Here is a 230,686-nt window from a genome sequence, read left to right as displayed (position 1 = left end):
GCTTGACTTTGGCGATAAAGCTGGCCTCATCAATAGGTTTAACCCGGCGAATAAAGCCAAAGCCCCTAGCTCCTGGAAATTCAATGTCGATATCACGAGTGTCACTGTAGCCTTTAAATATTTCTCGGGAAATCCCTTGCTCGCCAGCGGTTAATATTGAGCCTCTGGCACTGCGAAGCCCATATTGGTACAAGGTGACTCGCTCGATCACACGCTGGCTGATGTCTTGAGTATTTTCTTCTAAGGCTTGAGTAATAAACCGCTGGTTTTTATCGTGAACCCACAGGGAAGTCGCCAAGCTTATCGCTAGGCCCAAGGTAAACACCAGTCCGCCAAATAATAATGCCTGTTTGAAGCTTGAATGCTGTGTCATTAAGGGATCATTTAATCAGTGATGAACTCAATGCCAATAACTTTGGACGAATCAAGCCAATTTAGCAATGTTAGATGATGAAATTTAACACTTTTAAATATCGCGGTTTAACATCGCCAGCTCCCCATCGCAAGATAACCTAAGCCTAGCTGGGTGAGCTTATCTTTTTTTCACGGCAAAACATCACCAAATAACGTAGGGGTAATTGTGACACTAGCATGCCTAACAACATTAAGGCACAGCCTAAGAGCGCCCGGTTATCTAAACTCTCATTTAATAATAGGATACCGCCAATGGCGGCAAATACCGCTTCCAAACTTAAGATAATCGCCACATGAGCTGGGTGTGCATTTTTCTGAGCCACCACTTGCAGTGTATAACCCACCCCAACTGAAATTAATCCTGAGTAGGCCAAGGCACCCCAGGCTAAACCTATATTACCAAGCACTGTAGTTTCAATGGCAAGTGACACCCCAAGGCTGATAAGCGCGCAGATCATAAATTGAATTTGTGACAACAAGATAGCCGAATGTTTACGGGCCAAATGATCGATTAATAAAATGTGCACCGCCCAAAATAAGGCGCCAACCAATTGCAACGCATCACCATAGCCTATGCTCATGTCATCCTTAATACTTAAGAAATACATGCCCCATACCGCAATAGCGCAGCCAAGCCAAGTATTCAGCCCTGTACTGTGTTTAAGCAGTAAACCCAAGATAGGCACTATGACTATGTAGAGTCCGGTAATAAAACCCGCATTGGCCGCCGAGGTATAGAGTAGCCCCACTTGCTGAAAAGAAGCGGCGATAAAAAGCACAATGCCTAAGGCCACAGAGCCCAATAACAGGCTATTTTTCTCACCCACAATCAGGGTCCGCTTACGCTTGAAATACCAAATAAGTGGCAACAGACTGATTGCACCAATAAAAAAACGCAAGCTATTGAACATAAACGGCGCTAAATGTTCCATGCCTAAGGCTTGGGCCACAAAGCCCATGCCCCAAATACAGGCGGTTAATAACAATAACAGATTGGCAATCAAGATAAGACTCACAGTATCAAAAAAACATGGCCTAAGACTAACTTGCCCACAAAGGGCAATACAAGAAAAAACTCCATGTGTAATAGGCTGTAATACCTATTTCTCGCCTAGGTGGCTACCATAATAATAATTGTTAAATCATGCTTTTGCCCGTACTCGGAGGTCAATACACCTCTGAGAATTTTGAACTAACAGATATTGAAATTCATTTTGCTATATGAGGCAAAGTGAACCCTAAGGTCAAGGATATATTATGGATTTTATAAATAGACAGTTGATAAGTACTCTGCAGGATCACAACAAAAATCGCTATCGCTTTTCAAGGCGGAAAGGTATTTTAGGGGCTTTACTATTGTCTTTGAACCTCAGTGCTTCGCCTTCCTATGCGGCGGATAGTGAAACAGCATCACTCTGCCCTCCATTTGGATGGTCTGAAGGGCTAAATGTGTATCTTGATAAAAATGCAACCATGCCAATAGATCAAACGTCTAATGATTGCAGTTTCCATATGTGGTCTTGGGAGGCTTTTATTTGGGCTACGGCGTTAGACAATGGTGTACCTCGTTTCATGAGTTTAGCAACGCCAGATCAATTATTTGCTTCGAATGATAGCAAAGCTAAAAAAGGTATGTTGCGACTTTCAACTAGAGCTATTTCAGCTCACTCTGATAGTACTTCGAATAGTACTTCAAATAGTGCTTCGAACAAGCCCGAGGGAGCAGGAGCTATCGTTGAGGCTGATGGTAATATGCTGGTGGGGAAAAATGGATACCCTGTTTATGCCTCGGTACACATGAATAGCGCTTATTTTAATACCGTAAAACAAAACATGATTGTTAATGGTGGCTATCAGAACCCACCTACAGCGCCCAATGATTACTTCACGGTCGGCGCAGGCGTGATAAAAGCGACTTGGTTAAGGCTTGATGACGGTGAGAAGCCGCCACTGGGTGCATTTACCACTCAAGCAGAAGTCCCGGTATTAACCGTCGATACTGCTAATAGCCAAGTGGTGACTTCCGGGGACGTCATCGAAGTCACTGTGGCGCTAGTGGGTCTACATGTCGTGGGGTTAACGCCTGATCACCCAGAGTTTTTATGGGCCACCTTTGAGCATAATTTAAACGCCCCAATGTTAGACGATAATACTTTCTGTGATAATTTGGGTGAACAGGGCTGCTTGAAAGTCAGCGATCCTAACAACTACACCTTTTATCAAAGCAATACTCAATATGACAATGTGAATTTGCAGAATCAAGAAGTGACAAACAAGGCTGCACTGTCATTTGGTCAATCGAGTCAGAAATTTTCACCTGCGACCAATGTTGTTCAAAAAAATAAAACCGGTGGTGAAAATCATTCTCCAAATGGGCCTGCCAACATTGCAAACTTGAATGAAAGTGCTCAAGGTTTCCTTAGCGCGTTAAGTGTTAAGACACCCAACCCGCAATCAGTGTTTTCTCATTACAATTTAATTGGTACGGTTTGGATGCAGCCGAATACCTATGTGAAGACGACAACGAATTGGCAAGGGTTAAATCAAGCGAATGCCGTGGGGTCAGTGAACTTGGCAAACAGCACAGCGGAAACCTTTCAGCAACAGGCCCATAATAACACTGCGCCTATCAACCCCATTGCTACAGATAATTTAGGCAATTGTTTCGAATGTCACAACCCTCAATCTTTTACTTATCAAACTCCTCCTTCTGGTAAGACAGCATTACAAGCTCGGCTTGTTGCCATCAGCCATGTAACGGCGGAAGGGTCTGCAACCTATGCAGTGCCAAACTCTATTACGTTGAAGTCTTGGTGTATCAATAAGGCCACTGCAAGTATCGTGGACAATCAAGCGGCGCAAACGGTTTGTCCTACCGTATGTAAAGCCACCAACACTGAAAAAGTGTGGCGAGGTGAGTGGACCAATACGGTTGATGGTTCGGGAGCCGTATGTGGTTGCTGTAATAATTAACCTCCGCTCGGACAAATAAAAATTGCATATATAAATAGAGCGCCATCATCAGTTAGCGCTCTATTTATATGGAGCTAATGAGTCATCATGACTTAAACAATACCCAAACCAGCCTAAATATTGATACTCATTGGGATATTGCTCGGCAATAAGAAATTGTACTCGGGTCTGTGTTGGTTGCGGGCATCGATGGTAGTTTCTATGCTTGCAAGGCTTGAGGTGAACTTGGCCAGTGGCCCACCAGATTGAATGATGTTCTTGTCTTCAAACCACTCAAAATACGGGAAATTGTTACTTTTATACTCGCCCAATTGACGGTAATAGACCCCGCCTAGAATCTCCAACAAAGACAATTGCTGCAGCGATTTTTTAAGTGGCGCCATATTCTCTATCCACTGGGCTTGACTGGTGATTGACTCCGGCTTCTCACACCAATTAGCCCCAGTGAGCGCGGGAGCAAAACTCATCAAGGGTTTCTGCGGGAAATTCACCGCTGCATGCTGCGCGCTGGCGGTAAAAATAATCATGGTCAGCACCTTGGCAAGTTGCTCGCGACTCTCTATGGCTTTAAAGCCTGTCACCGCCCCTTGGATAGCCACAGCTGCGACCCATTTATCCAATTCATAATCATTCAGCACTGCTGCATCATCTGAGTAATACACCTCGATATAATGAGTGCACCAGGCAGTGATAGCCTCCCAGACTAATTGGGCATCATCACGATAAGGGTAATCTGGCAGATAATCTTTATCGGCAACGCCTCGTGCGGCTAAATCATTGGGTAGCATAGAGGCATAAAAATCCAGTGCCAGTCTATCTATCGCCGCCGCTTTTTGGGTGGCAGTAATTTCTGCCCCAAATATACTTTCTATAGGGCCACCTTTGGCAATCAAGGAGCCAGCGGCACTGTTATTAATAAATAACGTGCCTTCAAAATGCGGTGTGAGCAAAATATTCAGTGGATGATTCTGGGCAAGCTCACGCTCTGTGGCCAGTGCAAAGGCTTCAATGAGTAAATGAGTGCGGCCTAAATGGACAAATAGCTCATGATAATTACCATCCGCCACTTGCACTGTGCTCATGGCCGCTTGCCACTGCCAAAATGCCGCCACATCTTGGGTATCTAATGCCGCTAAAACACAGGGGGACTGCTCGGGATCTTGCCCCATTTGAATGGCAACTGGGCACAGCTCTGAACCCGTTTTAGCCACTGCAAACAAGGCGATAGGGGCAAATACCCGCTTATCCACGGCCTGGGGATGATCCACCAGCACGCTTAACTCTTTATAATCCACGATATAGAGGCGTTTATCTTTTAGGGCTTGCGCCAATGAGTCATCAACGCCCATGACCTGTTTGAAATCTGCTTCGCTCAAGGGAAAGTTGATCATAGGTTCATTTAAGCGTTTGATCAACATAGGGTTTGGCCCTGCTATACGATAACGCGCAAAACTTTCATTCTGGGTGAATACATCGGCGACACTGGGTAAATCTAAGGTTTTAAATTGATTTCTATAGGCTTGCAAGCCAAGCTCTTGCTGCTCTTGAGTGGCATCTTGTTGTAATTCTCTTTTCACTAAATCCTGAAACAAATTCACCAGATCTTTGAGTGTATGACTGGTATGGCTTAGCATAGACCAATGCTCCCCCGCCCTAACCGTCTTAAGCGCCTGAGTTATCTCATCATAATTACTTTGGATTTCAATCAGCCTTATCTCATCTTTTACATTAGCGATGAGGTTTTCCACTATGGGCAGTAACACAGAAATCACCTTTACCGACCAGGTTAGTGTCGGCGTCGCCTCTTTAGGCACGGCAAGGGCCATAGGCACTGGGCCCACATTAGGGTTTTGGTTATCCCATTGATAGCTTAACCTGCTGTGAGCAAGTTGATGTTTGCGTTTTGCCTGCTCAATAGCGCTATCATCTTGAGGTAAACTTGGGTGTTTACGAGGAAAGAGTAGTGACATAATGAATCCCTTCTGTAATTGTCAAACTATGCAATTCAATCTGCATCTGCATATCCAAATTTGGTAATCCCTCTCATGATGAAGGATTAACATCTAATACCCGTGGAGCGCGGTCAAAAAACAACCACTGTAAAACTATAGCTGACAAAATGCAGGCCACTGACATTTGTGGCTCTCGCTGTAGCCTGAATCTCGGTTCTTTCTCTGATTATTCATCGCCCATAAAAAAAGACGCCTCAGCGTCTTTTTGTGTTCATTGTACCAGCCTAAATGGATCAGCTTATGACTTGCCAATCCAGCATTTCACCGGCGCGAATAGGCACCACCCTGTCGTTGGCTAAGGGGTAAGAGTCTGGCACTTGCCATGGGGTTTTTTCTAGGGTAATGGTGTCTGTATTACGGGGTAAACCATAAAAATCGGCACCATAAAAACTGGCAAAGGCTTCGAGTTTATCTAAGGCGCCCGCGGCTTCAAACGCTTCGGCATATAGCTCAATGGCTGCGTGGGCCGTGTAAGAGCCTGCACAACCACAGGAGGCTTCTTTTTTGTCTTTAAGGTGGGGAGCAGAATCCGTGCCAAGGAAGAATTTTTTGCTGCCACTGGTGGCTGCGGCAATTAACGCCTGCTGATGGGTATTGCGCTTAAGAATGGGCAAACAATAGAAATGAGGCCTAATACCACCCGCTAGCATATGGTTACGGTTATAGAGTAAATGATGAGCGGTGATGGTCGCTGCCACATTGTCCGGTGCTTTATTGACGAACTCCACAGCATCTGAGGTAGTAATGTGCTCAAGCACTATTTTAAGCTTAGGGAAATCTGTCACCACTTGGGCCAGAATGGTCTCTAAAAACACTTTCTCACGATCGAAAATATCGATACTTGAATCCGTTACTTCGCCATGAACTAGCAACAACATACCCACTTCAGCCATGGCTTCAAGCACTGGGTATAAGTTGCTGATGCTGGTCACCCCAGAATCTGAATTGGTGGTCGCCCCCGCAGGATACAACTTAGCCGCATGAATAAGCCCAGTAGCCTTAGCTTTACGAATTTCATCTGGGCTAGTGTTATCCGTTAAATAAAGCACCATTAAAGGTTCAAACTGATTATCCGGCGTTTTAGCGGCAACAATACGCTCGCGATAAGCCAGCGCGGTATCGGTACACGTCGCGGGGGGCATAAGGTTAGGCATAATGATAGCGCGGCCCATATAACGGCTAATGTCTCGCACCGTATCGTTAAGCTGAATGCCATCCCTGAGGTGGACATGCCAATCATCTGGCCTAGTTATGGTTAAACTCATCATCTTGCCTTTCCCCTAATATACGTTATCAAGCTTGCAGTTATTTTATTCGATTCGGCTCTTTTTGTCCCTAAGGAAGTCACTCGTATCTTTCAATGTTTCCTTACGGGTTAACACCGGCGGGTTAACACCGGCGGGCTAAGTGCTAACGGCTAAGGTGAAATGCCCAGCTAGCCTGTTAACGACCAGCTAACGCTGCGGCGGGATCGATATGGCTCGCTTTCCAAGCTGGATACAGGGTCGCCACTAGGCTCATCAATAATCCCATACCAAGCACAATGGCCACATCTTGTCCTTGCAATTTCGAGGGCAAGAAGTCGATAAAATATACGTCCCCTGCCAACAGCGCTATGCCAAATAAGGATTCTATGCCCGAGGCAATTGAGGATAAGTTTAATGCCATAGTCACGCCAATCACAGCCCCAATACTGCAACCCAATAAGCCATTAAGGGCACCCTGCATGATGAAAATACTCATCACAGCGCTGCGTTTTAGCCCCATGGTCATCAGAATAGCAATTTCGGACGCCTTGTCCCGTACCGCCATCACTAAGGTCGATACAATATTAAAACAAGCCACCGCGATAACCAGTGCCAAGACTAAATACATTATGCTACGAACCAATTGAATATCTTGATATAAATGCCCTTGGGTGCGGGTCCAATCATTCAAATACAGGTACTGTTCTTGGGTCAGTCCTAAGCTTCTGGTCACCCTTGGCGCCGCAAACACGTCGGCAATATTCAGCCTAAGGCCGGTGACGCCTTCCCCCATTTCCAGCAATTGACTTAAATACCCCATGGACACATAGGCTTGGCTCGATTCAATTTCACCGCCCAGACGATAGACCCCAGAAACCACAAAGACGTGACTCTTAGCTGTGTTGAGTCTGCCAGCGGTTCCCTGTGTCGCCTCGCTGCCTGCCATATTGGGTGTATACAGCACCAGTGAGTCGCCCACACTTAAGCCGAGTTTATTCAATAAGCTCTCACCCAAGACAATATTATTTACCGCTGGGATGAGTGATGCCCAGGCCGACTCTGGCATGAAATCGGCAATCTTAGACACCTTAGTCTCTAGGCTGGTCTCTATGCCATTGATCATCAGCGCTTGAAACCCCCCGCTCTTTTGCACTAGCCCCTGCAGGCGAATAAAAGGCGCCGTGGCAATAATCTCAGGCATTAAGCTGGCATCATCAGCCATGGCTTGCCAATTGCGAATAGGGCCTTGTGCCCCCACAAGCTCACCGTGAGACACTACCGCAAGTAATCTGTCTTCTAATTGCTCTACAAACCCGTTCATGGCCGACAGCACTAAGATCAGCACGGCCACCCCAAGGGCAATGCCAGCCGTTGAGGCGAAAGAAATAAAGCCGATAAAACCATTTGATTGGCGAGCACGGTAAAAACGCCACCCTATGATTATGGGTAATAGCGCCTTCATCGATGGGTCTCACTCTGGGATAAGATGCCGTCTTTCATGTTCACTTGTCTGTCCATTCTGGCGGCAAGGTTGGCATCGTGAGTCACCACCACGAAGGCGGTTCCAAGCTGCTCGGCAAGTTCACGAATAAGTCCGTAGACAGCTTCCCCACTGACAGCGTCTAAATTCCCCGTAGGTTCATCGGCCAATACCAATTTAGGTTTATTGATAAGTGCCCTTGCGATGGCCACCCGTTGGCGCTCACCGCCGGATAATTGCGAGGGTAAATGGGTTAATCTGTGACCTAGCCCCACTCGTTCTAACAGGGCTTTAGCTTCAGCCAAGGTTTGAGCTTTATTCTTACCTTGAATAAACGCCGGCATAGCCACATTTTCTAAGGCGCTAAACTCAGGCAATAGGTGATGAAACTGATAAATAAAGCCTAAATCTTGATTACGAATTTGCGCTTGGCGCTTGGATGACAGCTGGTGTAAATTTTCACCTTCTAATAGCACAGTACCAGAGGTTGGGCTTTCTAAGGTGCCCATAATATGCAGTAAGGTACTCTTACCCGAACCTGAACTGCCCACTATGGCAAGCTGCTCACCGCGATGCACCGTTAAATTCACCTCATGGAGCACCTGAGTTTCACAGGCACCATCATGAAATACTTTACTCACGGCATTAATGGCTAATAAGCGGGTCGACGCTGGTTTCATAGACTCATTCTTTTTGGGTGCATTCTCTTTCGATGCATTTTCTTTCGATGCATTCTCTTTGGGCAGATTGTTTTCAAAAGCAGGTTTCATTATTCGTATCTCAAGGCGCTAGCAGGTTGAACCCGTGCGGCAGTAAATGCTGGATAAAGGGTTGCAAGCAAAGTGATGATCAAGGTGCCGACAGCGATAAGGCTCAGTTGCTCTAAGCTTAATGCCACAGGTAATGACTGACCTGTGCCTAAAATAGACACGCCAAACTGATTAAGAATAGGATTCAGATTTAACGCCAACAGTATGCCCACCAGAAGTCCCGAACTTAAGCCTATCACGGCGTTGAGTAAGCCTTGGACGATGAAAATATTCATCACAGCTTGAGTCGATAAGCCTTGAGTCTTTAATACCGCCACATCCGCGGTTTTATCCACCACCATCATGACTAGGGCAGACACTATATTAAATGCCGCCACTGCCACAATGAGGCTGAGCATCAAGGACATCATGCTTTTTTCCATCTTAACCGCTGCAAAAAGCTGACCAAAGTCGGCGCGCCAGTCACGGCTGTGTACCTCAATCCCTTGTTGCGCCATTAAGCTGATGGCTTGCTGGCTTAAGTCGGGGGCTAAAAAGGGATCGGTTAAATACAATCTCACTTCATTGATACTCAGGCTCTCTAAGCGCATCAACCGCCGCGCATCTTGATAATGCACATAGGCCACACCAGCATCCACTTGGGATCCTGTTTCAAACAGTCCAGCAACCACAAATTTACGCTGGCTCGGCACAGGTCCAATGGGGGAGTACACCACGCCATCACCGCTTAATAACCGGATTTTATCGCCAATATTGACGTTAAGTTTTCTGGCAAGCTCAACACCCAGTACGATGTGATACTGGTTCGCTTCAAGGGTTCCGAACGCGTCTGAATAGACACTGCCTATCTTGGCAGAAAGGGCCGCTTCTTGTTCGGGGAATATGCCATAGACTTGGGCGGCGCCAATATTATCAACAGATTGGATCATGGCTTGGGTGGTCACAGTTGGCACAGCCCCAAGCACTTGCGGCAAGGCTTCAATCACGGCAATATCTTGCTGCCATTGGCTAAAGCCCGCATCATTTACCAGGGTTAACTGAGGAATTGCGCCCAATATGCGTTGCTTAAGCTGCCCTTCTAGGCCATTCATCACAGAACTGACCAGAATTAACGCCACCACCCCCAAAAAAATACCCGACACGGCAAACAAGGTCAGGAAAGAGGCAAAGGCATTGGCTTTTTTTGCGCGCCAATAGCGATATCCGATAAAAAAAGAAACGCCAAAATTCTTCAAAACAGCATTATCCTAAGCGTATAATGTGATTAATTTTTATTCAAAAATGAATCACTTTGGGTATGACTTGCTAAATCATTAAGTTGGGCACGATAATAGGGGTATTAGCGTGATAAATAAAGAGGCAAAACCTTGTTCCCCGAACTCAATTCTTATTTTAGTGTGCCCCACAGCTTTGCCGCTTACTTATTGCCTTGGCCGCAGCATGAACCCTTGCCCAATGAAGATGAACTAAGGCAACTGCAATCCACAGGATTACAGCTGCTTACAGAAGTCAAAGCCTTAGAAGCCGACTGCTTAATGCAACTGCGCCACTTAGATAACGAAGCCAAAGCCGTTGTCGATTTTTTGAAGCTGCAATCCCGTAAAGTCGACCTAGTACTGCAACATGTACTGGAAAAACAAGTGCAAGAAGGGGATTATCATTTAGGGGTGCTCTTTGGAGGCTCGGGGATCAGCATCTCATCTTCTAGCCCGCTCCCCCTTGGCAGTGTATTTAAAACTCACCTCTATATCCGCTCAGAACTGGTGGCCTTATTGTGCTTTTGCACTGTGGTGAATTGTACCCCTTTAGCGTCAATGGCCGCAGATGTGGTCATAGACGCTAGCAATGCAACGGCTGAGACTTCTGCTGCTGACACAAGTGCTGTCACAAGTACTAGTACTGACCGAGGCTATCTGATTGAACTGGAATTTAGCCAGATTTTAGATACTGATGTTGAGCAGCTGGTGAAGGCCAGTTTAAATGTGCAACAAAAAATGCTAAAGAAACGCAAAGAGCAGCGACAAAAAGCGATCTAATGGGACGCTATTGACGTAAAGTTTGCAGCTACTCGCATAGATATGTAGAAATAATGTGTTCAAGCCGCAACCGTTGCGGCATTGCCAGCGTTGTGGTTAGGCCAACGGCCCCCTCAGCGGTTCATTTAAAATGGAATTATCGACCTTATTACCATGAGTCAATTTAGTGTATTCACTCCGCCTAGTGTTAAAAAAGGCCAACAAACCCAACGTCTTGTAACCTTAGGTGGGCTTTCCCAATCCCTGAGCTTAGCGCAACTTATTCTCGCCAATAAGGGCACTAGTCTTATCGTCACCCACGATACCCCTACGGCCATGCTGCTGGAAACGGAATTGCATTATCTACTTGCAAATCATGATGTGAATCTGTGTTTATTCCCAGACAGAGAAACCTTGCCCTACGACAGTTTCTCGCCCCATCAAGACTTGATTTCCCAGCGCCTTGAAACCTTAGCGCAACTAGGTAACTTAGGTCACAACGCCGTTATCGTGCCGATTAATACCTTAATGGTGCGTTTACCCCCACAATCCTATTTAAGTGCCAATGTCATGGTGCTCAAAAAAGGCGATACCTACGCCCTGCAAACGGTAAGACAGCACTTAGTGGATACGGGTTATCACTTAGTTGAACAGGTCTATGAACATGGGGAGTTTGCCATTCGTGGCTCGATTTTAGATATCTTCCCTACTGGATGTCAGCAGCCACTGCGTATTGAATTATTTGACGATGAAATCGAATCCATTCGCCATTTTGATGTAGAAACTCAGCGATCTGAGGTCGCCGTCGATGCCATACGCATGTTACCCGCTAAAGAATTTGCCACCGACAGCGCCGCCATCGAAGGCTTTAGGCAAAGATACCGTCGCCGTTTTGAAGTGATTTCAAAAGAAGCTGAATCCGTTTATCAGTTGGTTAGCCGTAACCTGATGCCTGCTGGCATTGAAAATTATCTGCCACTATTTTTTGATGACACGGCATCACTATTTGATTATCTGCCTGAAAACACTCAGTTGATCACCTTAGGTGACATAGATAAAGCCTGTGCTAATCATTTAACTGAAATCCATCATAGGTATGAAGACAGGCGCGTCGATCCATTAAGGCCACTACTTGCGCCCCATGAGTTGTACCTGACCCAAGAGCAACTCTTCGCCGCATTCAAACCCTATAAACGTAGCCAGTTTTTTATTCACACCCCAGGCGATGCCCAATTAGGTGAAGATGGCACTAAAAAAGACGTTGCTAAAAAAGACAGTGCCTTACAGGCCAACGTTGCTCCTCTGCCTGATATCAATGCCAATCATAAACTCAAGCAGCCCCTAGAAAGCCTGCAGGCCTTTGCTCAAGACGGCAAGCCATTGTTATTTAGCGCAGAATCTGAGGGACGCCGCGAAGCCCTGTTGGCATTGCTGTCAAAAATTGGCATCAAGCCGACACTCTTTAAGCATCTGGATGAATTTTTAGACGCAAGCGTTCCCCTTAAGGGGCCTGTGCATGGCTTGATAGTCTCTCCCCTTTCTCGTGGCTGTACCTTGTTAGACTCCCCCAAGGGAGAGTTAAGCCTAATTTGTGAAACCGAGCTATTCGGCCATAAAATTGCTCAGCAGCGCCGCCGCGATAAACAAAAACAAGTCAGCAGTGATGCACTCATTAAAGACTTGGCCGAACTTAAAGTCGGCCAGGCCATAGTGCATTTAGAGCACGGCGTCGCCCTCTATCAAGGACTTGAAACCTTAGACACTGGCGGGCTGGTGGCCGAGTACTTAAAACTTGAGTATGCCGGTGGCGATAAACTGTATGTCCCTGTGTCATCCTTGCATTTAATCAGTCGCTATAACGCCAATTCCGAAGACAATGCCCAGCTTAATAAGCTCGGCAATGAAACTTGGGCTAAGGCCAAGAAAAAAGCCATAGAAAAAATTCGTGATGTGGCCGCTGAACTCTTGGATGTGTACGCCAGACGCCAGTCACGTCCAGGTGAAGCCCTAGCGATAGATGCCGATGAATACGCGCAATTTGCCCAAGGTTTCCCCTATGAGGAAACGGTCGATCAAGAATCGGCCATCATAGCCGTATTGAATGATATGCAGGCGCCAACCTCTATGGACCGCCTCGTCTGTGGTGATGTGGGCTTTGGTAAGACAGAAGTCGCCATGCGCGCCGCCTTTGTGGCGGTTAATGCCGGTAAACAAGTCGTGGTACTCGTCCCCACCACCTTGCTTGCCCAGCAGCATTATGAAAACTTTAAAGACAGGTTTGCCGACTGGCCGGTAGAAATCGAAGTGATGTCACGTTTTCGCAGCGCTAAAGAGCAAGAGCAAGTGTTGCAATCCTTAAGTGAAGGCAAGGTGGATATCGTCATTGGTACCCATAAGCTACTGCAATCTGAGGCGAAATTTGTTGATTTAGGTTTATTGATCATAGATGAAGAACACAGATTCGGAGTGCGGCAAAAAGAGAAAATCAAAGCACTCAGGGCCAATGTCGATATCTTAACCTTAACTGCGACCCCAATTCCGCGCACACTCAACATGGCCATGTCCGGGATGCGCGACTTATCCATTATCGCCACCCCGCCGGCGAAACGCTTGGCGGTTAAAACCTTCGTGCGTGAATACCATCAGGCGACCATCAGGGAAGCATTGCTGCGTGAAATCCTTCGCGGCGGACAAGTGTATTACCTGCACAATAATGTTGAAACCATAGAAAAATGCGCTCAAGATCTACGGGACTTGTTGCCAGAGGCTCGAGTGGTTACCGGCCATGGGCAGATGCGTGAACGGGACCTTGAAAAAGTCATGGCGGATTTTTATCATCAAAGATTCAACGTGCTTGTCTGTACTACCATTATTGAAACAGGTATCGACGTGCCAAGCGCCAACACTATCGTGATTGATAGGGCCGATAAGTTTGGTCTGGCGCAGCTGCATCAGCTGCGTGGCCGTGTAGGCCGCTCACATCATCAAGCCTATGCCTATATGATAACCCCGCCCATTAAGCTGATTTCTACCGATGCGCGCAAACGTCTCGAAGCCATCGATGCCTTAGAGGAATTGGGCGCAGGCTTTATGCTGGCCACCCAAGATCTTGAAATTCGCGGCGCCGGTGAATTATTAGGCGATGAGCAAAGCGGTCACATCTCAAAAATTGGCTTCAGCCTCTATATGGAGATGCTCGAATCGGCGGTCAGTGCCTTAAAAGAAGGCAAGGAGCCGTCATTGGCTTATATGCTCAATGCCCAGTGTGAGGTGGATTTACGCATCCCCGCCTTACTACCTGAAGATTATGTTAGCGATGTCAATATGCGCCTTTCCATGTATAAGCGCATTGCTAACTGTAAGAGTGAGGCCATGCTCGACGAGCTCAGAGTGGAATTTATCGACCGCTTCGGCTTACTGCCTGAGCCCACGAAAAACTTACTGGAATTGAGCCTATATAAGCATCAAGCCACTAAACTTGGCGCCACTAAGATTGAAATGCATGCCAAAGGCGGCAGCATAGAATTTGGTGACAATCACAAAATCGACCCCATGTTCATCATAGGTTTATTGCAGAAACAGCCAAATATCTATCGAATGGAAGGACCAAATAAGCTAAGATTCGCCATTCCAGCAGAAAGTAGCAAACAACGCCTCGAACTTGTGGCCACCTTGCTCGAACAACTCGCTCAACACAGCATTGGAGAGAAATAGTGCTCGCTAAATTTGCCACAGGCCTCGCCGCTATTATTGCCCTTAGCCACACATTCAACGCTCATGCCGAATCATGGTTCGAAGTGGAAGTGTTTATCTTTGAGCGCCAAAGCAACAGTCTAGAGCAGTGGCCAGACTTAAGCGCCCCTAACAAAAATAAGCAGTTGATCGACATTATCACCCCTGAGATAAGCACAGATATCACAGGGGTTGCCATCGGCTTGTCGGGCTGCGACGCCAGTGATTGGGCCTTGGACACCAGTGGCTGTAATGACCCTAAAGTGAGCAACAATACCAAGAGCTACCCGAGTATTTTGCCCTTCACCATAGCCGCTAAAACGCCAAGGCACGCCTTTATCGGTGAGTCAGCTGTACTATTGTCAGAGCAGCAAGGTCAATTTAAGCAATTGATTAATACCTTAAATCGAGAAGGTAATATCCAAGGTTTAGTGCACCTAACGTGGCAGCAAAATATGCAGTCGCGTCGTAATGCTAAAGCCATTAGAATTATTGGTGGCCGTGATTTTTCTAAGCAATTTACCTACCATGGTCAGCCTGTGAGTCAGTCTCAACCTAGCCCAGCGGTAACTATGATCGGTGACTATTCGGCCCTTGGGAGCATTAACACCCCAGCGCCTGTAATGCCAGTGTGGGAGCTTGATGGCAGCATCAACATCTATTTAAGTCATTACCTGTATATTGAAACCGATCTGTTTTTACGTAAAGTCAGTCAGAAACTGATGGACCCTAATCACGGTGAGTTGATGGGGTTCAACAGCCCAAGCACTGAAAAGGTGATGACGCCTTTCTTGCAGTCCATTCCCCTAGATCAAAATAGGCGCGTAAGAAGCGGTCAGATCCATTACTTTGATCATCCGCAAATGGGTTTGGTGATGCAAATTCGTAAGATGGAGCAACCCACACAGGTAAAGCCTATCGTCATTGAACAAAACATTGGGCAGTACAGTGAACAGCGCAGCGAACAACGCAGTGAACGCCAGATTGAACCCCAGCCTTATCAAACTGAAGGCGTACCTGTAACCCCTAACGGCAGCAACAAATTGCCTGTAAAAGCGGGGCAAATTCAACCGCTTCAGCCAGCGGCTGCAGAGGTTTTTGTACCTGAGATAAAGCCCTTTGAAGGCTAACGGCCTGCACAAGCTATGGCCCACAAGCAACCATGTTTAGATGCTTGTTAATCATTTCGCCAGCATCACGCTGGTGTTATTGTTTTAGAAGATTGTTTAGTAAATTTCAATAAGCCTGTAGCTACTGCAAGCAGCAAATTCAAAGCTCCTAGCCGTTATCTTGTTTGCAAGCGTTCAAGCTTAGCAATAACAAAAGCCAATAAGGTTAAGATGATTAGCGAGCCTGCCACCACACCGCTCCACTGCGCCTGCTGCCAAAATAGCATTAAATAGGGCCCACCCAAGGCGGCACCTAAATAATAGCTGCATAAATACAATGCAGTCGCCTTGGCCCTGTGGCTTTGGGCCCGCATGGTCACAAACGCATTACAACAACTGTGAGTCAGAAAAAATCCTGCCGCTGTGAATAAAAAGCCCATCACAATCGTGGCTAACGTATTGAATAATGTCAGTGTGCTGCCCAGCAGCATTAAGCCTAGCGCTAGCTTAAATAACGGCAGGCTGCCAAATTTAGCTATCCAGCGGGCAGATAAATAAGAGGCAAGCGTCCCGCTTAAATAACACAGGAAAATCAGCGTCGCTTGCAAGCGGCTTAAGCCATAGGGGGCGGCCATCAAGTGCAGCTGAATAAAGCTAAATTGATTCACCATCACAAAGAAAGCAAGGCCGCCGAGGATAAAGGCGAGCCGCATTTGGGAGTCCTTTAGATGGTATAGAAAGCCCGCCATATCCAGCCTAAGTTTGGCTTGTTGACTCAACCCCTGAGATTGAGTCGCCGCCCCATTAGACAAATGTGGCGGCTGATTTGCAGCAAGTACGTTGTTCAGCGCTTCATTGAGCACGCTGGTTGTAGCCGCATTAATCGATGTGTTTAACCTACTATTGCTTATTAGCAGATTCCTAATTAGCAGATTACTCATTAGCAAATAGTGCACCAATGCCACCCCCATCAGGGTCACAGCAAACAGTATTATCATGCCCTGCTGCCAATCAAAGTATTGGGATAATACTCCGCCCACAAGACGTCCTAAAATGCCCCCTAAGCTATTGGCCATGATGTAAATGGCCGCGGCCTTTAAGATGAATGCCGCCGATAATTGCTCTTTCATATAGGCCATGGCGATGGCAGGCACACCGGCCAGCAACACGCCTTGTAATAAGCGCAGTGCCATTAAGGTTTCAAAGTCTTGCACTAAGATAAGCAAGACATTTGATGCCACCAATAACCACAAGGTGGTGATGATAGGCCCTAACCTGCCGACTCTATCGGAAATCAAGGCAAACATGAGTAAAGAAAAGGCGAGGCTGAAGCTAGTGACAGACAATACCAAGGCGGCGCTGGCGCCTGTCACCTGAAAATGCTCGGCAATGGCAGGTAACATGCCTTGCATCAGGTACAAATTCAAATAAATGATCACAGACGCGATGCACAGGCCCCAAATCAATCGTTTTGGGTTAGACGTTGTCAACTGACTAATGCACCTGTTTCATTATGACTTCGGTAGTGAACTTATCGTTATGAATAACCCTAAACTTTTCATAGGTCTGAAACAATGCCTTCCCGTTATAGGTGATCATAGCCACCACCCCATAATCTGTGTTTTTTTCTATGCTATCTGCAGGGAAAATAAACTTAAACGGCACAGGCGCTCTGGCGATATCGAAAGTTTTTTGCGAAATTATCCGATTAGGGGTATTAAAATCTATCACGGCAATATTGATTTTGCAGCCCGGCGGTAACATCACTCGCTCAAGATACCCCGCATAACCATTGACCACCACTGGCGGCTCAGGCTTAACCGTGACGCAGCCAGGCAATAAGAGCAGGCTCAATGCTAACCCGAGACAAGCTGATATCTTAAGCTTATTGCAGGCTGTTTTAATCAATACTTTCAAACTCATGCTCTTTTCATCCTGATCATGCCTTCCTGAGTACACGAGGCCACTAAGTTACCTTGGGTATCGAAAAATTGGCCTTTCACTAAGCCGCGTCCACCACTGGCATTCGTGCTTTCTATGCTATAAAGCAGCCATTCATCGAGCTTGAAGGGTCGATGAAACCACATGGAGTGATCTATGGTCGCCATCCGAATGCCTGGGGTTAAATAGGATACGCCATGGGGCTGAGTGGCGGTGATTAAAAAATTGAAATCTGAGGCATAAGCCAATAAAGAGGCCTGCATATTAGGATCTGTTGGTAAGCTACCACTGGCTTTTAACCACACATAACGTTTAGGCTCAGTGATTTTTGGCGATACAGGATGAACGGGTTCAACCACTCGCATCTCTATAGGGGTATCGGCGAGAAATTTCTCTAACATCTTAGGGGGGACTTTATCCCCCATGGTCATGGCAAGCTCACGTTGATTGAGTATGCCCTCAGGACCTGGCACGCTTGGCATCTCGCTTTGGTGTTCAAAACCGCTTTCGGGCGTTTGAAATGAGCAGGTCATATAAAAAATCGGCTGACCTTTTTGAATCGCTTTCACTCGCCTTGCACTAAAGCTGCCGCCATCACGCATGATTTCTACGTCATAGACTATGGGCAGTTTCTCATCGCCGGCGCGCAAGAAATAAGAATGCAATGAATGTACTAAGCGATCATCGGCCACGGTTTGTTTAGCCGCGCTTAACGCTTGGCCCATAACTTGACCACCAAACACATGACCAAAGCCCAAGTCTTGGCTCTGACCTCGATAAAGGCCCATTTCAAGTTGCTCTAGGGATAACAATGATACCAAATCGTCTAATACTTGACTCATAAACTCACTCTTTAAAAATTCTGCATGCTCATAAGGTTACCTCATCTCTAGGCTGCCTTTCTAGGACTTATCACCAATTATCGCATAAGTGATGAAAAAGCCGTAATGCTCGGCTTTAAAGGACTTTTTTTGCTATGCTAGCGCCACAGATTAGTATTAGCCTAGAAAACGGATTTATGACTCAAGACACCACAGATATATCACAAACTCGCGCTTGGCTAATGGCCATCAGGCCACGCACACTCCCCGCCGTCCTTGGGCCGCTTATAGTAGGCAATGCCCTTGCCTTAGGTGTTGAAGGTTTTAGTCTACTCACAGCTTTGGTCATCATCAGCTGTGGTCTATTGCTGCAAATATCGGTAAATCTTGCCAACGATTACTTCGATAGTTTATCCGGTGTCGATTCTCAGGAACGCCTTGGCCCCATAAGAATGACACAAGCTGGACTTATTTCGGCTAAACAAATGAAAAAGGCCATGATTATGAGCCTTATCTGTGCATTGTTAGTGGGCGTATATTTAATTGATATCGGCGGCTGGCCCATTGGCTTATTAGCTGCGGCCAGCTTGTTAGCCGTCATTTGCTACAGCGGCGGCCCTTACCCACTCGCGTCCCATGGCCTTGGCGAATTAACGGTATTTATTTTCTTTGGCTTAGTGGCGGTTGTCGGCAGCGTTTATTTGCAAACTGGCGCCACAAGTCAAGAAGCCTGGCTCTTGGGCGCAGCCATTGGCTCACTCAACGCCGCCATTATGCTGGTCAATAATGTCCGCGATATTAACACTGACGCAAAAGCCCATAAACGCACCTTAGCGGTACGCTTGGGTCAAGGCCAAGCAAGGGTATTTTATCAAACCTTAGTGTATCTGCCTTACGGCATTATCATAAGCGCGTTTTTACTGGGTTTTTTACCCGGTTTTGCCGTGGGCTTATCTGGCCTCAGCCTAGTGTACGCCCGCAGCCTCAGTAGGCAATTCCATGAATTAAGCGGCGCGGAACTCAACCCCATATTGGCCCAGACCGCTCTGCTGTCCTTAGTCTTTAGCTTGCTCTTCAGCCTAGGCTGGTACTTAGGTTTATCCTAATACCTTTAATCATCGGTCCATTGTTCACAACAGACAAAGCATTGAAATAAAAAACCGCCAGTTAAGTGATTAACTGGCGGGTTTTTATCGAAGTGGCTAACAAAACTTAGAGCACTTGGGCTATAGCCTGACAGATTTTATCCATATTGTTCGTTGTCATGCCGGCAACGCTGATGCGGCCAGAGCCGACAATGTAAATGCCAAATTCTTCCCGTAGGCGCATAACTTGCTCTTTATTAAGGCCTGAGAAACTGAACATGCCAGTTTGGCGGGAAATAAAGCTAAAATCTTGAGTCACCCCAGCCTGCTTTAAGCGTTCAACAAACAGTAACCGCATTTTAGCAATGCGCTCACGCATCTGGGTCAGCTCAGATTCCCATTCTTGTCTCAGCTCAGGGTTGGCTAAAATGGTGCTGACAATTAACCCGCCGTGAGCGGGCGGATTTGAGTAAGTCGCTCGAATGGTTTTCTTTATTTGGCTAAAACTGCGAACGGCTGTGTCTTCATCTTGTGCCACTAAGGTCACGGCGCCAATGCGCTCGTTATAGAGGCCGAAATTTTTAGAAAATGAGTTAGCGACAATAAGCTCAGGCACAGTATCGGCAAGCACTCGAAGGCCCGCCGCATCTTCCTCAATCCCTGCGCCGAAGCCTTGGTAGGCAAAATCCAAAAAGGGCACTAAGCCTTTATCAAGGCACAAGCTGGCCACTTGTTGCCATTGGCTTAAGTTTAAATCTATGCCGCTAGGGTTATGACAGCAGGCATGGAGCAGCACGAGATCGCCCGCATTGGCCTTGCTCAAATCGTCCAGCATGGCATCGAAATCAAGATCATGGCTTGCTGCATCATAATAACGATATTCTTTGCAAATAAGCCCCGCGGTTTCGAAAATATTTTGATGATTGGCCCAAGTCGGATTACTGACCCAAACATGGCGAGTCTTAGTTTGACGCACCAAAAACTCAGCAGCAATACGCAAAGACCCCGTCCCCCCTGGCGCCTGCGCCGTCACCACACGTTTATCTTGAATGACCTTATGGGATGGACCAAACAGCAGAGCCTGCACTGCTGCGTTATAGGCTTTCACACCTTCAATACCTAAGTAGTTTTTGGTCTTCTCTTCTGCCAACAATAGGGCTTCGGCTTTCTTAACCGAACTTAATACCGGCGTAAGGCCTGCATCTGTTTTATAAATGCCCACCCCTAGATTGACTTTATCCTGACGCGGATCGGCGTTAAACGCATCGTTTAAACCTAAAATGGGATCTGCTGGAGCAAGAAGCATGTCGGTAAAAATCATTTGAATGTCCTAGAATGGCGATAGAAAGCTAAAGATAGCACTTTATACCACCCCAAGGCGCTGATTTGTAGAGGCAAGCCACTAGTTGAATAAAATTAATTATTCTTGACTACTGACTTGCAAAAAGCGGATTGTTTTCACCCGACTAATAGCGCAATAGCATGCCTATGATGCGCACTATAGCAGGCGCTATACACTCGCTATTAGACAATAGGCTCTGGCACCCTCACCCATCCTTCCATCAGCACCCGCGCGCTGCGGCTCATTATCGCTTTAGTCACTTGCCATTGGTTGTCTATAAGCTCAGCCTCAGCGCCCACTTTTAACACCCCAGATGGATGACCGAAGGTCACTACTTGACGGTTACCGCCGCCCGCGGCCAAATTCACTAAGGTGCCGGGAATTGCCGCCGCCGTGCCTATGGCAACCGCAGCTGTGCCCATCATGGCATGGTGTAATTTACCCATGGACATGGCGCGCACCAATAGATCCACCTCAGTCGCTTTGACCCTTTTCCCGCTAGACGCCTGATAGTCCAATGGCGCGGCCACAAAGGCAACTTTAGGGGTATGTTGGCGATTTTGTGCTTCATCTATGTGCTTAATTAAGCCCATTTTCACTGCGCCATGAGCACGTATAGTTTCAAATAAGCCTAAGGCTTTTTCATCATTATTAATGGCATCTTGAAGTTCAGTGCCTCTGTAGCCTATGGCGGCGGCATCGACAAAAATGGTGGGGATACCGGCATTGATTAAGGTGACCTTAATATTGCCAAGGCCTGGCACAGCTAATTCATCGACAAGATTGCCCGTGGGGAACATGGCGCCCTCAGCGTCCGCTGGCGCCATAAATTCAAGCTGCACTTCGGCGGCTGGAAAGGTGACCCCATCGAGCTCAAAATCACCGGTTTCTTGCACTTGACCTTGTGTCATGGGCACATGGGCTATGATGGTTTTGTTAATATTGGCCTGCCAAATACGCACTGTTGCTATGCCATTTTGTGGAATACGGCTGCTGTCCACTAGGCCATTGCTGATGGCAAACGCCCCCACGGCAGCACTTAAGTTGCCGCAGTTACCGCTCCAGTCCACAAAGGCTTTGTCTATGGCCACTTGTCCAAACAGATAATCTACATCGTGATTTTTTTGCTCACTTTTAGATAAAATTACCGTCTTGCTGGTGCTTGAAGTCGCACCGCCCATGCCATCGGTTTGTTTGGCGTATGGGTCTGGACTACCGATAATACGCAATAACAGGGCATCACGATAAGCCCCTGGCACTTGGGCTTTTATGGGTAAATCTTTGAGGCTAAAAAATACCCCTTTGCTGGTGCCGCCGCGCATATAGGTGGCGGGCACTCTCAATTGGGGGGGGAAAGTTAACTGAGTTGAAGACGTCATTGGAAGATCCTTTTAATCAAAGGCGCTATCGTATTTCATCAGTCATTTAACATGATAAAAACGATAGCGCCTTTTTGTTGTCGCTTTTCAAACTAATATGGCTTAACTAATATTGCCAGACAGATATGGCCGAACTAATACCCTAGAGCTAATACCGCAGTACGAATACAGTCGAGCACAGCCAAGCTAACAAAGAGAGTTAAGCATTGCCTGCTAAGAAGTCTTGAGCAAAGCGTTGCAGCACGCCGCCCGCTTCATAGATAGACAGCTCTTCCTCGGTATCGAGGCGACACTTCACTGGTACAGATACCGACTGACCGTCTTTCCTGTTGATGATAAGTGTCATCATGCCGCCTGGGGTGCGATCCCCAAGAACATCATAGGTTTCTGTGCCATCAATCTGATAAGTATGGCGATTATCACCATTGACAAATTCAAGGGGTAACACACCCATGCCCACTAAGTTAGTGCGATGAATGCGCTCAAAGCCTTCGGCGACAATCACTTCAACCCCAGCTAGGCGTACCCCTTTGGCCGCCCAATCTCGAGACGAGCCTTGGCCGTAGTCGGCGCCAGCAACAATAATAAGCGGCTGTTTACGCTCCATATAAGCTTCAATCGCTTCCCACATGCGGGTCACTTGACCTTCAGGCTCGATGCGAGCATAAGAGCCCTGTTTTATCTTAACGCCGCCGTCTTTGCCGATTTCGCTCACCATTTCATTAAAGAGTTTAGGGTTCGCAAAGGTGGCGCGCTGGGCAGTTAAATGATCGCCCCTGTGGGTGGCATAGGAGTTAAAATCTTCCTCAGGCAGTCCCATTTTATGCAGGTATTCACCGGCGGCGCTGTCGAGCAAAATGGCGTTTGATGGCGATAAGTGATCTGTGGTGATGTTATCCCCAAGCACGGCCAAGGGGCGCATGCCTTTCATGGCTCGCTCGCCTGCTAGTGCACCTTCCCAATAAGGCGGGCGGCGAATATAAGTGCTTTGAGGGCGCCAGTCATACTGAGGATTGATGTGGCTGCCGTATTCGACTTTCAAATCGAACATGGGCTCATACACTTTACGGAATTGCTCAGGTTTTACGCTTTTCGCAATCACAGCATCGATTTCTTCATCCGATGGCCATAAATCTTTCAAGGTCACGGCATTGCCGTTTTTATCCAATCCCAGCACGTCTTTTTCGATATCAAAACGTATGGTGCCAGCGATGGCATAAGCCACCACTAAAGGGGGAGATGCCAAGAAGGCTTGCTTAGCATAGGGGTGAATACGGCCATCGAAGTTACGGTTACCAGACAGCACAGCTGTGGTGTAAAGATCGCGCTCAATGACTTCTTGTTGAATAACTGGGTCAAGGGCGCCGCTCATACCATTACATGTAGTGCAAGCAAAGCCGACAATACCAAAGCCTAATTGCTCAAGCTCGGTCAAGAGGTTCGAGTCTTCTAAATACAGCTGCACCGCTTTAGAGCCTGGGGCCAGTGAGGTTTTCACCCATGGCTTACGGCTTAAGCCAGCGGCATTGGCATTACGAGCCAAAAGCGCTGCTGCAATCACGTTTCTTGGGTTACTTGTGTTGGTGCAGCTGGTGATAGCGGCGATGATCACAGCGCCATCTGGCATCTTGCCTGGCTCATTTTCAACTATGCCAGATATGCCCTTAGCGGCTAAATCTTTAGTGGCCACCCGTGCATGAGGGTTTGAGGGACCGGCGATATTGCGGCCAACACTGGATAAATCAAAGCTTAAGTTACGCTCATACACAGCCGTTGTTAGGCTATCAGCCCAAAGACCTGTGTGCTTAGCATAGGTTTCAACCAATTTAACTTGCTCGTCATCACGGCCTGTTAACTTAAGATAATCAATTGTTTGCTGGTCAATATAGAACATGGCAGCAGTGGCGCCATATTCAGGGGTCATGTTAGAAATAGTGGCTCTGTCCCCTAATGTGAGGTGGGCTGCACCTTCGCCAAAAAATTCTAAATAAGAGGACACGACTTTTTGCGCACGCAAATATTCGGTCAATGCCAGCACTATGTCTGTTGCCGTGATCCCTGCTTGCGGCTTACCGGTGAGCTCTACCCCGATAATGTCTGGCAGGCGCATGTAAGAAGCGCGTCCAAGCATCACACTTTCCGCTTCTAGGCCGCCAACACCGATAGCGATAACGCCAAGCGCATCCACGTGAGGCGTGTGGCTGTCGGTGCCCACTAAGGTATCAGGGAATGCCACGCCATCACGGGCATGGACCACAGGCGACATGCGCTCTAAGTTAATTTGATGCATGATGCCGTTGCCGGGCTGAATAACATCGACATTTTTAAAGGCGGTTTTGGTCCAGTTGATGAAATGGAATCTATCATCGTTGCGTCTGTCTTCGATGGCGCGGTTTTTCTCAAAGGCATCGGTTTCAAAACCCGCGTGTTCCACGGCTAAAGAATGATCCACGATAAGCTGAGTAGGCACCACAGGGTTAACCTTTGATGGGTCGCCGCCTTTCTCGGCTATGGCATCTCTAAGGCCGGCTAAATCTACCAGTGCGGTTTGGCCAAGAATGTCATGACACACAACCCGTGCAGGAAACCAGGGAAAGTCCAAGTCACGTTTGCGTTCAATAATTTGTTTCAGTGAAGCTTCCAATGCCTCGGGTGGGCAGCGGCGCACTAAGTTTTCGGCATACACGCGGGAGCAATAAGGCAGAGTGGCGAATGCGCCGGGAGAAATGGCGTCGACTGCCTCACGTGTATCAAAAAAATCTAACTTAGTGCCGGGTAACGGCTTGCGGTATGACGAATTCATAACTTAATCCATAAGCAATTTAACAAGATAAAACAGTGCGATAGATGACGAGGTAAAAGGCTACCTCGTCATTGGCACTCTCTTTATGTTTCAAGTGATTGCTTGAAACATGGGTTGTTGCTGGCTATCTCTGTGCGATAGGCGTCACTTTACGCGGCTCTGGGCCTGTGTAATCGGCACTTGGACGGATAATGCGGTTATTGCTGCGCTGCTCCATCACATGGGCCGCCCAACCTGTTACCCGCGAGCACACGAAAATCGGGGTAAATAACTTGGTAGGAATGCCCATAAAGTGGTACGCAGAAGCATGGAAGAAATCGGCATTACAGAAGAGTTTCTTGGTGTCCCACATAAATTCTTCACAGGCAACCGAAATGTCATACAGTGAGGTATCGCCATTTTCTTTAGCCAACTTCTCTGACCAGGCTTTGATGATCACATTGCGGGGATCCGATTCGCGATAAACCGCATGTCCAAAGCCCATGATTTTTTCTTTGCGATCAAGCATGGCCGCCATTTGTACTTTGGCATCCGCGGGTGAGCTGAACTTTTGGATCATGTCCATGGCCGCTTCGTTAGCACCGCCATGGAGTGGGCCGCGAAGTGAGCCAATCGCGCCAGTCACACAGGAGAACATGTCAGATAAGGTGGATGCACACACACGAGCGGTGAAGGTTGAAGCGTTAAATTCATGCTCTGCATACAAAATTAATGACACGTCCATGACACGTCTGTGCTGATCAGAAGGTGTCTTACCGTTAAGCAGCTTTAAGAAATGCCCACCGATAGAAACTTCATCTGTGGTGCAATCAATTTCTACGCCTTCATGGCTGAAACGATACCAATAACACATGATGGCAGGAAACGCCGCCAATAAACGGTTAGCTGCTTTATTCTGGGCAGTAAAATCTGTTTCAGGCTCTAAATTACCTAAGAAAGAACAAGCAGTGCGCATCACATCCATTGGATGGGCTGACGCTGGAATAAGCTTAAGCACTTGCTTAAGTGCTTCAGGCAAGTCGCGCATGGCAGTCAGTTCACTCTGGTAAGCATCAAGCTGGGCTTTTGTTGGCAGCTCACCATTGAACAGCAAATAGGCCACTTCTTCAAAGCTTGCGTTATCCGCTAAATCTGCCACGTCATAACCGCAATAAGTGAGTCCTGAACCTGATTTGCCCACAGTGCATAAGGCCGTTTCCCCTGCGCTTTGACCACGAAGACCTGCGCCCGCTAATTTTTTATCTACCATGATAGCTTCCTTTTTTTATATCACGGCCACTTAAGTGGCCGCGACGTGTAGGGTGAATGTTGATTCTTATTATTTATCTTTCAATCTTTGCTTAAGTTAATGATTTACTTATTTTTGCCTTCGGCAAACAAGCTGTCTAACTTTTGCTCGTACTCGTGATAGCCCAAATAATCGTACAAGTCCATGCGGGTCTGCATGCTGTCGACCACGGCTTTTTGATCGCCCTGCTCAAGAATAGACTGATACACCATTTCTGCCGCCTTGTTCATGGCACGAAATGCGCTCAAAGGGTAAAGCACCATGCTCACGCCCCATTCGCCCAACTCTTTTTTGTTCCACAGTTCAGTCTGGCCAAACTCGGTAATGTTAGCAAGAATGGGCACATCTAAGGCTTCAGCAAAGGCGCGATAATGAGCTTCAGTTTTTATGGCTTCGGCAAAAATACCGTCGGCGCCAGCTGCCACATAGGCTTTAGCACGGGCAATGGCAGCCTCCAATCCTTCTTGGGCGAACGAATCGGTGCGCGCCATGATGAAAAAATCAGGATCTGTGCGTGCATCCACAGCCGCCTTAATGCGGTCAACCATTTCTTCCACTGTGACGATCTCTTTGTTGGGTCTGTGGCCACAACGCTTTTGCGCCACTTGATCTTCCATGTGCACGGCTGCTGCGCCGGCTTTTTCCATGTCACGCACGGTTTTAGCGATATTAAACGCCCCGCCCCAACCAGTGTCTATATCCACCAGCAAGGGTAAATCACAGGCGGCAGTAATGCGCTGCACATCCACTAACACATCGTTAAGGGACGTCATGCCAAGATCTGGCAAGCCATATGAAGCGTTAGCCACGCCGCCACCACTTAAGTAAATGGCCTTATGACCAATTTTTTTGGCCATAATGGCGCTATACGCATTGATGGTGCCTAAAATTTGCAGTGGCTTATTGTCGGCTAATGCCTGACGGAATTTCTTACCTGCGCTCATGGTGTCCCTCATCAGTCTGGTGTAATTAAATGTAATTGCAGTTTATGCAAGCTTGGTTTCAATATTGTGTTTCGAATACATTATGTGCCGACGCATCAAAATTTCGGCTAATTCTTCATCGCGGTTACTGATGGCCTGCACTATATGCTTATGCTCATCGAATGCTGTAGTGACTCGCGGGCCCGCCATGCCCAGTTGCACCCGGTACATGCGCACTAAGTGATAAATGCCATCAAACAGCAGTGCGATAAGGTGTTTATTCTTACTGCCCAAGATAATGCGATAATGAAAGTCCACGTCTCCCGCTTCTTGGTAATAAGACTCGCCGCCTTTGACTTCATCAAAATGGCGAGTTAATAAAGCGCTTAATTCGCTAATTTCATCTGGAGTCATGTTTTTAGCCGCAAGACGAGCCGCCATGCCCTCTAAGGATTCACGCACTTCATAGAGTTGCGCTAACCCTTCTGGGGTTAAGGCCACGACCCTGGCGCCCACATTAGCTTTACGCTCAACGATGTGGCACGACTCTAAACGATTAATGGCTTCACGGATAACGGCGCGACTGACACCGTATTTTGTCGACAACTCAGTCTCGCTAAGCTTAGCGCCCGCCAGAATACGCCCTTCGACGATATCGTCTCGAAGAAGAATAAAGGTTTTGTCCGCTGCCGTGACCGGTGCTTGTGAATGGAGTGTCATCAGATAAGCAATATGTTAACAATGTTGTCGACAATATAGTGTTTTTTAGGCTGATGGTCAACAATAGGGGCATGCATTGTCGACAAAGGTTACATTCTGGCGAGAAATTCATCTTGAGGGCTTAAGGATTCGGCTTCAAACTCTCGTACTAGATAGCGATTACGGCCCAATTTTTTCGCTTTGTATAACGCCCTATCTGTCTGCAGAAAAAGCGACAATGGATCAATGTCATCTAGGTCAGTTTGGTTAGGATCTATGATGGTCATGCCAATACTTATGGTCACTTTTTCACTGACAGGGGAAAAACCATGAGCTATGTCTAAGGCATTGATCTGCTGTATGGCCGCTTGAGCATTAAGCTCACATTCATCTAGGCTGATATGGGTAAGTACGATAGCAAACTCTTCCCCACCGTAGCGCGCAACCAGATCCGTTGCTCGGCCAAAACGGGTTTTTAACGCACCGGCTACGGCAGTTATTACCTTGTCGCCTGCAGCATGGCCATAATGGTCGTTATAAGACTTAAAATGATCGATATCACATAACAAGAGTGCCAAGGGGGTTTTCTGACGCAGCATAGCCCGCCAACTGACATCATAAAACTGCTCAAAAGCACGCCGGTTAGCCACTTTTGTAAGCACATCTTCTGATGCTTGTATCGAAAGAATTTTTTGTTGTCGGTTTATGGTTTCAACCAACTGATTAAAGCCATTTTGTAAATCGTGCAGTTCATTGATTTTACAGCTTGATTTAATGCAATAGAGTTCTTCATTGGACAACATACGTCGAGTCTCACGGGTATGAAATTCTATAGGTTTAACCAAGAAGTGATTGACTAACAGCAGTAAACTTAAGGGAAAAATCAACAGGGCTAACACTGTGATAAGGCTTGCCATATCGAAGAAGAATACTCGAGCAAATTCAGTGGCATCTTCACTGTGACCTAGGGTTAACAGCAGTACTGGTGAATTGTCCACGTCCCCCAAGAAATACTTTCGCTCTGTCTTGAGTTCAGTCAAGGCTTGTAAATTGAGTAAATCTTCTGCTGCCAGAGTGGTTTCTAAAAATAGTTGATGCTCAATTTTCATCCCTGTTAAAGCGCTTAATCGCGCTAAGGCTTCGGGCCTTAAGATCCTTAAGAACATCATAAAGCCGATATTATCACCGGATTTATCAGATTTTCGCACTCGAGTGACGCTGAACAGCACCACCCCTTCCACGCTTTTCAGTACACCTGATACGCTCCCCTCTGCAGTGTTATTATCCATCAACTTAGCCGCAATCTTAGGGGCACCTATAATCACCTGTGGGAAATCAAGCTCAGCTTGTGTCTGCCAATTCATGGCTTTTCCCCAAATAAGTTGCCCCTTTGGGTCAAAAAAATAGCTGGCATCGATTTTAAGTGAAGTGTAGGTATCGGGCAAAAAATTACTGTCTATAAAGCCTTGATTAAACGTCTCTAAAAAATGATAGCTCTCATCCCAAACACTGTAGTCATAGTTTATCGTCTTTAGCTGCGAAAACTCACTAATAAAGGCTTGCTGAACTAGACCCACTTCTCTTTGTTGCCAAATGAGTTGTTGCTTGTCCATCTTTGGGATAACGACTAATGCGCGGTAAGCCAAAAAAAATGCCAGCAACAGCCCAAGTAGACTCATGGCATAAATTAAAAAGAATTTACGTAAATTCATACTGCCTCCATGATCTAACATCAAGGCAAGTCAATGGTAAGGCAAGCAAAGTGATGCCAATAAAGGCACAGATACGGGATAAATATTTGTGAATGATAATCACTAAGCTTAACAAGACTACAGCCTCCCACTCATTGTGCAAACTATTAATTAGAGCGTAGTTTATCCCAGCAGAAAGCCGAATTATTTTTATATGCTTTAACGCAATTCAAACAGAAAAGGTGGGGTATTAACTGATTAAACATTCCACACTGATATAATTACCGGCCGCCTGCGGGCTAGGTTCAGGGAGAAATGGCACATAACCTAAAAACTCACCCAACATCATCTGCTTCAGGCTGTCGAGATTGTCTTCAATACAAGCCATGTCTTTGTCCACTTGATTCGCCACCCAGCCGACAATGGTAAGACCGTCATTAACAATAGCCTCTTGGGTCAGTAAGGCATGATTCAAACAACCTAGCTTCATGCCCACAACAAGAATAACCCCTAACTGGCGGTGTCTCTCTTGCAACCTCGTATTCCAACGCTGTACAAGCTCAGACAAATAATGCCCGTCTCCCAAGGGTAAACGCCAGCCTCCCGCCCCTTCAATCAAGGCGAAATCAGCAGTATAAAGCTGTGTCCAAGGCATAGCCGCATCTATTGCATCAAGAGTGAGGCTAAAGCCAGCGCGTTTTGCCGCGATATGGGGCGCAATCGCAGCCTCAAAAGCGATGGGATTCACCCTCTGGTAACTCAGCCCCATGTTTGAATGAGCCATTAACTGTAGTGCATCAGAGTTTCTAAGGCCGTTAGCTGTTTGCATGCACCCAGAGGCTAGGGGTTTAACCCCGGTTTTCTGGCCACGTGCCAAGGATAACAATGTGGCTGACACTAAGGTTTTACCGCTGTCTGTGTCTGTGCCTGTTACGAAAAATACCATGTGGTGATCCCAATTATTCAGCCTGCTAGGCTAGCTTAAGCCTAAGGTAGGCAATCTGGTAAGTCAGAGGTAAGCCTTGTTCCGTGCGCATGGTTTCAGCAAGTTTACGCCTATGCTGCCATTGGCTTTTAGACATAAGCTGTGTGGAGCTTAACGCCAATGCCGATGCTTTAGCTGTCTTTGGTTGTGCGTGAATCACAGATTGACTTTGGGCCGATGCACCTACCCCTTTAATGGAATACAGCATGCTGCGTAAATCATTGAAATAGACTTGCGTGTGTTCAAGGCTTGCATCCAACAGCTGCCAAGTCTTTTGAGGTAAACCACGGGGTTGGGCTTGATTAACTTGAGCGTTTTCTGTTTGATTAATGCCAAGAAAAGCGTCAATCATTTCAGCTAAGTTCATGAAGCTATTTGTTCTAAAACCTAACGTCTTAAGTTCTGGCAAACTGCCTGCCGCCACTATGCTCAGGTGACATTCGGCGCCGCGAACCGATACACGAGCCAGCTCAGCCGCCGCCCTAGGCAAATCCGTGCACCACTGCAATGCTAAGTTTGAATAAATGGTGTCAACAACCTCATCATCAAGTTTTATTTGCTGCACATCGCAGCACACAGTGCGATAGTCCTTAAACCTAAGACTCAAGGTATCTAGCATGCCTTGGGCGATATCCAAGGCAGTGACTTGTTTGATACCGCTAAATGCCGCAAAGCAGGTCCCAGGGCCCGCGCCCACATCCAACAAACAGCCAGATAAATTCGCGTTTTTTTGCAAGCGAGCTGCGGTTAATCGCTGCAACACATCGTGCCGCTTATATTGCTTAGCGGCCTTTGAAAAACGCTCAATATGGGGCAAAGCCTCTGAACAGGCTTGTGAATTAGAGTTAGCTTCTACATCTGCTTGTAAATGAGCTACTGAATCAACCATAGACGCAGCCCCCTGCTTTACCGTCATCACGGCGTATCCTCTAAGGCGCGCTTTAGGGCGTTAACCAATGAGATGATTTGCTCGCTGCTGTGCAGTGCGCTTAGGGTGATCCTAAGCCTGGCTTGACCAAAAGGCACTGTAGGCGAGCGAATAGCCCCTACCATAAAACCCTTATCGGCTAAGTTACTAGCGATGGCCATAGTGCGCTCATTATCACCAATTATGATGGGCTGAATGGGGCTATTTATTACATCGGGCTCAAGGCTGTTTACTGGCTCAGGGCTGTTGATTCGCTCAGGACGATTTACTGGCTCAGGGCTGTTCATTCCACTTTCAGCGGCTTCAGAGCCTGCCATCTCACTTAGGTTTATGTCCTGCGCCTTGGCTTGTGCTCGAAACAGTGAAATATTGGCCATTAGCTTAGCGCTTACATCCGCTTGTTGGCACAAGTTAACCGCATTTAAGGCAAGATGAGCACAAGCAGGTGATAAGGCGGTGGAATAAATATAATGCCGCGAATTGGCCACTAAAAAGTCAATCACGGTTTTCGATGCAAGGATAGCCGCGCCTTGGCAGCCTAGTGCTTTGCCAAAGGTCACAATTTGAATATCCACCTTAGCTGCACTGATAAAGCCTTGGGGCAATACCCCAAAGCCGTGGGCATCATCCACAACAAGCAAGCTTCCCTGTGCCTTAGCAAGGGTCGATAACGCATCGATGGGGGCGATATCACCGTCCATACTGAAAATACTTTCTGTGACTATGGCTGAATGGGGGTAGCGGGCTATCAGGGCTTGTGCACTCACCAAATCGTTGTGAATAAAACGGGCCAGTTTCGCTTTGCTTGATTGAACGCCAGTAATAATGGAGGCATGGACGTATTTATCGGCGATAACCACGTCATCTTGGTTGAATAAGGCGCTCATTAAGGCGCTGTTGGCGCTAAAGCCCGAACAAAACAACATCGCCGCTTCATGACCTGTGTACTGGCACAAGCTTTGTTCAAGTTCAATATGGGCTTGAGAATAGCCACTCACTAATGGCGATGCCTTGCTGCCAACCCCATAACGCAGCGCGCCTTCATAGAGGGCATTGGCTTGTGCACCACTCGATGCCAGCCCAAGGTAGTCATTATGGCTAAAATCGATAACATCATTGGTATTAGCAAGCCTGCGCTGACGCAACAGGCCTTGCTGTTCAAGGCCTTGCATCTGCTGGCGCATTTTATCCATCAGAGGATGGCTCATGACTGTTAACCTTTTATCCTAAAACGATACCGCTATGACCATGCTCAAAGCTAGCTCAAGCCCTACAATGCTATCAATGAGCCATCAGCAGAGCCTTAAGTTTAATTAGAGCGCGCCCGCATCATAAAACTGCTGAGTCGCTTTCTCATTTAAGGCACTGGCTTTTGCAATTAAAGCTTGTTCTTGATCAAGATTGGTCGCCACTTGAGCGACAGGGGCTGCAGGACCTTGCTCTGGGCGCAGACCTAAGCGCTTAAACAGGCTCATATCATCATTTTCTTCAGGATTCGCTGTGGTCAATAGTTTGCAACCGTAGAAAATCGAATTCGCGCCGGCAAAGAAACACATGGACTGCAGCTCATCGCTCATCTTCTCACGGCCCGCCGATAAGCGTACCCGGGATTTTGGCATGATGATCCGCGCCACTGCGATAGTGCGCACAAATTCTAGCGGATCTAAGTCATCAATTTTCTCAAACGGCGTCCCCGCCACTTTGACCAGCATGTTAATGGGCACTGAATCTGGGTGCTGTTCAAGATTGGCGAGCTGCTGCAGTAACCCGGCCCTGTCGCTTGCCTTCTCGCCCATGCCAACAATGCCGCCAGAGCAGACTTTCATGCCAGAGGCGCGCACATTAGATAAAGTATCTAAACGGCTCTGGTAGGTACGGGTAGTGATAACGTCACCATAATACTCTGGTGAGGTATCTAAATTGTGGTTGTAGTAATCAAGCCCAGCACCCGCAAGCTTTTGTGATTGTTCGGTGGATAACATGCCTAAGGTCATGCAAGTCTCTAGCCCTAAGGCTTTGACATCTTTAACCATTTGAGTCAAATATGGCATGTCTCTATCACGAGGGTTTCGCCAAGCGGCGCCCATACAGAAACGTGAAGCACCCGCCGCTTTGGCGCTTTTTGCTTCGGTAAGTACTTTTTCAATTTCTAATAAACGCTCTTTCTCAAGACCCGTATCATAGCGAGCACTTTGAGGGCAGTACTTGCAATCTTCTGGGCAGGCGCCGGTCTTAATAGACAATAAACGACTGATCTGCACTTCGTTTGGATCGAAGCTTTCACGATGAATGGTGTGCGCCTTAAACAACAAATCGTTCATAGGCAAAGCAAATAAGGCTTCGATTTCAGCTTTTTTCCAATCATGGCGGACTTCAAACAACGACATGGACAACCCTTTTAATGTGTTTTTATGTTGGCTAGCATACCTTGAGGCCTTAGACTGTCAACGCGGACCAGACTTCAAACTTGACTAGCGATTAAAATATGAACAACTCTAAAGCCAGTGATCTCAAACTCGACCTTGCCTTCGACAGCACCCATATCTGGCACCCTTATACTTCGATGGCCTCTCCCCTGCCGGTTCAAGCCGTGGTCAGTGGTCAAGGCTGCGAGCTAACCTTAGCAGATGGCACTGTGCTCATCGATGGCACTAGCTCTTGGTGGGCCTGCGTGCATGGCTATGGTCACCCCGAAATTCTCGCGGCCATGGAGCAGCAATTGCATACTCTCAGTCATGTGATGTTTGGCGGTATCACTCATAAGCCGGCTATCGATGTCGCCAAGCTGCTGATTGAAATGACAAGCCCAGCCCTAAGTAAGGTATTTCTCGCCGATTCTGGATCCATTGCCGTGGAAGTTGCCATAAAGATGGCGCTGCAATATTGGCAAGGGCGAAATAATAAAGACAAACAGTGCATTTTGACGGTGAAATCCGGCTACCACGGTGATACCTTCGCCGCCATGAGTGTCTGCGATCCCGACGGTGGCATGCATACCATGTTTGGCGCCAATGTCACCAGCCAGCTGTTTATGCCGGCGCCAAGATTGGGTTTTGATGCCCCCTTTAGCCTTGAGGATGAACAAGCCTTAAGGGCGCAGTTTGAGCAACACCACGCCCAAGTCGCTGCCGTGATCATTGAGCCGATAATGCAAGGGGCTGGCGGCATGCGCTTCTATTCCCCTGCCTACTTAAGGGCGCTGCGTAAACTATGCACTCAATTCGATGTGTTACTGATTTTAGATGAAATTGCCACAGGGTTTGGCCGTACCGGTAAGTTATTTGCCTATGAGCATGCCAATATTCAAGCCGATATTCTCTGTCTAGGTAAAGCCTTAACCGGGGGGTATATTAGCCTTGCAGCGACCCTATGCACGGATGAGGTCGCCCAAGGGATCAGTGACTCACCTGCTGGGGTATTTATGCACGGCCCCACCTTTATGGGTAATCCTCTGGCCTGCGCCGCGGCGGCGGCAAGCTTAACACTTATCAAGCAAAACCACTGGCCCAAGCAAGTCGCCGCCATTGAAGCCCAGCTCAAACTCGAGCTTGCCGGTGCCATCGAATTTGCACAAGTCAAAGACGTACGAGTATTAGGTGCCGTTGGGGTGATAGAAATGAATCATCAAGTCAATACCGCCAAGCTGCAACAGTCTTTCGTGGACTTAGGCGTCTGGGTGCGCCCCTTCAGTAACCTGATTTACATCATGCCGCCCTACAGCATCAGTTCAGCGCAATTAAGCCAATTGACCCAGGCTATGAAACAAGTGGCTGCCAGTATTAGCAACGAGAATAACCAGAGTGAAAACGAGCCAAGCTTTATCAGCCATGGTTAAATACTCACTACCTCTCTAAACAAGAGAAAAATACGAACAAGAAGATCCGCCTATTAGCCGTGGCTACCTTACTGCACATTAATAATCGTTCAGAAGTCGCCAGGCGCTTAATTGTCACCCACCGCAGTGCAAGTGATTGATATTAAACGAATTCCATCCACAATGGACACGTCATTGTCTCGAATGCTAATAGCGTGATGTTGGACTCGGTAGCCCCAGTTGATCTATTGCGCTAGTTAGCTGAATGCGGCTGCTGAGCTCGCCTTGTAAGTCATCTCAACATCCCACACACTCGTGGCTAAAAGCTAAGTTACCACAGCTAGCACTGGCAAAGACTATTGGCTGTTTTTATAGGGCAAGTTCTTTGCTTGCTCCGCCATGTAAATCTGCATATTGCGCCTTTCTTGCTGGCAAAAATCCTCGATGGCGCCTTTAAAACCTTCGTGAGCTATGGCGTGAAAAGAGTGAGTCTCTATGGGCTCAAACCCGCGTAGCACTTTATGCTCCCCTTGGGCTCCCGCATCGAAGCAGCTTAAGCCTTGGGCAATGGCATACTCGATCCCTTGGTAATAACAGGCCTCAAAATGCAGCCCTGGAATATCCTCAAATGCTCCCCAATAGCGGCCGTAAAGCCGGCTGTCGGAGGCAAAATACAGGGCGTAGGCGATATCCTTCCCAGCCTTATCGCTCACCCTAAGTAACCTAATGGCATCGGCCATGGAAGTGCCAATTGCCTGAAAAAATTCACTATTTAAGTAACCTGTATGGCCAGAGCGTTTTAAGTACGTCTGTTGGTAACACAAGCTAAAACTGCGCCATTGGCTAGAAGTGATGTTGTCGCCATGGATAAACTCAAATGACAATTCGAACTTGCTAATGGCGGCGCGCTCTTTTTGAATGTTTTTGCGCTTTCGCGAGGTCATCACCTGCAGAAAATCATCAAACTGGCGATATCCCCGATTAAACCAATGAAACTGAGTCCCGAGCCGCGCTATGGGTTGCCCCTTTATTGCTGAGGCCTGGCTGTTAGCCTGTGGCTGGAGTGCTTGTGTTTGGTTGCGCTGTGCTTGATTAGATTGTGACTGACTAGGCGGTGTCAGGTGAGCTTGCGCCAATACCGCGCTCTGAGTGGCATTGGTAAATAGGTAGTGCCATGAAGAGTAACCTTGGGTCATGATCTGCTGCTGTAAAAAATCAACCACCGCCGTCCACACAGCATCTTGCTGTCCAACATCGAGGCGCGAGTCCATGGCAAGCCGAGTGCCTGTCACTGGGGTAAAAGGCACGGCGCACAGCAGTTTAGGATAATAGGCCAGCCCGTGGCGCTCATAGGCTTCAGCCCAGGCCCAGTCGAAAACATATTCGCCATAGGAATGATGTTTCTCATAAAGCGGCATCAAGGCAAGGATGTTGTCTGTTTTGGCTGCGGCGCTGTGGGGATTTTCTGTAACAGCAGCCTTTTCTATCACAATCAAGTGTCTAGGTTGCCAGCCTGTTTGTGCTGAGCAGGCGCCGCTACTTTCTAAGGCAAGCAGATATTCATAACGGGTGAAGGGATGTTCGCTGCCGAACAAGGCGTGCCATGCTTGGGACCCTATTTGGCTAATATTATTGACTAAACTTATCTGTAAACTCATGCTACTCCGCTTACCTTTTTCAAAATGAAGCCTTTTTCTAAATTGACTGTTCAAACAAAAGCCAACAAATAACACCCGTTAATGAAAGACTTGTTTATTAGGCCATAATTATGTCACATTGCAATCCAGACTCTTTTTCGAGGACGCCCTGTGTCATTATTCCCTCATATTAAACCCACATTACTCACCTTAAGCTTAACAATAGGCTTAGGTCTCCCAGCCTTAAGTGTTGCCACGGTATCAGCTAACGATGTCTCCATCTACAGCCAGATGGCCACCGCTCAGCCAGTATGGGCGAAACACGGCATGGTGGCGAGCCAAGAAGCACTGGCAAGTCGCATCGGTGTTGAAATCCTCAAACAAGGCGGTAATGCGATTGATGCCGCCGTGGCGGTAGGGTTTGCCTTAGCCGTGACCTTGCCTCGCGCCGGTAATATTGGCGGTGGCGGCTTTATGTTGGTGCACCTTGCCAAAGAAAACAAAACCATCGCCATAGATTACCGTGAAACGGCCCCAAGCAAAGCCCATAAAGATATCTTCTTGGACGAGCAAGGCAATGCCGTAGATAAGCTCAGCCGCGAGCATGGCCTAGCGGTTGGTGTTCCAGGTACTGTGATGGGCATGGAGCTTGCGCTTAATAAATACGGCACCCTGCCCCTTGAGAAAGTCATCGCCCCCGCCATTGCCTTGGCCCGTGACGGATTCTCTGTGACTTCAGATCTTGCTGATTCTCTTGCTGGGGTAAAGCCCCGCATTGCCCAGTGGCCAAGTTCAGCCAAGATTTTTTACAAGGCCGATGGCAGTAATTTAGCGTTTAACGACATTCTAAAGCAGCCTGAGCTTGCCCATTCATTAAGCTTGATTGCCAAGCAAGGCAGTAAAGGTTTTTATCAAGGGGAAACGGCGCAAAAAATTGTCGCTGCGGTGAAAGATGCCGGCGGCGTGATGACTCTTGAAGATTTAGCCAATTACAAAGTGGTGGAGCGTGAGCCCGTGCGCGGTCAATATCGCGGCTATGAAGTGGTGTCTATGCCCGCGCCGTCATCTGGCGGTATTCACATCATTGAGATGCTCAATGTGCTTGAGCACTTCCCTATCGATAAATTTGGTCATAATACCGCCCAGACAATCCATGTGATGGCCGAGGCCATGAAATACGCCTACGCGGACAGAAGCGAGTATTTAGGTGACCCAGATTTTGTGATCGTGCCCACAGCGGCCCTGTTAAGTCGTGACTATGCCGCCAGTATCGCAAAGAAAATTGCCATCAATAAGGCCACTCCAAGCAGCGAAATCAAGCCTGGACTATTAACGCCCTATGAGAGCACCCAAACCACACATTATTCTGTGGTGGATAAATTTGGCAACGCGGTATCAAACACTTATACCCTTAACTTCAGCTACGGCTCAGGCTTAGTTGCAGAAGGCACTGGGATTTTACTCAATAATGAAATGGATGATTTCTCGGTAAAACCCGGTTCTCCTAACGGTTACGGCTTAATTGGCGGCGATGCCAATGCGGTAGAAGGCAATAAGCGGCCATTAAGCTCCATGAGCCCCACTATCGTGATGAAAGATGGCAAACCTTTTATTGTTACCGGTAGCCCTGGCGGTTCGCGCATCATCAATATTACCTTGCAAGTCATTATGAACGTCATTGACCACCAGCTTAATATCGCCGAAGCGAGCGCCGCACCAAGGGTGCACCACCAATGGCAGCCCGACTACTTATGGGTAGAACGTAGCTTAAACGCCGACACTATCTCACTCTTAAAAACTAAGGGCCATAACGTAAAAGTGCAGCAGTCCATCGGCAGCACTCAATCCATTGTGGTGCGTGACAATGGCATTATGGGCGCCTCAGATCCACGGCGCGCCGGCTCCGAAGCTGTGGGTTACTAAGCCAAGTTCAGAATCCCCTGTAACTTGGGGGGAAGTAAGCAGACAGTTGCTTAAACAACAAAGCCTCGACACCATCGAGGTTTTTTGCTTTCTCAATCAGAAAAATACTACCCGAGGCCGGACTATTCTCGCTATGAGAAGTGGCACGCCTTGCCTTACTGTCGATAAAGAGTACAAAGAGTGCGAGGGATTTTTGCTTTTATTCTAGTGGCCAAATTTCAGAAACACCCCCCCTCCTACACCATCCATGGTGTACGGGGGTAAGTACAATCCATGTACAAAAAAGCCCTAACTTTCGTTAAGGCTTAACTGCATTCTCAATGAGAATAATGGTACCCGAGGCCGCATTTGAACTGGCGCGCCTTACTTTCAACAAAGAGTGCGAGGGATTTTTGCTCTTACGCTGACAACCAAATTTCAGAAACAAAAAAGCCTCGATATAATCGAGGCTTAAATGTACCAACATCATACAAGATGAATAATGGTACCCGAGGCCGGACTTGAACCGGCACGCTTATTCAGCGAGGGATTTTAAATCCCTTGTGTCTACCGATTCCACCACTCGGGCAAACTCTGTGGATCACATTTGGCGAATATCTCGCTCAAACATAAGCCTTAAATTTTGCACTTTCAACGACAAATCGGCTTGTCTGCTGAAGATGTTGCATACTTTACTGATTTAAAATTTTGGATCAACTAAAATTAGTGTTTCCACAGTTCGAATGCTGCAAATATGTCCAAGTCGTTGAAATTATCATCCTACGGCTGAATTTAGCTCACTTTATTGCCAGCTTCTCGCTGTTTTCAGCGTTGGAATTGCCATCTATATCACGATCCTGTATATACTCTTGTTTCACCCCTAACCTCAGTTTGAGTGATTTACTTGTTAAGGTGCTATGAAAATACCAAAAAGACTACAGCCTTTAGTTGACGAAGGTTTAATTGATGACGTGTTAGGCCAGTTGATGAGCGGCAAAGAAGCCACTGTCTATATGGTCCGCCGTGGCGATGAGATCTGTTGTGCCAAAGTCTATAAAGAAGCGAGCCAACGTAGTTTCAAGCAAGCCGTTCAGTACCAAGAAGGCCGTAAAGTACGTAACACTCGTCGAGCCCGCGCGATGGAAAAAGGCTCTAAATTCGGCCGTCAGCAACAGGAAGAATCTTGGCAACATACTGAGGTCGATGCACTGTATAAGCTCGCTGCCGCCGGTGTACGGGTGCCAACACCCTATGGCTGTTACGACGGCGTACTCTTGATGGAACTTATCACAGACGAAGCTGGCCTTGTGGCCCCAAGACTCAATGATGTGAGCTTTACTGAAGCAGAGGCGCTTTCTCATCACCGCATTATCATGGATTACATTAAACTCATGTTATGTGAAGGTCTTGTTCATGGGGATTTGTCAGAATTTAACGTGTTAATCGATGATAAAGGCCCGGTGATCATAGATTTGCCTCAAGTGATTGATGCTGCGGCAAACAATAACGCTAAGCGTATGTTTGGCCGTGATGTCACTAACATGACAGAGTATTATGCCCAATTTGCTCCTCAGCTAAGCGACACGGCTTATGCAAAGGAAATGTGGCATCTCTATGAAACTTCTGCACTGACGCCGCAATCAGAGCTCACAGGCCTGTTTGATGAAGTCTTGGTGGATGCCGATGTGGATTCTGTGATGGAAGAGATTAATGCCGCGTTTGCCGAGCATGAGCAACACAAGGCTTGGGTTAAAGCCCAGAGCAAAGGCCAAGATAAACAAGAAGATGAAGATCCTTCAGAAGCTTGGTATAACTAGCCATCTCGAAGTAATAAGCTCACTCCATTGAAGTGACATTAGCCTTAGCTGGTTCACCCTAGCTAAGGTTTTTTGCTTTTTGCTTTTTAATCCTGTGCCCCCCCTATGTCAGCTTCTGCTTCAATCTGGTTTCAAGAGCACTTGAGCGACTTTTGCCTGCATCTTAGGGATACATTGCGCTTCAAACCAAGGATTACGCTTGAGCCAAATATTATTTCTTGGGCTGGGGTGTGGCAGAGGAACCGTCCAGCAACCGTTATCTTTACTTGGTAACTTATCAGCACTTTGATACCAAGCATAGACAGTCTCGGTGAGGCTGCGCTTAGTTGGTGAAACGGTTGGTGAAGCCGTCAATTTTGGCTTGGGCTGTGACAATAGTTCAGGCAAATGATAGGCCATGGCATACTGACCTATCACCAAGATGAGTTCGATATTGGGCAGTGCGGCCATCAAGGCTTGTCGCCAAGTTTTAGCGCAAATCGCCAACGGCGCTAAATCTCCAGAAGGCCCTTTGCCCGGATAACAAAACCCCATAGTCGGCGAAACTGACTTTTTAGCCCCCTTGTTAAATCCTGAGATAAGCACTCCTTCACCTTAAGCACGGCTTCATTTATCTTGAAAGGCAAGCCCAGCCTTAACATAAGCCTAACTTAAGCCTCTATCTTAAAAGCCCATAACGCAAGCCCAGCCTGTTGAGCTGCTCACACAACAGCTTAAACCTCGGCCTTTCATGAGTCACCTCTGTTAAGCAGGCTTGTTTGATGGCCGTTAAGTCGTTGACTAATCCTTTATCTAAATCAGTAATGCTAACTAAGCCTAGTAGATCATCCATGAGACAAGCAAAAGCGCGGACTTCAATCTGCTCCATGGCAAGTTGCTGGCCAAGTGACAAATTCGATAAATCCGTCGCCGCGCCAAAATCGCCAAAAATCACCTTATCGTCGCCATCTATCAAGATATTATGGGCATACACATCCCCGTGGCTGACGCCTTTATCATGCAAGTGGGCCATGGCATCAGCTATCTGTGTTGTGATAGTAAGAATTTGAGCGGCAGAAAACTCAGTGCCACAGACAAAGGTATCTCGGGTGCAAGTGATAAGTGATGGCGGCAGACCAAGATTAGTAAAGCGCGGCGCTATCAAGCCCATCACTAACCCCAGCGCCTCTGGCTGATTTATCTGCCCCAGCACAGGAATAATATTAGGATGTAAACCCACTTTTAAGCTGCAGGCTAACTCATTGCTTGGGTAGCCATCACTGGTGACCGCCCCTTTAAACAGCTTTACCGCCACAGATTTAGGAAAATCCACGTCTGCCGCTTGCCACTGTGCTTGATAAATGATCCCAGATGCGCCCCGGCCAAGCTCACGGCCTACATCAAGTTGCGACATAGCCACTAAGGGCAAAGCAGTATCCAAATGGCCTGTGGCGTTTGATGAGCCGCTTGATGATGAGCTAATTGGCGCGGTATTGCCCATAGCCTGTGTCATAGATGAAGTCACAGCTTGAGTCACAGGATTGCCATCAAAAGCCAGCCAAGATAATCGCGGCAAGCTAAATAACCATGAAGGCAACTCGGTTAACTTGTTAGCAGAAACTCTCAATAACTCAAGACGCTGACAGGCCGCCATAGACTCAGGTAAACGCTCAATGGCATTGCCCGCCAAGGCGCATTTTTGCAGCAGGGTTAACTGCCCCATGGAATCTGGCAATTGCGTTATCTTGTTATCGGTTAAAATCAACCAACGCAGCCCTAAGGGCAAGCAATCTTCTGCCACATATTCTATTTGATTAGCCTTAAAACCCACCATGGATAATTTAGGGCAATGGGCTAACACCTTTGGCAACTGCGTGAAGTGATTATCTGATAGAAATAGGATCTTCAATGCATGAAAACGGCCAAAGTCATCGGGCAACTCAGTCAACTGATTGGCTGATAAATCTAATGTTTCCAGGGTGTCCGCCAGTAAAAACAGCGGCCTTGGAAACTCAGTCAAACCCGCAGACAACTGAAAACGTTTGATGCTTGAGAATTCGGCAAGCTTGACTGCCTGCTCTGCCGTGCTTAACTGAGAAAGGAGTGTTAATTGTTCAAGGAGTGCAAGAGATGAAAGCTCAGTGGCTGGCAATACTGGTGATGTGACGGCTGAAATGTGCAAAATATAACCTAATGGGATTTTCTATGGCCTAATAATACCCAAGCTTGCCCCAAGACGAAAGCCACAGTCTGTATTCTTGCGGCACTTTCCCCTTGTGAACCCTGAGTCTGCCCTTTACAATTAAAGCTTAACACTTTTGCCATTGAAATTGTCCTTCTATGAGTACGCCCCCAACCAGCAAGGCATCTAATAGCACCCTTGAGCCCTCAACCTCAAGCAGCGCTGCTGAGGCCCAGACCCGCATCTCATTTTTCGAGCGTTTTGAAGCCGATATTTTAAGTCAGCGTAAGACCATTACCCTTCGAGAGTGGGCTGATGCCAAGGTGTATCCCGGGCAAATTATTCCAGTGTTCACCTTTGAGACCCAGCGCTGGTTTTGCGACATTCAAATCATCAGCCGTCAAGCCATACAGTTTGATGCATTAAACTCTGCTCACGCTGAACAAGAAAACATGCCATTAGCCGAACTAAAAGACTTGATCCAAGTCATTTACCCCGGCATTAGTGAGCTATTTGAAATAAAGTTTACATTAAAAACAGAGTGTTAATCTCCACTCATAGATGCAAAGAGAGAAGCGTTACTTGGCTATCCCGCCTTGGGTGAGTTTATAAGGGTCGAGTATGGCCTCAAGACTGGCCCTATCCAGATTAGTTTCTTCTTCGGCTACATCTATAATGGGCCTATGCTGTTCATAAGCTTTTTTAGCGATTTTAGCGGCATTTTCATAGCCTATGATGGGATTGAGGGCAGTGACTAGAATGGGGTTAAGACTTAAGGCCTGTTTAAGCCTGTGCTCATTCACAGTAAAGCCTAGGATGGCTTTATCTGCTAAAGCGACACTTGCGTTGCTTAAGAGCTCAATGCTCTGCAGAAGGTTGTAAGCAATGACAGGCAACATGACATTGAGTTCAAAATTTGAAGATTGCCCGGCTATGGTAATACAAGTGTCATTGCCTATGACTTGAGCGGCTATCATGGCCACAGCTTCTGGAATAACCGGATTCACTTTGCCAGGCATGATGGACGAGCCAGGTTGCAACTCAGGTAAAGCAATTTCCCCTAAGCCTGCCAAGGGGCCAGAATTCATCCAGCGCAAGTCATTAGCGATTTTTGTCAAACTCACGGCGCAGCCTTTCAATTCACCAGACACGCTGACGGCGATATCTTGGCTGCCGATAGCGCAAAATAAATTCTGACTTTGCGCAAACTTAACCCCGGTTTTAGCGCTGAGCACAGTGCAAAAACGCGCGGAGAAATCCTCGTGAGCATTGACGCCAGTGCCAACCGCAGTCCCCCCCTGAGCCAAACTCAATAATTGTTGTAATCCATGAGTTAATCTTTGCTGGGATTGTTTTACTTGCCATGCCCAACCCAATATTACTTGAGACATGCTCACTGGCATGGCATCCATCAGGTGGGTGCGACCGGTTTTGACTAAGCCCTGCAAGGTGACGGCTTTTTGTTCTAATAGTGAGGTGAGGTGTTCAAGCGCCGGCAATAATTGCTTGGATATGGCCAGAGCTGCGCTCAAGTGAATACAAGTGGGGATCACATCATTACTGCTTTGACTCATATTGACATGATCGTTCGCCGATATAGTAAGTCCAGATAATTGCGCAGCCAATCTGGCAATTACCTCGTTGGCATTCATGTTTGTGCTGGTGCCCGAGCCAGTTTGAAACACATCGACAGGAAACTCTGTGAGGTGTTTCCCATCAATAATGGCTTGGCTTGCGGCCACTATCGCCTCACAACGTTGGCTGTCTAACAGTCCCAACTGAGCATTAGTTTCGGCCGCTGTCTGCTTTATTAATGCCAGAGACTCAATAAATGCCTTAGGCATCACCAAGCCACTGAACTGAAAGTTATCCAGCGCCCTTTGTGTTTGCGCGCCATAGAGCGCCTTTTTAGGCACACTAACCTCGCCCATGCTATCTGACTCGACTCTAAATTGACTCATAGACATCATTACCCTTTGTTCAAACGGCTTAAGCCGTGAGGATGATTAATGAGGCTAAGTCTAGTCGTTATTCACTGTCGAGTTTGGGCTGAGTTTGCTGTTGGTCATTAGGCCAAGCATTAATTACGGCTTTGACTAAGGAAGCTAAAGGAATAGCAAAGAACACGCCCCATACTCCCCACAAGCCGCCAAACACCAGTACAGCAGCGATGATCAATACAGGATGCAAGTCCACAGCGTCAGAAAATAGTAATGGCACCAAGACGTTACCATCGAGTGCTTGAATAATTCCGTAGCCTAACATTAGGTAGCCAAATTCAGAGCTAAACCCCCACTGAAAGAACGCCACTAACGCGATAGGCAAGGTCACTAAGGTGGCGCCCACATAAGGGATTAACACAGAAAAGCCAGTTAATACCCCAAGCAAGGCGGCATAACGTAAATCCATCACGGCGAAGAAGATATAACTGGCAACGCCCACCACCACAATTTCAATCACCTTACCGCGAATGTAATTGAAGATTTGCTGGTTCATCTCAAACCAGACCTTACGGGCGAGATCCCGTTTACTGGGAAAGAAACGTTTGCTGCTGGCGATAAGCTCTTGTTTATCCTTTAAGAAGAAAAACACCAGTAAAGGAACCAAAATGGCGTAAACCATCAGCACCAATAAGGAAGCCGAATAACCCAATAACTGCCGACCAAAATCCAGTAAATGCTCGGTATCTAATAGCTTTTTAAGCTCTAAGATCATAGCTTCTATTTGTTCTTGGCTGATAAATTGCGGGTATTGCTGACTATAGACAGTCACTGTCTGTAGGCCTTTATCTAACATACTCGGCAGGTCAGTAATCAGGGCGGCACCCTGCTTCCAAAGGCTTGGCACTAAACCAAATGCCATGAGTAACACTAGACCGATAAATAAAATCAATACCAGAGAGGCGCCCGTTGTACGATTGACCCCTATGCGAGCGACCTGGGCCACAGGCCATTCCAGTAGATAAGCTAAAACCAACGCCACTAAAATGGGCGCTAGCAATCCTGCCGCGAAGTACAGCAACAAGGCTAAGCTGGTTAAAATCAGTACTAAGGTAATGGCATGGGGATCGCTAAAGCGGGCTTTGTACCAATCGGATAAAAATGTCAGCATTTACTACCACCCTAAATTTTTTGATTGAAACTGATGTTGAGATGAAAAACTAACTGCACCTTGGTAAAACTTAACAAAAACGTGGGTTTGGCTCATTGTTATGGAACTCGAGTCAGCTAATATAGACTAGCTCAAGAGTGATTAACACCCTAGTATTCAAAAGCCGTGATACTGCTGTATTTTTTGCCTCACCCGTTACCATAATATGGCTAACCGACTAAATGACACTGACAATGATGCTCAATAATTGGGCATTGTCGTCGATAATTTCAAAGGGATAAGCCGTTTTTTTAAGATAAGCGGGAACATCTTGGCGAGAGCCTGGGTCTGATAGTAACAACTGCATTTTATCACCTACTGCCAACTGCTTTAAGTTGAGCTTGGTCTGCACTAAAGGATAGGGGCAAGAGTAGGCGGTTAAATCAATAATTATCATTCTGATCTTGCTTTAAGTAAACTAGGGCTATTATCCTAGCTTAGTTGCAAAATCACAAGGCTTGCCTTTGAGTATAAAAGGCAGAAAGTGTTTTAGCTTAAGTACTTATACAGTACACTTCATTGACTCATTTAGCGTAAAAGGCATAGTTTGCGTAATATTAGATTATCTAAGATTTCCACTGGCATTATTCTCGGGGCCGCGTCGATATTATTCAGCGCAGGCATAGCCAAAAGCTTTGCTAGCAGTGACCTTCCCGATCTCGGCACCGCAGCCGTTAACACCTTAAGTTTAGAAAAAGAAATGATTTTTGGTGATGCCTATATGCGCGTCATTCGCTCTTCGGCGCCCATGCTTAACGATCCCGTGCTAAATCAATATTTGTCTGAACTTGGCAATAAGTTGGTGGCCCATGCCACAGGGGTCAAGACCCCATTTTACTTTTTTCTCCTCAATAACGATGAAATCAACGCCTTCGCCTTCTTTGGCGGCCATGTTGGCGTCCATACTGGGCTGTTTCTTAATGCGGATTACGAGAGTGAATTAGCTTCTGTTTTGGCCCACGAAGTAACCCACGTTACCCAGCGTCATTTAGCCCGTTCATTTGAAGCTCAGCAAAAAGCCACGCCAGCGACCGTAGGCGGCATGTTAGGGGCAATATTATTGACCATAGCGGCGCCCCAAATAGGCATTGCAGCCCTTGCCACCACTCAAGCGTTAGCCACACAGGCCAGAATAAACTACACACGTTCAAATGAAAAAGAAGCCGACCGCATCGGTACTCAAACCTTAGTTGATGCCGGTTTTGACCCGAATGGCGCGGCAGATTTCTTTGGTAAAATTGCCCTTCGCTACCGCTTTACCACTAAACCGCCGCAGATGTTGCTCACCCACCCTCTACCTGAATCTCGGATAACAGAAGCTCGTAACCGCGCGACGCAATACCCAAAACGCTATATTCCCGACAGCCTTAATTTTCATCTTGCTAAGGCGAGGATCCAAGTCCGTTACTCATCTTTTAGCGATGATTCAGCCTTGGCACTCTTTGAAACTCAGTTAAAGAAACAAGATTATAGTTTCAAAGCCGCAGCGCTTTACGGTAAAGCCTTGGCCCTGTATCGCCTCGAAAAATTACCTGAAGCTGAAGTCATCATCAATGAATTGTTAGCCCTAGATGGTCAAAACCTTTTTTACTTAGATGCTAAAACAGATTTATTGATCGAGCGTAAGGCGTTTACGGATGCCATAAGTTTACTCGAGGCGCAGCGCAAACTTAAACCCAGCTCTCAAGTTATCAATGCCAACTTAGCCAATACTTATATACAAGCCGAACAAGCCCATAAGGCCATACCCATTTTAGAAGAGCTTATTTTCTTCGATAAAAAGAGCCAGCTCCCTTATCAGCTATTGACTGAGGCGTATAACAAGTTAGGTAATAAAGCCATGGAGCATTATGCCAATGCCGAATCCATGGCATTAATGGCCAATTATCGCGGCGCTATCGACCAACTGAATTATGCTTATCGCTACTCGGAAGGTCAGAGTTTGCAAATTGCCCGTATCGAAGCGCGCATTAGGCAATTTAGAATAGCTGAAAGGGATCTTGAAGCCTTGCAGCGCTAAGGGCGTAATACCCACACAGCGTCCTTAATAGGGTTCACTACACTGGCCCTATTTTGTTACACTTGCCGCTTAACTTCTGTCTTGTTAGTCAAGCCTAGAAGTTAACTAAAACATGCAGGTTTTTAATCCAAGTATAAGAGTACCCCATGACTGAAATCAGTATTTATCACAATCCACGCTGCTCTAAAAGCCGTGAAACCTTAGCCCTACTGGAAAACCGTGGTCTGAAAATTAAGGTAGTCGAATACTTAAAACAGACGCCCACTGCCGATGACATCGCTGAGCTATTACGCCGGCTTAATATCTCAGCAAGGCAGTTGATGCGTACCAAGGAAACCGAATACAAGGCCCTAGGCTTAGATGATATCAGCCTAACTGAGGCTGAACTCATCCAGGCTATGATCAGCACACCAAAGTTGATTGAGCGCCCCATAGTACTGGCTAATGGCAAAGCAGCCATAGGTCGCCCTCCTGAAAACGTATTAGCGATATTATAAAATGATGACTTCTCAGCACTTATTTCAACTCAGCCGCCTTGGTTACTTAGGCCTTATTTGCCTGCTCGCCGGCCGTTTTATCACCCAAGGTTTAGAAGGGCAGTATTCATTATTGTTTAGCTTATTGTGGATAATCCCTATCCTGTTACCGGTAAGAGGCATCATTAAGGGCCACCCTTATACCTATGCTTGGGCGAGTTTTATCTTGTGTTTGTATATGCTGCACGGTTTAACCTTACTTTATGTCACAGAAACAGCACAAATTTTTGCGTTAATTGAAGTGGTACTCATAGGGCTACTACTGTTAAGTTTTCCCTTCTATGCCAGATTGCGCGGACGCGAGCTTGGCCTTGGATTGAAGAAGAAATCTGTAGTAGAAGCTGAAGAACGCGCGGCAGTCGAAGCGGCAAAACTATCAAACACGAAATAATCACAATAATAAATTAACTGCTGCGCCATACTTACTGCTTGAATAGTAAGATTATTTAAATAGGGATGGTGAATATGGATATACAATATAAGCGGGTTTTAGCCGGCAGCCTTTGCTGCATGACACTATTAAGTGCTTGTGGTGGAGGCGGTTCAGATGGAACAGCCCCAGTCGCCCCGCCTGTTATCACGCCGCCCACGACCCTGCCGCCAGTCAGTAGCTGCACTGCGAGCAATCAGCTTCAAACTGTCACCACAGGGACAGATTTAAGCTTCATGATTGAAAGTCATTATCAAGTCGGCCAATCGGCCATGATACTGGCAAAGCTTACTAACCGTAATACTGCAGGGCTACGTTTTAGCTGGCAGCAAACTGCGGGGCCAGCCCTTGCATTGGCCAGCGTCAACAGCCCCCTATTAGCCTTTGATCTCATTGAGGCGGGCAGTTATGAGTTTACCCTAACCACCCAAGTTCAAAGTACTAATCAACAGTTCGCCAGCGCAGCAGTGCAAATTAATGTGGATGCTAGTCAGAGCAATCAACTCAATGTTCGCTTAGATCATCAAGTGGTTGAAAATAATGATATTAGTCTAAGGCTTGGGCGCAAAAACAACCAGGCTATCGGCAATATTAGCTGGTGTCAGGCAAGTGGCCCCACTGTCAGCCTTAATCTTGATGACAAGGAAAAACCCCTCTTTACGGCGCCTAACGTCAACCAAGACGAAGTCATTCATTTAATCGCCAGTGGTGAGTTTGGCGGAGAAAGCTTAACCGATGACGTATACCTACTTGCCACCCAAGAGAGCAGTATAAGCTCGAGCTATTTCGACACGCCTGTTGCGCGAACTCACAGTTATACTCAGTCAAGCTACAGTCAAATATTGACGGGCTGCGTCTATTCCAATCAGTTGGTCAATGCCTGTAACGTAATGACTCGCTTGCCACTGATAGGTCAGGTGAGTCCCAATGCCAGCCGCGCTGCCATCATGGACAGAGTGGTGGTGTCTCACGATTGGATGGGCAAGAACTTTGAAGCTTTCTTAACCCAAGTGGACATGAATAGCGACTTTGCCAAATTGCTGCAGTCTGTCACTGCTATCGTCATCAGCTATGATATTAGGCCATCTTTCTACTGGGTAGTGACCGGTGCCATCTATTTGGATCCTGAAAACCTCTGGCTCACCCCAGCTCAGCGAGACACCATTAATGAAGCCGCCGATTATCGCAGCGATTTTGGTAAAGAACTCAACTTTTTAATGCCTTGGCGCTATGTGAAAAATAACCAATACGCCAGTCAATCCTTTGCTAAAACTCAGCGCCAACCTCGCACGATTGCCGATCTGACGCCGAGCCTAGCATCGCTGTTATATCATGAACTGGCCCATGCCAATGACTTCTTCCCACGCAGCGTACATAGTAATATTCAAGGCCCAACCCTACTGGACGATTTTAGCCGTAGAAATAATGCCAAGGCGTTGATTTCAGACCAATTAAGTGCAAACTTTCCGCTATTAAGCCAACAGATGTATGCCTTGGCAAAGGTAAGTTTTAAGGGCGACACGGCTACCAGCCTAGATAAAAGCTATCAATCAAGCGATGTGGCAAGTTTCTTCGCTCCAGACAAGGCCAACGATTATTATGCCTATACTTCAACCCGAGAAGATGCCGCCATGTTATTTGAAGAAGCCATGATGAGCTATCGTTTGGGCATAAGGCGTGATGTGGCTGTGACAGACAAGCCAGCCAATGCCAGCGCAGACACCATAGTAGTAGCCTTTGGACAACGGGGCCGTATCGCAGATCCAAGCATAAAAAGTCGAGTCAGTTATGTTTTAGATAATATGATGCCAGAGCTCAATAGCCAGACTGTACTTGCTGCCCTCCCCCCGGTGCAGCAGATGACAGTTGGCCAGAGCTGGGCTGCAAACTTGAGTCTAAGCAATCCCAGCCCTGCAAATGCCAAGGCAGCTAAAACAAGTGCTGACGCTCAACAGCCATTAACTGAAAGGGTGAATAACATGCCGCTTCAGCTCAGCGGCGATCACCACGGTAAAGCCCAATAAGAAATACAACGAATAACAATAAGGCCAGCAAATGCTGGCCTTATTGTTGTCATAGGTGGTTGGACTAACTACAACCTAAGCATTTCTTTAATAAAGGGTATGGTCAGCTTACGCTGATGCACCATTGAGGCTTTATCTAGCTTATCGAGCACATCAAATAAGGTACGCAGGTCTCGTGCCATTCGAGTCAATAAAAAGCGCCCTACCTCATCTGAAAGCTGTAACCCCCGCATGGCAGCACGGCGCTGCAATGCCAGTAACTTCTCATCATCTGCCATAGGTTGGAGTTGATAAATTAACCCCCACTGCATCCGTGACACTAAGTCAGGTAATAAAAAACCCGCTTCCGTTGGCGAGGCTTTACCACTGACAATCAAATGACAATCTTTGTGCTCAGCAATGCGATTATAGAGATGAAATATCGCCTCTTCCCAAATGGGGTGACCTGCGATGGCATCAATATCATCGATACAGATAAGCTCAAGGGATTCTAAGCCTTCGAATAACGCCGGTGAAATACTGGCGTGGATCCCGAGGGGAATATACAAGGTACGCCTGTCTTTATCGTTCGCTAACGCACAGGCGGCGTGCATCAGATGCGTGCGGCCGGACTTTACCGGTCCGTAAATATACAAGGAAGAACTTAATCCCCCTTGCGCACTGGCTTGCAACTTTTGGATCAGTTCATCATTACCCGAGGCCGGGTAATAACTCTGAAAAGTTTCATCGTCAGGTAAATAGACGGGTAAAGATAACTGTCTCGGTGAGTTTTGGGTCACTCAATGCTCTCAAAATTAAATCAAACTCGCAGTGTGAGTCTAACATAGACTCATACTGCACATAACTAACCGCGCCACTGATAGAGTAATTCTTGGGCCGATGTGCTTTGCGGCGCATAATAAGCATCGACGCCCCCTTGACTGTCTATGGCATTCAGGCGAGGGTCTAAATTCAATAACCGCTGCAGATCTTCCACTGTGCCAAATAGTTCAACCTGATAGCGAATGCTGTCACCTTTTATCTGGCTTACTTTAATATTTTTGACCGCACTCAATTGGCGTAAATAACTTTCTAAGGCCACAGTTTGAGTCATTTTGCCGAGGCCCATAAAGGTGACTTCAGTTTCATTACCTTCACCTGTTGCTGCTATCGCATATTGGCTAACAAAGTAGTTGGCTAACTTCTCCATCACATCTTTAGCCGCTTGCTGATAATCCGCAGCTTGACCTTGATGTCGCAATAATGGCATCAAGACGCCATTGGTACGGGTTTTATCGTACAAGGCAAGGGTAAAATTAATGTGAGAACCTTGCTTATCGAAATCGACCAAAGTGAAATAATCTGCCTGATAACGGTTCGATGCTTTTGACACAGGCTCAACAAACATGCCGCGAACATCGGTCACGTTTACCGCCATCAAATCATCTAAATCCAACACAGGTAACAACACGGGTATGCCATTGTTGCGTGATGAAAGCTCCAGTTCTTGACGCAGTTCAGATACTGATGAATCAGCCAATAGCACTTTATCGCCCCCTTCATCTAGCGCTAACCAGAACAAGGTCAAAGGACGTTGGCTACCCCAGACGGGTAAATCTGCTTGTCTTAAGGTATTGATAATTCTTTGATGATCAAAGCTTGCCGTGAGAATTAATTCGCCGTTAACCTCAGTGTAGCCATACTGAACCAGTAATACATCGGGCTGTTTAAGCTGCATTTTCACTAGGGGATGCGCTAGCACGCTTGGCGTACCCGAATTTTTAAGAAATACAGATGCCAGGGCCTGCCCTAAGGCTTTTGCTTTGACATCATTGGCACGGGATGCCACCACCACCTCAGCTTCATCTAGCTTGGAAATCTCGACGCCTTGGCTTAACGAGGTGAATAGCAACAGGCTCAGGGCAAATAATTGAGTAATTAATGGTTTCATTGGCATTTTTTTCAACATTTGATCGGATAAACGCATTAAAAATAAGTGCACTGAGTGTAACATAATAAAATTCTCTGGAATATTGATATCCATGACCTTAGGGTCATCAAATTCAATCCGAGAAACCCTACAAATTAGAAACTAATTAAAATCATAAAAGTAAGCTCGACTTACTGGAGAACATCATGAATCGCCTGTTAATCCCACTTCAAGGTGCACAAATGCTGTTTGTTGCATTTGGTGCCCTCGTACTCATGCCTTTGCTCACAGGGTTAGACACCAGTGTTGCCCTGTTTACCGCAGGTCTTGGTACCCTGCTATTTCAATGGGTGACAAAACGGCAAGTGCCTATTTTTTTAGCCTCATCCTTTGCGTTTATCGCCCCAATTCTCTACGGAGTGCAAACCTGGGGGATCCCCGCCACCATGGGGGGCTTAATGGCCGCAGGTGTGGTTTACTTGTTATTAGGCTTGATGGTGAAAGTCCGTGGTAGCGGCTTTATTAATACCTTACTGCCTCCCGTCGTTGTAGGGCCTGTGATCATCATCATAGGTCTAGGACTTGCACCCGTAGCGGTGAATATGGCATTGGGCCGCTCAGGGGATGGCAGCATTGAAATTGTGGCTCAATCTACTGCCTTGATCATTTCATTGCTGGCATTATCGAGCACCATTATCGTGGCCGTATTTTCAAAGGGCATACTAAAGCTAATGCCAATACTGGCTGGAATTCTAGTGGGTTATGCCGCCAGTTTAAGTTACGGTATAGTGGATTTTAGCCCTGTGACTCATGCAGCTTGGCTTGCCATTCCCAATTTTGTGGCCCCTGAATTCCACTGGCAAGCCATTGCCTTTATGATCCCTGTCGCCATCGCGCCTGCCGTTGAACACATAGGTGATATTTTGGCCATTTCCAATGTGACAGGTAAAGATTTTATCAAGAAACCTGGGCTTCATCGTACTTTAGCCGGTGACGGTATCGCCACTATTGCGGCCTCTGCCTTAGGCGGGCCACCTAATACCACCTACAGTGAAGTCACTGGGGCCATCACACTCACCAAAATTTTTGACCCAAAAATCATGACCTGGACGGCAGTAATAGCCATTGTTCTCGCTTTTGTGGGTAAACTGGGGGCCTTAATGCAAACTATCCCAGTGCCTGTCATGGGCGGCATCATGTGTCTGCTGTTTGGCTCTATCGCGGCGGTGGGGTTAAATACCTTAATTCGCAATCAAGTGGACTTAGCCGAGCCAAGAAACTTGAGCATAGTTGGCGTGACCTTAGTATTCGGCATTGGCGGCATGGCATTTGGTATTGGTGAGTTTAGCCTAACTGGCATAAGCCTATGCGGCATAGTGGCCATTGTAATGAACCTAGTGCTGCCCAAAGTGAAAACAGTCGCAACCTAAAGTCATACTTCATTGCTTTAAACTAAAAACGCCCAAGGCATCAATGCATTGGGCGTTTTGTTAGCAACTCGCGCTCGGCTTGTTGCTCAGTTCAGCGACTCTACTCGGCTTCGGTGCGAAATTTATCAGCCGTTGCTTTAATCATTGGCTGAAGTTCACCTTTTTGGAACATGTCAGTGATAATGTCACAACCGCCAATCAACTCGCCTTCAATCCAAAGTTGTGGGAATGTTGGCCAGTTAGCATATTTAGGCAATTCGGCACGAATATCTGGGTGTTGTAAAATATCAACGAAAGCAAACTGCTCACCACAGTTAATCATGACTTGAGCCACTTGCGATGAAAAGCCACAGCTTGGAAGCTTAGGAGAGCCTTTCATATAGACTATGATTGGGTTTTCAGAGATTTGCTGCTTAATCTTTTCTACGGTTTCCATTTGGGTTCCTAATTAGGATGAGATTGCCTATATTGTACGCCAGCTGGGGGCAGAACAAAAACCCTGAGTTTGTAGGGTTTTTGTAGATATTGACCAAGCGTATGATATTTAGTGAAACAATGATGCACATCACAAAATTTATCAGTACAATATCGCCAGTGAGCAAACGCATCAAGTCGTGATTGATTATAACGATAACCTAAGTTTATGGAGAAATACTAATGGCTTTCGAATTACCAGCATTACCCTATGCAAAGAACGCACTCGAACCACACATTTCACAAGAAACGATTGAGTTTCACTATGGAAAACACCACAACACTTATGTTGTTAAGCTTAACGGCCTAGTTGAAGGTACTGAATTTGCTAACAAAACTCTTGAAGAAGTCGTTAAAACTTCATCAGGCGGCATGTTCAACAACGCTGCACAAGTGTGGAACCACACCTTCTACTGGAACTGCCTAGCCCCTAACGCAGGTGGCCCAGCAACTGGCGCTATCGCAGCGGCTATCACAGCTTCTTTTGGTTCTTTCGAAGAATTCCAAGCTAAGTTCACTGACTCTGCCATCAATAACTTCGGCAGCGCTTGGACATGGCTAGTGAAGAAAGCCGATGGTTCTTTAGCTATTGTTAACACCAGCAACGCTGCTACGCCGCTAACTGACGAGTCTGTGACTCCGTTGATGACAGTTGACGTGTGGGAACATGCTTATTATGTTGATTACCGTAACGCTCGCCCTGAATACCTTGCCCATTTCTGGCAATTGGTAAACTGGGAATTTGTGAACGCAAACTTCGCAGCATGAGCCTAATCGCATAATATGAGCCTAGCTCATACCATCAAGGAGCCCAAGTTGGCTCCTTTTTTTTGCCGCTAAATAACCATTTCCTCTGCTAATGTTTGCATGTTGAGTTTTGCAACTATTGCGTTTGCAACTATTTGTTATTGTTTTTATTCTATTTTTATTAAAACTATTTCGCGCATCCCCTAAAGCTGTCCTAAACTTTCCCTAGGTAAATGAAGATTTATCCCCCTTGCTTAACCTGTCAATGCAAGGTGTATAAATTGACTTATTAGCGTTCGGTGTTAGGGGGTTTTATGAGTATTTTCGAGCACTACCAACAAAGATATGAGAAAAAGCTCGACGAAGAATACACGTTAGAGCAGTTTCTCGACATCTGTAAGCAAGATAGAAGCGCTTACGTCACCTCTGCCGAGCGGCTATTAATGGCCATTGGTGAAGCAGAAGTCATAGATACGTCCAAGAAGCCAATTTTAAGCCGGATCTTCTCCAACCGACTTATCTCCCAATACCCTGCATTTAAAGATTTTTATGGCATGGAGGATGCCATTGAACAAATTGTTGCCTATCTCAAGCATTCGGCTCAAGGGCTTGAAGAATCGAAGCAAATCTTATACCTGCTGGGTCCTGTGGGTGGCGGTAAATCATCACTGGCTGAAAAGCTTAAAGCCTTAATGCAGAAAATTCCTGTGTACATTCTGTGTGCCAACGGAGTGAGAAGCCCAGTGAATGACCACCCATTTTGCCTATTCGATGTGGAAGAAGATGGCAAGTTACTTCGCGATGAATATGCCATACCCACCCGATACATTAAAACCATTATGTCCCCTTGGGCGGTGAAACGTCTGCATGAGTTTGGCGGTGATATCAGTAAATTCAGGGTGGTGAAAGTCTTCCCCTCTGTATTAGATCAACTCGCAATCGCCAAAACTGAACCAGGAGATGAAAATAATCAGGATATTTCTGCCTTAGTCGGTAAAGTGGATATACGTCAGCTGGAGCATTTCTCTCAGGATGATGCCGATGCTTATGCTTATTCAGGCGCTTTGTGCCGTGCAAACCAAGGGTTAATGGAGTTTGTGGAGATGTTTAAAGCCCCCATTAAGGTACTGCACCCACTGCTTACCGCAACCCAAGAAGGTAATTATAACGGCACTGAGGGTCTGTCAGCCCTGCCCTATAATGGCATTATTTTGGCTCACTCTAACGAATCTGAGTGGACCACATTTAGAAATAATAAAAATAATGAAGCCTTTCTTGACCGAGTGTATATCGTCAAGGTGCCCTATTGCTTAAGGGTGTCTGAAGAAATGGCTATCTATCAAAAATTGTTAATCAATTCAGAGCTATCAAAAGCCCCTTGTGCCCCTGGCACCTTAGAAACATTGGCCCAATTTAGCGTGTTATCTAGGCTTAAAAACCCAGATAATTCATCGATTTACTCAAAAATGCGTGTCTATAACGGTCAAAGCTTAAAAGACACAGATCCAAAAGCCAAATCCTATCAAGAATACCGCGACTATGCGGGGGTCGATGAAGGCATGCAAGGTCTGTCGACCCGTTTCGCCTTTAAAATACTCTCTCGGGTGTTTAACTTCGATCATGTGGAAATTGCCGCTAACCCAGTGCACTTATTCTATGTATTGGAAAAGCAAATCGAACAGGAACAATTCCCCGCCGATGTGAGTGAGCGTTATCTTGAGTTTTTAAAAGGCTACCTCATCCCTAAATACGTAGAATTTATCGGCAAAGAAATTCAAACCGCGTATTTAGAGTCTTACTCTGAATACGGTCAGAATATCTTTGACCGCTATGTAACCTACGCTGATTTTTGGATCCAAGATCAAGAGTATCGCGATCCTGAAACAGGACAATTGTTTGACCGTGCCGCCCTAAACGCTGAGCTTGAAAAAATCGAGAAGCCCGCAGGGATAAGTAACCCTAAGGATTTCCGTAACGAGATAGTGAACTTTGTACTGCGTGCTCGGGCCAATAATGATGGTAATAATCCATTGTGGACCAGTTATGAAAAACTGCGTGTAGTGATTGAAAAGAAAATGTTCTCCAATACCGAGGATTTATTACCTGTCATCTCCTTTAATGCCAAAACCTCTACCGATGATCAGAAGAAACACGACGATTTTGTCAATCGCATGATGGATAAAGGTTACACCAAAAAACAAGTCAGATTATTGTCCGAGTGGTATTTAAGGGTGCGAAAATCCTCTTAAGCCCCACTGACCAAGGTGCGGTGCTTGCGCCGCACCATCCTCTCGACTTGGAAGGTGCCTATGGCAAATTTTATTGATAGACGCTTGAATGCAAAAGGCAAAAGCACTGTCAATCGGCAGCGTTTTATCGAGCGATATAAAAAACAAATCAAACAAGCCGTCAGCGATGCTGTGACTCGTCGCAGTGTGACTGACATAGACAAAGGTGAAAAGGTCAGCATTCCTACCAAGGACATCAGTGAGCCCATGTTTCGCCAAGGAAAGGGAGGCGTACGTGAGCGTGTGCATCCTGGCAACGATAGATTCAACCGCGGCGATAAAATTGATCGTCAAAAAGGCGGTGAAGGTGGATCAGGTCAAGGTGAGGCGAGTGATTCTGGAGAGGGTGATGATGATTTTGTATTTCAAATTTCAAAGGATGAGTATTTAGAACTGTTATTTGAAGATCTAGAATTGCCCAACTTACAAAAAAACCGCTTAAATAAATTAGTGGAATATCAGATTTACCGCGCGGGCTTCACCAACGATGGGGTTCCTGCCAACATCAATATCGTGCGTTCACTGCGATCATCCCTTGCAAGACGCATCGCCATGTCGGCGGGTAAGAAAAAACAATTAGCGGTTTATGAGGCAGAACTTGAACTGCTTGAGAATACCCCCGGCGCCAAAGCCGAAGCCATTCTGGAGTTAAAAGAGAAAATCAGCGAACTGAAAAAGCAAATAGCCAAAGTGCCTTTTATTGATACCTTTGATCTGCGCTTTAATAATTTCGCCAAACGTGAAAAGCCCTCTAGCCAAGCTGTGATGTTTTGCTTGATGGACGTCTCAGGCTCCATGGATCAAGCCACTAAGGACATGGCTAAGCGATTTTATATCTTGCTGTACTTATTTTTAACCCGCACCTACAAAAATCTGGAGGTTGTCTATATCCGCCATCACACTCAAGCCAAGGAAGTCGATGAACATGAATTTTTCTACTCTCAAGAAACCGGCGGTACCATTGTATCTAGCGCCTTGAAATTAATGCATGAAATACAGCAAGACAGGTACCCCGCGAACGAATGGAATATCTACGCCGCACAAGCCTCAGACGGTGACAACTGGGCCGATGACTCCCCCTATTGTCGCGACTTGCTGACCAATAAAATATTGCCGCTTGTGCGCTATTTCAGTTACATAGAAATAACCCATAGATCGCATCAAACATTGTGGAATGAATACGAAAAACTACAACAAAGCTTCGACAACATTGCTGTGCAGCACATCAAAGACGCAGGAGATATTTACCCCGTCTTTAGAGAGCTATTTAGAAAGCAAGCAGTATAGGGGAACATTATGGCCAAACGACGCACAAAACCACTTGATGATGGACCCGAATGGACCTTTGATTTGCTGCAAGCCTATCTTACTGAAATCGAGCGAGTGGCAGGCATTTATAAAATAACCAGCTATCCAAATCAAATCGAAATCATCACTGCCGAACAAATGATGGATGCGTATGCGGGTATTGGCATGCCCATAGGTTACACCCATTGGTCATTTGGCAAAAAGTTTATTGAAACCGAACAAGGCTATCGCCGCGGTCAAATGGGCTTAGCCTATGAAATTGTGATTAACTCTGATCCTTGTATTGCCTATTTAATGGAGGAGAATACCATTACCATGCAGGCATTGGTGATTGCTCACGCCTGCTTTGGTCACAATAGTTTCTTTAAAAACAACTACTTATTCGAATCCTGGACAGAAGCCAGCTCCATCATAGATTATTTGGTATTTTCCAAAAACTATATCCGTGAATGTGAGCTTAAATATGGCATAGAACAAGTTGAATTAACTTTAGATTCTTGCCATGCATTAATGAATTATGGCGTCGATAGGTATAAGCGCCCCAGCAAAATCTCTTTAAAAGAAGAGCAAGATCGCCAGCAAGATAGAGAAGCCTACCTGCAAAGTCAGGTCAATGATCTATGGCGTACCGTACCGACGACTCAGTCTGAGGCAAGCCACAGCAACAAACCCAACTTCCCAGCCGAACCTCAGGAGAATATACTCTATTTTATTGAGAAAAAGGCGCCATTATTAGAGCCTTGGCAGCGAGAAATTGTCAGAATAGTGCGAAAGATGGCACAGTATTTTTATCCGCAAAAACAAACCCAAGTCATGAACGAAGGTTGGGCGACTTTCTGGCATTATACTATCCTCAATCACCTCTATGACGATGGCCTAGTCACAGACAGATTTATGTTGGAGTTCCTTCAAAGCCACACAGGCGTAGTGGCACAACCTAGCTACAACAGTAAATATTATTCCGGCATCAACCCTTATGCTCTTGGGTTTAGCATGTTTGTGGATATTCGCCGTATTTGTGAACATCCTACCGATGAAGATAAAATTTGGTTTCCCGACATTGCCGGCAGTGACTGGTTAACCACACTGCATTTCGCCATGAAAAATTTTAAGGACGAAAGCTTTATTAGCCAATATCTCTCCCCTAAAATCATTCGTGATTTTAAATTCTTCAGTATTCTAGATGATGAAAAACGCAGCCAGATGTCAATTTCAGCCATTCACGATGAACAAGGCTATAAAGACATACGCTTTCAGCTGTCTCAGCAATATAATCTGTCAAATTTAGAACCTAATATTCAAGTGCAAAACGTCAAAGTGAATGGCGATCGCTCATTAACCTTAAGACATATCCCAAGTAACCACATCCCATTAGACGGTAGTCTAGACGAAGTGCTAAAACACCTTCATCGTCTATGGGGTTTTGATGTGTCACTGGAGCAAGTTGATGAACAAGGGGAAGTCACAGTGCTGGGTACATGCGTGACCGATGGCGCCGACTAATGTCGTCATAAATAGTGGCTGATGGTGGGTTTAGATGACTGCAAATAAATAATGCCCTAATTAGGGCATTATTTATGACGATATGACGCGATTAGCTTTTATCTTGGGCGATGTCTGCGGGCATATCATCTCGCAGTCTTTGCCACATTTTACCGCTATTGATACCATAGCTGCGCATCACTGCTGGCACATCAATGTAGTTCTTAGCTAGGGCAAGCTTTTCTAATTCCACATAAAAATTCAGTGCTAAGGCTCTGGCATCGCTGCTGGAAAAATAGTAACGACCCACTCGGCTATACAAGCCTTTAAAACCATTCAATATCAATACATAAAGTGGGTTGCCAGAAGAAAATGCCAGTCTATGATGTAATTGGTAGTCAAACTCAGCAAAGGCTTCTGCGGTGTTTTCAAGTTGGTGAATACCGGCAAGCACGTCTACGGCTTGATCAGGATTATTTCTTAAGGCACCACGGAAATAAATTGCGCTGACATTGGTTCTTGCAGATAACAATTGATCAACCAAGACAGGAAAACCTTCCGGATTTAAATCGGCGATAGTCTCAAGAATATTCAGCCCAGAGGTTTCCCAGAAGTTATTCACCTGAGTCGGTTTACCGTGTTGGATCTTCAGCCAACCATCCCTCGCAAGGCGCTGCAATACTTCACGTAACGTGGTGCGAGTTACCCCGATAAGCTCAGAAAGTTCCCGTTCAGCGGGTAAAATAGACCCTGGTGGGAACTTATTATCCCAAATAGAACGCACAATATATTTCTCTGCAAAACTTGCAGGTCCTTTGGCATTGATAATCATCAGCCTAAACATCCCATTGCGATTTAATGTGACTGATCATACCAGAGCCACCCAAAATGGAAACCATTGATATTAAACTCAGCCCCATATTCACAGCAGATAGCCTAATTTTGGCCAATGACTTGAGCTAAAGGTAAAATTTCTGTTAATTTTTCAGCTTTTAGGAAGCTGATCACAAATTCATGCGTTACAATGATTTGGGGATTAAGCTAGACTGGTTCGCCCAGAGTTTAAATGCCAATTTGTGAGAGTAACAACTTGAATGAAAAGCTTTTAGCGTATATTTTCTAAGGTAATGGCTTTTTAGCCCTAACTTAGATGCTAATACAACAATATTGCAACATCTGGGTGTTCTTATCGCCCTTGCTCTGCATTTAAACAGAGTAAATTGGCAAGGCAAATGTTAAACGGCTTAAAATTAGGGTGCCCTATGTAGGTACTCATGAATATCACTTTCAACCAATTGGAGAGGCGTCTATGCCTGCGAACAAAATTGATGCGTTATTTGTTAACTTTTTAGGAAATTCTCCCAAATGGTACAAACTCGCTATTTTGTCATTTCTAGTCATTAACCCATTAATATTTTTCTTCATTAACCCCTTCGTCGCTGGTTGGGTATTGGTCCTAGAATTTATTTTCACCTTAGCCATGGCACTTAAATGTTACCCGTTACAACCCGGTGGTTTGCTAGCCATTCAAGCTGTGGCTATCGGCATGACCTCCCCATCTCAGGTATTGCATGAAATCCAAGCCAATTTAGAAGTGTTATTACTGCTTATCTTTATGGTGGCAGGCATCTACTTCATGAAGCAGCTACTCCTTTTTGTGTTTACTAAGATGATCACTAAGGTACGCTCTAAAACCTATTTATCATTACTGTTTTGCGTCGCAGCGGCCTTCTTATCAGCATTCCTCGATGCATTGACTGTCATCGCGGTCATTATCGCTGTAGGCATAGGTTTCTACTCGATTTATCATAAGGTGGCATCCGGCAAAGACTTTAGTTCAGATCACGACCATACCTCTGAGTCCCATGATCAACTCAACGCCGATGATTTAGAATCCTTTCGTGGCTTTCTGCGTAACCTGCTAATGCATGCCGGTGTCGGTACCGCCCTTGGCGGTGTTTGTACCATGGTAGGTGAACCACAGAACTTAATCATTGCAGCCCAAGCCCATTGGCAATTCGGTGAATTCTTTATCCGAATGTCACCTGTGACCATACCTGTGCTTTTGTCTGGCTTATTGACCTGTGTGGTAGTCGAGAAATTAAAATGGTTCACCTATGGCGTACAACTACCAGAAAACGTCCATAAAATATTAAGCGATTACGATGCCTATGAAGATACGCATCGTAGTGACCGCGATAAAGTGAAGTTAATTATTCAAGCCTTGGTGGGTGTCTGGTTAGTTGCAGGACTCGCATTACACTTAGCTTCTGTGGGTTTAATTGGTTTATCCGTCATTATTTTAACCACAGCCTTTAACGGCATTACCGATGAACATTCTTTGGGTAAAGCCTTCGAAGAAGCACTGCCTTTCACTGCGTTACTTGCAGTATTTTTTGCGATCGTCGGCGTTATCATAGATCAAAGACTATTTGCCCCTGTCATTCAATGGGCGCTAACCTTCGAGGGCAATGCACAGCTCGTGGTCTTTTTCATCGCTAACGGGGTATTGTCTATGGTCAGTGACAACGTCTTTGTCGGTACCGTTTACATTAATGAAGTGAAAAGTGCTTTGCTTAGTGGTCAAATTACCCGAGATCAATTCGACTTATTAGCTGTGGCTATCAATACGGGCACCAACTTACCATCAGTTGCCACGCCCAATGGCCAAGCCGCCTTCTTGTTCCTATTGACCTCAGCTTTAGCCCCACTCATTCGCCTGTCTTATGGTCGAATGGTTATCATGGCACTGCCTTACACCCTAGTTTTGTCGATTGTCGGCATAGTGACTATCGAGTCAGGCTTCTTGGTGGAAATGACGCAGTATTTTTATGATAACAACATCATCATGCATCATTCAGCCAAAGAATTGACTGAAAGCGTGGTCGGACATTAATCCGCTTTCGTTGTCCTTCAATCAAAGAAACACCCTCTATTGAGGGTGTTTCTTTGATTTTTCTCGTATTCAGTGATAAAGATCATTAGGAGTTAATCTTGTCTAAATTAGTGACGTTTAGCCAGCAAAGAAGTGCATGGTTGATATTAATGTTCAGTGCATTAGGCCTTGAAGCCTCTGCACTGTATTTTCAATATGTGATGCTACTAGACCCCTGCGTCATGTGTATTTACATTCGTGTCGCTGTGTTAGGACTTATCTTAGCGGGACTGGTTGGCAGCATAGCACCGAGATTTTGGATAGTGCGGTTTTTGGGCATGTCACTCTGGGGAGTCAGCAGTGCATGGGGGGCGAAATTATCCTTTGAGCTTTATCAAATGCAGGCTAATCCCTCGCCTTTCTCTACCTGTTCATTCTATCCAGAATTTCCGACTTGGATGCCGCTGGATGCCTGGATGCCTTCCATTTTCATGCCAACAGGCATGTGCAGTGACATTCCTTGGACCATGATGTCACTGAGTATGACTCAATGGACCTTAATCGCCTTCGTTGGGTATTCAATCGCGTTTTTGCTATTCATCTACCCTGGATTACTGTACAAGAAACCCACTAATCCATACAGTTAACAGGCCATACCGTTAATAACCAGAGGCTGATGACGCCTGAACGGCCAAGGATGGTTGTTTAATCTATGTCTTTTAATGGCCAAAGTACGATGTGTTCTTCAATGTTACGCACTTTAATTTCACTGATGATTTTGTCTTTTACTGAAATGCCAGCCTTGTGCATGGCATCTTTAGAACCTGTCAGCAAGGGATGCCAACTGGGTAAGGTCCGACCTAAGTATAACCTGCGATAGGCACAGCTATCAGGCAACCAAGTCAAAGAAGCAATGTTTTCCACGGTAATGGCAGTGCATTCAGGCACGTATTCAAAACGTTCAGGGTAACGCTTGCAGCTGCAAGTTTCTAGATTGAGTAAATGGCAACTGGCATTGGTGTAGTAGAGTTCTTCTGTCTCATCATCGATAAGCTTATTTAAACAGCATTTGCCGCAGCCATCACATAAAGATTCCCATTCTGTTGGGGTCATTTCTGCCAAGGTTTTCTCTGTCCAAAAAGCCATACTCGCTGTCACGCCTACAATAAAGAAAAAGTCGGCGCATAATACACGACTTTTATCATATTATTTAATTCTTTCAGACAAATAGGTCGCAGCCAATAAGTATTTATCATCTTGATTGACCCGTTTAAGAGCCCGATAATTAAAATAAATCAGATACATGCGGCCATCTGTGCCATCGGGAGCGAGCAAGGACACCCGCATATCGTCACGATTGGGCAAATCACCGCCTTCGAAGCGCCTTATGCCTAATTGTTGCCATTCAGAGAAGGTTTTTTGCACTGCAAGACTGATATTGTCTGCACTAAGTGCTTTAGTAGCCCTAATTTGTCGGCCCCAAGTTGAGTCAGATTGCCAGCCTATGTCTTGTAGCATATTGGCTGTGGTTGTCATAGCATCGCTAATATCATGCCAAATATCGATATGACCATCACCACTGCCATCTTTAGCATAGGCTAAAAACTGGCTTGGTCTTATTTGCATATGACCCATGGTGCCCTGCTGGCTACTGGTGAGATCTTCAAAGCGATAGGGATAGCGTTCTAAAATTTTAAGAGCTGCAATAAATTCATCAATATAGAATAATTCACCATAATGATCCACTTGCCCGCTTAGACTCGCTTCAAAAGCCGATGAGGCCAACACAGATAGCACAGGATAACGCCCTTGGCGTTCACCAAAGTCGGAGCTCAAGCCCCATAGGGCAATAAGAAAGCGCGGTTGCACCCCATATTTAGTAGCAATATGATCAAAAGCTTTTTCGTTGGCTTGATAAAAAATGCGCCCAGTACTGACGAGAATATCAGGCACTTTCTTTGGGATGTATTGCTCTAGATTAGTGTTTTCGAAGACACTATTATGACCTTGAGCACGCTTGAAAGGCTTGATTTTAGGAAAGTGCTGCGCCACGGTCATAGGCGAGATGTTAGCTTCCAATGCGACACGCTTAAGCCCTGATAGATAATCAGAGAAAGTCGCCCCGCTCTCCTGCGCTGAAACAAGGTTACAGCAGGTTAGGTATACACAAAATACAACTACTGATTTGCAAAACATAAATCATCCTGATCTCACATTTTCAATCAACGCAAATTAAGCTAGCTCACATGACTATTTCTATGGCGCGTACTTATCTATCCCTAAGCTTAATTTGTGTTCTTCAAGTAAATTGGCTTTTGGCGGTGGCAATTGTAAATAGTAGCCTTTGTCTTTAAGCTCACTTCTTACTTTTTCAATATCTGCCATGGCCAAACTGGTTCGTTTCGATAATGGCACCAACATCACCAACTGAGGTGGGCCAAACATTGTCATTAATGCTTCAGGCACTGAACTGAAATCATCGCGTTTTTCGACGAATAGGTAGGTATCTAGCTTTCGGCGACTTTTATAGACTGTACAAATCATTTTAAGATAAATTTCCCAAGGTTCAACCTTGCTACTCAAGATTGCACACTATAACATGGTCAATTAATAAAATAATTCTAATTCAGTTTTGAACTGCACAATTTTTAGGGAATAAGTACCGAGATGAGCAAACAAAGTCTCGAGTTAAAGGCCACTTCTTTTACTCTGTCAGTACTTCATATTAAAAATCATGATCTGATTGCATTAGCTGCAGAACTGGATCAAAAACTGTCTCAAGCGCCGCAATTTTTTATCGGCGCCCCCTTAGTGATTAATCTCAAAGCCGTTGAGAAACACTGTCTCGATCTTAGCGCATTAAAAACCTTGCTTATGGACAGGCAACTTATTATTGTCGGTATCACAGAGGCAAGCCCAGAATTAATAGAACAAGCACGCGCCTTAGGCCTTGCTGTGATTAAATCCGGCAAGCAAGCAACCACTGCGCCACTGCCCCAAAGAGAAACCAAAGTCGTTAAACAAAATGTGCGCTCTGGACAACAAATATACGCCAAAAATGCTGACTTGGTTATTTTTGGTGCCGTGGGTAATGGCGCAGAAGTTATCGCCGACGGCAGTATCCATATTTATGGCGCCCTTAGAGGGAAAGCCATGGCAGGTGCTGCTGGGGATCACAATAGCGTGATAATCGCCAATTCTCTCGAAGCAGAACTCGTGTCTATTTCAGGCCAGTATTGGTTAGCGGAACATTTACAACAACACAGTTTAGATAAGCGTGCTTGCATCCGTCGTGATGGTGAGTCGTTAATGGTCGAAACATTGCCTCAATAATAATGGCAACTAGAAGGATAGAGATAAACATGGCACAGATTATTGTTGTCACTTCAGGTAAAGGCGGTGTGGGTAAAACAACATCGAGTGCAGCGATCGCGACAGGTTTAGCCCTTAAAGGTCATAAAACCGTGGTTATCGATTTCGATATTGGCTTAAGAAACCTTGATTTAATCATGGGTTGTGAGCGCCGAGTGGTGTATGACTTTGTCAATGTCATCAATGGTGAAGCAAACCTAAATCAAGCGTTAATCAAAGACAAGCGTTGCGATAAACTCTTTATTTTACCGGCTTCACAAACCCGCGATAAAGATGCCTTAACCAAAGAAGGCGTCGGCCGCGTATTAGATGACTTAAGCAAAGATTTTGACTTTATCGTCTGTGACTCTCCCGCTGGTATTGAGCAAGGCGCTATGATGGCACTTTATTTCGCCGATATTGCGATTGTGACCACTAACCCTGAAGTCAGTTCGGTTCGAGATTCTGACCGCATTTTAGGCATGCTGCAAAGCCGTTCTCGCCGCGCCGAAATGAGTCTTGAACCCATTAAAGAATACTTATTGTTAACCCGTTATTCCCCTGCCCGAGTAAAAACCGGTGAAATGCTCAGCGTTGAAGATGTCAATGACATTCTTGCAATCAACCTTTTAGGTGTTATTCCTGAGTCACAAGCCGTGCTTAAGGCATCAAACTCTGGCGTACCTGTCATCATAGATCAAGAAAGTGATGCAGGCCTTGCTTACAGCGATACCGTGGCACGATTACTCGGCGAAGAGGTGGCCTTCAGATTCGTTTCTGAGGAGAAAAAAGGGTTTCTTAAAAGGATATTTGGTAGCTAATTATGTCATTACTCGATTATTTCAGAAGTACAAAAAAACCTAACACTGCGAGCCTAGCCAAGGAGCGCCTACAGATTATTGTGGCGCATCAGCGAAGCGGACGAGGCGGCGGCGCACCTGAATATTTGCCTAAAATGAAGCAAGAAATCATCGAAGTGATCCGTAAATATGTACAGATATCGGAAGACCAAGTGTCTGTGCAGCTAGATCAAAACGATGACAATCTGTCTGTTTTAGAGCTCAATGTCACTTTGCCAGACACTAAGTAATCGCTCAAATACACTTAAGGCCCAATAATATGGGCCTTAAGTGTATCTATTTGACTTGCCTGCATTTTATTGCGAGAAACTAACCTCTGCTAGCGCATCAGCCACGATAGCCCCGCGCCAACCTGTCAGCAATAATGGCATTGATGTCGTTTTACCATGCCACAACCACAGCAAAAGCTCATGAATTAGGCGCTTAGAGCCTAAAAACTCCACTGGGATATCCGCCTGTTCACACAAGCTGGTAATGGTGTTTTTAATCTCTTTAAAGGTCGACTTATAGCCAGGTTTCAATGCGATGACATCGAGCTGTTCAGGTAAATTATCAAGATCTGCCGTCGTCAAAACACGAATAAGATCGCGGCCGTGAATACGTTTTTCTTGCTCGGTCAGCTCTGTCATGCGATTAAGCTCAGCAACACTACTGGGCTGCTTCTTGGCTAAGGCAATTAACGCATGGTCTTTCACCACAAAGCCTAAGGCTAAATCTTTCGCTAAGGCTTTCTCTAACCGCCATTTCCCAAGTACTTTCAAGTAAGCTAATTGTTCTGGCAACAACTGGAAGGCATTCTTCACCTTGATATAAGCGCTTTCACCATCTGGCAGAGATAATCTGTCTTGTGTCATACGCTGGCCTTCTTCAAGCAGCCACTCGACTCTGCCATTGGCGTTAAGCTTTTCAAGCAATAAAGGATAGAGTTTATATAAATAGAATACGTCATTAGCGGCATATTGCAGCTGCGCATCAGTCAGTGGACGCTTCATCCAATCGGTACGTGACTCGCCTTTGTCTATCTCGACACTTAAGCACTCTTGCACCAACTTAGCATAACCTAACCCATGACCTAATCCCGCTAAACTTGCGGCGATTTGACTGTCAAACAGCGGCGCGGGTTGGCAATGACCGTAATGAGCAAAGACTTCTAAATCTTCGCTGCAAGAATGCACTAACTTAGTGATATGAGGTGCGGTTAACAATTGCCAGAACGGCGATAAATCTTCAATAGCCACCGGATCGATTAAGGCTAAGGTCTTGCCATCGAAGGCTTGGATCAAGCCTAGCCTAGCGTAATAGGTACGAGTACGCACAAATTCTGTATCTAACACTAATAGAGGGCTGGATTGATACTGCTCAACAAGTGCCCGAAGGCTGGCATCATCACTGATATATTCGAAAGCTAACAAAATACTCTCCGCATAAAATTCTGGCTGTAAAACGCTGACTGTGTGGGTAACGTCGTGGTGATCTTCTTGTCCATTAAAAAAGCCGGCAAGTGCCGGCTGTTATTTTATGCTGTTTTCGCTTCATCTCTGAGCTGACGGCGTAAAATTTTACCCACATTGGTTTTTGGTAATTCGTCTCTGAATTCTACCAGTTTAGGTACCTTATAGCCCGTTAAATGGTGACGGCAATGCTTAATTAACTCATCTTCTGTTAATGACTTATCTTTAGCCACCACAAAAATCTTCACTAATTCGCCGCTAGCATCATTGGGCACACCGACTGCGGCCACTTCAATTACCTTAGGGTGTAAGGCAACCACATCTTCCACTTCATTGGGGAACACATTAAAGCCTGAGACTAAGATCATGTCTTTTTTACGATCGACAATATAAAAGAAGCCTTTTTCATCCATGTAACCTATGTCACCCGTAGATAACCAGCCATCGCTGTCTATGACTTTAGCGGTTTCTTCAGGGCGCTGCCAATAACCTTGCATCACCTGAGGGCCTTTTGCAAACAGCTCGCCGCGCTCGCCTTGAGCCAATGCATTACCGTCTTCATCACGAATTTGAATTAAGGTCGAAGGCGCAGGGAAACCAATAGAGCCGTTGTATCCGCTTAAGTTATACGGACAGCATGTCAGCAAGGGAGAGGCTTCAGTTAGACCATAACCTTCCAATAAACGGGTTTTGGTGATCGATTGCCATTTATCGGCAACCGCTTTTTGTACCGCCATGCCGCCGCCAATTGACAGCTTAAGCCGTGAAAAATCTAAACTGGTAAAGTCTGTGTTATTCACCAGCGCATTAAATAAGGTGTTCACCCCAGTTAACGCGGTAAAGGGGTATTTCTTTAACTCGCCCACGAATGCCGGAATGTCTCTTGGGTTGGTAATTAATAGATTCTGGCTACCTTTATGCATAAATAACAAACAGTTAACTGTTAGCGCAAAGATATGATACAAGGGCAATGCTGTAACAACGAATTCTGTGCCATCGTTCAATGCAGGCGAATAAGCCCCATTGGCTTGCAGCACATTGCTCACCACATTTTTGTGCGTCAGCATGGCGCCTTTAGACACCCCAGTCGTCCCGCCTGTGTACTGCAAAAAGGCCAAGTCTTCACTATTTATCTCAGGCTTGATGTATTGCAGTCTGCGGCCTTGAGTTAATGAATCTCTAAAAGACAGTGCATGGGGTAAATCATACTTAGGCACTAACTTCTTGATGTATTTAACCACAAAGTTCACTAAAGTGCGTTTTGGCGCGCTGAGCTGATCCCCTAGACGAGTAACGATCACAGACTCGACCGGGGTTTCATTAACCACTTCTTCCAAGGTCTTAGCAAAGTTTGATACCACCACTATGGCTTTAGCGCCTGAGTCCACCAGCTGGTGTTTTAACTCTCTCGGGGTATACAAGGGGTTAACGTTCACCACCACCATGCCAGCGCGAAGCACGCCAAACAAGGCGATGGGGTATTGCAATAAATTAGGCATCATCAAGGCGACGCGATCGCCCTTCTCTAACTTTAATTCATTTTGCAAATAAGCGGCAAAAGCGCGGCTGCGCTCTTCAAGTTTGCGGTAGGTGATAGTCGCACCCATATTGATAAACGCAGGCTGATCGGCGTATTTAGCCACTGCGGCTTCGAACATGGTTACTAATGACGAAAATTGCTCAGGGTCAATTTCCGCTGGAACCTCTGCTGGCAAGTTATTAATCCAAGGCTTAATCACTTGTCTCTCCTAATTGTCACCGCCCCTGACAAGATAGTCTGTCAGCGAACGTAAAATGAGTGGATATTCTGCGCCAAGGATAATGCTATTTTAGGTCGTTATTAGGCTGACGCAATCTTGTTATTATTTGTAATCTGCTTCACGGCGTTAATCATACGGCCGTTTAAATTTGGGCCCATAATCACATAAATAGAGAAAAAACTCTAGCGATTTAATCCATGGATAAAATCACTGATTTTCGCCGCAACCCCAGTGGCATTCCCCATATGCAGATGATGGTCACCTTCAAGTAATACCTGACTGGTGTTTTCAAACCACTTGTCTATGGTCAACATTTGCTGCTTGAGCTGTTCAAAGCCATTCTCCCCGAGCACCACTAGGCAAGGTGTCTGAGTGTAGGTCATCAAGGCATCAACTTGCTCGAAGGTAAAACGATAGGCTGAGTCCAATTTAAGCCGTGGATCGCTGCGCCATCGATACCCCTTGAGGGTAAGCTCAGTATTGCGGGCCATCAATAACTCACACCAATTTAGCCCAAGTCCAGTGAGTTTGTGTCTCGCTTGGCTGAGGAGTTCAAGGCTTGGATAATAAACAGGTGGTTTTTCACGCTTAAGGTTAAACTTTTTATGTTGCTCTATGCTTTTTTGTAGCCTGAGTTTGGATTTGTCCACAGACTCAAACAGGGGCGCCAAAGCTTCAATCAAGATCAACTGGGACACCTTGTCGGGGAAACTGGCGTTGTAAGCTGAGGCGATGATGCCCCCTAAAGAGTGCCCAAGCAGAATGATTTCTTGGCTATTATTATCTTGCTGCAGATGTTCGATAAGCACATCTAAATCAAATATATAATCTATCCAATGCAGCGGATATGCGCCTTTTCTATGTTCAGATAAACCGTGGCCCGGCCAATCGATAGCCAACAATTGAAACGCATCCAACAAACCATTTTCAGCCATAGCGGCGGCTAATGGTGCAAAGCTGTCGGCATTATCAAGCCAGCCATGCAGCGCCAGTATAATGGGCTTATCTGCCACGCCGTAGCGCTTGGCGCTCAGACTGATATGTTCAAGACTTAGGGTTAACGGGACTGATGTTAACGGCGCAGACAATAAGGGTGTTGGCATTATCGAACCCATAGGTAAATTTAGCTAAGTTAATAAAGCTAATAGCTATATAATTTAGTTAAGAAAGACTGAGCCAGTGCTCAAGACACGACAGTGGAGAGTTGCGAAGTGTTGCGGCCAAGGAAAAGCATGATCCCCTTGACCGCAGTTGTATGTTAAGGCGCCACTTTAGTAAATTTAAGCGTCATGCGGTCACTCTCACCTATGGCCAAATATTTGTCTTTGTCTTGTGCATCTAAGGCTAAGCGTGGCGGTAAGGTCCATACCCCTTTGGGATAATCCTTGGTATCCCTTGGATTAGCATTGATTTCCGAGCTATCCGTTAAGGTAAAGCCCACTTTCTTTGCCAAGGCCACCATAGCGGCTTGATCCATATAACCCGACTCGGCTTTCATGCCAGGATTGGCTCTGTGTTCAACCACCCCTAAGGTGCCACCGGACTTAAGCACCTTGAATGCCGCATCAAACACCCCTTCTAACTGATCTTGCATAGCCCAGTTATGAAGATTTCTAAAGGTAAGCACCACATCGGCAGACCCAGGAGCGCCCAAGGTTAAACTCGAAGGGGGATCTAACACAACATTGTGAACAGGCCCAAGCTGAGCTTTATTATCATTTAACCAAGCTTGATAGGCTTTACCCGCCTTAGCGCGGTAATTATTGCCTGGGGTGTCTTCCTTAGGCTCAGTCTCAAATCCTGCAGCAATATAATGACCTTTTGCCGCCAAGTAAGGGGCTAGAATTTCCGTATACCAACCGGCACCAGGCCAGAGTTCGATGACTGTATCTGTCGGTTTAACATCAAAAAACGCTAAGGTTTCTGCAGGATGACGATATTGATCCCGTAAGGTATTGTCTTTTTTCCTGATACTGCTATTAACGGCAGTTGTGAGCTCAGTGTTTACGCTTACCCCCTGTGTGGTGGCTGTTTGATGGCCATCACCATGAGCCATACTGGCTGTACTCACTAACCCCATAAACACACCCATTGCAGCCAGTGTTAATTTGTTCGTTGTAATATTCATTATTTGTCCTTAAATACAATACCCAAAATATAACCAAGATAGCCTAAACATAAGATGCCGTTTACATTTTTTACCGCTGTTTTTGATTATGGCGACTTACACTAGACCAACAAAACCATAAAATTGTTGCACTGGAAGCGAGCCAAACCAAGACCCATAACCCTGCTGGGATCCAAGTAAGCTCGGCAAGTTTAACCGCATCCCCTTGACCGCTTAAGCCAAATAACACCATGGGACTTGCCATGGCATTGAGAATAACCATCAAACCTAACATGCGTAGCAAGGACTGTAAACCGGCCCAGTTGGGCAGTTTAAGTGGCGATAGAAATAAAACTAACAAACTGAAAAGAATAACAATAGTGAGCAAGTCTCTGGCCCACAGCACTAAAGACATAAGCACACAAAGGCCCAGCAACACTAGGCTTGCCCTGGCTTTGTTGTTGGATTTTGGCAAAGAAAAAATTAACCAGCCCCACAGCGCCGCGCCAAAGTAGCCCGCAAATGCCGTCACGACTGAGCTGCCTCCTTGAGTGAAGCAGAGTCCTGCGCCATTAGGAAACAACTGAATATGACTTACCGCTCCACCCGTTAATATTGCACCAACGCCATGAGAAAGCTCATGAAAATAGCTCTCAAGCCATTTGAAGGGCACATTAATAAAAGGCAGACGGGTGATAACGAAGGCGGCGATTAATTCTAAGATAAAACGAGTACGGCTAGGCAGTGCTGAAGTGGGACCGGCAAGATCAGGCATAAAGATCGATACCCACCATTTGTTGGATTTCATCACGCTTGGCCGCATGTTGAGTGTTTAAATAACTGGCGATGGCCCCTTGCTGAGTGCGAGTGTTGTTATCGTATTCAAGCTTTGCATCCCGCTTGAGTTGCAGCATGGCTAACTCATCTGAGCTTAAGGCTTCGGGTAAACCTTGACTCTGCTGAGTTGGGGTTGCCTTGTCATGATTGGGCTGTGGTGACGCTAATGCATTATCGACGGCGGGGACAGCAGGCGTGATAGGTCGATTAGCCGCAACCGCTTGGCTGAGGCTAGACTGGGGAACAGAAATTGTATGTAAATTTGCCTGCATCTTCTCGCCTAGGTTCGCACAGCCTTAATCGTCCAACAGATCACGCTATAACTCAAAATAGCCATAGCTTAGAAAATATAGCAGTAAAATATGCCTAAAACACGCACATTTATTCACGCCCAGGCAATTTTTTCCAAGTTACAGTGTCCCTTAAGTAAACGGGAGCTAAATCATCCACACTTGTTGTCTGCCCTGCAGTGATACCCACTTGAGCTAAGGTCAACATGCCGCGCGCATCGGGGAAATTCACTGCCATTAAGCGCTGTAGATTTCCTAAGTTAAGTAACTGGGGATAGGCATCGAACCCAGTGCCGCAGGCCTGAGTCACGTGATTGTTATCCATGGTCAACTCAATCAATTCAGGAGAGCTTACCTGCTCATGGCCCACTAAGGTGGCAACCCCATTGGCATCCACAAACTGCGCCCAATAGACTTCATTCATGCGTGCATCGATGGCGCACAACACCTGCTTAGCCCCGTGTTCGCTGATGGCCATTTGCGCCATGGCTGCCAGTGTGGAAATACCAATCACAGGCAAGTCTTGTCCTAAGGCCAAGCCTTGGGTCATGCTGGTACAAATGCGAATGCCGGTAAAGCTGCCAGGACCGCGGCCGTAAGCGATGGCGTCTAAAGAAGCTAAGCTTACTCCCGCCTCTTTCAACACTTCATCTATCATGGGCAGTAAACGCTGGCTGTGCTCCCTAGGGGCATCGGCGATGCGAGAAAACACTTGGCCCTGATAACTTAATGCAGCAGAGCAAGATTCGGTGCAAGTGTCTAAGGCCAGAATGCTTGAAGTGAGTTGTATTGTCATGAAAAACCAAATCTAAAAAACCAATAATGGCGCTAATGATAACTTATGGGATCTGTTTTAAGAAGTGCAGCGCCTTATCTAAATCCCGAGTCCGGCTCATTGGCGGTAAAGACAGCACAAAAGCTTGCCCATAAGCACGATTTACGATGCGATTGTCACACAAGATGAGCACCCCTGCGTCCCTTTCATCGCGAATAAGCCGCCCAACCCCCTGCTTGAGACTGATCACAGCTTGGGGCAATGAAATATGGCTAAAAGGATCATGCCCTTGGCGCTCGGCATTGGCAGCTCTTGCACGGTACAAGGTGTCATCGGGCTGCACAAAGGGCAATTTATCTATGATGACGCAACTTAAATTTCTGCCGCGCACATCCACCCCTTCCCAAAAGCTCTGAGTACCCAGTAATACCGCATTGCCTAAGAGTTTAAATTTATCCAATAAGTGCTGCTTGCTACCTTGGCCCTGCACCAATAAGGGGTAATTCACTCTTGTTCTAAGCAATAATGCCACCTGCTCTAACATCTGATGACTGGTAAATAGCACAAAGGTACGCCCTTTGGCGGCATTAATGGCAGGCACGCAAATATCCACCAGTTGCTTGGCTGTTTGCGACCCTTGGGCAGATTTAGCTAAATGCCGCGGCACGCAAAAAAGCGCCTGTTTCGGGTAATCGAACGGGCTATCCATGATGAGTTGCCTCGCCTTAGCCTGACCAATTTGCTTGCAAAAGTGCCCTAAGGAGCGCTCCATCTGCAGGGTCGCCGAGGTGAAAATCCATCGTGTATCGGTTGCAAATAAACTCTGGCATTGTTTAGCCACATCTATGGGTGAAATACTTAACATAGCCCCGCCACGATTGAGTGCCACGCTGTAGGCCGCTTGCACGTCATTACATTCAAAAAAGGCAGCAAGCTTAGGCGTGAGCGCTTGTAAGCGCTCAACGGCAAGATCAAGCGCTTCACTTCGCCCTAGATGATGTAAAAGCAGTTGACTTATTTGAGTTAACGCCGCCAACAATGCCCATGATAGCTGAGATAAACCTTTATCTTTTAATGCGTTACGCCAATCTGTTAGTTGAGATTGATTAAGGGCATCGAGCCATTGGCTGAGGGCAAGCCCCGCTTGCTGGCAACACTCACTGATTTGAATCGTGTCCCCTAGCTCTTGGCGCTGAATGTCCATCACATGAGCCAGCAAACTGGTAATCTGTTTAGTTGAAAACTGTTGGCCAAAATAGCGAATGCTGATATCCGGCAGTTGATGGGCCTCATCGAATATCACGATATCTGCATCGGGCAAAATCTCGGCAAAGCCGGTGTCTTTAAGCAGTTTATCGGCAAAAAATAAATGATGATTAACCACAATAACCTTGGCTTCCATGGCTCTGAGGCGTGCTTTGCGGGTAAAGCAGGCTTCATAATGGCCACAGTGACTGCCAGTGCAGCTTTCTTTTGTGCTCACTACGGTTTCAATCACATTACTGTGCTCTGGCACTGTGGTTAAATTGCCGATATCACCGTCCTTGGTCACGCTGGCCCACTGGGAAATTTTCAGTAAATGATCCAGCGCCTGCTCACTATTTCGGCTGGCATATTCCATGGCTTGCCCGAGCCGAAGTTGACACAAATAATTGCTGCGGCCTTTAAGTAAAGCAAGCTTAGGGTGCAATTTAAGCATGGTAAGTAACGCGGGTAAGTCTTTGTAAAACAGCTGATCTTGAAGGTTTTTACTGCCAGTGCTTAGCAGCACTTGCTTGCCACTCAGGAGCGCTGGAATAAGATAAGCAAAGGTTTTACCCACCCCAGTGCCCGCTTCTACCACCAAGTTTTGCTTGTGCTCTATCGCCTCACACACAGCCAGCGCCATATCGATTTGGATCTGACGACTGCGGTATTTAAGCACGTGGCGAGACAAGGCGCCATTTGGCCCCATTACCGCTGACACTTGTGATAAAAGATGTGAAGCCAAGATAACTACCAATAAACAATATTGGCGCTATTATGCTTAACTTAGTTTGAAACTGCCAACCGCTTTGCTCATTTCGCCTTAATGCGGCTAGAATGCGACTAGTCGTCATGGGAAAGTGAAAATCATTCAAGTTAACACTTGAATGATAAAAAGCTCGTCATTGGCTATTGCATTCAAAAAAAAATCGGGTTAGTGTCTTAGCTCAGTTATGGAACTGCCTGTTAAACGCAGACCATGAAACAACGAATTTAAATAATTAATAAATAGCCAAAGCGAGCATCCAATGAACATACTGAAGACTAGCATGCACCATCATCACCATATGCGGTAGCCTTCGGATGCTTACTGCCGAAGGACTGTATCCTTCTGGCGGTGATATATTTATATAACACAAAACCCCTGGAAGGAATTTCAGGGGTTTTTTGCTATCTAGTGTAAAAATTAACATCACAAGTAGCCTATAAAGCCCCTCAAATAAATGATTTAGCACGATTCATAAGCAACAACTTATAAATAATTTACTTGAAGGACAACACTATGCCAAACACTCAACGTTTACGTATCGCCATCCAGAAATCGGGCCGTTTATCGAAAGAATCCCAGCAATTACTTAAAAGCTGTGGGGTGAAATTCACCGTTAACGAGCAGCGCTTAATCGCCCACGCAGATAACATGCCCATCGACCTACTTCGGGTGCGTGACGATGATATTCCTGGGCTTGTGATGGACGGCGTGGTTGACCTTGGGATCATTGGTGAGAACGTACTGGAAGAAGAACAAATTGAGCGTCAAACCCTCAATAAGCCATCGACCTTCATCAAGTTGCGCGAACTTGATTTTGGTTCATGCCGCCTGTCTTTAGCCGTGCCCAATGAATTTGACTATCAAGATGTCAGCTCCCTTAGCGGCCTTCGCATTGCCACCTCTTACCCGAATTTATTGCGCCGTTTTATGGCTGAAAAAGGCATAAGTTACAGCGATTGTATGCTTAAAGGCTCGGTGGAAGTGGCGCCTCGTGCAGGGCTTTCTGATGCCATCTGCGATTTAGTATCAACTGGCGCAACCTTAGAAGCCAACGGCCTGTATGAAACCGAGGTTATCTACCGCTCAACCGCTTGCATTATTCAGTCTAATGAAGCGCAAACAGCGGAAAAACAGGTGCTAATCAATAAAATTCTTTCCCGCGCCAACGGCGTTATCCGCGCCCGTGAAAGTAAATACATCTTATTGCACGCCCCAACTGAAACCTTAGAACAAATCATCGCCCTGCTACCCGGTGCAGAAAATCCCACAGTATTGCCATTAAATGATGATACCAATCGTGTGGCTATTCACGCTGTCAGCACTGAAGATTTATTCTGGGACACTATGGAGCAATTAACGGCCCTAGGTGCAAGCTCCATTCTGGTGATGCCAATTGAAAAAATGATGGGGTAGGCAGATGCAAATTCTTAATTGGGGCGCTTTAACACCCCAGAAGCAGCAACAAACCTTAACGCGTTCCCCCTTAATTGGTGACTTAAGTGCCTTGCAAAGCGTGCGGGATATTATTGAAGAGATCTGCAATCAAGGCGATGCGGCTTTATTACGCTTTAACAAGCGTTTCGATGGTGTTGAGCTAACGGAGCTTGCATTGACGGCTGAGCAAATCACTGCCGCCTGCAATCGTGTGAGCTTAGATGTCAAACAAGCGGTAGCCCAAGCTGTGAGCAATATTGAAAGCTTTCACCGGGCGCAGGTGTTTCAAGGGGTTGATATAGAAACCCAAGCGGGCATTCGCTGTGAGCTTAGAAGTGAGCCCATTGAACGTGTGGGTTTGTATATTCCTGGCGGCACTGCGCCGCTGATTTCAACCGTGATGATGCTCGCGCTGCCTGCAAAAATTGCCGGCTGTGAAAAGCGCATACTCATGAGCCCGCCCCCCATAAATGATGCCATTATCTATGCCGCTAATGTGTGCGGCATTACGGATATTTTCCAGGTGGGCGGCGCACAGGCCATTGCCGCATTAGCCTTTGGCACAGAATCTATCCCCAATGTGGATAAAATTTTTGGCCCAGGGAATCGCTATGTGACTGAAGCGAAACGCTTAGTGTCCCAAGATAGCCGCATCAGTGTGTCCATTGATATGCCAGCTGGGCCATCTGAAGTGCTAGTGATTGCCGATAAAGCTGCCAATCCTAGATTTGTGGCGGCGGACTTATTATCTCAAGCCGAGCACGGCGTTGACTCACAAGTCATGCTAGTGACAGATTCGCAGTTACTGGCTGAGCAAGTGAATCTGGCATTAATGGAGCAACTAGCGCAGTTGAGCCGTAAAGATATCGCCGCAAAAGCCCTTGAATGCAGTCGCAGCATCATTGTCAGCGATATGAAACAGGCCGCCATAGTGTCAAATCGCTATGGCCCAGAGCATTTGATTATTCAAACGGCTAAGCCCCGTGAGGTATTAAAGCAAATTCGCGGCGCAGGCTCGGTATTTTTAGGCGCTTACACCCCTGAATCTGTTGGGGATTATGCCAGCGGCACTAACCATGTGTTGCCGACTTATGGTTATAGCCGCTCGGTTTCAAGTTTGTCACTGGCTGACTTTAGTCGCCGCTTTACCGTGCAAGAGCTTAGCCCCCAAGGTTTGCAAACGCTAGGCAAAACGGTGATGGTGCTGGCTGAAAATGAGCTGTTAGATGCCCATAAAAATGCCATTGCCCTGCGATTAGATTATTTAGCCACTGAGGGTAGATGCTATGACACGCTTTAATCCACGCGCCCTTGCAAGACAAGAGCTATTAAGCTTAACCCCCTACCAAAGTGCGAGACGCATTGGCGGCCAAGGGGACATTTGGATCAATGCCAATGAGTCCCCCTTTAATAATAGTGACTTAGACAAGGTGAACCGTTATCCAGAATGTCAGCCAGCTGAGCTCATCAATGCCTACAGCCGCTACTCTGGCGTTAAACCAAGCCAGATTATCGCGAGCCGCGGCGCCGACGAAGCCATTGAATTACTCATTCGAACCTTTTGTGTGCCAGGAAAAGACAGCATCGCTTGCTTTGGCCCCACTTATGGCATGTATGCCATCAGTGCAGCCACCTTTAACGTCGGCGTGATCGCACTTAACTTAACGTATGATTATCAGTTACCAGATCTGTGGCCAACCCTTATCCAGCAAGCAACAGTCGGCAAGGCCAAAATTGTGTTTATTTGTAATCCCAATAACCCAACCGGCACTGTGATTGCAAAAGCTGACATCGAGCAAGCCATCCAAGCCACGCCCGAATCCATAGTGGTTGTTGATGAAGCTTATATCGAGTTTTGCCCTGAATACAGCGTGGCGGATTTATTGGATTCCTACCCTAATCTTGTGGTGCTGCGCACTTTATCTAAAGCCTTTGCTTTAGCCGGTGCACGCTGCGGTTTTTTACTGGCCAATGATGAAGTGATTGATTTAGTGATGCGGGTCATCGCGCCCTACCCTGTGCCATTGCCAGTATCTGAGCTTGCAATATCAGCCTTAAGTCCAACTGGCATAGACACAATGCGCACTCAAGTTGCTAGTCTAATGGAGCAAGGTAAGCGCTTAAGCGATGCGCTAAGCGCCTATGGGGCCAAGGTGCTCCCCGCCAAGGGCAACTATGTGTTGGCTCAATTTGACGATGTGCCCAATGTCGCCACTATGCTAAGAGATGCAGGCATTGTTGCTAGGGCCTATAAAGATCCACGCCTTAGGGATGCGATACGCTTTAGCTTCACATCGGCTGCAGATACCGATGTGATTATCTCGCTCTTCACTAAAGTGAACTAAAACGCTCAGAAAACTAACCAGAAAGACAAAACTAATCATCGCCCTATTGTTTAAGGTCACTAGCATGAAACAGAATATTTTATTTATCGACAGAGATGGCACCTTAGTAGAAGAGCCCGCCATAGATAAACAGTTAGACAGTTTAGAAAAACTCGTGTTTGAACCACAGGTCATCCCTGCACTGCTCAAATTGCAAAAAGCCGGATTTCGCTTAGTCATGGTCAGCAATCAAGACGGTTTGGGCACCTCATCCTTCCCTAAGGCAGACTTTGATGCGCCTCACAACATGATGATGCAAATTTTTGCAAGCCAAGGTGTGGTGTTTGATGATGTGGTGATTTGCCCGCACTTTAATGAAGATAACTGCAGTTGCCGTAAACCCAAGCTTGGCTTAGTCAAAGATTATTTAACTCAAGGTAAAGTGGATTTTACCACTTCAGCGGTCATTGGCGATCGCGAGACCGACGTTGAGCTTGCTAATGCCATGGGCATCAAAAGTTTTAAATATGACCGTCAAACCCTGAATTGGGACACGATTACTAACGCGGTATTAAGTAAAGGCCGGGTGGCGACCGTGGTGCGCACCACCAAAGAAACCGACATCAAGGTCACCATAGACTTAGACAGCCAAAGCAAAGGCAAGATTGACACTGGCATTGGCTTTTTTGACCACATGCTAGATCAAATTCAAACCCACGGTAATTTTAAAATGGACGTGCACGTCGCTGGTGATTTAGAAATTGATGATCACCACAGCGTAGAAGACACGGCCCTTGCCATTGGTGATGCCATTCGAAAGGCATTAGGGGACAAGCGCGGTATCGCACGTTTTGGTTTTAGCTTGCCCATGGATGAAGCCAGCGGCGAATGTTTGATGGACATTTCAGGCCGCCCTTTCATTAAATTTAATGCGCAGTTCGAGCGTGAAATGGTCGGTGAAATGGCTATAGAAATGGTGCCGCACTTTTTTCGCTCCTTCGCCGATGGCCTGCGCTGCACACTGCACATTGGCTCCACGGGTGACAACGATCACCACAAGGTTGAAGCCCTGTTTAAAGTCTTAGGCCGTACCCTTCGCCAAGCAGTGAAAGTGGAAGGTGATAGATTGCCATCAAGCAAAGGTGTGCTGTAAGGAGTCCCTATGACACAAGTTTCGAATACTTCAAGCGTTTCAGGCGATGCCAATGATATTACCGTGATTATCGACACAGGCTGCGCCAATTTAACCTCAGTGCGGTTTGCCTTTGAGCGCCTGAATGCCAATGTGGTTGTCAGCGCTGATGTGGATGTGATCAAAGATGCGGCCAGAGTGGTGCTGCCAGGGGTGGGTACCGCCGGGGCTGCTATGGATAAACTTAAGCAAAAGAACTTGATTGAGCTGATTAAAAGCTTAACTCAGCCCGTGTTGGGGGTGTGCCTTGGCATGCAAATGCTGGCATCCTTGTCTAATGAACATGGCAATCGCAGCGATAAGAGTATTGCCTGTTTAGGACTAGTGCCCACTGAGATTGGCGACTTAGACAGCAAAGGCCTGCCCCTGCCGCACATGGGCTGGAATCAAATAACCCTGCCTGACACAGAAAAGCGTCATCCATTGTTTATCGGCATAGACAATGGCAGCTATGTGTATTTTGTCCACAGCTACCGCGCGCCCATCAGCGAATACACTATTGCCTCCAGCACCTATGGCGAAGCCTTTAGCGCCGCCATAGGCAAGGACAACTTTTTTGGGGTGCAATTCCACCCAGAAAAAAGCGCCAAAGTGGGCGCTCAAATTTTGCAGAACTTTTTACTTCTGGGGCTTAAAACGGGGTTAAACATGCAGTTAAACAAGCAGTTAAACGTGGAGGCGCCGCAATGATTATTCCAGCCATTGATCTCATTGACGGCCAAGTGGTGCGTTTATACCAAGGTGATTACGACAAACAGACCACCTTTGATTTAAGCCCGCTGGCACAGCTTAAGTCTTACCAAGACCAAGGGGCAAAACTGCTGCACATTGTCGACTTAACCGGCGCTAAAGATCCAAACCAGCGTCAAATTAAGTTGATAAGTGAGCTAGTCGCAGGCCTTGATGTGGACATTCAAGTGGGCGGCGGTATTCGAAGTGAACAGCAAGTTACCGAATTATTAGCCATTGGCGTTAAGCGGGTGGTGATCGGCTCTTTAGCCGTTAAAGAGCCTGAGCTTGTGAAAAGCTGGCTTAACAAATACGGCAGTGATGCAATATGTTTAGCCCTTGACGTCAACATTAACGCGAACGGCGAAAAAATTGTCGCGGTATCGGGTTGGCAGTCCGCAGGCGGTAAAACACTTGAATCCTTGGTGGCCGAGTTTGAACGCCCAGGCAGTAAACAAACAGCCCTAAAACATGCGTTAGTGACTGACATTAGCCGTGATGGCACCTTAACGGGCGCCAATACCGCGCTCTACACCGAACTTGCAGCCGCTTACCCAACTATTCTGTGGCAAGCCTCAGGGGGCATTGCAACCCTTGATGATGTAAGCGCGGTAAAGGACAGTAAAGCCGCTGGGATCATTATCGGTAAAGCCCTGCTCATTAATCAATTTACAGTAGAGGAGGCAATACAATGCTGGCCAAACGCATAGTCCCCTGTCTTGACGTAAAAGATGGCAAAGTCGTTAAAGGGGTGCAGTTTCGCAATCACGCAATTGTCGGCGACATAGTGCCTCTAGCCGCCCGTTATGCCATTGAAGGCGCCGATGAACTTGTGTTTTACGACATCAGTGCCAGTGCCCATGGCAAGGTTATCGATAAATCTTGGGTGAGCCGGGTTGCAGAGCAAATTGATATCCCCTTCTGTGTTGCGGGCGGGATTAAAACCCTAGCGCAAGCACGGGAAAAGCTCGCCTTTGGCGCCGATAAAATTTCCATTAACTCGCCAGCATTGACGGACCCCGATTTAATATCGCGCCTACAAGATGAATTTGGCCGTCAGTGCATAGTGATTGGCATTGACTCCTTTTTTGATGCTGCCTCCAATAGCTATAAAGTGAAGCAGTTCACTGGTGATGAAGCTGCCACCAAGGACACCCAATGGTATACCCAAGATTGGGTCGAAGAAGTGCAAAAACGCGGTTGCGGCGAGATAGTATTAAACGTCATGAATCAAGATGGTGTACGCGGTGGCTATGATATCAAACAGCTCAGTATGGTGCGATCCATTTGCGATGTCCCGCTCATTGCCTCAGGCGGTGCAGGCACCATGGCGCACTTTAAAGATGTGTTCGAACAAGCCAAGGTCGATGCAGCCCTTGCCGCCAGTGTGTTTCATAAAGGCATTATTGATATTGGTGAGCTCAAGCAATACCTGCACGCCAATAACATCGCGATCCGTTTATAAGCTACTACCCTAATTATGCTTCACCCTAAGAGAGCAACCATGACAGACATAACATTTGATAGCACAAGCGTGGACTGGAACAAGCAACAAGGTGCGACTTCGGGTCTAATACCTGCAATAGTACAGCACCACTTAACTGGCAAAGTATTGATGCTAGGTTACATGGATAAAGCGGCGCTCGAGAAAACCTTAGCCACTAAACAAGTGACCTTTTTTAGCCGCTCAAAACAGCGGCTGTGGACCAAAGGTGAAACCTCAGGTAATACCCTTGAACTCATAGCTATCGACAAAGACTGTGATAGCGACAGCTTACTGGTGCAAGTTATTCCTAATGGCCCAACCTGCCACAAGGGCACGATAAGTTGCTGGCTTGATGGCAACGCCCATACGTTTATGGATAATCTCACTCATTTGATTATCTCCCGTAAAGGCCAAGATGCCGACTCAAGCTATACCGCATCCTTGTTTAAGGCTGGCACTAAACGAATTGCGCAAAAAGTCGGTGAAGAAGGCTTAGAAACCGCCCTTGCCGCCGCGACACACGACAAAGAAGAGCTGGTGAATGAAGCATCAGATCTCATGTATCACTTATTGGTGCTACTTGAAGATCAAAATCTATCCATGGAGCTTGTCACCAAAAATTTAATGCAAAGGCACTTAAAAACCAAGGCATAGGTCAGATAAACATGAGCCCTTTCCCATTTGTTAAAAAAGGAGCGTGAAAGGGCTCAAAGATTTGCTATTACATAGCGTCGTTCTCAAAAATGCCACAACTCACTTTTAACCCTCTGTTCGTTTAAAATGCTGGGATAAATATACCTGTAAATAGAAAGGTGAACTCGGCCATTGGACTAACGTCCCGAGTGACGCCGTCAACACATCCCTGTGGGCTCGGGCGCAGCATCCCTGCTGCCTCATTCAAGAGATAGACTCGAGCCATTTTGTCCCCCCTCCATTAGTATCAGAGTTGCCATATAGATCTACAACATGCATATTTCCGTATGTGCAGAAGGATTAAATTCAGACACTTTTTTGCCCTAATATGATTTAGCTTCATCTCCTAAAAGGGATTAATGGTGCCATCCACCTTCATGGAAGCTTACTAGCTTTTGAACTACTCTTACACTCTGGACAGACATTAACGAAGGTGAGCTTATGCCGCGCCCTAGAAGAAGTCAGGTGAGTGTAGAAGATACTCCCATGTACCATTGTTGCAGCCGCGTAGTCAGAAGAGCCTATCTCTGCGGCGATGATAAATTCTCTGGCAAAAACTATGACCACAGACGGGGTTGGGTTGAAGCTCAATTGCTTAAATTGACAGAAGTATTTGCCATCGACGTTGCGGCTTATGCCGTGATGAGCAACCATTTGCATGTGGTGCTGAGTATCGACATTTATCAAGCCAATCGCTGGACAGGTATTGAAGTGATAAACCAGTGGCATCTGCTGTTTAAAGGCACTGATATTACTAAAAAATTTGCCAAGGGTGAAACCCTTGAAGATTATGAAGTGCTAGAGCTTACCCACACCATTGCCCTGTATCGCAGCCGTTTAAGCGATATTTCCTGGTTTATGCGAGCCTTAAATGAGCCTATCGCCCGCAGAGCCAATGAAGAAGATGAATGCACAGGGCGTTTCTGGGAAGGGCGGTTTAAATCTCAAGCGTTACTCGATGAAGCCGCTGTACTTGCCTGCATGGTGTATGTTGACCTCAATCCCATCCGCTCAAAGATAGCCAAAACCCCTGAAACCTCAGACTTTACCAGCATTAAACGCAGGATCACGGCCGCCTTAAATGGCACTCAACCCAAAGCACTGCTGCCTTTTGTGGGCAATGAGCGTAAAGACATGCCAAAAGGGCTCACATTTCATCTGAAAGACTATCTGCAATTGGTTGAAGATACGGGAAAAACAATCCGAAATGATAAAAGAGGCAGTATCAGCCCTAACAGTCACAGCATCTTGAATCGACTCAATATTCCTGCTGATAACTGGCTTAAAATCATCAATGAATTTGGCAAGTTATTCAAAGGCCCAGTAGGCACATTGCAAGAACTCACCACATATTGTGAACACCTTGAAAAACGAAGGCGGCATTACTGCCACGCTTGCCAGTATATAGCAGCAAGTTAAGCACTTTGCATTGTTATGTCACTAACTGCACACAAAATACTTCATCATCCTTCGATGGACGAGCTGTCATGCTTGAGTGTTAGATTTATTCAGCTCATATCATCAAACCACGCGGGTTTTAGCCGCAAAAACTTAACTGACACCACTGACTTAGATTAAACGCGTTTATATGAGCATATTGTTCAGAATATTAACAAAAACTGCCAGTTCCGTTTAACAATGGCTGGCAATTTAAACATTGGTAATGAACGTCAACATCAGCCCAAAGGTATCGCGTTTGCATTGAAAGATTATCTTGAACTGGTTAATGATACCGGACGCATTATTCGCGACGACAAGCGGGGCGCTATTTCATGGCCCTGTGGGCACACTACAAGAACTCACAAACTATTGTGAACATCTAGAAAAACGCCGACGACACTTCTCGAGTTGTTGTCAGCACTTAAAAGCGGGTTAATCTTAAACTTCTTTTAATAACAATTCATTCCCAGTCACCCTAACAATCCAATGGGTTGGCACATTTCGGCTTGAAATCACTATTTCTTAATGAAATCAGTGCATTTAATCAATTAGCTCCTTCAAATTCATCTCATATTGATCTTCTAGCAGTGAAGCTCCTTAATCCTTCTTGAGCGCATATCGAAAGTGCATTATGTTATTATTTTATAATGGCTGGCCAGATTCATCTTCATTGAGGCATAAATACAGCACAAAAATCATCGACATCACAAAATACATCCACTAAATTATCCATAAGCCCTCTGCGTGATTGGTTCCTTCTTAGTCGAAAGAACTGATCACTAAAGAGGGCGATTAGTTCAGTTTTTATCCCGAGTTGAACTTGTTTAATCAATTCCATCTTATTAAAAAGGTAGCTTTAGTTGTGAAAAATTTTAAAAATATTCTTTCCTCGGTTGTTTTAATTAGTATTTTTAAAACTTCTTTGTCATTTGGATTTGCTGCATCATGTGATTGCGAAGGTGAAAAAGGTTATATATGGGTAAATGATCGTGATAGAAACCCAAGGGATGGTGGGTGCGTTGGTCCAGGAGCCTATGTCATCGAAAGTACATTTATTTCACAAGACTCTAAAGTATGCGGAAGTGCTGTCATTAAAGGTCGAACAGTTATTAATGGTGCATCCATTATTACTGGTGAAGCTCGTGTTTCATCGAGTGATATTTACAATGGCGCATACCTAGATAAAGGCGTGTATGACTCTACTGAAGTTAATGGTGCTGGCGCCGTTAAAAGTATAAAAATCAATCATGCAGCTCAATCTATTTTAGAACTAACAAATGTTGGGGGAACTTTAAATGATACTGTTTTTGGATATGGAATTTATAGTTCATCAAGTTCGTCTGCTGATGGCAAAGAGATCGACTGTGAACATTATAAAAAGAGAGAGGTTCTTTGGGAGGATGGATATTGTAGAGTTGTTATAAAAGAACGTAAGGTTTGGGAAAGTGTTAAGTATGGTGATTGCAAGTTAAAAGTTATTTATAACTATGCTACCGATGTAATTGGTGATTCAGGCAGAGTCCTTGAGTCAAGAAAATCAGCAAGATACGGTGATGAGATAGATTTCAAGAGACTCGATTTGAATAATTACCAAGTAAACAATATTGATGATTATAATTTCTTTTTAGCAAAAAAATCACCTTATGAAAGTATTCGTTCTTCAGCAATTGGTTCATACAAAACAGATCGAAATGCATTTAGTGATTATTGGGAAAACTTGGAAACGTTAGTTAAAAACTGCCATTAAATTTGTCTTTGATGCAAGACTAATCAATAAACAATATAGGTTGATATTATTAAACAACCAGGGCAACCACATGAGTGTTTAAATTTCATTCAGATTCAATCCTGAACTGCTTAAAACTTTTTCGGCATAGACTCTAAAAAAGCCGTAAGGATGATAAGGAAAGTAGAAGCACATATCCATCAGGGCCAGAGGTAACCTCGAAAGTAGATTGCATAGTGTCAAACGAGGGTGTTCATAATTCTGCACCGGGTGAGTCAAGCGCTCAGAGGCCTTCAATATACCCGCATTAAGCCTTGGACTAACACCTCACTCACAGGTGGCACCCATGGTCAAATTTGGGCAATGTCGAGTTAACAAAGGCTGATTTTCAACGACGTTCAAGCCTTCTGCTCCAACTGCCGTTATCTTGGTGCTGACAGTTTTCCTCTGTGTCAAACACCAGGGGTACGGCTTTATTGGGTTTAATGCCTACGCTCACAAGTTGCTGCTTCACTAAAGCCTGTAGCCCAGCGGTAGCGTGAGAGTCCGCGTTGAAGGCGCGTAACTCTTGATTCGTATCAAACACGCACACTAGACTCAAACTGTCTGGGAAACGCTGGAAATTAACCTTATGCGTGAGCCAGCTAAACCCTGGGTATTGAGTCTTAGCCTGCTCACACACTAGTGTCAGGGCGTCAATAAGCTGCGCCTCTAATTTTTTATCGGTTTTACGCATAACGGTTACCACCACTATGCCGACCTGATAGCAGCACATTTGCGTTCATATTCACGCTGATACTAGCACTAACAATAACACTGACTATCATAAATCCGCTTTAGGCTGAGCCGCTTGTTGAGGGGCTGTTTGATTGTTCCCTGTCGCTTGGCTTGCATTGGTAATGGTTAAGTTACCGTCTAAATGCACATCGCGCTGCGGGAAGGCTATGGAGATATTGTTTTCATTAAACAGTTCATACATGCGAAAACGTATTTCACTGCGACGGCGACGGATATCAGTTTCTGATACTGCGCTAACCCAAAACACCGCATCGAAAATCAGCGCGTTATCACCAAAATCTTCAAAAAATACCGAGGCTGGCGGAATTTCTAAAATGTCATCACGCTCGTTAAGCACTTGAAAGATTAATTCACGAACCTGAAGTGCATCTGAGCCATAAGCCACACCGACACGCACAAATGAGCGGGCATTTTGATCGATTAAGGTCCAGTTGGTGACGGTATTTTCCAGTAACTGACTATTCGGCACCAGCATGTGCACGCCATCATTGCGGCGAATTAAGGTTGAACGGGTGTTGATGCTTTCCACCACGCCGCGAGCATCACCCACTTCAAGAAAGTCGCCAATGCGTATGGGGCGCTCCCACATCAAGATCCAACCACTGATAAAGTTATTAATAATGTTCTGGGCACCAAAACCCACACCAATGGCGATAGCACCGGACACGAAGGCAAAGGCCGTTAAGGGGATATTTAAAATCTCCATGCTGGTGACCACAAGTATAGCTATAGTCAGCACTAAGTAGACCCGAGAAAAGAAGTGGATAGCATCAGCACTGACATTACGAGCCCGCAGTCCTCGCTTGATTAACTTGCCTATGTGACCCACGATAAACCAGGCCATTAAGATATAAAAAGGCACCTGCAGGATTTGTAGTAAGGTAATTGGGCGGCCGTCATAGGTGTACACCACAAAAGCCAATGCTTCTAATATCGAATCTAAGCTCATTGTTTATCCTTGTTATCTTTGTTGTTATTGCTATTGTTATTATCAACTGACAACTGTCATTTTTACTGCAACAGTAAATCAGTACAATGCCGGCTCACCTTGTGGACGAGTCTTCAGCAGTTTTAAGAACCACATATATTGCTCAGGGTAAGCGAGGATAACTTGCTCTACCACCTGGTTTAAGGCCAGTGCTTCGTTATCTTTGCCCTTCATGGTTTCAGGGTCAATAGCGGGCATCACGGTTAAATTAAAGTGGCGCGCCTGTTGATCGTAACCAATCTTCACCGGCAGCACTTGGGCATTGCCCGCGGTGGCTAAGCGGCCCACCACAGGCAAGGTCGCCTTAGTGGTGCCAAGGAATGGCGCGAACACACTTTGCTCTGGCCCTAAGTCTTCATCGGGCAAATAAAAGAAACTGTTGTCTTGTTTAAGTTCAGATAAGAGGGCACGAATACCGGCTTCGCGCATATAAACTCTGCCCTCTTGAGTGCTGCGTAATCTATTGCTAAACCAGTTAAACAAGGGGTTTCTGTGGGCTTTGGCCATTGTCACCATGGGGATCTCATGGTTAAGCCTAAGGCCGGCATATTCAAGGGGCCACACATGAGGCATGATGAAGATGATGGGCTGCTTGCCTTCCCTCGCCTGCTTAACGTGTTCAAAGCCATGCAGTTTAACCCGGCGACGTAAATGTTTATCACCGCGAAACAATAACTCCGCCTGAGAGAGTATGGTGATAGCGAAATTATCCACATTGAGTTTAATGAGCGCATTGACTTCCTCCTCAGTCATGTGAGGGAAGCATTGGCTGATATTGATTTTTGCCACGGCGAGTGGCTTCTTCGCTACCCGCATAACCAGCTTAGCTAAGCTTCTGGCGATAGGGTCTCTGAGCCAAGCGGGCATGATACCAAAAATAAATAATAGCCCTATCACCAACCAGGTTGGCCAGTGCTTGGGATGCAATAGCGATAACGTAAAACGAGTATCAAAATGTTTTGCTTGTCGTGACAAAAGTGAACCTCAACAAGGGGATTAGGGGGATAAGTCTACATGGATGGTAGACAGTAACCAATTTGTATTAAACAACAAAAAGCCACTCTTAAAGAGTGGCTTTTTGCCGACTCAATTCAATGGATGAACTGAGCGAACCTGCGAAATTATTTCTTGCCAGAGTTTGCAGCTTCCACTCTAGCCTTCAGCTTCTGACCGGGACGGAATGTTACCACTCGGCGTGCTGAAATCGGAATATCTTCACCTGTTTTTGGGTTCCTTCCCGGTCTCTGATTCTTGTCCCTAAGGTCAAAGTTGCCAAAGCCAGATAACTTGACCTGCTCACCACTTTCGAGCGCTTCACGAATCTCTTCGAAGAACGACTCAACCATCTCTTTGGCAACGCGCTTGTTTAAGCCTAATGTTTCAAAAAGATGTTCTGCCATTTCGGCTTTGGTAAGTGCCATACTTTAATCCCTCAACAATGCGTTGAACTCGGTCTTAAGTGCAGAAACTACTGAATCAACTGTTTCAGTAATGTCTTTTTCTTCAAGTGTACGAGTAGTGTCTTGTAGTGTAAGTGCTATCGCTAGGCTCTTCTTGCCAAGTTCAACACCTTTACCTGTGTATACATCGAATAAGTTTAAGCCAACCAACTGATTTTCGCCAACTTTTCTTATCAAATTCATCACATCGCTTGCTGCTATGCTCTCATCGACTACGACAGCTATGTCACGACGATTTGCAGGAAACTTAGATACAGTCTGGGCTAGCGGCAAATTAGACTGTAATAATGCGTCTAATTCGAGCTCAAAAACAAAGGTTTTACCGTTTAAGCCAAAAGGCTTTTCTAAACTTGGATGTATAGCACCAATATAGCCGATAACTCGATTATTTCTTAATATTTCAGCACATTGCCCAGGATGCATAGCAGAATGCGTTGCTCCTTTAAAACTAAATTCAGAAGCGGCAACTGTCAAGCCAATCATGGCCTCTAAATCACCTTTTAAGTCAAAAAAATCAACTGTCTTGGATTCCATCGACCAATGTTCGTCGTTTTGAACCCCAGAGATCACAGCGCCAATCATGGCTTGCTGCCTAACACCCGCTTCTGCAGTAGCATCAGGAATAAAACGCAAACCCGTCTCAAATAAACGCACTCTGCCCTGTTGACGGCTCTGGTTATAACCCACGGCGCCCAAAAGACCGGTGAACATAGACAAACGCATTGCCGACATTTCAATGGAAATTGGGTTAGGCAACACCATAGCCTCAAGGCCTGGGTGCACTAAATTTTGCATTTTGGGATCAACAAAGCTGTAAGTCACCGCTTCTTGGAAACCACGGGCCACTAACAAGCTGCGTACGCGCTTAAGATCGATGTCAGCTTCTTTATGATCAGACATCTTAAGTGCGGCTTGTGGTGCAATATTGGGGATATTGTCATAACCGTAAATGCGGGCGACTTCTTCGATTAAATCTTCTTCGATAGCCATATCGAAACGATAAGTCGCGGTTGTCACGCGCCAAGTGTCACCATTGGCACTGACACTAAAGCCTAAGCGTTCTAAAATCTCCACCACATCGGTATCAGGAATATGATGCCCTAAGGTGTTATCAAGCTTACTGCGACGTAACGTCAGCTGTGCAGGCTTAGGCAAATATTCAGCAGATACCGCTTCAATCACTTGACCGGCTTCACCGCCACAAATGTCTAATACCAGACGAGTCGCCCTGTCCATCACCTTGTGTTGAAGCTCTGGGTCGACGCCACGTTCAAACCTGTGTGACGCGTCTGTGTGTAAGCCTAAGCGGCGAGATTTACCCATGATGGCAAGGGGTGAGAAGAAGGCACACTCTAACAAGATGTCTTGGGTGGTGTCGCTCACCCCTGTGGCTTCACCGCCAAATACGCCCGCCAGAGCAACAGCTTGGTTATCATCGGCAATCACTAAGGTGTCATTTGGCACTGTGATTTCGTTACCATCCAACAGCTTGAGCTTCTCAACACCATCGGCTAAACGCACTGTAATGCCGCCATTTAAGGTGTTTAAATCGAAGGCATGCATAGGTTGACCAAATTCAATCAACACAAAATTGGTGATATCGACGATGGCATCGATTGAGCGTATACCACTGCGACGCAATTTCTCTTGCATCCAGCTAGGCGTTGGCGCTGCTACATTGATATTTTTGACCACACGGCCTAAATAACGCGGGCAAAGCTCAGGGGTTTTCACTTCAATGCTAAACGGCGCATCTATGCTGGCGCTCACCGCTTCCCAGCTTGGGGCGGTCACGCTTTGACGATTTAACACACCCACTTCACGGGCAAGGCCCACCATGCCTAAGCAATCGGCGCGGTTAGCGGTTAAATCTACATCTATGATGGCATCATCAAGATCTAAGAATTCACGCACGCTGACGCCAAGTGGCGCATCTTGGGGTAATTCAATAATGCCATCGCTTTCGATGTCGATGCCAAGCTCTGTAAATGAACACAACATGCCCATAGACGGCTGACCGCGTAGCTTGGCTTTTTTGATTTTAAAATCGCCAGGCAATACCGCGCCCACCATGGCAACGGCCACTTTAAGGCCTAAACGGCAATTAGGTGCACCACACACTATGTCGATAAGCTCATCACTGCCAACATTGATTTTGGTAACTTGAAGTTTGTCCGCATCAGGGTGCTGACCACATTCAACCACTTCACCTATGATAACGCCGCTGAATGCTGCAGCGACGGGATCGACGCCATCGACTTCGAGGCCAGCCATGGTAATTTGGTGTGATAATTCGTCACGGCTTATTGCAGGATTGACCCACTCACGAAGCCAAGATTCACTAAATTTCATCTGATTATTGCTCCGTTATTTGAATTGCTTAAGAAAACGTAAATCGTTTTCGAAGAAGGCACGTAAGTCATTGACGCCATAACGCAACATGGTTAAACGCTCAACGCCCATACCAAAAGCAAAACCAGAATATTTCTCAGGATCTATGCCCACGCTGCGTAGCACATTTGGGTGCACCATGCCGCAGCCTAGCACTTCAAGCCATTTGCCATTTTTACCCATCACATCCACTTCAGCCGAAGGCTCAGTAAACGGGAAGTAAGAAGGACGGAAGCGCACTTGTAAGTCTTCTTCGAAGAAATTACGTAAAAAATCATGCAATATGCCTTTAAGCTCGGCAAAATTAACATTCTCAGCCACCATTAAGCCTTCAACCTGATGGAACATAGGCGTATGAGTTTGGTCATAATCGTTACGGTAAACACGGCCTGGAGAAATAATCCGCAATGGCGGTTTCTCGTGTTCCATGGTACGAATTTGTACCCCTGAGGTTTGCGTACGCAGCATCACCTTAGGATTGAAATAGAAGGTGTCATGATCGGCGCGCGCTGGGTGATGCTCAGAAATATTCAAGGCATCGAAATTATGAAAATCATCTTCGATTTCTGGCCCTTGCTTAACCACGAAGCCTAATTCACCAAAGAAGGTCTCAATGCGTTCTATGGTGCGAGTCACAGGATGCAAACCGCCAAGTTCAAGGGTACGGCCCGGCAGAGTGACATCGATTTTTTCGGCAATCAATTTTGCCTCTAACTCACTCGCTTTTAGACCATCGATACGCTCTGATAAGGTCTGTTGCACGGCCTGTTTGGCTTGGTTGACGGCTTGACCGAAGGCAGGTTTTTCTTCTGCACTTAGGCTTCCCATCATTTTCATCATGTCAGTGATCTTACCTTTCTTGCCTAGGTAATCGACACGGATATCATCCAATGCCTTTAGATCACTGGCGTTAGCAACTTCTGCTAAAGCTTGCGCTACGATCTCGGTTAACTGCTGCATGTTATCATCCACTGCATTTTCGCATTTATCTGCGATTAGGCGTCAAACCTAAGGCTGACGACGGAGGCGTTGAATGGGTCAGAGGTGCTTGACTATCAACGCTTAGGTTAAAATAAAAGAGACAAATTTTACGTTAGCAAGAGAAAATATACTAGGCTTAATTGTGGTTTTTATCGGTGAAATGGCGGTATTTATCAAGGTTATACCCACGAGGTGATTCATAAATCACCTTGTTGCTTTAGCAAAATATGAAACCATAAATATTCTGGCTACGCCGAATGCCATTATCTTATGTCAAATCCATTGAGTATCGAACAATAAATCGGCAAACGAGTCACCTTTGCCAGCATTGTCGCTAAAGTTAGCTATATTCAACCCGATATACTCCCCAGGACAGATTGAAATAAGCATAATAATCGCCAGGGAATCTCAATAGGCAAGTAACACTGAGGGTTTTCCAATGAAAGAAGTCAAGTTTAGATGGATAGATCAATATCTTATTCATATGACACTTAAGACCAAATTTGCCATTCTTGCCGTAGTGCCCATGTTGATGATCATAGGGCTCACCCTGTTACTCAATAGCCAACACCAAGCACAATCTCTCAAACATAGCCTTGAACAACAAAGCCAGTTTGTTGAACACATTAACACCCTCGTGAGTCAGCAACAGGCTGGAGTCACTGAAGACGCGCGCCAAAAGCTTAACCTGCAAGTTGCAGCACAAACCCAAGTGAGTCACCTCAATCAATTAGACACTAAGCTTCAATCCCTCGCACAGAAAAATGGCGGCACAGACATAAGCCGTGATACCGCTTTTATAGTAAGTTCAGTGAGTGAACAAGGCTTAGTCACTGTGAGTCGCCTGCCCTTAAGCCAATTAACCAGCACGGACAATAATCTGCTCGCTTATGGGGCCATGACGGCCTTGCTAATCATATTGGCTATGTTTAGTTATTACATTTCAAGCTTTGTTGGCGGTGCCCTATACACGACAGTGATGGCACTTAAGCGGGCAGCCGATGGCGACCTTGTTAGTCGACTTAATTTTTTTGAAGTGAAAGATGAGTTCAGTATTCTTGCCATCAGCATAGATACCTTAGTGGACAGGCAGCACAAGCTGGTTAAACAAATTTCCCAAGCCACTGAACAAATTAGACAGGTGGTGCAATCTTTTAGAAGCACGGCGCAGCAAGGGCAGTCCATGGCCGTAAATCAAAGGCAGCATCTTGATTCTTTAGCCACCGCCATGGAACAAATGACAGCCGCCGTGAAAGAAGTCGCCCGCAACGCAGAGCAATCCTCCACTGAAACCCAGGAAGCCAATCAGCAAGTGGCCGCCGGCTCAAAAGACATAGAAACGACCGTGGGTGCCATCGATCTCTTGTCTAAAGAGATAGGCCAAGCCTCAGATGCGGTGAACGTGTTAAACGAGAATGCCAGTAAAATTGATGCTGTGGTTACGACGATTAATTCGATTTCAGAGCAAACTAACCTGCTGGCCTTAAACGCTGCCATTGAAGCGGCCCGAGCGGGTGAGCAAGGGCGAGGCTTTGCCGTCGTTGCCGATGAAGTGCGTACCTTGGCTGGACGCACCCAAGCGGCAACCGTTGAAATTAAAAGCATGATTGAAGCTCTGCAATCAGGTACCCGAAGCCTGACTCAGGTGATGTCGCGCACGGTAGAGCAAGCCGAGGAAGGTAAAAAGCACGTACTGAAAACCGGCCAAGACTTAGCCACCATAGCCCACCACAGTGGCAAAGTATTCGAAATGAGTGTGCTTATTGCCACCTCGGCGGACGAGCAGTCCTCGGTTGCCAATGAAATTGCTGGCAACTTAATGGAAATCCGCAACCAATCTCACAATGTAGAGCAGTCAGCCAATCACACTGTCTCTGGCTGTGATGAATTGCACGCCACTGCAGAGCAATTAGATTCATTACTGCTGGGGCTTAAACTGTGAAGGTAAATCATACGGCCAATTAATCGAGTTTATAAATAAAAAGAAGCAACAAAAAATCAAATAAACACCAACGGCTATCAATTTCATTACAAATTAGTTCAATTAACACTGTGCTAATTGAACTGATACTGAACTGAATGATTTATTTTCATGTCGATTGTGAGTCGCTCATGAGTTTTGAAACTTTAATATCAGCATGAGTTAGTTTTAAATTTACTCACACGATGCAGGACCACAAAACCCATGCTTGAAACATGGATTATTTGAGGCCAATAATAAAACCCTTGGCTTTTCTATTAATGAGAACGAGTATCAAGTAGCTGATTAATAATAAATCACTTCACAAAAACACCTATAACCACTGGCTAAAAACTCAATCATAAACACCAGTAAGCAACTGTTTACGCATGATTTTAAAGTAGAACTAACATATAGCTAAATATTTTTGTGAAAAGTGGGACTTTTCATCCATAAGCAATTTCGCATAAACATTTTTATATGGTAAAATTCGAGCCTGTTTTCTATTTACATATTAAGAACACATATGAAGTTAACCAGTTTAAAAATAAAGCATAGAATTGCTTTACTCACTCTTGTTGCTATCACTTCGTTCGTTATATCACTTTTTATTAACAAACAAAGTGTGCAACAAAATGCTGAACGCTTAAATGGACTTCAAACTCAACTCTATCCAGTATTAGAATTGGCCACTCAAAACGAGGGCTTGCTATTACAACTGGATCAACATATTCAAACGGCAGTCACCACAGGCGAAGAAGATTCCTTGGATACCGTAGATGCCATAGTGATTAATATCAACAGCAACCTTAACAAAGTCGTTGAATTGACCCCTGAGCATAGTCAAGAAATCGTTCAAATTAAATCGCAATTATCAATTTATCATCAGAATGCAAAAATTTTAGTGGCGGAATTTTTAAAAGATGATGTCGATTTTGATAAAGTGAAGCGCCAAGCGGCAGATAATGCCGAACGTTATAATCAGTTAGTGATTAAATTTAAGCAGAAAAAACAATTATTTTCTGAACAATTTAAAGCCAGCATTGAAAATACCTTAGCCAATTCAGAAAGTGCAGGAACATCTATGTTAATCATAGGGTTAACAGCATCACTGATACTGATCGTGGCGGGTTTACTGGTCAATTCCTCTATCATTTTAACCTTAAATAATGTCACTGATTCACTGCGTAACATCTCTGAAGGTGAAGGCGATCTTCGCGCTAGGATCCATTACGAAGGTAAAGATGAAATTGCCGTACTAGTGCATTGGTTCAATCAATTCGTGTCTAAGTTACAAGCCTCGATTGCCGAGACCAAGTCCACCACTGAGAGCTTAAGCCTAGTCTCCAAGTCACTCTTAAGTAGCAGCAATAACAGTGAGCAGACTGTGGCGGAACAAAATGCGGCCATAGAACAAATCTCACATGCCATGCGTGAGATGTTTATCAGTGTTGGCCACGTGGCAGAATTTGCCGCCAATGGTGCAGCAGAAGCTGAACAAGCCAATAACGATGCCAAGGCTGGCCAAGCCATTGTTGCTTCCGCAGTCAATACCATTGAGAAGTTATCTCAGGAAGTGAAAACCACAGCGGTCGTTGTCAATCAGCTGGATGCCTTTACCAGTAATGTTAACGATATTCTCGATACCATTCGCGGCATTGCCGACCAAACCAACCTGTTGGCATTAAATGCGGCCATTGAAGCGGCTCGTGCCGGTGAACAAGGTCGAGGCTTTGCGGTCGTCGCCGATGAAGTGCGTACGCTCGCATCCCGCACCCAAGCCTCGACTCAGGAAATTCAACAAGTGTTGCAAGAGTTGCGCTCAACCTCTAAAGAAGCAGTTGAAGCCATGCAACGGGGCATAATTACGGCAAATGACGGGGTAAAATCGACCGCTTTAGCCGGGGATGCCCTCACAGGGATCACCTTGAAGGTCAGTGCTATTAATCAAGTCAATGAACAAATTGCCGCAGCCACAGAGGAGCAACACAACACCTCTGAGCTCATTCAACAATACATTGCCGAGATTGAGAGTAATGCCCATAAAGTGAAGAATACCACCCAGGAAATGGGCGGAATTAGCTTTGACATTCAAAATATTAGTAAACGTCTACAATTAATCACAGATCAATTTAAAGTTTAGATTTCTTCAACTAAACTACCTTGGTTCTTTGATGCAATAAAATAAGCCTAAACGGCGAATGATGATGAACAGGAGCGATAAAATGAAGTTAATGTTAAAGACCCTTTCTTTAGCTGTAGCTTGTGCCCTAGCACCCACAACGCTAATGGCTGAACAAACCACTGAGCAAAAAATTGCCCAGCTAGAGCAGCAAGTAAAGGCATTGCAAAAACAGCAAACCGCCAGTCTCACTGATAAATTTCAGTTCAATGGCTTTGTTAGTGGTGCTTATATCAGTGCTGATAATGATGCCGGTTACAACGGCAGCGATAACAGCACCAATTTAAGTCAAGACAGCAAATTAGGTTTCCAAGGTACGTTCAGCATCAGCGATAACACCCAAGCCGTGTTGCAACTTATGATGCGCGGCGAATACGATTGGGAAGTGGAAGCCGAATGGGCTTACTTGTCCCATAAGTTTGACAATGGTGTGCAACTACGTGGTGGTAAGCTGCGTGTGCCTTTGTTCATGTATTCTGATTACTTAGACGTGGGCTATGCACAACCCTTCGCTCGTCCACCTGAAGAAGTTTACGGTAATATTCCATTTTCATCTTACACAGGTGCTGGCATCTCTTATGATGTCGAATACGATGAGTCGACCTTATCTATGCAAGCGTTTGGCGGCGAATCTGACGTTAAAAACACTAACGTTAACTTATCTAACCTGATGGGTGCCAACCTGAGTTGGACCGATGAAGTGTGGACATTACGCGGCGTATACGCCACGGCTGTGCTAGATGGTGACATCACCCGCACCAGTCAAGTGCCTATCGCTGTGCCACCAAGTTCACCGCCCACCTTTATGACGGTTGAAAGTGTGTTAATGACCCTAGATGATGCCAGAGGCGAATTCGTCGGTGTCGGCGCCAGTTATGACAACGGCGAAATGCTCGCCGTGTTTGAATGGACCCGCGTTGAAACTGAAGGTGCTTTCCCAGATAGTGATTCTGGCTACATCACCTTAGGTTATAGAATAAAAGCCTTCACCCCTTATGTGACGGTGGCATACATAGAAAGCCAAGATAATGACGAGCGTATGCCCGTTTCGGCGCAAACTGCATTGCAAAAAATCGTCTTTAACCAAGAGCGTACTGCCTATAGCTTAGGTTTACGTTGGGATGCACTGGATAACCTAGCGGTTAAATTCGACTTAACCTACGCTAATGAATTTGGTGACACAAGTGGTGGTCTAAGTGGAAACTCAGCAACATTTAACCCGCTCACTGGCGCGTTTATGTATGATGACACTTTAGTCTATACCGTTAAATTCGACGCTGTATTTTAATTAAGGAGCGATAAGATGAACAAGTTACTCTCTATTTTAGCGCTCAGTTTAAGTTGCGCCCTGTCTGCCAATGCTGCTGTGGTATTGATTGGTAACACGGGCGGCGCGGATTCGATTTCTGCCGCCGATGCCAAAAAGCTCTTTTTAGGCAAAGGCAGCTCGTCATCGGTACCCTACGAACTTGAAGAAGGCAATGCGACTCGCAGCGCCTTCCATTCTAGCGTAACGGGAAAGTCTGATTCCCAACTTAAAGCCTTCTGGTCTAAGCAAGTGTTTACCGGTAAAGGCAACCCGCCAGCATCGGTCAGCGGCGCAGCGGCGATGAAAGCGGCGATTGCTGCAGACCCTAATGGAGTTGGCTATATCGATGAAGCCGATCTTGATGGCACAGTAAAAGTGATTCTAAAGCCATAATTTTATTAATAACTTTAAAATCATTGGTTTATACTCACAAAAGAGCCAGCTGTTAGCTGGCTCTTTTTTTGTTACAAACAGACACGATTCAATCCCCCATAGGTCTAAAAACCTTGCTAAAATGCCCCGCTGACGGCAGTTTTTTATTTCCAGCCGTACTGATATTTATATTAACAAACAGAATATTCATAGCAGGCCAATAAAAGGCCGCATAATTTATTTGGGAGTCCACCTATGAAAGGCCTACGCCTTCGTCCGCTGTTTTCAGCCATGACATTGACCCTAGCGTTGAGCGCCTGCTCAGACAATAGCGATGCTCAAAACCAAACCAAGATAGCTGCAGCGCAAACTTCAGCGCAGATGATTGCTCAGCATGGGGATAATCCTTTCTTCAAGCAATATGGCACATTCCAAGAAATCCCCGATTTTGACAAGATAAAACCGGAGCATTATTTACCGGCATTTAAAGCTGGTATTGCCGCTCGTCAAGAAGAAATCATGGCGATAGTCAATAACCCAGAAGCACCAACATTCGCCAATACTATTGAAGCTATAGAGTTCTCTGGAGATTTGTTAACAGCAGTCGCCAGCGTGTTTTATAACTTAACCAGTGCTCACACCAATGATGAGTTACAAGCCATATCAAAAGATGTGTCGCCTATGCTGTCTTCATCCTCCGATGACATTTTCTTAAATGATGCCCTATTTCAAAAAGTGAAAAGCATCTACGACAATGCGGCAAACTTAGGCTTAAATGCCTCTGAAACGAAATTGCTAGAAGACACCTATAAATCCTTCACCCGAGGCGGCGCGAACTTAAGCCCAGAAGACAAGCAAACCTTGCGCAGCTTAAACGAGGAAATCGGCAAGTTAAACTTAGCCTTTGGTGACAATCTGTTGGCAGAAACCAATGCCTTTGAGTTAGTCATTGATAAAAAAGAAGATCTAGCTGGTTTACCTCAAAATGTCATCAGTACGGCAGCACAAACGGCCACTAAGCGTGGCCACGATGGAAAATGGGTATTTACCCCCCATAGACCTTCTATCACGCCGTTTTTAACCTATGCAGATAATCGTGACTTACGTGAAGTATTATTTAATGGCTATATTAATCAGGCCAATAACAATAATGAACACGATAATAAACTGATCTTAGCCCAAATTGCTTCCCTGCGAGCCCAGCGCGCTCAGTTAATGGGTTATCAATCCCACGCCCACTTTGTGCTAGAAGAGCGTACTGCCAAGACGCCTGAAAATGTCTATGCCCTGTTAAACAAAGTCTGGCCAGCAGCACTTAATCAGGCCAAGAGCGAAGTGGCTGTGATGCAGGAACTAATAGACAGCCAAGGGGGTAAGTTTAAGCTAGCGGCTTGGGATTGGGCCTATTATGCAGACAAAATCCGCGTTGCAAAATACAGCTTTAATGAACAAGACACACGCCCGTATTTTTCATTAGAAAATACCTTAAAAGGAGTGTTTTACACGGCAAATCGTCTTTATGGCGTCAGCCTCAAAGAACGCACTGACTTGCCAAAATACCACGAGGATGTGCGTACTTGGGAAGTTTTTGATAAAGAAGGTAAACTCATGGCCATCTTCATGGGGGATTACTTCGTCCGCGGCAGCAAGCGCGGTGGGGCTTGGATGAATGCCTATCGTGAACAGTACAAGATGAATGGCGTGGATTCGTTACCTATTATTGTCAATGTACTCAATTACCCAAAACCCAGTGGTAATGAGCCAGCCCTACTGACATTTGATGAAGCGAGTACCCTATTCCATGAATTTGGTCACGCTTTACATGGCATCTTGTCAAAGGTTAAATATCGTTCACAAGCTGGCACTTCCGTGCCCCGCGACTATGTGGAGTTTCCCTCACAGGTCATGGAAAATTGGATGACTCAGCCTGAAGTCTTGGCTCAATTTGCCACTCATTACCAAACCGGTGAAGTGATCCCAGAGGCCCTAGTCAAAAAAATCCAAGCTGCCAGCCAATTCAACCAAGGCTTTGCCACCGTTGAATATATGGCTGCGACCAAGCTTGATTTAGATTGGCACTCGCTTAATGATGATACAGTCCGTGATGCCGCCAAGTTTGAAGCCGATTCACTGGCTAACATGGGATTAATCGACGAAATCGTGCCCCGCTATCGCAGCACCTATTTCTCGCACATCTTCAATGGCGGATACTCTGCGGGTTACTACAGCTATCTTTGGTCGGATATTCTAGGCGCCGATGCCTTCGAAGCCTTTAAAGAGAATGGGATCTTTGATAAAGCCACAGCACAAGCCTTTAAAGACAATGTGTTGTCACAAGGTGGCAGCGCCGATCCTATGCTGCTGTACAAGCAGTTCCGCGGCAAAGAAGCCGGCATTGAACCCCTGCTTAAAAGCCGTGGTTTACTGCAAAAATAGTCTTGTCATTAGACAAGACTCTATACTGACACTCTCATAGTATAATTATTATCCAATATAAGCAGTCACTTAGGTGGCTGCTTTTTTTATCGCCAAAATCCAGTTAAGTGTTGGTTTATCACCCTATAAGCTTGCCGTTTGTCACATTAGTTAAGCTCAATATCGTTATAATCATCACGCCTAGGTCGAGATATGGGTCAAGCCTAGGCTGAAATAACACTAAATCAAAAATAGAAGAGAAATGCGATGTTGAATCAAAAAGTATTATCAGTAGTAATCGCAAGTTTACTTAGTGCAACAGCTTGTACCTCCGAAGATAAGGTAGTAACAGTCACCATTCCCGAAGTCGATTTGCGGGTATTAGAAACCAGTGACTTACATGCCAACATCATGGACTTTAACTACTACAGTGGCAAAGAAGACAAAACTATAGGCCTTGCCCGTACAGCAAGCCTTATCCATGCTGCTCGTAAAGAAGTCAGCAACTCAGTGCTTGTGGACAATGGCGACCTTATCCAAGGTAGCCCTATGGGCGATTATGTTGCCAGCATAGGTCTTCAAAAAGGGGATGTTCACCCTGCCTACAAAGCCATGAACACCCTAGATTATGATGTGGGTAACATAGGCAACCATGAATTTAACTACGGCCTAGATTTTCTTGAAACCGCCATTGCAGGCGCCGAGTTCCCTTATATTAATGCCAACGTTATCTGTGCCGACAAGAGCGGTTGTTGGAACGGTATTCAATTTAGCGAGAACTTATTTACGCCCTTTATCATTAAAGATAAAGTCGTTATCGACACCGAAGGTAAAGAGCACACCATTAAAGTGGGTTACATCGGCTTTGTGCCACCACAAATTATGCTGTGGGATAAGCAAAACTTAACGGGCAAGGTCGATACTTTAGGTATTGTTCAAGCGGCGGAAAAGTTCGTTCCACAAATGAAAGCTCAAGGTGCTGATGTCATTATTGCCATCCCGCACTCAGGCATAGGCTCCAGTGAAAACCCTGGGGATCCATGGGCTGAAAATGCCACTTATGCACTCACCAATGTCGCGGGTATTGATGCCATTATGTTTGGCCACAGTCATTCTGTATTCCCAGATGATCGCTATCAAGCGCTAGCAAACACCGACGCCAGTAAGGGGTTACTTAACGGTATCCCAGCTGTTATGCCTGGTCGTTGGGGCGATAACTTAGGGGTCATCGATCTTAAGTTACGCAAAGAAAATGGCAAATGGGCGGTTATTCATAAAGAGTCCAGTTCAGCTGCAAGACCAATTTATGACCTCAAAAACAAGGTTGAGCTAGTGCAAGCCGATGACGCAATTCACGATGCCGTAAGTGCTGAGCATACAGGAACCTTAGCATATGTGGATCAACCCATAGGTGAAGCTGCCTCAGACATGTTCAGCTTCTTGACCTTAGTGCAGGATGATCCAACGGTACAAATCGTATCTGATGCACAAATCGCAGGTGTTAAAGCTAAGCTGCCTACTGAACTTAAAGGCATTCCTATTCTGTCAGCCGCGGCGCCATTTAAGACTGGTGGTCGTCACAGCACGTCAAGTGATGCCGATCAGTACGTTTTGGTGGATGCTGGCGCGCTAACCTATAAAAATGCGGCGGATTTATACCTCTACCCTAATACCATGGTTGCGGTTAAAGTCACAGGCGCAGAAGTGAAAAACTGGCTTGAATGTTCAGCCAACCAGTTCAATCAAATTGACCCTAACAGCACAGCGGTTCAATCCCTTATCAATTGGGATACCCACAGAACTTATAACTTTGATGTTATTGATGGCGTAACCTATAAAATTGATGTGACTCAAGCCAATAAGTTAGATGGCGATTGTAAAGTGGTTAATGCTGATGCGAACCGCATTGTGGATTTAACCTATAAATTCGACGATGGCCGTGAAATCACTGGTACTGAATTTTCAGCTCAAGAATTTATTGTCGCCACCAACAACTACCGTGCTTTTGGCGGTAAGTTTGCAGGTACAGGTCCAGATTTTGTGGTACTTGAACTCCCAGATGCTAACCGCGAAGCCCTAGCCGCCTATATCAGTGCAGAATCTAAATTCAACGCAGTCACAGGTAAGTATGATGGTAAAGTTGATCCAAGTGCCGATAATAACTGGGGCTTTAAAACCATTAACACCACCACAGCGCTAGACGTTCGTTTTGAGACCCAAAATAGCGAAAAAGCGGCAGGCTTTATTGCCAACAATAAGCAAAGAGACATGGTGAAAGTTGCCGTTGATGAGTTAGGTTTTGCTGTCTATAAAATCGATTTAACCAAGTAACGTTTTATAAACTACAAGTAACGATTAATTGCAATTTGCTAGTGGTTAGCGAACCATTAAAAAGGCCATTCCATCATGATGGATTGGCCTTTTTGTTTAGGGATAAGCTATGCAAATAACCTTGTCGGCTACAGTACTTAAAAATGAGCTCATAAAATGAGTTTAGAACATAAATTCAGGCACAATAACCACTAGTCAAGCTCAAATAACTGCGCCATTTTTCGAATGTGACCTAATGGCACACCATGGCGATTACGCTCGGCGCACAGGCTTTGATGCTGGCTGTTTTTAGGATCACCTATCACCACTATTTTAACTTGATAACCCAGCGCTTTGGCTGCCATTTGATAAGCCGCATATTCCCAGTGACACACATTGGTATTATCGCAAATGACCAAAGGCTCACGGGTTCCTAGGGCTTGAATAAAGCCGCAAAGATTATGTTGGTGGTATTGAGACAATTTACTGACATCAAACTGGTATTGGCCGTTGACCATAAACAAGCTATCGGTTGAGAAATAACCGTACTGCTTAACCCGAGTGGCAATTTCAAGCCCCTGTGATTTCAGGTAAGTGTCTACCCAATGGGATTTTCCACTGCCAGGTAAGCCGCGCAAAATAATCGCACGTTTTTGATTAGTATCTGGGCTGTTATTATCCTTGCTGTTCAAACGACTTTCACTCATCTTTGTGCCCAAACTGATTAAGAGACTCACCAGCCAATATAGCCGACACCAATACGGGCACGGTATCACTGGCCTTACCAATAAGGTGTGCTGCAAACTGACTATGGGGTGTTTTATCAAGATTCACTTCCACAGTGTCAGCGCCGTGATGACGGGCAATGTCCACAAAACCTGCAGCTGGGTAGACGGTGCCCGACGTCCCTATGGCAATAAACAGATCGCAGGCTTCCAAGGCGGCATGGATCCTATCCATACCCATAGGGATTTCCCCAAACCAAACAATATCAGGCCTGAGTCTTCTTGCTGGAATACAGCAAGTGCAACAGTTATCAGCACCAAAGGGAGCACGCAGCACAAAGGTTTGCGATGAATTGGGGCAACGGCCACGATTAAGCTCGCCATGCATATGGTGCACAGCAAAAGCGCCGCTGCGCTCATGCAAGTCATCAACATTTTGGGTCACAAGCAAGAGTTGACCACTGAACTCGGCACCAAGCCTAGCTAAGGCCTCATGGGCAGGATTAGGCTGAATAGCCTCACTTTGAAGTTGCAACCAACGATCGTTATAAAAACGCTCCACTAATTGCGGATCCCGAGCGTAACCTTCAGGAGTAGCCACATCTTCTATAGTATGATTTTCCCATAATCCATCTTGGCAACGAAATGTACCCAAGCCGGACTCTGCCGATATTCCAGCCCCAGTCAATATCACAATACGCCGATACACCTTTTTCTCCTGCGCCACGGGTTGCATAATCCATCCTATCTTGTATCAAATTCAATCATAGCTAAAGGCTTTTTTAGGTTAGCGAGTAAACATGCATCTTTAAAGGTCTGTACGGCCCTCATCATTAGCCCTTAGTCTATGTAAGTGTATTATGATTACAATGACGATTTCTGTTTAAATACTGAATTATTATATAAATTTTCAACATATAGTGTGATTAACTCTTAGCAAAGGTTTCAGTTTTGTACCCGAGCACATATAATGAAGCTCATTATCCACGGATGAACCATTTGGTTCTGTAATTAAGAGATTAGCCATGACAGATGGAAATCAAGCACTCAAGAAAGCGGGTTTAAAAATCACCCTGCCCAGAGTCAAAATTCTAGAACTGATGCAAGCACCTGAAAACCAACATATCAGTGCCGAAGATCTGTATAAAAAATTACTCGAAGTGGGTGAAGAAATCGGCCTTGCGACAGTCTACCGTGTTCTGAATCAATTTGATGACGCTGGGATTTTAAATCGCCATCATTTCGAAAGTGGCAAAGCGGTATTTGAGATGTCGTCGCAAAAACATCACGATCACCTTGTGTGTTTAACCTGTGACAAAGTCATTGAGTTCTCCGATGAAGTGATTGAGCAACGACAAGATGACGTCGCCAAGCGCCATAATATTAAGTTGACCCACCATAGCTTGTATCTCTACGGTCACTGTACCAATGACAGCTGCGATCACGCCGACGAATAAGCCTAAGCTTTAGTGCTAAGGGATTGTCATAAGCGATAGCGCTAAACAATAGCGTGCTAAACTGTGATTTAACTAAAAACCAGCCTAGCGCTGGTTTTTTGTTTATAAAAACCTGAGTAAACACTCATATCTGCTCAAATATCCCCCATTCAAACTCAGACTTAAGGATGATGATTGCATAATCTAGTTAAATAGGAATAATTAGCATTAGTCTTTTAAACAAGAATCATAATATGGACATTGATCACTTAAGCCTGAGTTGTGAATACCAACCCTTAATTGAGCCACTAAGCCTAACCCTGTGGGGTTACGAAGCACTAGCACGTTTTAAAGACGCTGAACTACGACCTATCCCCCCAAATCTCGTGTTTGAGCGTTTGCACGCAACCCCTGAATTGTTCGCTCAAGTGGAATATCTCGCCAAATCTTTTCAACTGGAACATGCGCCGTCAGGCCGATTGTTTATCAATATCGACCCCCATGGTATGCAAGGTGAATGGGTCAAGCCCATGCTGGCCTTATTAGCCCCCCATGCAAACTTAACTGTCGAATTAATTGAAAACACTTGCATGAACGAAGCCCAGATGGCTATCGACTTGGTGCAGATTTTTAAGCAGCATGGGGTAAGCTGCGCCCTAGATGATATCGGTGCACCTGGTACCATGCTGTGTGTTGAATTAATGACCAAGATGGATTATTTAAAATTTGATCGTCAATGGCTGACTAAACTCGATGACGGCGACCACTACGCCCTGTTGGCTTCACTGGTTGATTACGGTAAACACACTGGCAAACTGTGTATTTTGGAAGGCATTGAAACTGAGCAACAGCTACACTGGGCCAAACAACTTAAGGTTGACTTAGTTCAAGGCTTTTTATTCAGAAGTCAGTTTATCAATCCAGTGCAGAGTGTCTCTTGCAATAAGGCGTTAGCATTGATGCTAACAGACCTTAAAATGCTCGCATAATCAGGCTCATGGGACTTAGTGTAATTTGCACGGCGCAGTCTCACTTAATCGACTCAAGAATTAACCCGTTATAATGGTATTTGATACACATGTACCTTATGACCAAAATATTCATCTTCTGCAAACAGCGACATGCCCACTTTCTTTGCTACAGCTTCAGATCCTAGGTTGCCATGCAAAATCAGGGCTATAGCCTCCTCAATACCGTGCAGAGGCTTAAACGTATCGAGCGTCGCCCGCGCCGCTTCATAGCCTATTCCCTTACCCCAATATTCAGGCAAATAGCGATAGCCTAATTCCACCTTATCGAACTCTGGCAAATATTTCGGGCCACAAAAACCGATGACTTTATCATCGAGTTTATGATGGACTGCCCAGCGACCAAAGCCACGTTCTCGGTATTCAACTTGCACCACCTCATCAAAAATAGCTTGGGCTTGTGCTATGTCAGTAAAGGCTTCTGCAGGAATATAAGTCAAAATCTCTGGGATGCTATTAAGCAGGAATAGGCTGGGTACGTCTTCCTGAGTAAAAGGGCGAATGATCAATCGCTCAGTTTGGGCAATGATCTTGGGGAATTGAGTGTTGCTCACGAGTGTATCCTTGTTTCATTCTGTCGTTAGGAGATGGTTAGGCAATGGCTAGGAGGGTGGCCTCAATTATTGAGGTTCACGCATCCATAAATACAAGCTGAATTTTCAGAATGACATAGCAATATAATCTTGTAAATCATAAGCTAACAGTGATCTCTCACTTATTCATTCGCTACCAGCCAACGTGTTAATAAGCTTGCCAGCTGCTGCTGTTCATCTAAGGTCAGCGGCGACAAAATATCAGTTTCATTAGTCAAATGCGCCTCCACAGCGGCATCAATCAAGGTGGTGCCAATGGAGGTCAGTGCAATTTTACAGCTGCGCCTATCATCACCACTAGCAAGCCGCTCAATCAACTGCCGCTGGACTAATTGTTCGCAGCGGGTACTCATGGCACCAGAAGAAATCATCAAGGTTTGGTAAAGCTCTGTGGGCGTTAATGGACAGTCCGCCCGTCTTAGGGTCGCCAAGATATCAAACTCGATGGCGCTTAAGTTAAATGCTTTAAAAACGGGTAATAAACGGGCACTGATCAACTGCTGTGCTCTTGCAAGCCTGCCAATCACCCCCATAGGTGAGCAATCGAGCTCTGGCCTGACTTGTTGCCATTGCTGTAAAAATGTCTCGACTCTATCCTGTTTCATCTTTTCTCCAGTTGCCCATGCCCATGCCCATAGACATGCTTACGGTTCGGATCGGCAGCGTTTGCATCTAATAAGCTTGTGTTAGCTAAATATCTTTTAAGAAAGATACTTGACCAAAACCTATAATGCCAGTACTTTAAGTTAACTTTCTAAAAAGATACATTCACAAAAGGCAAGTTCACATGAAAACACCCTCGCTCTGGTTTAACCTATTACTCACCAGCCTAGCGCCATTAGTCTGGGGCAGTACCTATATTGTCACCACTCAGATGTTACCCGCTGACTTACCCTTGCTGGCCTCGACTCTGCGCGCCTTGCCTGCTGGCTTATTGCTGGTGATGATTTACCGAAAAATGCCTATCGGGCATTGGTGGCTAAAAATAGCCCTCTTAGGCATGCTCAACATAGGGGTGTTTTTCTACTGCCTCTTTAGCGCAGCCTATTATCTGCCAGGCGGGACAGCCGCCGTTATCATGTCTTGCCAACCTTTACTGGTTATGGCGCTAAGTGCCTTGCTATTTAAAGAGAAGATAACCTTAGTCAGCATCATTGCCTTAGCCCTAGGGGTCGCGGGAATTGCCTTACTCGCACTGAAAGGGAACATGGTGCTCAATCTGCAAGGTATCGCTTTTGGCTTGGCGGGAGCTGCCAGTATGGCGTTGGGTTTAGTACTGACTAAGTATTGGGGTAAACCGGCTAATTTTAGCTTGATTGATTTTACCGGTTGGCAGCTCACCTTCGGCGGCATGGCTCTGCTGCCAATCACCCTGTATCTGGAAGGAATCCCCCCGAGCCTGACAGAGGTAAATATCTTAGGTTACAGTTACCTATGTATTATCGGCTCGGTAGTGGGTTATATGATCTGGTTTAGAGGAATTGCACACTTGCCAGTCGTGACCAGCTCATTCCTCGGTTTTTTAAGCCCGATTTCAGCAGGGGTATTGGGTTATCTCATCTTAGATGAGCAACTAACCCCAATGCAGTGGCTTGGTGTCTTGGCTATTCTAATAGCCATTTTACTGAACCGAGTGACCAGCCAAAAGAAAGCTAAGCCTCAGACACCAGCGAGTGCTCCAAAAACAGAGTTAATGAACGCTAATTTAGTAGGTAATGGACTTGATAGGAAAGACGAGATGAATGCAACAAGATTTATTTAGCTTAACAATCCCAAAACGCCAGTCAAGCAAGAGTGCCCCATTTTGACTGGCGATAAGACCAAGAGTGTCGAGTTATTATGCTAACTTTGACACGCAATCTTAGAAAAAGTAATAGGCCGATACTGAAAATGTATTCAGGTCTTCGGCTTTACTGTAACCGATGCCTGCTGAGAAACGCTCGGTGAAATTATACAATGCAGATACAGCAAATACAGTATCTGAATCCTCGGATTTATCGATATACTGAATAGAAGCGCCTAATTCAACGTGTTCAGTCACCATAGAGCGCACGCCAACTTCAAAGCCATAACCATTATCGCCACCACTTACTGAGTTGCCTTGATACTTTACTTCAGCTTCCATATCTTCGTAGGAAACCACACCAAAAACATCTGTGTTATGGGATAAAGGTAGACGATAACCCAAACCCAATGTTTTAGTATTAAAATCTAAGTCAACATTTCCATTTGAGGTTTTAATATCGTCAGAAGCGTTGCTTAAACCGCCGGTAATAAAAAAGCTTTCACCGAGTAATTTACTGCCAGCGATACCAAAGCCCGTTAAGGTTTTATTTTCCACATCAACAGATTGATAAGACACAGAAACATTATCCCAACGAGGAGCTTGAGCTGTTTCAGCAGCTTGAACTGAACCCATAGATAACAATAATGTCGATGTAAATACTATTTTTTTCATTTTAATCTCCATGCCCTAAAAATCGCTAGCATCTTGGGCGACAATGCTAACGGTTAACTTAATTTTATTTATTATACTGCGCACCATCACTGATCCATAACTACTATTGGACTGAATTAATATTAGCAAAGCTAGACTGTGCAGCGATATCGAGTTTAGTATTCATCAAACAGTAAACTAGGCTTACCGTTTGAGAAAATAAGAAATACCAAGCAACGTCTTTTATCACCTGAAATGTATAGGTTCGCAAAGAAGCTAACTGCCAGAGCTACAAAATAAGCAGAAGTGAAGCGAAATTGACACGATGGAATGGATGTTTTCATGTTATTTCCCTATATATTCACAGTTCATTACCTTGAACACGATTAAAATAAAGAACTGACTAAACCTCAGCCAACACATCTAGCTAAGATGGGTAGTAAACATTAGGTTTGGCTCTTAAGCCATGCACAATATACAAATTTATGTTCAGAGACAACAGGGAAAATAAAATAAAAAGGCTGATTACATAACCAGCCTTTTTATTTAAAATAACTCACTCTAAATCCAACCTAAGTTAATCTCAGGTTAAATGCAAGCCCAATCTAAACTCTATTTAAACCGAGTCTAAAATTAATCTTGACTCACCTTGTTATGCGTTTGCGCTATGTAAGAATAAATTACAGGCAAGACAAACAAGGTGAAGAAGGTGCCGATAAGCATGCCGGCCACCAACATAATACCGATACTGTTTCTTGCAGCAGCGCCCGCACCGCTGACCAAGACCAAGGGGAAATGGCCGAGCACTGTCGCCGCTGTGGTCATTAAAATTGGACGCAGACGCACACTGGCCGCCTCTATCACAGCTTGAGATTTATCTAAGCCTTCAAGTTGTAAATGACGGGCAAACTCTACAATTAAGATGCCATTTTTAGCCACAAGTCCCACTAAAGTAATCAGGCCTATTTGCGAGTAAATGTTAATGGTGGTGACATTCATGAATGACAACATCAAGGCGCCGGATAATGCCAGCGGCACTGAGCCTAATAACACCACTAAGGGATCCCTAAAGCTGTTAAATTGAATTGCCAACACAAAGAACACGAACACTAAGGCGATGCCTAACACGCCCACTAAGGTGTTGCCTTCTTTACGAATTTGTCGTGATTCACCCATGTAATCTATGCTGTAACTTGCAGGTAAAATGTTTGCCGCCGCTTGTTCTAGCGTCACTAAGGCTTGCTCCTTGGTGGTACCAGGTAATATACCGCCATAAATACGGAAGGAGTTACGCTGACCGAATTTGGTGAGCTTTCGCGGCGCAGCGTTAGAAACCACTGTGGCAATGCTGGACAATGGCACTAACTGCCCATCTGCCGTGGTGAGTTGCAACGCTAATATCGCCTGTTGATCCTTTCTAAACTCTTCAGATACCTGGGGAATAACCTTGTAGGCCTTACCGTCCAAGTTGAAACGATTGACATAATTGTCAGCGAGCAAGAAAGATAACTGCTGATTCACATCACTGATGGTCATGCCTAAGTCGGCAATCTTGGCTTTATTAAACTCAAACCCTAGCTGGGGTAAGTCCACTTTCAAGTCAGTATCAGCAAACATAAACTGACCACTTTGAAAGGCGGCATACACTAACTGCTGGGCATAATCTGCCATTAAAGGTTGAGGCACAGAGGAAGTCACCACCATTTCCACATCAAACTGACCTGAAGATGGCAGCGCCGCGGGCAAAATGGGGAACGCGGTGACTTCTGGGAATTGACTCAATACCCCATAGACTTGCCCCAGTAACGCTTGAATGCCCTCTTCACGCTCACTCACGGGCACAAAATTTAATCCGCCAAACCCAGATGTGCCAAAGACTAGATGCCACATACCGACGCTGTTTGGAGTCTGAATGGCCGTTTCTACCAAGGCTTTCATCTGCAGGCTAGTGTATTCGAGGGTGGATTCTGGCGGGGTTTCAACAAACATCTGAATGCTTGATTGATCTTCCACCGGCGCCAGCTCAGATTTTGAAAACAGGTACAAGGGCGGGATCAACAAGGTCACGAACACCGCAAATACGATAACTTGAGGACGGTTGTTGAACACGCGCGTTAATAACTTAGCATAAGCTTTTTCAAGGCGTGCAAACTGATGGTTAATGCCTAAGGTCATTTTGCCTTCTTGACCGCCTTTAGGTGACACCATGGCGCTCATGATGGGCGACAAGGTTAAGGCCACTAAACCCGACATCAATACCGCCGTGGCTAAGGTGAACACAAACTCTTTGAACAATACCCCAGTTAAGCCAGATAAAAAGCCAATGGGTGCATACACAGCAGCTAAGGTGATGGTCATACCGATAATGGGCGTGAACAGCTGACGTGAACTCAATAACGCCGCTTTTGGGCCACTCATGCCGGTGCGCATGTGTCTAGCGACGTTTTCGACCACCACAATGGCATCATCCACCACTAAACCCACCGAAAGCACGATAGCCAGTAAGGTCAATAAGTTGAGTGAAAAGCCCATCAAGGTCATGGCAGCAATGGCGCCAAGAATTGAAATTGGGATAGTGATCAAGGGCACTAATGCGGTTCTAAAAGAGCCCATCATCAGCAGAATAACTATACCCACCAAGACGATGGTTTCAAGTAAGGTGGTAAACACTTCCTTGATGGAGTCTCGCATGTATTGAGTGGCATCATAGGCCATCTTCAATTGCAGATCTTTCGGTAAACCTTGGTTTAGACTGGCTAACTTTTCATACAACTTGTCACCAATATCAATTTCATTGGCCCCTGGCTGGGTATAAATAGACACGTATACTGAGTTAGTCAGGTTGTAACCTGCCTCAGCTGTGGCTTGCTCGGCGCCGAGTTCTACCTTGGCAATATCGATGAGTTTAATACTGCGACCATCCACGTCCTTGATGGTGATATTGTCAAAGCTCGCCTTGTCGGTAAGCAAGGTATTGGCCACTAAATCGATGCGCTGGGTTGGATTTTCAGTATTGCCTATGGTGGCGGCGACGTTATTGCGCAATAGTGCCTGCTGAATATCATTAGTGCTGACTTTTAGCATCGACATTTTCGTCGGATTAAGCCAGATGCGCATCGCAGGGGAGCGGCCGCCTTCAAGGCCGACCTTTTGCACTCCAGGTAAGGAGTTCAGTAAAGGGTTCACCTGACGCTCTAAATAATCACTGAGTTCAGCGCGGCTGAAATCTTGGGTATCCGCATACAGGTAAAATGAGGCATAGGGCCTGTCGGCACGCACCACAGTGATACTGGGGTCTTGGGCTTCTTGGGGCAATTCAAAGCGAATTTGACTCAAGCGAGTATTAAGCTCAGCCAAGGCTTTAGTGCTGTCAGCATTGAGCGCAAGCTGTATGGTCACTTGACTGCTGCTGCTGGCCTTAGATTCAGAGCTGATAAAATCAACCCCTGTGATAGTGGCCGCCGCTTTTTCGATGGGATCGGTAACAAAGCCTTGAATTTCTTCGGCCGACGCGCCCACGTAAACGGTACTAATCACCAAGGACGAGCTTTCAATTTGTGGATATTGCAGCACAGGCAGCTTCATCGCCGCTATGGCGCCCACTATGACTAAGGTCAGCGATAAGATAATCGCCAAAATTGGCCGAGTGACAAACATGTCTGTCACGCGGGGGGGATAATGATTCTCAGACATGATTATTCCTTAGCACTTGAGGCATTAGCGCTTGAGCCGTTATCAGCCACTTGACGGATATTAACCAACTTATTGGGATACAACTTAAATGCCCCTGCCGTGACCACTTGCTCGCCTTCAGTCAAGCCACCTTTGATATAGCTGTACTCACCATTTTCTTGAAATAAGTCGATATCACGGCGCTGCACCCGATAAAGCCCTTCAGACTCAGGTTGCAGTACATACACATAGCGAGCTGCTTGCTGACGCAAAATCGCCTGTTTTGGCAGTCTTATCATGGAAATGGCTTCGCCTTGCTTAACATTTACCTCAATAAATGCGCCAGGGATTAAGTTCACATCTGGACTCTGCTTGAATAAAGCACGGTATTTAACGCTGCGAGTTTGCTTATCGATAAGCGGGTTTTTAGCTATGATCTTGGCAAAGACGGCCTGCCCTGACGCTTGTTTATCTGTCAGTATGAGCTCCACTTCATCGTTAGTTAGGTTTTGTGACTGCTGCTGAGACAAGCTCACATCTATCCACAAATGGGTTTGCGCGGCAACTAGGCTGGTGATTTGGCTGTTAGCAGGCAAATACTCACCCACAGACAAGTCATGCAGGCCCAAAACACCATCGAACGGGGCGTAGACGGTTTTCTTAGCGATTATGGCTTGAATGCGATCCACTTCCGCCAAGTTAATTGCTAACTCGGCTTCGGCTCTGTCCAAGGCTTCTGCGGCAACTAACTGTCTTTTTTGCAAGGATTGGGTGCGTTTAAGCTCAGTCGCAGCAAGTTTCGTCTTGGCCTTAGCCGTGTTTAAACTGGCGGTTTCTTCACTAATATCAAGTTGTAATAACAGCTCACCCTTAGTCACTAAATTGCCATTTTTTAAGTTAAGCGCTCGAACTGTACCCGCAAGTTCATTGGTGAGTACAATCGCATCCGGTGCCACCACTTCGGCGGGTACTGTTACTTGATCTTTATAATCAAGCATTAGCGCCAGAGCCACGTCCACGGGTTCTGGGTATTCGGGCATAGCTTGGGATGCCTGAGCCGAGATTTCCGATGATTTAAAATAATACAACCCATAACCTAAGCTTGCGATGGCAATAAAAGTCAGGCTCCAATTGCGCAGTGTCTTAGTGTTTGACATGAATAAATCCTTATAAAGTAAACTAATGCTGTAACTAATTTAAGTGGTTTAATAACGGCTCGTTCGAGTGGTTCATGAAATCTGCCTAAAGTTAGCGATAACCGAGTTTGATTAATTCTTGCTTAGTCAGCTCAATCCCCTCTAGGGTTAATGGTTGTTTCCAGGGGTAGGCATTAATGAAGCGCATCATGGCTCTCACACTGCTATTGCCTAAGGTAAAATTGTCGCCACAGCCTTGGGCTGGTATATGTTGTGACAGTACATCAAAATAGCTGTGAATTTGTTTAAAGCCGATGGACATGGCCCAGTTGCCGAAATTAAGTTCTTCCACTTCCTCAACGTTGTCGCCAATAAACTCACCCGACTCAAAGCAGTCCATGTTTTTTTGCACGCACATTTCGCTCAGCTTACTTTCCAGCGCTAAAAATCTTGCCTTCCACATGGGAGAACAGCGACGCAGCACAGGTTCACTGCCCGAGAGGGTTTCTAAATCCAAATCAAAGCTAAAACGCCTCGCTTTCTTAGGATCCAATAACAGAAATGAAATCAGTTTCTGCGGCATGCTCAGTGGCGTGTCATAGATGGTCATCATCAAGCCATGTATGTGCTCACTCATTTCGCAAGCCAGTAAAATGATCAAATCTTCTTTACTTTGCACATGCTTATACAAGGAGCCCACAGACAAGCCCGCCTCTTTGGCAATACTGGTCATTTTAAAGTCCAATAATGACGAGGCTTCTATCACGCTAACCGCAGCGGATAAAATCATTTCAAGCTGCTGTTCAGCCGTGTGTCTTGCTGCTGGGCACATACAAAAATCTCATTCGAATAATGTTCGAATGAGATTTTAATGCGGGGTTCACTTTTATGCAAATGATTTTTGAGAATGACACAGCAAAGAAGGATTACCATGGAGTGACTGTGGCATGCTAATAAAGCTCAACGATGGTGCTCAAAATGCTGGAGCAAATATTCTGATGTTGGAGGTATTTCAAAGGAAGGTTTTATCGGGGTGAAACAGTATGAGTCGACAAGCTAAGCTTTGGGTTTGTATCTGCATTTTGCAATTTATTTAAAATAAGTTCTTTTCTAAAACCTATTATCAATTCATCCCTAAACAAAACAAGCGGAGTACCGTATCCACCTAACTGCTCATACTCCGCCCTTGCGAAATCACTTTCTCCTATGTCTTTTTCAAGGTAATCAATGTGATTACTTACAAAGTAAGCTTCTAATTTAATGCAATATTTACATGATTTACGGGAGTAGACAATGATGCGATTAGACTTGTCATTGAAATAAACACTGTAGTCACCCTTTAATGATGCTGGTGCTGTTTCACTGTTAAAAAATACCCAGTAACCGAGTAATCCCACACTAAAAAAGCAACAAAATAAAAATGCATCTGAATGTACAATTGTCTTTATATTAAACAAAATAAACCTCACCTATTAAAAAATGTAATAACAATCCCTACAACTATTACATTTTTAATACCAATCAATTATAGGCAACTAGGATCATTTTTAAGCATATAACACCACATAGCATTGCCTTCTGCACACATCTCTCGCATGTCCTCACACGTAGGACGCGCAAAAGCTGCAGATGAAACTATGCCCAGCAATATAGCTAATCCAGCTATTTTTAACTTTCTATTTTTTCTCATGATATTCCTTATCTTATTAGTGATAATCCTATGATGAAAAATTCACCACAACAATTTTTTAACATTCATCGTTATTTATGTCAAGGATGGCTACAGCTAACTATTTCCAATCGGTTAAACCGTATTTGTCAAGAATCGTTTTCAACTGACCTGATGCGCGCAACTTTTGTATTCCGCCTGAAAATAATGAACTATAGATTTTGGAACTGGCTTTAGCGGGGGAGCAAGCGATGAAGATGGGCTCACTTTCGGTAAGTGCTCCTGCCGATGTGATGTTATCAACCAAGCCCATTTCCATTAATTTGGCGTTCATCACTAAATGGGACTCTACAACGGCATCGATACGACCAGCATTGAGCTTTTTAATATTTTGCTCTAACGCATTATTAGCATTAAGCACTTGAACCATAGCATTGGCCTTATTGGCGGCCACATAAGCATCAAATTCGTCACTGTAAGCATAACCCCCTATGACGCCCACTTTAATGTTTTTCACGCTGTCTAAGTCGGTATATCGCCAGCCATTGCCTTTTTTAACATAGAAAGTGGATTCAAATGCACCCCATGATTCTTCTGGAAAAATAAAATCTTCTGCATCCCCTGGCGTCGCGCCCACCACGCAATCATATTTGCCCGCCCTCACCTCAGTGAGGCTACGCTCCCAAGGCATAGTTTGATAGTCTAGGCTATGACCATTCTCAGTTAAGATAGCCTCTGCAATTTCAATCATATAACCGGGCTTTTCACTGCCAGCATCGCCATTGATGGGATACCATGCATCGGCACGAATGCTGACCACATCAGCGTAAGAAAATGAAGAACATAGCGCACAAACCAAAATAAAATTAACATTCCTATTCATAAACATGTCTCCCAAAAGAACAGCAAAAATAAGTGATAGGGTTAGATTATAGCTCGACTGAAAAAAACGGCCCTGCTAATCATGAATCGCAATCTCAATAACCTAGTTTAGAAGCGCTAATATCTGCTATCTTCTCCCCCTGCTAACGGCTGTTCATTCATAGTGATATTTTTTGGAATGAGGTAAATGCGACCACGTTTTGTTGTTGGCTTATCGATTCATGTATATCACTGATGAATTAGCAAGCATTATCGATAAATTAAAAAAATAGCGCCAATTATCCTGACACTACAGGGTTGGCATTAGAAAATCAGAGTGAGAGTGAGATTAAGCTATGTATCTTGGAAAATGTTTGTGCGGTGAAGTTCAGATTAAAATTCATGGAAAAATAACCGATATTATTCATTGCCACTGCTCATTGTGCAGAAAAAATAGCGGCACGGCCTTTGCGACTAATGGCTTTATTAATACTGCCGAGTTTGAGTTAGTCACAGGCGAAGCCAGTTTAAGCAGCTTCTCATTTAAGCCTGGCCGCAATCGGCATTTTTGCACTCGATGTGGTTCACCGGTTTATAGCTCCAATGAGCAAGATCCCACTCGATTAAGACTTCGCTTAGGCATATTGGACTCAGACATCAGCGAGAAGCCTATTTCCCACAACTTTGTGTCATCAAAAGCCAATTGGGAAGACTTAGATGTAGACCTGCCTAGATATGATGCCTTTGAGCCTAGCCGTAAATAAGCCGCTCCACAGTGATGTCACTAGGACCACCATTGAGCTGGCATTAGGTATTTAGCCTTGGAAGTCAATTAACGGTTTGGATTAACTCAATCACACACTAGATAACTAATTCGATTAACTGGCTCATTTAAAATTCGAATTGAGAAACCATCTGACAATACGCTTGGCGATCGAACCAAAACTCGGGTAATTCACCAAAACGAGTAAGATAAATAGGGGTTAAATCGAATCGCCAGTGCACCCAATTATCCGATACTGTCGTTTGCACCCCAATACTCGAACACTCCCAATGACCGCATCCACAAGCCAATAGTGTGATAAACCCTGAAAACTCACAACTGGCTAACCACTGACCTTTGGCAAATTCCAACACATGATGTTCGGCCAAAAACACATCTCCTAAACTCTTTACACCTCTACTCGCCGCTATGGTTTCCAACCAGCTCTCTAGAGGCTGATCATTAACGAAAACCCCGAGTACCTGGGAAGGTGAATGAGCCCTTTTTTCCTTACTCGCTCTCTTGCGCTTAGTTAAGGGGTTAACTTTATGTAACCATCGCAGGCTTATCGTATCCATATTCATTACCCATCATTCGTCATAGCCAAACCACTTTACCGCTTGTTATTCAACCACTACACTCTTTGTAATGAAAACACCTAATACACAGTGTGATGAAAAATATAACTCATCTGCAATCAATCTGTACGACTAATGCCGTTTTTTGCCTTGCATTTAGCCCTGATGGCCATACCCTTGCTGCAGGCACAGGCTCTTATTATGGCGCTGGCAATTTATTGCTGTACCCCTTTAATACATCTTTAGATCCCCAGGCCGTCAGCCCGTTTATCTCAGAACCTCACAGCATCCCTCTAACTCAGCAAGGCATTCACCCTAACAACCCGCAGATGCGCAAACGCCAACAAAGCCTCAGTGCCACCGCCTTGCATTTTACTCCAGATGCAAAGCACCTCTGGGTAGCCACAAGCGGTGTGAGCCGAAATAAAGGGCCACTGCTGCATTTTGAGCTTTCAGAAGATAATCTAGCCTTGCCCATAAGGGTAAATCTCATCAATATGCATCACCATTATCCGGATGGTTTTGTTCATTATGATAACCAGCTATTTATCTGTGGCCACAATTTGACAGGCGCCGCTGACGAATACATATATCAGATTGATATTGACAGTAATAGGACATCTCCCAGTAGCAGCAACCGTTTACTCTTAATGAATCGCCAATTTATTACCCCAAGCAAAAAACAGCGTGGTTTTGGTCTGGATTTCACCTCAGATTTATCATTCTGCCCAAACCAGCCGCTGACTGAGCATATTGTTAGGGTCGAAGGCTTGGGTTCACTGACGGTGATTAGCCATAAACTCATGCATAGTGTCCCTGTGGAGCACCCTATTCTATGTCTGGCTCAAGATGCTAACAACCCCAGGTTCATCACAGGTAATGCAGCAGGACAATTGCATCATTGGTGGTTTAACGGACAATGGCAGCACCAGAGTATCGAAGCTGACCGCTTGTGTGCCATTGCTGCTGAATTAACCTTAGAGGACCCATCCCTTGGCTGTGGCAGTGTTATCGCCATCCAAATGCTGCCTGAGCACCAAGGCTGGTTAAGCTTGCATGCCAATGGTGTAGTGATTTATTGGCATGACTACCAAGTACTTTGCTATCAAAGGGTCAGCCATACCGGCAGCCCACGTTGCTTAAGTCTGCACCCCAACAAGCCGCTGCTGGCCATTGGGTTAAAGCCAGACAGCCAAGGTCTGGGCCAAGGCATTATTTTGCTCGACATCAGTCAATGGCTAATGGATACACAAGTAACAAGACAGAATGCGGTGGATGCGCGAAATGCCCCTTTCGACAAACTGTATTTCACCCCTGAACCTGGCTTGCCACCACAAGCTATTCGTGGGCAGTTGTCTTCACTGACCAATTTGGCGTTAGCGGTTCGGGACGAGCGCTGCGATAAAGCGGAATTGAAGGCGTTACTCAATGATTTACAAAATGATGCTTATTTTGTAAATTTAGCCCGTGAAAGCCAGAATAATAAAGTTCAGGCATTTGAAAGTCAGCTTAAAGGCGCGCTATCAGACTCATGCCACTGGTGGGAAGAAAGTTGGCGCTATACCGAGTGTTGGCCCATTATTAAGGCTGTGTTAAACAACACCACTTTGCCCTCTCCTGCTCAGCCTGCTAAAGCGCAAGCAAGATCTCATGCAGCGAATGACTTTTCTCAGCAAAATATAACTGACAATAATTTACTCAGATACCTATCAAGGGTCTGGGCCTTCATTAAAAAACACAAATAGAGAAAACGCTAATGACGTCATTTTCTAACCATAAACACGCATATATACACTTAAGTGTTGGCCAAGTTGGCACTCAACAGCCTGTATATCACAGGTTATTGCCGCGCATATTGCTGATGTTAGTGGTTATGCTAGTGCTGATGTTAACCGCCTGTGGTCAACAAGCCTCGCCGCCAAGCCTAATCGTTAATGAAGTCCCGTTAGTTTATCCTTATCAAAGAGAGGCGGGCGATCTGCGAGAAACACGTCAAACCCAGATTAATATACAGTCAGACGCTGGCCTTAAGGCCGCTGATAAGCCGCTGCAACTGACCCTAACTGAAGGTGACGGCGATACCCATATTCTATTACGTCGCGGCGAAACAGACTTACTCAGTGATAATTTGTACCAGGCAAGCTTGGCTGGGCTTTGCATTGACGCTACGACTCATTCCATGGCCTTTTTTATTCACCATCTAGCCCCAGGCATAGGTCTTGACCAGCAAGCCCTGTTGCATAACTATGAACAAGGCCAGTGGCAGTTCAGCTCACTGCCTTACAATGAATTTGTGTCGGCTGCCGAAAAATACACCCTTTGCGATACAGCCGAAGCAACGCCTCATTGGGAACACATGGCCACACAGGCAAACGTTAAGCTGTGTAGTTGCAACATTGCAAAGCCTTTAACAGAGCAATGGCAAGCTGCCATAGGTGACGTAGCCCCTAGCGGGCTGTTTGAATTAGATGAAACCTTTAATATTGGCGTGCCAAGAACAATCAGCCTCTATCACATTGCTAAACCTAAGCAGCTACAAACACTGATTGAACAAGCCATACAGGATGAGCAATATGAAGTGATAGAGTTCAACCAAGGACAAGCCTCGCTGCTTATCATCAACTATTATGAGGCCCCCTTTAGCAACCTAGGCTACGGCTTTATCCGAACAAGTCCAAACAGCGAATGGCAACTTTGGTACACAGCCGGTGATTCTTCAAAAGGGTTTCATCCCATCAAAGGGGCCACGCAAGATGAAAACGGTAATATACAAATGGAATTGTGCGTGCGCGATTGCACTTGGTGGGGAGAGCAAGCGGTTATCACAATGGATTTAACCACTCGGCTTTTCAGCAAAGTATTGCAGTAACTAAGGTCGTAACCATGGCACTAACTAGGACCTAACTCAAACCTAAGCAGACCTAGCTCGGAGCTAAGCAGATCTAAGCGTCAGGCTTAACGGTCTACTTAGCGCCTCGATACTTTGCTATCAGGATAAATGATTTTTTACCAGCGACACAGAATACTAATCCAAGCAAGATCAGCACAGCCCCAAGGATTTCATCGCGAGTTAAGCTCTCATTTAACATTAAGCTCGATGTCACCAAGCCCACCACTGGAATTAATAACGCAAAGGGGGTAACAACAGCTGCGGAATAGCTTTTCAGCAACTTTCCCCAAATAGCAAACGCAATTAAGGTTGAGATATAACCCACAAAAGCCAGCACGCCCCAAGTCTGCACGCTTGTTGATAATACGGTTTCTAAAGGCGCATTGGTTTCCAAGAAAAACGATAACATCAGCAGGGGTATAGGGGCACCCAGACCATAAAATGTAACAGGTTCACTTGAGTGACCCGCTTCATGATTAAGTTTGATATTGCCCAGAAAAAAGCCGCTAACAAAATAAGCATCAAACCGACAGCAGTAATGTTTCCCCCCGCATTAAAGATGAAGAAACTAAAGCCTATTGCCGCAATACAGACCCCGAGTATTTGTGTTTTTGTTAGCATTTCTTTGAAAAAGAATACGCTCAAGCCTATGGTGAAAAATACTTGGGCTTGCAGGATAAGTGATGATAAACCCGCCGATGCATCTGACTTCATGGCGACAAACAGCAGCCCGAATTTGAACACTCCTAAAAACAGCCCCACTCCGATCACATTCCACACCGATGTTTTAGGGAATGGGATAAAGAAAACCGCAGGAATGGCCACAATGGCAAAACGTAACGCTGAAAATAGTATTGGGGGTAACTCCTCTAAGCCTATTTTAATAAAAGAGAAGTTAATGCCCCAAATCATAACAACCAATATGGCTAACAATATATCTTGGAGTTTCATGAAATACTCGATAAAGGTGATATGACTAATTTGCGCCTAAATTAGGCTCTAACTCACTGAGCAACATAGCATTAACCCCCTTTTAGCACAATACGCCTTCGGCTTGTAGCATTAACCTCAACCCTGTCTGATACTTAATAAATAGGAAAAAAGATACAACTTCTTATGGGCTCATGCTACTGACGTAAAAATAGTACGCTAAGGATAGGACGCCGCATGTGGCCTATTCTTAATGTATGGTTAGATGTTCTAACTTAACTAAGGCCAGATTACAAAAATGTCCGTATCTTTGAAATAAACAGGGTAAGGCTTGAAAGCGATAGTTGCTGAAGCTGGAAGTTCTGTTTTTGTTTTTTGGCTGGTGACAACATTAGCTGAAAGCTCCGCTTTCAATGACTCAAGTAGTTCGACCCCGAGCAGTGCGCCGAGCTCAAAAGAGCTTGCTTCATTGTATGAAAAGTCAGCAATAATTAGTTGCTGAAAGGGAATGACCAAGCCTTCACCAAGGCCAAACTCTATATATTCACGAATGATTTTTTGTTTATCCTTATTTACCAAGTCGGATACTACCTTTCCAGGGACTACTTTTCTGAATACTTTAAACTTGATTTGGGCATCTCGAACAGCTTTCTTAAATACACTTGCTTTGATTCCTTTTTCTTTTAATTCAGCTTTAAGAGCTCCAGCTAGATAATCAGAATACTTCGATTGGATTTGATAGCTTTCTTCTTGCTGAATATCGATTTCCTGGCTCATATCGAAACCTGTTTGGTACTCGAATAGCTTTAGACCTTTCCCCCTTTTTGTCCAAAGTGCGAGTCTTTTAATAGAATCTGGATCCTCTAAATAATACATTCTGCCTATTTCTGCAACTTTTTCGCCACTATATGCTACGAGGTTCATATCTCGAGCTTCGGCTAAATACCCGAAGATACTTCGTAGAAATTTATCTTCAATCTCAGCTTGCGCAGCATTAATTGGGCTAAGAAATAGTAATGTTAAAAAAAGGCATTCGGTTATCCTTCGCATTTTATTCTCCCTGATTATCAATTAACTACAGCAAATGTACGTTCAAAACGTAGTCAGTTCTTGCTCCTGAGTGCTATACAACCTTTGCTTGTATACGCTCAGCATGGCCATGTTGAGTGAAAGTCCTTTGTAGGAAGATCACTATTTAATAACATTATGTTATTAAAGGTTAACTGTTAGCGAATGGCAAGCTCGAATGAAAAGTGAGTTATGCTGCGTTGTATTCATTAAGAAATGATGGATAGTTTGCAATTCATTCTCGAAACTAAGAAGCCAATCAGAAAACAAGTTAGAGATCCTAAATGAACCGCGCTGTGCTGAGCCGCATGCAGCGGTAGGGGCTAGAGAGGCTAGAGAGGCTAGATACCTCTAGCCCCCGACTATGAGACAATATTTTCAAGCCCTATTACAAGTTGAAATAACTCTTGAGAACTATTTACACTTGCTAGTGGCACTAATGTAAATAGAGCGAAAGTCTCTAAATACCACAAATCCCCTCCTGTTCTGGATAGTGATTAGCTATTAAATATACCTCCGTATTCTGTCAATTAGCGAATTGAGGACATCTTTATCTGTCCAATATTGTCCATGGCTCCACGGATTCCAGCTAGAAAAAATACCGCCGGCATTAATTTCATGATCCTTTACTAGAGCACCGTATGAGTCACTTAGTGGAGACAGCGGCCAGCCCAGAACATCGTCTCTATCGTAGTAGTTAAACCATGTGAACTCATTATTTGGTTTCTGAATGGCCTCAATAGGATTGAGGCCAGCAACAAACATTGGAATGTTACACCCCGTAGTTAATAAATGAACACAACTATTAAGACGTCTAAAGCTTTTTAATTGAGCAGATGCATCAGGTTCAAGTCCATTAAATATTCCTGAGTCATGTTTTGCATCCCAAATGTAATTTGAAATTACCTGACACCCTAATGATTGCGCAATAATTATTACAGGTTTATCGTTATTCCCAAGTTCAACATATAATTTATCCAAAGCCTGCATAATTTCTTTTTGAACTTCTATATATTGCACACTTACTTTAGATCTAGCACTATATTCCAATGAACCCGCATCAGAGAAACCAAATAGTAAAAAGCGTCTCAATATTGAGCCATCTAGCGGGTAAGAATTCATTCTTTGCCAAATCTTGATTTGGTTTTGTTGTAGGATGGGTTGATATTGAACAGGCTCAAAAGCAATTTTATCCCACTTAGTACCTAGCTTTTTTTCGAGCTGATTTTTTAGCGCCTCAAAATAATTGGGTTTATAGTCGCCCATTCCATGTAATGTGATTATTGCGATTTCCTTTTCCATAAGATTCACCTTTATCATTTTGATTGAGTTTCAACCAATACATTATAGTCATATTTGTCTAACTAACATCTTACACCTATGCTTATAGGCGTATTTCGTTTACGACCATCCTCAAAACGTGTTGATAAAGACAACTAGGCAAACCAGCATCAAGCATTTTTCCTGATCACTGTTGAAAGAAAAGGATGAATAACTTAGCCTCTCATGAAAGGACACCTTGGATTCAAATCCCAGATCCCTTTCCGTCCACAATATAATCAAACATATAAATATTTTTCAGGCATGATAAACAGCCAGATCACATCTATTTTCTATACACGACATTGACTGAATACGATTGATGACATTAAGCTACCAACCCTCCTTTTTAGGAAAATAATCTGCGACTAAATTCAACGACTACACTTTCAGTTCTGATGTAATCTCGAATTTTTTCACGAGTGGTAATATCTGCTTCAGATATTATTTGTTCGAGATATCCAGCAACCTCTTCAATTTGAGCTGAAAATTTATCATTATCATTTAAAACAGCAATTACTTCGTTTCTGACATTTTTCTGCGATTTTGGCGATGCATCCAATATGTTTGGCGTTTTCCAATGTTTTCTAAATAAAGCATATAAAGCATAAAACCTGAAAATAACTCGCGACCTATCAACCTTTGACGTACGAACTAGGAAGTCAAACTTATACAGTGCTAAAGCTGCGATATGATAAAGCTCGACATTATGACCATCCGAAAAAATTCGGTTAGAAAACTCACTTCTAATCCCTCTATGGTCGCGTGCTGCACGATGCGGTTGATAAAAGAACATTGCTGCAGCAACCTTCATCAAATCCGAAGGTTTAAAAATTCGTGTACGTTCAATTGAAATGTCTCGATACTGATTATCTCGTCTTTCAATAAATATCTTGTTATCACTGCTTTGGGAGGCACAATATTCTTCTAAGTCCTTCATAAATGGACGCATCGCCCAAAACTGATCTTCTTTAACTTCATTTTGCCGATTAGTGCCAATGATGACACTAGACACGAAATCAACATCGCTACAACCGATTAATCGCAATGGAACTGAAATACTTTCAGCTTTTTCTCTAATATGAGCCAAGATATTGGTGGTTTGGCACCCATTTACAATTTGATAATCCCGAATTCAGATAATAACTGCGACACTCTTAATTGAGGCGTAGAAGAAGCCAACTGCTGAAAGTGGTAGGCTTTATCTCGCCAAAGAAAAAAGAGTATCACTATGAGTTATCAGCAGTTGACTGAGGGAAGAAGATATCAGATTTCAGTCCTTTTAGACCAGGGTATTTCGATAACTTTGATTGCAAAAGCTATCAATTGTCATCGTGCGACTGTCTATCGAGAACTAAAACGTTGTCATGCCCTGCAGGGTTATTGTCCTGACAGCGCTCAAGCCAGTGCGTGTAAGATGCGGCGTCATTCAGCCAAATATACGATCCCCGATACAAGAATAAACGTCGTCCGCTTCCTACTGCAACATGATTGGAGCCCAGAGCAGATTTCACGGGTGTTATCGGGCATGAACCAAGCGGTTAGTCATGAATGGATTTACCGCTTTGTGGCAAGAAATAAACGTCAAGGCGGCAAGCTATATCGCCACCTACGGCAGGGTCATAAGCGCTATCGCAGAGGTAAAAAAGAGAAAGCGCCAGCGATTAAAAATGGTACCTCTATCGACTCTAGACCTGCCATCGTTGATACCCGTGAGCGTTTTGGTGATTGGGAAATCGATACCGTATTAGGCAAGCATGGGACAGGTTCAATCGTGACAATTTTAGAGCGAAAGACCCGTTTTTATTTAATAAAGAAAGTGGCCTCAAAATCTGCTGAAGATGTGACTAAAGCGACTATCGAATTATTGATGCCCTATAAGCAATATGTGCACACTATAACTGCCGATAATGGTCGTGAATTCGCTCATCATGAAGTCATAGCCAACGCGCTAGATACCTCGTTTTACTTTGCTCATCCGTATAGTTCTTGGGAACGTGGCGCCAATGAAAATGCCAACGGTTTATTAAGGCAGTATGTAAAAAAAGGGACTGACTTAAGGACAGTAAGCGACGCCATCATCTTATTTGCCCAGAACAGGATTAATTACAGACCTAAGAAATGTTTGAAGTTTAAGCAGCCAGCTGTTGTGTTTAAACAATTAGCCGCTTAATTTGGTAAGTGTCGCACTTCGGAGTTGAATTCGGGATCTTCAATCGTAAAAATATCACCTTTTCTATCTATACTTTTAGAGACTACAGTTATACCGTTATTTTTGAAAACAAATGAAGCGTTATCACCTGACTCTAATTCAGAGATAATTGATTTATTTATTTCTGACTCTGGATTAAAGTCTCTAACATTATCGTAGAATAATGCTCTATTTATGTGTCGAATCCCTTCAGCATCAGCCTCACCAAGAGATATTGCTAAAATTTCAGACGCTGGTACATACCCTATATATGCTTCGTCAACTTTCTCGTGAGCAGGCATAGTTATTGCTTTTTGAAAGTTTAATTTTGCAGATGATGAATTGGTCGCAGATCTAAAACCATTTTGAATTATTTTAGCACCTACACATTCGATGTGTATTTGATCAAATATATTTAACTCAACTAATCGAGTTTTGTTTGTTGCTATCAATTGTTGTATCACATCTGAAACTTGACCAGATCCTGTCGTACAGTAGTAACATCTCAATGAAGGACTAGTTTTAGCGGCCTTCTCGTATATTTTATCTTTTACTTCAACCAGACTTTCTAATTGCGTACCTTTTACTAATCTTTTATTAGTAAAAAAATCATGTACCGCATCTAAAAATTTTGAAATATTACCGTAATCCAGACTGTCTGACGTTTTCGACTGATAAAAACGAAAATCTGAGGTATGATTTTTTCCTATAGATAGGATATCTTCCGCCTCATCAGCATCAGTACAAAGTGTTCCCTGAATAGAAATGGCAACACCATCTATACCAAATTCATTCCCTTTTAAATGAGCTCTAAAGGGGTCGATGTTTTCTCCAAGAATTCCATTTTCCAACGAAAAAATTGACATAACCTCAAAGAAGTCTGATTCGGTAAAAGTTGAATTTGGGTTCTTTTCTTTAAACGTATCTAGCTGCGCTTTAATAATTGGATTCATAGGTCTTTTTTCCTTAATTTTTTATTTTATCAAAACTCTAGCCCTGAAAACCAGATCTTAGTTCTGTGCAATATAAAGTTTCAGTCTTTATGCGTCGCGCAGCTTGCAAGACATACATTGATTGTTTGACTTGGCTGAAGTCCAGTCCAGATTAATTTATCTGCATCATGATGCTATAGCTAATTTTTATGATAACTTTGGGCTGTAGAGCGATTTTTAAACAATTTATATTGAGTCATGATGAGCTTTTGATTGAAATTCCTTTTCATCGAACCATTCTATAGCACATATGTAAGTGAGGATAATATAATCAACTGAAGCCTTGTTTTCCTCCACATAGCTGCCTAACCAATAATTTATCACCTGAACAAAAAGAAAAGAAGTATCTTTTTATTTTTCAACTGTGAATTATTGATTTATTTTTCTGAGGGAAAGCTAAGCTTGCACTTTTTAACAAGGAGAAAAAGGAACCCTAGGTTTAAATCCCTGCTCCCACTCTTTTCAGCTAGTAGGGCCAAAACAAAAAAGCCTTATCATTGCTGTCAGCTTTTGCTTTTGATGTATCGGAGGGATAGCTTAGCTTGCACTTGATGACAAAAAGTAAGAGGAACCCTTGGGTTCAAATCCCTTTCCTTCGCCAAAAACAAGATTTTCTGTTTATGTTTGCTTGTGATCTTTCGGAGGGATAGCTTTCTCTATGTAATGGTCTAATGAAACTGGAGTGATTTTCAGCTTAAAATACACAAAATCTTATCGGTATTAAACATGACTAGAAAAAGCGCAGTCCATATCAGCCCTCTTCAAAAATTAGAATATGCCAAGCTGATGGTCGAACAGGGTTACACGAACAAGCAAATTGAAGATATGTCAGGTGCCGGTAAATCTGCGGTGTCTAGATGGAAAGTACAGTATCAAGCTGAATTAGCCGGTAAAACCCCAGAAAATGCCAAAGCATTAACTGAAGACCAACGAAGAATACAGCTTCTAGAAGCCCAACTAAAACAAGCCATGAGGGATAATGATATCTTAAAAAAGGCTGCAGCTTTCTTCATTCGAGACAATCAAAACTTAAAATGATGTGCGAAGTAAAGAAAGCAAACCCCGAGTTTAAAGTGAATGAGTTATGTCGCGCCTTCGAAATAAATTGCAGTAGTTTTTATTATAAACCAATACCGTTAAGTATTAAGAAACAGTCAGTTATGCAGTTGGTTGAGGAAGTTTTCACTGATTCTTACTCTACTTATGGCAAACGAAGAATACAGGCTGAACTACTTGATTTAGATTGTAGAGTAGGTGTTTACGCTATTTCTACGGTCATGAAAAACTTGGGGCTAAGGGCGATTAGGCCAAAGAAAAAGCATTACTATCCTAACCAAGGTGAGGAGCAAGTTTACGCCCCTAATTTGCTTAGACGACAGTTTAATCCTACGACTTATAATACTCACTGGGTTGGTGATATTACCTATATAAAATCACATCAAGGCTGGAGTTATTTAGCCTGTGTGCTTGATTTAGGAACCAAAGAGATCGTTGGATATGCTTTATCAAGTCAACCCAATGCAGCATTAGCGACAGCGGCCTTAAATAACGCGATACAACGTAAGAGGCCCAATACACAGGCATTGATGTTTCACTCCGACCAGGGCTGTCAGTACTCAGCCAAAGTGTTTAGAGAGCGGCTAAAACACTTAGGTATCGAGCAAAGCATGAGTCGTAGAGGCAATTGCTGGGATAATGCGGTGATGGAACGATTTTTTAGGAGTTTAAAGACTGAAAGATTAAACCATTTAGCATTTATAAATCACAGCGCAGTAGTGAGCGTGGTTGAGCAATATATTCAGTTCTACAATTACAAACGCAGACATTCGGCAATAGATTATAAGACGCCACATCAAAAATATAATGAGTTAAAAAAAGCGGCTTAAAATCTCTCCAGAAAAACTTGACCATTACACTAATAAAAAGGAACCCTTGGGTTCAAATCCCTTTCCTTCGCCCAACAAAAAAGCCTTATCATTTCTGATAAGGCTTTTTTGTTGAATGTGGCGGAGGGATAGGGATTTGAACCCTAGAAGGGCTATAAACCCTTGCCGGTTTTCAAGACCGGTGCATTCGACCACTCTGCCATCCCTCCGAACGAGCGAGATAATAGCTATCTCACCTCACTATGTAAAGGGCTAATCGCATATTAATCACATAAAAATGCCCAACTGCTCAATAGACGATCAACAGCGGTCTTTTAGGCAATACTTTTGCTCTCATTGAGTGATGATTAGCCACTTATCTGAGTGCTTCTAGCGCCACCTGTACCCCTAAGTCGTCGCCTTTGGCCAAATAGGCTTTGTCTACCCAAAACCCCACTGCCGCAACAAGATGCTCACCATAATAGATCAAGGGCACTTGGGCGCGGCGCCAAGGTGGGATCTGTAACTCTTGCCACAACTTTTTAAGCTCGCGGCCCTTAGGGCGAAAATGTGGCTGACATTTAACACTGCTTGGCGCGCCATATTTAATACTCACCGAAGCTAAATCACGGGGTAAGGCTAAACGTATACCGGTGGCACTGATGCTCAATGTCCATTTGGGTGCGACTTGAGTCTTATTCTGGCTAAAAAAAAAGGATTTAGGAATATTAACGCAAGTTTTATCCCCATTAATCACAGCCAATAATTGCTGCAATAAGCAAGCTTTCTCTGCGTCAGTGGAGGCTGTGGCTCTGGCGACCGCAAAAGCTTTACCCGCGAAGCGTTTCACTTGGTATTGCTCGCAATCTACACTGAGCTTGGCATCTTCTTTGGCTAATAACTGCTGCTGAATAATTTGATCTAGCTGTGATGAAGAAGGCGCGGCTAAACCTAAGCTGCTGAGGTAGCTTCGAAATAGCAGTTTTTGCCAAATGAGACTCTCAGATGAAAAATCCGCGAGGCTAAACCCTGTCCCCTCCAATGGCGTGGTTTCATCCAAGTAGGGCTGCAATCTCGACGCAGCCTCTTCTTCTATGGCCGCCTGCTGCTCGGCGCATAACCTAGCACTGCGACTGGCCGTTTGGGCATAGCTTGGCCAGCGGCGCTTAAGGGCGGGGATGATTTCGAGGCGAAGGAAGTTTCTATCAAAACTGTCATCTTGATTACTGTCATCTTCGATATGAACTAGGGCTTCTGATGCCGCTAAGGCTTCTATCTGCTGCCGTGAAACACTGAGCAAGGGCCGTAGTAGCCAATAATGGTCCTTTCGCTGACACTCCCCCATGGCGGCTAATCCTTTAGGGCCTTGGCCTCGCTTTAGCGCCAGTAACAAGGTCTCGAGCTGATCGTCTTCATGGTGTGCGGTGAGCAAAATATCATTCTGATGTAAATGCTGAGCGATGGCATGATAGCGGGCGGCTCTGGCCTTGGCTTCTAAGCTTTCACGCTTGCCTTTTTGCACTGAGACTTTCTCGACTATGAGTGGCAAGCCATAAAAGGCAGCGCGCTTACGGCAGTGTTCAGTCCAGCTATCGGCGTGGGCACTGAGACCATGATGTACATGCAATAAGCGGCAATCTATCTCGGGATGAAATTGACTGAATAAGCTTAAGCCTGCGGCGAGCACTTCTGAGTCAACGCCGCCGCTGTAAGCCAGCACTAGTTTAGCTGCTGGTTTAGAAGCACAGTGCGTCAGTAATGGCAGTGCAAGGCGCGCTATGTTGGCGCAAATGTCTGTGTTATTCATCTAAGCCCACCTCAGTGTTAGGCTAGTACTTAAGTAGGTTAACCCTAACAGAAATGTTCACTCGGTGGCACTAAATGTAATCCCTAGCTCGGCTTCACTAATCAAATTTAAGTTTAACATTTTCAGAGCCTAACAAGGACTCCAGAGCTAACATAAGCTCATCACTGGGATTCACCTGCCATGCTGCCCCTAAGGTGAAACTTGCCCGTGTGCCTTCTTGCATATAATCAATCACCACAGGCACAGCGCCCCCTTTCCAAGGCTCAAGGGTCGCTTTAAATTGCTCAAGCCAAGCTTCATCTGGTACTCGCTCTGCCGCTAACCTAAGCTCAACGGCGCGGGCAAAATGACTCCTTGCCTCACCTATGTCGATGATATTGCGCGCCGTCATGCGATTGCCGCCGGCAAAATCATCATAGCTGACCTCGCCTTCGCAGATTAAGATGCGATCTTTTTCCAGCAGATGATTAAACTTCTCAAAGGCTTCGGTAAATAACATCACCTCAAGCCGCGCGCTCTTATCATCTAAAGTCACCAGCCCCATCTTGGCGCCGCGCTTGGTGAGCATCACTCGGGTTGCCACCACAAGCCCCGCTGCTTTGGCGGTTTTACCGCGCTCGGTGGGGTGTACGTCCTTTAATCGACCCGAGGTGTATTGCTTAAGCTCTTTCAAATACTGGTTGATGGGGTGACCTGTCAGGTACAAGCCTAAAGTATCACGCTCACCTTCGAGCCAGATTTTATCCGGCCAAGGCATACATTCCACAAACTGTTGTTTGTTATCTTCGGGCTCACTGTTCAGCAAGCCAAACATATCGTGCTGACCTATGGCCTCGGCTTTGGCGTGCTGCGCCGCGGCGCTGATGGCCTGTGGTAAGGTTGCCATCATGGAGGCGCGGTGCGGCCCAAGGCTGTCCAGCGCACCAGCACAAATGAGCTTTTCGATGATACGTTTATTGAGTTTCTTCAAATCCACTCGAGCACAAAAATCGAATAAATCGGTAAAAGGTCCATTCACTCTGGCCTCAAGAATGGACTCCACCGGCCCCTCACCCACGCCTTTAATGGCGCCAATTCCGTAGACAATATTAAAGGCCTCATCCACAGTAAACTTAAATAAGCCCTTGTTCACATCCGGAGGAATAAGCGGCAAGCCCATGCGCTCACACTCATCCACTAAGGTGACGATTTTATCTGTGTTATCCATATCCGCGGACATCACCGCCGCCATAAACTGAGCGGGGAAATGCGTCTTAAGCCACAGGGTTTGGTAAGACACTAAAGCGTAGGCGGCGGAGTGAGACTTGTTGAAACCGTAACCGGCGAATTTTTCCACCAAGTCGAAGATTTTCATCGATAGCTCGCCATCGATACCGTTGTTTATCGCCCCTTCCTTAAAGGTGCCGCGCTGCTTGGCCATTTCTTCGGGTTTTTTCTTACCCATGGCGCGGCGCAGCATGTCGGCGCCACCTAAGGTATAGCCAGATAACACCTGAGCTATCTGCATCACCTGCTCTTGATAGAGAATAATGCCGTAGGTGGGTGACAAGAGCTCACGTAATGACTCGTGCTGATACTGGGCATCGGGGTAAGACACTTCCTCACGGCCGTGCTTACGTTCGATAAAGTTATCAACCATGCCGGACTGCAATGGGCCGGGGCGGAACAGGGCCACCAAAGCAATCATGTCTTCGAAGCAATCCGGCTGCAGACGTTTGATCAAATCTTTCATGCCGCGGGATTCAAGCTGGAATACCGCAGTGGTTTCGTAACGCTGCAATAATTTAAAGCACTTAGGATCGTCCAGAGGAATGGCTTCGATGCGAATGGGATCTAAGCCATTTTGCAATTGCACCTTGTTAACCATCTCAAGCGCCCAGTCGATGATGGTTAAGGTTCGAAGACCCAAGAAGTCGAATTTGACTAGACCCGCCGTTTCAACGTCGTTTTTATCGAACTGGGTCACAGGGTTATTGCCTTCGGCGTCGCAATACAGCGGCGAGAAGTCGGTTATCTTTGTGGGCGCGATAACCACGCCCCCAGCATGTTTACCGGCGTTACGAGTCACGCCTTCAAGGCGGCGACACATGTCGATGAGCTCTTTAACATCTTCATCGCCATCATAGGACTCTTGCAGAGCCGGTTCTACTTCAAAGGCTTTTGCTAACGTCATCCCAGGCTCTGCTGGGATAAGCTTTGAAATTCTATCGACGAAACCATAGGGGTGCCCAAGCACCCTACCCACATCCCGCACCACAGCTTTAGCGGCCATGGTACCGAAGGTAATGATTTGCGACACAGCTTCGCGGCCATACAAGTCGGCCACGTGGTCTATCACTTCATCGCGCCTGTCCATGCAGAAGTCGACGTCAAAGTCGGGCATGGAGACACGCTCAGGGTTTAAGAAGCGCTCGAACAGCAAGTCAAACTCTAACGGGTCAAGGTCAGTAATTTTAAGGGCATAAGCCACCAAGGAGCCTGCACCCGAACCACGACCTGGGCCCACTGGAATGCCGTTGTCTTTACCCCATTGGATAAACTCCATCACGATAAGGAAGTAACCTGGGAATCCCATCTGGTTAATCACTTTGAGCTCAATGGCTAATCGCTCATCATACTCGCCGCGTCTTTGGGCGCGCACTTGCTCATCTGGGAATAAAAATTCCAGCCGCTCCTCAAGGCCCTTTTCGGACACCACCACCAAAAAGTCTTCAGTGGATAAATCCCCTGTGGGAAAATTAGGCAGGAAGTACTCATACAAGCGTATGGTGACATTACAACGCTTGGCGATTTCAACTGAGTTACTTAAGGCCGAAGGAATGTCGCTAAACAGCGCACACATTTCCTCTTCGCTGCGAAGGTATTGCTCGGCACTGTAGGTTTTTGGCCGGCGAGGATCGGCTAAGGTATAGCCATCACTAATGGCAACGCGGATTTCATGGGACTCGAAATCATCAGCCTTAAGGAACACCACCTGATTGGTGGCCACCACAGGCAAATCACGTTCCTTGGCTAGATTAACCGCCATATGCAAGTAACGTTCTTCGTCGCTGCGGCCTGTGCGAATAAGCTCTAGAAAATAACGGCCATCGAAATGCGTCTGGTAAAACTGGATTAAGGAGTCTACTTGGGGAAGATTCCCCTTAAGCAACGCCTTGCCCACATCGCCCTCTTTGGCGCCAGACAAGACTAAAATCCCTTGATTGTAAGTCACCAACCAGTCTTGATCTATCACCACCCTGCCATTGATCTGGCCGCGCAAATAAGCTTGGCTGATGATTTGAGTCAGGTTTTGATAACCATGGTTATCCATGGCGATAATAGTTAGCGCACAGAGCTCTTTATCGAAACCTGGCACTTGCATCCAGAAATCGGCGCCCACTATGGGCTTGATGCCGGCGTTATGGCAGCCACCATAAAATTTAACCAGACCACAAAAGTTATTTTGATCCGTTAAGGCAATAGCGGCCATCCCTTGGCGTTCCGCCTCGGCGAGTATGGGCTTGACCTTGGCGACACCATCAGTCATGGAGAAATCACTGTGGACGCGTAAATGAACAAAACGAGGATCGGTCATAGATTATTATTCTTAATAGTGCGAAAGAGTGAGAAAAAACCCTATTGAGACTAACAAATTAGCGGGCTGACTAGCAAACAAATCAAACTAAAGGCGCAGGTTTGGCAACCAGCTAAAGTCAAGCATGCAGAAGACCTTAAGGTTTAATGATTAATTTTTAAGGTTGACTTCTGAATGCTTAACATGTGTTTTTTGGTTAAGGCTATACCTTATGACAACAACCTCAAAGCCACAGGTTTAAAGCTTTTTCTGTGTTCAGGCAAGACACCAAATTGGGCTAACGCCTCAAAATGCGTCTTGGTTGGGTAGCCTTTATGTTTGGCAAAACCGTATTCTGGATAACGCGCATCGAGCTGCAACATTTCTTCATCACGGGTCACTTTGGCTATGATAGACGCCGCGCTAATCGCTGGCACTAGACCATCCCCCTTGATGATGGCATGACGTTCAACCTCGGCATTGAGGGCAAATTCTGGCAAACGATTGCCGTCTACCAGTACGCGCTCAGGCTTAATATTAAGCCCAGCCACAGCGCGACTCATGGCAAGCATGGTCGCGTGAAGAATATTAAGTTCATCGATTTCGCTAGGATTGGCGCGGCCGACACTGACGGCCAAGGCCTTGTCCATAATTTCAAGGTACAAAGCTTGCAAGCGCTTCTCACTGAGCTTTTTAGAATCCATTAAGCCTGCTATGGGCCGGTTAGGATCTAAGATCACTGCAGCGGTCACCACATCACCAATTAGGGGGCCACGGCCCACTTCATCGACGCCGGCCACTAAGCCTTCACTGAGCAACAAGACTTGCTCTGGGGTTATCAGCTTAATCACAGAAGGTAAAATTTGCTTAGTCACTAAAACGCCTTGTTATTGATTGCTAGTATGTAAATCTTTCTAGGGCATGCCGTTGAACCCACCGCACCCCTGACTTTTTGAGCGTCGTTATTTTTGCTCAATAAGCTTAAGCACCGCCTCGGCGGCTCTGTCACTGGCATGGCAATTAAGCTGATTATGCAGTGCTAGAAAGCGCGCCTGTGTCGCGCTGAAATCACCGTTTAACTGAGCGAGCACAGCGCTTGCTATTTTCTCTGGCGTGCAGTTTTCTTGAATAAGCTCAGGCACTAACTCTGTGCCCGCTAACAGGTTAGGCAGTGAATAATGACTGATGCTCATCATGCGCTTAGCGATAGCGTACGTGATAGGGCTAACCCTATAGGCCACCACCATGGGACGCTTCACCAGCATGGCTTCAAGGGTTGCTGTGCCTGAGGCCAATAAAATACCGTCGGCTGCCGCCATGACTTCTCGAGATTGACCATCGATAAGTTCAATTTCCAGATCGGGATCAAACTGCGTTAACGCGGCAAGGAACTCTTGTCTGCGGGCTTCATTCACTAAAGGCGTAACAAATTTAATGTCTGGGCAGGCTTGCTTAATCAAGCTTGCCGCCTTGATAAATGGCTCACTCAACTGGGCTAATTCGCCTTTACGAGAACCTGGCAAAATGGCTAAATATTCAGCATCAGCATCTAACCCCAAAAGCGTGCGCGCAGGCAATTTAGGGCTCTCTAGGGGAATATCATCGGCCAATGTATGACCCACGAAGGTACAAGGCACTTGATGCTGGTCGTAGAAGGCTTTCTCAAACGGCAACAAAGACAACACCATATGGGTGGCCTTAGCAATTTTGAAAATCCGTTTGGGCCGCCATGCCCACACCGAAGGGCTGACGTAATGCACAGTCTTGATGCCTTTGGCTTTAAGCTTAAGCTCAAGACCGATATTGAAATCTGGAGCATCGATACCGATAAAGCAATCAGGATTAGCGGCAACAATTTGTTCAATCAAGCTGCTGCGAACCTTGATAAGCCTAGGTAAGCGAGACAAAACTTCGACTATGCCCATCACAGATAATTCTTCAAGGGCAAAAAAGCTTTCAAAGCCTAAGGCTTCCATTCGCGGACCGCCAATGCCGACGAAGCGCGCATTAGGGTGGGTTTTCTGAAGTGATTTAATTAAGCCTGCACCTAATATATCGCCGGAGATTTCTCCGGCGACCATGGCAAAGACAATTTGAGATGTTTGAGAACGCATAAACTGTGGGTCACTCACTCTGCCGTTAAAATCTTAACGAATGATGCCTCTTGAAGATGAGCTAACAAAATCGACTAACGACTTAACATGCTCATCCTTTTCAGCTTCGCCTTGTAGCACGTCTAATGCTTCAGCCACAGTCAAACCTTGACGATACAAGGTTTTATAGGCACGGCGCACAGCCAACTGGCTTTCTTTACTAAAGCCACGGCGCTTTAATCCTTCGGCATTTAAGCCACGAGGTATCGCCGGTTGGCCAGATGCCATCACGAAAGGCGGCACATCTTGCAGAATAAGCGATGAACCCGCGGCGAACGCATGAGCACCGATATGCACAAACTGGTGCACGCCTGTCATGCCGCCCAAAATAACCCAGTCACCCACGTGCACATGGCCTGCGATAGAGGCGTTATTGGCCATGATCACATTATTGCCAACGACACAGTCATGGGCAATATGCACATAAGCCATAAACAGGTTATTAGAGCCGATGCGGGTCTCGCTGTTGTCTTGAACTGTGCCCCTGTGAATGGTCACAGATTCACGAATAATGTTGTTATCCCCCATGACTAAACGGGTGGGCTCGCCGGCGTATTTTTTATCTTGGCAATCTTCACCCACTGAGGCGAATTGAAAAATCTTATTGCCTTTGCCTATGACGCTCGGTCCTTTGACCACAACGTGAGAGCTTATCCAGGTGTCATCGCCAATTTCGACGCCGGCACCAATATAAGTCCAAGGGCCAATGGTGACATTGTTGCCAATTTTCGCTTCGGGATGGACGAATGCTAATTTATCTATCACTTGCTGATCTCTCTACGTGCACACATGATCTCAGCAGAACAAGCTAGTTCGCCATCCACATATGCCTCACCTATAAATACGCCAATCCCGCGGCGCTCTTTAATCATTTTTACATGGAAATGGATTTGGTCCCCAGGCCCCACAACGCGCTTGAATCTGGCCTTATCTATGCCAGCAAAATAATATAGCACGTTTGGCGATGGCTCTTCACTCATGGTTTTAAAGGCCAGTAATCCTGTGGCTTGTGCCATGGCCTCTAAAATCAATACACCTGGCATCACAGGTTGTACTGGGAAATGGCCCTGAAAGAAAGGCTCGTTAATGGTGACGTTCTTAATCGCATGCAGACTTTCGCCGCGAGTAAAATCGAGCACACGATCGATAAGTAAAAAAGGATACCTGTGAGGTAAGTACTTAAGGATCTCTTTAATATCCATGGTGTTTAATTGATTTGACACACTATTTCCTTAACATGGCGCTAGCCATTAATCTTGAGTTTTCTGCTGTTTTTCAAGCAATTTCACTCGATTGAACAAGTCATCGAGTTGACGGAATCTCACCGTATTACGGCGCCAGAGCTTGTTTTCGACGGCCACTGTGGCCGACGAATAAGTACCAGGTTCGCGAATTTCACTGGTGACGTTAGTGCCGCCACTCACGTGCACCCCATCGGCAATCTTAAGGTGACCTGCGATGGCACTGTTGCCACCGACGATACAATACTGCCCAAGCTTAGTGCTGCCCGCAATAATACTGCCGCCAGCTATGGCGGTATGCTTACCAATAATGGCATTATGGGCAATTTGAACTTGGTTATCTAAAATAACCCCGTCACCAATTTCTGTGTGGCCCAATGCACCGCGATCTACCGCAGTATTGGCGCCGATTTCAACATTATCACCAATACGAACGCCACCTGTTTGCGGGATTTTAACCCAAGTGCCGCGCTCATTGGCATAACCGAAACCGTCGGAGCCTAGAACAGCACCAGAATGAATAATGCAGTTTTGTCCTAAATGGACATCATGATAAAGCGTCACATTAGCCCACAGCCGTGTATTTGAGCCTAAAATGCTGTGCTCGCCTATGACGCAACCTGGGCCAATTTGGCAGTGTTCGCCAATAATAACACCTGCGCCGATAACGGCATTGGCGCCTATGGCTGCCCCTTGACCAATCTGAGCCGAGGCATCAATTTGCGCCGAGGGATGAATGCCTACGGCCGCTTTTGGGGTGGTATCTAATCGCTGAGCAACGCGAGCAAAGGCCACATAAGGGTCTTTGACGATAAGCGCATTGCCTTGAAAATTATTGGCTTCTTTCTCGCTCAGTAATACTGCCCCAGCCTGAGTAGACTCAAGCTGGGAACGGTATTTACTATTGGCTAAAAAAGAAAGTTGGTCAGTTTGGGCCGATTCTAAGGTACCAACACTGCTGATTGTCAGCAGCTCATTACCTTGCACACGGGCGCCAAGCATTTCACCAAGTTCTTTTAAAGTCATCTTCATGTATTACTTGCCTTTGCTTAAGGCTTCAACCACTTTACCGCTGATGTCAGCGGTAGGCTTAACATAAATAACGGCACCGCGTTGGAACACCATGTCGTACTGTTCTTTTTCAGCTATGGTGTTGATGGCTTTTTGAACCAAAACAAGTAACTTGTTTTGCTCTTCACCTTGACGACGACGCATGTCTTCATCCAGCGCTTTGCCTTTTAATTGAAACTCAGACTTAAGTGACTCCATCTTACGAACCAACTCAGTTTTCTGAGTGTCGTTCATTAGCGCGCCATCACGTTGCTGCTTTTCAATCATAGTGCGCATTTCTTCTTGCATCTTCTGCACTGCAGCGACACGGTCACCAAATTCAGACTTTAATGATTTAGAAATTTGCTCACGCTGTGGTAGCTGCTCAAACACTTCGCCCATATCGACAACTGCAAATGACTGTGCATTGGCCATCATAGGCGCTGCGAGGAAGCTTAATGTCACTAATGCACGATTAACCATCTTTTTCAAAGTAAACTCCTTGTTAAAACATTTATAGGTTTTAAAAAACTTGCTGAGTGTATGGCTTTTAGAAGGTTTTGCCAATATTGAAAGAGAAGATCTCTGTGTCATCATCTTCATATTCTTTCAATGGCCAAGCCAAGCTAAATACCATAGGTCCCATAGGTGATAACCACTGCACGCTCATACCCCAAGAGGCTCTGAGTCTGGCAGGATCGCTGTAATCTTCAAGCTTGGCAAACTGTTCAGCAGGAAGCGTGCGATAGGAGTCATAATCAAACTCTGTATCCCACACGTTACCCGCGTCAACGAAGAAGCTAGTTCGCACTGAATTGCTATAGGCTTCATCGAGGAAAGGCGTCGGCACGATAAGCTCAAGACTGGCCGAAGCAATCGCATTACCACCAATAGAACGGCCTTGGCTTCTCTGGATGTAATTTGAATCCCCAGGTAAATTACTAGAGTCACCCGATGAATCCGGTGAGCCTTGGTCTAAGTCAGGACGTTTATAGAATGATCTTGGACCAACCGAGTTCGACTTAAAACCGCGCAGCGAGCTACTGCCGCCTGAGTAATAATTCTCCCAAAACGGAATGATTTGATCGTTTTCATTAAACTTTCCATAGCCATTAGCATAGCCTATGCGACCACGAGCCAAAACAACGAAGCTCTGTTTACGGTTTAATGGGAAATAAAAGTTAGTATCAAAATCTGTCTTAAAATACTGCAGATCAGAGCCTGGCACTGTCATTTTACCGTTTAATCGTTGTGATGAACCGTCAGTTGGGAAAGTACCACGGTTTAACGTGCTTCTTGACCAACCGGCACTTAATTCAAAGTTATCAAAGCTTAAATCTGAATCGGGATCGTCTGTTTTACGATAAATGTTGTAAAAACGCAGCGCCTGCTCATAGGATGACACTTCAGAAATCGTATTATGACGATAACCTATACCACCATTTAGGCGGTTGACTTCATTAATTGGAAAGCCTGAATTGAGAGAGATACCATAAGAGCTATTTTTATAACGCTCAAGGTTTGCCTGATTAGCGTCAAACTCACTCCAATATAAACTGCCACCCAAACTGACACCGTCTTTGGTCCAATAAGGATCGGTATAAGACAAGTTTGCACTCTTTTGGTACTTGTTGGTATTGATGCTAAAACCGGCTTGCTTACCTGTACCTAAAAAATTATTTTGCTCGATACCAAATTGCAAACTCATGCCAGATTCCGTGCCATAACCAATACCTGCGTTAAATGAACCAGAGGGCTGCTCTTTGACATTAAAATCTACATCCACCAAATCATCGCTGCCGGGGATTTGAATGGTTTCTGTATCTACGGTCTCAAAATACCCTAACCGGTTAAGGTTTAATTTCGACGTTTCAATTTGGTCTGAATTAAGCCAAGCCCCTTCCATTTGACGCAGTTGTCGGCGCATCACTTCATCTTGGGTCACTGTATTGCCGGTAAAGTTAATCGAGCGTACATAGACACGCTTACCTGGCATCACATTAATGTTTAGCACCACTTCTTTGGTATCATCATTAATTTCAGGGTAGGTTTTCACTTCAGGGTAAGCATAGCCAAAACGACCTAAATACTTGCTGTACATTTCTTCAGTAAAGGTTACCGTGCCGCCGTTATAAGTTTCGCCAGATTTGATCGGCAAAATTGCCTTTAACAACTCTTCACGACCCATAAGCTCCCCAGTGAGGTTTACTTCTTTAACATTATACTTTTCACCTTCATCGACATTAATGGTGACATACAAACCTTTTCTGTCAGGTGTCATGGCCACTTGGGTCGACGTCACATTAAAGCGAATATAACCCTGATTGTGGTAATACGTCTTAATGGTTTCAAGGTCAGCTTGCAGTTTCTGCTTTTGATATCGACGTTCGCCAAATAAGTCCCACCAAGCCACGTAATCTTTAAGCTCAAGCATCTCAATCAGCTCTGAATCACTAAAGACAGTGTTTCCCACCACGTTAATTTGGCGAAGTTCGGCAGCTAAACCTTCAACAAACTTAAATTTAAGTTCGACACGGTTTCGTGGCAGGTTGATCACCTGTGCTTCAACCTTAGCGCCGTATTTACCTACACCGTAATAAAAGTCCTGAAGACCCTTCTCGATACCAGTAATCATGGTTCTGTCTAAGGACTCGCCGATTTTAACTCCAGAATCATCTAGACTTTGCTGAAGTTGTTCTTCTTTGATGTCTTTGTTGCCATCAAAAGTGATCACGCTGATCGTTGGGCGTTCTTTAACTTTAACAAAGATGACACCATTTTCATGGCTAACATCGATGAGTTCAAAGTTGGCAGAGCCATAAAGGCTCTTAATCGCTTGCTGTAATTTAACTTGATCTACGGTATCACCCACTTTAACTGGCAAACTCAAAAGAGCAGCACCTAGGGCAACACGTTGTAAACCTTCTACTTGGATGTCGGTGACTTCAAAAGGTTGGAAGTTATCTGCCCAACCATTCCCTGAAAAAGACGCACCGACTAATATCATCGAGGCAAAAATTTTATTCAATCTCATAGAGCACTTCTAATTATTTTGATTGTCCTAGCTCAGAGTCGGGCAAAATCATTGAAGAGTGCAATACTCATCAACATCAGCAGCATAGCTGCTCCAATTCTGAATCCTATTTCCTGTGCTTTTTCAGGCACAGGCCTACCCGTAATCACTTCAATAAAGTAATACAGCAAATGTCCCCCATCGAGCACAGGCAAAGGCAAAAGATTAATTATGCCTAAGTTGACGCTAATGAGTGCAATAAACCCAAGAAAGTACACTAATCCATAATCAGCACTAGCACCAGCACCTTGCGCTATGGATATAGGTCCGCTTAAGTTTTTCACCGACACATCACCGGTAAAAAGTTTAGCTATCATCTTGAAACTGACGACGATCAATTGCCACGTTTTGTCTACTGCGGCAAAAATCGAGTCTACTATGCCATATTCCAAAGAAATACGCATATTTTCTGGCCATTTAGCTTGCGTCGGACTCACGCCCAAGACACCAATACTGCGACCTTGTTTGTCGATTTGAGTGTCTGGCACCAAATCCACATCTAAGGTCTGCATTCCGCGTTTAACTGTTAGCAGCACCGCCTTCCCAGTTGAGCCCTGAATTAATGTCACAAAGCTTTCCCAGCTATCAAAGGCACTACCATTGATTGCCATTAAGGTATCACCTGGTAATATTCCGCCTCGTTCAGCTGCACTGCCTTTTGCCACTACGGCAAGTTCAGGCAACACTTGGGGTCTGAATATGCCTAACCCTAAAGAGGTTATTGGCGATTGCTTTTCTGGATCAAATTGCCAATGTCGAATGTCTAGCTGATGATGTCTCGAACCAGTGTCCATTCCTTCGAGTCTGGATAAGGGCGCAAGTTCAATATCAATTTCATCTTCGCCTATATGGCCAATCAGGGCTAAGTTAACCTCATCCCAATTGCGCACTTTCTGACCTGAAATGGTGATAATTTCTTGATATTCACTCAACTTAATTTGCGCGGCAGGTGTATTGGCTAAGGTCGTATCGATCACGGGCTTAACCGAAGGAACACCAATAAGATACATAAAATATAAAGCTATGATAGCAAAAAGAAAATTAGCGATAGGCCCCGCAGCAACTATGGCAATGCGTTGCCAAACGGTTTTACGATTAAAGGCTTGAGACTTAAGTGATTCAGCTACTGTGTCAACCCGCTCATCGAGCATCTTTACATAACCGCCCAGCGGGATCATAGCTATCACATATTCAGTGCCATCTTGGCCGACTTTGCGCCAAAGTGCCTTACCAAAACCAATTGAAAAGCGTTCGACTTTAACACCGCAGCGGCGGGCTACCCAAAAGTGACCATATTCATGGGCCGTGATCAGAATGCCAAGGGCAACAATGAACGAGCCTAGGTTCCACAGAAAATCGAACATGTCTCTCCTTCGGTTAATTGATACGTTTAATGGCTTGCCAAGCGTGCTGACGGGTTAAGCTATCTAACTGTAAAATATCATCAATGGATTTTAAGCTGCTTTGTGACACCTGTGCCAAACAGCTTTCATTGATGGCAGCAATTTGAGTAAAACCAATTTGACCCGCAAGGAACGCGTCAACTGCCACTTCGTTGGCGGCATTTAAAACTGTGGTGGCTTCTTGTCCATGTTCACAGGCTTGCATGGCTAGATGCAGGCAAGGAAAGCGGGCAATATCAGCTTCACAAAAGCTTAAATCACCCAATTTGAAAAAGTCTAACGCTTCAACACCCGAGGTTATCCTCTGTGGATAAGACAGACAATGAGCGATGGGGGTTCGCATATCCGGATTCCCCATCTGCGCCAACACTGAACCGTCCCTATATTGCACCATAGAATGGATAACACTTTGGGGATGCACTACCACTTTAAGTTGCGCAGCATTGGTGTTAAATAACCAACGGGCTTCAATAAACTCGAGCCCTTTATTCATCATGGTGGCTGAATCTACGGAAATTTTAGGCCCCATAGACCAATTAGGGTGTTTGCAAGCTTGCGCTGGGGTCACTGAAGCTAAACTCTCAAGCGGGGCCGTTAAAAAAGGACCACCTGAGCCTGTGAGCAAGATACTGGATACCCCAGCAGCATCTAAGGAGCAATGCCCTAGATTAGTTTGAACCGATTCAGGAAGGCATTGAAAAATGGCATTATGTTCACTATCAACCGGTAATAGCGTGGCGCCAGATTGTCTGCAAGCATCCATAAATAAGGCGCCAGACATCACCAAGGCTTCTTTATTGGCCAATAAGACTCGCTTGCCAGCTTTTACCGCCGCAAAAGTAGATAATAAGCCCGCTGCACCAACAATCGCCGCCATCACGGTATGAATTTGGTTCGATGTCACCAGATCAATCAATGCATTTTCACCTGTGGTGACTGTGACGCCTATGTGCGGCGGTAAAGCAGCTTTGAGCGTCATGGCCGCCTGCTCATTAACCATGTGAGCAATCACAGGTTTATGGGCAAGGCACAGGGCCAGCATTTTATCCACATTGGTATTGGCCACAAGCCCATAGACTCGATAGCGCTGAGTTTGGGCTGACATCACACTTAAGGTGCTAGCGCCTATAGACCCAGTCGCACCCAAGATAACCACGTTCTGCATAGACTCAGAGGGCATGGATCACATCCAAAAGGAGATGTAAAGAAAAGTAAATACAGGCAAAGCAGCGGTTAAACTGTCAATTCTGTCGAGTATGCCACCGTGCCCTGGCAATAAGGTGCCGGAATCTTTTATCTTGGCAACCCGTTTAAACATGCTTTCCGATAAATCGCCAAAGGCCGAGGCCAATGCGGTAATCAACGTCACGGCCACCAACAAACCCACTTCTTGTTCTGGGGCGACATACATGACGCCAGCAACAACGACTAAGCTAGTGACTAAACCACCAAACAAACCTTCTAAGGTTTTTGCTGGGCTCACGTTGGGCATCAACTTGTGCTTACCGAAAGCGCGACCCGCAAAATAGGCACCACTGTCAGTGGCCCACACCACTAACATCACCAAAAACACTAACCAGCCACCGTAATAAGGATCCAGTGGTCCGCTTAATGATTTAAGGGCAATCAGTGAAGCAAAACAAGGGACTAATGTCAGTTGGCCAAACATGGATTTCAGCATGTGACTCTCTTTCCAAAATTTAGCGCTGCTTGGATAAGAGAAAATCAACAGGGTGCTCACTAGCCACCAGAGTAAACCAATAGAAATTATTGCGATATAAATGGGGTGTAATTGCCCTTGTTGCCACACTAGCTCAACGGGCACGAGAAAATTTAAGGCGATAACTAATAGACTAAGAGTGGTGGTAAATGACCATTGAGTGACATTACAACTTGGGTCGATAAAACCGCCCCACTCTTTCGCAGCGATCACAAACACGGCAACTAATACCCATGAAAAGTACGTTGCTGGCAGTAAAAATATTGCTCCCAAGACCAAAGGGATTAACCACAGTGCTGTTATTATTCGTTGTTTTAGCAAAAACTAATCCTCTTAATATTCTTATAATGCGCGGATCTCTTCAATTTGACTTCCCGTCAGACCAAAACGGCGTTGACGACTAGCAAACAAGGCAATCGCGTCACGGAACGCTTGCTCATTAAAATCTGGCCATAGGGTATCGGTAAATACCAATTCGGCATAAGCCGCCTGCCATAAAATAAAATTACTGATGCGACAATCACCGCCTGTGCGGATCATTAAATCAACTTCGCTCTGATTTTGCATGCACAAATGTGCACTTAGGGCCTCTTCAGTCATCTGACTGCTGTTGATTTCGCCACTTTCCACTTGTTGAGCCAATTTTTGTGCAGCTTGCAGTATGTCCCAGCGACCACCGTAGTTGGCAGCGACATTCAAAATCAAGCCAGTATTGTCGGCAGTTTTACGCTGAGCTTCATGAATTTGCTTCTGCAAACGCTCAGAGAAGCGACTGATGTCGCCAATGATATTAAGCCGAACCTGGTTTTTATGCAGTAATTTGATTTCCCGTTGCAATACGGAAAAAAACAACTCCATCAACAAACTGACTTCTTTATCTGGTCTGCGCCAATTTTCACTGGAAAATGCAAATAAGGTTAGCGAAGCTATCCCTAACTGACTGGCACAACTCACGGCGCGGCGCACGGCTTTCACCCCCGCCTTATGCCCCATGACTCTCGGCTTTCCCTGTTGTTGAGCCCAGCGTCCATTCCCATCCATAATGATGGCAACATGCTTGGGCAGGGACAGTTTGACCGTCTCTGAAAGCTCAACACCAGTGTTGCCCAAGCTTAGTGCACTGCGGCTACCAGACTCACTTTTCACTGTGGATGACATCAACTACACCCTTAACAAAAGACAAACGCCGTGTAGTATACCTCCGTATACGACACGGCGCATCAAGTCTAAGCCTTAACTCGGGACTATCTGCTTAAGATCAATACACAATCTGGCTAAAAATAGTCCAACTAAAGCGCTAACCTTAAACTTCCATTAACTCTTTTTCTTTTGCGGTTAAAACTTCATCGACATTTTTGATGTGTGCATCAGTATACTTTTGCACTTCATCTTCGCTGCGGCGTACATCATCTTCAGTGCACTCTTTGGCTTTTTCAAGCTTTTTCACTTCACTGATAGCGTCGCGGCGCACATTACGAATAGCGATACGACCATTTTCGGCTTCATTACGTACTACCTTGATGAAGTCTTTACGACGTTCTTCAGTCAATGCAGGTAACGGAATACGCAGTGTCGCGCCAGCCGTCATAGGGTTTAAACCTAGATCTGACGTCATGATGGCTTTTTCTACGGCCTGAACCATAGAGCGATCAAACACAGTCACTGACAAGGTACGCGAGTCTTCGATACCTACGTTAGCCACTTGCTTAAGCGGCGACATAGCACCGTAATATGACACTTGAATCGAATCTAATAGGCTTGGGTGAGCACGACCTGTGCGTACTTTCGCCATTTGGTTTTTAGTTGCATCAACACATTTGCCCATACGCTCTTGGGCATCTAACAAAATTGTTTCTATCACGATTAATATCCTTTTAGCTTACAAATTCAAAGGTGACATGGCTTGACGCTGAGGCAGTATGTGCCGCTATTGTTATTGTTCAAGCCATTGGTAACGAGTGCAAAACTCAGTTCAAATTCTTAATATAAGTGCCTTCTTCTTCGCCCATGATAACACGGCGTAATGCACCGGGCTTATTCATGTTAAACACAAGAATGGGCATATTATGATCCCTAGCTAAGGTAAAGGCAGCTAAGTCCATCACTTTGAGCTCACGCTCTAACACTTCATTGTAACTTAAGACATCGTGCTTAACGGCGTCTGGGTCTTTCATAGGATCGGCAGAATAAACCCCATCCACTTTGGTGCCTTTCAGTACCACTTCAGCTTCGATTTCAATACCGCGTAAACAGGCTGCTGAATCTGTGGTGCAAAATGGATTACCGGTACCGGCAGCAAAAATCACCACGCGGCCAGACTTTAATAAACTGATGGCTTCAGCCCAGTTGTAATCGTCACACACACCTTTTAGCGGTATGGCTGACATAAGACGCGCATTGACATAAGCACGGTGCAATGCATCACGCATAGCTAAGCCATTCATTACTGTCGCCAGCATACCCATATGATCGCCAACCACGCGGTTCATGCCAGCTTTTGCTAAGCCTTCACCACGAAACAGGTTGCCACCACCAATAACCACACCCACTTGAATGCCTAATTCAACCAACTCTTTAACTTCTTGAGCCATACGGTCAAGTACTTTGGGGTCTATGCCAAAGCCTTCTTCGCCCATTAAGGCTTCACCACTTAATTTAAGAAGAATGCGTCTAAATGCAGGTTTGGGATTGGTGCTCATAATTTTGTCCTGATCATAACAAGACCGCAGCGGTTGCTGCGGTCTTAGGGTATATAGAGAAAAGCGATTACGCCTTTTTAGTAGCAGCGATTTGTGCAGCGACTTCAGCAGCAAAATCTTCTTCTTTCTTCTCGATACCTTCACCCACTTCTAAACGAATGAAGTTAGATACTGAAGCTTTTTTCTCTTTAAGAATTTCGCCAACAGTTTTCTTAGGCTCCATGATGAAAGCTTGACCAGTAAGAGAAATCTCACCAGTGAACTTCTTCATACGGCCAACAACCATTTTCTCAGCGATTTCAGCAGGCTTGCCTTCATTCATCGCGATTTCGATCTGAAGCGCTTGCTCTCTTTCTACAAGTTCAGCAGGCACATCTTCAGGGTTTACGAATTCAGGCTTTGAAGCAGCAACATGCATAGCGATGTGCTTAAGTGTCTCTTCATCAGCTTCGCCGGCAACAACAACACCAATACGCTCACCGTGACGGTAAGAAGCTAGGTTTGCGCCGTCGATGTACTCAACGCGACGAACGTTGATGTTTTCACCGATTTTAGTCACAAGTGCAACACGTGTTTCTTCAAACTGTGCTTTTAGCTCTTCGATAGTCACTTTAGATGCAGCAGCAACGTCTAACACAGCGTTAGCGAACGCTAAAAAGTTTGAATCTTTAGCAACGAAGTCTGTTTGACAGTTTACTTCTAAAAGAGCCGCGAAACCTTCGCCATTCTTGATTAAGATAGTACCGTCAGCAGCGATGTTACCGGCTTTTTTAGCCGCTTTTGCAGCGCCGCTCTTACGCATGTTATCAATCGCTAGTTCGATGTCACCGTTAGTTTCAGTCAGTGCATTCTTACAGTCCATCATGCCAGCGCCAGTGCGGTCACGAAGTTCTTTAACTTGGGCAGCAGTAATTGCCATTGTTAAATCCTCTAATTTAATTCGTCTAATTTTGCATTTAAAAAACAGGGGCCAAACGGCCCCTGTTCACCAATTATCTATTGGCAAATAAGGGGGATGGTAACCATCACACCTTATTAAACAGCTTCTACGAAACCGTCTTGCTCTGCTTGAACAGCTAGATCTTGACCACGGCCAGAGTTCGCAGCTGCTGCAACAGAAGAAGTGTACAAACGGATAGCACGCATAGCGTCGTCGTTACCAGGAACGATGTAGTTAACACCATCTGGCGCAGAGTTTGTATCAACAACAGCAACAACTGGGATACCTAGGTTGTTAGCTTCTTTAATAGCGATATGCTCATGGTCAGCACCGATAACGAATAATACGTCAGGTAAACCGCCCATGTTCTTGATCCCGCCTAAAGATTTTTCTAACTTCTCTAGTTCGCGAGTACGCATCAAGGCTTCTTTCTTAGTTAGCTTGTCGAAAGTACCGTCTACTGACTGGCTTTCTAGCTCTTTAAGACGCTTGATTGATTGACGAACTGTTTTCCAGTTAGTCAACATACCACCTAACCAACGGTGATCAACATAGTACTGGTCACAAGAAAGAGCTGACTCTTTGATTGCTTCGCCAGCGGCACGTTTAGTACCAACGAATAACACTTTGCCTTTTTTAGACGCTACGTTGCTGATGAAAGCTAACGCTTCGTTGAACATAGGCACAGTGTGCTCAAGGTTGATGATGTGTACACCGTTGCGAGCACCGAAGATGAATGGCTTCATCTTTGGGTTCCAGTAACGTGTTTGGTGACCGAAGTGAACACCGGCTTGTAGCATGTCGCGCATTGTAACAGTAGTCATTTTAATACCTTAATTAAGGGGTTAGACCTCCACGCATCCCATGTCTTCGACCTAAAAAGGCACCCCGAAGAATGTGTCGATACGTGTGTGATTTAGTGTTTAGTTAGTTTGCCATGTATAATGACCCGCACATTTTACGCTTAGTTTGCGATTAAGTGAAGAAAAGCCTGTCAAAGATTTACTAAAGGAAAAAGTGGGTAACCTTTGCCTTAACACTCATGACACCTTAAACTGCAACACTTATTCGCTGGACTCGTTGAATTAATTACGCTTAAGCACAAGCTAAGCCATTGAATTCGACAACACATTAAACGTGAAGACACAAACACAGACGGCGCGCTTTATATCATAAAACGCCACTAAGCACAAATTCAGCTGCTTTTTTATCCCCTGCTGTGTCTTCAAAAATTACCGTTAACCACGCCAAGAGAAATCCAATGAGCATAGTCATTAAGACAGCAGAAGAAATCGAGAAAATGCGCGCCGCCGGCAAACTTGCCGCCGAGGTGTTAGCCATGATTGCCCCCCATGTTAAAGCAGGCGTCACTACAGACGAGCTTAATGATATCTGTGCCAAGTACACAGAAGAGCAAGGTGCGATATCGGCGCCGCTTAATTACCATGGCTTTCCAAAATCGATTTGCACCTCTGTTAATGATGTTATCTGTCACGGCATTCCATCAAGCTACGTCTTAAAAGATGGCGACATACTCAATATCGATATTACCGTCATCAAAGACGGCTTTCATGGCGATACCTCTAAGATGTTCCTCATCGGTGAAGTCAGCGCCAAAGACAAGCGCCTTTGCCGTATCGCTCAAGAAAGCCTGTACTTAGCCATACGTAAAGTCCGTCCGGGCATGAAACTCGGCGAGATTGGCACTGCAATAGAAAAATTCATCAAGGCCAGCAAAACAGGACTTGATAAGTACTCCATAGTGCAAGATTATTGTGGTCATGGTATTGGCGCAGGCTTTCATGAAGAGCCGCAAATCGTCCATTACAAGAACAATGATAAAACCGTGTTACGTCCTGGTATGTGTTTCACCATAGAGCCTATGATCAATGCTGGCCGTCAAACTAGCGTACTCGATAGAGAAGATAACTGGACTGTCACCACAGCCGATGGCAAAAACTCGGCCCAGTGGGAACATACTTTACTGGTTACCGCCACTGGAGTTGAAGTGATTACCTTGCGCGACGAAGAAGACTTCCCACGCATCATCAATCATTAACGGTGAGTTTTTTATTGCGGCTACTGGGTTAGCCGCAAGACAATTGCAATCTATAGCTGGTTCCAATACATAGTTTGTCCCAATCATAAGAGAGTTAAATTTATCACCATGAATAGCGCGCTGGTCGCCAAACAACAGCTTGCGGAATTAAACCAGCGTTTAATGGCGCAGTTCACCGCGAACGAGTCAATTGAATTGCTCGTCAGTCAGCGCAGTCAATTTGTGGATCAACTGCTCAATTCAACTTGGCAGCGTTTAGGCCTTAACGAGTTTTCTATTACTCTGGTTGCCGTTGGCGGTTACGGTCGCAGTGAACTTCACCCTCACTCAGACATAGACTTACTCATCTTGTTGCAAAATGATACCGTCTGCCAACAAGCTGAGATGCAACTTAGCGCTTTTATTACCTTTTTATGGGATGCAGGCCTTGAAGTTGGCCACAGTGTGCGTACTTTGGCACAAACCTTAGAACAAGGTCGCGACGATATCACCATAGCCACCAATCTTATCGAAGCGCGCTATTTATGTGGCGATGAGTACCAGTTTGATTTGCTCTATGACAGCATACGTCAACAGGATTTTTGGCCGTCAGAGCGATTTTATGATGCAAAAAAAACCGAGCAGCAAAATCGCCATACCAAGGGCAGCGCCTTCGATTTAGAACCCAACCTCAAGACCTGTCCCGGTGGCCTTAGGGACATTCAAACCATTGCCTGGGTCGCTATGCGTCATTTTGATGCCGCCAAACTCGAAGATTTGGTGGCCCACGAGTTTTTAACCCCATCAGAACTCGATGAACTCTTGGAGTGCCAACGTTTCTTGTGGCAACTCAGATTTGCGCTGCACATGATTTCCAATCGTAATGAAAATAGGCTTCTGTTCGATTTACAGCGCCAAGTTGCCAGCATTATGGGCTATGAAGATGCTACCCAGCTGGCGGTGGAGCAGTTAATGAAAAAGTACTATCGCACGGTTCGCAGTGTGATAGAGCTGAATGAAATGCTGCTGCAATTGTTTAAACGTGCCACCTTAGGTCAGACTCACGCTTTAGTTATCCAGCCTATCAATGAATGCTATCAACGCCGTGGCCGCTTTATTGAAGTGCTCGATGGAGGCCTATTTAGTCGCTGCCCAGAAGAAATTATCCGTTTGTTTCTCATTGTGGCAAAAAACTCCAATATCCAGGGCATTTATGCCCCAACACTAAGATTACTTCGTGAGGCAAGGCAAGACTTAGCAAGCCCCTTGCAAGAGAATTCAGCCTGTCGTAAAGCCTTTATGGACATTTTGAAGCACCCCAGAGGCATAGGGTCCTTGTCCTTGATGCATAAACACGGGATTTTATCTTCATATTTACCGGCATGGCGTAAAATTGAAGGCCAGATGCAATTTGATCTATTTCATGCCTACACTGTGGATGAGCACACCCACAGATTACTGCTTAATATTGACCGTTTTTCACAGGCCGAGCAAAAAGATGAATTCCCATTAGGGGCTATCCTGATTAACCAATTGCCCAAAAAAGGCTTGCTCGTCCTTGGCGCTATCTTTCATGACATCGCCAAAGGTCGCGGCGGCGATCACAGCAAACTGGGGGCTAAGGATGCCTTGGATTTTTGCAAACTGCACGGTCTTAACGATCATGATGGCCGCATGGTCGCTTGGTTGGTTGAGCATCATCTGGTGATGTCCATCACAGCCCAGAGGCGGGATATCTCAGATCCCGAAGTAGTGGCTGAATTTGCCCATAAAGTCCGTGATGCCGTGCATTTAAGCTATCTGTATTGTTTAACCGTTGCCGATATTTGTGCCACCAATGAAAAAACCTGGAACAGCTGGAAAGGCTCCTTACTGCGAGACTTGTACTTCTCCACCCAAAGGGTATTGGCAACTGGCAAGGAAAAGCCCATAGACATGCGCGCTAGGGTGCGAGAAATACAGGCCAAGGCCAAGAAAGAGCTATTGAGACGTGGGATTAAAGAAAAGGAGATGGAGGCCCTTTGGAGCCGCTTCAAAACTGATTATTTTCTGCGTCACCAAGCAAGCCAAGTGGCTTGGCATACTGAAGCCATCATCAAGCAAAGCCATCAAGATGAGCCCTTGATTTTATTATCCAAACAGGCGACCCGTGGCGGCACTGAATTATTTATCTACAGCAAAGATAAACCCAAATTATTTGCCACTGTGATGACAGTGCTGGATAATAAAAATATCAATGTTCATGATGCTAACATCATGACATCAAAAGATAATTATGCGTTAGATACCTTCGTCATTCTAGAACAAGACGGTGAAACTATTAGCCAGTTATCACGTATACAGAGCATACGAAAGGCACTGGAAAAAGCCCTCGCCAGCGACAACCCTAAGTTACCAAAATTTAGGAAAATGGCGCGAATAATGCGCCCCTTTAACGTCCCGACTCAGGTAAGTTTCTTGCCTAGCGCCCGTCAAGGCACCAGCATGATGGAGCTCATCGCCTTAGACAGCCCGGGATTATTGGCAAAAGTGGGCGATATTTTTTACCGCTGCCAGGTGACGTTAATTGCTGCGAAGATCACCACTATTGGCGAGCGAGCTGAAGATTTCTTTATTTTACAAACTCATGAAGGTAAAGCCTTGGATGAAGCTTCGCAGCAAAAATTAGCTCAGAGTCTTAGTTTAGCTTTATCATCCCATGCACCGAGCATGTAATTTTTCATTTTAATCATTATTGGAGAACCCTATGGAGGCATTACGCCAACGTATTGAAACTGCATTTGAAAATCGTCAACACATCACACCAGGCACAGTTGAACCTAGCCTGCGTGCCGATGTTGAAACGGTTATTGCCATGTTAGACAAAGGTGAGGCTCGAGTCGCTGAAAAAATTAACGGCCAGTGGCAGGTACACCAATGGTTAAAAAAAGCGGTATTACTGTCTTTTCGGATATTTGATAACGGCGTCATTGATGGTGGTGACACTAAATATTTCGATAAAGTACCGCAAAAATTTGCGGACTACGATGAAGCCCGCTTTAAAGCCGAAGCCATTCGCGTTGTTCCACCTGCCACTGTGCGCAAAGGCTCCTTTATCGGTAAAAACACTGTGCTTATGCCCTCTTACGTAAATTTAGGTGCCTATGTAGATGAAGGCACTATGGTTGATACATGGGCGACAGTGGGTTCATGTGCACAAATTGGCAAGAACGTGCACTTGTCTGGCGGTGTGGGTATTGGCGGTGTACTTGAACCCTTACAGGCTGGCCCAACAATTATCGAAGACAATTGCTTTATCGGCGCTCGCAGTGAAATCGTTGAGGGCGTAGTGGTTGAAGAAGGCAGCGTGATTTCTATGGGGGTCTATATAGGCCAAAGCACCCGTATTTTTGATCGTGAAACCGGCGAAGTGCATTATGGCCGTGTGCCTGCAGGCTCAGTCGTAGTATCGGGCAACTTACCCTCAGCCTGTGGCAAATACAGCTTGTATGCCGCCATCATAGTCAAAAAAGTTGACGCTAAGACACGTGCTAAAGTCGGTATTAACGAACTTTTACGAATCGTAGATTAATACGGTTAACCAGAAATCGAGTAAATAAAAAGCCCAGTCATTTTCTGGGCTTTTCAACAACTTAAACAATAAAAATAATTTCACTTAATTATCAATTAGATAATGGCAACGCATCCACGTTCAATTCACAAATACACATTTTGTAACTCGCAGTTACACTTTGTCGACCCTTAAATAGATTGATACAGTTTTCCCCATACTTTAACCGGCACAGCAGCAAAAAATTGCCTTTACTTTAAAGGTTAGGTTAAGGAGGAGTCACTATGAAAACCATCATAGCTGCAAGTCTAGTCACGTTATCGTTCTTGGTCATGCCAGCACAGGCTGCCATGGATCCACAGCTAGAAAATACCTTAATTGACGTTTGCAAGGCAGGCGTCAGTAATAGAGTATTTAGCTTTAATGACACAATGAAGATTTATCGCATTAATAAAGCAAGAATTTTTCCACGTTTAATGTGTAACGGTGAAAGCTTCCATCAGTTTGCCTTAAGCAATAATGCCGATAAAACGGCGCGTCTCATTGCGCCATATACTCAAGGTAAGGTCACCATTCAAGACATCGCCTTTAATTATTCTGCTGATGACCTCTATGATATACGCTATTAATCAAGTGTGTATCAAACAAGTTAATACAGCAATCCAATCAATAATCGTTAAACATTATGACCTAACATCTTGTGCTCCCTCAATTCTATAGATCCAAGAAAACGCAACAACGCCGCAAGGAAGCGGCTAAAACACCACGGTTTTATTACCATAGACAATCACTTGTTCATTTAACACTAACTGCAATGCCTTACTGAGCACACTTTTTTCCACATCGCGGCCATTGTGGGCCATTTCTTCAGCGCTGAAAGTATGATCAACCGAAATGACATCTTGTTTAATAATGGGGCCTTCATCGAGGCAATCATTGACGAAATGGGCCGTAGCGCCAATAATTTTCACCCCTCGCTCCCAGGCTTGTTTATAGGGCGATGCGCCAATAAACGCGGGTAAAAACGAGTGGTGAATATTAATAATTCGATCAGGATAGGCACAGACAAACTCAGGGGTTAACACTCGCATGTATTTAGCCAGCACCACATAATCAGGCTGATAGCCGTTCACTATTTTCAATATGGCTTGTTCATGTTCAAGCCTGTCTAAGCCTTGATGACATACATGGTGAAACGGAATATCAAACTTTTCAGTTAAGTTGCGCAGGCTATCATAATTGCCCACCACAGCGGCAATATCCACATCCAGCCCACCATAATAGGCTTTCATCAACAAATCACCCAAACAATGGGCTTCTTTAGTAACCATCACCACGATACGTTTCTTGTCGGCAGCAACCAGCTTGGTATGGTTCTGCGCTGGCAATACTTCACTTAACGCCTTGAGTAAACTGGCATCATCAAACACACCTTCGAGTACGGTGCGCATAAAAAAACGCCCCTGAATGCGATCAACAAACTCAGTATTTTTAATGATGTTTAACTGGTGAGCAAAACAAACGCCGGTGATCTTAGCTATTAACCCCTTGGCATCGGCGCAATCAGTAATTAGAATTTTTCTTACTTTGTTTTCTGGCTCTAAAGTAACCATGCTGCAACTCCTCGATGATGACTTATGCCTGAAATGGACTCGTCTGCTTTATCTTTAATTGAGAATAATCTTTAATTGAGAATAAAGTATTTTAAAAACAAATCAATCCACAAAATTAACAATTAAGTTGAAAAAAGTTAACAGTGTGAAACGAGACAAAAATTAACGCCGTGAATCTAAGTATTTTTGCAGTAATTTGCGTAATGTTTCCGCTTTTGTACCGAAAACCACTTGAACCCCCTTACCCACAACGATAACGCCCTTGGCCCCAAGGCGCATCAAACGGGCCTTATCCACTAAACTGGCGTCGATAACGCTGATCCTAAGACGGGTTAAACATGCATTCAACTCAAGCACATTATGTCTTCCACCTAAGGCGGCTATCATGGAGCGTAGGCTTTCCTTTTGCTCATCATTGCCGCTAGCCAAGCGACCGGGCGTTTTTAAATTAAAGCTTAAAATACTGACAGTAAACAGCGCATAGTAGATGACGCCAGTTAACGGCCCTAAAATCAACAGCCAACCGGTATTGGATGAAAGAGAATACAGTAAGCTGAAATCCACTAATCCGTGGGAAAACACTATCCCATGGTGAATATCCAATACCACACAGAGGCTGTAAGCCAGCCCAGTTAAAATGGCATGACAAATAAACAATATAGGAGCGACAAACAAGAAGGCAAACTCTAGCGGCTCAGTTACCCCGGTTAGCCAACTCGCCATGCCGGCAGAGAGCATAATGCCAGCCACACGATTACGTTCACTCTTATCGGCGCAGCGCCAGATAGCCAGCGCCGCCGCGGGTAAGCCCCACATCTTGATTAAATAGCCACCAGCAAGGTTTCCAGCGGTAATGTCCCCCGCTAAATAACGACCGATTTCACCTCGAATAACATGAGTACCATCAAAAAACTGACCCACTTCTAAATAAAAAGGCGCATTCCAGATATGGTGCAGGCCTAAGGGAATAAGCAGCCGCTCGACCATGCCATAAATGCCAAAAGCCAAGGATGGGTCTTGATACACAGCCCAATCAGACAGGCGTTGAATAACCACAGATAAACTCGGCCACAATAGACTTAATAAGTAAGCAAGGCCTATGGTCAAGGGGATGACAATTAAGGGGGCACTGCGCCTACCCTCGAAAAACGAAAAAATCGCCGGTAAGCGTAAATGCTGACTTAGCCTGACCGCTAAACACGTCACTGCCCCCACTAAAATACCGCCTGCAATACCAGTATCTATGGTATCTATCCCCCATAATGGCCTCGAAGGCAGCTGATATAGTGCGGTAAGAGCGCCTAACGTTGATTGAAATACCCCAAAGCCAAATACCGCCGAAAATGCCGCTATGCCTTGGTCTTTGCAAAAACCTATGGCGATGGCAACACTAAAGAGCAGTGGCATCATGGTGAAAATCAATTTGCCCACTGAGGCAAAAATCATCGTCAATTCAATGGGGATAAAAGGTAGAGGGTTTACGGTTAATCCGAGCATGAGCCCTGCCGCAGGCAGAATAGCAATGGGCACCAACAGCGCTTGGCTCAAGCGCTGGGCAAACTTAAACCATTGCTGATTTAAATAGCTTAATGTTCGACTTGGCTGTGCCACACACTAATCCAGTTTAAGGCATCATCTTCGGGGCTCATGGTTTCGCTGGCATCGATTTCAAACATATCGGTTACTGTATTTGCGCCAAGTTCTTGAAATAAAGCATCAAACTGTCTAGCGGCGCCGCAAAAGGTTTCATAGCAAGAGTCCCCTAGGCCAATAATGCTGTAGTTCAATTTGGGCAAATAAGGCGCATTTGATTTAAGTAAGTTAAACCAAGGAAAAATATCATCGGGCAGATCCCCTTGTCCCGTAGTGGAACAAATAATGATCAACAGCTCATCTTCTGGCGGGGTAAAACTCGCAAGTTCATTAGGTTGTTTTATCGCCACCTCATAGCCTAGTTTTTCTATGGCTGGAGCCAAGGTCTCTGCAACGTGTTGAGCGCTGCCATAGACAGTACCAAACACTAGGTTCACTTTCTTCATCAATCCTCTTCCTTAAACATCATAAAGCGATTTATACAATAGCCGACTTTCCTTTCAAGATCATAGTCTAATCTCTATTTTATCGGTATAGAACTAGTCATTCACATCAATAGGGGCTTATTGAATAAAATCAAGCTGTTGTAGCTGTGCATCAGTCCAACCCAATAAAGCGAACGTTGCCAACCATTGCTGTTCAATTTGAGTTTCAATTGTCATGGGTTTTCCAGTCACTGGATGGGTAAAGCTCAGCCGCTTGGCTATTAGCCATAGGCGATTTACACCGAAGTGTTCTCGGCTGAATTTATTTTGCTTGCCGTCACCATGGGTGGTATCACCTAAAATGGGGTGACGTAAATGCGCCATATGACGGCGCAGCTGATGCTTACGCCCCGTATGAGGGCTTAGTTTTATCAGCGCGAAACGACTGGTTGGATAACGACCCGAGCTAAAAGGAATTTCACTATTGAGTAACGGCTGGTAACTGGTTTGTGCTTCTTGGGCGGGTTTATCGGCTTTGGCATGTTTATCGGCCACATCATCAAGCTCCACCCTTAAAGGATAATCCAACAGTCCAGCCTCATGCATATTGCCCCGTACCAAGGCCAAGTAGTCTTTTTTTATCTTATGTTCGGCAAATTGCTCACACAGATTACGAGCGACTTCGCTACTTTTAGCAAACAATAACACACCGGATGTGGGCCTATCGAGTCTATGCACAGGAAACACATGGCAACCGATTAAGTCCCGAGTGAGCTGCATGGCGAAAAAACGCTCCTTGCGGGCTAAGTAACTGCGATGCACTAATAAACCTGCTGGTTTATGAATAGCCACTATGTCGTCGTCTTGATAGAGAATAGTCAATTCTGGCGCAGGCTCATCCATGTCGTCAGTGACTTCAATGTCCGCGCCTGCTGACTCGTTTTCTTCTTGCTCATAAATATCTGCATAATCAAATGCGTCATTTGAAATACCGGCCATTTCATTGTATTGATTGTTTGAGTTATTTTGCGGCATTAATAAAATCATCCATTGCGATAAGTTGCTCAATGATTGGCTGATACACAGGGTTTGCTTGCCAGACTTGGGATGCCATTGGGGCTAAGTGCATTTGGGATGGCAATGGCTGCTTCGCGTCGACAATCGCGCCCAGTTTTGGAATGAAAATAAACTGCAGCCACTCTTCGAAGGCCATGGTATCGCAGGAAAAGGGCGCAGTGCTGGCTAATGCGGCAGGCGAAGGCTCACTATCGCTCCACAGATTTTGTTGTTTTAACAAGGCTTCCAAGCGAACTAAATGGGTTTTACAACGGCTATAAGGCATAAAATACTAATGTGAACTCAGGGCTTATAACGAGATATGATATCATCTCGCGGTTGTTATCCAAATAAACCGAGTAAGCGGCAGAAACATGACTGAAATTACCACCTTAAGCCAGTTCCTAACCACGGCGAACACCCAATTCCAAGTGTATGATTTAGGACGAAGAGTTCAACATATCGATGCTTTGGCATTCCATCAAATTGAATCCTTACTCGCACCTTACCCCTATCCTATTCAAGGCCATGCCCAGCTTGGATTAGTGTTTTGGCAACAGTCGGCTCAGCCCTACATTTGGTTTTTAAAGCTACCATTAGATGAGCAAGGTTTATTATCGCCCGCGCCTCGCAGCCAATTTATTCAAATGATTTTAGATGCCTTAGGCAGAGACTTAACCCAAGAACTAACTGAAGCACAGCAAGAACAGTTTGCAAATCATCCTTTTAGCTTCAAGCCCAATCAACACAAACTTGCGCTATTTAATGCCTTAGTGCGTCAGCAATTAGGTCAACCAGCATCAAGCCAGTATGAATTTGCGGCGCAATACCTATCAGAGCAAGCTGTAATTGGTGAGTCATCGGCGGTTGAAAATGAAAGCCATAGCTGGGAACAACTTGGCCTTCAAGGGATTGCGGATGTGTGCGTCAGAGCCCAGAGCCTTGATAATATGGATAGTTTAATTCGAAGCTTCGACTTTAGCCCTCTGCCCGTGCACGCGGCACTATGCCAGTGTTTAGAGCATCTCCCCCTTGAGCCAAGCTTGGCTGAAAAAATTTACCTTTTATTTGAGCAAGCATCAAATGAGCACAAAGCAAGTTATTTAGCCGCACTCGCGTCGAGCCCAAGCCTGTCAATCAAGGCGATTGCTCACTTAGCGCAGCACAATTTGCTGGACGCGAACCACTTAGTCACAATAGCGGCTAGAAATTGGCAGGCATTAAAAGATGACAGTTGCAGAAAATCTTATCTCGAAGCCTTAGCTTTACAAGAACAAGGCTTTTTCAATCAAGTTTTTGCTGATATTGTAGCTATACCCAGTCTACGTCAGGCACTGCTGCTCGATCTTCGTAATCCAGAGCGCAGCAACATACTTTCCATTGCCATTGGCGGTTTATTTAAGGCAGCTCAATCATGATGTCAGATGTCATCTTAATCCTAGCGCTTTTTGTTCTTGCCGCCTTCTTCTGGCAATTAAGGCAAATGGCAGAATTAAGTCGAGTCTTCGCCGAACGCGCTTGCCAAAAACAAAGCGTGCAGCTGTTGGCCATAGCCATGATCCATGCAAGACCCAGCTTTGGCGGTCATACTGGCGTCTGCTGGAAAGCCAAATTCATGTTTGAATTTAGCACCGACGGAATGGATCAACACCAAGGACAACTTTCAATGAAAGGCAAACAAATTCAAGGGATTGAATGGCCAGTGTTTCCCGAACCTGAGTGGAATGACGCGCCGTTATCTCAAGGGAAATTTGATGGTTGCGGCGCTCAAACTAGCTGTAACACAGGTAAATGCCATTAATCATGTGACTGTTTATCCCAATAAAATGACCGCCTCTCTAGGCGGTCATTTTATTGGGATCTTGAGCAAAAATACTATCAAAAGTACTATCCACAGACACAAAACAGGCATTCATCTAGCGTCATGTATTGAGATTAATTATGCCTGAGGTTCACTGGAAGTGGGAGCCGTCAAGATTTCATAGTCACTATAACTGATGGTTCCTTCGCTATCGATTGATTTAAAGTATTCTTAGTTCGCCATTCAGTTCATCACTGTCCAATTCCTCAATGTAAGGCGCGAACTGATAGATAAGCTCTGACTCATTTTCAGAGACAAACTTGATGCTGTCTAGTTTTACTAATTCCGAGAAAGTGAGTTTTTTCTGCCCTTCTTTTGGAGATGTATCAGCCTTATCTTGCAAATATACCTTGAGTCTAACGCTATTGGGCTCTTGGCCATTTTCATGGATATCATTCCTTAATATTAACGGTGGGAGTATGACGGCAATTCACTCTATGCCGCAAACTTTGACAAACCATTCTTTGACAACCCCCTGGGGGAAAGTTCAATTAATACGATCGGAATAGCCGATGAATGTCTCAATGAGGTGGGTTTATCATATTGGTGAAAACCAAAAAGAAAGGCCACGATAGTATTTCGTGGCCTGTTATTCTTTGTTAAGCAATCCTGCTATTCTTGTGCTCCCTGCACCGTCCATGCGTCTATACCGCATCCCTTGCATCTGTCCTTAGCATCCTTGTATTCCCTGTATCATCTAAGATACCGTCCTTTATCCCAGCAATTCCTTTACTGAGCCTGCTCTGTCCTTAAGCGTGTCCTATATCATCCATGGCAATCTAAAACGTTAAGTAAGACATCATGTCTACACTGGCCATCCCTTGCTGCTATCCGTAGCATCCTTGTGTTCCCTGTACCATCTAAGATACCGTCCTTTATCTCAGTCATCCTTTACTGAGCCTGCTCTGTCCTTAAGCGTGTCCTATATCATCCATGATAATCTTAATCCTTGTAGCGAGACATCATGTCTACACTGGCCTTCCCTTGCATCCCCTGACCTTAAGTCTTCCTTGGGGCTATCCGTTTTCGTCCTTGTACTCAATCATCCAGATTAAGTGACTCTACCTTGAGTATGCTCGGCCTTGAGCGCTTCCTGTTCCGTTCATCCTGTTCCTTGGATGTGTTAATCATATGCCAGCTTCCCCCTAGGAAACATGCACCTAAAAAAGATATTTTGAAAATAAACACAAAAAAAATGCTTTGCCAGACCGACGGGTGAAAATAATAAAGGGGAATGAATGACTTAAGCCAATGCGGTATAAGCTTAGCTGCAAACAATAACGCCAATGCTCACAAATCGTGTAAGAGATCTCTCACATCCATAATAGGAAAAATTGAGACCCTATTTTTATTAAGCAATAAACCGCTCAACTATAGGGCCCGCCAGCAAGCGTTAGCACCTGATAAATCAAAATGAGCGACTGGATTAACCTTGCTTAGCGAGGCTTACAATCAATTCCAAAGCGGTTTTTAACTCTTGCAGCACATTTTCTTCTGGCATGGCTTTTTTAGCGCAATCATTGAGAACCACGGCGTAATCAACAACCATTTTATCATCTTGGTATTTTTGTTTTAATCTTTCGCTGATGTGGGTTTTGTAGGCATCGATTTGTAGCTGGGTCTCACTGGCTTTTTGCGCATCATTGCCGGTGAACTCCAGTAAACCTGGAGTAATAATGGTTTGTTGAATGTACTGATTGTAATTAACCAGTCCAGTTCGAATGGTGTTTAGATCTCCTGCTGAGTAAGTCTCTTTTAAATCATCGAGTTTATTATCAACAAAATCGAGGTAGCCTTGGCAAGCTTGCATATCATTGATTGTTGTTGCGGCAAACGCCGAACCTGAGCTTAATATTATTATCGAGAGGGATAAGATTAATGGTTTATACACGGCGAAGTCCTTTAACTGAGAATGAATTTCCGCCTCATATAATAGACCTAGACTGGAAACTTGCTATTCTTTATTACGCCAATGTTTAACTTTAGTGCGGTTGTTATTGTCGCGACTTTGCTTAATCAGCTCATCCCCTGCAAGCATTTGCGCCGATTTTGCCAATCTGTCGTACAGCAATACATTAACTGACGCGGCTAGATTCATGCAGCCTACCGTCGGGACATACACTACCTCATGCGCCGCATCGATAAGCACTTGAGGTATGGTGCCATCTTCGGGGCCGAAAATATAAAAAGCATGCTCTGGGTGGACAAAATGCGGTAGCGGCGTAGCACCAACCACAAGATCGACGCAAATAATCTTAGCCCCGACGGGAACCTGATCCAGCAGCGACTCCACCCCAGTCAAAGGGATAGTCTTAGCCGCGTCTTTGGTGTCGACATCATACTGGGCGTCGCCGGATTTGGCAGCAAGCTCGTAACGCCGACCGGTATAACACACGCTATCGACCCGATAACAGCCGGCGGCACGCATAATGCCGCCAACGTTCACGGGTGTTTTAGGATTAACTAAACCTATGATCACTGAACTTACGGCATTTGAGCCTATAGAAGTTGAACCTAAGGTATCGATACCTATTTCAGTCGCGCCAATGTCGCTCATTTAACGACTTCCATTAAAGATTGTTAGCCTGAATACGTTGACGCAATTGCTGCCATGCATTGGCCACTAGGCTGTAATCGTCATCGTTAAGCTCGCTATTGGCCAGCGCTAAGCAGTCGACCATTTTACCATCTAGCGCCGTTAAATCTTGGCTTGGCTCAATTTCAAGTTGCGCTAATACTACTGCCACATGGCCTTGTAGGTATCCACTGGCAAATAAAGCATCATCGTCACCGTTGACTACTGTGTCTTCTATCCAAGACTCTAAGGCTGCATCGTACTTGTCTAACATGGATTACCTCTTCGCTAAATCTGGGTTGGCCACTTGATACATGACGTAATCATGGTAGCCTGTGACTATCTTGTAATAGCCCGTCAGTGCTATATCTAATTCAGGGTCGCCACTATCCACAATTAATGGCCTGCCTTCAAGTGCTTTTAGCTTTGTTTTTGTCGCTAAGATCAAAATATTGTCTTTTCCAATCTGACGAATAAGTTCAGGGGATAACTGCTGATTGCCCCGTCCTAGCACATGGCCCTGACCACCAATCAAGGTAATCACCAATTTTGCGGGCTTGTTTTGAGTAAGCTCAAGTAATTTATTTGCGGTTAAATCCTTTGCAACAAGCTGTTTATTTTGAATTAAATCGACGCCGAGCAGAGTATTATCGACACCAAGCTCTTCCATCACAAAGGCCACTGTACTGCCAGAGCCCATGATATACAGGGTATCGTCTTGCCCTTCAGCCATAGTTTCAATGACATCCGCCGCAATATCGGCAAGCACTAATTCGTCGACTTCTACGCCGCCCATTTTCACCGCTTGAATGTATCTAGGCTCAGCAGGTACTTGCATTTCACCAAATCGCTTCGCCCGCACTTTTCCTTCACGAAAAGCTGCTTCATCTATGTCCATTACATCCGCTGGCATCAAGCTGACAAGCTCACCATCAAGCAGCATTTTAACCACAAGACCCGCTGCATTTGGGGTGATACCATACACGCCTGAATGAATTTTCACCCCTGCAGGCACCCCCAACACTGGCAAAAATACTGGCAAGAGTGCCGGCAATTTATCATCTAAAGCCGAATACACGTCCCTTGCCGTGCCATCGCCGCCGGCAAACAGCAGCAAATCTAACGGCAACTCAGTGAGCACTGCCACTAATGATTGGGTATCACAAGCTTGAGTGCTTTCTTGAGGGCTGTAGACGAGTTCAACTTTAAAGCCCATTTCTGTGGCTAAATTTTCTCCCATCTCGCCTGCTGCGGTGTAAATAACAATGCGCTCAGCATAAGGTTTAATGACATCCAGCGCTTGTTTCATCCTAAGCCTTGCTTTGGGTACGGCTCCTAGGGCAAGCGCCTGTGCGGCGACATCATCAGAGCCTTTAAGGGCAACACTGCCACCCAGACCTGCCAATGGATTGATAACCAACCCTAAACGAAACACTGACACCGACACTCCTTCATACATGTTTAATCCACCACTTTACTACACAGGCTATATACGCTTTTTAATGCAATCAGCTTTGAACGCTAGCCTGCTTGCTCGATAACGTCGGTATGGCGAGTACCGCCAACATGGCCAATAAAGCGCAGCTTGCTGCAAAGATCCAAGTCATCACAGAGCCACTGCCATCGCCCCAAATCACCCCGCTAAGCCAAGTCCCCAGCGCGCCGCCGACACCAAAGCTGAGGCTAGCGTATAACGCCTGACCTTTGCTTCTATGGCTGGGCGGAAATTGCCTGTGAATAAACTGAATCGATGCCGCGTGCGTCAAGCCGAAGGTAAAGGCATGCAGCAATTGACTCAGGCCCAGTAAGGCTAAGCTGTCTGCGCCGAACGCCACCAGCAACCAACGCAGCGCCGTCATTAACATGCACACGACCAATAAAAACTTGATGCCATAACGCCCTAATAGTCTAGGCGCGAACATAAACATGATGATTTCGGCTATTACTCCAAGAGCAACAAATAATCCACCAGCCGTTTCTGAGTAACCCACTTGCTTGAGATACAAAATAAAGAAGCCATAAAAAGGCCCTGCACTCATTTGCAATAACATGGCCGACACCAGAAACCACACTGTGGCGGCTTCAAGTTTGAGCTTACTCACCGGAGCATGTTTATCTATGACGACTCGATTAGCGGGTAATGGCAGCGCACAGGCAAGTAAGCCAATAAACAGACTCATGCCTATGATGGGCAGCACTTCTGTGCCCCAGGTATCTATGGCAACGCCGGCCCCAACCACCAAGACAATGTAACCGATACTGCCAAAGCTGCGGATTTTACCGTATTGATTGGCTTTATCCCCTAAGGTTTCTAAGGTGATGACTTCAAGCTGGGCTAGGATGGCATTCCAAAAGAAGGTATAAACAGCAAGGCTTATGGATAAGTAAAGCACCCCGCCTTTGAAGAAAAAACTCACGAAAGTGATGGCCGCGGCCGCGGCGCCAAATTTAATCAATTCGGCGCGCATACCCGTCTTATCTGCAACCATGGCCCACAGATTAGGAGCGATAATACGCGTCCCCATCAGGATGGCAAGCAACAGGCCAATTTCTTGGGCATCAAAACCTCGGTTATCGAAAAATACCCCAAGGTAGGGAACCATGACACCCAAGATGGCAAAAAAGAAGAAGTAACACGCACTGAGCCAGCGCAGTTGCTGCTCAGTGTTCATGGGGCTGGTTTGACTTGATTCGATTTGGTTTGCCATGATTTTATCCCTACGTCATGATCTAATGGCTGTTGACCCAGCTGAACCTAGCAGAGGTCTTCCTCAGCCAAATGAGGGTTTTAACGCATACCAATTTTAGGGGTGTCGCTAACCACGGCATTATTTTGCGCTCTGTGCCTTAGTAGGTGATCCATCAAGACTATGGCAAGCATGGCTTCTGCAATGGGCACGGCGCGAATGCCAACACAAGGATCATGACGTCCCTTGGTCACCATCTCAACTGTGTCACCCTGCACTGTCATGCTTTGACCTGGCACACTGATGCTCGATGTAGGCTTTAGCGCCATATGAGCAACAATAGGTTGACCCGATGAAATGCCCCCAAGCACGCCGCCAGCATGGTTTGATTCAAACCCTAGTGGTGACATTAAATCTCGCCCTTGGGAGCCTTTTTGATTTACCACTGCAAACCCATCACCAATTTCAACCCCTTTAACCGCATTAATGCCCATTAATGCATGGGCTATATCGGCATCTAAACGATCGAACACTGGTTCACCCAGCCCTACGGGCACACCTGTTGCGATAACTGAAACTTTAGCGCCAATGGAATCTCCGGATTTTCTAAGCTCACGCATGTACTCATCTAAGGCTTCGAGTTTACTGACATCAGGGAAGAAAAAAGCATTTTGCTCAACTTGGGTTAAATCTATAGTCTCGGCACTAATAGGCCCAAGCTGTGATAAGTAGCCTGTGACTTCAATGCCGTGGACTTGCTTTAAATACTTTTTAGCCACGGCGCCCGCAGCAACACGCATGGCGGTTTCTCGCGCCGATGAACGGCCGCCGCCACGGTAGTCACGCATGCCATACTTTTGCTGATAGGTGTAATCGGCGTGACCTGGACGGAATGTATCTTTGATATTAGAGTAATCTTGGCTACGCTGATCGGTATTTTCTATCATCAAGCCAATGGAAGTGCCAGTCGTCTTGCCTTCGAACACCCCGGATAAGATTTTGACTTCATCCGCTTCACGGCGTGCTGTGGTATAACGAGACGTGCCTGGGCGGCGGCGGTCAAGATCATGCTGCATATCCTCTGCACTCAGTTCAAGTCCTGGAGGGCAACCATCAATAATACACCCCAATGCGACACCATGACTCTCACCAAAGGTGGTCACCACAAAGTTCTGACCTATGCTATTTCCCGACATGCGCTGTTTGTCCCTCTAAATTTATCTCGCTAGACTTGATAGACGTTAACCTGAAAAGTGGCCATTTATGAATAAATGGCCACTGTGAACTCCAAACTTATAGTAAAAATCGCCTAATGAATAACTAGTCTACGTCTTTATAAACAGAAAATAATGATTCATTTTCAACAAGTTGATCTCGCGTTAATACAAATACGCCGTCACCGCCGCATTCAAACTCAACCCAAGTAAATGGCACATCAGGGAACTGCTCCATTAAATGCACCATAGAGTTACCCACTTCAACTACAAGTACACCATCTTGAGTCAGATAATCGGCGGCATTAGCCAAAATACGTTTGGTTAAGTCCAAACCATCGCGGCCAGAGGCTAACCCTATGGCGGGCTCATGATGGTACTCATCTGGCATATCGCCGATATCTTCGGCATCCACATATGGCGGATTAGAGACGATTAAATCGTATTGTGGCCCTTTAGGAATGGATGAAAACACATCAGACTGGATAGGGAATACCCTGTCCATGACCCCAAGAGATTCAATATTAATTTGCGCAACTTCCAATGCATCTTCACTGATGTCTAAGGCGTCGACTTCCGCATCTTCAAACAGATATGCACAAGCAATTGCGATACAGCCACTGCCGGTACATAAGTCCATCACGCGGTTAACTTGTTTGTTATACAGCCAAGGACTGAAGTTGTTATTGATCATTTCTGCTATGGGTGAGCGCGGCACTAATACCCGCTCATCCACGTAAAATTCAAGCCCTGCAAAATGTGCTTTATTGGTCAAATACGGCACAGGAAGACGTTCACGCACCCGGCGAATGATAAGCTCGACGATTTTATGCTTTTCACTGCTGGTCAGATTACTTAAAATAACCTGTTGGCCGATTTCTTCCGGTAAATGCAATGCATGGAATACCAATGCGATGGCTTCATCCCAAGCGTTATCTGTACCGTGGCCATAATAAATATTAGCATCATTAAAACGGCTAACTGACCAACGCAACATATCACCTATGGTGCGTAACTCGGTGACGGCTTCATCTACAAAGATCTTATCCAAAACATTCTCCTGCTTAATTGTTCTGGGTCATTGTAACTGAAGTCTATTAAGATGACATAGAATTCAATACAATATGACCATGAATAAAGATAATCTCCCTGACGCTCAGTCCTTTTTTGAATTAGTTGATGACGTTAAGCCGCTTAAGCAAAACACTCATCATTTTCGTCAACAGGCTAAGACTAAGCAAGTGTTCGAATTTAAGGAGCAACAGCTCCATGCCGATAGCTATTTTTCTGATAGCTATCAGCCCTTGTTGCCTCATGATGGGCCTATGCGCTGGATTGATGAAACTGCGGACAAGTTAGAGCTTAAGCGATTGAGACGGGGTGATTACCAGCCAGATCTATTGCTGGATCTACACGGTTTGCGACAATCAGAAGCCAAACTTGAATTAGCCGCGCTCATTCAAGCCTGTATGAAACAAAGCATTCAATGTTGTAGTGTGATGCACGGTTACGGTGCGGGAATTTTAAAACAACAAATTCCCATCTGGTTAGTGCAGCATCCTAACGTCAAAGCCTTTCATCAAGCCCCCAAGGAATGGGGCGGCGATGCAGCATTGTTGGTACTCATCGATTTGGGCGATCAGCCTCACAGACGCTAATCCCCTTTCCCAAGTACCCATTCACACAAGTAAAGGACATTTACGCTAGCTGTGTAGGGTTTTGCATCGCCACTAAGCTTGCCAGCTCTAAGTGTTTATCAATATGTGCAATGCCCGAAGTAGCAAACAGGGGGGGCTCTATTCCATAGACAAACTCGCTAACCATGTAGCCTAAAATTGGCATATGAGCGATAACCAGCACAGTGTCAGCCTTGTATTGTTCGGCATAAGCGAGTATCGCATCGACGGCAAATTTGGGGTCGGCATTGGGGGTGATGTCATCTAAGGTGACTATATGTCTAGGCTCGGCTAAATGCTTACTGACTTCTTGCCAAGTTTGCTGCGCACGCACATAGGGGCTAACTATGACTAAGTCTACTCGCGTCGTCATCTTAGTTAGCCATTTCGCCATCATACGGCTGGTATAACGGCCTGTATCGGTGAGCATACGCTCTTTATCGGAGGGGGCATCGAAGCTCGCTTCACCGTGTCTCATCAAAAAAAGTTGCATAGGGTTCTCAGCAGACATTATTGTTATCATTATTGTTTAATTGTAACTCAAAAAAGCCGTCAACAAACCCTGTTTTTCGGTCGTTTTAGTCATCTTTAGTCTATAACTTATCAGCTTAATGTTATTCACTGCTAAGCTAATGTGAACTGGGCTTTAGAATTAAATACATCCTTAACTAAAATTAAATTAACTTAGCTTCTGAAATCTATTGTCAAGCAGAGTAAGATAAACAGATTGATGTTTAAGCTGATAATTTTATTCGCCCTTATCACTAAGCCACTGCGTTACAGGGAGCACAGATTTGTCTTTTACGCCTATTATCCACAAAAGCCCAAATGATCATCGCCAATACAAATACCTGCTACTTGAAAATCAGCTGAAGGTACTATTGGTTGAAGATATGCAGTCGACTCAGGCCGCATCGTCCATGGCAGTAGGTGTGGGACATTTTGACGATCCTGAAAAAAGACCAGGTATGGCGCACTTTTTAGAACACATGCTGTTTCTAGGCACAGAAAAATACCCTGATTCTGGCGAATACCATGCGTTTATTAACCAACATGGCGGCAGTAATAATGCCTGGACAGGCGCTGAGCAAACCAATTTTTTCTACAGTATCGATGCCGAGGCCTTTGAGCCATCATTGGACAGATTTAGCCAATTTTTTATCTCACCAAAATTTGATTTAGCCTTAGTCGATAGAGAGCGTCATGCTATCGAGTCGGAATTTAGTTTAAAGCTTAAGGATGATATTCGCCGCGTCTATCAAGTTCAAAAAGAGTCCGTCAACCCAGCTCATCCTTTCGCAAAGTTTTCCGTGGGTAACCTCAAAACCTTAGGTGGTGATGAAGTAGACCTTCGACAAGAGCTGCTGGAATTTTATCGCGAACGCTACAGTGCCAACGTAATGACGCTCTGCTTGGTGGCACCACTCGCTTTAGATGAACTAGAACAACTTGCAAGGCGCTACTTTGGCAGCATCATTAATACCCAGCGTCAGCGGCAGTATCCACAAGTGCCGTTTCTTACTGAAAAGCAACAGCTTAAGCAAATCAGCATCGTGCCCTTAAAAGATCAGAAACGGGTCAATTTAAGTTTTACTTTACCCGGGATAGATCAATTTTACCCCCGTAAACCCCTGACTTTTATTAGCCATTTATTGGGCAATGAAAGTCCGGGCAGCTTGTTGTCTTACTTGAAGGCTCAAGGGCTTGCCAACAATTTATCCGCAGGCGGCGGGATCAATGGCTATAACTTCAAAGAATACAATATTTCTATTCAGCTCAGCGATAAAGGCTTGCAAGAATTAGATGAAGTCGTCGCTTGCGCCTTTGAATACATAAGGCTAATTAGTACTCAAGGGCTCGATACATGGCGCTATCAAGAAAGGGCCAATTTGCTGGAGACAGCATTTCGTTTCCAAGAACAAATAAAAGCCTTAGATCTTGCCAGCCATTTAAGCATTAACATGCATCACTATCGCCCCGAAGATCTAGTCTATGGTGACTATCGCATGGACGGTTTCGACATTGATGAAACCACTATGCTGCTGTCCTTACTAAGCCCAGACAATATGCGCTTGCAAGTGGTTGCCAAAGAGATAACCACAGACAGGCAAGCCGCTTGGTACCATACCCCCTATTCTGTTGAAGATATTGCCCCCGAACGCTTGCGAAAGTGGGATATTAGCAAGATCCGACCTGGACTTGCTCTGCCTGAAAGAAATCCTTTCATCGTGGCCAACCCCCAAGCACGGGTAGCTAAAAGCCTCAGCCCACATCCATGCTTAGTGGATGAGGGACCCGCCTTTCGACTATGGCATAAAAAAGATGATGAGTTTAATGTTCCCAAGGGGCATATGTATCTGTCGCTCGACTCAGATCAAGCCAGCAAAAGCCCATTGCATGCTGCACTCACGCGGCTCTATGTTGAAATGCTGTTGGATTATTTAACCGAAGCTACCTATCAAGCCGAAGTTGCTGGCCTTAATTATAATATTTATCCTCATCAAGGCGGGATAACCTTGCATTTAACTGGTTTCACCGGCAATCAAGAAACCTTGCTGTCTCTGGTGATACATAAGGCTCGCGAGCGTAATTTTACTCAGGAACGATTTGAAACCATCAAGAGACAATTGCTGCGCAGTTGGCGTAATGCCAGCCAAGCAAAACCCATTTCTCAGCTATTTACTGGCCTTACTGTCACGCTGCAACAACGCAGTTATGAGCCTAGCCAAATGGCCATGGCACTTGAACATGTGGTGTTGTCCCAGTTACACGACCATGTCAGTGCCTTCTATGAAAAGATTTACCTTGAAGGCTTAGTCTATGGCGATTGGCTAGAAAGTGAGGCTAAGCAGCTAAGTAAGCGCTTGCAAAACTTACTGTCCTTAGTATCAAAACCCAGCAAAGAAGCGGCTAGGGAACTGGTGAATATGGCCCACAAAGGCACTGTGATGCGAGAGCTTGTTATCGCTCATCAGGACAGCGCCATTATTTTGTATTATCAGGCCCAATCATCATCCCTCGATAATATGGCAATCTTCACCTTGCTTAACCACACTATGTCATCGACCTTTTTTCATGAATTACGTACTGAAAAACAATTGGGCTATATGGTAGGTACGGGTTACTTACCGTTAAATCGACACCCTGGGATGATTTTCTATATCCAGTCCCCTACCGCAGGGCCAAAACAATTACTCGAAGCCATAGATGAATTTATAGCTGACTTTAACTACGCCGTGATGCAAATTACCAATGAGCAATGGGAGAGCACTAAGCTAGGGTTAGTCAGTCAGATAATGGAGCATGACTCCAACCTTAAGACTCGCAGTCAGCGTTATTGGGTGAGTTTAGGAAACAGAGATTATTCATTTAACCAACGAGAACTTGTGGTCGAAAAAATTAAATTACTCACCCGAGCAGACTTAATCAAATTTATGATGCAACAAATGCGCAGTAAACATTGCAATCGCTTGGTATTATTTAATCAGGGGGAGCAACATCAGCAACACGAACCTTTACGTTCAGAAGAAATGATCACTGATCTTAATTATTTTAAGAGTAATTCTGAGAAGTTTGACTTCTAATCGATATTGAGGGAACGCTAAGATCACACTTATATTTCCTCTATATCGTATAGATAAACAACAAGAAAAGTGTAGTTCAGTAATAAATGCAACTAGGTTTTGACAAAAGGGGGACTTTCTGAAAAAGTGGGAGGTTAATCGGCATCGACCAGAATAAGAATAAGATTATGCCCATCTCACGTATTGCGACATTTTTTACCGCTTTTTTCCTCAGCTGTGCTTTTTTCCCAACAGCTCCAGCCTTGGCCTTTGAAACAGTTGTGGAACCAGTGCCTGGCTCTGCTGCACAAACCTCAACCCAAGACCAACCTGAGTCCAATTTTTGGCTGCAAAACCGCAACGAATTTGATATCGAGCTCAATTACGACAGCTACAGCGTCGCCGAAGGACTTTCACAAAGTATCGTCACTAGCATAGTCGAAGATAGAGAAGGCTACGTCTGGATAGGTACACTCAATGGCTTAAACCGCTTCGATGGTACCCATTTCAAACACTTCTTCGCCGATGATACCGGTTCTGGCCTGCCAAGCTCCTTTATAAGAAGCCTTGCTTTAGACCCTGAGGGCAGATTATTAGTAGGAACCGATGCCGGACTAGTTCACTATAATACTGAACTAGAGTCATTTTCAAAAGTCCCTCATCTACCAAATAATTTATCTCAAGCGATATGGGCACTGGAGTCAATAAATGAAAGTTTATTTATAGGGTTGAAAAATAAAATAATAATCTCAAACAACCAGAAAGATATATTTATCGAGTCTAAAAAACTTAAGGAAGTAAAAAAAATAAGAGCATTCAGAAATGATACTTTCATAAGAAATTATGAAGGAGAAGTATTTCTACACAGTAATGGAAAGTTAACAAAGATATCACCTAGCAGCTATGACATTGAGATTATTAATGACGAATTATTCATAGCATCAAAAGCTGGGTTGTACACCTACAAGAAAAAGAACATCAAAAAAATATCAAACTCAATTTACACAAACATAACTAAACATTCAAATGAAATAGTTGCACTAGCCGGGAATGACATTTACATCATATCTAATACTTACATAGAAAAACTTATTGGAACAATAAAAAAAACTAACGAAGACTTCGAAAGGCTTTTCTTAAAAATAATAAATGAAGATATATTTATTAGCATAATGAACGCAGGATTTAACCACATAACACAGAAAAAAAATCTGGTAATTAGCCCAAAAAACATTAATGGGAATGTTTGGTCTATAGCCAAAGGAAACGACGCTATATACATAGCGACAGATTCCAGCGTCATAAAAGCTTACACGAAAAATTTAGATTTTATTACGAATATATCCACAAATGCTTCTGAAGGACCAAAAACAATAGCTATTTATAAAAGAAATCTCTATGTCGGCTCTCCGTCTGGACTAATAACAAATGACTTATCAAAAAACATTACACAAAGCTTATCATCCGAGCATATTTCTCACATCCTAGTTTACAATGAACAAATTATTGCAGGCACTGCTTCTGGGAGCATTATATTTTTAAATGAGAATAATGAAATAACAAATAAATATATCCCAAAGGAAAAGTATCCGATATACGATTTATTTATGCAAGAAGGGACACTATGGATAGCCTCCCAAAATGGATTGAAAAAGTTATCAAATATGAAAGAAGAAATTATATACGACAAAGACATTGTTACCAGTATAAAAAAAACAAATAACTCTTTCATATTTAGCACAAGAACATCTGTTTTTACTTTTGATGACGAAAAATCTGAAATAAAAGAGATTTATTCTGGTAGAAAACTTATTTACTCCAGTGCGGTCAGCGAAAACAAAATTATTATTTCATCAAACGGAAAGATAAGCATTATTGATATTTCAAAAAACAAAACGACCGATTTACTAGTTCAGCATGGCTCCCAGATAGATTACAACGTAAATTCAGTTATAGAGCTGGGTGAGGATATTTTTTTTGGCGGTTCAAATGGGCTTAGCATCATTAATGATAAAATAATTTCTTCATTCTTAAACAAAAACAAAAAAAACAACATAGCCATTACGGACCTATCAATATTCAACACCATTGAAAACATTGGCGGATTAACATTAACAAAATCCATCAACGATTTAAGATATATTACTTTGAAATTCTCTGACTATCCTTTTTCTTTCAAATTTATTGTGCCTGGGAAAGATTTAAACGATGTCAGTTTTTACTATCAAATGAAAGGTCTGTCCAATGATTGGCTTATTGCAAAAGAAGTTAACTCCGCTACTTATACTAACTTATCTCATGGCGAATATTTTTTTAACGTCTATGCCATTGATAAATTAACGGGCCAGCGAGGCCCTACCAAATCCATTAAAGTCATTATTACCCCCCCTTGGTGGTTATCTGTCGAAGCCAAATTAATCTATGCCCTTCTTACCTTGCTATTTTCCAGCGCTTTAGTCAGAGCAATAATGCGTCGCAGAGTCATTCAGAAGCAGATAGCCTTGAGCGAAGAACGGCTAAAATTATCACTTTGGGGCAGCGGCGATGAAATGTGGGATTGGGACATAGAATCAGGCAAAATTTATCGCTCTAACATCTGGGGCACCTTGGAGTTTCCTCAAGATGGCCAAAGATCTGGAGACGTCGATGGCGAAAGCAATATTCACCCTCAAGATCAAGCTCGAGTGCAGCAGGCTTTAGATGACCACTTTGAAGGAGAAACAGACCATTTTGAAGTCGCCTATCGCGTTAAAAATAGAAATAATGAATGGCTGTGGATTTTAGATAGGGCTAAAATTGTTGAGCGAGACAACAAAGAACGCCCGCTACGAATGACGGGGACCATCAAAGATATCAATAATATCAAGCAAACAGAAGAGCAGCTGAGGCTATTTGCCAGAGCCATTGAAAACATCTCCGAAGGCATGTTTATATTGGACGCAGAACATAGGTTTTTGGAAGTCAATTCCGCTTGTTGCAGCCTGCTACAAAGAACAAAATCATCATTTACCGGTGAGCTGCTGTCATTTAATCTCTATCCTGAGTCATTTTCAACTCAAATTCGCAGTATTATAACTCAGCAAGGCTATTGGAGCGGCGACGTCGACGCCTTAAAGAGCGATGACTCAACATTTCTTATGTCACTGACTATCGATGCCATTAAGGACGAATTAGGGCTGTTCAGCCATTATGTGGGTATATTTTCAGATATCACCCGCAGAAAACAGCAAGAAGAGGAACTAAGAAAACTCACCAATAACGACATTTTAACAGGCCTTGCTAACCGCTCCAGTTTGCAAGTAACTTTAAGCAATCTCGTCAAAAAAGACATACATCATACCTTGATGGTATTAGATCTTGATAATTTTAAGCGTATCAATGACTCATTAGGTCACCAAATAGGTGATAGCTTAATTATCAGTGTTGCTGAGCGTATCCAAGCAATCATTCCTTCCCATGCAAGCCTTTACCGACTCGGTGGTGATGAGTTTGCTATTTTACTGGATAAAAATCCTGATATAGCCTCCAGTGCAGCCATAGCAGGAAGCGTCATCAAGGATCTTAAAACGCCATTTTCAATTGAATCAGAACAATTGGTCATTGGTATAAGTATTGGCATAGTACTTTATCCAGAGGATGAGCAAAATGAACAAGCCCTTCTTAGAAAAGCTGACATTGCCATGTACCATGCTAAATCAGCAGGTGGCAACCGATACCAGTTTTATGCCGAATCACTTAATCAAAACGTGTTAAGGCAACTTGAAGTAGAAAATCTTATTCGCCAAGGATTAAAAGAGGACTTATTCGAAGTGCACTACCAAGCTAAGGTGGATCTTAAGCTTGACAGAATTACAGGGATGGAGGCTCTTGTCAGGCTAAATCATCCTCAGCTTGGCCTCATTCCCCCCAATGATTTCATCCCCCTTGCTGAAGACAATGGCCTCATTATCGAGATTGGCGATATTGTATTAAGAAAAGCCTGCACCGCAGCCCAAAGCTGGCGCCAACAAGGGATATTTAATGGTCGCATCGCCGTCAATTTATCGTCGAAACAATTTGCCTTGCCCGACCTAGTGCAAAGAATTGAGTCAATATTATGTCAAACTGGTCTTCCTGCCGAAAACCTAGAGCTTGAAATAACCGAAGGCACTGTTATTAAAAATCCTGAAAGTGCCATTAAAGTCATGCAACAGCTGGCTAAGATGGGTATTAGCCTAGCCTTGGATGATTTTGGCACTGGCTATTCTTCACTGTCATATTTGAAGCGCTTCCCGATCCACAGATTAAAAGTTGATAAGAGCTTTGTTGATGATATCGATAAGTCAGACATGGATCTAAAAATGGTGGATTCCATTATCACTATCGCCCATAACATGGGACTCACTGTCGTGGGAGAAGGGGTTGAGCAAGCCGCCCAACTATCCATTCTGAAAGCACTAAATTGCGAGGAAATTCAAGGGTATATTTTTAGCAAACCAATTAAAGAAAGTGAATTCACTCAACTATTGGTAAACGATATCAACAAGAATCGGGTTGAATAATTTGAGTAAATAACCAAAACTGTATCGGGAATACATTGACTACCCAAAAATCTAAATCTGGCACGTTATATGCTTTGAATATTCAGATGTCAAAAAAACTATAATTTTAACCCTGAATATACGAGAACAGCCATGATTAAAAAGCTTATTGCCATTGCCTTATTTTCAACTTTTACGAACACTTGCTACGCTGTTGACAAAAATACTCAAACAACTGGATTTCCAACAATAAAGGTATTCAATAATTTTGATAGCACTCAAGCTGCAGGATTCCCGACCATCAAAGTGATTAATGGCATAGATGGTATTCAAACCGCAGGATTCCCAACTATTAAAGTTGCCATCAAACAAACAACGGCATAAGGGACCACATTATGATTGCTATAATTAAAAATGCTTTAGGTTTTACCAAGCCAGCTCGTAAAAAAGTCAAATTACCTAAGGGTTTGGAGCATTTAGAAGTGATCCAGGCTAACGCTTGGTGGCACTAAGTTCAGTTGCTAAAGTTAAAAAAATAAGGGAGCCATAGGCTCCCTTTCTGTATCCTTCAAAAAATACTCGTAATTCGTACACTGTTCTTATGCTTCATTCATCATCGCTTGAGTTCGTTTCATCATGAAATCGAGAGCTCAATCTAGCAATAGAATCGTCCCTTTGCAGTAACACTTGAACGCTTTATCGCTAAGCGTTTGTGGGTCATAAACAGTGGGTAGATGGCTGGTCCTAGAAAGCAGCTAAACACGCTCCAGCGCTTTACACCTAAGCCGTGTTTAAAGGCGCTGCGGCCACAGAAAATAGCCGACACTAGCCAAAGGGGAATAATTAGAAATATCACTATGACCTCATACTTCAGTAAACATCATTTCAAAACGTGCTAATGGCATCTATGCTTCAAATAACCACAATCACGCTGCAATCATATGCTGTTGTTTCTTTTGCTATGCATAGCCACAACCGACTTACTCAATTACAGTACCCAAGAGCCATTTAGCCGCGTCACTATACCTAAATCTAGGCTAAAAATCGAGCATCAAGGCTCCTTATAAGCGGAAATAATTTACCTTCAACATAAAAAAACGGCATATTAATGCCGCTTTTTTAAGTTTTTTTATCTACTATTTCTTAACCTCTATTTAGGTTAATAAAATAATTACTTAGTGTAAAAAGTCTGACTATTCGCAGCCATAGCTTTAAGCTTCTCACTTGGGGCGAAACGCTCACCATGAAGCTTCTGATAATGCTCTAATCTTGCCACCATATGTGCAGCCCCAAGGCTGTCCATATAACGGAAAGGGCCGCCCAAGAAAGGAGGGAAACCTATGCCGAAGATAGCGCCGATATCACCATCCCGTGGTGAAGCAATTATGCCTTCTTCTAAACAGCGCACTGCTTCATTAAGCATTTGAATAACACAACGCTCACTGATTTCTTTGCTGTCTTTGTTAGAGGCCGCTAAAATGCCAAGCACAGCGTATACGCTTTCATCAACAAGCTTAGATTTTTTCGCTTTAGGGCCATACTGGTAGAAGCCTTTGCTATTCTTGCGCCCCTTACGGTCATCATTTAACAACTTGGCAAATGCACTTGGCGCTTGGAAACGCTCGCCCAATTCTTTTTCTAGAATCGGTGATATTTTGGCGCCCACATCTATGCCCACTTCATCAAGCAAGGTCATAGGCCCCACAGGGAAGCCAAACTTAACCAATGACTTATCTAAGTGTTCGATACGCTGACCTTCCAGTAACAGCTGCGCCGCTTCATTCATGTAAAGCGCTAAAATACGGTTCACATAAAAGCCCGCGCCATCTTTAACTACGATAGGTGTCTTGCCTTGCTTGCGGGCAAAAGCCACAGTAGTTGCAATAGTTTGCGCCGAAGTTTTCTCATGAGCAATAACTTCAACCAAAGGCATTTTCTCAACCGGTGAGAAATAGTGCAGACCAATCACGTTTTCAGGACGCTCGGCGGCCGCAGCGATTTGACCAATAGGCAAAGACGAAGTGTTTGAGGCAAAAATGGTATGTTCGCCGCATTCACGCTCTATATCTTTAACCATCTGATGCTTAAGAGCTAAATCTTCAAATACCGCTTCAACCACAATATCGGCATCTTTTACGCCTTTATATTCAGTGGTTGTGGTCATCAGCGCCATTAAACCATCACGGGCTGATGGTGTCATATGGCGGCGCTTAACACCCTTATCCAATAATTTATAAGCATAAGCTAAGGCATTACTCAGGCCTTTGTCACTAATGTCTTTAACGCGAGCTGGGATCTTGGCTTTAGTGGTGGTAACTGATGCGATACCGCCGCCCATCAAGCCGCCACCTAGTACCACGGCTTTACGCACTTTACGTGGTTCAACACCATCGACTCCGGTCTCTTTCTTCATTTCAGTGGTGGCAAAAAACAAACTGCGAAGCGCCGCTGATTCTGATGACATCACTAGAGTAGAAAAATGAGTGGCCTCAACTTCAAGGCCTTTTACCATGCCTTTGTTTAATCCTTGACGTACGCAGTCAATAATTTTTCCTGGCGCAGGATAATTACCCTGAGTTTTCTTCTCAACTTGCTTGCGCGCCTGATCGAAAATAATATCGCGGCTAAAGCTGGTTGACTCTAACACTTTATTAATGAAGCTTTTCTTCACTGGCGCAGCCGTTTTTTTGCCTTTTTTAGCTAAATTAACCGCAGTTTCAAGCAAGATACTGTTTGGCACCACATCATTAACTAAACCCATTTTTAAGGCTTGCTTAGGACGTACTTGCTTACCGGTTAGCATCAAATCAAGCGCTGTTGTTATGCCAACAAGGCGCGGTAGACGCTGGGTCCCGCCGCCGCCAGGCAGTAACCCCAACTGCACTTCTGGGACCCCAAGCATAGTTTTAGCATCATCACTACACACACGTAAATGACATGCTAACGCAAGCTCTAAACCGCCACCAAGGCAAGCGCCATTGATAGCTGCAACCACAGGAATGCTTAATCCTTCAAGCTCTGCAAACACTTGATGGCCTTGCTGAGATAAGGCTTTAGCGGCGTCCGCGCTGGTGCAAGCATCCAACATGCTGATATCGGCGCCAGCAACAAATGAGTCCGCTTTACCCGAAATCACCACTAGGCCTTTAATGCTAGAGTCTGATTTTATCTCAGCTAATACAGCACTTATCTCTGGGCCAAATTCGGCTTTGAGGGTGTTCATGGTTTCGCCTGGGACGTCCATGGTCAACACCGCGATACCATCATCGCGGCGGGCTAAATTAAATGTCTTTTCCATTAGGCTTACTCCACTTCAACTATCATTGCTGCGCCTAAACCACCAGCCGCACAGGCTGTGGCTAAACCAGTACCACCGCCGCGGCGTTTAAGCTCGCGACACACTTGGGTGATAAGACGGGTACCTGTGGCTGCAAAGGGGTGACCGTAGGCAAGCGAGCCGCCTAGGACGTTAAATTTGCTCATGTCGATGTCACCGATTGCGCGATTACGACCGAGTTTTTCAGCGGCAAACTTCTTCGAGCCAAACATTTGCATGTTGGCTAAGGTTTGCGCGGCAAACGCTTCGTGCATTTCAATCAAGGTTAAGTCTTCAAGCTCCATACCGGCACGCTTAAGCGCCAATGGCGTCGCGTAAGATGGGCCCATCAACATGTCTTGCCATACATCAATGGCGGTAAAAGCATAACTCTTGATATAGCCAATTGGCTGGTAACCTAAGGCTTTAGCACGGCCTTCACTCATCAATATGATGGCTGATGCACCGTCGGTCAGCGGCGTACTGTTTGCCGCTGTCACGCTGCCGTGCTTACGGTCAAACGCAGGGCGAAGCTTAGCGTACGATTCAAGTACAGAGTTTTCGCGGATGTTGTTATCGCGGTCAATAAACTGCTTATAAGGGGCAACATGAGCCGTCATCACCTCATCACGAAGATTACCTGAATTCCATGTTTCGGTGGCTAGCGTGTGTGAGCGATGAGCTAATGCATCTTGGTCTGCGCGGCTAATGCCGTAAGTTTTCGCCATTTGCTCGGCGGTTTGCCCCATAGAAAGACCGGTCGAGTATTCTGCAACCGCTGGCGGCACTGGCATTAAATCTTTAAGGCCAAGGCGGCGCATAATGGCAAATTTTTGTCCTAGGGTGCGGGCTTTGTTCAAATCAACCAAGGCATGGGCTAATTTCTTAGACACGGTAATAGGCAATACAGATGAAGAATCCGCGCCGCCAGCAATACCGATTTCAACATTGCCAGTCATGATAGATTCAGCCACGTTAACCGCAGACTGGAAGCTGGTCGCACAAGCGCGGGTCACGCTATAAGCATCGGTTGACACATTCATGCCAGTGCCTAGGACAATTTCGCGGGCAATGTTAGGCGCAGCTGGCATCAACACCACTTGGCCATAGACCAACTGCTCAATTAATTTAGGGTCAAGTTCAGAGCGAGAAATCAGCTCATTAACCACCATTTTGCCCATATCTAGGGCAGAGACGCCGTGAAAGGCTGTCGCTTGTTTAGCAAACGGCGTTCTAAGGCCGGCAACAATCGCGATTCGTTCGCCGCGAGCATTCTTTACCTGTTGTCTGTCACTCATTTGTCACCTTCTTTATTATTTTAAAAACCCCATATTGAGGCTTAAACTGACATATCCATTACAGCCAACCATTCTGGTCTGACCATCAAGTGTGATCTGATTCTAACTTTTAATTGACAAGTTTTAAACACCCGTTTATTTGATAAAAGTTAATTTGTGTTAATCATACTAGCCAAAGTGCCATAAAATTCATTAACATGGGTCAAATAACCGCGAATAAACACTAAATAAACTGAGTATCATCATGCCTTTGAGTCGATTTCATTCACTAAGAGCCTATTTAGACAATGTTATTTTAGGACAAAGCGTTTTAACCGAAAATTTACTGATAGCCTTAATTGCCGATGGCCACTTGTTAGTAGAAGGACCACCGGGCCTGGCTAAGACCCGTGCAGTTAAAGCCTTGTGTGATGGTGTAGAGGGGGATTTTCACCGCATCCAGTTCACCCCTGACTTACTGCCGGCTGATTTAACCGGTACTGATATTTATCGCGCCCAAACAGGTACCTTCGAATTCGAAGCAGGCCCCATTTTCCACAACCTCATCTTAGCCGATGAGATTAATCGCGCCCCAGCTAAAGTGCAGTCAGCCTTATTAGAGGCCATGGCCGAAGGCCAAGTCACTGTGGGTAAAACCAGTTACCCTTTGCCTAAACTGTTTCTCGTGATGGCAACCCAAAACCCGCTGGAAAACGAAGGCACTTATCCCCTGCCTGAAGCCCAGCTCGACCGTTTTTTAATGCACATCAATCTTGACTACCCAAGCGGCGAGACGGAAAAACAGATCTTGCGTCAATCACGTCAAGAGGCGATTACTCATACTTTACCGACCACAGAACCTGTGGCACAGGCCGATGTATTTGCCGCAAGGGATCAAGCCATGGGACTCTATCTTGCTGAGCCTCTGGAAGATTATATTGTTGAAATCGTCATGGCGACCCGTGAGCCTGCGCGCTACAGCCCTGATTTAGCAAAATGGCTCGAATACGGTGTTAGCCCAAGGGCCACCATTGCCTTAGAGCGCTGCGCCCGCGCCCGCGCTTGGCTACATAATCGTGACTTTGTCTCTCCAGAAGACATACAAGCTGTGGCCCCCAATGTATTGCGTCATAGATTACTGCTCAGTTATCAGGCCCAAGCAGAAGGGGTGACCCCAGACAGGGTTATCAACCATATCTTAAGCCAAGTTGCCGTGCCTTAACCGGCTGAGAAACAGTAAGACATGAGTTTATTGCCCACACAATTACCCTTATTTAGCGATGGCGTGAACCTCTGCCAACAGGAATTGCTTGCTTGTCAAAATATTGCGCGCGCCATTCCTGAGCGTCACGCACGAGCCAGCGCCGCGCTATCGGGGCACAGAAACAGCAGTATCAAGGGCCGCGGCATGGAATTTGCCGAAGTGCGCCAATACCAAAACAGCGACGATGTGCGCACCATAGATTGGCGCGTCACCGCCCGTACTGGGGTTGCACACACTAAGCTATTTATCGAAGAGCGTGAACGGCCTATCTTGTTACTGCTGGATTTAAGCCATAGCCTCTATTTTGGTTCAAGTTTATTACTGCAGTCGGTGCAAGCCGCCCACCTTGCGGCAACCTTAGGTTGGAGTGCTATCAATCACGGCGATAGGCTCGGTGCCTTGATTGCCAGTGAAACTGAGCATCTGGAGCTTAAACCCCGTAGCCGCAGGCAAGGCATCTTGCAGTTAACCTCGGCATTAATGGCGCTGCACCAGAGACAGCTCAGCCAAATGGACAGTCTAGCCCACGATCCACAACATATGCTCAGAGCCTGTCAGCGGCTGCAACGCATTGCAAAACCCGGCAGCTTAATCTGGATCATTACCGATGGTCAGCATATGTCCGAGGAATGCCTGGGTCCATTGAGCGAATTATCTCGCCACTGTGATATTGGTGCGTTTGTGATAACCGATCCCTTAAGGGAAGGCAAATTAACCCTGCCTAAACATTTTTCTTTACCCGTAAGAGAAGGAAAACAGCAACTGGAACTTAATCGACACAGCTTTGATATTTGGCTTAAACAGCAGCAATCTCAGCAGCAGGCGTTTATTCAGTTGATGAAAATGATCAAGGTCGAACCAAGATTTATCGACGCAAGCCAGCCCTTAAGTTCGCAATTGGATAAGTTACGCTAGATGAAACCTCAGACGACCACAGACCCTATGTTAGCTCAGCTTGATGACATCATCTTGCCGCAGAGCATCAGTGATTTACCTCTAGCCCCAGGCTACTGGTTGCTGGCCTTTTTGCTGATATTATTTATCGGCATGATCGTCCGCGGGTTAATGTTAAAGCGCCGCTATCATGCTCCCCGCAAAGCCGCCATTGCCTTATTAAACAGTTATGACATCACAAGTGATGAGTTTGCCGCACAGGTGAACACCTTACTGAAACGCACGGCCTTAAGTTACTTGCCTAGGGAGCAGCTTGCGCACCTCAATGGCAATGAATGGTTCGATTGGTTAGACACTCGCATGCCTGTAAAACATAAAGGCACATTTGGGGCCTTATTAGTCAAACGCCATCAAGCACAAGGGCTAACAACAGCTGAAAAACACGCCCTCAAGCAACTTGGCAGCACATGGCTCAGTAATACGAGTCCCTTCAGCCTAAATAATGCAAACAGCCAAAAAACCGGAGAGTAGCCAATGTTAACCTTAAGCTGGCCTTGGTTATTGGCCTTATTGCCTCTGCCTTGGTTTATAAAAAAATTCCCCTTATCTCAATCCCAAGGTGGTTACTTACAATTGCCCGGCGTTCTGGCATCAAGCCAATTACAAAGCCGTAGCCAGGGGTCATCATCTCGCAAGCGCTATTGGTTAATGTGGCTATTTTTACTGTGTGCCATCGCGCGTCCTCAATGGTTAGGCGAGCCGATAGAATTACCCTCTAAGGGGCGAGATCTTATGCTAGCGGTAGATTTGTCTGGCAGTATGCAAATTGAAGATATGGTTATTAACGGTAAAACTGTCGATCGTTTTAGTTTAATTCAAAACGTCTTAGGTGAATTTATTGAGCGCCGAAATGGCGACCGTTTGGGGTTAATTCTATTTGCAGACCATGCTTATTTACAGGCGCCCTTAACCCAAGATAGACGCTCTATTGCCACCTTCTTAGCCGATGCACAAATTGGCTTAGTGGGTAAACAAACCGCCATAGGTGAAGCCATTGCTTTAGCGGTTAAGCGCTTCGATCAAGTTAGCGAAAGTAACCGCGTGCTAGTGCTATTAACCGATGGCTCAAACAATGCTGGCAATATCGAACCCGATGTGGCCGCTGAAATTGCCGCCAAGCGCAATGTCACCATTTACACAGTCGGCGTAGGTGCAGAACTCATGGAGCGGCGCACCATTTTTGGTAAGGAGCGGGTCAATCCTTCGATGGACCTTGATGAGGCGCAGTTACAACGGCTGGCCACTATGACTAATGGCTATTACTTTAGGGCTAAAAACAGTGAAGATTTGGCGCAAATTTACCAAAAAATCGATCAACTCGAGCCTGTAAGTCGTGACAACCTCAGTTATCGCCCTAAGAGTGAACTGTTTTTCTGGCCACTATTGGCCGCGCTATTTGTGAGTCTGTGGATAAGCTTATCTCAAGTGATAACCTTGCCCAATGGGTTAAAAAGAGGGAGTCAGTAATGCCTTTGCATTTTATTCGCCCCGAGTGGCTATTATTGCTGCTGCCATTAGCATTATTAAGCTTGCTTGCCTGGCGTAAAAACAGCCAGCAATCGGCTTGGCAGCATTATATCGCCCCCCATTTAACCTCGGCACTTATTAGCCCAAGTATGCAAAGCAGTAAGCACCCCACTTGGCTGCTGGCCGCCGCCTGGTTTATTGCCGTCATCGCCGCAGCAGGACCTGCAGTCAACAAGCAAAATTTGCCAGTATTTGCGACAGAGCAAGGCCGGGTGCTGGTGATGGACATGTCGTTATCTATGCTAGCTACCGACATGAGCCCCAACCGCTTATCTCAGGCTAAATTTCGGGCAAGCGATCTCATCAGTCAGCTTAAAGAAGGTGAAACAGGACTTATCGCTTATGCAGGTGATGCCTTTACCATAAGCCCCTTAACGCGCGATAACGCCACCTTGCTGAATCTGTTACCGAGCTTATCTCCAGATATCATGCCAGCTCGGGGCTCAGATCTTGCTGGTGCACTACGCCTAGCACAAAGCTTGCTAGCCCAAGGTGGACATATCAATGGTGACATTATCGTGCTCACCGACGGCATTTCCAGCAAGCAATTTGATAATGCTAAAGCCAGTCTCAAGGGCAGTCGCTATCGCTTGTCTATCTTGGCTCTAGGCAGTGAGCAAGGTGCCCCTATTCGTCTTGCCGACGGACAATTGCTCAAAGACAATGTTGATGACGTCATTATTGCCAAGACCAACTATGGTTTATTGCAAAAGCTTGCTCGATATCAAAAAGGCATTCTTGTCCCGGCGCAGGCCGATGGCAGCGATCTTAAGCAATTGCAAGACTGGCTTGCCACCGATGGCGATGCCAGAGCCACTGAGCTTGAAGGTGAAAGCTGGCAAGACTTAGGCCCCTATTTAGCCTTATTATTGTTACTCCCTTGCCTATTAAGCTTTCGTCGCGGCTTGTTGCCTTTGGTCGCACTATTTATGTTTTATCAACCCACTAGCGCCCAAGCAAGTCTATGGGATGACCTTTGGCAGACGCGGGATCAGCAGGCCAATGCGGCTTTCGAAGCTGAAGACTTTCATACTGCCAGCGACAAATTCGACGATCCCCTTTGGCGTGCCAGTGCCCACTATAAGGCTGGTGACTTTGAAGCCGCACTTAAAGGATTTGAGCAAGATAGCAGTGCCAATGGCTTATACAATCAAGGCAATGCACTCATGCATTTAGGCAAAATCGATAAAGCCATCAAACGCTACCAAGAAGCATTAGCGCTAAAGGCCGACTTCCCTGAAGCCAGTCGTAATCTCGCCTTAGCACAACAAGCTAAGCAGGACAAAAAGCAAGGAGACAATCAATCCGCGGAAAACGGTGAGTCTGGTGAAGACGGCGACGCCAATGAGGGAGGCGATAAGAGTAAAGGCTCAAACTCTGGCTCTGATGACTCAGATGACGGCGATGACAGTAACTCCGACTCGAGCGACTCAAGCTCAAACAGGGCTGGTTCAAATAACTCAGGCTCCAAGGGCACTGAATCTAAGGACTCTGACACCCAGGATAATCAAGATGCCAGCAGCGCATCACAAGATGATGACACCTCAGAGCAAGGCGGCGATAAGTCTGATGAGACTAACGCCTCATCTGGCGGTCAACAATCTGACGTTGATGAACCGAGTTCAGAAAAACAAGACAGCGGCGGCACCGATGATCAAGCAATGAGCGAGCAACAAGGGGCTCAATCGGCGAGTGAACAAGGTAAAGACCCCAATAGCCAAGCTCAAGAGAATGAGGCTAGCATGCAAGCCGAGCTGGAAAAACCTGCTTCAGGCTCAAAGCAGCAAACTGCTGTGGGGGAAAAACCATCTGATAACGCCCCCGAGCAACAAACGGCTGCGGGAGAAATGTTAGCGCCCACTCAAGCTCAAACTCAGGCATTACCCGCAGAAATGGAGCGAGCCCTTCGCGCTGTCAGTGAAGACCCCCAAGTTCTGCTGCGAAATAAAATGCAACTTGAATACCTTAAGCGCCGGCAAGAGGCGCAAGCACCTAAGGATGATGAACAGTGGTAACTAAGATAAAACAATTACCTGTATTCATAGGCTATTTATTGGGCCTGTATTTGGCGATACAGGCATCGCCTGCGTTGGCCTTAACTGAACTATTGGCAACCATAGACAGAAACCCTGTGATCAAGGGTGAGTATTTTGTCCTTAATGTGGTGGCCGATGATGATATCAACGCCGCCGAACTCGATACCTCAGCCCTACTCAAAGACTTTCAAGTAGGCCGCACCAGCGTGGGCCGCAGCACTCAAATCGTCAATTTCGATACCCGCAGAGAAACTCGCTGGCAAATTTTGCTGTCTCCTAAGAAAACCGGCGTCATCACCATACCTCAGTTTACCCTGCAAAATGTCCGTTCGGCGCCAATCGTATTGACAGTGGCAGCCCAAGGGAGCCAGAGCGACGAGTCGAAAAATATCTTCCTAGAAACTGAACTTTCAACTAAGGAAGCCTATGTCGGCCAACTGATAAGTTATAAGGTCAAACTCTTCTTAGCCCTTGAGTTACAACGAGGCGTACTCAGCGCGCCTAGCCTTGAGGGAGCACAAATTAAGCAATTGGGGGAGGACAAGGACAGCAATGAAATTATCAATGGCAAACGCTTTCGCGTCATAGAAAGGACCTATGCCATCATCGCGGACTCCCCAGGTGAACTGACCATTAATGGCGCCAGTTTCTCAGGGGATGTGTTAGTTGAAAGCCAAGGCCGCTCAGGCATGTTTGGTTTTAATGAAAGCCGTCCTATGCAAGCCTTAGCTGAAAAGCAAGTGATTGCTATCAACCCAGTTCCTGCCAGTTTTCAAGGAAAATGGTTTGTCAGCGATTTAGCGCTACTCAAAGAAACCTGGCCAGATGAACAAACTGAGTTTGAAGTGGGCACCCCCATTACCCGCACTGTCACCTTAATCGCGTCTAATACCGATGAAACCAGCTTACCTGAGATTGAGTTTACCGCTCCCGATGGGCTTAAAATATATCCAGAAAAGCCCCAGAGACAAACCTTCGTGCGGGATAATCAAATCGTGTCTCAATACAGTATTACTATGGCCATAGTGCCGAGTAAAGCCGGCACATTCGAGCTCCCCACAGTCAAAGTTCCATGGTGGAATCCTCATCTGAAACAACAAGAAACAGCCATGCTACCCGCCAAATCCTTAGTTATAGCGGCAAATCACACTCAGACGAATGTGCCCAGTATGCAAGACTACGCGGCGACCAACCCTGACAGTTTCCCCTGGCATTGGCTAAGTGCATCGTTCGCCCTGCTGTTACTGGCAAGCTTGATGCTATGGCGCAAAAGCCTCAATACCATACAAAGACTGCAACAACAGCTTATTGCCGCGCAATTATCTCAGGGGCAGGCTGTGGCGGATGATCATGTTAATGAACCAGTCGTCCCGACGACTACGCAAGGATCAAACCCCATTGTCAGTGTCATTTCACCCGTCAAATCAACACCGACAACGGGTGATAAGAATAAACTTAAGGTCATTGAACAGTCACTGAAAAATGCAGAGATAGGCCAAGCGTTAGTGTTAATTCAAGCCTATGTGAGTCATGTGTTGGCTCAGCCTATGTCCTTGGCGCAAATAAGTGCCTTGTCAGAGCCACTAGGGCAAAGCCTTAACGATCTGCAAGCTCAAAAATACGCTAAAACGCATCAACAGCTTGATATAAATAAACTCATGAAAGAGCTTCAAGCTATAACCCCTACAAATAAACCTCAGCCAAAATCACTAATTTCTGAATTAAACCCTTGATATTTGGCACTAGCAAGGGAGAAAGCTAACTTTCCCTTGCTATTCATCCCCATACTTTTAAGCTATCGAACATGGATTATTAGAAAAATCATCATATGTTCGATAGCTTTCGAAAGAAAAAGTCTGAACCCACGGTCATATCTGACATGCTAACTAAACAACGACGTTACGATAGCCTCGTCAGGGCACTTCATACTGATTTATTCCGCTACGCCTACTGGCTGTGTGGTAATAGACACATAGCTGAAGATATCACTCAAGAAACCTTCTTACGGGCATGGCGCTCGCTGGATTCGCTTAAGGATGATAAAGCCGCCAAAGCCTGGCTTATCACCATTTTGCGCAGGGAAAATGCCCGCAGGTTCGAACGTAAGCAGTTTGATTATTCTGATGTGGAACAAGATACCCTCGAAGATCATTTGTCCTCCAGCACGGAAGACAAAACCGAGCAATATTGGCTACGACGTCAAATTGGTAAGCTTGAGATGGAGTATCGGGAACCACTCTTGCTGCAACTCATCGGTGGTTTTAGCGGTGATGAAATTGCTAACCTATTAGAGTTAAACAGAAATACTGTGATGACGCGCCTGTTTAGGGCTCGTAATCAATTAAAAGACGCATTAGATGCACCAGATGTAAGAGGTCAATCAAATGGATGATCTAGAGTTTCGTCGCCATGCCTATGGCGAACCTAGCAGTCAAGCTGAAGATTTTATCCAGCATATTAACCTTCATCCCAAGGATGCGGCGCTAGTGAAAGAATTAAACGACTTAGATGCCAAGCTAACCCAGGCACTAAAAATCGATGTGAGTGATGATCTCGCCGACAAGATCCTATTGCGCCAGCACATCACTCAACATCAAGCCCAGCGCAAGAGCACAGGTTACTTAGTGGCTATGGCGGCTTCTATCGCCTTCGTGGTGGGGATTAGCTTTAGCTTATTGCAATTAACTCCTGTGAACTTATCTGAAAATGCCCTCGCTCACGTGTATCACGAACCAAGAGCACTGAGCATGGATCAAAATCTGGCCTTCGAGGATGTTAACTTTAAGCTAGCGGGGCTCACAGGCATGCATAATGCTAAGTTTGTTGGCCAACCCGGTAAGATTTACTTCACCACCTACTGTGATTTTCAAGGGGTGCAAGGCTTGCATCTCGTCATGCAAGGCGCCCACGGCAAAGTGACCGTCTTTATTGTGCCGATTGAGAATCGCATGGTGATGGAAGAGGTTTTCGCTGACAATAAATATCAAGGCCTCGGGTTCCAAGCGGCCGGCAGTTATATGCTGCTTGTGGGTGAACAAGCACAAGATCTTAACCAAGTTAAATCTGACATAGAGAACACTTTTATCTAAGACTTGTCAGTGAGCCTGTTAGGTTGGCGAACATAAGTTATCAAGCAGGCTGCTCAAATGAGCAGCCTGCTTCTTTAGTAGCACTCTTTGATGATTTCTACAGCCCCTCACTAACGCCAAATCCACGAAATTAAAAAATAAATAATAAAAACAAACTCATATCGAGAATATCAATCAATATTCAACAGGTCTGCTGACTGGGATTACAACTCATTTACTTAATGCAAATACTATGACTTCTGTTAGCATAGAAAAAAACCTATAAAATGGACCCGATATGACGATTGAAACGCCTATTTTTATTACCTTTTTTGGTTACCTCGCCCTGATGATGGCCATTGGTTTCTGGGCCTTTAAAAAAACTGACACTGTGGGAGATTATATTCTCGGTGGCCGTAAAATGGGACCGGCTGTGACTGCGCTTTCTGTGGGCGCATCTGACATGTCGGGTTGGCTGTTACTTGGTCTGCCTGGCGCCGTCTACCTTGGCGGACTTGGAGAGTCTTGGATAGGATTTGGACTTATATTTGGCGCTTGGCTCAATTGGCTGTTTGTGGCAAAACGCCTGCGGGTTTACACAGAACTTGCTGATAACGCACTGACGTTACCCGATTTTTTTGAAAATCGCTTCAATGATCCTAAGGGCGTGATCAGGTTATTATCCGCCATTACCATCTTGGTTTTTTTCACTTTTTACGCTTCCTCTGGCATGGTGGGCGGCGCCATCTTGTTTGAAAAAGTCTTTGGACTCGATTACACCACGGCCCTGCTCATTGGCTCTTTCATCATAGTGTCATACACCTTTGTGGGTGGTTTTTTTGCCGTAAGTTGGACCGACTTTTTCCAAGGCTGTTTAATGCTTATCGCCTTAGTGTTTGTGCCCGTGGTCATTTTTAGTGAACCTGAAATCCAGCACAATTTAAGCGTTATCGATCCTGCCATGCTCAATTTTATCAGCGATGAAACCAGCCTCATTGGCTTGATTTCCTTACTCGCTTGGGGGCTTGGCTATTTTGGTCAGCCACATATTTTGTCGCGGTTTATGGCCATAGGTCAGGTTTCCGACTTACCTTTATCTCGCCGTATCGCCATGGGTTGGATGGCCTTAGCCCTGATAGGCTCCCTAGCGACGGGTATTGCCGGCAGTCTGTATTTTGCCAATAGCCCCATCGAAAATGCCGAGACTGTGTTTATTCAGTTAACGCATGCTGTGTTTAATCCATGGATTGGTGGTCTACTTATCGCCGCTATTTTGTCAGCCATTATGAGTACCATAGATTCACAGCTGTTGGTTTGCTCCAGCGTAGTCACCGAAGATTTTTACTTAAAATGGCTTCGCCCGCAGGCAAGTGATAAAGAACTCATACTCGTGGGCCGCTTTGGCGTCATAGCCATCGCATTAGTTGCAGGGGTTGTGGCACTGGATCCACAAAGTAGTGTATTAGGCTTAGTGAGTTATGCGTGGGCCGGCTTTGGTGCCGCATTTGGACCTGTAGTACTCTTATCCCTGTTTTGGCAAGGTTACAGCCGTAATGGCGCCATCGCCAGCATACTCGCAGGCGCGATTACCGTAGTGGTATGGAAGCAGCTTTCAGGCGGAATATTTGAACTTTACGAAATTTTACCCGGTTTTGCCCTCGCCTTAATTTTCGGCGTGGTAGTCAGTAAAATCTCGCCACCAGCACCAGCGACAACGGAAGGGTTTAAAGCATTTAATGCATCACTTTAACTTGTAACCAATTGCTCTATGTAACATTTCCCAAAAAAGAGCCTCACTATCATGGAGGCTCTTTTTATTGCCTTAGCTATCAATATCTATCACAACGATGAAGAAAGGCAGGTTTTAAATATCTACAGGATGAATGACAAATGTCTCATGTTACAGCAACATGTTGAAATTAATAGATTAAACATTAACAAAATTATCCCATTCAGATTCTACTGAATGATCTAATCCAATTAGCATCATTTTTTGATGTATCCCACCAAGATAAAGTATTTTTTGCTATTCATTATCGTAAAACAGCCAAAAGAAAGGCCACGATAGTATTTCGTGGCCTGTTATTCTTTGCAATCCTGCTATTGTTGTGCTCCCTGCACCGTCCTTGCGTCTAACTTGCATCCCTTGCGTCTGTCCTTAGCATCCTTGTGTTCCCTGTATCATCTAAAATACCGTCCTTTTTCTCAGTCATCCTTTACTGAGCCTGCTCAGTCCTTAAGCGTGTCCTATATCATCCATGACAATCTTAATCCTGGTAGCGAGACATTATGTCTTCACTGGCCTTCCCTTGCATCCCCTAACCTTAGGTCTTCCTTGGGGTTATCCATTTTCATCCTTGTACTCAATCATCCTGATCAAGTGACTCTACCTTGAGTATGCTCTACCTTGAGTATGCTCTACCTTGAGCGCTTCCTGTTCCTTTCATCCTGTTCCTTGGATGTGTTAATCATATGCCAGCTTCCCCCTAGGAAACATGCACCTAAAAAGATATTTTGAAAATAAATACAAAAAAAATGCTTTGCCAGACCAACGGGTGAAAATAATAAAGGAGAATGAATGACTTAAGCCAATGCGGTATAAGCTTAGCTGCAAACAATAACGCCAATGCTCACAAATCGTGTAAGAGATCTCTCACACAGCTTGCAGAGCTTATATTGAAGGGGGAGAAACCTTATTCACTGAGTTGGCCATGATAGAAGAGCAAGTCACCATCCACATCCCCTATCTTCATCGACGTTAAGTTAATGAATCCATGTTGCTGAAAAAGGTGACTGTGGCTGTCGTTACTGACAAATACCCCGAGTCCTTCTAACTTGGGCTGTTCGTCACACCAACTTAGTACAGCCTCAATCAATTGACCGCCATGGCCTTTATGCTGCTCACTCGGGGCTAAGGCAATAAACTGCAGTATACCGCATTGATCACTGGGCAACTGTTCTATGATAGAGGTTTCTTTTTGCATCAAACCTTGAGTCGACTTCCAGCCAGTTCCTAGCAACATCTTAAACCGCCAATGCCAATAGCGACTCTCTCCTATGGGGACTTGGTGAGTGATGATACAAGCAACCCCTATGAGTCTGTCACCGTCAAACCATCCTATTAGCGGTTGTTCTTGCTGCCATAATTCATTGAGTTCTTCGCGAATGGCGGCGCGCAATTTTTGCTCGTAGCTGACTTTGTCCCCTGAAAAAAGAATCGCCAAAAAATAGGCATCGTTTTGGTAGGCATTATAAATAATGGAGGCTGCAATCCTAAGATCATCAGCTGTTAAATACACGGCGCGATATTGTTCCAACGGGGCAGTTTCCATAAGCAGTATCCTATTTAAACAGAGTTACCTCCAAGTTAACAAAAAAATAACATTGTGCAAGCCCCTTGTGCTTTGAAATTAGGCTTTTATACTCAGAGTAGGATGAATAGAGGAACTTGATTATGGACACGACACAGAACGATCTAACCCATTTATTTCAGCAACTAGGTTTAGGCCATCAACCTAAAGAAATAGAAGATTTTATTAATAAAAATAAAATTAAACACCATGTGCATCTGGCCGATGCCACATTTTGGACTCCAGCGCAGCGGAACTTCATTAAAGAAGCCTTGAATGAAGACGCCCAATGGTCAGAACTGGTGGACCAATTGGACGTCTTATTGCGGAAATAAAAGCAATTTAGATCATCTTATAAGCCGCATCACCCCAACCAATCAACTTGTTGTTGCGTAAAACGACGGGAGTGCATTCATCTTTAGTCGTTTTGCCATCGCCTTTACTCCATTGAGTACGATAGAAAAACACTTGAACTTGCTGCTCTGCATCTTGGGCTGAGGCTTGAGTCACAAACGCTTCACTAAAATCGGCGGTTCCCATGAGTAATGACACTTGTTGAGCGTCCATTCCCATGGAAAGTTTGGCAATATTGTCACGATTCATTTGTTGTTGCTGTTCCCAATCACTATTTCTGGCAGATCCATGCTCACCTACATTGAGCACACAACCACTCATTAATAGACTTAGGCTGGTTAACATTGCTATTGGGATAAGTTTTGATTTCATGTCTGGTCCTTTTTGTTTAAATTGCCACTACTCATGTTATTTTTTAAAATAATGGTGATATAGAACCAATGAAAAGCAAAATATATGCCAGAATAGGGATTACTTATAACATATTGATTTGAAGAAATTAATTAATATCAGGCTTGCTTGGTAGCATTCGAATTTATCAACATATGAGGAAATTAACCAACAATGAGTCCAATTGACCAAGTGCTCGCTGCCGCAAAAGCCATCGCCTTAAGTGGTCATGTACCCAATTTAGCCTTAGTTAAGTCACGTTTACGCAATAAACTGCCTATACCCATAATCATTCAGGGGCTCAAAGAATTTAAAGCTATGCCTAAGGAGTGCTGGGCAAGCCTTGCCGATGTAGACTTGAGTCAAGCTGAGGACAATGCGCTGCAAGCATCGAATACTGACCTTGATCTGCAGCAGTTACTTTTGACAATTCAGCAATTGACTCAACAAATAGACCAACTCACTGCAAGAGTTCAAATTCTTGAAAATAAGGTAGCCGAATAAATGTTTGTCACAGAACTACGCTTTGAATGCTTTGCAGACACCAGTATTGAAGCTGCAGAAAAAGCCATTAACAATTTTTTAGAGGCACTTAGGGCTAACGGGCAAGTGCTCGGGCGTGAGTTTGCAGTCGCCTTTAATGATGGTGAGTTCAGAGTCCGTCTATTGATCCCAGAGCGCAGCAGTCTCGCCAATCGATACAACAGCCCGTGGGTGAAAGTGGCACTTAATGGACTCACAGAGGCAAAAATACTTGCGCCAAGAGAGAAATTCATCGGACAAGACATTAATTCCGAAGCCAGTAATACCCATCAGCCCAGTTGGCAGCTGCTATACACCAGTTATGTGCACATGTGCTCGCCGCTGCGAAACGGCGATAACTTATTACCCATTCCTTTGTATCAAATTCCCGCTACCTTCAATGGCGATCATAAGCGGATGATAAAATGGCAGAGCGAATGGCAGGCGTGCGATGAACTGCAAATGGCGGCAGCCACCAAAGCTGAATTTGCAGCCTTAGATGAAATATCCAATACTGACAGTGACTTATTTAGACGTGGCTGGGATTTACGTGGTCGTATCGAGTACTTAACTAAGATCCCCACTTACTACTATCTGTATCGAGTCGGCGGTGAAAGCCTAAACGCTGAGCTTTCACGGCCTTGTCCAAAGTGCGGCAGTCTAGAGTGGAAACTTGCTGAACCTTTATTAGACATGTTTCAGTTTCGCTGCGAACCTTGCCGCATAGTGTCAAACTTATCTTGGGATCATCAATAAAGTTTATTTTCGGCTTCGATGAGTTAAATCTCGCCACATTAGCTTCATTCGTTGCCAAATGCCTGGGTGTTGCCATTGCGGGTCGACTTCTTGAACTGGCTTTATCGCTGGGGTGATCCGCGGACTCAGCTGAGTAATAAACTCGGCGATAGAGGGGGCAAGTTGCTGTTTAGGAACTTCTCCTGGCACTTCAATCCACACGGCGCCAGTATCATTTTCGACTGTGATCATAGTGTCGCCATCACTCAAGACACCAATAAACCAGGTCGGCGCTTGTTTAAGCTTTTGCTTCATTAACAAGTGACCAATAATGTTTTGCTGCAAGTATTCAAAATCCTCGAGGGACCAGGCAAGCAATAACTCCCCTTCTCCCCACGGCGAATTAAACTGCAAGGGGGCACTGAAGAAAGAAGCATAAAAATGATTAATATCTTGATGCAGAGTGATAGCTAACGCCGACGCGACATTGTCAAAGTCCCCGGCTGGTTCACGTTTAACTGGTTGCCAGAAAACCGCATCCTCTGATTGCTCATCGAAAGTTTGCGCGATACAAGGCGATGCCACGCCCATAGGATAATATCGCGGTAACTCAGATAAGGCATTCTGATATGAGTTAAGGTATGAATTTATAAACTTCTCTAATGCAGATGAACAAGACACTTAAGCTACTCGTGGTTTATAATAAAAGCATATTTTGACATGGAAACCCATTAGATGACACACAATCACGATCCTTATAGTGATGCTCAAGCACTCAAGGGCCTAACCCTAGGCCAAGCGACGCAATATCAAGCAGAATACGACCCCTCATTGCTTCAAGGTGTTCCCCGCAAACTGAATCGTGATGCGATTGAACTCACGACCGAACTGCCCTTCCATGGCACAGATATCTGGACAGGCTATGAATTGTCTTGGCTCAATGGCAAAGGCAAACCTGTGGTTGCCATCTTGCAAGTGCATTTGGACATTCATAGTGTCAACTTGATTGAATCTAAATCTTTTAAGCTTTATCTCAATAGCTTGAATCAAACCCGTTTCAATAACCTAGATGCTGTCAAAGACACACTGACAACTGACTTAAGCCAATGTGCTCAGGGTGAGGTGACGGTAAAAATAATCGAGCCTAAGCATTTTACCATAGAGCGCATCAGTGAATTACCCGGCAACTGCATTGATGATTTGGATATTGAAATTTTTGATTATCAATTCAATCCAGAATATTTATTGGACAGCACGGAAGAGAAAAATGTTGCCGAAACCTTGACCTCAAACCTGCTTAAATCCAATTGCTTGATCACCTCGCAGCCGGATTGGGGCAGTGTAATGATCCGTTATCAAGGGCCTAAAATTGACCGTGAAAAATTGCTGCGCTATTTGATTTCATTCCGTCAGCATAATGAGTTTCACGAGCAATGCGTTGAGCGGATATTTATGGATCTTAAGCAATACTGCCACTGTGCAAAGTTAACCGTTTATGCCCGCTATACTCGCCGTGGCGGTTTGGATATTAATCCGTTTCGCAGTGATTTCGAGCAAGCCCCAGACAGCCATCGTTTAGCCAGACAATAATTAATTCAATAGGCATTTAAACTAACTATTGATTAACAACGACAGACTTAAAAACAGCCCCACCAAAAAGGCTAAGGTTCGATTAACGATCCTTAGCCTTTTGAGTTTCAATGGGGGAAATGTGGTTAATAACGCCGAAATCTACAGGGTTTCACAATCAAAGTTGTTACTAAAGTCCGTGATAAATTGACTCTTAGCCACAAAACTCGCCAAGTTCTCTATTTTAGGAATAATGCCAATATCTAACTCTAATAACGCACATATTGAGCGCGCAAATAACCGCCAATGCTTCACCTGCACTTGCTCAAACGATAACCCTGGGTAGGTATTTTTAGCTAAAGGCGCTAGGCTCACAAAACTGTTAGCACTGGCACAGGTTAACCATTCAAGCTCTTTCACTGCCAACTCTGTTGCCAGTCCTTCTTGATGACACTGCTTAAGCATGGATGCGATTAATGTCGCCAGCTCATCATCGTCATCAAAAATATAATCATGCATTTGCGCATCTTGCCCCATTGAATCGGCCATTAGCTGAATGGGACGCGGATCTAACATCAACACGGCTTGCAGATTAATAATCACATAAAACAGTCGTTCATTACTGGCAAGCTCTGGAGAAAATTCTTGAGTGAGAGACGATACGAATTGATGAAAATACGCTTCGATGCGATCGCAAACCTGCTGCCACACTTGAAACTTGGTGCCGAAGTGATGTCGAATAAGCCCATGGGACACACCGGCTTGCTCACTAATGGCTCTTAGGCTCACCTTAGCATAACCCTGCTGACAAAATAATTGCGTCGCCGCATCTATGATATCTTTACGGGTTTGTTTCGTATTTTCAGCAGATTGTCGACCAATTCTCTTATCTTTATCAGGCATAACTCTCTCTTCGGGGACTGCTATACTTGGGCAGTTATCGCCCCATGCCAGTATAAGAGTGCCATTTTACTATCCGGCTGTACAGTATTTCTTGTGCAACAGAATTAACATCCTTATACTAGTCGAAATATACTGCACAAACGTATAGCATGATGAGTTTCATCACCCACAACCATGACGAGGAACAAGATGCCTGTAACTAAGATACGTTCAGGGTTTAGGCTAATATCCCTGATATCCTTGATAGCCCTTTTAGGGGGCTGTGAGAAGGCACAATCAGATACCCTAGTCGATGCCAGCACCCCAGTTAAGTTAATGGAAATTCCTCAACTCAAGCACAGCAAAACCCACCAGTTTGTGGCGCAAGTCAGTGCCAGTAAGCAAGCTCAACTGGCGTTTCAAGTGCCAGGGGAAATCGCTTTGCTAGATGTGCGTATGGGTCAAAAAATAGAGCAAGGCCAACTACTTGCTAAGCTAGATCAACAAGATTACTTACTGGCTTTAGCGGCGATGCAAGCCAATTTTGAGCTACAACAAGCCAGACTTAAGCGCGCAAGACAGCTATTTGAGAAGCACTTAGTCAGCGAAGATAGTCTAGATCAAACTCAAACTGCCTATACCGAGGCTAAGCTCAATTTGCAGCAGGCACAAACGGATTTATCTTACACTGAATTGCATGCGCCTTTCCCTGGGGGGATATCCATCACCCATGCCAAAACCTACCAATTTGTGGATGCTAAACAAGCCGTTGTTAGCATGCTAAATAACCAAAATTTTGATATCGATTTTAACTTGCCTGTGCACCTTACCTCAGAGCTGGATATTGATAGTTTGAAACAAAGTAGTCTCAAAGTGCGTTTGAGTCGTTTCGATAACGTGTTGCTACCCGCAAGCTTCAAAGAAATCTCCACTAAACCCGATGTGGATACCAACTCCTACAAAGTTACCCTGACCATTAGTCGTCCAGCCAATTTGAATATTTTGTCTGGCATGTCGGGCACAGTGCATATAGTACAAACGCTCGCCAAGCAACAAGACTTGTTCCTCCCTCTTGGTGCTATCTATAGCCAAGAGAAGGCGCTTGCCCAAGTCTGGCGTATGAATGAGACCAACCAACTGCTCGAACCTGTCACTGTGGTGTTAGATGCTGATAATAGAGTCGTCAGTGGCCTAACGCCTGGGGATAACATAGTGATTGCAGGCGCTAAAAACCTTAACGCCGGCCAGAAAGTACGCCCATGGGTTAAAGAGGGAGGAATTTAATATGCCATCGATTACCAAACGCCTCATAAGCCTATTGCTGCCATGTGCCTTGCTTATCGCCTGTAGCCCAGAGCCACAAGTCAGCACTAAACCAGTACTGACGGTCACTCACCAAGTATTAGCGGCTCCCGTTACCGCTCAATATCGTGATTTTATCGGTCAAGTTGTCCCCGCCGAATTGACTCCGCTGTCGTTTAGAATTGCCGGCGAAATCAGCCAAGTATTAATAAAGCCTGGTGAACCTGTCACTAAAGGCCAAGTACTGATTAAACTTGATTCCAGAAAAGCTGAGCAGAAACAAGCCGATACTCAAGCAAAAATGGTTCTCGCCCAAAAGCAATTAAGTCGCGCTAGGAGCCTAGTCAGTCAGCAGCTGATTTCTCAGGCCGAGCTCGATGAACTTATCGCCAACGTAAAACTCGCTGAAATCAACCAAAAGCTGGCTGAAGCTCAAGTCAAATACAGCGTGATCCGTGCCCCTTTCTCTGGGCTAGTGTCTGAAGTCAACAAAGAGAATTATGAAACCGTCGCCCCCAGTGAACCTGTGGTTAAGCTGTATCAAAGCGATAAGATTTACGTAAAAATTCAATTGCCTGACGTTATTCTGGCTAGATTTAACCCTGAGAAAAAAGAAACTAATTACAAACCCACCCTGCAATTTGCTAATGGTGGCACTGAGCATCAAGTGTCATTGCTGGAATACACTATGCAGCTCACTGCGCAAACACAGGCCTATGAAGCTTGGTTTGTCATGCCGCAAACGACGCCCGTCACCCTGCCGGGTACCACAGCCACAGTGCACATAGATTTAATCAAGGCAGGCATTAGTGGCGAGCTGGGTTATCAAGTGCCTGTGAATGCACTGGATCCTGGCATGCAAGCTAATCAATTTTATGTTTGGAAACTACTCGATGGCAAAATTAGTAAGCAAGCCGTCGATGTTGTACAGATGTCTAGCTTAGGCGCCTTAGTGATTAATGGCTTAAATGAAGGCGATCGCATCGTGACCTCACACTTAAATCAATTGCGTGAAGGCATGCAAGTTAATTCAACCACACAGGAGCAAGCACTGTGACTATTGCTGAGTATTCCATTCGAAATACAGTCATAAGCTGGCTGTTTCTCATTATTCTCGCCGTTGGCGGCACTGTGTCTTTCTTAGACTTAGGCCGATTAGAAGATCCCGCCTTTACCTTAAAAGATGCCCTGATCATCGCCCCCTATCCAGGTGCAACCCCGACCGAGGTGGAAGAAGAACTCACCTACCCCATAGAAAAAGCCCTTAGGCAGCTGCCTTATGTTGACCATATCACCTCGACGTCCTCGTCAGGCTTATCTCAGATCAAAGTCAGCATGAGAACCGAATATGATGCCGAGGCCCTGCCCCAAATTTGGGATGAGTTGCGCCGTAAGGTCAATGACCTAAAACCTGATCTTCCCGATGGCATCATGCCTATCCAAGTCATGGATGATTTTGGCGATGTGTTCGGTTATATGTTGATGATAACCGGCGATAACTACAGCTTTGTTGATCTAAAGCGCTACGTGGATCAATTGACCCGTGAAATCGAGCTGATTGATGGCGTCGGTAAAGTCAGCCTTGCAGGTAAGCAACAAGAGCAACTGTTTGTCGAATTTTCATTAAAGAGTCTTGCCGCCTTTAACTTAGACATGAGCACAGTAGCCGGCATTCTTAGCCAGCAAAACGCCATCATGAGTGCGGGTAATGTCACTATCAATTCTTTGCAGTTACCCTTAAGGCCCAGCGGCGAGCTAAACAGCATTGAAACTTTTGAGAACTTGATTATCCATGGCCGCGATACCGGTAATCTTATTCGCTTAAAAGACGTGGCGCATATTTTTAGGGGCCTCGAAGAAAAGCCTTCAAACTTACTTAATTTCGATGGCATGCCAGCCCTTAACTTAGGTATTTCCTTCACCAAAGGCGTGAATGTGGTCGAAGTAGGTAAACGCATTAACGAGCATCTGCTTCGATTAGAGCAGTTAAAACCTGCCGGCATTGAGATTAACACCATTTACGATCAAGCCAGCGAAGTGGAGCAATCCGTCAATGGCTTTGTCATCAGCCTCGCACAAGCGGTTGGGATAGTGATCTTAGTACTGCTGTTCACCATGGGATTTCGAAGTGGCATCATCATAGGCGCAGTGTTACTCCTAACTGTGCTCGGCACCTTCATCATGATGAGCCTGTACGAGATTGAGCTGCAAAGGATATCCCTTGGCGCCCTTATCATAGCCCTAGGAATGCTTGTGGATAACGCCATTGTGGTGGTCGAGGGTATTTTGGTGGGCCTTAAGCGTGGCATGACCAAGCTTGAGGCCTCGGTGGATATCGTTCAGCAAACGAAATGGCCGCTTCTTGGCGCCACTGTGATTGCCATCATCGCCTTCGCTCCCATTGGCTTATCGGCCGATGCCACAGGCGAGTTCTTAGGGTCGTTATTCTGGGTGTTGTGCTTCTCGTTATTTTTATCTTGGATAACGGCCATTACCTTAACTCCTTTCCTGGCTCACTTGTTACTGGATGAATCTAAGCCTGAGGATGCGGCAAATTTAGACGACCCCTACAAGGGGATGATTTTTACTGTATTCAAGAAAATTCTTAATTTCAGCCTGCATCATAGGGCCGTCACAGTACTGGCCATGTTCGTGCTCCTAATCGCCTCTTTCTATGGTTTGACTAAGGTAAAAAATGCCTTCTTTCCGCCGTCGAACACCCCTATGTTTTATGTAGATATGTGGCTACCGGAAGGCACTGATATTCGTGAAACTTACAAAAAAGTGAAGCAAGTCGAACGTGTTATTCAAACAAATTACGACATCGAATTTATCAGCTCCACCACAGGCCAAGGCATGCAACGTTTTACCTTGACCTACGCGCCAGAGCACAGCTACGCCGCCTTTGCCCAGATGCAAATTCGAGTTGCCTCTCGGGAAAAAATGATGTTGCTATTAAACCAGCTGGATCAAAACTTGCCCCAGCAGTTCCCCGAGGCCATGTTCCAGTATCGCTTTATGGAAATCGGTCCGTCGGCGGCCTCAAAGATTGAAGCCAGATTAACCGGCGCCGATCCTAAGGTGCTGCGTCATTACGCTGCGCAAATCGAAGATATTTTCCGCGCCGATGCTGGCGCTCGAAATGTGCGTAATAATTGGCGTGAGAAAACCAAGCAACTGGTACCAAAATTTAATGAATCACAGGCAAGACGCCTTGGGATCTCAAAGCAAGACTTAGCCAATACATTAAAGTCTTCATTTGGTGGTCGCGCCATAGGCTACTTCCGTGACGGCACCCAGATGTTACCTATCGTGGTGCGCTTGCCAGAAGAGGAAAGGGTTGATTTAAGCAGCATACAAAAGCTGTCGATTTGGAGCCCTAGCCTGCAAAGTTATGTGCCGCTACAGCAAATTGTCGACGGTGTTGAGCTTGAGTGGATAGATCCCATCATTCAGCGCCGTGACCGCAAACGCACACTGACCATAATGGCAGATCACAACATTCTAGGTGATGAAACCGCAGCTACGCTTTTTAATCGACTACAACCCCAGGTTGAAGCGATTTCACTGCCAGATGGCTACAGCTTGCATTGGGGCGGCGAACACGAAACATCAACCGATGCACAGGCGGCGCTGTTTGGATCCTTGCCCATGGGTTATCTGTTTATGTTCATCATTACCGTGTTCTTGTTTAACTCGGTGAAAAAGCCCTTGGTTATCTGGTGTACTGTGCCCTTATCCATCATAGGTGTGGTCTTTGGCTTACTCTTGACCAATATGCCATTGAGTTTCACTGCACTACTTGGGATTTTAAGCTTAAGCGGCATGGTGCTTAAAAATGGCATTGTCTTGCTGGATCAAATCAATCTCGAGTTGGACTTAGGAAAAGCGCCCTACCTTGCTGTACTCGACAGTGCCATAAGCCGAGTACGCCCCGTAAGTATGGCGGCCTTGACCACCATTTTGGGTATGATCCCGTTAATGTTCGATGCCTTCTTCGGCTCAATGGCCATTGCCATCATGTTTGGTCTAGGCTTTGCGACAGTGCTGACCTTGGTCATAGTGCCTGTGCTATTTACCTTGTTCCACGGCATCGCTATCCCACGAGACATCGAGCAAGCTTAAATTACAGCAGCCGTATTTGAACTTAAAAAAACGCCAGCGTAATTGCTGGCGTTTTTATTTGATATGGTGAGTCAAATTAGGACTTATCTTTCATGCCCAACGAGCTCAAGCAGCAATGCGCTGTTCTCTCTGACTTTTTCATTGAGCTAAGAGTACTATCAGACTAACACTTGCCTTGTGTTGGCGATGTAGTGATGGATCTGGCGCTCAACCTTTGAATCAATCATTTCTTTGGGTCGACAAGAATTTGGGCATAGCATATTGGACGTGGTACCAAAAACGCGGCAGATTAGGGGGCGCTCCTCATACACAGTGCAGCCATGAGGGCCCAAATGTACGCAGTTCCACTCCTCTAAAGCGGCATCATGCTCAGCATCAGTTTTAACGGGTAGGTGCGACATTTCTTCAGCCGACGTCGTTACCGGGCCGCAACAATCATGGCATCCAGGCACACATTCAAACGTTGGAATACGCTCACGCAAATACACGACTATCTTTCTATTAGTATTCATTAACACCTAACTTTTTCAGGAATAACAATGGTTGCAACCTCACTAAATAGCGGTTATATGCTGTAATACCCGCTTTTCTGAGATAGGATAAGCAGTTCCTAATACTTGAGCAAAGCAGGACACCCGATACTCCTCCACCATCCAGCGCGCCTCAACCAAACTGTCTGGCACAGGTTGTGACTTAGGTAACTTATTGAGCTGAGCATTAAGCGCCTCTTGCACCTTGGCCACACTGTGCATATGCAAGCGATCACGGCTGGGATCCACGGGCAGCTTATCCAAGCGATTCTCAATGGCTTTAAGGTAGCGAATAATATCCCCCAAACGCTGCCAGCCACAGTCTTCCACAAAGCCTTTAAACACTAATTTATCGAGCTGAGTTTGAATGTCGCTCATGGCAAACGCGATATCTAAGCTTATCTTGCCTTTCATGCGTTTTTTGATGTTCTGATACAAGGTTAAAATTTGTTCAACCTTAAGGGAGATTTGCTCGGCGCTGGGGTTAAGTTCTTGGCGAACCCACTCTTTAGCCTGCTCAAACTGGGCTTCATTGCGTACATCCAGTTTTTTCTCATCCAAGAGTTGCTGCACCGCGGCGGCTATGATGTCATCAATCAATATTTGCACTTGGCCAAAGGGATTAAAGTACATCGCAAGTTTGGCTTTATTGGGCAATTTTTGCTGTAAGTGCTTCACAGGTGAAGGAATATTTAACAGCAGCAAACGCCTTAAGCCCACTCTGTGATGCCGCTTGGCTTCATGCTCATCATCGAATAACTTGATGGACACATCCGCTTGGTTGTCGATTAGCGCAGGGTAGGCTTTGACTTCATAGTTACCTTTACGCTGTTGATATTGACTAGGCAAGTCACCAAAACTCCAGCTCAGCAGGGCTTCTTGTTCAATTCCGACTTTAGCCACTTGGCGAATAGCCTTGGCGACCACACCTTGTAATTTATCTTTTAAGTCATCCAGCACTCGCCCCTGCTCGATAAGCGTGCCTTTATCGTCTTCAATTTTGAAGTTTATCGACAAATGGGCGGTTAACTGGGTTAAATCAAAATCATCTGGCGTGACCCGAGTGCCGCTCATGCGCAGTAATTGTTTACACATCACCTCAAGCGCGGGGCCACTGAAAGGCTCCATCGCCTGAGCACAGGCGCGGGCATAATCCGGCGCTGGAACAAAGTTACGCCTTAATGTCTTAGGCAATGACTTGATAAGGGCGATAAATTTCTCTTCCCTAAGCCCTGGCACTAACCAATCAAAATCGGTGTCATCCACTTGGTTAAGTAGCGCCACCGGCACATGCACAGAGACACCATCGTCATCGGCGCCAGGCTCAAAATGGTAGCTCAGGGCTAGGGCTAAATTGCCTTTATGCCACACATCGGGAAAATCCAGCGCAGAAATATGGGCGCCGCTGCGCTGCATTAACAGTTCAGGGTTAAAGTCTAATAATTGCGGGGTGTCACGCTTGGCTTTTTTCCACCAGCCAAAGAATAGCTGACCATTGTAAATGCCCTCAGGGATCCTTGGTTCATAAAAATCCACCAGCACTTGTTCATCCACTAAGATGTCTCGTCGCCGTGATTTATGCTCCAAATTACCTATGTCTTCAACCAAGGCTTGGTTATTAACAAAAAAGGCTTCTTGAGTCTGTAATTGACCTTCGGCTAAGGCGCTGCGAATAAATATTTCGCGGGCTTCAACAGGATCAATTGGCCCGTATTGCACCTTGCGGCGGCTAACGATATTGAGCCCATAAAGCACTTGGTTTTCAAAAGCGATAACGCTGGCAGGCTTAGCTTCAAAATGCGGCTCGACATGACTCTTCTTAATTAAATGCCCCGCGAGGGATTCGAGCCATTCTGGCTGAATTTTGGCGCAGCAGCGGGCAAATAAGCGTGAGGTTTCAGTAAGCTCAGCCGCCATGATCCACTTTGGTCCTTTTTTAGCCAATGGCGAACCTGGGAACACGAAAAACTTACGATTTCGCGCCCCTAAGTATTCATTATTGGCATCTTTGAAGCCAATTTGGCTTAAAAGCCCTGAAAGTACCGCTTTATGCACCTGTTCATAATTGGCAGGCGCCTCATTTAAGCGCCATTTTAGGTCGTGGACCGCTTGTTTGATTTGAGAAAATAAATCCTGCCACTCTCTAACCCTTAAGTAGGCTAAGTATTCATCACGACACTGTTTTCTAAATTGGCTCGCAGAAAGTGAATTCTTTTGAGTTTTAAGATAGGTCCACAGATTTATCCAGCTGACAAAATCTGAGTCTTTATCGGCAAAACGGCGATGAGATTCATCACTGGCTTGTTTTTTCTCCGCTGGGCGCTCTCTTGGATCTTGAATAGAAAGGCCAGCGGCAATCACTATCACTTCATTTAAGCAGCCCAGCTGATTGGCTTCAATGACCATACGCCCAAGACGGGGATCCACCGGAATACTGGCCAGATTGCGGCCAAGTGGCGTGAGGACTAAGTCGCCTTTATGTTGATGCACGGCTTGCAGCTCTTCAAGCAGCAAGAAACCATCACGTATGTGTTTTTGCTCTGGCGGCTGAATAAAGGGAAAGCCGCCAATGTCACCAAGGCCTATGGCGAGCATTTGTAAAATAACCGACGCCAAGTTAGTGCGCAGGATTTCCGGGTCGGTAAAAGCTGGGCGCGATAGGAAGTCTTGCTCATCATAGAGGCGAATACAAATACCCGCCGCCACACGGCCACAACGGCCCTGACGCTGATTGGCGCTGGCTTGTGAAATGGGCTCTATGGGAAGACGCTGCACCTTAGTGCGGTAGCTATAGCGGCTAATACGCGCCGTACCCGGATCGATGACATAGCGAATGCCGGGCACAGTTAACGAGGTTTCAGCCACGTTGGTGGCCAACACTATGCGCCTGCCAATATGGCTTTTAAAGACTTTTGATTGCTCACCGTAGGAAAGGCGGGCATACAAGGGCAGAATTTCAGTGTCGCGGTACTGACGTTTTCTGAGCATATCGGCGGTATCACGAATGTCGCGCTCGCCATTTAAGAAGATAAGAATATCCCCAGGGCCTTCTTGGATTAACTCATCCACAGCAGCAAAAATACCGTCACTGAAGTCCAAGTCTGACGCTTCATCACGCACTAAGGGGCGATAGCGGGTTTCAACCGGATAAGTTCTTCCAGAGACTTCTATGATGGGTGCACCATTAAAATGCTGGGAGAAGCGCTCAACGTCTATGGTCGCCGAGGTGATAATCACTTTAAGATCAGGACGTTTTTTTAATACTTGCTTTAAATAACCTAAAATAAAATCGATATTGAGGCTGCGTTCATGGGCCTCATCTATGATGATGGCATCGTATTGATTTAAGAATTTATCCGAGGTTAATTCCGCCAGTAAAATACCGTCGGTCATTAATTTAATGTAGGAATCTGGGCTAATGGCATCGGCAAAACGCACCTTAAAGCCCACCGCTTCACCCAAGGGGCAATTAAGCTCATCGGCAATGCGACTCGCGACGCTGCGGGCCGCCAAACGTCTAGGCTGGGTATGGCCAATTAACCCACGAGTCCCAAGGCCAAGTTCGAGGCATATTTTAGGTAACTGGGTGGTTTTACCTGAGCCTGTCTCCCCCGCCACTATCACCACTTGATTATTGGCGATGGCTTTGGCGATTTCATCGCGTTTTTGCGACACGGGAAGTTCAGCTGGGTAGCTAATTTTTGGGCGCTTATTGTCCCTAAGCTTCACCTTATTGAAGGATTCGCGGGCTGCGACTTCAAGCTGAGCTAATACAGCAGATTTCTTCTCGGACTCGGGCTCTTTTTTAAGCCTGAATAAACGGCGGCGAATTTTCGCGGCATCCGTTTGAAAACACAGACTAAGAAACGCATTTGAGAGGGGGTGGGTATCCGAAGCCAAATCTACTTACCTTGCCAGAATCAAAAGAAGCGATCCTAGCAAGGAACGGACAATATTGATATTAGTTTAGCCTCGGTTGAGTGACTAGGGCTAAGGTCAAGCTGGGGTTAAATAACATTGCTGCATATAAGTATTCATGGCGCAAAGGACATTAGTGCGATTAATGGTGCCTATCACTTTGCCATCGCTGACCACAGGGTAAATCTTAGGCTTTGGGCCTAGCATCTGCTCAGCGAGCTGCAATATGCTGTCATCTGGGCTAACAAACAGCACCTGTGTTTTCATGCAATCTGAAACCACTGAGGTCATGTCACAGTGGTAACTGCTTTTGAGCATCACAGCGAGACAATCTTGCTGAGATAAAAAACCCACCAACTGGCCTTGATTATCCACTACTGCCGCGCCGGCTTTATTGTGGGCTAACAAGTGTTCAACGGCATTGGTCAAGGGCATATCGCCCTTAAGTAACACAGGTTGCCTGTCCATATGGTGCATTATTTTAATTGAATCCATAAACTCCCCCTAATTGATTGACATATTAGGGCCACAAACTCCAGCAGCTCCTTCAATGCCTTCATTGTTAAGTTTAGACAAGTTCAGCCAAAATGGGGCATGAATAAACAGATTGTGCTCATCCATAAAGCCGATGAATGATCATTACTGAAGCCACTGCGTTATTTAGCATAACCATGGCACAGGAATATTCCACCTAACACCTTGCCTCTTGTAGAGATTGTAGCGACAATAGGGTCAGATTATCCTTGATAAAGCGCCCCGATTGTTAATGTCCCCTCGTTTATTGTTGCTGTGTTTTTGGCTAATACTGGCCCCTTTGGTGTCTTTTCCAGCCTTTGGTGACAACACTTGGTTGAGCATTAAGGTGACTGGAGTCAAGGGCAAGTTAGCCCGTAATATCCGCGCTCATCTTGGCGCCGATCCTGAATCCGATGTGCAGCGCCGAGCCTACCTTTTTACCGCAGAAGATAACATCACCGCCGCCCTCGAATCCTTAGGCCGCTACCATAGTAGTGTGGAGCTGACGGTTATCGAATCAGACTCTGAACCTTGGCAACTGCAAATAGCTGTTACTCCAGGTGAACCTACCTTAGTGCAATGGGTTGATATCCAATTCAGTGGTGAGATGCGCAGCGATGATGCCTTTAATTTGTGGCTCGATAGCATCACATTACTGCCCGGAGACACACTCAATCATGGCCGTTATTTGGAGATTAAATCTCAACTCACTACCTTGGCTCTCACCCGTGGCTATTTCGATGCCGAGTACACCCTGGCTGAAATTCAAGTCAATCGTGATCTCAATAGTGCTAGAATCAGCCTGCATTTTGATTCAGGTAAGCGTTATCAATTCGATGAAGTGACCTTTAGCGGCCACAGCCTAGATGATGATTTACTACAAACACTCGTCCCCTTCGACGCCGACATGCCCTACGCCAGTTCGCAACTGTCTGCCCTACACAGAAACCTGCTGGACTCAGGTTATTTCAGTAGCATTAAAGTGCTGCCACAAATTGATAAAATTCATGACAACTTAGTGCCCATCAAGGTCGAACTCACAGACAGAAACAGCCACTCTTTTGAGGTCGGTGTGGGTGCAGACATAGGCAACACCAGTGAAAAAAGCGTCGAGCCTAGAGTGAGATTCACCTGGCGCACACCGCAAATTAATCACTTGGGTCACAGTCAAGAAACCAGTTTGGAGTGGTCTCCTGACAGACCTAAGTTCTTAACCACCTATTCCATCCCATTAACCCATGTGTTGAACGATAAACTCAATATCAGGCTAGGATTACTACGGGATAAATACGGTGTCACTCAGGACTACCTACCCACAGAGAAAACCTTTGCTAACACAGGCCAGCTTGAGTCAAGCAAGCAATTGTTTGGCTTAGTTAGGCAGCAAAAGCTTGATAATCAGTGGTTGTGGAGTTATTCACTCGAAGCGGTTCATGAAGAATATAATCAATTAAATCAGGACTTCAACCCAAAAATCTACTTACTTGGGATGGGGTTTAGCCGCAGTCTACGGGGTGACAATAGCTTAGACCCTAAATCAGGATTTAGGCAGATTTACCACATAGAGCATGCCGATGGGAGCTTAGGTTCCAGCTTAAGTCTCACCCGCCTGCAGAGCCGTTTCAAGTGGATAGATACCCTATTTGATAACCACAGGTTCGTTGCCAGACTCGATTTAGCCGCCAACCTTGCCGACACTGAAGACATGGCCAACATACCGCCATCATTGCGGTATTTTGCCGGTGGCGATCAGAGTATTCGCGGTTATGGCTACCAAGAACTGGGCCCACATATCGAATACACCAATGCAGAAGGCGGAACCTCCCGCCAAGTGGTTGGCGGACGCTACCTCGCGGTAGCAAGTGTTGAATATCAATACTACCTGACTCCCACATGGCGACTGGCAAGCTTTATCGATGGTGGCAATGCCTTCGATACCAAGCAATTTGATCCCGTGCTGGCTGTGGGTAGTGGTGTGCACTGGATTTCACCTATCGGCCCTATCAAGCTCGATTTAGGCGTCGGCTTAAAAGAAACCGACACTGTCGCTCGCTCATGGCGTATTCATCTCACCATGGGAACTGAGCTATGAGCCATGAGAGCCCCAATCTGCCAGAAGAAACCTGCGCCTTAATTGACACTCATGCCTCGGACAACAAAAACCTTGCCGCATCGAGTAAGCCTAAGTTACACAAAGCATTCGCTAGGCTGCTGAAATGGCTCAAACACAGCCTAAGATTAAGCCTATATTTACCCTTGGCACTGCTTATGCTTTTGGCCCTAATGCTCGGCACGCCCATGGGCAGCCATGGGGCGATTATTTTAGCCAATAACTTAGTGGCGGATCTTGAGCTTGAATACCTGTCAGGCACATTAAACCGTGAAATTAGCCTGTCTCACGCCAGTTATCGACTCTATGAGCTGAGTATTGAAGCCAGAGGCATCACCTTTGGCTGGCAACCTAGTTGCTTGCTTAATTGGCAAGTGTGCATCCAAAATCTTAGCGCTCAAGCTGTGAGTGTCAGCTACCAAGACTCAGCCCAAGATCCATCCGCGGCTGTGGTTGACAGCTATGATGAGCACCAAGAGCCAGAGCAGCAAACACTGCTAGACACTGTCTATGCTGCCTTTGAGATGCCCATGGCCATATTGTTAAGTCACACTAGCCTTAAGAAAATTGAAGTCAAGATCAATGATATGGACTTTAAGGCCGATGAAGTCAGTGGCACCGCCATTTGGAACTCTTCAGGATTAACCGTTCGCCTCCTAGAAAGTCAGGGGCTGGATGTGTCTATTCCTCAAACCACTGCCAATACACCAAGTCCAAGCATTGAAGGTTTAGAAGATTTAAGCCAGTTTGCCTTAACCGACTTACCACAAATCACCTTGCCGTTCCCTATCCGGGTAAAGCGTTTTATCGCAACTCAAAGCTTGTTAACCTTAGGCGAGCGCCAAGACAGTTTCTCTCATATTGAACTTAAAGCCAGCATGAAGGACTCGCTACTCAGAGTCAGTGACCTGCAACTCAGCTATGCTGAGGCTAGCGCGGTATTAACAGGTCAGCTGGCGTTTAGCGCTAACTATCCGCTGGAGTTCAACCTAGCTCTCAATATACCCCGTCTTAGCGAGTTCCCAGGGCTTGCTGATCAAAAAATCAATTTAGGGTTTAGCCAAGATTTAAGTAACCTCAAACTGCAGGCTCAAGGTCGAGGTCAAAGCGAGTTTAATCTGCAAGCCGATATAGCCCTCACCTCAGACACGTTAGACTACCAACTCAGCCTGACAGACAGTAAGCTGCAGTGGCCATTATCAGCCCCCCAATACCACGGGAATATTGAGGCGCTAATGTCCTCTGGCAACATTCATAGCCAGCAGCTAAGCCTGCTTGGTGACATCACAGCTAAGCTTAAAGACAAAGTGAATGATAAGATTAACGACACAAAAAGTACTGTCACTATCCCAAACTCAGCGGCTTTACCAAGCTCAGAGAAACACCTAAGCTATACCCCCCCTGAAAGCGTGACCATGAAGTTTGATACTCAGCTTAAGCATCAAAACCAAATGCTCACAGTTCAGCAACTGACAATGTCATCCAACGCTGGGCAATTAAATGTCAGCGCTGAGGTCAATTATCACATTGGCCTACAAGACAATTTACAATGGCACGCGCTTCTCGGCACTCAAGGGTTGCAATTACAGCAACTCTTGCCCTTGATCCCAAATGAGCTATTAAGCCCTGAACTTAGCCAAACCGTTAACCTCACCACCAGCATGATAAATGGCAGCTTAACCACCCAAGGGGAAATGTCAGCCAAAGCATGGCAAGTGTCTGTGACCCAAGCCAACTTAAGTGGCAATGTGAATGGCTACCCACTTTATATTACGGGTGATATTAGTGCCGATAGTCAGTTTAACCTCCAAGCGAACGCGCTAGAAGCTCAGGCCCTAGGTGCAAGCCTAAGTGTCCACGGTGAAGTGAAGGATCAATGGGATGTGAAGGCTAAGCTCGATGTGCCCGATATCAGCCAATGGCTAAGCTACGCCAGAGGCAGCATAACAGCCACAGCCAATATCGGCGGCCCACAAGCGACCCCATTACTGACGATGCAAACTGAATTAAGTCAGTTTAGTGCCAAGGGCGCAAGCCTTGATTATGTGCAGCTTTTAGGCAGTTATTCCCCTAAAGAGGCTCATCAATTTACCTTGAAACTCACAAACAATTTACTGAACTGGAAAAAACATCAAGTAACCAACGTGAGCCTGTTAGCCCAAGGGGATATTAGCCAGCAAAGCCTGACAATAAGCTCCGAAGGCGAACTTGCTATTAAAGGCGAATTAAACAGTCAATATCAACAGTTAACAGACGCCTTCAGCGCCGAACTCGCGCGCCTTAGCATCACCACCAAAGTTGGCCAATGGCAACTCAATAATCCCGCTAAACTAGAATGGCAACAAGGTAAAGGCAGCATCAGTCCCTTTTGTTTACAGCACCCACAAAGCCGACTTTGCCTGGTTGACCCTATCAATATCGGTAAGCAAGGCCAGCTTAATTTGGCCTTCAGTGGCAATCCGGGTCAGTTACTGGCACCTGTGCTATCCAAAAAGATGCGTTGGGATGGCGAGGCAACACTGGCAGCTCAAGTGCATTGGCGTGAAGGCACTCGGCCAACGGCTAAACTCGATTTTGCATTACTGCCAGGCAATATCACCTTAATTCGTGCCAAAAATAACCTCATTAGCCTTGATTATCAAACATTTAATCTCGCGGCTCAGCTGGATGAAAAGGCACTTTCAGGCCAAATTGGCATTAACTCTGAAGGCATAGCCCAATTTCAAAGCCAGTTCAGTATCGCTAATGATGAGCAGAGAAGCTTGAGCGGCGAGATAGACGTCAATCATTTAAACCTGCAACCTTTTGGGGAGTTTTTCCCCCAGCTTGCCACCCTTGAAGGTGTTATTTCCACTAAGCTCTTACTCGCTGGCACCTTAGCCGAGCCAGATATTTCTGGCAATATTCGCCTCGTCGATGGCGCTGTTGCCCTAGCCAGTAACCCGACGCTAATGGACAAAATTTACCTAGACTTGGCCTTATCCGGTCAACAAGGCAACTTATCTGGCCACTGGTTTATGGGTAAAGGCGAAGGCAAGGTGCTAGGCACACTGAGTTGGCCTCAAGGTCAATTTAGCGGAGAACTCGCCATTGCAGGTGACTCCTTAGCCTTTATTCAGCCACCGCTGGCCATTTTAGATGTGTCACCGGCAATAAACCTCAACTTTAATCGCCAGAAATTGTCTGTCACGGGTGATATCAATGTACCGTCGGGACAGATAAAGATAGTCCCACTGGCGGATGGCGGCGTTCCTGTCTCCACGGATGTGGTGTTTAATGACTCCATTTCGGCCCAAGAAATTAAAACCAGTCCTTATGCCATCATTGCCGATCTGAATATCAGTGTCGGCAAAGGGGTATTGATCGATGGCTTAGGTTTAACCGGTAAGCTAGGTGGTAAGCTAGTATTGAAACAAAAAGCCTTCAAACCACCACTGCTCTATGGCGATATCAAGATCCGCCAGGGCAGCTATCGTTTTATGGGCCAGAGCTTAAAAATAAGTACAGGTGAAGTGCAATTTGTCGGCTCGGCTGAAAATCCTAACCTTAATATTCAAGCGGTGCGACAAATTAAAGATGAAGATCTCACCGCAGGTGTGAGGATCACTGGCACCCCACTAAGGCCAGTGGTCACCTTATTTTCAACTCCCGCCAAGGAGCAAGCAGAAATACTGTCGTACATTCTCAAAGGCACAGGTTTTACTAACAGTAACAATCAGCAGAACAATGCCTTAATGATGAGTGCAGCCCTCAGTTTAGGTTCACAATTCGATGGCGGTGCCATCAATAGCTTAGGCAGTACTGCCTCAGGATTAATTGAGAAATTTGGCTTTAGCAATGTACAACTCGATGCCAATGACGAAGGCCGAGTCGCCCTCAGTGGCTATATTGGCGAAGATTTGATGGTGAAATACGGCATGGGCGTCTTTAATCCCGGTTATGAAATGACGGTCAGGTATTACTTATTGTCTCAGCTCTATCTAGAAACCGTATCAGGCACCTTAAGCCAGTCGCTGGATCTCTACTACAGTTTCGACATAGAGTAAGCCATGAGTGTGGCACTTCGCAGTAGTACGGGATTAAGCATCATCCTTGCCATTTGAAGGGCGTCATACCAAGGATAGTAAACTCAGGCTTTAAGCCCTTAAAACAAAAAAAGCGCCCTAGGGCGCTTTTTCATTCAATTTACTAATTAAACAAACATGAAATCTGCGTGTTCGATCAGTGGCTTGAAAGCATGACGTTGCATGGCTTTAGCACGAACCTTTACATCTTTACCGTCAACAACTAGGGTAACGTCAGAAGTGTAAAAATCAGCATTAGCTTGAATATTGATGATATCTTTTTGGTCAAAAACGATAACCATTGGCTCTTTACCTGGGCCATAGATAACAGCTGGAACTTTGTTCGCATGACGTAGGCGGCGGCTCGAACCTTTCCCGATTTCAGTACGAATTTGTGCTTGGATAGTGTAAGACATGAGTTTCTCACTTAAAAATAAATAATATATTAAAGGATCAACATTCTCGACCAATGTTGATTTCATTAGTAAAAACTAGACTCGGGCTGATGAAGATCTAATGTCGTGTCCTTCATAGCGTCTAATTTCTACCTGGCATTCTCGTTATGATAACCACAAATTTCAAGGTTTTCAGCCCCAAGTGTCCATCTTAATCGTCACTTGAAACACGAGAGTGCAAATAAACGCGCGGATACTAACATACACACAAGTAATCAACAAGTAGGCTTTACCATAATGTCTTATTTACAAGAAGACAAACTCAGTGGCCTAAGCGTGTTGCTGCTACCAAGAACGCACTGGGCCACAATCCACATGAATAAAACCTGAACTAGGATAAAACCCCACCCCGCCAAGCTTCAAGGATTTTGCCGCGTCCTTAAGGTGGGCTAGCTTTACCCCAGGCATAGCAATGTCCATCGCCATGCCTTTCATATGATAGCTTTTCTTGGCAACGCCATTGCTTCGCGACGCTAACATCTGATTTGTTTTAGGTGAACGATAAGCCGAAATAACATGGATCTCATCTTGATATTCCACCAACTGTTGTAACTTAAACAGGTAGTCGTATAGACGCTTATCCATAGGGGCTGCAAGGTTTTGTCTGTGATCTCTAAGCACATGCTCGAACGCTTTTAAGGCATCCTTTTGGTACTGACCATCAACCCAAAAGTCACCCTGTCCGCGCTCGCCTGTGTGGCGATTATAGAAACTCAGCTCTTTCACCCCTTTACTACTGCGACTGGCATGTGCCTTGTTAGGTAATAAGCTGGCCACGGCAACACCGCTTAGGCCAAGTAAAATCTGCCGACGAGTCGGGCATGCTAATGTCATTTTCAACCACCAATCATTTGTTTGTTTTTCACACAACTGGTGAGCAAATTAAACCGAAAGACTGATAATTGCAAGTCAAGCAGGCTAATTGTTTGAATATAAAATAGACAATTTTGTTGACTTCTAATTAGCTCAATCACTTAGCGACTTTATGAATAAATGCCATCGATCAATTTTTTACCAGATCGATTGGCACTTGTACGCCTCTATGATAAATATCGCTACGATATTGCGCTAGATGATGCTCATCCACCCAAGCGGTCCAATAGACCAGATGAACCGGCAAACTATGAGTTAAAGAAAACCATTGAGTTTTGTGTTTACTGCTCTGTAATCTGCGCCAGGTCCGCTTGTCATTAACTCTGTGGACCGCAAACCAGTTAGCCAGCTCTGCAACTTTTTCGATACGAATACAACCTGAAGACAGCGCCCGCTCCGCGTTGGCAAACAACTCAGGCGTAGGGGTGTCGTGCAGATAGATATTTTTATCGTTATTAAAATGAAATTTATAACGCCCTAAGGAATTATGCTCACCAGGGCGCTGAACTAACTTGTAAGGAAAGCGGGTGTAAGCCAAGGATTGCCATTCCTCAGCAGTGAGCAGTTGTTTTTGGCCTTGATAATTAAATACATCGAACTGTTTTTCCGCTAAATAACGACCGTCTTTTCTGACATGGGGCAGCACATCTTGGCGCAACAACCTACGGGGTACTGTCCAAGTTGGATTTATCACCAGATTAGAAATCGCCCCAGACATTATCGGGGTTTGACGATAGCTTTTTCCCACTATCACCCGTGAGTGCAGCACAATTTGACCTTTATCCACCAGTACCATTTCAAAAGCGGGGATATTCACTAACAGATAGCTGTCATCGAGCTGCGCCTGATAACGACTTTGTTCGACAAAATTGACCGCCAACAGCCTGGCCCTTTCTATGGGCAGCTGATTTAGCCAAGACAAGGTCTTTGGCCCAATAACACCATCATCTTTTAGACCATGACGGCGCTGAAATGCCTTAAGTCCGCTCTCTAAGGCAGGAGTAAGTACATATCCTTGATGTGCACCATGAAAGTCGCCCAATAAGCTTAATCTGGCCGCTATAGCAGGAATGCTGGCATGACCATCATTCCTGCGCAGTAAACCTTGTGGGTCTATCACTGGCCAGTCGGCATTTTCATCCAACCACAGCATACGCCGCACATGATTCATGACCGCCAGATACATGTTGGATTTAGGCTCTATAGCCAAGCTTTTTTGCCTGTCAGATAGCGGATTAAACTCATCCCTTGCCAGCGGTTCAACCCCGCCCCTCATAGGTACTTGGCGCTGCTGCCAAAAATTGACAATATCCTGATAAATGTTATCACTAGATTCGAGCCGCTGAGCCGCGCTCCCCTGATGCAAAATATGAAGCCATTGATGACGTTGAGCACTAGGCTCGGCAAGGGCAATCAGGCGTAAATGATCCAATAAGTCACTGTCAGGCGTCTGGGCCGGACTCAAGGCTTGAGCTGTATCATCTGTAACGTCTATTAACCTGTCGTTGGCGAGCACCTCTGAAACGTTTACCTCTAAAGGGCTCACTTCATCAGCACTCACTTCAGTCGTGAGCACTAAGGTCGAACAACAGCTCAAGGCGAGCATGAATGCAACAAGATTTCTCATAAATCCCTCCGATAAGGAACCTTGCCTCAAGTATGGCAAACATTTACTCCCAGTGAGCCCGTGTCAGGGATTAATTATTCAGGGGTAATGGATCTTGTGCGATGACCGATTTGGCGTGCAAGTGAAGTGAAACTGATGAAAATCAATACAAGTGGAACAAACAATCGCCACCAGGGACTTGCTTGCTTTCAATAGCCCATAAAACTTGTTATAAGCAGGCCTACTTTTTTGTTCAAGCATTCAAGGTCAGTAAACACATGAACAAACAGCAGTTAATCGCCTCCATGTCCCGCCAACTTCAACAGTCCCAACGTCAGACTAAAATGGAATTAGAACAAGTGTTAGCCTCCATAAAACAGGCTCTGATCGAAGGTGAGAAAGTTTTTCTGCCACAATTTGGTACCTTCGAACTCAGTTACCGTTTACCACAAATTGCCCGCCATCCCCAAACAGGTGCAAGCATAGAGGTTGAAGGTCAAAATGTACCCCGTATTAAATTCTCCCCAAACCTCAAGGCTGCGCTGAATCCTAAGGCCTTGTAATTGGTTGCATGTTCTACTGAATTTAAGCAATAAAAAAGGTCAGCGCAGTGCTGACCTTTTTCAATTAACCTGCTCCCTAACTTTCGTCTAGAAGCCTTCTACCCCATGCATATCTGGCAGTTGATGGGCTATGCCTTTGTGGCAATCGATACAGGTTTTCTCGCCGCTTGCCAAAGAGGTTGAGTGCATCTGAGCTGCACGGGTCGACTGACGGGTGAAATCCATGTAATCGAAATTATGACAATTTCGACATTCCAAGGAATCATTAGCCTTTAAACGTACCCATTCATTTTCAGCAAGGTGGCGACGTTTGGCCTCAAATTTTTCACGAGTACTGATAGTCCCAAAAATCTTACCCCAGACTTCTTTGGAGGCCTGCATTTTACGGGCAATTTTATCAGTCCAGTTATGGGGCACATGACAATCAGGACAGGTTGCGCGCACCCCACTTCGGTTAGTAAAGTGGATGGTGGTTTGTAGCTCCTGATAGACATTGTTTTCCATCTCATGACAACCAATGCAGAACTTCTCGGTATTGGTGACTTCAAGGGCGGTGTTAAACCCCCCCCAAAAGATGATCCCCGCTAAGAAGCCCCCTAAGGTCAAGAAGCCTAAACTGTAATGCACACTGGGACGATTCACTATCTTCCAGATTTGTTTCAGTTTATCTAACATAGTGACTCCTACTTTTTAGTGGCCGCATCGGCTTTGATCAACTTATCGATATCGACAAAGTCATTTTCAACCAATAGCTTAGCATCCAGTTGTGTCACGTGGCATTGAGTGCAATTGTAACGTCTTGGTGAAAGGTCCGCTAAGAAGTTATTGTCCCTGTCCATGTAGTGAGTCACGCTCACCATAGGCGCCTGTGAATGCCCTGTGCTAGTACGAGCATGGCACTGCATACACTTATTCACCTTGAGATCCAGCTGGTAACCGTCGATCTTATGGGGGATCAACGGCGGCTGCATAGGATAGTTACGCACCTGCTTTAAATCCGTGTTGAGCACTTTTTGCATCGCAGGCGGCGTTGGCTCGACGTTAATAGGGGCTAGGCGCAAGGTATCGATTTGATCCTCTGGCACGCTCGTGGCTAACACAGCAAACGATAGGCCTAATACAGCTAGCATTGACGCGATTTTGATAATATTCATCAGTGTTCTCCTTAGGCCTTGATTACCTTAACGGCACATTTTTTAAAGTCGGTTTGCTTAGAAATGGGATCTGTTGCATCTAAGGTGACTTTATTAATGAGCTGACTTGCATCAAACCAAGGAACAAATACTAAGCCCACGGGGGGTTTATTGCGCCCGCGAGTCTCGATACGGGTCTTAATTTCACCGCGCCGAGACATGACTTTGACTTCATCCCCACGGCGCAGGCCACGCTTCTTGGCATCATCTGGGTGCATAAAACACACAGCATCAGGGAAGGCTTTATAAAGCTCGGGCACTCGCTGTGTCATAGAGCCTGAATGCCAATGTTCAAGCACCCTACCCGTGGACAACCACATGTCGAACTCTTCATCTGGCGCTTCTGCCGCAGGCTCATAGGGCAGTGCAAAAATAACCGCTCTGCCATCGGGCTTACCGTAGAATTCAAAACCTGTGCCCGCTTTAACATAAGGATCTGAGCCTTCACGGAAGCGCCATTTAGTTTCCTTGCCATCCACCACAGGCCAGCGAAGACCGTGCTCTTTATGGTAGGTATCAAAATCGGCTAGATCGTGACCATGACCACGGCCAAAGGTCGCGTATTCTTCAAATAAGCCTTTTTGTACATAAAAACCGAAAGCATCGTTCTCATCGTTCATGTATTTAGGATCGGCATCCGCTAACGGAAACTTATCTACTTGACCGTTTTTGAACAGAACCTCAAACAGTGTCTTACCTTTGTATTTAGGGTTGGCATCTAACACAGCTTTTGACCAAACTTCATCGGTAGTGAAGCGCTTTGAGAACTCCATCAATTGCCAAAGATCAGATTTTGACTCCCCTGGCGCCTTTACCATTTGATGCCAAAACTGAGTGCGGCGTTCAGCATTACCATAGGCGCCCTCTTTTTCGACCCACATGGCGGTAGGTAAGATTAAGTCAGCGGCTTGTGTCGTCACAGTCGGATAAGCATCTGAGACTACGATGAAGTTAGCCGGATTGCGATACCCAGGCAGGCCTTCTTCGTTGATGTTAGGCCCTGCCTGCATATTGTTATTCACTTGCACCCAGTAACAATTTAGATCGCCATCTTTAAGTCGACGGCTCTGCTCCACCGCGTGGTAACCGGGTTTCTCTGGAATAATGCCACTTGGGATCTTCCAAATGTTTTCTGCAATTTTTCTGTGCTTTGGATCTGTCACCACCATGTCCGCAGGCAGACGATGAGAGAAGGTACCCACTTCACGGGCAGTACCGCACGCCGAGGGCTGACCAGTCAATGAGAACGGGCTATTGCCTGGTGTAGAAATTTTACCTACCAGTAAGTGAATGTTATACATCAGGTTATTACACCAGACACCGCGAGTATGCTGGTTGAACCCCATGGTCCAAAATGAGGTCACTTTGACTTTGGGATCCGCATACAGCTCAGCAAGCTCAAGCAGTTTATGCTCAGGTACACCAGAGAGCTTACTCACTGACTCGACATCGTAATCGGCAACAAACTTTTTAAACTGCTCGAAATCGATTGGGGTTGAGTCGTTGGCCGTGGCGGCATTTTTAGACTTCATTTGGGTTGGGTGCGCCGGACGCAAACCATAGCCAATGTCTGTGGTGCCTTTACGGAAATTCACATGCTTATTAACAAAATCCCAATTGACCTTGTTGTTTTGAATGATGTAGTTAGCGATGAAGTTTAAGATGGCTAAATCTGTCTGCGGATGGAATACCATAGGCAAGTCGGCAAGATCGAAGGATCTGTGCTCAAAAGTCGACAACACCGCCACTTTCACATGGGGTGCACTCAGGCGTCTGTCTGTAACCCGGGTCCAAAGAATAGGGTGCATCTCGGCCATGTTAGAGCCCCAAAGCACAAAGGCATCGGCGGCTTCCATGTCATCATAGCAACCCATAGGCTCATCAATACCAAAGGTGCGCATAAAACCTGCTACCGCAGATGCCATACAGTGACGGGCATTAGGGTCAATGTTGTTTGTGCCAAAGCCTGCTTTCATCAGCTTAACCGCAGCATAGCCCTCCCATACCGTCCACTGGCCTGAGCCAAACATGCCAACCGCGGTTGGGCCTTTCTCCTTGATCGTGGCTTTCCAACGCTCAGCCATAGTATCGAAGGCTTTTTCCCAAGAAACCGGGGTAAACTCACCGTGCTTATCGTACTTGCCGTCTGTCATGCGTAGCATAGGTGAAGTCAAGCGATCGCGGCCATACATGATTTTCGAGAGGAAATATCCTTTAATGCAGCTAAGGCCGCGGTTGACTTCGCTATTGGCATCACCATGGGTTGCGACCACTTTGCCCTCTCGAGTCGCAACCATCACAGAGCAACCTGTACCGCAAAAACGGCATGGGGCTTTATTCCACTCAAGCTTGGTTTGCTCTGAGCTGGTAATTAAGTTACTGGCACCGGCGGGAAGCGCTAAGCCGGCTGCACTTGCCGCAGCGATCACCGCATTGGCTTTCATAAAATCGCGTCTGTTCATATTCATATTTCACCCTCTTCAAGCACTTCACATTGGTGATATACCATGGTGGCCGTCAAGACACCGGGCATAGCATTGATGACCGCAATATCATCCAACAAGGATTTTTGATTTGCGCCTTCCAACACCACGACTAACTTAACCTCATTGTTCACTGACAGTTCCGCCCGTTTGTTTTCCAAAATAGCTTGCCTTACTTGAGTCATCATCTCAGGTTTGACTTGAACAATTAGGCTGGTTACGTGAAGTTCATTGCTCATTAAAATGCATCTCTTTGTTATTGATTATTGTTCTTCGCTGCTCGGCCGTTAAGCCGCATTTAGCCAGCACCTGGTGGGCCCATGAGTATTTGGCTAAACCAAATACTAAAGCCCAGTGCACTGACAAACAGCACGGCCAAGATTGGTGCTAAAAAGACAGTCAAAAATATAAAAATCTTAAGCTCTGTACGCTTTTCTGATTGTGTGTTCTGACTCATGAACCCTCCAAGCTTTGACATCTTTCGTGTGGTTGAATCTGTATTTAAGCGCATTGATGGCCAAGTTAGCGCCTGACTCGAGACTACTACTGGGCTAATTCACTGTGAGTTGATCTAGATCAGTAAACCTTAGTCTATGTGAGGAAAACGCACCCAATATTAGGGTTTACCTAAATGCTCTATCTTGTGTGCAATAAATCACTGCCGCAGATAATGCAAATCAGTACGCTAATCCAGCGTTTGCCGATAATAAGATTCGAGTTACAAACAGTATAAGAAAAAGCCGCAAAAAAAATATGGGATTAGTATCAAACTTAGTGATGGCTCACACTTTCTGCTGAGATAATTGGGCGACTCATCTAAGGAAAGATCCTATAAGCCACAGCAAGCCTTAGCAGTAGAAGAAAAACGCTGTTGGTATGAAGATTATGTGAGAGTTAGTTGTTGCTCACACTTTTCGAAAAAGTAATAGAACATAACCTAGAGTGTGCGACTCATAGCAGTAACTCTGCTGTATTAATGAGGCTTAATTCAGCTCTAAAAATCTAAATAACGCCACCTTTCTAGTGCCCTCTTTAACATAAAATCTCAGGCATTACTTTACCTTGATGAGGCTAATCCCCCTCAAATGACAGCAAGATTCGGTTCGCTTCAGACTAAGGTTGAACAGCATAATGATTTAGCAATCACAGCAATACTTGCTGTGAATCGATTTTTTAGGATACTTTGTATGGCAATGCTTAAAGATAAAGTGGCTATCGTCACAGGTGCGAGTTCCGGAATAGGCTATGAGACGGCAAAATTATTCGCATTAGAGGGAGCTAAGGTGGTTGTCGGCGCTCGACGCAGTGAAAAGCTTTTGCAACTAGTCAGTGAAATTACTGAATTAGGCGGGAAGGCAATTGCCCTCCCTGGAGATGTGAAAGACGAATCTTACGCCAAAGCATTGGTTGAACTTGCCAGTGAGCGATTCGGCGGTTTGGATATTGCTTTTAACAATGCAGCCACTAATGGCGCCTTAGGAATTGATTCAACGGAACTTTCCTTAGAAGAGTGGAATAATACCCTAACCACCAACCTCACAAGTTCATTTCTCGGAGCAAAATATCAATTAGAGCACATGCTTAAACGAGGAAAAGGCGCTATTATTTTCACCTCTTCCTTCGTAGGTTACACTATCGGGTTTCCACAAAATGCAGCATATGCCGCAAGTAAAGCTGGATTGGTCGGACTCACTAAGGCTTTGGCCGTAGAGTATGGATCCCGTAATATTAGAATTAATGCCTTACTGCCTGGAGGTACTGATACCCAGATGGGACGGGAATTTGCAAGTACCCCCGAGTCTCTTGAATTTGTTAAAAGTATTCATGCATTAAAGCGGTTAGCTGCACCCACAGAGATAGCACAATCGGCTCTCTACCTCGCTTCTGATGCAGCGAGTTTTACAACTGGAACCGCCCTATTAGTTGATGGTGGCGTCTCGATTTGCAAAACATAGTGAATGAACTGGTGAGTTATGACTGATGACTACGAGCGGATAACGCTAGCAATTGATTTTATTCGAAACAACGTCGGCAACCAGCCGACCTTGGCGGAAGTTGCAGCGCACATACATTTAAGTGAATATCATTTCCAGCGGCTGTTCAGCCGCTGGGCTGGGGTCACGCCTAAACGATATTTACAGGCACTTACCCTAGAGCGAGCAAAGAATCTGCTTAGAAAGCAGCCCCTTTCGACCTTAAATGCAAGTTATGAAGTTGGCTTGAGTAGCGGCTCTCGACTGTACGACCATTTCGTCCAAATTGAAGCCGTTACACCTTCAGAATTTAAGCAAAAAGGGCAAGGACTAAGCATAGTGTATGGTTATCATACTAGCCCCTACGGTTTAGTGTTCTTAGCACAAACATCAAGAGGCATATGCCAATTGGATTTTGTAGATATGCATGATGCAGAGGCCCCCCTGCGCCACTTACAGCAAAACTGGTGTAATGCGGATATTATCGAAGATAAGATCCAGACAGCTAAAGTGATTGATTCATTGTTCTCTGGCTCTAAACCGGATCCCAGTCCGCTCTCTTTGTGGGTGCGAGGCACCAACTTTCAGTTAAATGTATGGCGGGCCTTGCTGACATTACAGCAGAGTGAAGTCGCCTCTTACGGCGACATAGCTCAACTCATTGGTAAGCCGAAAGCCTCCCGTGCGGTTGGAACGGCAATTGGAACTAATCCAGTCGCGTTAATTATTCCCTGCCACAGAGTCCTTAGACAAAATGGCGAGCTGGGGGGTTATCGTTGGGGAGAGACACGTAAACATGCCATTTTGACAAGAGAATTGGCTCATTTCTAATGACATCATGGCAGCTTAGCGCAAGCTCTCTGTCCCATATTCAAGCGGTCATTACCGTCAGAACGATAAAGCCCGTTGTATTAGCAACGGGCTTTATCGCTTCTCTTAACAGAAAATTAGGCGCTGTAATGGCCAGCTGCGGACAGATGGTGATTATGATTTTTTCTTAGCAATCCAGTTGTTAACATCGGCTTCTACCACGCTCATAGGGCGTGCCCCTGGCAATAAAATCAAATCGTGAAATTGCCTGATATCAAACTTATCGCCTAAGGCCGTTTTGGCAAGCTCGCGCAGCTCGACAATCTTTAACATACCCAGCTTATAACCTAAGGCTTGACCCGGCCAGGCAATATACCTGTCGATGGCTGACGCCACATTGGCTTCTGTTGAGCCTGTCGCGGTCGCAAAGTAGCTAATCGCCTCTGCACGGCTCCACTTTTTATGATGCAGTCCGCTGTCCACCACTAACCTAGCGGCGCGGTAGACTTCGGCTTGTAGGCGACCTAAGTTGCCCCAAGGATCGTTTTCATACATGCCCATTTCGAACGCCACTTGTTCGGCGTATAACGCCCAGCCCTCGATGAAAGCATTGAAAGAGGCATTCTGGCGCATCAAGCCTATGTCGGTTTGTTGCATATTCAGCGCAATTTGAAAATGATGTCCGGGCACAGCCTCATGGTAAGTTAAGGTTTTTAGACCGTATTTCACAATAGAGGTCATGTCCATTAAGTTTATAAAGTAAACCCCTGCTCTGCTACCATCCAGTGCAGGAGGTACATAAGAGCCACCGGCTGCGCCGGCTTGGGTTTCAACGGGCACGCGTTTCACCACCACTTCTTGAGGCGGTAAGCTTGAAAACAGCGAAGGCGCCTTGTCCATTACCCGCTTAATTTCAGCGCTTAAATCATTAAGTAATTGTTGACGGCCCGCGTCTGAATTTTCATACAAGAAACGAGGCTCTTGATTAAGCACTAGCATGCGCTCACCAACACTGCCTTCAGTGTACCCATTGGCGCTTAAAATAGCGTCCATTTCCTTGGTTATACGCGTCACCTCATCAATACCCAGTTGATGGATGGCATCGGCGCCGAGGCTTGAATCGGCAAGATAGGTTATCCCATGCTGATAAAAGGCTTTTCCGTTCGGCTGAGCCCAAATGCCCACCTCGGTAGGCGCCTTAGCTTCCAGCGCCAACATAAATGCCGTTAATGAGCGATAAGCTGGGTAAATGTTGGTTTCTACTTGTGCAATGGCTTTATCTGTTAAGGCCTGTACTTGTTCTGGCGTCAGTTCAGGCACGTTACTGAGTTTAGTCGCAAAGCTTGTCACTAAGCTATGCTCTGCGGCTGGAGAGGCGACAAAGTTTGCCAGATACTTCAATGTATTAGGGAATAATGCCTTAGGAAGAATCACCCCTTCTTTAGCATCTTCGGCCACTTTGGATTGCACTTGCCCCACCATGAGGGCCAGCGCAGAAAGACGCGCCAGATAATCTTGGCCATCCACTAGGCTATTAATGGTTTGTTGATCGGCTAAAATGGCAGGAATATCAATCAAGGGGCCATTTATTTGATTGACAATATACGGTAAGTGCCCTGCCCAAGTGTCAATATAGCCGGCGTTGAAATCTGCAAGGCCCGCGTAATATTGGCCGATAACTTGATTGATCAATCTATGCCGCTGCTGCTCATCACTAAGACCGCGGGCTTCAATGCTGGCCAAGGCATGGGCAGCTTGTTGCATTTGCAGCTTAAAGGCCTGTACCCCTTGGGAGGAATAATCCGGTAGGCGGCGCTGAAAATCTCCCGCTTGCCCTTGAGATAAATTCAATGACGTCGCCATGGCTGGCTGCAATTGAATAAAATCGCTGGCAAAGTTTGCTACCGCAGCCTCAAGTTGTTGCTCAGCACTAGCAAGGTTCACTTGAGGCGAGGCTTGGGAAAGTGAAATTTCAACAGGCTGTGTTTCTACGATAGGATCAGGTGAACAACCACCAAGGGCGATGAGTATGGCTAAACTTAAAAGACGCGGGCTGAACATTAGACTTCCTTAGGAGACAACAAATAGTCGCTAGACTATACCTGTTAAGCGTCATCAACAACATCAATTCTGAGGTACTACTTCAGATCTATTCTGTGGTAACCCTATAAAAATTTGAAAGATTACACTAAGATATGCAGGACGAATATCGGCTTAGCCCAAAGGTATTGGTCAGTAACTTAAGCCATAGGTTGGAGACAGCATGAATAAGCAAGTGAGCACTCGCGGTACCAAGGAAAAAGCATTACGTCTGAATTTAGACGATAAGAAATACGGTACTATCGTTGAAATTGGTGCTGGACAAGAAGTAGCGCGCAATTTTTTTGTGGCAGGCGCCGCTGCGGGTACCATAGCAAAAACCATGTCAGCCTATGATATGACCTTCTCGGATGCCATTTACGGTGTGCAGCAAGACGGCCGCTACGTCAGTAAAGCCCGTGTCCAAGCCATGATGGAACAAGAGCTTGATTTAGTGATTGAGCGGGTCGGTGATGTGCGCTCCAAGTCTTCACGTTATTTTACCTACGCCGCCACAGTGGCTGCCAAGAGCTTTAATCGTAATAACGAGTGCCATGCCTGGTGTGGTGTACGAGTACAGATGTACCCCGGCGCCGAGCCGTCCAATATCGTGGTCCATGTGCGCATGTTTGACGATAACGCTGAAGCCCAACAACAAGCCCTCGGGGTCCTCGGCGTTAACCTTATTTACGCCGCTTACTACTATTTTGAAGATCCTAAAAAAATCATCGACTCATTAACCGATGATTTAAAAGCCAATCGGATTGAAATTGATTGCATCGAATTCCAAGGTCCCTATTTTGAAGACATAGACAGTCGGGCTAAGAATATTCACCTAATTCGCAGCTGGAAAACTCGCGCCATCATGTTTAAGCCCGATGGTAGCGTCGCGGTACCCGCTGAAATGCTCTACAAAAAGAATGTGTTAACTATTCGCGGTTCATTCAAACCTGTGACTAAGCTCAATGTCGACATGATAGAACAAGGGGAGAAAGCCTTTGCCGAGCTTGAGGGCGTCAGCAAGGACAATACCATAGTGATCGCCGAAATCTCATTAAATGACAGCCATGGCAAAGATGCCAATATGTCATCTACAGACATCATAGAGAGAGTCAAACTGCTTAATTTACTCGGTTACAATGTAATGGTGTCGGATTACACCCGCTATTTTTCGTTAAGGGCCTATTTCCGCCAATACACTAAGCTGCAGATTGGCATAGTGGTCGGCATGATTAACATTAAGCAAATCTTCGATGAGACTTTTTACCGCGGCCTTGAAGGCGGTATTTTAGAAGGGTTCGGTAAACTGTTTCCCGATCATACTCGGGTTTTTGTCTACCCTGAGCTCAGTGAAACCGGCGAGTTGAAAGACTTAACCACAGTGAATGTGCCCAATAAC

At 45.4% G+C, this 230,686-nt stretch carries 194 protein-coding genes, 2 tRNA genes and 1 pseudogene (2 of these 197 running past the window's edge); 80 read left to right on the top strand and 117 right to left on the bottom strand.

Going from position 1 to position 230,686, the window contains the following annotated elements:
- Both SDEN_RS08770 and SDEN_RS08765 read right to left on the bottom strand, forming a co-directional pair.
- On the bottom strand, nucleotides 1-373 hold the 5' portion of the coding sequence (locus tag SDEN_RS08770; RefSeq protein ID WP_011496125.1) for a PAS domain S-box protein. Its footprint begins 4,607 nt before the window's first position; only the first 373 of its 4,980 coding nucleotides appear in the window; it begins with the start codon at nucleotides 371-373; its stop codon lies beyond the left edge, outside the window.
- Nucleotides 374-518: 145 nt separating this feature from the next.
- Complete coding sequence (locus SDEN_RS08765; protein ID WP_011496124.1) at nucleotides 519-1,418, bottom strand: DMT family transporter; 900 nt, start codon at nucleotides 1,416-1,418, stop codon at nucleotides 519-521.
- A 253-nt stretch (nucleotides 1,419-1,671) separates the two neighbouring features.
- Here SDEN_RS08765 and SDEN_RS08760 point away from each other — a divergent pair, with 253 nt between their 5' ends.
- Nucleotides 1,672-3,387, top strand: a complete 1,716-nt coding sequence (locus SDEN_RS08760) for a mannan-binding lectin (RefSeq protein WP_011496123.1) — start codon at nucleotides 1,672-1,674, stop codon at nucleotides 3,385-3,387.
- A gap of 113 nt (nucleotides 3,388-3,500) precedes the next feature.
- On the opposite strand, the gene SDEN_RS08755 is transcribed toward SDEN_RS08760, so the two are convergent.
- The 5 genes from SDEN_RS08755 to SDEN_RS08735 all read right to left on the bottom strand — a co-directional run bounded on the left by SDEN_RS08755 (nucleotide 3,501) and on the right by SDEN_RS08735 (nucleotide 10,131).
- Complete coding sequence (locus SDEN_RS08755) at nucleotides 3,501-5,357, bottom strand: lipoxygenase family protein (protein ID WP_011496122.1); 1,857 nt, start codon at nucleotides 5,355-5,357, stop codon at nucleotides 3,501-3,503.
- Between the two features lie 275 nt (nucleotides 5,358-5,632).
- Complete coding sequence (gene pyrC / locus SDEN_RS08750) at nucleotides 5,633-6,667, bottom strand: dihydroorotase (protein ID WP_011496121.1); 1,035 nt, start codon at nucleotides 6,665-6,667, stop codon at nucleotides 5,633-5,635.
- Nucleotides 6,668-6,842: 175 nt separating this feature from the next.
- Nucleotides 6,843-8,108, bottom strand: coding sequence for a lipoprotein-releasing ABC transporter permease subunit (locus SDEN_RS08745; protein WP_011496120.1), 1,266 nt, complete (start codon nucleotides 8,106-8,108; stop codon nucleotides 6,843-6,845).
- The gene (gene lolD / locus SDEN_RS08740; protein WP_011496119.1) at nucleotides 8,105-8,806 is read right to left on the bottom strand and encodes a lipoprotein-releasing ABC transporter ATP-binding protein LolD; all 702 of its coding nucleotides are present in this window, start codon (nucleotides 8,804-8,806) and stop codon (nucleotides 8,105-8,107) included. Before lolD ends, SDEN_RS08745 begins: the two co-directional genes overlap by 4 nt.
- 89 nt (nucleotides 8,807-8,895) lie before the next feature.
- Nucleotides 8,896-10,131 carry a lipoprotein-releasing ABC transporter permease subunit gene (locus SDEN_RS08735; protein WP_011496118.1) on the bottom strand — a complete coding sequence of 412 codons (1,236 nt, stop codon included), beginning with the start codon at nucleotides 10,129-10,131 and terminating at the stop codon, nucleotides 8,896-8,898.
- 132 nt (nucleotides 10,132-10,263) lie between these two features.
- On the opposite strand from SDEN_RS08735, the gene SDEN_RS08730 reads away from it, so the two are divergent.
- From SDEN_RS08730 to SDEN_RS08720, 3 genes are all read left to right on the top strand, one after another.
- Entirely contained in the window at nucleotides 10,264-10,932 is a 669-nt protein-coding gene (locus SDEN_RS08730; RefSeq protein WP_011496117.1) for a hypothetical protein, read from the top strand.
- A 153-nt stretch (nucleotides 10,933-11,085) separates the two neighbouring features.
- A complete protein-coding gene (gene mfd / locus SDEN_RS08725; RefSeq protein WP_011496116.1) occupies nucleotides 11,086-14,625 on the top strand; it encodes a transcription-repair coupling factor in 3,540 nt (1,179 codons plus the stop codon).
- On the top strand, nucleotides 14,625-15,773 hold the full coding sequence (locus tag SDEN_RS08720; RefSeq protein ID WP_011496115.1) for a peptidoglycan binding protein CsiV: 1,149 nt from the start codon (nucleotides 14,625-14,627) through the stop codon (nucleotides 15,771-15,773). The genes mfd and SDEN_RS08720 overlap by 1 nt, the downstream gene beginning before the upstream one ends.
- A gap of 155 nt (nucleotides 15,774-15,928) precedes the next feature.
- Here the strand turns inward: SDEN_RS08720 and SDEN_RS08715 are convergent, their stop codons facing one another.
- From SDEN_RS08715 to tesB, 3 genes are all read right to left on the bottom strand, one after another.
- The gene (locus SDEN_RS08715; RefSeq protein ID WP_157599930.1) at nucleotides 15,929-17,164 is read right to left on the bottom strand and encodes an MFS transporter; all 1,236 of its coding nucleotides are present in this window, start codon (nucleotides 17,162-17,164) and stop codon (nucleotides 15,929-15,931) included.
- An 82-nt stretch (nucleotides 17,165-17,246) separates the two neighbouring features.
- A complete protein-coding gene (locus tag SDEN_RS08710; RefSeq protein WP_011496113.1) occupies nucleotides 17,247-17,675 on the bottom strand; it encodes a YbaY family lipoprotein in 429 nt (142 codons plus the stop codon).
- Nucleotides 17,672-18,535: an acyl-CoA thioesterase II gene (gene tesB, locus SDEN_RS08705; protein WP_011496112.1), complete on the bottom strand. Its 864-nt coding sequence runs from the start codon at nucleotides 18,533-18,535 to the stop codon at nucleotides 17,672-17,674. Before tesB ends, SDEN_RS08710 begins: the two co-directional genes overlap by 4 nt.
- Nucleotides 18,536-18,711: 176 nt before the next feature.
- On the opposite strand from tesB, the gene SDEN_RS08700 reads away from it, so the two are divergent.
- Nucleotides 18,712-19,620: a 1,4-dihydroxy-2-naphthoate polyprenyltransferase gene (locus tag SDEN_RS08700; RefSeq protein WP_049763091.1), complete on the top strand. Its 909-nt coding sequence runs from the start codon at nucleotides 18,712-18,714 to the stop codon at nucleotides 19,618-19,620.
- 106 nt (nucleotides 19,621-19,726) lie between these two features.
- Here SDEN_RS08700 and SDEN_RS08695 read toward each other — a convergent pair whose 3' ends face one another.
- The 11 genes from SDEN_RS08695 to bioB form a co-directional block, all read right to left on the bottom strand.
- Nucleotides 19,727-20,920 carry an amino acid aminotransferase gene (locus SDEN_RS08695; RefSeq protein WP_011496110.1) on the bottom strand — a complete coding sequence of 398 codons (1,194 nt, stop codon included), beginning with the start codon at nucleotides 20,918-20,920 and terminating at the stop codon, nucleotides 19,727-19,729.
- Between the two features lie 203 nt (nucleotides 20,921-21,123).
- A complete protein-coding gene (gene prpF, locus SDEN_RS08690) occupies nucleotides 21,124-22,320 on the bottom strand; it encodes a 2-methylaconitate cis-trans isomerase PrpF (RefSeq protein ID WP_011496109.1) in 1,197 nt (398 codons plus the stop codon).
- 199 nt (nucleotides 22,321-22,519) lie between these two features.
- The gene (gene acnD, locus SDEN_RS08685) at nucleotides 22,520-25,123 is read right to left on the bottom strand and encodes a Fe/S-dependent 2-methylisocitrate dehydratase AcnD (protein WP_011496108.1); all 2,604 of its coding nucleotides are present in this window, start codon (nucleotides 25,121-25,123) and stop codon (nucleotides 22,520-22,522) included.
- A gap of 124 nt (nucleotides 25,124-25,247) precedes the next feature.
- Nucleotides 25,248-26,372, bottom strand: a complete 1,125-nt coding sequence (gene prpC / locus SDEN_RS08680) for a bifunctional 2-methylcitrate synthase/citrate synthase (RefSeq protein ID WP_011496107.1) — start codon at nucleotides 26,370-26,372, stop codon at nucleotides 25,248-25,250.
- A 104-nt stretch (nucleotides 26,373-26,476) separates the two neighbouring features.
- The gene (prpB, locus tag SDEN_RS08675) at nucleotides 26,477-27,355 is read right to left on the bottom strand and encodes a methylisocitrate lyase (protein WP_011496106.1); all 879 of its coding nucleotides are present in this window, start codon (nucleotides 27,353-27,355) and stop codon (nucleotides 26,477-26,479) included.
- A gap of 42 nt (nucleotides 27,356-27,397) precedes the next feature.
- A complete protein-coding gene (locus SDEN_RS08670; protein WP_011496105.1) occupies nucleotides 27,398-28,054 on the bottom strand; it encodes a GntR family transcriptional regulator in 657 nt (218 codons plus the stop codon).
- Nucleotides 28,055-28,143: 89 nt separating this feature from the next.
- A complete protein-coding gene (locus SDEN_RS08665; RefSeq protein ID WP_011496104.1) occupies nucleotides 28,144-29,745 on the bottom strand; it encodes a sensor domain-containing diguanylate cyclase in 1,602 nt (533 codons plus the stop codon).
- 229 nt (nucleotides 29,746-29,974) lie between these two features.
- Nucleotides 29,975-30,670 (bottom strand): dethiobiotin synthase, encoded by a 696-nt coding sequence (bioD, locus tag SDEN_RS08660; protein WP_011496103.1) that lies wholly within the window; start codon nucleotides 30,668-30,670, stop codon nucleotides 29,975-29,977.
- 25 nt (nucleotides 30,671-30,695) lie between these two features.
- Nucleotides 30,696-31,598: a methyltransferase domain-containing protein gene (locus tag SDEN_RS08655; RefSeq protein ID WP_083759685.1), complete on the bottom strand. Its 903-nt coding sequence runs from the start codon at nucleotides 31,596-31,598 to the stop codon at nucleotides 30,696-30,698.
- Nucleotides 31,599-31,624: 26 nt separating this feature from the next.
- On the bottom strand, nucleotides 31,625-32,845 hold the full coding sequence (locus SDEN_RS08650; protein WP_011496101.1) for an aminotransferase class I/II-fold pyridoxal phosphate-dependent enzyme: 1,221 nt from the start codon (nucleotides 32,843-32,845) through the stop codon (nucleotides 31,625-31,627).
- Between the two features lie 105 nt (nucleotides 32,846-32,950).
- Entirely contained in the window at nucleotides 32,951-34,024 is a 1,074-nt protein-coding gene (bioB, locus tag SDEN_RS08645; protein ID WP_011496100.1) for a biotin synthase BioB, read from the bottom strand.
- A 98-nt stretch (nucleotides 34,025-34,122) separates the two neighbouring features.
- On the opposite strand from bioB, the gene bioA reads away from it, so the two are divergent.
- Nucleotides 34,123-35,472 carry an adenosylmethionine--8-amino-7-oxononanoate transaminase gene (gene bioA, locus SDEN_RS08640; RefSeq protein ID WP_011496099.1) on the top strand — a complete coding sequence of 450 codons (1,350 nt, stop codon included), beginning with the start codon at nucleotides 34,123-34,125 and terminating at the stop codon, nucleotides 35,470-35,472.
- Between the two features lie 335 nt (nucleotides 35,473-35,807).
- Here the strand turns inward: bioA and SDEN_RS08635 are convergent, their stop codons facing one another.
- Entirely contained in the window at nucleotides 35,808-37,109 is a 1,302-nt protein-coding gene (locus SDEN_RS08635; RefSeq protein WP_011496098.1) for a GNAT family N-acetyltransferase, read from the bottom strand.
- Nucleotides 37,110-37,259: 150 nt separating this feature from the next.
- On the opposite strand from SDEN_RS08635, the gene ggt reads away from it, so the two are divergent.
- Nucleotides 37,260-39,011 (top strand): gamma-glutamyltransferase, encoded by a 1,752-nt coding sequence (gene ggt / locus SDEN_RS08630; RefSeq protein WP_011496097.1) that lies wholly within the window; start codon nucleotides 37,260-37,262, stop codon nucleotides 39,009-39,011.
- A 482-nt stretch (nucleotides 39,012-39,493) separates the two neighbouring features.
- On the opposite strand, the gene SDEN_RS08625 is transcribed toward ggt, so the two are convergent.
- Nucleotides 39,494-39,579, bottom strand: a tRNA-Leu gene (locus SDEN_RS08625).
- Nucleotides 39,580-39,907: 328 nt separating this feature from the next.
- Between SDEN_RS08625 and SDEN_RS08620 the strand changes: the two genes are divergently transcribed.
- Nucleotides 39,908-40,807, top strand: a complete 900-nt coding sequence (locus SDEN_RS08620) for a PA4780 family RIO1-like protein kinase (protein WP_011496096.1) — start codon at nucleotides 39,908-39,910, stop codon at nucleotides 40,805-40,807.
- Between the two features lie 120 nt (nucleotides 40,808-40,927).
- Here SDEN_RS08620 and SDEN_RS08615 read toward each other — a convergent pair whose 3' ends face one another.
- The 3 genes from SDEN_RS08615 to SDEN_RS20940 form a co-directional block, all read right to left on the bottom strand.
- Nucleotides 40,928-41,392 (bottom strand): uracil-DNA glycosylase family protein, encoded by a 465-nt coding sequence (locus SDEN_RS08615; protein ID WP_011496095.1) that lies wholly within the window; start codon nucleotides 41,390-41,392, stop codon nucleotides 40,928-40,930.
- 73 nt (nucleotides 41,393-41,465) lie between these two features.
- Entirely contained in the window at nucleotides 41,466-42,968 is a 1,503-nt protein-coding gene (locus SDEN_RS08610) for a leucine-rich repeat-containing protein kinase family protein (protein WP_232279939.1), read from the bottom strand.
- Between the two features lie 8 nt (nucleotides 42,969-42,976).
- The gene (locus SDEN_RS20940) at nucleotides 42,977-43,111 is read right to left on the bottom strand and encodes a hypothetical protein (RefSeq protein ID WP_269571451.1); all 135 of its coding nucleotides are present in this window, start codon (nucleotides 43,109-43,111) and stop codon (nucleotides 42,977-42,979) included.
- Nucleotides 43,112-43,126: 15 nt separating this feature from the next.
- Here SDEN_RS20940 and yqfB point away from each other — a divergent pair, with 15 nt between their 5' ends.
- The gene (yqfB, locus tag SDEN_RS08605; protein WP_011496093.1) at nucleotides 43,127-43,516 is read left to right on the top strand and encodes a N(4)-acetylcytidine aminohydrolase; all 390 of its coding nucleotides are present in this window, start codon (nucleotides 43,127-43,129) and stop codon (nucleotides 43,514-43,516) included.
- A 30-nt stretch (nucleotides 43,517-43,546) separates the two neighbouring features.
- On the opposite strand, the gene SDEN_RS08600 is transcribed toward yqfB, so the two are convergent.
- The 3 genes from SDEN_RS08600 to SDEN_RS08590 form a co-directional block, all read right to left on the bottom strand.
- Nucleotides 43,547-44,929, bottom strand: coding sequence for a class II fumarate hydratase (locus tag SDEN_RS08600; protein ID WP_041406171.1), 1,383 nt, complete (start codon nucleotides 44,927-44,929; stop codon nucleotides 43,547-43,549).
- A 67-nt stretch (nucleotides 44,930-44,996) separates the two neighbouring features.
- A complete protein-coding gene (locus SDEN_RS08595; RefSeq protein ID WP_011496091.1) occupies nucleotides 44,997-46,079 on the bottom strand; it encodes an AI-2E family transporter in 1,083 nt (360 codons plus the stop codon).
- 217 nt (nucleotides 46,080-46,296) lie between these two features.
- On the bottom strand, nucleotides 46,297-46,515 hold the full coding sequence (locus SDEN_RS08590; RefSeq protein ID WP_011496090.1) for a sulfurtransferase TusA family protein: 219 nt from the start codon (nucleotides 46,513-46,515) through the stop codon (nucleotides 46,297-46,299).
- A gap of 150 nt (nucleotides 46,516-46,665) precedes the next feature.
- Between SDEN_RS08590 and SDEN_RS08585 the strand changes: the two genes are divergently transcribed.
- From SDEN_RS08585 to SDEN_RS08570, 4 genes are all read left to right on the top strand, one after another.
- Nucleotides 46,666-48,138 (top strand): M48 family metalloprotease, encoded by a 1,473-nt coding sequence (locus SDEN_RS08585; RefSeq protein WP_011496089.1) that lies wholly within the window; start codon nucleotides 46,666-46,668, stop codon nucleotides 48,136-48,138.
- Nucleotides 48,139-48,284: 146 nt separating this feature from the next.
- On the top strand, nucleotides 48,285-48,635 hold the full coding sequence (gene arsC, locus SDEN_RS08580; protein WP_011496088.1) for an arsenate reductase (glutaredoxin): 351 nt from the start codon (nucleotides 48,285-48,287) through the stop codon (nucleotides 48,633-48,635).
- 4 nt (nucleotides 48,636-48,639) lie between these two features.
- A complete protein-coding gene (locus SDEN_RS08575) occupies nucleotides 48,640-49,065 on the top strand; it encodes a DUF2069 domain-containing protein (protein WP_049763090.1) in 426 nt (141 codons plus the stop codon).
- Between the two features lie 74 nt (nucleotides 49,066-49,139).
- On the top strand, nucleotides 49,140-51,128 hold the full coding sequence (locus SDEN_RS08570) for a hypothetical protein (RefSeq protein ID WP_011496086.1): 1,989 nt from the start codon (nucleotides 49,140-49,142) through the stop codon (nucleotides 51,126-51,128).
- Nucleotides 51,129-51,196: 68 nt separating this feature from the next.
- On the opposite strand, the gene hda is transcribed toward SDEN_RS08570, so the two are convergent.
- Both hda and SDEN_RS08560 read right to left on the bottom strand, forming a co-directional pair.
- The gene (gene hda / locus SDEN_RS08565) at nucleotides 51,197-51,907 is read right to left on the bottom strand and encodes a DnaA inactivator Hda (protein WP_011496085.1); all 711 of its coding nucleotides are present in this window, start codon (nucleotides 51,905-51,907) and stop codon (nucleotides 51,197-51,199) included.
- 65 nt (nucleotides 51,908-51,972) lie between these two features.
- Complete coding sequence (locus SDEN_RS08560) at nucleotides 51,973-53,121, bottom strand: DUF2066 domain-containing protein (protein ID WP_232279938.1); 1,149 nt, start codon at nucleotides 53,119-53,121, stop codon at nucleotides 51,973-51,975.
- 122 nt (nucleotides 53,122-53,243) lie between these two features.
- Between SDEN_RS08560 and SDEN_RS08555 the strand changes: the two genes are divergently transcribed.
- Nucleotides 53,244-54,467: a uracil-xanthine permease family protein gene (locus SDEN_RS08555; protein ID WP_011496083.1), complete on the top strand. Its 1,224-nt coding sequence runs from the start codon at nucleotides 53,244-53,246 to the stop codon at nucleotides 54,465-54,467.
- Between the two features lie 100 nt (nucleotides 54,468-54,567).
- On the opposite strand, the gene grxD is transcribed toward SDEN_RS08555, so the two are convergent.
- The gene (gene grxD, locus SDEN_RS08550; RefSeq protein WP_011496082.1) at nucleotides 54,568-54,903 is read right to left on the bottom strand and encodes a Grx4 family monothiol glutaredoxin; all 336 of its coding nucleotides are present in this window, start codon (nucleotides 54,901-54,903) and stop codon (nucleotides 54,568-54,570) included.
- 221 nt (nucleotides 54,904-55,124) lie between these two features.
- On the opposite strand from grxD, the gene sodB reads away from it, so the two are divergent.
- The 4 genes from sodB to SDEN_RS08530 all read left to right on the top strand — a co-directional run bounded on the left by sodB (nucleotide 55,125) and on the right by SDEN_RS08530 (nucleotide 60,787).
- Nucleotides 55,125-55,709, top strand: a complete 585-nt coding sequence (sodB, locus tag SDEN_RS08545; protein ID WP_011496081.1) for a superoxide dismutase [Fe] — start codon at nucleotides 55,125-55,127, stop codon at nucleotides 55,707-55,709.
- A 293-nt stretch (nucleotides 55,710-56,002) separates the two neighbouring features.
- Nucleotides 56,003-57,937, top strand: coding sequence for a PrkA family serine protein kinase (locus SDEN_RS08540; protein WP_011496080.1), 1,935 nt, complete (start codon nucleotides 56,003-56,005; stop codon nucleotides 57,935-57,937).
- 60 nt (nucleotides 57,938-57,997) lie between these two features.
- Nucleotides 57,998-59,263 (top strand): YeaH/YhbH family protein, encoded by a 1,266-nt coding sequence (locus SDEN_RS08535; protein WP_011496079.1) that lies wholly within the window; start codon nucleotides 57,998-58,000, stop codon nucleotides 59,261-59,263.
- Between the two features lie 9 nt (nucleotides 59,264-59,272).
- Complete coding sequence (locus tag SDEN_RS08530; protein WP_011496078.1) at nucleotides 59,273-60,787, top strand: SpoVR family protein; 1,515 nt, start codon at nucleotides 59,273-59,275, stop codon at nucleotides 60,785-60,787.
- 91 nt (nucleotides 60,788-60,878) lie between these two features.
- On the opposite strand, the gene fadR is transcribed toward SDEN_RS08530, so the two are convergent.
- Nucleotides 60,879-61,598 (bottom strand): fatty acid metabolism transcriptional regulator FadR, encoded by a 720-nt coding sequence (gene fadR / locus SDEN_RS08525; protein ID WP_011496077.1) that lies wholly within the window; start codon nucleotides 61,596-61,598, stop codon nucleotides 60,879-60,881.
- Between the two features lie 477 nt (nucleotides 61,599-62,075).
- Between fadR and nhaB the strand changes: the two genes are divergently transcribed.
- Together nhaB and dsbB are read left to right on the top strand one after the other, a co-directional pair.
- Nucleotides 62,076-63,662, top strand: a complete 1,587-nt coding sequence (gene nhaB / locus SDEN_RS08520) for a sodium/proton antiporter NhaB (RefSeq protein ID WP_011496076.1) — start codon at nucleotides 62,076-62,078, stop codon at nucleotides 63,660-63,662.
- Between the two features lie 98 nt (nucleotides 63,663-63,760).
- Nucleotides 63,761-64,288: a disulfide bond formation protein DsbB gene (gene dsbB, locus SDEN_RS08515; protein ID WP_011496075.1), complete on the top strand. Its 528-nt coding sequence runs from the start codon at nucleotides 63,761-63,763 to the stop codon at nucleotides 64,286-64,288.
- A 58-nt stretch (nucleotides 64,289-64,346) separates the two neighbouring features.
- Here dsbB and SDEN_RS08510 read toward each other — a convergent pair whose 3' ends face one another.
- Genes SDEN_RS08510 through SDEN_RS08500 form a run of 3 tightly spaced genes read right to left on the bottom strand, consistent with a single transcriptional unit; the run spans nucleotide 64,347 to nucleotide 66,185 of the window.
- Nucleotides 64,347-64,787 carry a YcgN family cysteine cluster protein gene (locus tag SDEN_RS08510; protein WP_011496074.1) on the bottom strand — a complete coding sequence of 147 codons (441 nt, stop codon included), beginning with the start codon at nucleotides 64,785-64,787 and terminating at the stop codon, nucleotides 64,347-64,349.
- 60 nt (nucleotides 64,788-64,847) lie between these two features.
- Nucleotides 64,848-65,837, bottom strand: a complete 990-nt coding sequence (locus SDEN_RS08505) for a lytic murein transglycosylase (RefSeq protein WP_011496073.1) — start codon at nucleotides 65,835-65,837, stop codon at nucleotides 64,848-64,850.
- 60 nt (nucleotides 65,838-65,897) lie between these two features.
- The gene (locus SDEN_RS08500; protein WP_011496072.1) at nucleotides 65,898-66,185 is read right to left on the bottom strand and encodes a YcgL domain-containing protein; all 288 of its coding nucleotides are present in this window, start codon (nucleotides 66,183-66,185) and stop codon (nucleotides 65,898-65,900) included.
- 123 nt (nucleotides 66,186-66,308) lie between these two features.
- Between SDEN_RS08500 and minC the strand changes: the two genes are divergently transcribed.
- The 3 genes from minC to minE are packed head-to-tail and all read left to right on the top strand — an operon-like array spanning nucleotide 66,309 to nucleotide 68,082.
- Complete coding sequence (gene minC, locus SDEN_RS08495; protein WP_011496071.1) at nucleotides 66,309-66,974, top strand: septum site-determining protein MinC; 666 nt, start codon at nucleotides 66,309-66,311, stop codon at nucleotides 66,972-66,974.
- Nucleotides 66,975-67,003: 29 nt separating this feature from the next.
- A complete protein-coding gene (minD, locus tag SDEN_RS08490) occupies nucleotides 67,004-67,813 on the top strand; it encodes a septum site-determining protein MinD (RefSeq protein ID WP_011496070.1) in 810 nt (269 codons plus the stop codon).
- Nucleotides 67,814-67,815: 2 nt separating this feature from the next.
- Nucleotides 67,816-68,082, top strand: coding sequence for a cell division topological specificity factor MinE (gene minE / locus SDEN_RS08485; RefSeq protein ID WP_011496069.1), 267 nt, complete (start codon nucleotides 67,816-67,818; stop codon nucleotides 68,080-68,082).
- A gap of 66 nt (nucleotides 68,083-68,148) precedes the next feature.
- On the opposite strand, the gene rnd is transcribed toward minE, so the two are convergent.
- From rnd to SDEN_RS08445, 8 genes are all read right to left on the bottom strand, one after another.
- Entirely contained in the window at nucleotides 68,149-69,264 is a 1,116-nt protein-coding gene (gene rnd, locus SDEN_RS08480; RefSeq protein WP_011496068.1) for a ribonuclease D, read from the bottom strand.
- A 104-nt stretch (nucleotides 69,265-69,368) separates the two neighbouring features.
- On the bottom strand, nucleotides 69,369-71,042 hold the full coding sequence (gene fadD, locus SDEN_RS08475; RefSeq protein WP_011496067.1) for a long-chain-fatty-acid--CoA ligase FadD: 1,674 nt from the start codon (nucleotides 71,040-71,042) through the stop codon (nucleotides 69,369-69,371).
- 203 nt (nucleotides 71,043-71,245) lie between these two features.
- The gene (locus SDEN_RS08470; protein ID WP_011496066.1) at nucleotides 71,246-72,166 is read right to left on the bottom strand and encodes an alpha/beta hydrolase; all 921 of its coding nucleotides are present in this window, start codon (nucleotides 72,164-72,166) and stop codon (nucleotides 71,246-71,248) included.
- 155 nt (nucleotides 72,167-72,321) lie between these two features.
- Nucleotides 72,322-73,191 carry a class I SAM-dependent methyltransferase gene (locus tag SDEN_RS08465; protein ID WP_011496065.1) on the bottom strand — a complete coding sequence of 290 codons (870 nt, stop codon included), beginning with the start codon at nucleotides 73,189-73,191 and terminating at the stop codon, nucleotides 72,322-72,324.
- Between the two features lie 70 nt (nucleotides 73,192-73,261).
- Nucleotides 73,262-73,945, bottom strand: coding sequence for a M50 family metallopeptidase (locus SDEN_RS08460; RefSeq protein WP_011496064.1), 684 nt, complete (start codon nucleotides 73,943-73,945; stop codon nucleotides 73,262-73,264).
- Nucleotides 73,938-74,279: a hypothetical protein gene (locus SDEN_RS08455; protein ID WP_011496063.1), complete on the bottom strand. Its 342-nt coding sequence runs from the start codon at nucleotides 74,277-74,279 to the stop codon at nucleotides 73,938-73,940. Before SDEN_RS08455 ends, SDEN_RS08460 begins: the two co-directional genes overlap by 8 nt.
- 109 nt (nucleotides 74,280-74,388) lie before the next feature.
- Nucleotides 74,389-75,093, bottom strand: a complete 705-nt coding sequence (tsaB, locus tag SDEN_RS08450) for a tRNA (adenosine(37)-N6)-threonylcarbamoyltransferase complex dimerization subunit type 1 TsaB (RefSeq protein ID WP_011496062.1) — start codon at nucleotides 75,091-75,093, stop codon at nucleotides 74,389-74,391.
- Between the two features lie 43 nt (nucleotides 75,094-75,136).
- Entirely contained in the window at nucleotides 75,137-77,026 is a 1,890-nt protein-coding gene (locus SDEN_RS08445; RefSeq protein WP_011496061.1) for an ATP-dependent DNA helicase, read from the bottom strand.
- 573 nt (nucleotides 77,027-77,599) lie between these two features.
- Between SDEN_RS08445 and hisG the strand changes: the two genes are divergently transcribed.
- The 11 genes and pseudogenes from hisG (at nucleotide 77,600) to SDEN_RS08395 (ending at nucleotide 88,131) form a co-directional block, all read left to right on the top strand.
- Nucleotides 77,600-78,499, top strand: coding sequence for an ATP phosphoribosyltransferase (gene hisG / locus SDEN_RS08440; protein WP_011496060.1), 900 nt, complete (start codon nucleotides 77,600-77,602; stop codon nucleotides 78,497-78,499).
- A gap of 4 nt (nucleotides 78,500-78,503) precedes the next feature.
- Nucleotides 78,504-79,820 (top strand): histidinol dehydrogenase, encoded by a 1,317-nt coding sequence (gene hisD, locus SDEN_RS08435; protein WP_011496059.1) that lies wholly within the window; start codon nucleotides 78,504-78,506, stop codon nucleotides 79,818-79,820.
- Nucleotides 79,807-80,865, top strand: a complete 1,059-nt coding sequence (gene hisC / locus SDEN_RS08430) for a histidinol-phosphate transaminase (protein WP_011496058.1) — start codon at nucleotides 79,807-79,809, stop codon at nucleotides 80,863-80,865. Before hisD ends, hisC begins: the two co-directional genes overlap by 14 nt.
- Nucleotides 80,866-80,929: 64 nt before the next feature.
- Nucleotides 80,930-81,997, top strand: coding sequence for a bifunctional histidinol-phosphatase/imidazoleglycerol-phosphate dehydratase HisB (hisB, locus tag SDEN_RS08425; RefSeq protein ID WP_011496057.1), 1,068 nt, complete (start codon nucleotides 80,930-80,932; stop codon nucleotides 81,995-81,997).
- A 9-nt stretch (nucleotides 81,998-82,006) separates the two neighbouring features.
- A complete protein-coding gene (hisH, locus tag SDEN_RS08420; RefSeq protein ID WP_011496056.1) occupies nucleotides 82,007-82,726 on the top strand; it encodes an imidazole glycerol phosphate synthase subunit HisH in 720 nt (239 codons plus the stop codon).
- Nucleotides 82,723-83,475 carry a 1-(5-phosphoribosyl)-5-[(5-phosphoribosylamino)methylideneamino]imidazole-4-carboxamide isomerase gene (gene hisA, locus SDEN_RS08415; RefSeq protein ID WP_011496055.1) on the top strand — a complete coding sequence of 251 codons (753 nt, stop codon included), beginning with the start codon at nucleotides 82,723-82,725 and terminating at the stop codon, nucleotides 83,473-83,475. Before hisH ends, hisA begins: the two co-directional genes overlap by 4 nt.
- Nucleotides 83,457-84,230 (top strand): imidazole glycerol phosphate synthase subunit HisF, encoded by a 774-nt coding sequence (gene hisF / locus SDEN_RS08410; protein ID WP_011496054.1) that lies wholly within the window; start codon nucleotides 83,457-83,459, stop codon nucleotides 84,228-84,230. Before hisA ends, hisF begins: the two co-directional genes overlap by 19 nt.
- Before the next feature lie 39 nt (nucleotides 84,231-84,269).
- Nucleotides 84,270-84,905 (top strand): bifunctional phosphoribosyl-AMP cyclohydrolase/phosphoribosyl-ATP diphosphatase HisIE, encoded by a 636-nt coding sequence (gene hisIE, locus SDEN_RS08405; RefSeq protein ID WP_041405736.1) that lies wholly within the window; start codon nucleotides 84,270-84,272, stop codon nucleotides 84,903-84,905.
- 480 nt (nucleotides 84,906-85,385) lie between these two features.
- Nucleotides 85,386-86,363, top strand: a complete 978-nt coding sequence (locus SDEN_RS08400; RefSeq protein WP_011496052.1) for a hypothetical protein — start codon at nucleotides 85,386-85,388, stop codon at nucleotides 86,361-86,363.
- A 237-nt stretch (nucleotides 86,364-86,600) separates the two neighbouring features.
- Nucleotides 86,601-86,820 (top strand): annotated as a pseudogene (locus SDEN_RS20215) (transposase); the annotation flags it as partial.
- 384 nt (nucleotides 86,821-87,204) lie between these two features.
- The gene (locus tag SDEN_RS08395) at nucleotides 87,205-88,131 is read left to right on the top strand and encodes a hypothetical protein (RefSeq protein ID WP_041405735.1); all 927 of its coding nucleotides are present in this window, start codon (nucleotides 87,205-87,207) and stop codon (nucleotides 88,129-88,131) included.
- A gap of 367 nt (nucleotides 88,132-88,498) precedes the next feature.
- On the opposite strand, the gene SDEN_RS08390 is transcribed toward SDEN_RS08395, so the two are convergent.
- From SDEN_RS08390 to pheS, 6 genes are all read right to left on the bottom strand, one after another.
- Complete coding sequence (locus SDEN_RS08390) at nucleotides 88,499-88,885, bottom strand: hypothetical protein (protein WP_011496049.1); 387 nt, start codon at nucleotides 88,883-88,885, stop codon at nucleotides 88,499-88,501.
- Nucleotides 88,886-88,933: 48 nt separating this feature from the next.
- On the bottom strand, nucleotides 88,934-89,857 hold the full coding sequence (locus SDEN_RS08385; protein WP_011496048.1) for a mechanosensitive ion channel family protein: 924 nt from the start codon (nucleotides 89,855-89,857) through the stop codon (nucleotides 88,934-88,936).
- A 78-nt stretch (nucleotides 89,858-89,935) separates the two neighbouring features.
- Nucleotides 89,936-90,871 (bottom strand): lauroyl-Kdo(2)-lipid IV(A) myristoyltransferase, encoded by a 936-nt coding sequence (gene lpxM, locus SDEN_RS08380; RefSeq protein ID WP_011496047.1) that lies wholly within the window; start codon nucleotides 90,869-90,871, stop codon nucleotides 89,936-89,938.
- A 146-nt stretch (nucleotides 90,872-91,017) separates the two neighbouring features.
- Nucleotides 91,018-91,317, bottom strand: coding sequence for an integration host factor subunit alpha (gene ihfA, locus SDEN_RS08375; protein WP_011496046.1), 300 nt, complete (start codon nucleotides 91,315-91,317; stop codon nucleotides 91,018-91,020).
- 3 nt (nucleotides 91,318-91,320) lie between these two features.
- A complete protein-coding gene (pheT, locus tag SDEN_RS08370) occupies nucleotides 91,321-93,708 on the bottom strand; it encodes a phenylalanine--tRNA ligase subunit beta (protein WP_011496045.1) in 2,388 nt (795 codons plus the stop codon).
- Nucleotides 93,709-93,723: 15 nt separating this feature from the next.
- Entirely contained in the window at nucleotides 93,724-94,707 is a 984-nt protein-coding gene (gene pheS / locus SDEN_RS08365; protein WP_011496044.1) for a phenylalanine--tRNA ligase subunit alpha, read from the bottom strand.
- 460 nt (nucleotides 94,708-95,167) lie between these two features.
- On the opposite strand from pheS, the gene SDEN_RS08360 reads away from it, so the two are divergent.
- From SDEN_RS08360 to SDEN_RS08335, 6 genes are all read left to right on the top strand, one after another.
- On the top strand, nucleotides 95,168-96,670 hold the full coding sequence (locus tag SDEN_RS08360) for a methyl-accepting chemotaxis protein (protein WP_011496043.1): 1,503 nt from the start codon (nucleotides 95,168-95,170) through the stop codon (nucleotides 96,668-96,670).
- A gap of 544 nt (nucleotides 96,671-97,214) precedes the next feature.
- Nucleotides 97,215-98,831: a methyl-accepting chemotaxis protein gene (locus SDEN_RS08355; protein WP_011496042.1), complete on the top strand. Its 1,617-nt coding sequence runs from the start codon at nucleotides 97,215-97,217 to the stop codon at nucleotides 98,829-98,831.
- 82 nt (nucleotides 98,832-98,913) lie between these two features.
- Nucleotides 98,914-100,158 carry a hypothetical protein gene (locus SDEN_RS08350; protein WP_011496041.1) on the top strand — a complete coding sequence of 415 codons (1,245 nt, stop codon included), beginning with the start codon at nucleotides 98,914-98,916 and terminating at the stop codon, nucleotides 100,156-100,158.
- A 15-nt stretch (nucleotides 100,159-100,173) separates the two neighbouring features.
- Entirely contained in the window at nucleotides 100,174-100,572 is a 399-nt protein-coding gene (locus SDEN_RS08345) for a hypothetical protein (RefSeq protein WP_011496040.1), read from the top strand.
- Between the two features lie 234 nt (nucleotides 100,573-100,806).
- Nucleotides 100,807-102,987, top strand: a complete 2,181-nt coding sequence (locus SDEN_RS08340) for a M3 family metallopeptidase (protein ID WP_011496039.1) — start codon at nucleotides 100,807-100,809, stop codon at nucleotides 102,985-102,987.
- 246 nt (nucleotides 102,988-103,233) lie between these two features.
- Nucleotides 103,234-105,297 carry a bifunctional 2',3'-cyclic-nucleotide 2'-phosphodiesterase/3'-nucleotidase gene (locus SDEN_RS08335; protein WP_011496038.1) on the top strand — a complete coding sequence of 688 codons (2,064 nt, stop codon included), beginning with the start codon at nucleotides 103,234-103,236 and terminating at the stop codon, nucleotides 105,295-105,297.
- A gap of 191 nt (nucleotides 105,298-105,488) precedes the next feature.
- On the opposite strand, the gene SDEN_RS08330 is transcribed toward SDEN_RS08335, so the two are convergent.
- Nucleotides 105,489-105,983 (bottom strand): ATP-binding protein, encoded by a 495-nt coding sequence (locus tag SDEN_RS08330; RefSeq protein ID WP_011496037.1) that lies wholly within the window; start codon nucleotides 105,981-105,983, stop codon nucleotides 105,489-105,491.
- Nucleotides 105,976-106,710, bottom strand: a complete 735-nt coding sequence (locus SDEN_RS08325) for an NAD-dependent deacylase (RefSeq protein WP_041406164.1) — start codon at nucleotides 106,708-106,710, stop codon at nucleotides 105,976-105,978. The genes SDEN_RS08330 and SDEN_RS08325 overlap by 8 nt, the downstream gene beginning before the upstream one ends.
- 316 nt (nucleotides 106,711-107,026) lie before the next feature.
- On the opposite strand from SDEN_RS08325, the gene fur reads away from it, so the two are divergent.
- Both fur and SDEN_RS08315 read left to right on the top strand, forming a co-directional pair.
- Nucleotides 107,027-107,458 carry a ferric iron uptake transcriptional regulator gene (gene fur / locus SDEN_RS08320; protein WP_011496035.1) on the top strand — a complete coding sequence of 144 codons (432 nt, stop codon included), beginning with the start codon at nucleotides 107,027-107,029 and terminating at the stop codon, nucleotides 107,456-107,458.
- Nucleotides 107,459-107,691: 233 nt separating this feature from the next.
- Nucleotides 107,692-108,426 carry an EAL domain-containing protein gene (locus SDEN_RS08315; protein WP_011496034.1) on the top strand — a complete coding sequence of 245 codons (735 nt, stop codon included), beginning with the start codon at nucleotides 107,692-107,694 and terminating at the stop codon, nucleotides 108,424-108,426.
- A gap of 68 nt (nucleotides 108,427-108,494) precedes the next feature.
- Here the strand turns inward: SDEN_RS08315 and SDEN_RS08310 are convergent, their stop codons facing one another.
- Both SDEN_RS08310 and SDEN_RS08305 read right to left on the bottom strand, forming a co-directional pair.
- On the bottom strand, nucleotides 108,495-108,995 hold the full coding sequence (locus tag SDEN_RS08310; RefSeq protein ID WP_041406162.1) for a GNAT family N-acetyltransferase: 501 nt from the start codon (nucleotides 108,993-108,995) through the stop codon (nucleotides 108,495-108,497).
- A 185-nt stretch (nucleotides 108,996-109,180) separates the two neighbouring features.
- Nucleotides 109,181-109,663, bottom strand: a complete 483-nt coding sequence (locus tag SDEN_RS08305; protein WP_011496032.1) for a MarR family winged helix-turn-helix transcriptional regulator — start codon at nucleotides 109,661-109,663, stop codon at nucleotides 109,181-109,183.
- A 182-nt stretch (nucleotides 109,664-109,845) separates the two neighbouring features.
- Here SDEN_RS08305 and SDEN_RS08300 point away from each other — a divergent pair, with 182 nt between their 5' ends.
- Nucleotides 109,846-110,820, top strand: a complete 975-nt coding sequence (locus tag SDEN_RS08300; RefSeq protein ID WP_011496031.1) for a DMT family transporter — start codon at nucleotides 109,846-109,848, stop codon at nucleotides 110,818-110,820.
- 99 nt (nucleotides 110,821-110,919) lie between these two features.
- Here the strand turns inward: SDEN_RS08300 and SDEN_RS08295 are convergent, their stop codons facing one another.
- From SDEN_RS08295 to SDEN_RS08270, 6 genes are all read right to left on the bottom strand, one after another.
- Nucleotides 110,920-111,516: a porin family protein gene (locus tag SDEN_RS08295; protein ID WP_011496030.1), complete on the bottom strand. Its 597-nt coding sequence runs from the start codon at nucleotides 111,514-111,516 to the stop codon at nucleotides 110,920-110,922.
- Between the two features lie 612 nt (nucleotides 111,517-112,128).
- Nucleotides 112,129-115,188, bottom strand: a complete 3,060-nt coding sequence (locus tag SDEN_RS08290) for an efflux RND transporter permease subunit (RefSeq protein WP_011496029.1) — start codon at nucleotides 115,186-115,188, stop codon at nucleotides 112,129-112,131.
- 2 nt (nucleotides 115,189-115,190) lie between these two features.
- Nucleotides 115,191-116,324, bottom strand: a complete 1,134-nt coding sequence (locus SDEN_RS08285) for an efflux RND transporter periplasmic adaptor subunit (RefSeq protein WP_011496028.1) — start codon at nucleotides 116,322-116,324, stop codon at nucleotides 115,191-115,193.
- 91 nt (nucleotides 116,325-116,415) lie between these two features.
- Entirely contained in the window at nucleotides 116,416-117,135 is a 720-nt protein-coding gene (locus tag SDEN_RS08280) for a TetR/AcrR family transcriptional regulator (RefSeq protein WP_011496027.1), read from the bottom strand.
- 193 nt (nucleotides 117,136-117,328) lie between these two features.
- Complete coding sequence (locus tag SDEN_RS19790; RefSeq protein ID WP_049762977.1) at nucleotides 117,329-117,760, bottom strand: glutaredoxin family protein; 432 nt, start codon at nucleotides 117,758-117,760, stop codon at nucleotides 117,329-117,331.
- A gap of 333 nt (nucleotides 117,761-118,093) precedes the next feature.
- Entirely contained in the window at nucleotides 118,094-118,855 is a 762-nt protein-coding gene (locus SDEN_RS08270) for a substrate-binding periplasmic protein (RefSeq protein WP_011496025.1), read from the bottom strand.
- Nucleotides 118,856-119,189: 334 nt separating this feature from the next.
- On the opposite strand from SDEN_RS08270, the gene SDEN_RS08265 reads away from it, so the two are divergent.
- Nucleotides 119,190-119,597 carry a GFA family protein gene (locus SDEN_RS08265; protein WP_011496024.1) on the top strand — a complete coding sequence of 136 codons (408 nt, stop codon included), beginning with the start codon at nucleotides 119,190-119,192 and terminating at the stop codon, nucleotides 119,595-119,597.
- Between the two features lie 127 nt (nucleotides 119,598-119,724).
- Here the strand turns inward: SDEN_RS08265 and SDEN_RS08260 are convergent, their stop codons facing one another.
- On the bottom strand, nucleotides 119,725-120,180 hold the full coding sequence (locus SDEN_RS08260; protein WP_011496023.1) for a hypothetical protein: 456 nt from the start codon (nucleotides 120,178-120,180) through the stop codon (nucleotides 119,725-119,727).
- Between the two features lie 89 nt (nucleotides 120,181-120,269).
- On the opposite strand from SDEN_RS08260, the gene SDEN_RS08255 reads away from it, so the two are divergent.
- Together SDEN_RS08255 and SDEN_RS08250 are read left to right on the top strand one after the other, a co-directional pair.
- On the top strand, nucleotides 120,270-121,919 hold the full coding sequence (locus tag SDEN_RS08255) for a hypothetical protein (protein ID WP_011496022.1): 1,650 nt from the start codon (nucleotides 120,270-120,272) through the stop codon (nucleotides 121,917-121,919).
- A gap of 11 nt (nucleotides 121,920-121,930) precedes the next feature.
- Entirely contained in the window at nucleotides 121,931-123,043 is a 1,113-nt protein-coding gene (locus tag SDEN_RS08250; RefSeq protein ID WP_011496021.1) for a hypothetical protein, read from the top strand.
- Between the two features lie 94 nt (nucleotides 123,044-123,137).
- Here SDEN_RS08250 and SDEN_RS20825 read toward each other — a convergent pair whose 3' ends face one another.
- The 5 genes from SDEN_RS20825 to SDEN_RS08230 all read right to left on the bottom strand — a co-directional run bounded on the left by SDEN_RS20825 (nucleotide 123,138) and on the right by SDEN_RS08230 (nucleotide 127,517).
- A complete protein-coding gene (locus tag SDEN_RS20825) occupies nucleotides 123,138-123,473 on the bottom strand; it encodes an EamA family transporter (protein WP_232279937.1) in 336 nt (111 codons plus the stop codon).
- Nucleotides 123,473-124,015: an EamA family transporter gene (locus SDEN_RS20820; RefSeq protein WP_232279936.1), complete on the bottom strand. Its 543-nt coding sequence runs from the start codon at nucleotides 124,013-124,015 to the stop codon at nucleotides 123,473-123,475. The genes SDEN_RS20825 and SDEN_RS20820 overlap by 1 nt, the downstream gene beginning before the upstream one ends.
- Nucleotides 124,016-124,273: 258 nt before the next feature.
- Nucleotides 124,274-125,044, bottom strand: a complete 771-nt coding sequence (locus SDEN_RS08240) for a hypothetical protein (RefSeq protein WP_011496020.1) — start codon at nucleotides 125,042-125,044, stop codon at nucleotides 124,274-124,276.
- A 522-nt stretch (nucleotides 125,045-125,566) separates the two neighbouring features.
- Nucleotides 125,567-126,364 carry a hypothetical protein gene (locus tag SDEN_RS08235; RefSeq protein ID WP_011496019.1) on the bottom strand — a complete coding sequence of 266 codons (798 nt, stop codon included), beginning with the start codon at nucleotides 126,362-126,364 and terminating at the stop codon, nucleotides 125,567-125,569.
- 367 nt (nucleotides 126,365-126,731) lie between these two features.
- Complete coding sequence (locus SDEN_RS08230; RefSeq protein ID WP_083759644.1) at nucleotides 126,732-127,517, bottom strand: AIPR family protein; 786 nt, start codon at nucleotides 127,515-127,517, stop codon at nucleotides 126,732-126,734.
- A 96-nt stretch (nucleotides 127,518-127,613) separates the two neighbouring features.
- On the opposite strand from SDEN_RS08230, the gene SDEN_RS08225 reads away from it, so the two are divergent.
- Nucleotides 127,614-128,555, top strand: coding sequence for an IS30-like element ISSde3 family transposase (locus SDEN_RS08225; RefSeq protein WP_011496017.1), 942 nt, complete (start codon nucleotides 127,614-127,616; stop codon nucleotides 128,553-128,555).
- On the opposite strand, the gene SDEN_RS08220 is transcribed toward SDEN_RS08225, so the two are convergent.
- A complete protein-coding gene (locus SDEN_RS08220) occupies nucleotides 128,552-129,526 on the bottom strand; it encodes an AIPR family protein (protein WP_011496016.1) in 975 nt (324 codons plus the stop codon). The genes SDEN_RS08225 and SDEN_RS08220 overlap by 4 nt on opposite strands.
- Before the next feature lie 765 nt (nucleotides 129,527-130,291).
- Between SDEN_RS08220 and SDEN_RS08210 the strand changes: the two genes are divergently transcribed.
- Nucleotides 130,292-131,451, top strand: a protein-coding gene (locus tag SDEN_RS08210; protein WP_086022104.1) for an IS3-like element ISSde8 family transposase whose coding sequence is annotated in 2 segments (ribosomal slippage) — nucleotides 130,292-130,550 and nucleotides 130,550-131,451 — 1,161 coding nt in all. Because the reading frame shifts where the segments join, the coding sequence is not laid out codon by codon here.
- A gap of 118 nt (nucleotides 131,452-131,569) precedes the next feature.
- On the opposite strand, the gene SDEN_RS08205 is transcribed toward SDEN_RS08210, so the two are convergent.
- The 18 genes from SDEN_RS08205 to rpsB form a co-directional block, all read right to left on the bottom strand.
- A tRNA-Ser gene (locus SDEN_RS08205) sits at nucleotides 131,570-131,660 on the bottom strand.
- Nucleotides 131,661-131,806: 146 nt separating this feature from the next.
- Complete coding sequence (tilS, locus tag SDEN_RS08200) at nucleotides 131,807-133,237, bottom strand: tRNA lysidine(34) synthetase TilS (RefSeq protein WP_011496013.1); 1,431 nt, start codon at nucleotides 133,235-133,237, stop codon at nucleotides 131,807-131,809.
- A gap of 97 nt (nucleotides 133,238-133,334) precedes the next feature.
- On the bottom strand, nucleotides 133,335-136,814 hold the full coding sequence (dnaE, locus tag SDEN_RS08195; RefSeq protein WP_011496012.1) for a DNA polymerase III subunit alpha: 3,480 nt from the start codon (nucleotides 136,812-136,814) through the stop codon (nucleotides 133,335-133,337).
- 209 nt (nucleotides 136,815-137,023) lie between these two features.
- The gene (rnhB, locus tag SDEN_RS08190) at nucleotides 137,024-137,668 is read right to left on the bottom strand and encodes a ribonuclease HII (protein WP_011496011.1); all 645 of its coding nucleotides are present in this window, start codon (nucleotides 137,666-137,668) and stop codon (nucleotides 137,024-137,026) included.
- Nucleotides 137,669-137,755: 87 nt separating this feature from the next.
- Nucleotides 137,756-138,907, bottom strand: a complete 1,152-nt coding sequence (lpxB, locus tag SDEN_RS08185) for a lipid-A-disaccharide synthase (RefSeq protein ID WP_011496010.1) — start codon at nucleotides 138,905-138,907, stop codon at nucleotides 137,756-137,758.
- A 33-nt stretch (nucleotides 138,908-138,940) separates the two neighbouring features.
- The gene (gene lpxA / locus SDEN_RS08180; protein WP_011496009.1) at nucleotides 138,941-139,711 is read right to left on the bottom strand and encodes an acyl-ACP--UDP-N-acetylglucosamine O-acyltransferase; all 771 of its coding nucleotides are present in this window, start codon (nucleotides 139,709-139,711) and stop codon (nucleotides 138,941-138,943) included.
- On the bottom strand, nucleotides 139,708-140,169 hold the full coding sequence (gene fabZ, locus SDEN_RS08175; RefSeq protein WP_011496008.1) for a 3-hydroxyacyl-ACP dehydratase FabZ: 462 nt from the start codon (nucleotides 140,167-140,169) through the stop codon (nucleotides 139,708-139,710). Before fabZ ends, lpxA begins: the two co-directional genes overlap by 4 nt.
- Before the next feature lie 27 nt (nucleotides 140,170-140,196).
- Nucleotides 140,197-141,219, bottom strand: coding sequence for a UDP-3-O-(3-hydroxymyristoyl)glucosamine N-acyltransferase (gene lpxD / locus SDEN_RS08170; protein WP_011496007.1), 1,023 nt, complete (start codon nucleotides 141,217-141,219; stop codon nucleotides 140,197-140,199).
- Between the two features lie 3 nt (nucleotides 141,220-141,222).
- Nucleotides 141,223-141,720, bottom strand: a complete 498-nt coding sequence (locus SDEN_RS08165; protein WP_011496006.1) for an OmpH family outer membrane protein — start codon at nucleotides 141,718-141,720, stop codon at nucleotides 141,223-141,225.
- Nucleotides 141,721-141,787: 67 nt separating this feature from the next.
- Nucleotides 141,788-144,271, bottom strand: a complete 2,484-nt coding sequence (gene bamA / locus SDEN_RS08160; RefSeq protein ID WP_011496005.1) for an outer membrane protein assembly factor BamA — start codon at nucleotides 144,269-144,271, stop codon at nucleotides 141,788-141,790.
- A 32-nt stretch (nucleotides 144,272-144,303) separates the two neighbouring features.
- Nucleotides 144,304-145,674, bottom strand: coding sequence for a sigma E protease regulator RseP (gene rseP, locus SDEN_RS08155; protein WP_011496004.1), 1,371 nt, complete (start codon nucleotides 145,672-145,674; stop codon nucleotides 144,304-144,306).
- 13 nt (nucleotides 145,675-145,687) lie between these two features.
- Nucleotides 145,688-146,878, bottom strand: coding sequence for a 1-deoxy-D-xylulose-5-phosphate reductoisomerase (ispC, locus tag SDEN_RS08150; protein ID WP_041406156.1), 1,191 nt, complete (start codon nucleotides 146,876-146,878; stop codon nucleotides 145,688-145,690).
- An 18-nt stretch (nucleotides 146,879-146,896) separates the two neighbouring features.
- Nucleotides 146,897-147,754, bottom strand: coding sequence for a phosphatidate cytidylyltransferase (locus SDEN_RS08145; protein ID WP_011496002.1), 858 nt, complete (start codon nucleotides 147,752-147,754; stop codon nucleotides 146,897-146,899).
- Nucleotides 147,755-147,775: 21 nt separating this feature from the next.
- On the bottom strand, nucleotides 147,776-148,591 hold the full coding sequence (locus SDEN_RS08140; RefSeq protein WP_011496001.1) for an isoprenyl transferase: 816 nt from the start codon (nucleotides 148,589-148,591) through the stop codon (nucleotides 147,776-147,778).
- Between the two features lie 145 nt (nucleotides 148,592-148,736).
- Entirely contained in the window at nucleotides 148,737-149,294 is a 558-nt protein-coding gene (frr, locus tag SDEN_RS08135; protein ID WP_011496000.1) for a ribosome recycling factor, read from the bottom strand.
- Between the two features lie 106 nt (nucleotides 149,295-149,400).
- A complete protein-coding gene (gene pyrH / locus SDEN_RS08130; protein WP_011495999.1) occupies nucleotides 149,401-150,132 on the bottom strand; it encodes a UMP kinase in 732 nt (243 codons plus the stop codon).
- 67 nt (nucleotides 150,133-150,199) lie between these two features.
- Nucleotides 150,200-151,051: a translation elongation factor Ts gene (gene tsf, locus SDEN_RS08125; protein ID WP_011495998.1), complete on the bottom strand. Its 852-nt coding sequence runs from the start codon at nucleotides 151,049-151,051 to the stop codon at nucleotides 150,200-150,202.
- A gap of 116 nt (nucleotides 151,052-151,167) precedes the next feature.
- Nucleotides 151,168-151,896 (bottom strand): 30S ribosomal protein S2, encoded by a 729-nt coding sequence (gene rpsB / locus SDEN_RS08120; protein WP_011495997.1) that lies wholly within the window; start codon nucleotides 151,894-151,896, stop codon nucleotides 151,168-151,170.
- 437 nt (nucleotides 151,897-152,333) lie between these two features.
- On the opposite strand from rpsB, the gene map reads away from it, so the two are divergent.
- The 4 genes from map to SDEN_RS08100 all read left to right on the top strand — a co-directional run bounded on the left by map (nucleotide 152,334) and on the right by SDEN_RS08100 (nucleotide 157,289).
- Entirely contained in the window at nucleotides 152,334-153,131 is a 798-nt protein-coding gene (gene map, locus SDEN_RS08115; protein WP_011495996.1) for a type I methionyl aminopeptidase, read from the top strand.
- 108 nt (nucleotides 153,132-153,239) lie between these two features.
- Nucleotides 153,240-155,825: a bifunctional uridylyltransferase/uridylyl-removing protein GlnD gene (gene glnD / locus SDEN_RS08110; protein WP_011495995.1), complete on the top strand. Its 2,586-nt coding sequence runs from the start codon at nucleotides 153,240-153,242 to the stop codon at nucleotides 155,823-155,825.
- A gap of 31 nt (nucleotides 155,826-155,856) precedes the next feature.
- On the top strand, nucleotides 155,857-156,681 hold the full coding sequence (dapD, locus tag SDEN_RS08105; protein ID WP_011495994.1) for a 2,3,4,5-tetrahydropyridine-2,6-dicarboxylate N-succinyltransferase: 825 nt from the start codon (nucleotides 155,857-155,859) through the stop codon (nucleotides 156,679-156,681).
- A gap of 263 nt (nucleotides 156,682-156,944) precedes the next feature.
- Nucleotides 156,945-157,289, top strand: coding sequence for a DUF3718 domain-containing protein (locus SDEN_RS08100; RefSeq protein ID WP_011495993.1), 345 nt, complete (start codon nucleotides 156,945-156,947; stop codon nucleotides 157,287-157,289).
- Between the two features lie 126 nt (nucleotides 157,290-157,415).
- Here SDEN_RS08100 and purU read toward each other — a convergent pair whose 3' ends face one another.
- From purU to SDEN_RS08075, 5 genes are all read right to left on the bottom strand, one after another.
- Nucleotides 157,416-158,273, bottom strand: a complete 858-nt coding sequence (gene purU, locus SDEN_RS08095; RefSeq protein WP_011495992.1) for a formyltetrahydrofolate deformylase — start codon at nucleotides 158,271-158,273, stop codon at nucleotides 157,416-157,418.
- 162 nt (nucleotides 158,274-158,435) lie between these two features.
- Nucleotides 158,436-159,884, bottom strand: coding sequence for a PTS transporter subunit EIIC (locus tag SDEN_RS08090; protein ID WP_011495991.1), 1,449 nt, complete (start codon nucleotides 159,882-159,884; stop codon nucleotides 158,436-158,438).
- Nucleotides 159,860-160,312, bottom strand: a complete 453-nt coding sequence (locus SDEN_RS08085) for a flavodoxin (RefSeq protein WP_011495990.1) — start codon at nucleotides 160,310-160,312, stop codon at nucleotides 159,860-159,862. Before SDEN_RS08085 ends, SDEN_RS08090 begins: the two co-directional genes overlap by 25 nt.
- A gap of 117 nt (nucleotides 160,313-160,429) precedes the next feature.
- Complete coding sequence (gene truC, locus SDEN_RS08080; RefSeq protein WP_157599926.1) at nucleotides 160,430-161,194, bottom strand: tRNA pseudouridine(65) synthase TruC; 765 nt, start codon at nucleotides 161,192-161,194, stop codon at nucleotides 160,430-160,432.
- A gap of 118 nt (nucleotides 161,195-161,312) precedes the next feature.
- A complete protein-coding gene (locus SDEN_RS08075) occupies nucleotides 161,313-161,633 on the bottom strand; it encodes a YqcC family protein (protein WP_011495988.1) in 321 nt (106 codons plus the stop codon).
- Nucleotides 161,634-161,721: 88 nt separating this feature from the next.
- Here SDEN_RS08075 and SDEN_RS08070 point away from each other — a divergent pair, with 88 nt between their 5' ends.
- A complete protein-coding gene (locus SDEN_RS08070; RefSeq protein WP_011495987.1) occupies nucleotides 161,722-162,765 on the top strand; it encodes a DUF3549 family protein in 1,044 nt (347 codons plus the stop codon).
- Nucleotides 162,762-163,148, top strand: a complete 387-nt coding sequence (locus SDEN_RS08065; RefSeq protein ID WP_011495986.1) for a DUF3301 domain-containing protein — start codon at nucleotides 162,762-162,764, stop codon at nucleotides 163,146-163,148. The genes SDEN_RS08070 and SDEN_RS08065 overlap by 4 nt, the downstream gene beginning before the upstream one ends.
- Before the next feature lie 1,486 nt (nucleotides 163,149-164,634).
- On the opposite strand, the gene SDEN_RS08055 is transcribed toward SDEN_RS08065, so the two are convergent.
- From SDEN_RS08055 to prmB, 7 genes are all read right to left on the bottom strand, one after another.
- Complete coding sequence (locus SDEN_RS08055; protein ID WP_011495985.1) at nucleotides 164,635-165,099, bottom strand: hypothetical protein; 465 nt, start codon at nucleotides 165,097-165,099, stop codon at nucleotides 164,635-164,637.
- 63 nt (nucleotides 165,100-165,162) lie between these two features.
- Nucleotides 165,163-165,765, bottom strand: a complete 603-nt coding sequence (locus SDEN_RS08050; protein WP_011495984.1) for an RNA methyltransferase — start codon at nucleotides 165,763-165,765, stop codon at nucleotides 165,163-165,165.
- Between the two features lie 13 nt (nucleotides 165,766-165,778).
- The gene (locus tag SDEN_RS08045; RefSeq protein WP_011495983.1) at nucleotides 165,779-166,057 is read right to left on the bottom strand and encodes a YfcL family protein; all 279 of its coding nucleotides are present in this window, start codon (nucleotides 166,055-166,057) and stop codon (nucleotides 165,779-165,781) included.
- A gap of 3 nt (nucleotides 166,058-166,060) precedes the next feature.
- The gene (locus tag SDEN_RS08040; protein WP_011495982.1) at nucleotides 166,061-167,242 is read right to left on the bottom strand and encodes an ATP-NAD kinase family protein; all 1,182 of its coding nucleotides are present in this window, start codon (nucleotides 167,240-167,242) and stop codon (nucleotides 166,061-166,063) included.
- A 49-nt stretch (nucleotides 167,243-167,291) separates the two neighbouring features.
- Nucleotides 167,292-168,491, bottom strand: coding sequence for an MFS transporter (locus SDEN_RS08035; protein WP_011495981.1), 1,200 nt, complete (start codon nucleotides 168,489-168,491; stop codon nucleotides 167,292-167,294).
- An 80-nt stretch (nucleotides 168,492-168,571) separates the two neighbouring features.
- Entirely contained in the window at nucleotides 168,572-169,666 is a 1,095-nt protein-coding gene (gene aroC, locus SDEN_RS08030) for a chorismate synthase (RefSeq protein ID WP_011495980.1), read from the bottom strand.
- Nucleotides 169,667-169,790: 124 nt separating this feature from the next.
- Nucleotides 169,791-170,735, bottom strand: a complete 945-nt coding sequence (gene prmB, locus SDEN_RS08025) for a 50S ribosomal protein L3 N(5)-glutamine methyltransferase (RefSeq protein ID WP_011495979.1) — start codon at nucleotides 170,733-170,735, stop codon at nucleotides 169,791-169,793.
- 79 nt (nucleotides 170,736-170,814) lie between these two features.
- Between prmB and smrB the strand changes: the two genes are divergently transcribed.
- Nucleotides 170,815-171,342 (top strand): endonuclease SmrB, encoded by a 528-nt coding sequence (gene smrB, locus SDEN_RS08020; protein WP_041406153.1) that lies wholly within the window; start codon nucleotides 170,815-170,817, stop codon nucleotides 171,340-171,342.
- A gap of 40 nt (nucleotides 171,343-171,382) precedes the next feature.
- Here smrB and sixA read toward each other — a convergent pair whose 3' ends face one another.
- On the bottom strand, nucleotides 171,383-171,853 hold the full coding sequence (gene sixA, locus SDEN_RS08015; protein WP_041406152.1) for a phosphohistidine phosphatase SixA: 471 nt from the start codon (nucleotides 171,851-171,853) through the stop codon (nucleotides 171,383-171,385).
- A 301-nt stretch (nucleotides 171,854-172,154) separates the two neighbouring features.
- Between sixA and SDEN_RS08010 the strand changes: the two genes are divergently transcribed.
- From SDEN_RS08010 to SDEN_RS08000, 3 genes are all read left to right on the top strand, one after another.
- Nucleotides 172,155-174,944 (top strand): insulinase family protein, encoded by a 2,790-nt coding sequence (locus SDEN_RS08010; protein ID WP_011495976.1) that lies wholly within the window; start codon nucleotides 172,155-172,157, stop codon nucleotides 174,942-174,944.
- A gap of 167 nt (nucleotides 174,945-175,111) precedes the next feature.
- The gene (locus SDEN_RS08005; protein WP_011495975.1) at nucleotides 175,112-179,464 is read left to right on the top strand and encodes an EAL domain-containing protein; all 4,353 of its coding nucleotides are present in this window, start codon (nucleotides 175,112-175,114) and stop codon (nucleotides 179,462-179,464) included.
- 132 nt (nucleotides 179,465-179,596) lie between these two features.
- Nucleotides 179,597-179,827, top strand: coding sequence for a hypothetical protein (locus SDEN_RS08000; RefSeq protein ID WP_041405733.1), 231 nt, complete (start codon nucleotides 179,597-179,599; stop codon nucleotides 179,825-179,827).
- Between the two features lie 271 nt (nucleotides 179,828-180,098).
- On the opposite strand, the gene SDEN_RS20210 is transcribed toward SDEN_RS08000, so the two are convergent.
- From SDEN_RS20210 to fadI, 3 genes are all read right to left on the bottom strand, one after another.
- Nucleotides 180,099-180,299 (bottom strand): hypothetical protein, encoded by a 201-nt coding sequence (locus SDEN_RS20210; RefSeq protein ID WP_011495974.1) that lies wholly within the window; start codon nucleotides 180,297-180,299, stop codon nucleotides 180,099-180,101.
- 315 nt (nucleotides 180,300-180,614) lie between these two features.
- Nucleotides 180,615-182,741 carry a fatty acid oxidation complex subunit alpha FadJ gene (gene fadJ / locus SDEN_RS07995; RefSeq protein WP_011495973.1) on the bottom strand — a complete coding sequence of 709 codons (2,127 nt, stop codon included), beginning with the start codon at nucleotides 182,739-182,741 and terminating at the stop codon, nucleotides 180,615-180,617.
- A gap of 5 nt (nucleotides 182,742-182,746) precedes the next feature.
- A complete protein-coding gene (gene fadI, locus SDEN_RS07990) occupies nucleotides 182,747-184,057 on the bottom strand; it encodes an acetyl-CoA C-acyltransferase FadI (protein ID WP_011495972.1) in 1,311 nt (436 codons plus the stop codon).
- A gap of 244 nt (nucleotides 184,058-184,301) precedes the next feature.
- On the opposite strand from fadI, the gene SDEN_RS07985 reads away from it, so the two are divergent.
- The 9 genes from SDEN_RS07985 to putP all read left to right on the top strand — a co-directional run bounded on the left by SDEN_RS07985 (nucleotide 184,302) and on the right by putP (nucleotide 194,635).
- Nucleotides 184,302-185,258 (top strand): AAA family ATPase, encoded by a 957-nt coding sequence (locus tag SDEN_RS07985; protein ID WP_011495971.1) that lies wholly within the window; start codon nucleotides 184,302-184,304, stop codon nucleotides 185,256-185,258.
- Between the two features lie 21 nt (nucleotides 185,259-185,279).
- Nucleotides 185,280-186,215 carry a DUF58 domain-containing protein gene (locus tag SDEN_RS07980; protein ID WP_011495970.1) on the top strand — a complete coding sequence of 312 codons (936 nt, stop codon included), beginning with the start codon at nucleotides 185,280-185,282 and terminating at the stop codon, nucleotides 186,213-186,215.
- Nucleotides 186,216-186,725 carry a DUF4381 domain-containing protein gene (locus SDEN_RS07975; protein ID WP_011495969.1) on the top strand — a complete coding sequence of 170 codons (510 nt, stop codon included), beginning with the start codon at nucleotides 186,216-186,218 and terminating at the stop codon, nucleotides 186,723-186,725.
- Nucleotides 186,726-186,728: 3 nt separating this feature from the next.
- Nucleotides 186,729-187,721 (top strand): vWA domain-containing protein, encoded by a 993-nt coding sequence (locus SDEN_RS07970; protein WP_011495968.1) that lies wholly within the window; start codon nucleotides 186,729-186,731, stop codon nucleotides 187,719-187,721.
- Nucleotides 187,721-189,796, top strand: coding sequence for a VWA domain-containing protein (locus SDEN_RS07965; protein WP_011495967.1), 2,076 nt, complete (start codon nucleotides 187,721-187,723; stop codon nucleotides 189,794-189,796). Before SDEN_RS07970 ends, SDEN_RS07965 begins: the two co-directional genes overlap by 1 nt.
- The gene (locus tag SDEN_RS07960; RefSeq protein WP_011495966.1) at nucleotides 189,790-191,550 is read left to right on the top strand and encodes a BatD family protein; all 1,761 of its coding nucleotides are present in this window, start codon (nucleotides 189,790-189,792) and stop codon (nucleotides 191,548-191,550) included. Before SDEN_RS07965 ends, SDEN_RS07960 begins: the two co-directional genes overlap by 7 nt.
- Before the next feature lie 95 nt (nucleotides 191,551-191,645).
- Complete coding sequence (locus SDEN_RS07955) at nucleotides 191,646-192,209, top strand: sigma-70 family RNA polymerase sigma factor (protein WP_011495965.1); 564 nt, start codon at nucleotides 191,646-191,648, stop codon at nucleotides 192,207-192,209.
- Nucleotides 192,202-192,906, top strand: coding sequence for a DUF3379 domain-containing protein (locus SDEN_RS07950; protein ID WP_011495964.1), 705 nt, complete (start codon nucleotides 192,202-192,204; stop codon nucleotides 192,904-192,906). Before SDEN_RS07955 ends, SDEN_RS07950 begins: the two co-directional genes overlap by 8 nt.
- A 277-nt stretch (nucleotides 192,907-193,183) precedes the next feature.
- Complete coding sequence (gene putP, locus SDEN_RS07945; RefSeq protein WP_011495963.1) at nucleotides 193,184-194,635, top strand: sodium/proline symporter PutP; 1,452 nt, start codon at nucleotides 193,184-193,186, stop codon at nucleotides 194,633-194,635.
- 943 nt (nucleotides 194,636-195,578) lie between these two features.
- Here the strand turns inward: putP and SDEN_RS07940 are convergent.
- The gene (locus SDEN_RS07940) at nucleotides 195,579-196,217 is read right to left on the bottom strand and encodes a GNAT family N-acetyltransferase (protein ID WP_011495962.1); all 639 of its coding nucleotides are present in this window, start codon (nucleotides 196,215-196,217) and stop codon (nucleotides 195,579-195,581) included.
- Nucleotides 196,218-196,339: 122 nt separating this feature from the next.
- Between SDEN_RS07940 and SDEN_RS07935 the strand changes: the two genes are divergently transcribed.
- Nucleotides 196,340-196,570, top strand: a complete 231-nt coding sequence (locus tag SDEN_RS07935; protein WP_041405732.1) for a DUF2789 domain-containing protein — start codon at nucleotides 196,340-196,342, stop codon at nucleotides 196,568-196,570.
- Between the two features lie 7 nt (nucleotides 196,571-196,577).
- Here the strand turns inward: SDEN_RS07935 and SDEN_RS07930 are convergent, their stop codons facing one another.
- The gene (locus SDEN_RS07930; protein WP_011495960.1) at nucleotides 196,578-196,961 is read right to left on the bottom strand and encodes a DUF3192 domain-containing protein; all 384 of its coding nucleotides are present in this window, start codon (nucleotides 196,959-196,961) and stop codon (nucleotides 196,578-196,580) included.
- A gap of 192 nt (nucleotides 196,962-197,153) precedes the next feature.
- Between SDEN_RS07930 and SDEN_RS07925 the strand changes: the two genes are divergently transcribed.
- Together SDEN_RS07925 and SDEN_RS07920 are read left to right on the top strand one after the other, a co-directional pair.
- Nucleotides 197,154-197,483 (top strand): hypothetical protein, encoded by a 330-nt coding sequence (locus SDEN_RS07925; protein WP_011495959.1) that lies wholly within the window; start codon nucleotides 197,154-197,156, stop codon nucleotides 197,481-197,483.
- Nucleotides 197,484-198,257, top strand: a complete 774-nt coding sequence (locus SDEN_RS07920) for a Zn-ribbon-containing protein (protein WP_011495958.1) — start codon at nucleotides 197,484-197,486, stop codon at nucleotides 198,255-198,257.
- 3 nt (nucleotides 198,258-198,260) lie between these two features.
- On the opposite strand, the gene syd is transcribed toward SDEN_RS07920, so the two are convergent.
- A complete protein-coding gene (syd, locus tag SDEN_RS07915; protein WP_011495957.1) occupies nucleotides 198,261-198,917 on the bottom strand; it encodes a SecY-interacting protein in 657 nt (218 codons plus the stop codon).
- A gap of 54 nt (nucleotides 198,918-198,971) precedes the next feature.
- Between syd and queF the strand changes: the two genes are divergently transcribed.
- Nucleotides 198,972-199,826 (top strand): NADPH-dependent 7-cyano-7-deazaguanine reductase QueF, encoded by an 855-nt coding sequence (gene queF / locus SDEN_RS07910; RefSeq protein ID WP_011495956.1) that lies wholly within the window; start codon nucleotides 198,972-198,974, stop codon nucleotides 199,824-199,826.
- 141 nt (nucleotides 199,827-199,967) lie between these two features.
- On the opposite strand, the gene SDEN_RS19785 is transcribed toward queF, so the two are convergent.
- The gene (locus SDEN_RS19785; RefSeq protein WP_011495955.1) at nucleotides 199,968-200,708 is read right to left on the bottom strand and encodes a TetR/AcrR family transcriptional regulator; all 741 of its coding nucleotides are present in this window, start codon (nucleotides 200,706-200,708) and stop codon (nucleotides 199,968-199,970) included.
- A 189-nt stretch (nucleotides 200,709-200,897) separates the two neighbouring features.
- Between SDEN_RS19785 and SDEN_RS07900 the strand changes: the two genes are divergently transcribed.
- Genes SDEN_RS07900 through SDEN_RS07890 form a run of 3 tightly spaced genes read left to right on the top strand, consistent with a single transcriptional unit; the run spans nucleotide 200,898 to nucleotide 206,114 of the window.
- Nucleotides 200,898-201,971, top strand: a complete 1,074-nt coding sequence (locus SDEN_RS07900; protein WP_011495954.1) for an efflux RND transporter periplasmic adaptor subunit — start codon at nucleotides 200,898-200,900, stop codon at nucleotides 201,969-201,971.
- Between the two features lies 1 nt (nucleotide 201,972).
- On the top strand, nucleotides 201,973-203,046 hold the full coding sequence (locus tag SDEN_RS07895; protein WP_011495953.1) for an efflux RND transporter periplasmic adaptor subunit: 1,074 nt from the start codon (nucleotides 201,973-201,975) through the stop codon (nucleotides 203,044-203,046).
- Nucleotides 203,043-206,114: an efflux RND transporter permease subunit gene (locus SDEN_RS07890; RefSeq protein WP_011495952.1), complete on the top strand. Its 3,072-nt coding sequence runs from the start codon at nucleotides 203,043-203,045 to the stop codon at nucleotides 206,112-206,114. Before SDEN_RS07895 ends, SDEN_RS07890 begins: the two co-directional genes overlap by 4 nt.
- Before the next feature lie 158 nt (nucleotides 206,115-206,272).
- Here SDEN_RS07890 and SDEN_RS20205 read toward each other — a convergent pair whose 3' ends face one another.
- The 3 genes from SDEN_RS20205 to SDEN_RS07880 all read right to left on the bottom strand — a co-directional run bounded on the left by SDEN_RS20205 (nucleotide 206,273) and on the right by SDEN_RS07880 (nucleotide 211,057).
- Nucleotides 206,273-206,626 (bottom strand): YkgJ family cysteine cluster protein, encoded by a 354-nt coding sequence (locus SDEN_RS20205; protein WP_011495951.1) that lies wholly within the window; start codon nucleotides 206,624-206,626, stop codon nucleotides 206,273-206,275.
- A 42-nt stretch (nucleotides 206,627-206,668) separates the two neighbouring features.
- A complete protein-coding gene (gene hrpA, locus SDEN_RS07885; protein ID WP_011495950.1) occupies nucleotides 206,669-210,544 on the bottom strand; it encodes an ATP-dependent RNA helicase HrpA in 3,876 nt (1,291 codons plus the stop codon).
- A 96-nt stretch (nucleotides 210,545-210,640) separates the two neighbouring features.
- Complete coding sequence (locus tag SDEN_RS07880; protein ID WP_011495949.1) at nucleotides 210,641-211,057, bottom strand: CBS domain-containing protein; 417 nt, start codon at nucleotides 211,055-211,057, stop codon at nucleotides 210,641-210,643.
- A 271-nt stretch (nucleotides 211,058-211,328) separates the two neighbouring features.
- Between SDEN_RS07880 and SDEN_RS07875 the strand changes: the two genes are divergently transcribed.
- A complete protein-coding gene (locus SDEN_RS07875; protein WP_011495948.1) occupies nucleotides 211,329-213,170 on the top strand; it encodes an autotransporter assembly complex protein TamA in 1,842 nt (613 codons plus the stop codon).
- The gene (locus SDEN_RS19780; protein WP_011495947.1) at nucleotides 213,167-217,234 is read left to right on the top strand and encodes a translocation/assembly module TamB domain-containing protein; all 4,068 of its coding nucleotides are present in this window, start codon (nucleotides 213,167-213,169) and stop codon (nucleotides 217,232-217,234) included. Before SDEN_RS07875 ends, SDEN_RS19780 begins: the two co-directional genes overlap by 4 nt.
- Nucleotides 217,235-217,380: 146 nt before the next feature.
- On the opposite strand, the gene rplY is transcribed toward SDEN_RS19780, so the two are convergent.
- The 3 genes from rplY to SDEN_RS07855 form a co-directional block, all read right to left on the bottom strand.
- The gene (rplY, locus tag SDEN_RS07865; RefSeq protein WP_011495946.1) at nucleotides 217,381-217,668 is read right to left on the bottom strand and encodes a 50S ribosomal protein L25; all 288 of its coding nucleotides are present in this window, start codon (nucleotides 217,666-217,668) and stop codon (nucleotides 217,381-217,383) included.
- Nucleotides 217,669-217,992: 324 nt separating this feature from the next.
- On the bottom strand, nucleotides 217,993-218,541 hold the full coding sequence (locus tag SDEN_RS07860) for a DUF882 domain-containing protein (RefSeq protein WP_011495945.1): 549 nt from the start codon (nucleotides 218,539-218,541) through the stop codon (nucleotides 217,993-217,995).
- Between the two features lie 169 nt (nucleotides 218,542-218,710).
- Nucleotides 218,711-220,207: a L,D-transpeptidase family protein gene (locus tag SDEN_RS07855; protein WP_011495944.1), complete on the bottom strand. Its 1,497-nt coding sequence runs from the start codon at nucleotides 220,205-220,207 to the stop codon at nucleotides 218,711-218,713.
- Between the two features lie 257 nt (nucleotides 220,208-220,464).
- Here SDEN_RS07855 and SDEN_RS07850 point away from each other — a divergent pair, with 257 nt between their 5' ends.
- Entirely contained in the window at nucleotides 220,465-220,749 is a 285-nt protein-coding gene (locus SDEN_RS07850; RefSeq protein WP_011495943.1) for an HU family DNA-binding protein, read from the top strand.
- 87 nt (nucleotides 220,750-220,836) lie between these two features.
- Here the strand turns inward: SDEN_RS07850 and SDEN_RS07845 are convergent, their stop codons facing one another.
- Genes SDEN_RS07845 through SDEN_RS07825 form a run of 5 tightly spaced genes read right to left on the bottom strand, consistent with a single transcriptional unit; the run spans nucleotide 220,837 to nucleotide 224,882 of the window.
- Complete coding sequence (locus tag SDEN_RS07845) at nucleotides 220,837-221,424, bottom strand: cytochrome c3 family protein (protein ID WP_011495942.1); 588 nt, start codon at nucleotides 221,422-221,424, stop codon at nucleotides 220,837-220,839.
- A gap of 8 nt (nucleotides 221,425-221,432) precedes the next feature.
- A complete protein-coding gene (locus SDEN_RS07840) occupies nucleotides 221,433-221,903 on the bottom strand; it encodes a nitrate reductase cytochrome c-type subunit (protein ID WP_011495941.1) in 471 nt (156 codons plus the stop codon).
- Nucleotides 221,904-221,914: 11 nt separating this feature from the next.
- Entirely contained in the window at nucleotides 221,915-224,404 is a 2,490-nt protein-coding gene (napA, locus tag SDEN_RS07835; protein WP_011495940.1) for a nitrate reductase catalytic subunit NapA, read from the bottom strand.
- A gap of 2 nt (nucleotides 224,405-224,406) precedes the next feature.
- Nucleotides 224,407-224,664: a chaperone NapD gene (locus SDEN_RS07830; protein ID WP_011495939.1), complete on the bottom strand. Its 258-nt coding sequence runs from the start codon at nucleotides 224,662-224,664 to the stop codon at nucleotides 224,407-224,409.
- Between the two features lie 59 nt (nucleotides 224,665-224,723).
- The gene (locus tag SDEN_RS07825; protein WP_041405730.1) at nucleotides 224,724-224,882 is read right to left on the bottom strand and encodes a periplasmic nitrate reductase, NapE protein; all 159 of its coding nucleotides are present in this window, start codon (nucleotides 224,880-224,882) and stop codon (nucleotides 224,724-224,726) included.
- A 730-nt stretch (nucleotides 224,883-225,612) separates the two neighbouring features.
- On the opposite strand from SDEN_RS07825, the gene SDEN_RS07820 reads away from it, so the two are divergent.
- Together SDEN_RS07820 and SDEN_RS07815 are read left to right on the top strand one after the other, a co-directional pair.
- On the top strand, nucleotides 225,613-226,380 hold the full coding sequence (locus SDEN_RS07820; protein WP_011495937.1) for an SDR family oxidoreductase: 768 nt from the start codon (nucleotides 225,613-225,615) through the stop codon (nucleotides 226,378-226,380).
- Nucleotides 226,381-226,398: 18 nt separating this feature from the next.
- Nucleotides 226,399-227,229, top strand: coding sequence for a bifunctional transcriptional activator/DNA repair enzyme AdaA (locus SDEN_RS07815; RefSeq protein ID WP_011495936.1), 831 nt, complete (start codon nucleotides 226,399-226,401; stop codon nucleotides 227,227-227,229).
- A gap of 153 nt (nucleotides 227,230-227,382) precedes the next feature.
- Here the strand turns inward: SDEN_RS07815 and SDEN_RS07810 are convergent, their stop codons facing one another.
- The gene (locus SDEN_RS07810; protein WP_011495935.1) at nucleotides 227,383-229,269 is read right to left on the bottom strand and encodes a DUF885 domain-containing protein; all 1,887 of its coding nucleotides are present in this window, start codon (nucleotides 229,267-229,269) and stop codon (nucleotides 227,383-227,385) included.
- A gap of 202 nt (nucleotides 229,270-229,471) precedes the next feature.
- On the opposite strand from SDEN_RS07810, the gene SDEN_RS07805 reads away from it, so the two are divergent.
- Nucleotides 229,472-230,686: the 5' portion of a hypothetical protein gene (locus tag SDEN_RS07805; RefSeq protein ID WP_011495934.1), read on the top strand. Its footprint extends 198 nt past the window's final position; the window shows 1,215 of its 1,413 coding nt (coding positions 1-1,215); the start codon lies at nucleotides 229,472-229,474; the stop codon falls past the right edge of the window.

The organism is Shewanella denitrificans OS217 (genome assembly GCF_000013765.1).
GTDB classification, from domain to species: domain Bacteria; phylum Pseudomonadota; class Gammaproteobacteria; order Enterobacterales; family Shewanellaceae; genus Shewanella; species Shewanella denitrificans.
This window is presented reverse-complemented; position numbering and strand designations above follow the sequence as displayed.

Excerpts from the sequence above, each read along its gene's own strand:
- SDEN_RS08710 (WP_011496113.1), bottom strand. The coding sequence starts at position 17,675 with ATGAGTTTGAAAGTATTGATTAAAACAGCCTGCAATAAGCTTAAGATA.
- SDEN_RS08335 (WP_011496038.1), top strand. The coding sequence starts at position 103,234 with ATGTTGAATCAAAAAGTATTATCAGTAGTAATCGCAAGTTTACTTAGT.
- pheT (WP_011496045.1), bottom strand. The coding sequence starts at position 93,708 with ATGAAATTTAGTGAATCTTGGCTTCGTGAGTGGGTCAATCCTGCAATA.
- SDEN_RS08165 (WP_011496006.1), bottom strand. The coding sequence starts at position 141,720 with ATGGTTAATCGTGCATTAGTGACATTAAGCTTCCTCGCAGCGCCTATG.
- SDEN_RS07970 (WP_011495968.1), top strand. The coding sequence starts at position 186,729 with ATGTTAACCTTAAGCTGGCCTTGGTTATTGGCCTTATTGCCTCTGCCT.
- minC (WP_011496071.1), top strand. The coding sequence starts at position 66,309 with ATGAGCAAACAAAGTCTCGAGTTAAAGGCCACTTCTTTTACTCTGTCA.
- SDEN_RS08445 (WP_011496061.1), bottom strand. The coding sequence starts at position 77,026 with ATGGGGCCAAATGGCGCCTTGTCTCGCCACGTGCTTAAATACCGCAGT.
- SDEN_RS08045 (WP_011495983.1), bottom strand. The coding sequence starts at position 166,057 with ATGTTAGACAAGTACGATGCAGCCTTAGAGTCTTGGATAGAAGACACA.
- bamA (WP_011496005.1), bottom strand. The coding sequence starts at position 144,271 with ATGAGATTGAATAAAATTTTTGCCTCGATGATATTAGTCGGTGCGTCT.
- lolD (WP_011496119.1), bottom strand. The coding sequence starts at position 8,806 with ATGAAACCAGCGTCGACCCGCTTATTAGCCATTAATGCCGTGAGTAAA.
- SDEN_RS08270 (WP_011496025.1), bottom strand. The coding sequence starts at position 118,855 with ATGAATAGGAATGTTAATTTTATTTTGGTTTGTGCGCTATGTTCTTCA.
- SDEN_RS20820 (WP_232279936.1), bottom strand. The coding sequence starts at position 124,015 with ATGAAACTCCAAGATATATTGTTAGCCATATTGGTTGTTATGATTTGG.
- SDEN_RS07815 (WP_011495936.1), top strand. The coding sequence starts at position 226,399 with ATGACTGATGACTACGAGCGGATAACGCTAGCAATTGATTTTATTCGA.
- SDEN_RS08330 (WP_011496037.1), bottom strand. The coding sequence starts at position 105,983 with ATGAGTGAAAGTCGTTTGAACAGCAAGGATAATAACAGCCCAGATACT.
- SDEN_RS08300 (WP_011496031.1), top strand. The coding sequence starts at position 109,846 with ATGAAAACACCCTCGCTCTGGTTTAACCTATTACTCACCAGCCTAGCG.
- queF (WP_011495956.1), top strand. The coding sequence starts at position 198,972 with ATGACACACAATCACGATCCTTATAGTGATGCTCAAGCACTCAAGGGC.
- SDEN_RS08290 (WP_011496029.1), bottom strand. The coding sequence starts at position 115,188 with ATGTCTGAGAATCATTATCCCCCCCGCGTGACAGACATGTTTGTCACT.
- SDEN_RS19785 (WP_011495955.1), bottom strand. The coding sequence starts at position 200,708 with ATGCCTGATAAAGATAAGAGAATTGGTCGACAATCTGCTGAAAATACG.
- SDEN_RS08295 (WP_011496030.1), bottom strand. The coding sequence starts at position 111,516 with ATGAAAAAAATAGTATTTACATCGACATTATTGTTATCTATGGGTTCA.
- prpB (WP_011496106.1), bottom strand. The coding sequence starts at position 27,355 with ATGAGCGCAGGTAAGAAATTCCGTCAGGCATTAGCCGACAATAAGCCA.
- SDEN_RS08760 (WP_011496123.1), top strand. The coding sequence starts at position 1,672 with ATGGATTTTATAAATAGACAGTTGATAAGTACTCTGCAGGATCACAAC.
- SDEN_RS08530 (WP_011496078.1), top strand. The coding sequence starts at position 59,273 with ATGGCCAAACGACGCACAAAACCACTTGATGATGGACCCGAATGGACC.
- hisG (WP_011496060.1), top strand. The coding sequence starts at position 77,600 with ATGCCAAACACTCAACGTTTACGTATCGCCATCCAGAAATCGGGCCGT.
- SDEN_RS08340 (WP_011496039.1), top strand. The coding sequence starts at position 100,807 with ATGAAAGGCCTACGCCTTCGTCCGCTGTTTTCAGCCATGACATTGACC.
- pheS (WP_011496044.1), bottom strand. The coding sequence starts at position 94,707 with ATGCAGCAGTTAACCGAGATCGTAGCGCAAGCTTTAGCAGAAGTTGCT.
- SDEN_RS07935 (WP_041405732.1), top strand. The coding sequence starts at position 196,340 with ATGGACACGACACAGAACGATCTAACCCATTTATTTCAGCAACTAGGT.
- SDEN_RS07895 (WP_011495953.1), top strand. The coding sequence starts at position 201,973 with ATGCCATCGATTACCAAACGCCTCATAAGCCTATTGCTGCCATGTGCC.
- SDEN_RS08350 (WP_011496041.1), top strand. The coding sequence starts at position 98,914 with ATGAAGTTAATGTTAAAGACCCTTTCTTTAGCTGTAGCTTGTGCCCTA.
- SDEN_RS08560 (WP_232279938.1), bottom strand. The coding sequence starts at position 53,121 with ATGTTACACTCAGTGCACTTATTTTTAATGCGTTTATCCGATCAAATG.
- SDEN_RS07900 (WP_011495954.1), top strand. The coding sequence starts at position 200,898 with ATGCCTGTAACTAAGATACGTTCAGGGTTTAGGCTAATATCCCTGATA.
- fadR (WP_011496077.1), bottom strand. The coding sequence starts at position 61,598 with ATGATTATCAATGCCAAAGGACCTGCAAGTTTTGCAGAGAAATATATT.
- SDEN_RS07980 (WP_011495970.1), top strand. The coding sequence starts at position 185,280 with ATGAGTTTATTGCCCACACAATTACCCTTATTTAGCGATGGCGTGAAC.
- SDEN_RS08225 (WP_011496017.1), top strand. The coding sequence starts at position 127,614 with ATGAGTTATCAGCAGTTGACTGAGGGAAGAAGATATCAGATTTCAGTC.
- SDEN_RS08745 (WP_011496120.1), bottom strand. The coding sequence starts at position 8,108 with ATGAAGGCGCTATTACCCATAATCATAGGGTGGCGTTTTTACCGTGCT.
- SDEN_RS07850 (WP_011495943.1), top strand. The coding sequence starts at position 220,465 with ATGAACAAACAGCAGTTAATCGCCTCCATGTCCCGCCAACTTCAACAG.
- pyrC (WP_011496121.1), bottom strand. The coding sequence starts at position 6,667 with ATGATGAGTTTAACCATAACTAGGCCAGATGATTGGCATGTCCACCTC.
- SDEN_RS08590 (WP_011496090.1), bottom strand. The coding sequence starts at position 46,515 with ATGATAATTATTGATTTAACCGCCTACTCTTGCCCCTATCCTTTAGTG.
- SDEN_RS08465 (WP_011496065.1), bottom strand. The coding sequence starts at position 73,191 with ATGAATATTACAACGAACAAATTAACACTGGCTGCAATGGGTGTGTTT.
- SDEN_RS07845 (WP_011495942.1), bottom strand. The coding sequence starts at position 221,424 with ATGTTAGATAAACTGAAACAAATCTGGAAGATAGTGAATCGTCCCAGT.
- SDEN_RS08455 (WP_011496063.1), bottom strand. The coding sequence starts at position 74,279 with ATGCAGGCAAATTTACATACAATTTCTGTTCCCCAGTCTAGCCTCAGC.
- map (WP_011495996.1), top strand. The coding sequence starts at position 152,334 with ATGAGCATAGTCATTAAGACAGCAGAAGAAATCGAGAAAATGCGCGCC.
- SDEN_RS07860 (WP_011495945.1), bottom strand. The coding sequence starts at position 218,541 with ATGACATTAGCATGCCCGACTCGTCGGCAGATTTTACTTGGCCTAAGC.
- SDEN_RS08620 (WP_011496096.1), top strand. The coding sequence starts at position 39,908 with ATGAAAATACCAAAAAGACTACAGCCTTTAGTTGACGAAGGTTTAATT.
- SDEN_RS08460 (WP_011496064.1), bottom strand. The coding sequence starts at position 73,945 with ATGCCTGATCTTGCCGGTCCCACTTCAGCACTGCCTAGCCGTACTCGT.
- SDEN_RS08040 (WP_011495982.1), bottom strand. The coding sequence starts at position 167,242 with ATGTATGAAGGAGTGTCGGTGTCAGTGTTTCGTTTAGGGTTGGTTATC.
- SDEN_RS07830 (WP_011495939.1), bottom strand. The coding sequence starts at position 224,664 with ATGAGCAATGAACTTCACGTAACCAGCCTAATTGTTCAAGTCAAACCT.
- SDEN_RS07920 (WP_011495958.1), top strand. The coding sequence starts at position 197,484 with ATGTTTGTCACAGAACTACGCTTTGAATGCTTTGCAGACACCAGTATT.
- SDEN_RS07955 (WP_011495965.1), top strand. The coding sequence starts at position 191,646 with ATGTTCGATAGCTTTCGAAAGAAAAAGTCTGAACCCACGGTCATATCT.
- SDEN_RS08355 (WP_011496042.1), top strand. The coding sequence starts at position 97,215 with ATGAAGTTAACCAGTTTAAAAATAAAGCATAGAATTGCTTTACTCACT.
- rpsB (WP_011495997.1), bottom strand. The coding sequence starts at position 151,896 with ATGACTACTGTTACAATGCGCGACATGCTACAAGCCGGTGTTCACTTC.
- SDEN_RS07985 (WP_011495971.1), top strand. The coding sequence starts at position 184,302 with ATGCCTTTGAGTCGATTTCATTCACTAAGAGCCTATTTAGACAATGTT.
- hisD (WP_011496059.1), top strand. The coding sequence starts at position 78,504 with ATGCAAATTCTTAATTGGGGCGCTTTAACACCCCAGAAGCAGCAACAA.
- SDEN_RS08250 (WP_011496021.1), top strand. The coding sequence starts at position 121,931 with ATGACGTCATTTTCTAACCATAAACACGCATATATACACTTAAGTGTT.
- SDEN_RS07840 (WP_011495941.1), bottom strand. The coding sequence starts at position 221,903 with ATGAATATTATCAAAATCGCGTCAATGCTAGCTGTATTAGGCCTATCG.
- tsaB (WP_011496062.1), bottom strand. The coding sequence starts at position 75,093 with ATGACAATACAACTCACTTCAAGCATTCTGGCCTTAGACACTTGCACC.
- yqfB (WP_011496093.1), top strand. The coding sequence starts at position 43,127 with ATGAGTACGCCCCCAACCAGCAAGGCATCTAATAGCACCCTTGAGCCC.
- bioD (WP_011496103.1), bottom strand. The coding sequence starts at position 30,670 with ATGGTATTTTTCGTAACAGGCACAGACACAGACAGCGGTAAAACCTTA.
- SDEN_RS07810 (WP_011495935.1), bottom strand. The coding sequence starts at position 229,269 with ATGTTCAGCCCGCGTCTTTTAAGTTTAGCCATACTCATCGCCCTTGGT.
- SDEN_RS08555 (WP_011496083.1), top strand. The coding sequence starts at position 53,244 with ATGAATCGCCTGTTAATCCCACTTCAAGGTGCACAAATGCTGTTTGTT.
- fur (WP_011496035.1), top strand. The coding sequence starts at position 107,027 with ATGACAGATGGAAATCAAGCACTCAAGAAAGCGGGTTTAAAAATCACC.
- putP (WP_011495963.1), top strand. The coding sequence starts at position 193,184 with ATGACGATTGAAACGCCTATTTTTATTACCTTTTTTGGTTACCTCGCC.
- SDEN_RS08240 (WP_011496020.1), bottom strand. The coding sequence starts at position 125,044 with ATGCGAAGGATAACCGAATGCCTTTTTTTAACATTACTATTTCTTAGC.
- SDEN_RS08000 (WP_041405733.1), top strand. The coding sequence starts at position 179,597 with ATGATTAAAAAGCTTATTGCCATTGCCTTATTTTCAACTTTTACGAAC.
- SDEN_RS07975 (WP_011495969.1), top strand. The coding sequence starts at position 186,216 with ATGAAACCTCAGACGACCACAGACCCTATGTTAGCTCAGCTTGATGAC.
- SDEN_RS08600 (WP_041406171.1), bottom strand. The coding sequence starts at position 44,929 with ATGAGTCAATTTAGAGTCGAGTCAGATAGCATGGGCGAGGTTAGTGTG.
- glnD (WP_011495995.1), top strand. The coding sequence starts at position 153,240 with ATGAATAGCGCGCTGGTCGCCAAACAACAGCTTGCGGAATTAAACCAG.
- hisIE (WP_041405736.1), top strand. The coding sequence starts at position 84,270 with ATGACAGACATAACATTTGATAGCACAAGCGTGGACTGGAACAAGCAA.
- SDEN_RS08505 (WP_011496073.1), bottom strand. The coding sequence starts at position 65,837 with ATGTTTTGCAAATCAGTAGTTGTATTTTGTGTATACCTAACCTGCTGT.
- SDEN_RS08385 (WP_011496048.1), bottom strand. The coding sequence starts at position 89,857 with ATGAGCTTAGATTCGATATTAGAAGCATTGGCTTTTGTGGTGTACACC.
- SDEN_RS08260 (WP_011496023.1), bottom strand. The coding sequence starts at position 120,180 with ATGAATATGGATACGATAAGCCTGCGATGGTTACATAAAGTTAACCCC.
- dapD (WP_011495994.1), top strand. The coding sequence starts at position 155,857 with ATGGAGGCATTACGCCAACGTATTGAAACTGCATTTGAAAATCGTCAA.
- hisB (WP_011496057.1), top strand. The coding sequence starts at position 80,930 with ATGAAACAGAATATTTTATTTATCGACAGAGATGGCACCTTAGTAGAA.
- SDEN_RS07925 (WP_011495959.1), top strand. The coding sequence starts at position 197,154 with ATGAGTCCAATTGACCAAGTGCTCGCTGCCGCAAAAGCCATCGCCTTA.
- SDEN_RS08085 (WP_011495990.1), bottom strand. The coding sequence starts at position 160,312 with ATGAAGAAAGTGAACCTAGTGTTTGGTACTGTCTATGGCAGCGCTCAA.
- SDEN_RS08315 (WP_011496034.1), top strand. The coding sequence starts at position 107,692 with ATGGACATTGATCACTTAAGCCTGAGTTGTGAATACCAACCCTTAATT.
- SDEN_RS08655 (WP_083759685.1), bottom strand. The coding sequence starts at position 31,598 with ATGGTTGATTCAGTAGCTCATTTACAAGCAGATGTAGAAGCTAACTCT.
- SDEN_RS08595 (WP_011496091.1), bottom strand. The coding sequence starts at position 46,079 with ATGCTGACATTTTTATCCGATTGGTACAAAGCCCGCTTTAGCGATCCC.
- SDEN_RS08140 (WP_011496001.1), bottom strand. The coding sequence starts at position 148,591 with ATGTCATCCACAGTGAAAAGTGAGTCTGGTAGCCGCAGTGCACTAAGC.
- SDEN_RS08755 (WP_011496122.1), bottom strand. The coding sequence starts at position 5,357 with ATGTCACTACTCTTTCCTCGTAAACACCCAAGTTTACCTCAAGATGAT.
- SDEN_RS08265 (WP_011496024.1), top strand. The coding sequence starts at position 119,190 with ATGTATCTTGGAAAATGTTTGTGCGGTGAAGTTCAGATTAAAATTCAT.
- SDEN_RS08575 (WP_049763090.1), top strand. The coding sequence starts at position 48,640 with ATGACTTCTCAGCACTTATTTCAACTCAGCCGCCTTGGTTACTTAGGC.
- SDEN_RS08035 (WP_011495981.1), bottom strand. The coding sequence starts at position 168,491 with ATGGCAAACCAAATCGAATCAAGTCAAACCAGCCCCATGAACACTGAG.
- SDEN_RS07880 (WP_011495949.1), bottom strand. The coding sequence starts at position 211,057 with ATGGATTCAATTAAAATAATGCACCATATGGACAGGCAACCTGTGTTA.
- SDEN_RS08715 (WP_157599930.1), bottom strand. The coding sequence starts at position 17,164 with ATGCAAGGCATGTTACCTGCCATTGCCGAGCATTTTCAGGTGACAGGC.
- SDEN_RS08100 (WP_011495993.1), top strand. The coding sequence starts at position 156,945 with ATGAAAACCATCATAGCTGCAAGTCTAGTCACGTTATCGTTCTTGGTC.
- SDEN_RS08235 (WP_011496019.1), bottom strand. The coding sequence starts at position 126,364 with ATGGAAAAGGAAATCGCAATAATCACATTACATGGAATGGGCGACTAT.
- SDEN_RS08050 (WP_011495984.1), bottom strand. The coding sequence starts at position 165,765 with ATGAGCGACATTGGCGCGACTGAAATAGGTATCGATACCTTAGGTTCA.
- SDEN_RS08540 (WP_011496080.1), top strand. The coding sequence starts at position 56,003 with ATGAGTATTTTCGAGCACTACCAACAAAGATATGAGAAAAAGCTCGAC.
- fadJ (WP_011495973.1), bottom strand. The coding sequence starts at position 182,741 with ATGGAAAAGACATTTAATTTAGCCCGCCGCGATGATGGTATCGCGGTG.
- sixA (WP_041406152.1), bottom strand. The coding sequence starts at position 171,853 with ATGCAACTTTTTTTGATGAGACACGGTGAAGCGAGCTTCGATGCCCCC.
- SDEN_RS08500 (WP_011496072.1), bottom strand. The coding sequence starts at position 66,185 with ATGATTTGTACAGTCTATAAAAGTCGCCGAAAGCTAGATACCTACCTA.
- minD (WP_011496070.1), top strand. The coding sequence starts at position 67,004 with ATGGCACAGATTATTGTTGTCACTTCAGGTAAAGGCGGTGTGGGTAAA.
- SDEN_RS20205 (WP_011495951.1), bottom strand. The coding sequence starts at position 206,626 with ATGAATACTAATAGAAAGATAGTCGTGTATTTGCGTGAGCGTATTCCA.
- SDEN_RS08280 (WP_011496027.1), bottom strand. The coding sequence starts at position 117,135 with ATGTGCCCAGCAGCAAGACACACGGCTGAACAGCAGCTTGAAATGATT.
- ihfA (WP_011496046.1), bottom strand. The coding sequence starts at position 91,317 with ATGGCACTTACCAAAGCCGAAATGGCAGAACATCTTTTTGAAACATTA.
- fadI (WP_011495972.1), bottom strand. The coding sequence starts at position 184,057 with ATGAGTGACAGACAACAGGTAAAGAATGCTCGCGGCGAACGAATCGCG.
- purU (WP_011495992.1), bottom strand. The coding sequence starts at position 158,273 with ATGGTTACTTTAGAGCCAGAAAACAAAGTAAGAAAAATTCTAATTACT.
- SDEN_RS07940 (WP_011495962.1), bottom strand. The coding sequence starts at position 196,217 with ATGGAAACTGCCCCGTTGGAACAATATCGCGCCGTGTATTTAACAGCT.
- SDEN_RS08650 (WP_011496101.1), bottom strand. The coding sequence starts at position 32,845 with ATGAGCCATCCTCTGATGGATAAAATGCGCCAGCAGATGCAAGGCCTT.
- SDEN_RS08360 (WP_011496043.1), top strand. The coding sequence starts at position 95,168 with ATGAAAGAAGTCAAGTTTAGATGGATAGATCAATATCTTATTCATATG.
- hisA (WP_011496055.1), top strand. The coding sequence starts at position 82,723 with ATGATTATTCCAGCCATTGATCTCATTGACGGCCAAGTGGTGCGTTTA.
- smrB (WP_041406153.1), top strand. The coding sequence starts at position 170,815 with ATGAATAAAGATAATCTCCCTGACGCTCAGTCCTTTTTTGAATTAGTT.
- SDEN_RS08510 (WP_011496074.1), bottom strand. The coding sequence starts at position 64,787 with ATGGCTTTTTGGACAGAGAAAACCTTGGCAGAAATGACCCCAACAGAA.
- tilS (WP_011496013.1), bottom strand. The coding sequence starts at position 133,237 with ATGAATAACACAGACATTTGCGCCAACATAGCGCGCCTTGCACTGCCA.
- SDEN_RS08220 (WP_011496016.1), bottom strand. The coding sequence starts at position 129,526 with ATGAATCCAATTATTAAAGCGCAGCTAGATACGTTTAAAGAAAAGAAC.
- SDEN_RS20940 (WP_269571451.1), bottom strand. The coding sequence starts at position 43,111 with ATGGCAAAAGTGTTAAGCTTTAATTGTAAAGGGCAGACTCAGGGTTCA.
- SDEN_RS08285 (WP_011496028.1), bottom strand. The coding sequence starts at position 116,324 with ATGTCAAACACTAAGACACTGCGCAATTGGAGCCTGACTTTTATTGCC.
- SDEN_RS08700 (WP_049763091.1), top strand. The coding sequence starts at position 18,712 with ATGACTCAAGACACCACAGATATATCACAAACTCGCGCTTGGCTAATG.
- grxD (WP_011496082.1), bottom strand. The coding sequence starts at position 54,903 with ATGGAAACCGTAGAAAAGATTAAGCAGCAAATCTCTGAAAACCCAATC.
- tesB (WP_011496112.1), bottom strand. The coding sequence starts at position 18,535 with ATGAGTCAAGTATTAGACGATTTGGTATCATTGTTATCCCTAGAGCAA.
- SDEN_RS08345 (WP_011496040.1), top strand. The coding sequence starts at position 100,174 with ATGAACAAGTTACTCTCTATTTTAGCGCTCAGTTTAAGTTGCGCCCTG.
- prpC (WP_011496107.1), bottom strand. The coding sequence starts at position 26,372 with ATGGTAGATAAAAAATTAGCGGGCGCAGGTCTTCGTGGTCAAAGCGCA.
- SDEN_RS07820 (WP_011495937.1), top strand. The coding sequence starts at position 225,613 with ATGGCAATGCTTAAAGATAAAGTGGCTATCGTCACAGGTGCGAGTTCC.
- SDEN_RS08005 (WP_011495975.1), top strand. The coding sequence starts at position 175,112 with ATGCCCATCTCACGTATTGCGACATTTTTTACCGCTTTTTTCCTCAGC.
- SDEN_RS07825 (WP_041405730.1), bottom strand. The coding sequence starts at position 224,882 with ATGAGTCAGAACACACAATCAGAAAAGCGTACAGAGCTTAAGATTTTT.
- tsf (WP_011495998.1), bottom strand. The coding sequence starts at position 151,051 with ATGGCAATTACTGCTGCCCAAGTTAAAGAACTTCGTGACCGCACTGGC.
- rplY (WP_011495946.1), bottom strand. The coding sequence starts at position 217,668 with ATGTCTTACACTATCCAAGCACAAATTCGTACTGAAATCGGGAAAGGT.
- SDEN_RS08390 (WP_011496049.1), bottom strand. The coding sequence starts at position 88,885 with ATGTGCTGCTATCAGGTCGGCATAGTGGTGGTAACCGTTATGCGTAAA.
- bioA (WP_011496099.1), top strand. The coding sequence starts at position 34,123 with ATGAACAACTCTAAAGCCAGTGATCTCAAACTCGACCTTGCCTTCGAC.
- SDEN_RS08665 (WP_011496104.1), bottom strand. The coding sequence starts at position 29,745 with ATGAATTTACGTAAATTCTTTTTAATTTATGCCATGAGTCTACTTGGG.
- SDEN_RS08670 (WP_011496105.1), bottom strand. The coding sequence starts at position 28,054 with ATGACACTCCATTCACAAGCACCGGTCACGGCAGCGGACAAAACCTTT.
- hisH (WP_011496056.1), top strand. The coding sequence starts at position 82,007 with ATGACACAAGTTTCGAATACTTCAAGCGTTTCAGGCGATGCCAATGAT.
- lpxB (WP_011496010.1), bottom strand. The coding sequence starts at position 138,907 with ATGCGTTCTCAAACATCTCAAATTGTCTTTGCCATGGTCGCCGGAGAA.
- prpF (WP_011496109.1), bottom strand. The coding sequence starts at position 22,320 with ATGACGTCTTCAACTCAGTTAACTTTCCCCCCCCAATTGAGAGTGCCC.
- SDEN_RS07950 (WP_011495964.1), top strand. The coding sequence starts at position 192,202 with ATGGATGATCTAGAGTTTCGTCGCCATGCCTATGGCGAACCTAGCAGT.
- hisF (WP_011496054.1), top strand. The coding sequence starts at position 83,457 with ATGCTGGCCAAACGCATAGTCCCCTGTCTTGACGTAAAAGATGGCAAA.
- napA (WP_011495940.1), bottom strand. The coding sequence starts at position 224,404 with ATGAACAGACGCGATTTTATGAAAGCCAATGCGGTGATCGCTGCGGCA.
- arsC (WP_011496088.1), top strand. The coding sequence starts at position 48,285 with ATGACTGAAATCAGTATTTATCACAATCCACGCTGCTCTAAAAGCCGT.
- minE (WP_011496069.1), top strand. The coding sequence starts at position 67,816 with ATGTCATTACTCGATTATTTCAGAAGTACAAAAAAACCTAACACTGCG.
- SDEN_RS08470 (WP_011496066.1), bottom strand. The coding sequence starts at position 72,166 with ATGCCAACACCCTTATTGTCTGCGCCGTTAACATCAGTCCCGTTAACC.
- SDEN_RS08635 (WP_011496098.1), bottom strand. The coding sequence starts at position 37,109 with ATGAGTTTACAGATAAGTTTAGTCAATAATATTAGCCAAATAGGGTCC.
- nhaB (WP_011496076.1), top strand. The coding sequence starts at position 62,076 with ATGCCTGCGAACAAAATTGATGCGTTATTTGTTAACTTTTTAGGAAAT.
- aroC (WP_011495980.1), bottom strand. The coding sequence starts at position 169,666 with ATGTCGGGAAATAGCATAGGTCAGAACTTTGTGGTGACCACCTTTGGT.
- SDEN_RS08075 (WP_011495988.1), bottom strand. The coding sequence starts at position 161,633 with ATGCCTTATAGCCGTTGTAAAACCCATTTAGTTCGCTTGGAAGCCTTG.
- SDEN_RS08400 (WP_011496052.1), top strand. The coding sequence starts at position 85,386 with ATGCCGCGCCCTAGAAGAAGTCAGGTGAGTGTAGAAGATACTCCCATG.
- SDEN_RS08535 (WP_011496079.1), top strand. The coding sequence starts at position 57,998 with ATGGCAAATTTTATTGATAGACGCTTGAATGCAAAAGGCAAAAGCACT.
- rseP (WP_011496004.1), bottom strand. The coding sequence starts at position 145,674 with ATGTTCGATTTTCTGTGGAACCTAGGCTCGTTCATTGTTGCCCTTGGC.
- SDEN_RS07965 (WP_011495967.1), top strand. The coding sequence starts at position 187,721 with ATGCCTTTGCATTTTATTCGCCCCGAGTGGCTATTATTGCTGCTGCCA.
- SDEN_RS08065 (WP_011495986.1), top strand. The coding sequence starts at position 162,762 with ATGATGTCAGATGTCATCTTAATCCTAGCGCTTTTTGTTCTTGCCGCC.
- sodB (WP_011496081.1), top strand. The coding sequence starts at position 55,125 with ATGGCTTTCGAATTACCAGCATTACCCTATGCAAAGAACGCACTCGAA.
- ispC (WP_041406156.1), bottom strand. The coding sequence starts at position 146,878 with ATGCAGAACGTGGTTATCTTGGGTGCGACTGGGTCTATAGGCGCTAGC.
- acnD (WP_011496108.1), bottom strand. The coding sequence starts at position 25,123 with ATGAATTCGTCATACCGCAAGCCGTTACCCGGCACTAAGTTAGATTTT.
- lpxD (WP_011496007.1), bottom strand. The coding sequence starts at position 141,219 with ATGAAGATGACTTTAAAAGAACTTGGTGAAATGCTTGGCGCCCGTGTG.
- SDEN_RS19780 (WP_011495947.1), top strand. The coding sequence starts at position 213,167 with ATGAGCCATGAGAGCCCCAATCTGCCAGAAGAAACCTGCGCCTTAATT.
- SDEN_RS08695 (WP_011496110.1), bottom strand. The coding sequence starts at position 20,920 with ATGATTTTTACCGACATGCTTCTTGCTCCAGCAGATCCCATTTTAGGT.
- SDEN_RS20825 (WP_232279937.1), bottom strand. The coding sequence starts at position 123,473 with ATGTTATCGTTTTTCTTGGAAACCAATGCGCCTTTAGAAACCGTATTA.
- mfd (WP_011496116.1), top strand. The coding sequence starts at position 11,086 with ATGAGTCAATTTAGTGTATTCACTCCGCCTAGTGTTAAAAAAGGCCAA.
- SDEN_RS07875 (WP_011495948.1), top strand. The coding sequence starts at position 211,329 with ATGTCCCCTCGTTTATTGTTGCTGTGTTTTTGGCTAATACTGGCCCCT.
- SDEN_RS08070 (WP_011495987.1), top strand. The coding sequence starts at position 161,722 with ATGACTGAAATTACCACCTTAAGCCAGTTCCTAACCACGGCGAACACC.
- SDEN_RS08305 (WP_011496032.1), bottom strand. The coding sequence starts at position 109,663 with ATGAAACAGGATAGAGTCGAGACATTTTTACAGCAATGGCAACAAGTC.
- truC (WP_157599926.1), bottom strand. The coding sequence starts at position 161,194 with ATGGATGAGCCTGCGCCAGAATTGACTATTCTCTATCAAGACGACGAC.
- bioB (WP_011496100.1), bottom strand. The coding sequence starts at position 34,024 with ATGTCGTTGTTTGAAGTCCGCCATGATTGGAAAAAAGCTGAAATCGAA.
- pyrH (WP_011495999.1), bottom strand. The coding sequence starts at position 150,132 with ATGAGCACCAATCCCAAACCTGCATTTAGACGCATTCTTCTTAAATTA.
- dnaE (WP_011496012.1), bottom strand. The coding sequence starts at position 136,814 with ATGACCGATCCTCGTTTTGTTCATTTACGCGTCCACAGTGATTTCTCC.
- SDEN_RS07930 (WP_011495960.1), bottom strand. The coding sequence starts at position 196,961 with ATGAAATCAAAACTTATCCCAATAGCAATGTTAACCAGCCTAAGTCTA.
- SDEN_RS08255 (WP_011496022.1), top strand. The coding sequence starts at position 120,270 with ATGAAAAATATAACTCATCTGCAATCAATCTGTACGACTAATGCCGTT.
- SDEN_RS08570 (WP_011496086.1), top strand. The coding sequence starts at position 49,140 with ATGGATATACAATATAAGCGGGTTTTAGCCGGCAGCCTTTGCTGCATG.
- hisC (WP_011496058.1), top strand. The coding sequence starts at position 79,807 with ATGACACGCTTTAATCCACGCGCCCTTGCAAGACAAGAGCTATTAAGC.
- SDEN_RS07855 (WP_011495944.1), bottom strand. The coding sequence starts at position 220,207 with ATGAGAAATCTTGTTGCATTCATGCTCGCCTTGAGCTGTTGTTCGACC.